The 230686-nt window shown below is 33.8% G+C and carries 190 protein-coding genes, 6 tRNA genes and 3 pseudogenes (1 of these 199 cut by a window edge); 79 read left to right on the top strand and 120 right to left on the bottom strand.

The annotated features are described in order from the left end of the window. The 4 genes from QLS31_RS02830 to QLS31_RS02815 form a co-directional block, all read left to right on the top strand. A protein-coding gene (locus QLS31_RS02830) for an energy transducer TonB (RefSeq protein ID WP_282714765.1) crosses the window boundary here: on the top strand, positions 1–524 show its 3' portion. 418 nt of this gene lie to the left of the window's left edge; 524 of the gene's 942 nt are visible here — the last part of the coding sequence; its start codon lies beyond the left edge, outside the window; the stop codon is at positions 522–524. Positions 525–675: 151 nt separating this feature from the next. Continuing rightward, a complete protein-coding gene (gene rpsO / locus QLS31_RS02825) occupies positions 676–942 on the top strand; it encodes a 30S ribosomal protein S15 (protein WP_035670202.1) in 267 nt (88 codons plus the stop codon). A gap of 150 nt (positions 943–1092) precedes the next feature. Next, entirely contained in the window at positions 1093–3234 is a 2142-nt protein-coding gene (locus QLS31_RS02820; RefSeq protein WP_282742436.1) for a polyribonucleotide nucleotidyltransferase, read from the top strand. 115 nt (positions 3235–3349) lie between these two features. Further along, positions 3350–3976: a hypothetical protein gene (locus QLS31_RS02815; protein ID WP_282742435.1), complete on the top strand. Its 627-nt coding sequence runs from the start codon at positions 3350–3352 to the stop codon at positions 3974–3976. A 168-nt stretch (positions 3977–4144) separates the two neighbouring features. On the opposite strand, the gene QLS31_RS02810 is transcribed toward QLS31_RS02815, so the two are convergent. Beyond that, positions 4145–5014 (bottom strand): Abi family protein, encoded by an 870-nt coding sequence (locus tag QLS31_RS02810; RefSeq protein WP_282742434.1) that lies wholly within the window; start codon positions 5012–5014, stop codon positions 4145–4147. A 361-nt stretch (positions 5015–5375) separates the two neighbouring features. Here QLS31_RS02810 and QLS31_RS02805 point away from each other — a divergent pair, with 361 nt between their 5' ends. The 4 genes from QLS31_RS02805 (at position 5376) to rpe (ending at position 12073) form a co-directional block, all read left to right on the top strand. Next, a complete protein-coding gene (locus tag QLS31_RS02805; protein WP_282742433.1) occupies positions 5376–7241 on the top strand; it encodes a site-specific DNA-methyltransferase in 1866 nt (621 codons plus the stop codon). A gap of 99 nt (positions 7242–7340) precedes the next feature. Then, positions 7341–9908, top strand: a complete 2568-nt coding sequence (locus QLS31_RS02800; protein ID WP_282742431.1) for a DEAD/DEAH box helicase family protein — start codon at positions 7341–7343, stop codon at positions 9906–9908. A 218-nt stretch (positions 9909–10126) separates the two neighbouring features. After that, entirely contained in the window at positions 10127–10990 is an 864-nt protein-coding gene (locus QLS31_RS02795; protein ID WP_007137700.1) for a sigma-70 family RNA polymerase sigma factor, read from the top strand. Between the two features lie 420 nt (positions 10991–11410). Continuing rightward, positions 11411–12073, top strand: coding sequence for a ribulose-phosphate 3-epimerase (rpe, locus tag QLS31_RS02790; RefSeq protein WP_282742429.1), 663 nt, complete (start codon positions 11411–11413; stop codon positions 12071–12073). Between the two features lie 60 nt (positions 12074–12133). Here the strand turns inward: rpe and QLS31_RS02785 are convergent, their stop codons facing one another. The 24 genes from QLS31_RS02785 to mraZ form a co-directional block, all read right to left on the bottom strand. Beyond that, positions 12134–13030 carry a carbohydrate kinase gene (locus tag QLS31_RS02785; RefSeq protein WP_282742428.1) on the bottom strand — a complete coding sequence of 299 codons (897 nt, stop codon included), beginning with the start codon at positions 13028–13030 and terminating at the stop codon, positions 12134–12136. Positions 13031–13339: 309 nt separating this feature from the next. Further along, positions 13340–14848, bottom strand: coding sequence for a DUF4960 domain-containing protein (locus QLS31_RS02780; RefSeq protein WP_282742426.1), 1509 nt, complete (start codon positions 14846–14848; stop codon positions 13340–13342). A 240-nt stretch (positions 14849–15088) separates the two neighbouring features. After that, complete coding sequence (locus QLS31_RS02775; protein WP_282742423.1) at positions 15089–16828, bottom strand: RagB/SusD family nutrient uptake outer membrane protein; 1740 nt, start codon at positions 16826–16828, stop codon at positions 15089–15091. A gap of 9 nt (positions 16829–16837) precedes the next feature. Next, positions 16838–19987 (bottom strand): TonB-dependent receptor, encoded by a 3150-nt coding sequence (locus tag QLS31_RS02770; protein WP_282742421.1) that lies wholly within the window; start codon positions 19985–19987, stop codon positions 16838–16840. Positions 19988–19999: 12 nt separating this feature from the next. Then, entirely contained in the window at positions 20000–21598 is a 1599-nt protein-coding gene (locus QLS31_RS02765; protein ID WP_282742419.1) for a glycoside hydrolase family 32 protein, read from the bottom strand. A 5-nt stretch (positions 21599–21603) separates the two neighbouring features. After that, positions 21604–22920 (bottom strand): sugar porter family MFS transporter, encoded by a 1317-nt coding sequence (locus tag QLS31_RS02760; RefSeq protein WP_282742417.1) that lies wholly within the window; start codon positions 22918–22920, stop codon positions 21604–21606. Between the two features lie 729 nt (positions 22921–23649). Further along, positions 23650–25191: a glycoside hydrolase family 32 protein gene (locus QLS31_RS02755; RefSeq protein WP_282742415.1), complete on the bottom strand. Its 1542-nt coding sequence runs from the start codon at positions 25189–25191 to the stop codon at positions 23650–23652. Positions 25192–25601: 410 nt separating this feature from the next. After that, the gene (locus QLS31_RS02750) at positions 25602–28325 is read right to left on the bottom strand and encodes a substrate-binding domain-containing protein (RefSeq protein WP_282742413.1); all 2724 of its coding nucleotides are present in this window, start codon (positions 28323–28325) and stop codon (positions 25602–25604) included. A 357-nt stretch (positions 28326–28682) separates the two neighbouring features. After that, positions 28683–29483 (bottom strand): zinc-dependent peptidase, encoded by an 801-nt coding sequence (locus QLS31_RS02745; protein WP_282742411.1) that lies wholly within the window; start codon positions 29481–29483, stop codon positions 28683–28685. A gap of 85 nt (positions 29484–29568) precedes the next feature. After that, positions 29569–29642, bottom strand: a tRNA-Arg gene (locus QLS31_RS02740). A 71-nt stretch (positions 29643–29713) separates the two neighbouring features. Continuing rightward, complete coding sequence (locus QLS31_RS02735; RefSeq protein WP_282742409.1) at positions 29714–30163, bottom strand: GatB/YqeY domain-containing protein; 450 nt, start codon at positions 30161–30163, stop codon at positions 29714–29716. 335 nt (positions 30164–30498) lie between these two features. Continuing rightward, on the bottom strand, positions 30499–32433 hold the full coding sequence (gene ftsZ, locus QLS31_RS02730; RefSeq protein WP_282742407.1) for a cell division protein FtsZ: 1935 nt from the start codon (positions 32431–32433) through the stop codon (positions 30499–30501). A 54-nt stretch (positions 32434–32487) separates the two neighbouring features. Beyond that, on the bottom strand, positions 32488–33873 hold the full coding sequence (gene ftsA / locus QLS31_RS02725; protein ID WP_282742405.1) for a cell division protein FtsA: 1386 nt from the start codon (positions 33871–33873) through the stop codon (positions 32488–32490). A gap of 7 nt (positions 33874–33880) precedes the next feature. Then, positions 33881–34603 (bottom strand): cell division protein FtsQ, encoded by a 723-nt coding sequence (locus QLS31_RS02720; RefSeq protein ID WP_282742403.1) that lies wholly within the window; start codon positions 34601–34603, stop codon positions 33881–33883. Continuing rightward, positions 34590–35939, bottom strand: coding sequence for a UDP-N-acetylmuramate--L-alanine ligase (gene murC / locus QLS31_RS02715; protein WP_282742401.1), 1350 nt, complete (start codon positions 35937–35939; stop codon positions 34590–34592). The genes QLS31_RS02720 and murC overlap by 14 nt, the downstream gene beginning before the upstream one ends. A gap of 37 nt (positions 35940–35976) precedes the next feature. Next, positions 35977–37065, bottom strand: a complete 1089-nt coding sequence (gene murG, locus QLS31_RS02710; protein WP_282742399.1) for an undecaprenyldiphospho-muramoylpentapeptide beta-N-acetylglucosaminyltransferase — start codon at positions 37063–37065, stop codon at positions 35977–35979. A gap of 30 nt (positions 37066–37095) precedes the next feature. After that, positions 37096–38382, bottom strand: coding sequence for an FtsW/RodA/SpoVE family cell cycle protein (locus tag QLS31_RS02705; protein WP_099714444.1), 1287 nt, complete (start codon positions 38380–38382; stop codon positions 37096–37098). 72 nt (positions 38383–38454) lie between these two features. After that, complete coding sequence (gene murD, locus QLS31_RS02700; RefSeq protein ID WP_282742397.1) at positions 38455–39786, bottom strand: UDP-N-acetylmuramoyl-L-alanine--D-glutamate ligase; 1332 nt, start codon at positions 39784–39786, stop codon at positions 38455–38457. Between the two features lies 1 nt (position 39787). Further along, positions 39788–41017, bottom strand: coding sequence for a phospho-N-acetylmuramoyl-pentapeptide-transferase (mraY, locus tag QLS31_RS02695; protein WP_282742395.1), 1230 nt, complete (start codon positions 41015–41017; stop codon positions 39788–39790). Between the two features lie 93 nt (positions 41018–41110). Further along, positions 41111–42574: a UDP-N-acetylmuramoyl-L-alanyl-D-glutamate--2,6-diaminopimelate ligase gene (locus QLS31_RS02690; protein WP_099714441.1), complete on the bottom strand. Its 1464-nt coding sequence runs from the start codon at positions 42572–42574 to the stop codon at positions 41111–41113. Beyond that, positions 42571–44577: a penicillin-binding protein gene (locus QLS31_RS02685; protein ID WP_282742393.1), complete on the bottom strand. Its 2007-nt coding sequence runs from the start codon at positions 44575–44577 to the stop codon at positions 42571–42573. Before QLS31_RS02685 ends, QLS31_RS02690 begins: the two co-directional genes overlap by 4 nt. Continuing rightward, entirely contained in the window at positions 44568–44915 is a 348-nt protein-coding gene (locus QLS31_RS02680; protein ID WP_099714439.1) for an FtsL-like putative cell division protein, read from the bottom strand. The genes QLS31_RS02685 and QLS31_RS02680 overlap by 10 nt, the downstream gene beginning before the upstream one ends. Before the next feature lie 12 nt (positions 44916–44927). Further along, positions 44928–45836 (bottom strand): 16S rRNA (cytosine(1402)-N(4))-methyltransferase RsmH, encoded by a 909-nt coding sequence (rsmH, locus tag QLS31_RS02675; protein WP_199074766.1) that lies wholly within the window; start codon positions 45834–45836, stop codon positions 44928–44930. After that, positions 45811–46284, bottom strand: a complete 474-nt coding sequence (mraZ, locus tag QLS31_RS02670) for a division/cell wall cluster transcriptional repressor MraZ (RefSeq protein ID WP_114754268.1) — start codon at positions 46282–46284, stop codon at positions 45811–45813. The genes rsmH and mraZ overlap by 26 nt, the downstream gene beginning before the upstream one ends. A gap of 381 nt (positions 46285–46665) precedes the next feature. Between mraZ and QLS31_RS02665 the strand changes: the two genes are divergently transcribed. Together QLS31_RS02665 and yihA are read left to right on the top strand one after the other, a co-directional pair. Next, the gene (locus QLS31_RS02665; RefSeq protein ID WP_099714437.1) at positions 46666–47439 is read left to right on the top strand and encodes an alpha/beta hydrolase; all 774 of its coding nucleotides are present in this window, start codon (positions 46666–46668) and stop codon (positions 47437–47439) included. Positions 47440–47472: 33 nt separating this feature from the next. Further along, on the top strand, positions 47473–48093 hold the full coding sequence (yihA, locus tag QLS31_RS02660; RefSeq protein ID WP_113634788.1) for a ribosome biogenesis GTP-binding protein YihA/YsxC: 621 nt from the start codon (positions 47473–47475) through the stop codon (positions 48091–48093). A 79-nt stretch (positions 48094–48172) separates the two neighbouring features. On the opposite strand, the gene gldC is transcribed toward yihA, so the two are convergent. Further along, positions 48173–48508 (bottom strand): gliding motility protein GldC, encoded by a 336-nt coding sequence (gene gldC, locus QLS31_RS02655; RefSeq protein WP_091165314.1) that lies wholly within the window; start codon positions 48506–48508, stop codon positions 48173–48175. Beyond that, positions 48508–49464, bottom strand: coding sequence for a gliding motility lipoprotein GldB (gene gldB / locus QLS31_RS02650; RefSeq protein ID WP_282742389.1), 957 nt, complete (start codon positions 49462–49464; stop codon positions 48508–48510). Before gldB ends, gldC begins: the two co-directional genes overlap by 1 nt. A gap of 100 nt (positions 49465–49564) precedes the next feature. Here gldB and nadE point away from each other — a divergent pair, with 100 nt between their 5' ends. Both nadE and QLS31_RS02640 read left to right on the top strand, forming a co-directional pair. Beyond that, positions 49565–50365, top strand: a complete 801-nt coding sequence (nadE, locus tag QLS31_RS02645) for an NAD(+) synthase (protein ID WP_282710716.1) — start codon at positions 49565–49567, stop codon at positions 50363–50365. 95 nt (positions 50366–50460) lie between these two features. Further along, the gene (locus QLS31_RS02640) at positions 50461–51090 is read left to right on the top strand and encodes a response regulator transcription factor (protein WP_282710717.1); all 630 of its coding nucleotides are present in this window, start codon (positions 50461–50463) and stop codon (positions 51088–51090) included. A gap of 118 nt (positions 51091–51208) precedes the next feature. Here the strand turns inward: QLS31_RS02640 and dnaG are convergent, their stop codons facing one another. The 6 genes from dnaG to rlmN all read right to left on the bottom strand — a co-directional run bounded on the left by dnaG (position 51209) and on the right by rlmN (position 57927). Continuing rightward, the gene (gene dnaG, locus QLS31_RS02635) at positions 51209–53191 is read right to left on the bottom strand and encodes a DNA primase (RefSeq protein WP_282742387.1); all 1983 of its coding nucleotides are present in this window, start codon (positions 53189–53191) and stop codon (positions 51209–51211) included. Between the two features lie 133 nt (positions 53192–53324). After that, positions 53325–54380 (bottom strand): hypothetical protein, encoded by a 1056-nt coding sequence (locus tag QLS31_RS02630; protein ID WP_282742385.1) that lies wholly within the window; start codon positions 54378–54380, stop codon positions 53325–53327. A gap of 32 nt (positions 54381–54412) precedes the next feature. Next, positions 54413–55132, bottom strand: a complete 720-nt coding sequence (locus tag QLS31_RS02625) for a hypothetical protein (protein WP_282742384.1) — start codon at positions 55130–55132, stop codon at positions 54413–54415. Further along, positions 55119–55679, bottom strand: coding sequence for an RNA polymerase sigma factor (locus QLS31_RS02620; protein ID WP_282714821.1), 561 nt, complete (start codon positions 55677–55679; stop codon positions 55119–55121). Before QLS31_RS02620 ends, QLS31_RS02625 begins: the two co-directional genes overlap by 14 nt. A 147-nt stretch (positions 55680–55826) precedes the next feature. After that, complete coding sequence (locus QLS31_RS02615; protein ID WP_099714428.1) at positions 55827–56804, bottom strand: polyprenyl synthetase family protein; 978 nt, start codon at positions 56802–56804, stop codon at positions 55827–55829. Positions 56805–56883: 79 nt separating this feature from the next. Next, positions 56884–57927, bottom strand: coding sequence for a 23S rRNA (adenine(2503)-C(2))-methyltransferase RlmN (gene rlmN, locus QLS31_RS02610; RefSeq protein WP_282742382.1), 1044 nt, complete (start codon positions 57925–57927; stop codon positions 56884–56886). Between the two features lie 81 nt (positions 57928–58008). On the opposite strand from rlmN, the gene QLS31_RS02605 reads away from it, so the two are divergent. Continuing rightward, positions 58009–58650: an O-methyltransferase gene (locus QLS31_RS02605; RefSeq protein WP_282742380.1), complete on the top strand. Its 642-nt coding sequence runs from the start codon at positions 58009–58011 to the stop codon at positions 58648–58650. 146 nt (positions 58651–58796) lie between these two features. Here QLS31_RS02605 and QLS31_RS02600 read toward each other — a convergent pair whose 3' ends face one another. The 8 genes from QLS31_RS02600 to QLS31_RS02565 all read right to left on the bottom strand — a co-directional run bounded on the left by QLS31_RS02600 (position 58797) and on the right by QLS31_RS02565 (position 65223). Further along, the gene (locus QLS31_RS02600; RefSeq protein ID WP_282742378.1) at positions 58797–59360 is read right to left on the bottom strand and encodes a phosphatase PAP2 family protein; all 564 of its coding nucleotides are present in this window, start codon (positions 59358–59360) and stop codon (positions 58797–58799) included. Beyond that, positions 59360–59761, bottom strand: coding sequence for a twin-arginine translocase TatA/TatE family subunit (locus QLS31_RS02595; protein ID WP_282710731.1), 402 nt, complete (start codon positions 59759–59761; stop codon positions 59360–59362). Before QLS31_RS02595 ends, QLS31_RS02600 begins: the two co-directional genes overlap by 1 nt. 110 nt (positions 59762–59871) lie before the next feature. Beyond that, complete coding sequence (locus QLS31_RS02590) at positions 59872–62115, bottom strand: M1 family metallopeptidase (RefSeq protein ID WP_282742376.1); 2244 nt, start codon at positions 62113–62115, stop codon at positions 59872–59874. A gap of 59 nt (positions 62116–62174) precedes the next feature. Continuing rightward, a complete protein-coding gene (locus QLS31_RS02585; RefSeq protein ID WP_282710733.1) occupies positions 62175–62681 on the bottom strand; it encodes a DUF6702 family protein in 507 nt (168 codons plus the stop codon). Positions 62682–62760: 79 nt separating this feature from the next. Then, positions 62761–63516, bottom strand: coding sequence for a hypothetical protein (locus tag QLS31_RS02580; protein ID WP_282742374.1), 756 nt, complete (start codon positions 63514–63516; stop codon positions 62761–62763). 31 nt (positions 63517–63547) lie between these two features. After that, positions 63548–63763, bottom strand: coding sequence for a hypothetical protein (locus QLS31_RS02575; RefSeq protein ID WP_282742373.1), 216 nt, complete (start codon positions 63761–63763; stop codon positions 63548–63550). Beyond that, positions 63750–64478 carry a hypothetical protein gene (locus QLS31_RS02570; protein ID WP_282742371.1) on the bottom strand — a complete coding sequence of 243 codons (729 nt, stop codon included), beginning with the start codon at positions 64476–64478 and terminating at the stop codon, positions 63750–63752. The genes QLS31_RS02575 and QLS31_RS02570 overlap by 14 nt, the downstream gene beginning before the upstream one ends. Next, positions 64468–65223 (bottom strand): hypothetical protein, encoded by a 756-nt coding sequence (locus tag QLS31_RS02565; RefSeq protein WP_282710738.1) that lies wholly within the window; start codon positions 65221–65223, stop codon positions 64468–64470. The genes QLS31_RS02570 and QLS31_RS02565 overlap by 11 nt, the downstream gene beginning before the upstream one ends. 148 nt (positions 65224–65371) lie before the next feature. On the opposite strand from QLS31_RS02565, the gene pepE reads away from it, so the two are divergent. Beyond that, on the top strand, positions 65372–66079 hold the full coding sequence (gene pepE, locus QLS31_RS02560) for a dipeptidase PepE (RefSeq protein WP_282742369.1): 708 nt from the start codon (positions 65372–65374) through the stop codon (positions 66077–66079). Between the two features lie 53 nt (positions 66080–66132). Here pepE and QLS31_RS02555 read toward each other — a convergent pair. Further along, positions 66133–66205, bottom strand: a tRNA-Gly gene (locus tag QLS31_RS02555). 47 nt (positions 66206–66252) lie between these two features. Continuing rightward, a tRNA-Gly gene (locus tag QLS31_RS02550) sits at positions 66253–66325 on the bottom strand. 429 nt (positions 66326–66754) lie between these two features. On the opposite strand from QLS31_RS02550, the gene QLS31_RS02545 reads away from it, so the two are divergent. Next, the gene (locus QLS31_RS02545) at positions 66755–68341 is read left to right on the top strand and encodes a L,D-transpeptidase family protein (RefSeq protein WP_282742368.1); all 1587 of its coding nucleotides are present in this window, start codon (positions 66755–66757) and stop codon (positions 68339–68341) included. On the opposite strand, the gene QLS31_RS02540 is transcribed toward QLS31_RS02545, so the two are convergent. Then, positions 68330–69052 carry a murein L,D-transpeptidase catalytic domain family protein gene (locus tag QLS31_RS02540; RefSeq protein ID WP_282742366.1) on the bottom strand — a complete coding sequence of 241 codons (723 nt, stop codon included), beginning with the start codon at positions 69050–69052 and terminating at the stop codon, positions 68330–68332. The two genes, QLS31_RS02545 and QLS31_RS02540, sit on opposite strands and share 12 nt — an antisense overlap. Positions 69053–69240: 188 nt before the next feature. Here QLS31_RS02540 and QLS31_RS02535 point away from each other — a divergent pair, with 188 nt between their 5' ends. The 11 genes from QLS31_RS02535 to QLS31_RS02485 all read left to right on the top strand — a co-directional run bounded on the left by QLS31_RS02535 (position 69241) and on the right by QLS31_RS02485 (position 84518). After that, on the top strand, positions 69241–71634 hold the full coding sequence (locus QLS31_RS02535) for a DUF5916 domain-containing protein (RefSeq protein ID WP_282742364.1): 2394 nt from the start codon (positions 69241–69243) through the stop codon (positions 71632–71634). Between the two features lie 138 nt (positions 71635–71772). Next, the gene (locus tag QLS31_RS02530; protein WP_282742362.1) at positions 71773–74190 is read left to right on the top strand and encodes a DUF5916 domain-containing protein; all 2418 of its coding nucleotides are present in this window, start codon (positions 71773–71775) and stop codon (positions 74188–74190) included. Between the two features lie 141 nt (positions 74191–74331). Next, a complete protein-coding gene (gene gpmI / locus QLS31_RS02525) occupies positions 74332–75849 on the top strand; it encodes a 2,3-bisphosphoglycerate-independent phosphoglycerate mutase (RefSeq protein ID WP_282742360.1) in 1518 nt (505 codons plus the stop codon). A 124-nt stretch (positions 75850–75973) separates the two neighbouring features. Beyond that, on the top strand, positions 75974–76645 hold the full coding sequence (locus QLS31_RS02520) for a TetR/AcrR family transcriptional regulator (protein WP_282742358.1): 672 nt from the start codon (positions 75974–75976) through the stop codon (positions 76643–76645). A 15-nt stretch (positions 76646–76660) separates the two neighbouring features. Further along, complete coding sequence (locus tag QLS31_RS02515; protein ID WP_282714844.1) at positions 76661–78322, top strand: ATP-binding cassette domain-containing protein; 1662 nt, start codon at positions 76661–76663, stop codon at positions 78320–78322. A 2-nt stretch (positions 78323–78324) separates the two neighbouring features. After that, positions 78325–79671 (top strand): biotin/lipoyl-binding protein, encoded by a 1347-nt coding sequence (locus QLS31_RS02510; protein ID WP_282742355.1) that lies wholly within the window; start codon positions 78325–78327, stop codon positions 79669–79671. Then, positions 79671–81059: a TolC family protein gene (locus QLS31_RS02505; protein WP_282742352.1), complete on the top strand. Its 1389-nt coding sequence runs from the start codon at positions 79671–79673 to the stop codon at positions 81057–81059. The genes QLS31_RS02510 and QLS31_RS02505 overlap by 1 nt, the downstream gene beginning before the upstream one ends. Before the next feature lie 44 nt (positions 81060–81103). After that, positions 81104–81922: a type I methionyl aminopeptidase gene (map, locus tag QLS31_RS02500; protein ID WP_282742350.1), complete on the top strand. Its 819-nt coding sequence runs from the start codon at positions 81104–81106 to the stop codon at positions 81920–81922. Between the two features lie 70 nt (positions 81923–81992). Further along, positions 81993–83231: an AAA family ATPase gene (locus tag QLS31_RS02495; protein WP_282742348.1), complete on the top strand. Its 1239-nt coding sequence runs from the start codon at positions 81993–81995 to the stop codon at positions 83229–83231. Continuing rightward, positions 83218–83745 (top strand): hypothetical protein, encoded by a 528-nt coding sequence (locus tag QLS31_RS02490; RefSeq protein ID WP_282742346.1) that lies wholly within the window; start codon positions 83218–83220, stop codon positions 83743–83745. The genes QLS31_RS02495 and QLS31_RS02490 overlap by 14 nt, the downstream gene beginning before the upstream one ends. Before the next feature lie 2 nt (positions 83746–83747). Further along, positions 83748–84518: a class I SAM-dependent methyltransferase gene (locus QLS31_RS02485; RefSeq protein ID WP_282742344.1), complete on the top strand. Its 771-nt coding sequence runs from the start codon at positions 83748–83750 to the stop codon at positions 84516–84518. 66 nt (positions 84519–84584) lie between these two features. Here the strand turns inward: QLS31_RS02485 and QLS31_RS02480 are convergent, their stop codons facing one another. Beyond that, a complete protein-coding gene (locus QLS31_RS02480) occupies positions 84585–87395 on the bottom strand; it encodes an insulinase family protein (RefSeq protein ID WP_282742342.1) in 2811 nt (936 codons plus the stop codon). A 169-nt stretch (positions 87396–87564) separates the two neighbouring features. Between QLS31_RS02480 and QLS31_RS02475 the strand changes: the two genes are divergently transcribed. The 3 genes from QLS31_RS02475 to pruA all read left to right on the top strand — a co-directional run bounded on the left by QLS31_RS02475 (position 87565) and on the right by pruA (position 91220). Then, positions 87565–88830, top strand: a complete 1266-nt coding sequence (locus tag QLS31_RS02475) for a DUF5103 domain-containing protein (RefSeq protein WP_282742340.1) — start codon at positions 87565–87567, stop codon at positions 88828–88830. Between the two features lie 82 nt (positions 88831–88912). After that, positions 88913–89299: a Co2+/Mg2+ efflux protein ApaG gene (gene apaG / locus QLS31_RS02470; protein ID WP_099714405.1), complete on the top strand. Its 387-nt coding sequence runs from the start codon at positions 88913–88915 to the stop codon at positions 89297–89299. A gap of 292 nt (positions 89300–89591) precedes the next feature. Then, positions 89592–91220 carry an L-glutamate gamma-semialdehyde dehydrogenase gene (gene pruA / locus QLS31_RS02465; RefSeq protein WP_282742338.1) on the top strand — a complete coding sequence of 543 codons (1629 nt, stop codon included), beginning with the start codon at positions 89592–89594 and terminating at the stop codon, positions 91218–91220. 121 nt (positions 91221–91341) lie between these two features. On the opposite strand, the gene rsmG is transcribed toward pruA, so the two are convergent. Further along, entirely contained in the window at positions 91342–91971 is a 630-nt protein-coding gene (gene rsmG / locus QLS31_RS02460) for a 16S rRNA (guanine(527)-N(7))-methyltransferase RsmG (RefSeq protein ID WP_131991762.1), read from the bottom strand. Between the two features lie 105 nt (positions 91972–92076). Between rsmG and QLS31_RS02455 the strand changes: the two genes are divergently transcribed. The 4 genes from QLS31_RS02455 (at position 92077) to purT (ending at position 96434) form a co-directional block, all read left to right on the top strand. Further along, positions 92077–93171: an acyl-CoA desaturase gene (locus QLS31_RS02455; RefSeq protein ID WP_282742335.1), complete on the top strand. Its 1095-nt coding sequence runs from the start codon at positions 92077–92079 to the stop codon at positions 93169–93171. Between the two features lie 94 nt (positions 93172–93265). Continuing rightward, the gene (locus tag QLS31_RS02450; RefSeq protein ID WP_282742333.1) at positions 93266–94453 is read left to right on the top strand and encodes a pyridoxal phosphate-dependent aminotransferase; all 1188 of its coding nucleotides are present in this window, start codon (positions 93266–93268) and stop codon (positions 94451–94453) included. A 211-nt stretch (positions 94454–94664) separates the two neighbouring features. After that, positions 94665–95249, top strand: coding sequence for a hypothetical protein (locus QLS31_RS02445; protein ID WP_282742331.1), 585 nt, complete (start codon positions 94665–94667; stop codon positions 95247–95249). Between the two features lie 24 nt (positions 95250–95273). After that, positions 95274–96434, top strand: coding sequence for a formate-dependent phosphoribosylglycinamide formyltransferase (gene purT, locus QLS31_RS02440; RefSeq protein WP_282742329.1), 1161 nt, complete (start codon positions 95274–95276; stop codon positions 96432–96434). A 106-nt stretch (positions 96435–96540) separates the two neighbouring features. Here purT and QLS31_RS02435 read toward each other — a convergent pair whose 3' ends face one another. After that, entirely contained in the window at positions 96541–97356 is an 816-nt protein-coding gene (locus QLS31_RS02435; RefSeq protein WP_349238927.1) for a helix-turn-helix transcriptional regulator, read from the bottom strand. Between the two features lie 140 nt (positions 97357–97496). On the opposite strand from QLS31_RS02435, the gene QLS31_RS02430 reads away from it, so the two are divergent. Both QLS31_RS02430 and QLS31_RS02425 read left to right on the top strand, forming a co-directional pair. Next, positions 97497–97859, top strand: coding sequence for a DUF983 domain-containing protein (locus tag QLS31_RS02430; protein WP_121342809.1), 363 nt, complete (start codon positions 97497–97499; stop codon positions 97857–97859). Between the two features lie 40 nt (positions 97860–97899). Next, complete coding sequence (locus tag QLS31_RS02425) at positions 97900–98220, top strand: DUF6370 family protein (protein ID WP_099714397.1); 321 nt, start codon at positions 97900–97902, stop codon at positions 98218–98220. 38 nt (positions 98221–98258) lie between these two features. Here the strand turns inward: QLS31_RS02425 and QLS31_RS02420 are convergent, their stop codons facing one another. Next, complete coding sequence (locus QLS31_RS02420; RefSeq protein WP_282742324.1) at positions 98259–99902, bottom strand: hypothetical protein; 1644 nt, start codon at positions 99900–99902, stop codon at positions 98259–98261. 181 nt (positions 99903–100083) lie between these two features. Between QLS31_RS02420 and fabD the strand changes: the two genes are divergently transcribed. Continuing rightward, a complete protein-coding gene (gene fabD, locus QLS31_RS02415; RefSeq protein ID WP_099714391.1) occupies positions 100084–100959 on the top strand; it encodes an ACP S-malonyltransferase in 876 nt (291 codons plus the stop codon). Positions 100960–101067: 108 nt separating this feature from the next. Then, on the top strand, positions 101068–101319 hold the full coding sequence (locus QLS31_RS02410; protein WP_121343369.1) for a hypothetical protein: 252 nt from the start codon (positions 101068–101070) through the stop codon (positions 101317–101319). A 35-nt stretch (positions 101320–101354) separates the two neighbouring features. Here the strand turns inward: QLS31_RS02410 and galE are convergent, their stop codons facing one another. Together galE and QLS31_RS02400 are read right to left on the bottom strand one after the other, a co-directional pair. Then, on the bottom strand, positions 101355–102368 hold the full coding sequence (gene galE / locus QLS31_RS02405) for a UDP-glucose 4-epimerase GalE (RefSeq protein ID WP_282742322.1): 1014 nt from the start codon (positions 102366–102368) through the stop codon (positions 101355–101357). Positions 102369–102453: 85 nt separating this feature from the next. After that, complete coding sequence (locus QLS31_RS02400) at positions 102454–103584, bottom strand: DegT/DnrJ/EryC1/StrS family aminotransferase (protein ID WP_282742320.1); 1131 nt, start codon at positions 103582–103584, stop codon at positions 102454–102456. 227 nt (positions 103585–103811) lie between these two features. On the opposite strand from QLS31_RS02400, the gene QLS31_RS02395 reads away from it, so the two are divergent. The 4 genes from QLS31_RS02395 (at position 103812) to QLS31_RS02380 (ending at position 108091) form a co-directional block, all read left to right on the top strand. Beyond that, positions 103812–105053, top strand: coding sequence for a glycosyltransferase N-terminal domain-containing protein (locus QLS31_RS02395; protein WP_282742318.1), 1242 nt, complete (start codon positions 103812–103814; stop codon positions 105051–105053). Beyond that, positions 105040–105486, top strand: a complete 447-nt coding sequence (locus QLS31_RS02390; RefSeq protein ID WP_282742316.1) for a GNAT family N-acetyltransferase — start codon at positions 105040–105042, stop codon at positions 105484–105486. Before QLS31_RS02395 ends, QLS31_RS02390 begins: the two co-directional genes overlap by 14 nt. A 23-nt stretch (positions 105487–105509) precedes the next feature. Beyond that, a complete protein-coding gene (locus QLS31_RS02385; RefSeq protein WP_282742314.1) occupies positions 105510–107678 on the top strand; it encodes a S46 family peptidase in 2169 nt (722 codons plus the stop codon). A 188-nt stretch (positions 107679–107866) separates the two neighbouring features. Next, the gene (locus tag QLS31_RS02380; RefSeq protein ID WP_099714386.1) at positions 107867–108091 is read left to right on the top strand and encodes a hypothetical protein; all 225 of its coding nucleotides are present in this window, start codon (positions 107867–107869) and stop codon (positions 108089–108091) included. A gap of 169 nt (positions 108092–108260) precedes the next feature. On the opposite strand, the gene QLS31_RS02375 is transcribed toward QLS31_RS02380, so the two are convergent. From QLS31_RS02375 to mutS, 4 genes are all read right to left on the bottom strand, one after another. After that, positions 108261–108608, bottom strand: coding sequence for a DUF1508 domain-containing protein (locus tag QLS31_RS02375; protein ID WP_099714385.1), 348 nt, complete (start codon positions 108606–108608; stop codon positions 108261–108263). Positions 108609–108734: 126 nt separating this feature from the next. Continuing rightward, positions 108735–108820, bottom strand: a tRNA-Leu gene (locus QLS31_RS02370). An 11-nt stretch (positions 108821–108831) separates the two neighbouring features. Beyond that, a tRNA-Gly gene (locus tag QLS31_RS02365) sits at positions 108832–108907 on the bottom strand. A 148-nt stretch (positions 108908–109055) separates the two neighbouring features. Then, entirely contained in the window at positions 109056–111662 is a 2607-nt protein-coding gene (gene mutS / locus QLS31_RS02360) for a DNA mismatch repair protein MutS (RefSeq protein ID WP_282742312.1), read from the bottom strand. Between the two features lie 158 nt (positions 111663–111820). Here mutS and QLS31_RS02355 point away from each other — a divergent pair, with 158 nt between their 5' ends. From QLS31_RS02355 to QLS31_RS02345, 3 genes are all read left to right on the top strand, one after another. After that, positions 111821–112270, top strand: coding sequence for a DUF1573 domain-containing protein (locus tag QLS31_RS02355; RefSeq protein ID WP_282710770.1), 450 nt, complete (start codon positions 111821–111823; stop codon positions 112268–112270). A 70-nt stretch (positions 112271–112340) separates the two neighbouring features. Beyond that, positions 112341–112877 carry an RNA methyltransferase gene (locus QLS31_RS02350; protein ID WP_282742310.1) on the top strand — a complete coding sequence of 179 codons (537 nt, stop codon included), beginning with the start codon at positions 112341–112343 and terminating at the stop codon, positions 112875–112877. A 41-nt stretch (positions 112878–112918) separates the two neighbouring features. Further along, positions 112919–116878: a T9SS type B sorting domain-containing protein gene (locus tag QLS31_RS02345; protein ID WP_282742308.1), complete on the top strand. Its 3960-nt coding sequence runs from the start codon at positions 112919–112921 to the stop codon at positions 116876–116878. A 3-nt stretch (positions 116879–116881) separates the two neighbouring features. Here the strand turns inward: QLS31_RS02345 and folK are convergent, their stop codons facing one another. Then, positions 116882–118015 carry a 2-amino-4-hydroxy-6-hydroxymethyldihydropteridine diphosphokinase gene (gene folK / locus QLS31_RS02340; protein WP_282742306.1) on the bottom strand — a complete coding sequence of 378 codons (1134 nt, stop codon included), beginning with the start codon at positions 118013–118015 and terminating at the stop codon, positions 116882–116884. A 138-nt stretch (positions 118016–118153) separates the two neighbouring features. Here folK and sppA point away from each other — a divergent pair, with 138 nt between their 5' ends. Both sppA and QLS31_RS02330 read left to right on the top strand, forming a co-directional pair. Then, positions 118154–119914 carry a signal peptide peptidase SppA gene (gene sppA / locus QLS31_RS02335; protein ID WP_282742304.1) on the top strand — a complete coding sequence of 587 codons (1761 nt, stop codon included), beginning with the start codon at positions 118154–118156 and terminating at the stop codon, positions 119912–119914. A 186-nt stretch (positions 119915–120100) separates the two neighbouring features. Next, positions 120101–122716: an AsmA-like C-terminal region-containing protein gene (locus QLS31_RS02330; RefSeq protein ID WP_282742302.1), complete on the top strand. Its 2616-nt coding sequence runs from the start codon at positions 120101–120103 to the stop codon at positions 122714–122716. Positions 122717–122941: 225 nt separating this feature from the next. Here the strand turns inward: QLS31_RS02330 and QLS31_RS02325 are convergent, their stop codons facing one another. Next, positions 122942–123736, bottom strand: coding sequence for a DUF2797 domain-containing protein (locus QLS31_RS02325; RefSeq protein WP_282742300.1), 795 nt, complete (start codon positions 123734–123736; stop codon positions 122942–122944). A 257-nt stretch (positions 123737–123993) separates the two neighbouring features. Here QLS31_RS02325 and QLS31_RS02320 point away from each other — a divergent pair, with 257 nt between their 5' ends. Both QLS31_RS02320 and QLS31_RS02315 read left to right on the top strand, forming a co-directional pair. Further along, complete coding sequence (locus QLS31_RS02320) at positions 123994–125517, top strand: GH3 auxin-responsive promoter family protein (RefSeq protein ID WP_282742298.1); 1524 nt, start codon at positions 123994–123996, stop codon at positions 125515–125517. Positions 125518–125529: 12 nt separating this feature from the next. Next, positions 125530–125679: a hypothetical protein gene (locus QLS31_RS02315; RefSeq protein ID WP_158589747.1), complete on the top strand. Its 150-nt coding sequence runs from the start codon at positions 125530–125532 to the stop codon at positions 125677–125679. A gap of 58 nt (positions 125680–125737) precedes the next feature. On the opposite strand, the gene serB is transcribed toward QLS31_RS02315, so the two are convergent. From serB to QLS31_RS02275, 8 genes are all read right to left on the bottom strand, one after another. Further along, positions 125738–126976, bottom strand: a complete 1239-nt coding sequence (gene serB / locus QLS31_RS02310) for a phosphoserine phosphatase SerB (RefSeq protein ID WP_099714378.1) — start codon at positions 126974–126976, stop codon at positions 125738–125740. 193 nt (positions 126977–127169) lie between these two features. Next, on the bottom strand, positions 127170–127604 hold the full coding sequence (locus QLS31_RS02305; protein WP_282742295.1) for a VOC family protein: 435 nt from the start codon (positions 127602–127604) through the stop codon (positions 127170–127172). Positions 127605–127628: 24 nt separating this feature from the next. Then, a complete protein-coding gene (locus QLS31_RS02300; RefSeq protein WP_282742293.1) occupies positions 127629–128069 on the bottom strand; it encodes an SRPBCC domain-containing protein in 441 nt (146 codons plus the stop codon). Positions 128070–128091: 22 nt separating this feature from the next. Next, positions 128092–128511: an extradiol dioxygenase gene (locus QLS31_RS02295; protein ID WP_282742291.1), complete on the bottom strand. Its 420-nt coding sequence runs from the start codon at positions 128509–128511 to the stop codon at positions 128092–128094. An 11-nt stretch (positions 128512–128522) separates the two neighbouring features. Further along, entirely contained in the window at positions 128523–128933 is a 411-nt protein-coding gene (locus tag QLS31_RS02290; protein ID WP_282742289.1) for an SRPBCC family protein, read from the bottom strand. 154 nt (positions 128934–129087) lie between these two features. Continuing rightward, positions 129088–130320, bottom strand: coding sequence for an ATP-dependent Clp protease ATP-binding subunit ClpX (clpX, locus tag QLS31_RS02285; RefSeq protein ID WP_282742287.1), 1233 nt, complete (start codon positions 130318–130320; stop codon positions 129088–129090). An 86-nt stretch (positions 130321–130406) separates the two neighbouring features. Next, positions 130407–131081, bottom strand: coding sequence for an ATP-dependent Clp endopeptidase proteolytic subunit ClpP (clpP, locus tag QLS31_RS02280; protein ID WP_039108847.1), 675 nt, complete (start codon positions 131079–131081; stop codon positions 130407–130409). Between the two features lie 409 nt (positions 131082–131490). Then, complete coding sequence (locus tag QLS31_RS02275) at positions 131491–132816, bottom strand: trigger factor (protein WP_282742285.1); 1326 nt, start codon at positions 132814–132816, stop codon at positions 131491–131493. Positions 132817–133302: 486 nt separating this feature from the next. Here QLS31_RS02275 and QLS31_RS02270 point away from each other — a divergent pair, with 486 nt between their 5' ends. The 3 genes from QLS31_RS02270 (at position 133303) to QLS31_RS02260 (ending at position 135926) form a co-directional block, all read left to right on the top strand. Next, positions 133303–134130, top strand: a complete 828-nt coding sequence (locus QLS31_RS02270) for a DUF4339 domain-containing protein (protein ID WP_282742283.1) — start codon at positions 133303–133305, stop codon at positions 134128–134130. A gap of 95 nt (positions 134131–134225) precedes the next feature. After that, entirely contained in the window at positions 134226–134729 is a 504-nt protein-coding gene (locus tag QLS31_RS02265; RefSeq protein ID WP_282742281.1) for a hypothetical protein, read from the top strand. 648 nt (positions 134730–135377) lie between these two features. Beyond that, positions 135378–135926 (top strand): transposase, encoded by a 549-nt coding sequence (locus QLS31_RS02260; RefSeq protein ID WP_282742279.1) that lies wholly within the window; start codon positions 135378–135380, stop codon positions 135924–135926. A gap of 230 nt (positions 135927–136156) precedes the next feature. Here the strand turns inward: QLS31_RS02260 and QLS31_RS02255 are convergent. After that, positions 136157–136228: transfer RNA gene (locus tag QLS31_RS02255), tRNA-Glu, on the bottom strand. A 282-nt stretch (positions 136229–136510) separates the two neighbouring features. On the opposite strand from QLS31_RS02255, the gene QLS31_RS02250 reads away from it, so the two are divergent. After that, the gene (locus QLS31_RS02250) at positions 136511–136882 is read left to right on the top strand and encodes a hypothetical protein (protein WP_282742277.1); all 372 of its coding nucleotides are present in this window, start codon (positions 136511–136513) and stop codon (positions 136880–136882) included. Between the two features lie 76 nt (positions 136883–136958). Beyond that, positions 136959–137138, top strand: coding sequence for a hypothetical protein (locus QLS31_RS02245; protein WP_091165592.1), 180 nt, complete (start codon positions 136959–136961; stop codon positions 137136–137138). 135 nt (positions 137139–137273) lie between these two features. Here the strand turns inward: QLS31_RS02245 and QLS31_RS02240 are convergent, their stop codons facing one another. The 14 genes from QLS31_RS02240 to QLS31_RS02175 form a co-directional block, all read right to left on the bottom strand. Beyond that, positions 137274–138092 (bottom strand): MOSC domain-containing protein, encoded by an 819-nt coding sequence (locus tag QLS31_RS02240; RefSeq protein WP_282742275.1) that lies wholly within the window; start codon positions 138090–138092, stop codon positions 137274–137276. A gap of 45 nt (positions 138093–138137) precedes the next feature. Then, the gene (locus QLS31_RS02235; RefSeq protein ID WP_282742273.1) at positions 138138–140369 is read right to left on the bottom strand and encodes a multicopper oxidase domain-containing protein; all 2232 of its coding nucleotides are present in this window, start codon (positions 140367–140369) and stop codon (positions 138138–138140) included. Positions 140370–140427: 58 nt separating this feature from the next. Then, on the bottom strand, positions 140428–142962 hold the full coding sequence (locus tag QLS31_RS02230) for a heavy metal translocating P-type ATPase (protein ID WP_282742271.1): 2535 nt from the start codon (positions 142960–142962) through the stop codon (positions 140428–140430). 58 nt (positions 142963–143020) lie between these two features. Continuing rightward, the gene (locus tag QLS31_RS02225; protein ID WP_282742269.1) at positions 143021–143470 is read right to left on the bottom strand and encodes a heavy metal-binding domain-containing protein; all 450 of its coding nucleotides are present in this window, start codon (positions 143468–143470) and stop codon (positions 143021–143023) included. Between the two features lie 106 nt (positions 143471–143576). Then, positions 143577–144137, bottom strand: coding sequence for an AraC family transcriptional regulator (locus QLS31_RS02220; RefSeq protein ID WP_282742267.1), 561 nt, complete (start codon positions 144135–144137; stop codon positions 143577–143579). Between the two features lie 5 nt (positions 144138–144142). Continuing rightward, on the bottom strand, positions 144143–144871 hold the full coding sequence (locus tag QLS31_RS02215) for a DUF3347 domain-containing protein (protein ID WP_282742265.1): 729 nt from the start codon (positions 144869–144871) through the stop codon (positions 144143–144145). Positions 144872–144966: 95 nt separating this feature from the next. Next, on the bottom strand, positions 144967–145776 hold the full coding sequence (locus tag QLS31_RS02210; RefSeq protein WP_282742263.1) for a hypothetical protein: 810 nt from the start codon (positions 145774–145776) through the stop codon (positions 144967–144969). Next, positions 145776–146306 (bottom strand): heavy-metal-associated domain-containing protein, encoded by a 531-nt coding sequence (locus tag QLS31_RS02205; protein WP_282742261.1) that lies wholly within the window; start codon positions 146304–146306, stop codon positions 145776–145778. The genes QLS31_RS02210 and QLS31_RS02205 overlap by 1 nt, the downstream gene beginning before the upstream one ends. Positions 146307–146312: 6 nt before the next feature. After that, positions 146313–146783 carry a TlpA disulfide reductase family protein gene (locus QLS31_RS02200; RefSeq protein ID WP_282742259.1) on the bottom strand — a complete coding sequence of 157 codons (471 nt, stop codon included), beginning with the start codon at positions 146781–146783 and terminating at the stop codon, positions 146313–146315. A gap of 20 nt (positions 146784–146803) precedes the next feature. Further along, positions 146804–147664 carry a DUF3347 domain-containing protein gene (locus QLS31_RS02195; protein ID WP_282742257.1) on the bottom strand — a complete coding sequence of 287 codons (861 nt, stop codon included), beginning with the start codon at positions 147662–147664 and terminating at the stop codon, positions 146804–146806. 154 nt (positions 147665–147818) lie between these two features. Then, positions 147819–148190: a hypothetical protein gene (locus tag QLS31_RS02190; protein ID WP_282710800.1), complete on the bottom strand. Its 372-nt coding sequence runs from the start codon at positions 148188–148190 to the stop codon at positions 147819–147821. An 87-nt stretch (positions 148191–148277) separates the two neighbouring features. Next, complete coding sequence (locus tag QLS31_RS02185) at positions 148278–148622, bottom strand: phage holin family protein (protein ID WP_099714356.1); 345 nt, start codon at positions 148620–148622, stop codon at positions 148278–148280. Positions 148623–148676: 54 nt separating this feature from the next. Beyond that, the gene (locus QLS31_RS02180) at positions 148677–149435 is read right to left on the bottom strand and encodes an alpha/beta fold hydrolase (RefSeq protein ID WP_282742255.1); all 759 of its coding nucleotides are present in this window, start codon (positions 149433–149435) and stop codon (positions 148677–148679) included. A gap of 106 nt (positions 149436–149541) precedes the next feature. Continuing rightward, positions 149542–150255 (bottom strand): pyridoxine 5'-phosphate synthase, encoded by a 714-nt coding sequence (locus QLS31_RS02175; RefSeq protein WP_121342842.1) that lies wholly within the window; start codon positions 150253–150255, stop codon positions 149542–149544. A gap of 114 nt (positions 150256–150369) precedes the next feature. On the opposite strand from QLS31_RS02175, the gene QLS31_RS02170 reads away from it, so the two are divergent. The 8 genes from QLS31_RS02170 to murI all read left to right on the top strand — a co-directional run bounded on the left by QLS31_RS02170 (position 150370) and on the right by murI (position 158719). Further along, complete coding sequence (locus tag QLS31_RS02170) at positions 150370–151029, top strand: CBS domain-containing protein (protein WP_282742252.1); 660 nt, start codon at positions 150370–150372, stop codon at positions 151027–151029. 78 nt (positions 151030–151107) lie between these two features. After that, on the top strand, positions 151108–151992 hold the full coding sequence (locus QLS31_RS02165) for an NAD kinase (protein ID WP_099714352.1): 885 nt from the start codon (positions 151108–151110) through the stop codon (positions 151990–151992). A 168-nt stretch (positions 151993–152160) separates the two neighbouring features. After that, positions 152161–152844, top strand: a complete 684-nt coding sequence (locus tag QLS31_RS02160; protein WP_099714351.1) for a DUF6089 family protein — start codon at positions 152161–152163, stop codon at positions 152842–152844. Between the two features lie 4 nt (positions 152845–152848). Beyond that, positions 152849–153589, top strand: a complete 741-nt coding sequence (locus tag QLS31_RS02155) for an isoprenyl transferase (protein WP_099716258.1) — start codon at positions 152849–152851, stop codon at positions 153587–153589. Continuing rightward, a complete protein-coding gene (locus QLS31_RS02150; RefSeq protein WP_282714939.1) occupies positions 153522–156251 on the top strand; it encodes a POTRA domain-containing protein in 2730 nt (909 codons plus the stop codon). The genes QLS31_RS02155 and QLS31_RS02150 overlap by 68 nt, the downstream gene beginning before the upstream one ends. Before the next feature lie 37 nt (positions 156252–156288). Further along, the gene (locus QLS31_RS02145) at positions 156289–157308 is read left to right on the top strand and encodes an OmpH family outer membrane protein (RefSeq protein ID WP_282742247.1); all 1020 of its coding nucleotides are present in this window, start codon (positions 156289–156291) and stop codon (positions 157306–157308) included. 21 nt (positions 157309–157329) lie between these two features. After that, on the top strand, positions 157330–157830 hold the full coding sequence (locus tag QLS31_RS02140; RefSeq protein ID WP_099714348.1) for an OmpH family outer membrane protein: 501 nt from the start codon (positions 157330–157332) through the stop codon (positions 157828–157830). A 109-nt stretch (positions 157831–157939) separates the two neighbouring features. Then, entirely contained in the window at positions 157940–158719 is a 780-nt protein-coding gene (murI, locus tag QLS31_RS02135; RefSeq protein ID WP_282714941.1) for a glutamate racemase, read from the top strand. A gap of 1 nt (position 158720) precedes the next feature. Here murI and QLS31_RS02130 read toward each other — a convergent pair whose 3' ends face one another. Together QLS31_RS02130 and QLS31_RS02125 are read right to left on the bottom strand one after the other, a co-directional pair. Beyond that, positions 158721–159956 carry an aromatic hydrocarbon degradation protein gene (locus tag QLS31_RS02130; protein ID WP_282742245.1) on the bottom strand — a complete coding sequence of 412 codons (1236 nt, stop codon included), beginning with the start codon at positions 159954–159956 and terminating at the stop codon, positions 158721–158723. Next, positions 159957–161270: a DUF4270 family protein gene (locus QLS31_RS02125; protein ID WP_282742243.1), complete on the bottom strand. Its 1314-nt coding sequence runs from the start codon at positions 161268–161270 to the stop codon at positions 159957–159959. A 262-nt stretch (positions 161271–161532) separates the two neighbouring features. On the opposite strand from QLS31_RS02125, the gene QLS31_RS02120 reads away from it, so the two are divergent. From QLS31_RS02120 to QLS31_RS02095, 6 genes are read left to right on the top strand one after another with little or no spacing between them, the layout of a single operon-like run. Beyond that, a complete protein-coding gene (locus QLS31_RS02120; protein WP_282742241.1) occupies positions 161533–161661 on the top strand; it encodes a hypothetical protein in 129 nt (42 codons plus the stop codon). Then, positions 161657–162349, top strand: a complete 693-nt coding sequence (locus QLS31_RS02115; RefSeq protein ID WP_349238928.1) for a DUF6268 family outer membrane beta-barrel protein — start codon at positions 161657–161659, stop codon at positions 162347–162349. Before QLS31_RS02120 ends, QLS31_RS02115 begins: the two co-directional genes overlap by 5 nt. 15 nt (positions 162350–162364) lie before the next feature. Then, complete coding sequence (locus tag QLS31_RS02110) at positions 162365–163372, top strand: kelch repeat-containing protein (protein ID WP_282742239.1); 1008 nt, start codon at positions 162365–162367, stop codon at positions 163370–163372. Continuing rightward, on the top strand, positions 163359–163721 hold the full coding sequence (locus QLS31_RS02105; RefSeq protein ID WP_282742237.1) for a DUF4907 domain-containing protein: 363 nt from the start codon (positions 163359–163361) through the stop codon (positions 163719–163721). Before QLS31_RS02110 ends, QLS31_RS02105 begins: the two co-directional genes overlap by 14 nt. Further along, complete coding sequence (locus tag QLS31_RS02100; protein ID WP_282742235.1) at positions 163722–164810, top strand: sensor histidine kinase; 1089 nt, start codon at positions 163722–163724, stop codon at positions 164808–164810. It abuts the gene before it with no gap. A gap of 53 nt (positions 164811–164863) precedes the next feature. Then, positions 164864–165577: a LytTR family DNA-binding domain-containing protein gene (locus tag QLS31_RS02095; protein ID WP_282714948.1), complete on the top strand. Its 714-nt coding sequence runs from the start codon at positions 164864–164866 to the stop codon at positions 165575–165577. 23 nt (positions 165578–165600) lie between these two features. On the opposite strand, the gene QLS31_RS02090 is transcribed toward QLS31_RS02095, so the two are convergent. The 3 genes from QLS31_RS02090 to QLS31_RS02080 are packed head-to-tail and all read right to left on the bottom strand — an operon-like array spanning position 165601 to position 167465. After that, positions 165601–165903: a hypothetical protein gene (locus QLS31_RS02090; RefSeq protein ID WP_121342853.1), complete on the bottom strand. Its 303-nt coding sequence runs from the start codon at positions 165901–165903 to the stop codon at positions 165601–165603. Between the two features lie 28 nt (positions 165904–165931). Continuing rightward, positions 165932–166450 carry a gamma carbonic anhydrase family protein gene (locus tag QLS31_RS02085; RefSeq protein WP_099714338.1) on the bottom strand — a complete coding sequence of 173 codons (519 nt, stop codon included), beginning with the start codon at positions 166448–166450 and terminating at the stop codon, positions 165932–165934. Positions 166451–166466: 16 nt separating this feature from the next. Continuing rightward, positions 166467–167465, bottom strand: a complete 999-nt coding sequence (locus QLS31_RS02080) for a type IX secretion system membrane protein PorP/SprF (protein ID WP_282742232.1) — start codon at positions 167463–167465, stop codon at positions 166467–166469. 169 nt (positions 167466–167634) lie between these two features. Here QLS31_RS02080 and QLS31_RS02075 point away from each other — a divergent pair, with 169 nt between their 5' ends. The 4 genes from QLS31_RS02075 to QLS31_RS02060 all read left to right on the top strand — a co-directional run bounded on the left by QLS31_RS02075 (position 167635) and on the right by QLS31_RS02060 (position 170585). After that, positions 167635–168534 carry a NifU family protein gene (locus QLS31_RS02075; protein ID WP_282742230.1) on the top strand — a complete coding sequence of 300 codons (900 nt, stop codon included), beginning with the start codon at positions 167635–167637 and terminating at the stop codon, positions 168532–168534. Positions 168535–168656: 122 nt separating this feature from the next. After that, positions 168657–168857: a dodecin family protein gene (locus QLS31_RS02070; RefSeq protein WP_131990241.1), complete on the top strand. Its 201-nt coding sequence runs from the start codon at positions 168657–168659 to the stop codon at positions 168855–168857. Between the two features lie 308 nt (positions 168858–169165). Next, positions 169166–169675, top strand: a complete 510-nt coding sequence (locus QLS31_RS02065; RefSeq protein ID WP_282742228.1) for a YtxH domain-containing protein — start codon at positions 169166–169168, stop codon at positions 169673–169675. Between the two features lie 82 nt (positions 169676–169757). Beyond that, positions 169758–170585 carry a mechanosensitive ion channel domain-containing protein gene (locus tag QLS31_RS02060; protein WP_282742226.1) on the top strand — a complete coding sequence of 276 codons (828 nt, stop codon included), beginning with the start codon at positions 169758–169760 and terminating at the stop codon, positions 170583–170585. Positions 170586–170592: 7 nt separating this feature from the next. On the opposite strand, the gene tsaB is transcribed toward QLS31_RS02060, so the two are convergent. The 5 genes and pseudogenes from tsaB to QLS31_RS02035 all read right to left on the bottom strand — a co-directional run. After that, positions 170593–171261, bottom strand: coding sequence for a tRNA (adenosine(37)-N6)-threonylcarbamoyltransferase complex dimerization subunit type 1 TsaB (tsaB, locus tag QLS31_RS02055; RefSeq protein WP_282742224.1), 669 nt, complete (start codon positions 171259–171261; stop codon positions 170593–170595). Between the two features lie 83 nt (positions 171262–171344). Continuing rightward, complete coding sequence (locus QLS31_RS02050) at positions 171345–172649, bottom strand: efflux RND transporter periplasmic adaptor subunit (protein ID WP_099714332.1); 1305 nt, start codon at positions 172647–172649, stop codon at positions 171345–171347. Between the two features lie 6 nt (positions 172650–172655). Further along, complete coding sequence (locus tag QLS31_RS02045; RefSeq protein WP_282742222.1) at positions 172656–174026, bottom strand: TolC family protein; 1371 nt, start codon at positions 174024–174026, stop codon at positions 172656–172658. A gap of 82 nt (positions 174027–174108) precedes the next feature. Further along, positions 174109–174304: pseudogene (locus QLS31_RS02040) on the bottom strand (efflux transporter periplasmic adaptor subunit); the annotation flags it as partial. Positions 174305–174306: 2 nt separating this feature from the next. Continuing rightward, positions 174307–174702: pseudogene (locus QLS31_RS02035) on the bottom strand (ATP-binding cassette domain-containing protein); the annotation flags it as partial. Between the two features lie 173 nt (positions 174703–174875). On the opposite strand from QLS31_RS02035, the gene QLS31_RS02030 reads away from it, so the two are divergent. Next, positions 174876–176285: a DUF4403 family protein gene (locus tag QLS31_RS02030; RefSeq protein ID WP_282742220.1), complete on the top strand. Its 1410-nt coding sequence runs from the start codon at positions 174876–174878 to the stop codon at positions 176283–176285. A gap of 97 nt (positions 176286–176382) precedes the next feature. Here QLS31_RS02030 and QLS31_RS02025 read toward each other — a convergent pair whose 3' ends face one another. The 29 genes and pseudogenes from QLS31_RS02025 to QLS31_RS01885 all read right to left on the bottom strand — a co-directional run bounded on the left by QLS31_RS02025 (position 176383) and on the right by QLS31_RS01885 (position 219865). Continuing rightward, positions 176383–176673 (bottom strand): hypothetical protein, encoded by a 291-nt coding sequence (locus tag QLS31_RS02025; RefSeq protein WP_282742218.1) that lies wholly within the window; start codon positions 176671–176673, stop codon positions 176383–176385. After that, positions 176663–177205 carry a DUF420 domain-containing protein gene (locus tag QLS31_RS02020; RefSeq protein ID WP_282742215.1) on the bottom strand — a complete coding sequence of 181 codons (543 nt, stop codon included), beginning with the start codon at positions 177203–177205 and terminating at the stop codon, positions 176663–176665. The genes QLS31_RS02025 and QLS31_RS02020 overlap by 11 nt, the downstream gene beginning before the upstream one ends. Positions 177206–177207: 2 nt before the next feature. Then, the gene (locus QLS31_RS02015; RefSeq protein ID WP_282742213.1) at positions 177208–177894 is read right to left on the bottom strand and encodes an SCO family protein; all 687 of its coding nucleotides are present in this window, start codon (positions 177892–177894) and stop codon (positions 177208–177210) included. A 6-nt stretch (positions 177895–177900) separates the two neighbouring features. Further along, complete coding sequence (locus QLS31_RS02010; RefSeq protein ID WP_282714963.1) at positions 177901–178542, bottom strand: hypothetical protein; 642 nt, start codon at positions 178540–178542, stop codon at positions 177901–177903. A 75-nt stretch (positions 178543–178617) separates the two neighbouring features. Beyond that, complete coding sequence (locus QLS31_RS02005) at positions 178618–178968, bottom strand: cytochrome C oxidase subunit IV family protein (protein ID WP_099714321.1); 351 nt, start codon at positions 178966–178968, stop codon at positions 178618–178620. An 18-nt stretch (positions 178969–178986) separates the two neighbouring features. After that, a complete protein-coding gene (locus QLS31_RS02000; RefSeq protein ID WP_121342861.1) occupies positions 178987–179964 on the bottom strand; it encodes a cytochrome c oxidase subunit 3 in 978 nt (325 codons plus the stop codon). A gap of 42 nt (positions 179965–180006) precedes the next feature. Continuing rightward, a complete protein-coding gene (locus QLS31_RS01995; RefSeq protein WP_099714319.1) occupies positions 180007–180594 on the bottom strand; it encodes a cytochrome c oxidase subunit 3 in 588 nt (195 codons plus the stop codon). 2 nt (positions 180595–180596) lie between these two features. Then, entirely contained in the window at positions 180597–181499 is a 903-nt protein-coding gene (gene cyoE / locus QLS31_RS01990) for a heme o synthase (protein ID WP_282742211.1), read from the bottom strand. A gap of 82 nt (positions 181500–181581) precedes the next feature. Beyond that, the gene (locus tag QLS31_RS01985) at positions 181582–183705 is read right to left on the bottom strand and encodes a gliding motility protein RemB (protein WP_282742516.1); all 2124 of its coding nucleotides are present in this window, start codon (positions 183703–183705) and stop codon (positions 181582–181584) included. 19 nt (positions 183706–183724) lie between these two features. Then, the gene (gene deoC, locus QLS31_RS01980) at positions 183725–184468 is read right to left on the bottom strand and encodes a deoxyribose-phosphate aldolase (RefSeq protein ID WP_282742209.1); all 744 of its coding nucleotides are present in this window, start codon (positions 184466–184468) and stop codon (positions 183725–183727) included. A 223-nt stretch (positions 184469–184691) separates the two neighbouring features. Continuing rightward, a complete protein-coding gene (locus QLS31_RS01975; protein ID WP_282742207.1) occupies positions 184692–185069 on the bottom strand; it encodes a VanZ family protein in 378 nt (125 codons plus the stop codon). Then, the gene (gcvH, locus tag QLS31_RS01970) at positions 185062–185442 is read right to left on the bottom strand and encodes a glycine cleavage system protein GcvH (RefSeq protein WP_099714316.1); all 381 of its coding nucleotides are present in this window, start codon (positions 185440–185442) and stop codon (positions 185062–185064) included. The genes QLS31_RS01975 and gcvH overlap by 8 nt, the downstream gene beginning before the upstream one ends. Before the next feature lie 93 nt (positions 185443–185535). Beyond that, positions 185536–192684 carry a cell surface protein SprA gene (sprA, locus tag QLS31_RS01965; protein ID WP_282742204.1) on the bottom strand — a complete coding sequence of 2383 codons (7149 nt, stop codon included), beginning with the start codon at positions 192682–192684 and terminating at the stop codon, positions 185536–185538. A 24-nt stretch (positions 192685–192708) separates the two neighbouring features. Continuing rightward, positions 192709–193290, bottom strand: coding sequence for a Holliday junction branch migration protein RuvA (gene ruvA / locus QLS31_RS01960; protein ID WP_099714314.1), 582 nt, complete (start codon positions 193288–193290; stop codon positions 192709–192711). A gap of 95 nt (positions 193291–193385) precedes the next feature. Further along, positions 193386–195674, bottom strand: coding sequence for an NADP-dependent malic enzyme (locus QLS31_RS01955; RefSeq protein ID WP_099714313.1), 2289 nt, complete (start codon positions 195672–195674; stop codon positions 193386–193388). Between the two features lie 159 nt (positions 195675–195833). After that, a complete protein-coding gene (locus QLS31_RS01950) occupies positions 195834–196259 on the bottom strand; it encodes a CBS domain-containing protein (protein WP_099714312.1) in 426 nt (141 codons plus the stop codon). A 71-nt stretch (positions 196260–196330) separates the two neighbouring features. Next, the gene (locus QLS31_RS01945) at positions 196331–198196 is read right to left on the bottom strand and encodes a trehalase family glycosidase (protein ID WP_282742202.1); all 1866 of its coding nucleotides are present in this window, start codon (positions 198194–198196) and stop codon (positions 196331–196333) included. Then, entirely contained in the window at positions 198193–199407 is a 1215-nt protein-coding gene (locus tag QLS31_RS01940; protein WP_282742200.1) for an MFS transporter, read from the bottom strand. The genes QLS31_RS01945 and QLS31_RS01940 overlap by 4 nt, the downstream gene beginning before the upstream one ends. 89 nt (positions 199408–199496) lie before the next feature. Next, entirely contained in the window at positions 199497–201233 is a 1737-nt protein-coding gene (locus QLS31_RS01935; RefSeq protein ID WP_282742198.1) for a glycosidase, read from the bottom strand. A gap of 6 nt (positions 201234–201239) precedes the next feature. Further along, positions 201240–202181: a PfkB family carbohydrate kinase gene (locus tag QLS31_RS01930; RefSeq protein ID WP_282742196.1), complete on the bottom strand. Its 942-nt coding sequence runs from the start codon at positions 202179–202181 to the stop codon at positions 201240–201242. Next, positions 202174–203478: an MFS transporter gene (locus QLS31_RS01925; protein WP_282742195.1), complete on the bottom strand. Its 1305-nt coding sequence runs from the start codon at positions 203476–203478 to the stop codon at positions 202174–202176. Before QLS31_RS01925 ends, QLS31_RS01930 begins: the two co-directional genes overlap by 8 nt. A 133-nt stretch (positions 203479–203611) precedes the next feature. Beyond that, complete coding sequence (locus QLS31_RS01920; RefSeq protein WP_282742193.1) at positions 203612–204523, bottom strand: hypothetical protein; 912 nt, start codon at positions 204521–204523, stop codon at positions 203612–203614. A 29-nt stretch (positions 204524–204552) separates the two neighbouring features. Then, positions 204553–205908 carry a vanadium-dependent haloperoxidase gene (locus tag QLS31_RS01915; RefSeq protein ID WP_282742191.1) on the bottom strand — a complete coding sequence of 452 codons (1356 nt, stop codon included), beginning with the start codon at positions 205906–205908 and terminating at the stop codon, positions 204553–204555. A 15-nt stretch (positions 205909–205923) separates the two neighbouring features. Then, positions 205924–209181, bottom strand: a complete 3258-nt coding sequence (locus QLS31_RS01910) for a VCBS repeat-containing protein (protein WP_282742189.1) — start codon at positions 209179–209181, stop codon at positions 205924–205926. Further along, positions 209174–212479: a VCBS repeat-containing protein gene (locus QLS31_RS01905; RefSeq protein WP_282742187.1), complete on the bottom strand. Its 3306-nt coding sequence runs from the start codon at positions 212477–212479 to the stop codon at positions 209174–209176. Before QLS31_RS01905 ends, QLS31_RS01910 begins: the two co-directional genes overlap by 8 nt. Before the next feature lie 213 nt (positions 212480–212692). Further along, complete coding sequence (locus QLS31_RS01900) at positions 212693–214213, bottom strand: RagB/SusD family nutrient uptake outer membrane protein (RefSeq protein ID WP_282742185.1); 1521 nt, start codon at positions 214211–214213, stop codon at positions 212693–212695. A 10-nt stretch (positions 214214–214223) separates the two neighbouring features. Beyond that, on the bottom strand, positions 214224–217196 hold the full coding sequence (locus QLS31_RS01895; protein WP_282742183.1) for a SusC/RagA family TonB-linked outer membrane protein: 2973 nt from the start codon (positions 217194–217196) through the stop codon (positions 214224–214226). Between the two features lie 662 nt (positions 217197–217858). Beyond that, positions 217859–218875, bottom strand: a pseudogene (locus tag QLS31_RS01890) (glycoside hydrolase family 65 protein); the annotation flags it as partial. 15 nt (positions 218876–218890) lie between these two features. After that, positions 218891–219865: a hypothetical protein gene (locus QLS31_RS01885; RefSeq protein ID WP_282742181.1), complete on the bottom strand. Its 975-nt coding sequence runs from the start codon at positions 219863–219865 to the stop codon at positions 218891–218893. A gap of 196 nt (positions 219866–220061) precedes the next feature. Between QLS31_RS01885 and QLS31_RS01880 the strand changes: the two genes are divergently transcribed. From QLS31_RS01880 to QLS31_RS01855, 6 genes are all read left to right on the top strand, one after another. Further along, positions 220062–221651: a glycoside hydrolase family 32 protein gene (locus QLS31_RS01880; RefSeq protein WP_282742179.1), complete on the top strand. Its 1590-nt coding sequence runs from the start codon at positions 220062–220064 to the stop codon at positions 221649–221651. Between the two features lie 50 nt (positions 221652–221701). After that, positions 221702–223033: a sugar porter family MFS transporter gene (locus QLS31_RS01875; RefSeq protein ID WP_282742177.1), complete on the top strand. Its 1332-nt coding sequence runs from the start codon at positions 221702–221704 to the stop codon at positions 223031–223033. Then, entirely contained in the window at positions 223026–223928 is a 903-nt protein-coding gene (locus QLS31_RS01870) for a carbohydrate kinase (protein WP_282742175.1), read from the top strand. Before QLS31_RS01875 ends, QLS31_RS01870 begins: the two co-directional genes overlap by 8 nt. A 77-nt stretch (positions 223929–224005) precedes the next feature. Further along, positions 224006–225751 carry an alpha-glucosidase gene (locus QLS31_RS01865; protein WP_282742173.1) on the top strand — a complete coding sequence of 582 codons (1746 nt, stop codon included), beginning with the start codon at positions 224006–224008 and terminating at the stop codon, positions 225749–225751. Between the two features lie 127 nt (positions 225752–225878). Then, a complete protein-coding gene (locus QLS31_RS01860) occupies positions 225879–226898 on the top strand; it encodes a LacI family DNA-binding transcriptional regulator (RefSeq protein ID WP_282742171.1) in 1020 nt (339 codons plus the stop codon). Between the two features lie 233 nt (positions 226899–227131). Then, positions 227132–228172, top strand: a complete 1041-nt coding sequence (locus QLS31_RS01855; protein ID WP_282742169.1) for a LacI family DNA-binding transcriptional regulator — start codon at positions 227132–227134, stop codon at positions 228170–228172. Positions 228173–228179: 7 nt separating this feature from the next. Here the strand turns inward: QLS31_RS01855 and queG are convergent, their stop codons facing one another. After that, a complete protein-coding gene (queG, locus tag QLS31_RS01850) occupies positions 228180–229100 on the bottom strand; it encodes a tRNA epoxyqueuosine(34) reductase QueG (RefSeq protein ID WP_282742514.1) in 921 nt (306 codons plus the stop codon). A gap of 143 nt (positions 229101–229243) precedes the next feature. Next, positions 229244–230266, bottom strand: a complete 1023-nt coding sequence (gene ruvB, locus QLS31_RS01845) for a Holliday junction branch migration DNA helicase RuvB (RefSeq protein WP_282742166.1) — start codon at positions 230264–230266, stop codon at positions 229244–229246. Positions 230267–230439: 173 nt separating this feature from the next. On the opposite strand from ruvB, the gene QLS31_RS01840 reads away from it, so the two are divergent. After that, the coding region (locus tag QLS31_RS01840; protein ID WP_282742164.1) for a helix-turn-helix domain-containing protein at positions 230440–230686 on the top strand (247 nt) is incomplete at its 3' end.

Genomic DNA, 230686 nt, shown 5'->3' with positions numbered 1-230686 from the left:
AATTTTGGGACATCAATGGCAACCAAAAAATAATTGACGGTATTGGTGAATATGAAATAAAAACTGACAATTTCTATGAAACTGGAAAAATTGTTAATGGTTTAAAACATGGAACATGGGAAGGTATTGTTGATTCCGAAAAGTATAGCTATACCGAAAATTATGTAGAGGGAAATCTTATATCTGGAACAAGCACAGATTCTAACAATATTAAATATAGTTATACTTCAATAGCTACTATGCCTGAACCCAAAAAGGGGATAAAGCATTTTTACAATTTCATTAGCAATAATTTCATCAAACCTAGCGAAGCTAAATTATATAAAGTATCGGGCATTGTATATTTAACATTCATTATTGAAAAAGACGGTAGAGCGAGTGATATTAAAGTCGTCAGAAAATTAGGTTTCGGAATTGATGATGAAGCTATTCGAGTAGTAAAAAGTTATAACCAATGGAGCGCTAGTAAAACAAGGGGAATGAACAGAAGTGTATTGTATTCTTTACCAATATCAATAAAATAATTTTCAAAAGAGTTAAATGCTATTTTGAAAATTGGATGATACAAAACACTAATGTCATCTAAAACTTGTCGGTTTGAAAATAAAGATTATCTTTGCACCCGTCTTACAATAGATGTACGACATACATAAAAATCATTAAACAAATATTGGAATGTATTTAACTAAAGAGATTAAAGAAGAGATCTTCGCTAAACACGGAGAAAAAACAAACACTGGAAAATCAGAAGCGCAAATTGCTTTGTTCACTTTCAGAATTAGCCACTTAACTGAGCACTTGAAAAAAAATCGTCACGATTATAATACAGAGCGTTCATTGGTATTGCTTGTAGGTAAAAGAAGAGCTTTGTTGGATTACTTGAAGAAAACAGAAATCAACAGATACCGTGAAATTATCAAAGTATTGAATATCAGAAAATAATCAATATAAAAGAGGTGCGAAAGTGCCTCTTTTTGTTTTTATACACAATAATAAAAAAAGTTTGGTTTTTCATTGGGTTTTAGGCATTAACTACGCAAAACAACAACTACAACACAACTAGAACCCATGTTTAACTAATAAATTAAATTTATGATTCCACAATTATTTGTAGAAAGTATCGATTTAGGTGATGGCAGAAACATCACAATCGAGACAGGTCGTTTAGCCAAACAAGCGGATGGATCTGTAGTAGTAAGAATAGGTAAAACTGTTATTTTAGGAACAGTAGTATCTTCAAGAAAAGCAAGTCCAGGTATCGACTTTTTACCTCTTACGGTAGATTATCGTGAAAAATTTGCTGCAGCAGGACGTTTCCCTGGTGGTTTCTTCAAAAGAGAAGCTCGTCCAAGTGATAACGAAGTGCTAACAATGCGTTTAGTAGACCGTGTATTGCGTCCGCTTTTCCCAGATGATTATCACGCAGAAGTTCAAGTGATGATTCAATTAATGTCTTATGATGAAGATGTAATGCCTGATGCATTAGCAGGTTTAGCCGCTTCAGCAGCATTAGCTTTATCTGACATTCCTTTCGAAACTTTAATTTCTGAAGCTAGAGTTGGAAGAATTGATGGTAAATTCATCATCAATCCAAGTCGTGCACAATTAGCATTATCTGACATAGATATGATGATTGGAGCTTCTATGGATTCTATCGCAATGGTAGAAGGTGAGATGAAAGAAATTTCAGAAGCAGAAATGCTAGAAGCAATTAAATTTGCACACGAACACATTAAAAATCAAATTGCTGCTCAACTACGTTTGCAAGCTGCTTTTGGAAAAAAAGAAGTTCGTACTTACGAAGGAGAAAAAGAAGATGAGGCTATTTATGCTAAAGTAAAAGCAGCATCTTACGATAAAATTTATGCTATTGCAAGTAAAGGTTCTTCAAAACAAGAACGTACTGCTTCATTTGCAGAAGTAAAAGAAGAAGTAAAAGCATTATTTACAGAAGAAGAATTGTCAGAAAATGGCGATTTAGTTTCTAAATATTTTTACAAAACTAACAAAGAAGCGGTTCGTAACGTAACCCTAGATTTAGGAACACGTTTAGACGGAAGAAAAACTACCGAAATCAGATCAATCTGGAGTGAAGTAGATTATTTACCATCTGTACACGGATCAGCATTGTTTACACGTGGAGAAACACAAGCTTTGGCAACTGCAACTTTAGGAACATCTAGAGAAGCAAACCAAATTGACTCTCCATCTGAACAAGGTGAAGAAAAATTCTACTTACATTATAACTTCCCTCCTTTCTCAACTGGTGAAGCTCGTCCTTTAAGAGGAACTTCAAGAAGAGAAGTAGGCCACGGAAACCTAGCTCAAAGAGCATTAAAAAATATGATTCCTACTGATTGTCCTTATACAATTCGTGTAGTATCTGAAGTTTTAGAATCAAATGGTTCATCTTCTATGGCTACCGTTTGTGCTGGAACATTAGCACTTATGGATGCTGGTATCCAAATGATTCGTCCAGTTTCTGGAATAGCAATGGGGTTGATTACTGATGGAGAACGTTTTGCTGTATTGTCTGATATTCTTGGTGATGAAGATCACTTAGGAGATATGGACTTTAAAGTAACTGGAACTTCTGTAGGAATTACAGCTTGCCAAATGGACATCAAAATCGACGGTTTGAAATACGAGATTATGGAAGCTGCTTTAGCTCAAGCTCGTGATGGTCGTTTGCATATCCTTGGAAAATTAATCGAAACTCTTGCTGCTCCGAAAGAAGATGTTAAAGCATACGCTCCAAAAATCATTACAAGAAGAATTCCTAATGCATTCATTGGCGCCTTAATCGGTCCTGGTGGAAAAGTAATTCAAGAATTACAAAAAGCTACTGGAACAACGATTGTAATCAATGAAGATCCAACTACAGAAGAAGGAGTAATCGAAATTTTAGGAACAGATCCTGCTGGAATTGAAGCAGTATTGGCTAAAATTAAATCGATCACTTTCAAGCCTCAAATGAATGAGTCATATGATGTGAAAGTTATCAAAATGCTAGATTTTGGAGCAGTAGTTGAATACCTAGATGCACCAGGAAATGAAGTTTTACTTCACGTATCGGAACTAGCATGGGAACGTACAGAAAATGTTGCTGATGTAGTTAATATGGGAGATACTTTCCAAATTAAATACCTAGGAATGGATCCTAAAACTCGTAAAGAGAAGGTTTCTAGAAAAGCACTTTTGCCAAGACCTCCACGTGAGGAAAGAAAAGAGTAATCAGATCTTAGTTTACTAAAGGTTTATTTATAAAAAATCCCGTTTCAAGTACATGAAACGGGATTTTTGTTTAATTCATGAAAGTATTACATTTGAATACTAAATCACTAAAAATATGTTCTCTAAAGAATTCAAAAAAGCAATAGAAGAATTACCAAGTATCGAAAAAGACAAGTTGATATTCCGACTTTTAAAAAAAGACTTAGATCTGGCTAACCGCCTTCATTTTGAATTAGTCGCTACAGAAACCGTGGATGAAAGGAGAAATAATTTTGAAAAAGCAATGCTAAAAAAAATTAATCACCTAAGTAATAGTTTTTATTCAGTTGGGTACTTATTACAAGATATTCGCTATGTAAGTGGTGACATTAATGAACATGTAAAAATAACTAAAGACAAGTTTGGTGAAATAAGCCTAAATCTTAAAATGTTAATTCAACTCTTAACAATTAACGGCGAAAGAATAGAAACTGTGCCTTATTCAAAAGCGTATACGTTGTGCATCTATGTAATTGCCCGAGCTTTTAAAATTTTACTTTTAATAAAAGCAATTGACGAGGACTATTTTATGGATTTTAAAGAAGACCTTTCCACACTAGGAAAACTAATTTATGACATCCCCTTTTTAATGCACACCGCTATTAATAATGAATTAGATGTTAATTGGCTGATTTCCGGAGAAATCCCTGACGATATTGCGAGAATTCACAAAGAGATTAGAGCTAACGGATTTTTAAAATAAAAAATGCTACACATTATTAACACCATCGTCTATAACCAATAAAAAACCCAGAGCAAGTCTGGGTTTATCTTATTTTTTTATAGTGCAGCACTAAAGCAAATGAATAGTAGGGCACTTAATAGAGCGCAAAGATACAAAGAAAACTTTATTTTGTTACAATAATTATAATTAATATTGGTATCCTACCTTATTAATGATAATATCTTTGATTACCTCGTTTTCAGAATGCTTAAAAAACAAAGCATTCAAATCATTTTCTAAATCATTTTTTCTCTCGTTAGAAATTGATTTCAAAACAAATGAAATTATTTTTATGGCGGAATCTAATGAATGTCTATTATTACCATTAAAACTTATACTTGGCAATAAGGCAATTCCTTTTGGTGTCATAAAATCAAATAATACTCCTCCGTGCGCACATGTATTCCTCACATAAACTATAGTGTCAAACAAATTTATAAATTTTGACAAATTCAAAACACCATACAAATTAGCAATTGTTATTTTTAGTTCCGTATCATGTAATGATTTGAAAGTTTTTAGTACTGCGCCAAATGTAAAAAATTCTAATGTTTTCCATGCAGGTGCATACAAATCATTAATATTGTTTGAATGGTGTAATTTAATAGTTTTGTTTGTTCTCTTAAAATCTTCATTATAGTATTTTCCTATAGTACTAATATACCGATTGTCTATAACTCTTGGATTGATAAACCAAGTGGGAGAGGATTTGTATTTATTAGAAACATAATAAACAAGTTTTGTCCTAAAATTAATTTCTATCCTATTCAAGTATTTCAAAAGTAAATTTCTCAAATCGACATCCAAATAATATAAAGTAACTGCATTAGAGAACAAAGTACCTTCTTGAAATTGATGGCTTGCATTTATTTCAAAAGGATGCCAATAAAATCCCAATCTATAATAACCAATATCCAGCAAAATTTCTTTCACTTTTTCAGGCTCTAAATCTAAAATCATTCCTCTTTCTTGAAGTTTTAGAATCTGATTATCAACATCTGTAGCAATGCCCGCCATGGTTTTTTTCTCACAAAGATGATCTTTATTTTAATAGTAAATAATCAAACTTATGCACAAACAAACTTAGTTTTTAACAATGCTTTCTTTTTATTACACTTTTAAAAAAACTATATTTGCTTTGATAACAAAAGATAAAACTATAGATAATAATATATAACAACATATAAAATTAGCGTTTAGCGAAAATTCCTGTATCTGAAATCGACCAAATTTTAAATACCTACAGGAGAGTTTAAGTTAACGTTCATGCCAAAGGCGTGGGCGTTGCTTTACTTTGTAGGTAGGGTTCTTGGTCGGACCTCAGATACGAGCATTGCAATTAGCCTGCGCCTATTTTTTGTTACTACAACAAAAAAACATGAAACTATACGCTGCGGTCGAAGCCCTCTTAAAAAATGAACCCAATTATGTAACCGATGATGGTGACTTGAAAAAATGGGTAATCATTAGTAAAGCACAAAATTGCGATACAGAATTAATCTCCTTACTACTGGAAAATCCCGAAATTAAAACTCATTTTTTTATTCCTATCAAAGACATTTTGGTATTTAACCAAGCCTTGTTTATCCAATTTATGGAGCAAAAAAACTACTTGAACGATAGTTTTACGGCTTATAAAAACAAAATAGGATTAACAATTGACGGCAAATTCTTAAACCAACGAAACGAAGTAGCTCTAGTTTGGCCTTATAAAGATTGTATTCTTGAAGGCGGACAAAGCCGAGAAGAAGACAAACGGGAAGAAATTTTCTTTAATGAAGTCTTAGCACAAGATGAAATTAATCAGTTATTAGATCCAAAAGTATTGACCAATGTCAAAACCTACACCAGTAATGGAGAAAAAGTATTTGAAGGTTTTACTAGAAATGAGCAAGGAACAATAACCGATAATTTGGTTATAAAAGGCAATAATTTGTTGGCTTTGCATTCTTTAAAAGAAGAATTTGCTGGAAAAGTGAAGCTCATTTATATCGATCCACCATATAATACTGGTAAAGATGGGTTTGGATATAATGATAACTTTAATCATTCTACTTGGTTGACTTTTATGAAGAATCGATTGGAAGTTGCAAGGAATTTTTTATGTGATAATGGAAGCATTTGGATTAGTTTAGACGATAAAGAAATGCATTATTGCAAAGCTATTTGTGATGAAATATTCGGAAAAGAAAACTTTATATCGACGATTATTTGGAATAGCAAATACACCGTTTCAAATGACGCAAAATATATTTCTTATCAGCATGAAAATATATTATTCTATGCAAAGAACAAATCCAATTTTACAATAGGATTATTAGAGCGAACTGAAGAGCAAAATGGGTCATACAAAAATCCAGATAACGATAAAAAGGGAGTCTGGAAAGCTACTCCTTTACATGCAAAAAGTGGTAAAGAAGAAAATAACTACACAATAAATTTTTCAAATGGTATAACATGGTCACCTCCCAAAGGACGTTATCCGAGATATTCAAAACAGAGATTAATTGATATTTTTGACGAAGGAGGCTTATATTTTAATAAGAACGGTGGAGTTGATAAGAAAACATATCTATCAGAAGTCAAACAAGGCGTGACATCTGGTAGTGTTTGGAATTATTCAGAAGTTGGACATTCACATTCTAATAATGAAGAGTTAGCTTCAATTTTAGGCAAAGGTATTTTTGAGAATCCTAAAGGTACAAGTTTGATAAAAAAAATTTTAAAAATAGGAAATGTTCGTGAAAATGAAATTGTATTGGATTATCATGCTGGTTCAGCAACTACAGCTCACGCAGTTTTGGAACTAAACAAAGAGGATGGAGGAAATAGACAATTTATTTTGTGTGAGCAAATGAATTATATAGAAACGGTTACTGCAAATCGAATTCAAAAAGTTATTGAAAGAAATAATTCAGGTTCTTTCACTTATTTTGAGCTCAAAAAATACAATCAAACTTTTATCGACAAAATACTAGAAGCCAAAGACAGCGAAACCTTGTTTGGAATTTGGGAGGAAATGAAAAACAAATCCTTTCTGAATTACAATATCGCTATTCAAAAACAAGAAGAACACATAGAAGACTTCAAAAAATTGGAATTTTCGGCACAACAAGAACTCTTGATTACTTTATTGGATAAAAATCAATTGTATGTAAATCTTTCTTCTTTGGAGGATAAAGATTTTGAATGTACTGCCGAAGAATTAAAAGTAACACAGGATTTTTATCAATTGAATAAATAACCCCAAACTTGTCATTTCGACGAAGGAGAAATCACATCCGATTGATTAGTGTGATGAGATTCCTCCTTCGTCGGAATGACAAAAAAACAACAAATATTTATGGCTTATTTATACGATACATTAAAAGATAATTTTGGTAAAATTGCTATTTCAAAAGTTGAAATTCCCAATTATATTTCTGATAATCTTAAACCAGGTTATGGAGAAAGAGACTATCAAAAAGAAGCTTTTCAGCGTTTTATACTTTTCTATAATGAAGATTTTGAAGGCAAGCCAAGAAAACCATTTCATTTAATGTACAATATGGCGACAGGAAGTGGTAAAACACTTATCATGGCTGGATTAATGCTCTACTTGTATGAGAAAGGATACCGTAACTTTTTATTTTTTGTGCATTCAAATACTATTTTGGATAAAACCAGAGAAAACTTTTTGAATGCTTCGGCTAGCAAATATTTATTCAATCAGGATATTGTTGTCAATGGACAAAAAGTATATGTAAAAGAAGTGCGGAACTTTGACGAAGCCGATGATAGAAATATCAACATTCATTTTACTTCTATTCAAAAACTGCATTCGGATTTGGTTCAAAGCGAGAAAGAAAACGCTTTGAGTTTGGAAGATTTTAAGAATAGAAAAATAGTTTTATTGGGAGACGAAGCACATCATTACAATGCCAATACGCAAAGTCAGACCCAATTATTTCAAAGCTGGGAAAAACTAATTGAAACTATTCATCAGGCTGACTTAAATAATATACTGTTAGAATTTACAGCTACTTTAGATTATGAAAAGCAAGATATTGTCAAGAAATACGAAGATAAAGTACTTTTTAAATATGATTTAAAACAGTTTCGGTTAGATAAATTTTCGAAAGAAATTAATTTAATTCGGTCAAATTATGACGAAAAGGAACGTGTAATTCAAGCCATTATCCTTAATCAATATCGGCAAGAATTAGCAACCAAACAAAACATCAATTTAAAACCTGTTATTCTTTTTAAGGCGAAGCAAACCATAAAAGAATCGGAACAAAATAAGCAAAATTTTCATCAATTGATAGAAAGTTTAGACGGAAGTAGTATTGATGCCATTCGAGAAACATCAACGGTTACAATTGTTCAGAAAGCTTTTTCTTTCTTTGACAGTATTCATTTATCATCAAACGAATTGGCTAAAAGGTTAAAATCTAATTTTCGTCCAGAAAATTGTTTGAGCGCCAATGATGAAAAAGAGGCTGAAGCCAATCAGATAAAATTGAATACACTTGAAGATGCTAATAACCCAATTCGAGCCATTTTTGCCGTTCAAAAATTGAATGAAGGTTGGGATGTTTTAAATCTTTTTGATATTGTGCGTTTGTATGAAGGACAAAATTCGGGTGGATCCAATAAAACATTCGGAAAAACTACAGTTGCCGAAGCACAGTTAATTGGTAGAGGAGCACGATATTTTCCGTTTACTTTAGATATTGACCAAGATAAGTACAGAAGGAAATATGATGATGAAATAGATAGTGATTTTAAGGTTTTGGAAGAATTGTATTATCATACAAAAGATGAAAGCAAATACATTTCGGAACTCAAAAAAGCATTAGAGCATTTTGGAAGTACAGAGAAAGAAGAAGACTTTGTTCAATTTTCTCTTGAACTTAAGGAAGATTTCAAAACAACTGATTTTTATAAAACAGGAACAGTCATTTTTAATAGGCGAAAAGAGAAGAGCTATGCTAATGTGAAATCATTTGCTGATTTGGGAGTTGTGAAAAAAAATTATGAATACATTTTGTCTTCTGGAAGTGGTAGAATGTCAGGAATGTTTAGTTCTGATTTTGAAATTTATGACGATAAGAATATAGCAAAAGATGTCAAGCTGAATGAGATAATAAACCAACATATTATAAGAACTGCGTTAGCACAAAATTCGTTTTTTCATTTCGATAAATTATCAAAATACTTTCCAAATATTCCGTCAACAAGTTTTTTTATAAACGATAAGAACTATTTAGGCAATCTTGAAATTGCTTTTGTAGGGAATAAAAACCGTCTGGAAAACATTTCGAATAAGGACTATTTACTGGCCATTCAAGGATTATTATCGGCAATTGAAATAGAGATTAAAGCAAATTTGACACAATATGAAGGTTCTGATTATATTCAGAAGAAAGTACACGAAGTCTTCAGAGATAAGCCTTTAAAAATAAATAGATATGATGAAAGAGCTGACGGCCAAGAAAGCTTAGTAGTTAATGAACCGTGGTATGTTTACAATGCGAATTATGGAACAAGTGAAGAGAAAGACTTTGTGAAAATGTTTGCCAAACGATTTGAAAGTTTAAACAAGAAATTTGATAATATCTTTTTAATAAGAAATGAAAGAGAAATAAAGATTATTGATAAATTAGGTCGTTCTTTTGAACCTGACTTTCTTTTATTTTGCAAGCAAAAAATAGGAGAAGAATTGACATTTCAAGTGTTTATTGAACCAAAAGGAGGGCATTTAATTTCTCACGATAAATGGAAAGAAGATTTTCTTAAAGAAATAAAAGGAGAAAAAAGAACAATAAAAATTAATACCGATAAATATAGAATAACAGGAGTTCCTTTTTATAATAATAGAGTGGAGAATGATTTTAAAAAATCATTAGAAAGCGTTTTAGAGGTTTGATAAAATAGTATTCAATTGAAGCGTCAGTTGCATTAGGGATAGCAGTGGAAATCCTTTTTATTTTTTCTTTAAAAATAAAAAGATTGCAATGTATAGCCCGACCGCAGGGAATGCCATTAAAAATCTTTCTAAAATAAAATTCCCAATCAATTGTAACTTTTTTGAAACTCCATACGTATAATCATTTGTACACTTAAAAATTGAGGAGACAAAAAAACATGAGACAACTAAAAATCACCAAGCAGGTAACCAATCGTGAAACTGCTTCATTAGACAAGTATTTACAAGAAATTGGAAAAGTTGACCTTATTACCGCTGACGAAGAGGTAGAATTAGCACAAAAGATTAAAGCCGGTGACCAGAAAGCATTAGAGAAATTGACAAAAGCCAATTTACGTTTCGTGGTTTCGGTAGCAAAACAATATCAAAATCAAGGGTTAACTCTTCCCGATTTGATTAACGAAGGAAATTTAGGATTGATAAAAGCAGCACAACGTTTTGATGAAACTCGTGGTTTCAAATTCATATCGTATGCCGTTTGGTGGATTCGTCAATCTATTTTACAGGCATTGGCTGAACAATCTCGTATCGTTCGTTTGCCTTTGAACAAAATTGGTTCTATCAATAAAATCAACAAAATGTACGCTTTATTAGAGCAATCTAACGAGCGTCCACCATCTGCTGAGGAAATTGCAAAAGAGCTTGACATGACAGTAAATGACGTAAAAGAGAGCATGAAAAACTCTGGTCGTCACTTATCAATGGATGCACCTCTTGTAGAAGGAGAAGACTCTAACCTTTATGACGTTTTACGTTCAGGTGAATCTCCAAATCCAGACAGAGAATTAATCCACGAATCATTGCGTACCGAAATCGAGCGTTCATTAGAAACATTGACTCCAAGAGAGGCTGATGTAGTTCGTTTATACTTTGGTCTTGGTGATCAACACCCAATGACATTAGAGGAAATTGGAGAAACTTTCGACCTAACTCGTGAGCGTGTACGTCAAATCAAGGAAAAAGCAATCCGCAGATTAAAACACACTTCAAGAAGTAAAATACTAAAAACCTATTTAGGATAAAACAGTCAAAAGTCATAAAGTCAAAAGTCATAAAGTTTAACAACAGTATGATTTTTGACTTTCGGCTTTAGACTAATAAGTAACGACGGTCTGATTAACTGTTCGTTTTTTGATTGATGATTGAAACTCCGGCTGATTACCGGAGTTTTATTTTTTACAATTGCGAGGTAATAAGGAAAGCAATTACATCATTATTTTTTGGGTGTAATCCTCCGTAAAAACTTCGGGTCAGGCTTTCGGCTATATCTCTCCGCTACGCTACGAGGATGTCGCCTCTATCCTTTACGCGCAATGTACGGACAACTCGCGAGTTGTCCCTTCTAAAAAAATTTCTGCGATTGCTCTAAAAAAACTACTTTTGCACAAACAACACAATCTGTAAAGATACACTGCAGTGCATCTTTACGTAACAACTACACAATGACGAATACACTTATTGCACCATCAGTACTTGCTGCCGATTTTGGGAACCTGCAACGCGACATCGAAATGATCAACAACAGTGAAGCCGATTGGTTTCATATTGACATCATGGATGGCGTTTTTGTTCCAAACATTTCTTATGGAATGCCAGTTCTGGAAGCCATCAACCGACATGCAAAAAAAACAATTGATGTTCACTTGATGATTATCGATCCAGACCGTTACATTAAAACTTTTGCTGAATTAGGCGCAAATATCCTAAGCGTACACTATGAAGCCTGCACACACCTTCACAGAACACTACAAGCCATCAAAGCCGAAGGAATGAAAGCTGGAGTAGCCATCAATCCACACACTAATATTGACTTATTAGAAGATGTAATCAATGATATTGATTTAGTTTGTATCATGAGTGTGAATCCAGGTTTTGGAGGACAATCGTTTATAGAAAACACCTATGCTAAAATTGAAAAGCTAAAAGCTTTAATCACTAAAAAAAGAGCAAATACTATCATTGAAGTTGATGGTGGTGTAACCAATAAAAACGCTAAACAGCTAGTGGAAGCCGGCGCAGATGTTCTGGTAGCCGGAAGTTTTGTTTTCAAAGCTGAAAATCCAACAGCTACTATTGCCGACTTGAAGAAATTAACGACTCTATAAAAGCAAAAAAGTCCCTTAATTGGGACTTTTTTCATCTAGTTTTCTATGAAATTGATTTTATCAAATCATCATGAATTTTTTAATTTCCTTTTCATTGATCTTAGGATTAGCTCCCTCTTCACCAGCAACTAGAGCACCTACTGCACAGGCATAATTTAATGCTTTTTGCGGTGATTTCCCTCTAAGCAATCGGATAAGAAGGGAGGCTAAAAAAGAATCTCCAGCACCTACTGTATCAACTACTTTTATAAAATAACCACTGTTGTAATAAAATTTATCATTATAATATAAAACAGCACCAAATTCTCCCTTAGTTACGCAAACCTGTTTTGTATTTGTCTTTTCAGCGATAAATTTAATATTCTGTTCAAAGGAATTATAAGGTGACTCCAATTCTGTACTTATTTCGCGTAATTCTTCATCATTCAACTTAATAAAATCAGCTTTTTGCATCAGATTATTTAATACCTCTATTGTATAGTATGGAGCTCTTAGATTGGCATCGAAAACCTTATATTTTGCCTTATCTAAAAGTGAAATCAAAGTTTCTCTAGAAACCTCATCTCTGGATGCTAAACTTCCAAACACAAAAACATCTGCTTCAGAAATCACTTTATCCATTATTTCAGTTTCTACAATTTTGTCCCACGCAGAAGGATATAATATATCATAGGAGGCATTTCCCTTTTCGTTTATCATTACATGTACTGCACCTGTTTTGTATTCTTTAGTTACTTGAATTAAATCAGTAGTGATTTCTTGACTGCTTAAAAAAGATAAAATATCTTCTCCGTTTTCATCTGCACCAACACGACTTATCATTGTCGTTTCTACCCCAAGGGAGTTCATGCGTAAAGCCACATTCAATGGAGCTCCTCCAATTTTTTTATGTGTTGGAAAAATATCCCATAAAACTTCCCCAAAACATACAGCATTTAAAGTGTATTTTGCATTCATAATTATAAAATTTAAAAATTGAGGATAAACAAAAGTCTACCCTCAATTTAATTTAAAACACTACTTAAAACAAATTTATTTATTAAACACATTATTAAAACTCGCAATCATGTCATTAGAAATACTATTATCTATAGCTTTCTAATATTTATTTATCGTAACAAACAAAAGTTATTAATTACGAATTGTTAAGTTCTCACTTTTATAACTTTATATTTCATGAGTGATTTTTTCTTTTTTTAAAAATATTGCTATTAAATAATTTTAACAATGGCAGTGTATTAGAATACACTGCCATTAAATATGTTATTAGTTTGCAAGACCTAAATCTGCTAAATGGGTTAAAATATTTTTAGTAATTATCTTCATGTTATTACCATTAGGCTTACCTCCTACTTCCCAGTCCCAAGTTCCTCCTATCGCGCAAACTACAGTACCAGTTGTTCCTTTTGATGGCCATTCTACACCCCAAACTTCGTTACCTCCACAGTTACCCCAAAGAATTTTACCACCTACAGCAGCTTCAAAATTTGACCTCGTTTCATTCAATGTCGCGGCTTTCCATGGGCCAAAATCCATATTATATTGAGCAACTCTATTCTTTTTTAGAGTACCAGCGGCTAAAGTCTCAAAATTTGTACCAATACAACCACCTGTACTTGAAGATACACCTGCAAAGTAAGGACTTGAAATATCTGCTGTCCAACTACCACCCCAAGCACCACCTGATAACCCGTCTTCATATCCTAAACCACCCCAAGCTTGATTAGGAACCCCATTGCCATCCACTACACCAATATCATCTAAAATAAATACAGCGAAATTACTTACAAGTATATTCCCGCCTGCTTGATAATAGGTTTTAACTTTATTAATTAATTTATCGGCTAAATCTGAACACGCAGGACCATCTGCAGGTCCTTCGCCAATTATACAGTTAGCACCATTTTTAGGGAATTGGGCTACTCTATCTCCCCACCAGCCTCCATCATACTGAATCCAAATGGCATCATAAGTGCTTAAATCTACTACACCATTTGCTACATCAGTAAACGAATGATATGTAACTTCTGTTAATGGCCCTGCAATATTTGGAAACCATGCTGCAGCAGTTTCATCGTCATCTACTGTAAAATCTCCTCCATTGCAGGCATTCCAAGCGGCAGGTGTATTTTCTGCAGCAGCACCTAAAAATGCTATTTTTCTAATATCAAAACTCACAAGATATTTAATAATTCTAGAAGGTGAAATGACATTAGCAGTGTTAAAAGTGTTAATCTTAAAAGTATAATTTCCTGCAGCGACATTAGTAATAGTATAAGATGTGGCATTTCCAGGTAAATTTACCACTTGATCATTAATTTGTAGCTTTATACTTTTTAAACCAGTTTCTATCAGATCCCATGTAAGAATAACGTCCTTACCATCTTGTTTGACCTTAAAATTGCGAACAGCTTCTGGGCCTTCCCTACGTAAACTAACAGTTTCACCTAAAGAAAGATTACCATCAGCATCTTTTGTTTTTACGGTAAATGTATAATCCTTATTTACATCAATAATGCCATAGCTAAATGTTGTTGCCGCACTTTCAATGTTTGCAACACCATCGGTATGAATTACAACTATGCCACTTACATTTGACGGATTTGTCCAAGTTAAAACAGCATCGTCACCATTTAAAGCAACAGTTAATCCGCTTACCTTTTGAGCAATAGTCGGCGTTATTCCGCCCCAATCTATATCATCACACGATGAAGTTAGTGTGAGTAAGATGCCGACCACTAAAAGCATCGATATTTTTTTAATAATTTTATTCATGATTTTCTTATTTTAGTTGTTATTTTATAGTTATTAAATCATCATTCAATTGACAACTGCTTACCTTAATAAAAAGTCATAACAGAAGAACTGAGATAAAAAATTTAATTTTATTTTCAATTTCATAACTTCTTTTGATGATTATATGATTATGATTAATCTTTTGATATCCAGAAGAAACCGTTTTAATTAATTTCTTCTGGAATTACCAAACTAACTCAAAAACTATAATCCTTTCAATTAATATCCAGGATTTTGAATATATAATCCTCCTGTAAAATCAATTTCTCTTTGAGGTATTGGATAATATTCATCTCTACCGGCAGTAAACTTAGCATTAGAAAGAAAATCTCTTTTAGTTTTCTCAACAGTGAGGTAAGCATTTAAAACTGGCTCAGCAATACCCCATCTTACTAAATCAAAAAATCGAGGGCCTTCCATTCCAAACTCCAATCGTCTTTCAAACATAAGTGCTTTCATAGCATAATCTTTTGAAGAAAAAGAAGGGTATTGAGCAATTTTATAAACATCTGAAGCTCCTGCTGCCAATGGCATCGCTTTACTGGCTGCAGCTCTTGCTCTAACTTGATTAATTATAGGTAGTGCTTCAGTATATCTGTTTAATTGTATTAATGCTTCTGCTTTAAATAATAACACATCTGCATATCTGATAAAATCAACATTTTTTGAAGTACCTATAAATGGTCCATTTTTCACATAACAGGAACAGTCTGGAGATTGTTGCTCTTTCATATTCCCAAAGTATCCATAAACTCCTGGATCTCTAGCCCAACTCAATTTGTAGACCATATCTCCTGAAGTTTTCAAAGTGTTTTTATATTTAAATGGTCTTCCCGGAACACCAACAGTATGGTCAATTCTTGGGTCTAAAGTAACTCCGGCTGCTAGTGGAGCATCACCATTAGTAATTGTATTAAAAATATCTGAATTATTGAAAGTGTCTAATAATGGTAAGCCATTAGCATCAGTTCTAAATGCATTCACCATATTTTGGCTAGCCAAATGAAAACCACAACATCCATAAAGAGGAGTTCCGTGAGGAGAGTTTAGTCCTGTAACAAAACTTACTCTTCCAGTGTTTGTCCCATCATTAATAGAAAACTGAACAGCCCAAATAGATTCTGAACCATTATCATGACCATCTAAAAAATTATTTCCAAAGTCAGGCACTAAACCTCCTGTCACTTTATCAGCATAATCTATTACTTTTTGTAATTTTGCTGCATCTATACTAGTTACTTGATGCGCATCATTTTGCTTATATGCTTGATATAAATTTAATTTTGCAAGATAAGCAGCTGCCGCATTTTTATCAGCTCTACCTACCTGATCCTGACTTTGTTGTAAATTATCAAATGCAAATAGAAAATCAGCTGCAATTTTGTCCCATAAAGCATCACTTGACAAATCATTTGACGTTTTTAATATGTCTTCCTGTGTAAGCTCTTCTGTTATATAAGGAACTTTATTAAACAATAATTTTAGCATAAAATGAGAATGCGCTCTTAAAAAACGCAATTCTGCTTGTCTCACTTTTTTTAATGGATAATCTGCATCAGGAATTGCATTAATAACCGACAATGCAAAATTAGCTCTAGAAATCGCTTTATAATGATTTGTCCAAGTTCTTGGTAACATCCAGTCACCATAATCTGCAATGGTAGTGTTGTATTGTTCGTATCTGTCAATAACATCAACATCGCCACGACCACCTCCGCCTTTATAAGCATCATCAGATCGAACACTTCCATAAACCCATTGGTTTGTTATTGGGCCTACCATTTCGTCATTCCCAATTGCAGCATAGGCCGCATTTACAAGCGCTTCTGCATTTGCAGCTGTCGCCACATTTCCAGAAGACAATACACCTGTTGGTTCATATTCTAAAAAATCGGAGCTACATGATGTCAAGAATAAAATTGACAAACAAATGATAACTATATTATTATATTTCTTCATGATAATTAATTAAAAATTAAAGTTTATACCTAATGAGTAAGTAGTTGGTACTGGAATTCTATTCACATCTGTTCTCTCTGGGTCCTGTCCTATATATCCTTTTGGAGTAAACCAAAATAAATTTTCTCCTTGAGCATAAACTCTGCAGCTAGTAATGAATCCTGTTTTTTCAACTAATTTGTCTGCAAATGAATATCCAATTTGCATATTTCTAAGTTTGAAATAGGAATTATTTCTTAAAATATAATCTGACATTTGTGTGTCATTGTTTGCTAATGAAAGAGATGGCACCTCAGTATTTGTATTTGTAGGTGTCCAAGCATTCAATGTTCCTGGCCCTGCATTATCTCTTCCTTGAACAAAATTATTCCAAAAAACATAAGGATCAACCCCAACTCTTCCAGCTACACCAGAACCAAAAATGGAGAAATCAATATTTTTATACGCTAAACTAATATTAATACCGTATTCTAATTTTGGAAGTGTTGAACCAATAAAAGTTCTGTCATCTGAATTTATAACACCATCACCGTTGATGTCTACAAATTTGATACCTCCCGGCCTAGCACCTACTTGAGTTGGAGATTCATTAATTTCGATTTGACTTTGGAATAATCCATCGGTTTTAAATCCAAAAACTTCAAACTGTGAATGACCAATTATCGAATTAGCTGCAGTTCCTGGATACGCTGCTCTTACCACTTCTGGCAAATCTGTGATTTTATTTTTAGTCGCACCAAAATTTGTAGTAACATTAAAAGACAATCCATTATCTAATTTATCTGCATATCCTACTGTAAGTTCCCAACCTTTATTTGCAGTCGAAGCACCATTTACAAAACGTTGCTGTCCTTCTCCAACAGCAGATGCAACTGGTGGTCTAATCAAAATTCCCTCTGTCTTTCTTGAGAAATAATCAAACGAACCTGATAATTTATCTCCGAAAAAACCAAAATCCAAACCTACGTTAACCTCTTTGGTAGTTTCCCATTTTAATCCTGAATTCGCTGCTTGTATAGACACAAATCCTGAAGGCAAGTTTCCGGTATTAGCTCCATTCAAATCATAAGCAGTACCTACGTTATAATAAATGTTGAAAAAATCTGGATTATAAACATTTTGATTTGGTCCGTATCTCGCTTCATATAAACCAAAACGAGCATTATCACCAATAGATTGATTTCCTACTTCTCCATAACCAGCACGTAGTTTCAAGTTTGAAACTGCTTTTACATTTTGAAAGAATTCTTCTTTATTTATCCTCCATCCTGCAGTAATCGCTGGAAAAATACCATATCTATTATCTTCACCAAATCTTGATGAACCATCTCTACGAATAGTGAATGAAGCTAAATATCGGTCAGAAAACGAATAATTAAATTTACCAAACTGAGAAAGTAGTCTACTACCAGTTGAAATTCCATTGTTTGTTCTAGCTCCAGTAGCTGCAGATAGTGTAAAATAAGATTCTGATTCAACCGCAAATCCCTCTGCACGTGCAAACAACGTATTCAAATCCGTTTTGGTTGATTCAGTTCCTATTAGGATTCCAAATTTATGCTCACCTACATTAAGGTTATAATTTAAAGTATTTGAAATTGTTAAACTAGTGTATTTATTGGTGTCAAAAGCTAAACTATTATTGTTTCGGTTGACAAATCCATTTCTCACGATCGGTTCAATGTCTTTTCTACTGAAATCATTAAAATCCATCCCAATACTATTTCTAAAGGTTAGCCCTTTTAGAATGTCAATTTCAGTAAAAACATTACCGTACAAAGCCATTTTTTTGCTATTATCCCATCTGTTCAAATATTGCATTAATAGTGGGTTATTTCTATCTGAATAACCGGAACCCAATGGGCCAGCATATTCGCCAGATGCAGTGTAAACTGGAATCGTTGGGGCAAGAGTTATAGCTAAACCTGGTGTTGGAGCGCCTCCAACGTCATTAGCGGCATTTCTTTCGCTTGATTGTGTAAATTGAGAATTCACACCAAATCTTACCTTATCGTTAAACAACTTGAAATTGGCATTAAGTCTTGCAGAATATCTCTCATAATTAGTAAATTTTAGCATCCCAGAATTATCTAAATATCCCATATTCAATACTGCATTTGCTTTATCAGATCCACCAGATACAGATAAATCATTATTGATAAGAAGTCCTGTTTGGTATACAGTATTCTGCCAATCAGTATCTCCTGAAGGAACATTAGTATCTCCACCTACATATGGTTTTACACTTACACTATTCAATATTGGATTACTGAAATCATTATTCCAATCAAAATCATAGATTTCTCCATATCCACCAGATGGGCTTGCGCCATCGTTAACAGATGCTTGCCATAACACTTTTCCTCTATCTAGAGCATTAAGCATTTTGTATCGTTGTTTTTTCTCGGAAAGTACAGAAACGTTTGTACTATATGATACTTTAGTCACACCCCCTTTTGCAGCATTTTTAGTGGTAACAATGATTACCCCATTGGCAGCTCTAGAACCATAAATAGAGGAAGCCGATGCATCTTTTAAGACTTGAATAGATGCAATAGCACTAGGACTCAAACTAGCAAAAACCTCAGGTCTAGTTGTAGGAACCCCATCGATAACATACAATGGATCTGTATTACCAAGTGTACTTACCCCTCTAATTAATATTCTACTATTTGCCCCACTTGGATCTCCTGATTTCTCTATATTCAAACCAGCAACCCTTCCTTGCAAAGCTTGCATAGCATTTCCAGAACTCATGGTTTGCCCAGTAATAGGTTTCAGTTCAACTACCGTAACGGCACCGGTTAAATCGGCTTTTTTCTCTTTACCGTAACCCGTTACAACAACCTCTTGTAGTTTTAAGGATTCTGCTTTCAAAGCAATATTTAAAATAGTTTGTCCATTAAGTTTAACAGACTGAGATTCATATCCAGTAAAACTAAATATTAAAGTTGCATTTTTGTCTACATTGTTTATCGAAAACTGACCGTCGAGATCCGTAGTTGTTCCGACTTTAGTTCCAGAAACCAATACTGATGCACCAGGAAGAGACATTCCGTCTTCGGAGGAAGTTACCACTCCTTTGACACCTATGTTTTGGGCCGATACAGAAAAAAAAGACCCCATCAGGATTAAGTAAAGAATAATTTTGTGTTTCATAATTTAGTTAGTTTAGTTAAAATTTAGTTGGTTAATAATTAAGTTTTCAATGGTATAGTCCGTGTTGGCTTTAGAAACTGAAAAATATTCCATAGGTTTATCCGGGAAAAATATTTCAGTCATAACTGTTTTTCCATTGTTATAAAAAATTTCAATTGAGGTTTTATCAACTATTATTCTTATATCCATTTTATCAAAGTCACCCTTAAAAGGAGCCTTTGAAATGTTTTTTGCGAAAAGATTAGAAAAAGCTAATTTTCCAGATTTTGATCTATCAATAAAAAAGTAATTCTCCTTTTTATTGATTCCAAATTGAATTGTATTCTTAGCATCATTTGATAACGAAAAGGTGTAAACGTCCTTTTTAAGATTCACTAATGAAAAATGAATATCTAGTTTTGATAAATCGACTAATGTCTTATCTGCCAAAACTGTTTCCTTATCTATTTTAAGAGATTCTTTTTTAATAGTTTTAGCAATATAATTTTTTAATTCTTTTACGGGTTTAGAAGAAATAATATAGTGACCACCATCGTTAACAAGTGCTAATTCTCTAGGTATAGTCATACTGCTTCTCCATGTTTCAGTTGGTACTTTTTGTGCATAATCCCAATTTGACATCCACCCTATAAACAATTTTCTACCATCAACCTCAGAAATATTAGCCCAAGTAACGCCTGCATAATTATCTCTTCCGTAGTCAATCCAAAGCCCTTTTTGTTGCTTTACATCTTTTGAAAAAGTTTCATCAATAGTGAATTTTTTTCCGTCAAAATCACCTACGAAGCATTGTGTAGCTGAACCGCCATTAGGCCCTCCAGGATTAATGCTTGATAACATTACCCATTTATAATCATCAGTTCCGTCAACTAGCATAGGGAAAAAATCAGGGCATTCCCAAACACCCCCATGAGTTCCAATCTCTTTCCCGAATTCTGAAAGCAGTGCCCATTCTTTTAAATTTTTAGAACCGTAAAGCATTGTTTTATCTCCTGCAGCAAGTATCATAATCCACTGTTGATGAATGGCATCCCAAGTCATTTTAGGATCTCTAAAATCTTTGATATTCGGATTTTCAATGATTGGATTCGCTTCATATTTCGTCCAAGTCAACCCTTCATTTAAGGAATAGGCAATACCTTGTGACTGATAATTAATCTCACCAGCTTTTTCTTTTTTGATATCATGATACGTAAACATCGCAACCATTGGAGGATTTTTTAAGCTTCCAAATCCTGAAGTATTTTTTACATCAACCACTGCACTGCCTGAAAAAATATATCCTTTTTCATCTGGATAAAGTGCGATGGGTTTTTCAACCCATGTTATAAGATCAGTACTGATAGCGTGACCCCAATGCATAGGTCCCCAAACATTTGAATCTGGATAATACTGGTAAAAAAGGTGGTAATATCCATTATAATAAAACATCCCATTTGGGTCATTCATCCATCCTTTTTTAGGAGTAAAATGAAAATTTGGTCTGTATAATTCTGATTCTGTATAGCTCTTCTTTTCTTCAAATAAAGATTGCTTACATCCAACTAAAACTACTGCACCTATGATGAAACACATAATCCTGAAAAATTCTTTTTTAATTATTGTCTTCATAACTATTATTTAATTAATTTTTTACTTAATTCTCCCAATGAAATTCCTTTTGTTTCTGGCATCATAAAAGCGACAAACAAAAGTTGAAAAACCATCATCACTGCAAAAAACAGAAATACTACACCAGGCCCTACTGTAGAAAATAGATACGGAATTAATGATGGAATAATAGCAGCTAGAACCCAATGTGTGGTACTGCCAAAGGATTGTCCTGATGCTCTAAGATGGTTTGGAAAAATTTCTGAAATAAAAACCCAAATTACAGCACCTTGACCTATTGCATGTGCAGCAATAAATAAGAATAAGAAAACTGTAACAGCTATGCCTTCCCAGTGAAAAAAGAAAGCCATTGCAACAAGTGAAAGTGATATAATATATCCTACAGAACCAATGTACATTAATACTTTACGTCCTAATTTATCAATTAAGAAAACTCCTAAAAGTGTAAAAATTAAATTCACAACTCCTATTCCAATACTACTTAGTAACGCAGTACTTTCTCCAAGACCCGCTTCTTGAAATATTCTACTGGAATAATATAAAAAAGCATTAATCCCAGATAATTGATTGAAAAAAGCCATTAAAAAAGCCAATACCAAAGGGGCTCTGTATTTCTTTAAAAATATAGTATCGTTAGCTTTAGAAGCATCATTATTGTCTTTATCTAAATCTTCTTTTATTTTTCCATAGTCAGCTTCTTGCCCCATTAATTGCAAAACTTTTTTAGCTTCGTCATTCTTGAATTTAGATAATAACCATCTTGGGCTTTCAGGAATCAAAATCATTAATAAAAGATAAATTACAGATGGAATTGCTTGTACTCCCATCATCCATCTCCATGAATTTTCACCCACATCATTTAAAAGATAATTAGATAAAAAAGCCATAAGAATCCCTAAAACAATATTGAATTGATAAAAAGCAACCAACTTGCCTCTATCTTTTGCAGGAGCAATTTCTGATATATATGCAGGTGCTGCAATGGTCGATGCTCCAACACCCAAACCTCCAATAAATCTAAATGCGGCAAACACAAATGGATTATTTGCAAATGCAGATCCAATTGCAGAAAACAAAAATAAAATCCCTATCCACAATAAGGTATTTTTTCTTCCTATCTTATTAGTGGGAATCCCTCCAAATATTGCCCCAAGTACAGTTCCCCATAATGCCATTCCCATAACAACTGTCCCGTGAAATGCATCCGAAGAATTCCAAAGAACTTGAAGCTTTTTATCTGCTCCAGAAATAACAACAGTATCGAAACCAAATAGGAAGCCTGCTAATGACGCAATTAAAGCCCAAACAACAATTTTTTTCATTATCAAAAAATATTAAATTAGATTGCTAAGATATCCGCATAAATTTCGATTTTATTTTGAGGATGTTACAATTTCATTTAATACTGTTTCGAAATAACAAACAAGCAACAAAATACTTATTATCAAATAGTTAGACATTAAAATAACCAAATAACTACTTCGTTGTAGTTCGATTATGTTACACGTGTTACAGTCATGTTACACGTATTTTTAAAAAAAATAGATATTCAAGAATAAAAAAAAGTCACTTGATAAATTTTATTCGATTAATAAAATTTTAAATTTATTTTTACAGGAAGTTTAAAAATAATCGATAAAAAAATGAATTTATTAAGCAATTCTACATTATGAAGTATTCTTAAGCTTTTAAGAAAAATTACACAGATGAAATGCAATGTGAGTTCAAGATTCAGGTATGTTTTTATATCTGAGTATTGGAATTGCAACAAGAATAAGAAAACCTATATTAAAACAATTCCCAATGTATCTTATGCTCTGTTTTATTAAGCAAAAGGCACTCGAACCCAGATTCCCAATAGTTACATCCAGTGTGGAAAGCAGCAGAATTATTACATTAAAATAAAGCTATAAAAAAACCATCAAAATTAGATTTTGATGATTTTGATTTTGACATTACGCAGGTAAGAAAGTAAAAAATGAACAAAATTAATTTTAATTACTAAACCTGAACCTTTATAAAAACTAAAGTCATCCTTTTCTATACTCCTTTTATTTAAAAATTTTTAAGTCTGAAAAAGTGACTTCACCATTATCAGCAAAAATAGCCCACGGATTTTGATTCATTTTATAGATACGGTTTGTAAAAGCGATTTCATCATTAATATATATCACACATACCGAATTTTCAGAAATGATTGTAATATCAAACTCTTTATTAGCCGGGACATTTAGCGGAAGCTGTGTTAGATTTAAGGAGGACGCATTTTTTATAACCTTATCTAATCTTAATTGATTTTTGGCTAAATCGAATACAATGGAAAATACTTCATTTCGTGTTCCACAGGCTCCAAATTCAAAACCAAATTGAGTGGATGATGTCGCTTTTATATGTGTTTTAATTTTAAATGCTCCAGTTTCTCTGTCAAACACTGAAGATGCTTTTTCAGTGCCATTAACTTTCAACGTATAGGCCCCACCTTGTTTAACAGAACCAAAATCTATTACTGGATTCAGTAGTTTATTAATAATAAACTTGTTATTTACACCCTCAGGGATAGATACACCAAAAGTTCCATCAGCATGCTGAATAAGACGGTGCACTACGAGTGATCCTGCCCAATCAAATTTATTAGAATCAATATCTTTATTTTTCGTAGGACACCATCCTGTTATATATCGATTGGTACCGTCTGTAACTGTTTTTCCAGCATAAAAGGCAATACCATCTAACTTATTATTTATAGGAGTAATCCAAGTATTTGATGTTAATGGACGGTATTTATAGTGTACCATTCGATCATCAATACTTGAGTAAATCAAATACTGATAATCACCCATCGTGAACACATCAGGGCATTCAGTTAAAAAGGTAGTTGTATCCTCATAAAACGGCTTTTCCAAAGTCCAATCTCTCAAGTTGGAAGAACTGTATTGAGCGATTACTGCTCGCCATGGCACATTACTATTAGAAACTAAACCAACCTCAGAACGTGTTGCAATCAACATTTTATAAGTTCCCGAAATTTTATCTTTTATAACAATTGGATCTCTAAATTCATTACGATCGTATCCCCAAGAAGCCTGCAATAAAAACGAAGGATCTTTGGTCCAATTTTTTAAATCCGTAGACGTTGCAAGCATAATTTTTTCTTTAGGATCAAGAACTCCGTTATGACCTGTATAGAAAGCGTAATAAATTCCATTCAATTTAAAAACGGATCCTGTACCCAATGCTCCATCCTGCTGATTCGCAGTTCCTGTAGGAATCATTTCGCTATTGTCTGCAAATGACGCAAAATCAGTTGTAGTTACTTTATACCAAGGATGAAACGTAGGCAAGGTGTTTCTGGCATCATACAAATAGAAAATATGGAATTTTCCGTTTTCATAAAATGGCATAGGATCTCCTACCCAACCGGTAGTTGGTTTATAAAAAGTGGTATACTGATTTGCCGATTCAACAGTTGTCTGACAAGCTGGCGCAGTTGCTTCGGCACCCGGGTTTTCAGCTCCTGGTTTATCATCGCTACTGCAATTATAAAATAATGCAACACAAAGTGGAAGAAATAAAACCTTAAGATTTATTTTCATATTTAGTTAGTTTTACGAGAACTATCAAATATCCTAAAGACATTCAACACCCTCAGATTAAAAAATTTTATAAAAATGATTGATTAAGAAATGAAAAACCTCCGTATTATTTGATAAAATAATAATTAATCGTTCTCTGACTTTTTTACAGAGGTAATATATAATCAATTAAAAAAATTAAATTGAATTACTAATATATTAGTAAAAACTTAGCTTTTATTTCGAGGATGTTTCTTTTTCATTCAATACTTCTAAAAGTTATTTAAAAAAACACTAACTATCTATAAATAAAGTAATTACATGTAAAAAACAAGAGCAACTACTTCATTGTAGTTGCTCTTATGTTACATAAAGTACAATTATGTTACGCTATTTTTATTAGAAAGAAAATGGTTCCATAAAAAAATAATCTACTTTTTACTTTTATATTCTTTAGGTGTAACTCCAAATTTATTTTTAAAGGAAGTTGAAAAATAATTTGGTGAAGAGAAACCCACTGCATAGGCAATTTCTGAAATGTTTAATTCCGACTTTTTCAACAGCTCCTTTGATTTATCTAATCGTATATTATTTATATGGTCACTAACACTAATTCCTAATATAGCTTTCACTTTTCGATACAATTGTACTCGAGAAATAGTTAAACTTCGTGCAAGATCTTCAACAGTGTAAGCAGAATTATCCAAGTTTTTTTCAATAAGATCATTCAACTTTCTTAGAAAATCTTGTTCAGAAACACCAAAATCACCATCCTCAATTTTTAAAATATTATTGGTATAATAAAATCGAAGTTTCTCTCTATTAAAAAGCAACCCTTTTATAGATTGAGACAACACTTTTAAATTAAAAGGTTTTGTCAAAAATAAATCAGCACCACTCTCTAATGCTTTTAAATAAGAATCCGGATCATCTGAGGCGGTCAATATCAAAACTGGAATATGTGAAGTTCTAAGATCTTTCTTTAAAATTTGACATATTTCAAAACCGTTTTTTCCAGGTAAGTTCAAATCACAAATAATAACATCTGGTATTATTTCCAAAGATTGTTCAATAGCATCAAATCCATTAGAGGTATAAACATTATACTCTAAAGACAATTTATTTGAAATAAAATCAGACAAATCCTTATTATCTTCGATATACAAAACAGAATATTTATCCTCATTAATTTTGGACTCTGAACTTTGAATCACTTCTTCATCTAAATAATCTGTTTGATTAATTATTTCTAAAACCGGATTCTTTAGAATATTCTTTTCGTCAAGATGTGCTTTTCCTAACTGCAATGTTATTATAAATTCGGTCCCATTTTTAGAAATAATTTCTACTGTTCCCTTATGCAAATCAATAAAACTTTTTGACAAATGCAACCCAACCCCTGAGCTATTCCTATAATTATTCGACCCTTGGTAAAAGGCATTAAAAACTTGATTTAATTCGTTTTCCGGGATTCCTATTCCCGAATCTTTAAAAAATATTTTAACTACATTGTTAGTCTTATCTTCTCGTATTTTTATTGCTATTTTACCATTTTCAGGAGTGAATTTAAATGCATTTGATAATAAATTAAAATAGACTTTATCCATCAAATTACGGTCAATATATACCTCAAGTTCAGGATTATTTGACACCAAGGAGAAATCGATATTAAGCTTTTTTGCTTCTCTTTCAAAATCTACAATAATACTTTTTGAAAAATCTAATAAATTAGTACTTGAAGCTCTTAATATAAATTTTTTGTCTTCTACTTTTCTGTAATCCAATAATTGATTGATTAGCCGGAGTAACCTTCTGGAATTATTATACATCAAATTAATTTCTTTATTTACTGAACTCCCTTTGGTTTTGAGTTCACTGCCCAACGATTCGACAGAACTTAAAATTAAAGTCAAAGGCGTTTTAAATTCATGAGATAATCCCATAAAAAAATTCAAACGAGCTTCGTTACTTTGCTTTAATTCTTCTGACTGCTTTTTAATTTCATTTCTTTGACTTTTAATTTTTTTATTGGTAATCTCTAATTCCCCTTTCTTACGACTGATTGTAATACGAGAATAAATACTATATACAGCCAAACATAATGTGAGAATAAATAATAAAAATAACAGTTTCAACAAATTACTTTGAGTTGCATATTTCTTTCCCTGATTTACTATAACATCTTGCTGTTCTTCAATATTTGACTGCTGAATAGCAATTCTATCAAATTGGTTGCTCATAATATCCGCATTTAAAGAGTCAATCAAAATGGTATTGAGCATGTTATTTTTAGGCACAATCTCTTTATTAACTATTTTTAATGCTAGCTTTATCGCTTCACTACCGCCTGTGGGATATAAAACCGTTGCCTCTAAAACTCTGTCTTTAACAAGCTGAATACCTCCGAACGGTCCATTAAGCCCATCGACCCCAATAAATTTAATTTTTTTATCTAAACCTTTATCCTTGGCGATTTCCCATCCGTTATACGCAATTAAATCATTAAAGGAATATACATAATCAATATTAGGTATGCTATCTAATATCTTTACAAAATTTGTTTTTGGATGTCCAAAGTCATCCGAGTCTACATCAAAAACTTTAATACCAGGATATTGTTTAACAATTTGTTTAAACCCCAAGCTTCTTTCTAAACCAGGCGATGAAGTTAAATCTCCATAAATTTGAATCACATTTGCATGACCATTAGACAATGAGACAATATGTTTCCCTGCAATTCGTCCCACTTCAATATTATCAGCACCTAAATATGCAGTATAATTAGATGTGTTTACTTTTCTATCAACTATAATGACTGGAATACCTTTGATATTTGCTTTTTCAATTACTGGTACAATCGAATCTGATTCAAAAGGTGAAATAATAATTACATCTACACCTTGCTCAATCATATTATCAATATCTTTAATCTGTTTTTTTGCTTTGCGATTTGCATTGTAAATAGTCAAATTAATTTCAGGATGAAGAGACGCTTCAACTTCCATAGCATGATCCATCGATTTTCTCCAAATGTCATTATTTATACTTTGTGAAAATCCAATAGAAATTTTCTTTCTATCCCCATCTGATGAATTACAGGAATTCAGAAAACATACAAAACTTGCCAGTAGTATAAAACAGCCTCTTCTTGACATACGATTTATGGTTATAAAAATTTTAGAGTAATTTCAGTTATTCTTGTAATTGATTTTCTAAAATCATGTCTATATAATATCCTTGATTACAGACTTCTTACCCTTACAAAAAATAATTTTTGATTATGACAATTCAAATAGTATAGTAATTGTTCTTTTTTCTAGAACTAATATCATTTCTTTTTGAGTATAAAATGATTTTTACAAATATATAAAAATAGGGTATTACTATTTCATTTTATAAACAAATTTCTTTTAGGAACTTACCACCTATTTTCATCAAAAAGAACTTATTATAAAATATAAAACCGAATTAAGCTGATAAAAATGATACTTGTATTATTCCTTATATTTTAACTATTCTTCTTTAAAATTAATCATTCTTGAAATATGAGCATATAATTCCGGATGTTCCTTTTTGAAAACATGGGGAGTCTCATAAAAATGTTCTAAGATAACCGATAAAAATTCGAATTGATTTTCATAAGCATACAATCTAAAATAATCTGTTCGAGTCAACTCGTTATTTAAAACTGGATCGCTGTAATATTTTACGACTTCATTGAATTCATCAAAAAAGATAATCGCACTTGGATCATTACTTCTTAGGCAATGAAAATGCAACACATGAGAGAACTCATGTAAACCCAAATTAATATTATCATTTGAGGTTAAATGTCCCAATAAAAAATCTTCCCACGAAAAAACGACCGCTTTCATTCTAGGATTAAATTCTCCTTTATGATACGTTTCGTTCACGGTAGAAAAATAACTGGAAGGATAGATTATAATTTTATTGAATAAACTAACAAGATAATTCCTCATTCCAAAAGTTAACATCACATACGTTCCCGCAATCAGCATTTGCATTTGTTCCGTAATAGCAATTTCCTTTCCTATAAATTCATATTTAGCAACAAACTCTTTTATTCGGTGCTCAAAATACGTTTTCCTTTTAGAAGAAAGCCTATTATAGAATGGAAAATCATTTACTAAAATCTGTCGTTGGCTTGGTTTTAATTTTTTGGAGAAAGGATACCAATGAATGTAAAGTGGCTTATTAAACAGTAAAATATAAGCTGGTTCCACTACTCTAAAAATTAAAAGCAGGAGAAATAATGTTCCAAAAAGTACCGAAATGAAAATTTGTAATGACATATTTTATAACCGCTTTAAAATAAAAAATGCTTCAAAATAATTTCAAGGAAACTTGATTTTTTTGAAGCATTTCTATTTGTATTTGTGGCCGCGACAGGGTTCGAACCTGCAACCCTCAGAGTCGAAATCTGATATTCTATCCAGTTGAACTACGCAGCCATTTGATTTTAGATTGGTGATTAACGATTTTAGATTTATGATATAAAATCGTTAATTAACAAACATAAAATTTATGTCAATAGTTTTTTAACTATTGTAGAAATTGTTTTTCCTTCGGCTGTACCACCTAATTGAGCTGCTGCTAATCCCATCACTTTTCCCATTGAAGCAATTCCTGCTGCACCAGTTTCTGCAATAATTTTTGCAATCACTGCTTCTACTTCAGCTTCACTTAATTGTGCCGGTAAGAATTTTTCTATTACTGCAATTTGAGCCAATTCTGGTTCAGCTAAATCCAAACGGTTTTGCTCTGTAAAAATTCTAGCACTTTCCTTTCGGGTTTTTACCAATCGCTGAAGTAATTTAACTTCGTCATCTTCTGTTATTTCTTCCTTAGATCCTGATGCTGTTTGCGCTAATAGGATTTCAGATTTAATGGCTCTTAAAGCTTCTAATGCAACTGTATCTTTGGCTCTCATGGCGGTTTTCATTTCGTCCATGATTTGTACTGATAAACTCATATCCTTTATTGTTAATTTAGTTAATCGATTATTTGTTTAATCGATTGTAAAATGCTAATTATGGGAACAATTCTTTTTTGCCCCAGATGGAGTAGAAAGCCTTTTAGGAGAAAATGTATTTTTTCATGTACTTAAAAAGCGACTTTAGAAGCTCTTTTAAGTGCGTAGAAAAAAACATTTTTGACAAAAAGCTTGAAACGACAGCTGGATTAAGGCCCGACAAAATTAAAGAAATTTACTGTAATTAGCAATAGATTGCTTTGTTGCTCGAAACGAAAAAAAATAACCCGAAAATTAAATGAATTTTCGGGCTACCTCATTTTGGTTTGAGTCAGTTAATCTACGTTGTCATGTAAATACGAGTTGTTAGAACGCAACTGTAGATCGTTGTTGCTGTCTGTTCCCACAGAAATTCTCGAATTTGTATTATTGGCTTGATTGTTTGAAATATCTATCCCCAATCTTTTATAAGCCGGTTCTTTTTCGTATTCATCAATTTTAGAAACATTATTATGAAACTTATAATTGAATTCTTTTAATTTTTTTCTTCTTTCATCAGCTCTCATTCGCAATGATTCCTCGATGGTCATTTCCATTGGAGAAACAGCATCAAAGTCAACAGGTGTATTTACTGATGTATCTACTTGTTTCATGGTGATGTTTAATTCAGCAGGAACAACAACTTCCGGAGTTTTAGCAACTGGTTTCGCCATGAAATCGTGCTCTGGCTCCATATACTCTTCAAGAGAATATTTGATAATTCCATTATCAGTCAATTCTGTTACGGGAACAAATTGAACCGCTTCGTTTACTTTGATATCACGAGTTTCATTCGTCAATTCAAACATTACTTTGCTTTCTTCAACTTGCGCTACCGGTTCTGCTTTGAAAAGTGGTAAATCAAATGAGAAAGTAGTTTGTTCTTGTCTTTCGATAACTTTTGGCTGCACTGCTTTTACTTCTGCTACTGGAGATGAAATTGTAAAATCAATGTCAGTAATAGGAGAAACAATTTCGAAAGTCACGTCTAAATTTTTAATAAATTCAGACATTACTATTAATTCTTCTTTATTAATAGTAGGAGACGTTACCACTGGCTCAGGAGCAACAACAGTATCTTCTAATAAATCAAAAACTATCCTTTCGTTTGAGTTAGAAACTGGAGATTCTGTATTTAAATCAAAAGCTGTAACGGTTTTATTACTTAGATTATGAACACTTCTTTGTTCATCTTCTAGTGTGTGTATAATTTTTTTTGGCTCTGTATTTACGATTTCGTTTTGTTGTTCAATGTCAAAACCTGTAGCGATAATGGTAACTGCAATAGCATCTCCTAGCGATTCGTCTTCACCAACCCCCATGATAATATTTGCATTATGACCAGCTTCAACTTGAATATGATCATTGATTTCTCCAATTTCGTCAATTGTAATTTCATTAGTTCCAGAAACGATAAGCAACAATACGTTTTTGGCACCAGTAATTTTATTATCATTTAACAACGGAGAATCTAATGCAGCAACAATTGCTTCCTTAGCTCTATTTTCACCAGAAGAAACAGATGATCCCATAATAGCCGTTCCGCTGTTATACAATACTGTTTTAGCATCTCTTAAATCGATATTTTGAGTATAGTGATGCGTAATTACTTCGGCTATACCTCTTGAGGCTGTTGCCAAAACTTCATCCGCTTTTGAAAATCCAGCTTTGAAACCAAGATTCCCATATACTTCTCTTAATTTATTATTATTGATTACAATTAACGAGTCGACTTGCTTACGTAATTTTTCAATACCAATTAAGGCTTGTTCCTGACGTACTTTCCCTTCAAATAAGAAAGGCAATGTCACAATTCCTACAGTAAGAATGTCTCTTTCTTTAGCCAATTGTGCAATTACAGGTGCAGCTCCAGTTCCAGTTCCACCACCCATTCCGGCAGTGATGAATACCATTTTAGTATTTCTATCCAACATTTTTTCAATCTCGGAAATACTTTCAATAGCGGATTGCTGTCCTACATCTGGGTTAGCTCCAGCACCTAGTCCTTCAGTCAAATGCACTCCTAACTGAATTTTATTAGGCACAGAACTGCTCTGTAAGGCTTGAGAATCCGTATTACATACGATAAAGTCTACGCCTTTAATTCCTTGTTTAAACATGTGATTTATAGCGTTACTTCCGCCTCCACCTACACCAATAACTTTTATTACATTTGATTGGTTCTTTGGTAAATCAAATGAAATACTTCCAAATTCTGAGTTGCTCATCATTTTATTTGGTTTTTGATATTTATTATTAATTATTGTGTTTTTCTGGGCACTGCCCTATTCTGCATTATCTAAGAAATCCTTAATCTTATCCACATAACGGTCAAAGAAATTTCTTTGTATCCTGTTTACGGTAGAATTATCTTTCTCATTTGAGTTTTGATCCTCTTCTTCTTCCTCTTTCTCAAGAACTTCATTCACTACCGGATTTTGAACAACTGGCTGTCTGTAAACCGTAGCTTTAGGTTGTTCTATAACATCCAGTCTTACAGCGCTTTGTGTTTTATTCTCAATGCTTTTCATTACTAATCCAACTGCAGTAGCATATAAAGGGCTTGAAATCTCCTCATCTGAATTTCCAGCCAAATGTTCGTTTGGATATCCTATTCTAGTATCCATTCCAGTAATGTATTCCACTAACTGTTTGATGTGTTTCAATTGCGCACCACCACCAGTAAGCACAATTCCTGCAATTAATTTTTTGCGAGGATCTTCGTGTCCGTAAGCTTTCACTTCAGTGAATACCTGATCTACAATTTCCACAACACGAGCATGGATTATTTTAGATAGATTTTTCAACGAAATCTCTTTTGGTTCTCTGCCTCTTAATCCCGGAATAGAAACAATCTCGTTGTCTTTATTTTCTCCTGGCCAAGCTGATCCAAATTTCACTTTCAATAATTCAGCCTGCTTTTCAATGATCGAACATCCTTCTTTAATATCATCAGTAATCACATTTCCTCCAAAAGGAATTACCGCTGTGTGACGAATAATACCATCTTTGAAAATAGCCAAGTCTGTTGTTCCACCACCAATATCAATCAATGCAACTCCAGCTTCTTTTTCTTCCTGACTCAAAACGGCATCAGCTGAAGCCAATGGTTCTAATGTCAATCCTGACAATTCAATTCCAGAACTTTGAATACATCTGCCTACATTACGAATCGATGAAGCTTGTCCTACTACAACATGAAAACTAGACTCTAATCTTCCACCATACATCCCGATAGGCTCTTTGATTTCGGATTGTCCGTCAATTTTAAATTCCTGTGGCAAAACATGTATAATTTCTTCGCCAGGTAACATTGCCAATTTATTTACTTGGTCAATCAAAAGCTGAATGTCATTCCCGCCAATTACTTCTTCGGGATTGCTTCTGCTGATGTAATCAGTATGCTGAATACTGCGGATGTGTTGTCCCGCTATTCCTACCACTACATCTTTTATTTTATAGCCTGAATTATTTTCGGCTTCTTGAATCGCTTGCTGTATTGATTGTATGGTTTGAGTGATGTTATTTACCACACCTCTGGCCACACCTAAACTTTTAGATTTTCCTACACCTAAAATCTCTAATTTCCCATACTCATTCTTCTTGCCTATCATGGCAACTATTTTAGTTGTCCCAATATCTAGACCTACTGCAATATTCTCTTTTTCCATTATCTATTTATTTAGTGCAAACTACTTGTTCCGTAAATCGGAGGTCAATTTTTTTATATTTATACAACGAACTATCTAAAACCGCTTTTTGAAAAAAAGCTTTATAATTCTTGAATTTACGCTCGACATTTATCATTCTACCAAAATCAATTTGATAATCAAAATTTCTATTGAGCATTTTTAAGCTTCCATTAGGCATAATTTGAATTCCGATGATGTTTTTTTTCAAAAACGCATCGTCATAGATTAAGCGAAATAAATCGGATAAATCTTCGTTATTTTTTTTATTTATTCCCCCTGAAACAAGTGGAACTCTAGCTGTAAAATTAGTTGACAATGGCATTCTATTACCTTCGTAATCAATATAAAAAGAACCGCTATTATCAAAAACTCTAGCAATAGGAGTTTTTTGTTTCACCACTGCTTTTAACACCCCATCAATACTCACAAATACATCTGATCTTTGAATCATTTCTTGTGCATTGAGAGTTGTTTCCAGTTTATTCAAATCTAAATTAACTTTTTGAATGCTTGATGCATCTTTTTTATTTTCTATTAACAATTTATTAACCGTTTCTTGCTTTACAAAAGGAGCGTTATCTCCTACAAAAATAACGACAGATTTCGTCAATTTTCTATTTTCATTACGATTTGACGTAAACGAAAACAGAAAAATTACCAACACAAACATCAGTAATAATCGAATATTTGTCCAACTAAAGAGTCTCATTTATCGCTTTTTTAATTGATGGTACTAATTCTCCAATATCTCCAGCTCCAATAGTTACAATTATGGTAGCATCACTTGCTAAAATTGTTGCAATCAAATCGTCTTTAACTACTATTTTTTTATGACTATTAGTCATTTTATCCATCAGCCATTGTGAGTTTATTCCTTCCATTGGCAATTCACGGGCCGGATAAATATCCAATAAAATTATGTCATCAAAAGCAGATAAACTTTTGGCAAAATCATCAGCAAAATCTCTCGTTCTACTAAACAAATGGGGTTGAAAAACTGCCAAAACTTTTTGGTTTGGATACAATTCTCGAACCGCCTGATGCACTGCATTTATCTCCGTTGGATGATGTGCATAATCATCAATATAAACCTTCGCTTCTGTTTTAATCTGATACGAAAATCTTCTTTTTATTCCCTTAAATGACATAATGGCTTTTGCAATGGCATCGGTTGGGGTGCCGAATAATTTTGCCATTGCGATAGCCATTAATGCATTCATTAAATTATGTCTTCCTGGTAAACCAAAATGTAAATCTTTAATTACTTCTGTAGGCGTTTGTACATCAAAAACATAGCTGCCATTTCCTATTCTAACATTAAAAGCTTTAAAAACAGCATCTTCGTTTACAGCACAGATTACACCTTCTATTGGTAATTCTTTAGTTATAAAAAGGTTACTTTTATCTTCTATTTTGGAAGCAAATTCAAGGAAAGATTCTTCAATTGCTTCACTGGTACCGTAAATATCCAAATGATCCGCATCCATAGAAGTTATACAGGCAATATTGGGATGTAAATGCAGGAATGAACGATCAAATTCATCGGCTTCAACAACAGTTACTGTTTTTCCGCTTCCTATCAAATTCGAATTATAATTCTCAACAATTCCACCTATAAAAGCAGTAACATCAGCACCACTTTCATTTAAAATATGCCCTAAAATTCCTGATGTTGTTGTTTTTCCGTGTGTTCCGGCAACTGCAAAACAAAAAGTGTCTTTTGTAATTATTCCTAAAACCTCCGCTCTTTTCTTAACTTGAAAATCTCTCTCCAAGAAATAATTCCACTCTGAATGCGTCTTAGGAACAGCCGGCGTAATAATCACCAAAGTATTTTCTATGTAAAAATCTTTTGGAATCGCATCAATGCTGTCTTCAAAATGAATTGAAATTCCACTTTCTATTAATTCATTAGTAAGAGCCGATGGTGTTTTATCATAACCTGAGACATTCTTGCCCAGATTCTTGAAATAACGAGCCAAATTACTCATCCCAATGCCTCCGATTCCGATAAAATAGACGTTATGTATTTGATTTAAGTTCATTTTATTTTGAGTCTTTGGTGTATTATCTTTTTTATTTCTATCTAATTAGCTTTACAATTTCGTCAACAATTTGTTTTGTTGCTTCTGGCATAGCCAATAATTTTATATTTTCACTCAGCTGATTTTGCTTTCCCTGATCTTTCAGCAAGACTTCAAAAACAAGACTGAACTGTGATTCAAGTTCTGATTCTTTCAGCATCAAAGCTCCTTTTTTATCGACTATGGCTTGTGCATTTTTAGTTTGATGGTCTTCGGCAACATTTGGGGACGGAATAAAAATTACCGGTTTTCCAACAATACATAACTCCGAAACGGATGATGCACCTGCACGAGAAATAACAACATCTGCCGCTGCATAAACTAAATCCATTCTTTCAATAAAAGCGACTACCTGAACATTAGCTGAATTGTATTTTTTATAATCTTCCAAATACAACTTTCCGCATTGCCAGATGACCTGAACATTTTGAGAAAGCATATTGGCTAACTCTTTTTCGATTAATTGGTTTACTCTTCTGGCGCCAAGGCTTCCTCCAAGAACCAACAATGTTTTTTTATTTGAATCTAAATTAAAATATTGAATCGCTTCTTCTCTTTTACTTTCGATATCAATTAAATCCTGACGCACTGGATTTCCAGTCAAAATCATTTTCTCTTTTGGGAAAAAGCGTTCCAGATTTTCATAAGCAACACAAATTTTGTTTGCCTTATTACTCAACAGTTTATTGGTAATTCCCGGAAAGGAATTTTGTTCTTGAATCACTGTTGGAATTCCCGCAATTGCGGCTGCTTGCAATAACGGACCACTTGCAAAACCACCTGTTCCTATAACCACATCTGGCTTGAACTGTTTGATTATTGTTCGGGATTTTAATAAACTTGAAAGCAACTTAATTGGAAAAAGAGCATTGTCAAATGTCAATCTACGTTGTAAACCTGATATCCAAAGTCCTTTTATATTGTAACCTGCCTGAGGTACTTTTTGCATTTCCATTTTGTCTTTGGCACCTACAAAAAGAAATTCGGCCTCAGGAAAACGAGCTTTTAATTCATTTGCAATAGCAATTGCAGGATAGATATGTCCACCCGTTCCGCCACCACTTAATATGAATTTATACTGTTTCATTTTTATTAATTTCTAATTTTCTAAAACCACTTATTTATTTAAAACTGCGTGCATCGGATTGTTAGCTTTGTCTTCAATCGAATAATTCTCCGCTACTACCTCTTCCTCTTCTAATTCCCGGTCAATTAATTTTTGAAGAGCTTCTTCTCTTTTAGCAGCATCTTTCAATTCCTGCGCAATTTCTTCTTCTTTTTTCGTAACACTAATGATGATTCCAAGTGCAAAACAAGTCATCCAGATTGAACTTCCCCCACTACTTATTAAGGGCAATGTTTGTCCTGTAACTGGCAATAATTCAACCGCTACAGCCATATTTACCATCGCCTGAAATATCATGGGAAAACCCAATCCCACAACTACTAATTTTCCAAACAGTGAATTGGCTTTATGCGATGCTATTACAAATCGAAACAACAATAATAAATACAACATCAATACTCCTAAGCCGCCTAAAAGCCCATATTCTTCGACGATTATGGCAAAAATAAAATCGGAGGAAGATTGAGGCAAAAAGTTCTTTTGAACACTTTTTCCAGGACCTAATCCATATATTTTTCCCGAAGCTATAGCAATTTTAGCTTTCTCTATTTGATAATCATCTTCATCAGGTTTATCACTGGTAAAATTATCAATACGACTAATCCAAGTATCGACACGATTAGGAAAAGCATCCGGAAAAGCTTTAGCCACAAGAATAAAAAATGCAAGAAATACTATTCCTGACCCTACAACTATGCCAATATAACGCAACGGATATTTTCCAATGAAAACCAACATCAACACCATGGAGAAAATTAATGCCGTAGTAGAAAAATTGGCCGGAAGAATGAATGCCAACGTAATGAATACCGGCAACCAAAGCTCCCAAATTGAGGATTTAAAAGAAATAGGAACTTCTCGGGTTTTAGACAAATAACGCGCTACAAAAATAAACAACACCATTGCTGCCAATGTTGAAGTTTGAAACGTAACCCCTATGAACGGAACCTGAATCCATCGACTGGCATTGGCACCAGCAATTACTGTTCCCTTTATTAATGTGTAGGCCAATAATACCCAAACAATATACAACGCTCCTTTGGAAACAGCCTTGAAATAGTGGTAAGGTACTTTATGCACCATGAAAATAATGGTAAAACCAATACAGATATGCACAATATGTTTAACCAAATAACCCAATGTATTTCCGTTTCCTTGTCCGATATAAGCCAAATTACTACTAGCACTAAAAACAGGCATAAATGAAAACAAAGCCAATAAGGCCACGAATGACCAAATACCTTTATCTCCTTTTAAATTGTTGACTAGTTGTTTCATTTCTTATTAGTTTAAAGTTTTGTGTTTAATGTTTAAAGTTTCTCAACCCTAAACTTTAAACCTTAAACATTCCTATAAATTCTTAACTGCTTGTTTGAATTGTTTTCCTCTGTCTTCGTAGTTTTCGAATAAATCGAAACTGGCACAAGCAGGGGACAATAAAACCGTATCGCCTTTTTCTGATAATCTTTGAGCCATTTTCACAGCATCATTCATAGTAGAGACTTCAATCATTATATCGACTACGTTACCAAAAACATCAATGATTTTTTTATTATCCACACCAAGACAGATAATCGCTTTTACTTTTTCACGAACTAATGACATCAATTCATTGTAATCATTTCCTTTATCAACACCTCCCACAATCCAAACTGTAGGTGTATTCATGCTGTCTAATGCAAAAAAAGTGGCGTTTACATTGGTTGCTTTTGAATCATTGATATATTGTACATTCTGGATTTTCAATACTTTTTCAAGACGGTGTTCCACTCCCTGAAAATTAGATAAACTTTCACGTATTGTAGATTTTCTAATCTGCATCAATTTTGCCACAGAGGTTGCTGCCATTGCGTTTTTCATGTTATGTTTTCCTTCTAAGGCAATATGTTCTGTGTCCATTGTAAACTCTTCGTGATTGATTGAAATTTCCATTTTGTTGTTTTTTATATAAGCTCCTTCGCTGAAAGTTTTAGTCAATGAAAAAGGAATTAATTTGGCTTTTGTTGTATGTTTCTTAAACCACTCTGTAATGGCTTCATCATCGGCATCATAAATGAGGTAATCATCCTCGGTTTGATTCATCGTAATTCTAAACTTTGCATCAATGTAATTCTCATATTTGTAATCGTATCGATCTAAATGATCTGGACTAATGTTTGTAATAATGGCAATATGTGGCTTAAAATTCAAGATTCCGTCCAATTGAAAACTGCTCAACTCCAATACGTAAGAATCATATTTATTATCCGCTACTTGCCAGGCAAAACTCTTTCCAATATTCCCTCCCAATCCTACATTTAACCCTGCAGATTTGAGCAAATGATACGTAAGCATTGTGGTAGTTGTCTTTCCATTACTACCAGTAATCCCTATTATGGTTGCATCTGTAAAAGGTGCAGCGAACTCAATTTCAGACAATACTGGAATTCCTTTTTCAATAAGCTTCTTTACTATTGGAGATTTATCCGGAATTCCTGGACTTTTCATGACCACATCAGCATTCAAAATCAAATCTTCGGTATGCTTTTCCTCTTCCCAAGCTATTCCATTAATGATCAGAACCTCTTTGTAATTTCCTTTTATCTTTCCGAAATCAGATACAAAAACTTCATATCCTTTTTTCTTGCCCAGAATAGCAGTACCTACACCACTTTCTCCTCCACCTAAGATTACTAACCTCATGCTATCTTAATTTTAAGGTAACAATTGACAGTATGGCGAGCATTATGGCAACAATCCAAAAACGCGTTACTATTTTACTTTCATGATACCCTTTCTTCTGATAATGATGATGCAAAGGAGACATTAGAAATATTCTTCGGCCTTCGCCAAAGCGTTTCTTGGTATACTTAAAATAACTTACTTGTAAAACCACCGATAGATTTTCGACAAGGAAAATTCCGCACAATAAAGGAATCAACATTTCTTTTCGAACGGCAATTGCCAGAACTGCAATAATTCCACCAATAGTCAAACTTCCTGTGTCTCCCATAAAGACGGATGCCGGATAAGAATTATACCAAAGAAATCCAATCAATGACCCCACAAATGCGGCTATAAAAACCGTCATTTCCCCTGAATTAGGGATATACATTATATTCAAGTAATTGGAGAAAATTATATTTCCTGAAACGAACGTAAATATTCCTAACGCCAGAACTGAAACAGCAGAAGTTCCTGCGGCAAGTCCATCAATTCCATCCGTTAAATTAGCACCGTTAGAAACTGCCGTTATAATAAAAATAACAACTGGAATAAAAATTAACCAAGCCCATTTTTCGTATCCTTCGCCAGTCCATGCTAATAATTCAGCATAATCAAATTCATTATTTTTAAAGAACGGAATTGTAGTAGCCGTAGATTTTTCTTCTACTGGCGCAGGCAAAATCACCGTTTGTGATGGCACTTTAAAAATATCCGATGTAGAAGTATCTGTACGAACCGTAACACCAGGACTAAAATAAAGAACCGTACCTACTATTAAACCAAGACCTACTTGTCCTACAACTTTGAATATTCCTTTTAAACCTTCTTTATCTTTCTTAAAAATTTTGATATAATCATCTATAAAACCAATTGTCCCCATCCAAAGTGTGGTTACAATCAACAAAACAATGTATATATTATGCAGTTTTGCAAAAAGTACAACTGGAACCAGAGTAGCAAATATGATAATTAAACCACCCATTGTTGGTGTTCCCGCTTTTTCATTTTGACCAGCCAGACCAAGTTCACGAACGGTTTCTCCCACTTGCTGCCTTTGCAGAAAACGGATGATTCTTTTACCATAAATTGTAGACAATAGCAAAGAAAGCATCAATGCTAACGCTGATCTAAAAGTGATGTACTGAAAAACACCTGTTCCAGGAACATCTAATATTTTGTCTAAATATTCAAATAAATAGTATAGCATATATCTTTGTTTATTTGGTTAATCGTTGATTTGTTTATTTGCTGATTTGATTACTATTAGATTAAACAGTTAACCAAATCAACGATTAAACTTTTATTTTCCTAGTTGATCTAATATTTCTTTAACTATTTTCATATCGTCAAAATCATGACGGATACCATTTATTTCCTGATACGTTTCATGCCCTTTCCCGGCAATTAAAATAATATCATTGGGCTGAGCCAATTGGCAAGCCGTTTTTATAGCTTGTTTTCTATCAGTTATGGTCAACATTTTTTTATAATTCTGAGGAGCAACGCCTAATTCCATTTCTGCAATAATTGCTTCCGGGTCTTCATTTCTTGGATTATCCGAAGTAAAAATTGCTTTATCACTTAAATCCGACGCAATGCCAGCCATAATTGGTCGCTTGGTTTTATCTCTATTTCCTCCACAACCTACAACCGTAATCAATTGTTCGTTTTTTGTACGAATGTCATTAATCGTTTTTAGTACATTTTCTAATGCATCCGGTGTATGTGCATAATCTACAATCGCTGTAATATTTGAAGCAGAAACAATAAATTGAAAACGCCCCGAAACACTTTCTAAATCAGATAATAATCGAAGTACTTCTAAACTTTCCATTCCTAGCTCTATCGCAGTCCCATAAATAGCCAATAAATTATAGGCATTAAATGTTCCTATCAGTTTTACCCAAACTTCATTTCCGTTTATTTTCAACAACAAACCTGATAATTGATTTTCCAGGATTTGCGCTTTATAATCCGCATACGATTTTAAGGCATAAGTCAGTTTTTTTGCCACAGTATTCTGCAACATCACCTGTCCATTTTTATCATCAATATTGGACAATGCAAAAGCTGTTTTAGGCAAATTATCAAAAAACGATTTTTTCACATCTCTGTATTCTGCAAACGTCGGATGGTAATCCAAATGATCGTGAGACAAATTGGTAAAAATACCGCCAACAAAATGCAACGCTTCGGTTCTTTTTTGATGAATTCCATGAGAACTCACTTCCATAAAACAGTATTCGACACCGTTTTCAACCATCTCCTTTAGGTAATGATTTATCGTAATCGAATCAGGAGTGGTGTGAGTCGCTTTATATTCAACATCATCAACCAAAATTTTTACTGTCGAAAGTAATCCAACTTTAAAACCTGCTTTCTTAAACAATTGGTACAACAAAGAAGCAATGGTCGTTTTACCGTTTGTTCCCGTGATTCCAACCAATTTCAAGTTTTGAGAAGGATCTCCAAAATAATTTGCAGCCATAAATGCCAAGGCCGAATTCGTATCTTTTACCTGAACATAAGTAATTCCTTTTGCAATATTCTCCGGAAACGTATCGCATATAACCGCTACAGCACCTTGCTCAATTGCTTTTTCTATAAAATCGTGACCATCAGAAATGGAGCCACGAATAGCCACAAAAATATCATTAGACCCGATTTTTCTAGAATCGAAATCCATTTTATTAATAGTAATATCCGTCGAACCTTTTACAGCTTCGATAGCTACTTTATACAATATATCTTTTAATATACTCATGACAATTCCAATAGTATAGTTGTATTTTTTACAATATTCTGACCCGCAGCAAGCGATTGTTTTTTCACTTTACCAACTCCAATAGCTCTTACTTTTACTCCTAAATTCTCTAATAAAGAGACCGCATCCATTCCAGACATTCCTTTCACATTTGGAATTAATTGCAATTTCTTTTCTGATTTTACAAAGTAAGAATCATAATTATTCTCTTGTTTTGCAATCTTTCTATTTAGGTTTTTAATCTCATTTGTTGAAGGCGCATCGGTGAAAATCTTTTGAGCAATTCTCTTGAAAACTGGTCCGGCAACATCAGCTCCATAATAATTATTCATCGATGTATTTGGCGCATGAACTACAACAATGCAAGAATATTTAGGATGTTCAGCAGGAAAAAAACCTACGAAAGATGAAATATAATGTTTGTCATTTCCGCCATTTTTCCCATAATTGGCTTGCGCTGTTCCTGTTTTTCCTGCCATAGAAAAATCTTTAGAATATAGCTTTGCTCCTGTTCCTCTTTTTACCACATTTGATAAAAGCGCTTTTAATTTTTTGATAGTTGCATCTGAACAAATCTTCGGATTGATAATTTGTTTATCGTATTTCTTGATGGTTTTATTCCATTCTTTAATTTCTGAAACGAATTGTGGTTTTACCATTTCTCCGTTATTTGCTACAGCATTATACAAAGTCAAAGTTTGCAAAGGTGTCATTGCAACACTATATCCAAAAGCCATCCATGGTAAAATATTAGGATTCCAATTTTTATCTGATGTTTGGTGAACAATCGGTTTTCCTTCACCTTGAAATGGTAATCCAAGAGGTTTGTTTAAACCCATTTTATTTATTCTATCGATAAATTGCTGTGGATTATTTTTATAATTTTCTACAACAGCTTGAACTAAAATAGTATTGGAAGAAACTTCAAAGCCTTTTCCAAGCGATATTTTTCCATATCCGCCTTCATGCGAATCACGAACTTTATCACCTCTGTAAGTTATAACACCACCACGACTATCGTAAACCTTAGATGTATCGACTTTATTATCATCCAAAAGCGCAATCATATCAACCAATTTGAAGGTAGAACCTGGTTCATGAGATTCTGCAACAGCATAATTTATAGTTTCATAATAATTACCTGATTTCTCGTCTCTTCCCAAATTAGAAATCGCTTTAACCTGACCTGTTTTGGTTTCCATAACCACCACACAACCGTGTTCAGCACCATATTCTTCCAATTGTTTCAACAAGGCATGATGCGCAATATCTTGAATGTAAACATCAATAGTAGAAATTACATCGTATCCATCTTGCGGATCAACTTCGTTTACATCACGAATGGGTTTCCATTGCCCTTTTGCAATTTTTTGTTTTAAAATTTTACCGTCTTTTCCGTTTAGATATTTTCCAAAAGCACCTTCTATTCCTACTCTTTTTAATTGACCACTTTCGTCAATTCTATCGTAACCAATAGTTCTTTCAGCGATTTTACCAATTGGGTGTTCTCTTACGGTTTCTTGTTCAATTATAATTCCGCCCTTGTAAGCACCCAAATTGAACAACGGAAAACTTTTTATTTTAGAATATTGGGTATAACTTAATTTACGAGCAACTAAATAATATCTGTTTTTATTAGCCCTGGCTTTTCTTAATTCATTTTCAAAAAAATTAGATGGTTTTCCTAAAACCGATGCCAATGAATCTGACAATGACTTAACATTTTTTTCAAATGCTTCAGCTTTTGGAGCCACGGCATCAAATCGTATTTCGTAATTCGGAATAGAAGTAGCTAAAAGGCTTCCGTCTGCAGAATATATATTTCCTTTATTTGCTGGAATCACAAAATTCTTAACGGTTCTTTCCTTGGCTAATTTTCTATAATAATCGCCTTCGACCCATTGAATATTTGTCAATTTTACAGCAATAGCAATAGCCATCAATAAGATAGCGAATGCAACCAGATAAATTCTGTACGATATGTATTTATCTTCTACTGCCATATTTTTTTGAAAAAGCTTTTTTCTTCTTCTTTTTTAACCTTTATTTTTATTGGAGGAACTGTTGACGGAAAAATTTCTTTTGCTATCATTTTTTCAGAAACAGTTGATTCCATTTTTAATTTCATTAATTCTGAGCGTCTGTCCACAAATTCTGAACGCAACTCTTTAACCTGATTTGTCAACTCTGCAATCCTAAATACTTTCTGCTCAAATCGCTGTGTATTAGCAATCATAACAATCGCCAATAGAATTACAAAAACAATAAACCGCCAGTTTTTTACCGCATCATCATTTATAAGAAACCGCGCTTTCAATAGGCTGTAAACTCCGTTTTTCATTTTTATGACTAATTAAATCTTCTCAGCAATTCTTAATTTGGCACTTCTTGCTCTATTGTTCTCTTTTATTTCAGCATTATCCGGAACAATTAATTTTCCAACCGTTTTAAATGGCACTGAAAAATTACCAAAAAAGTCACGTTCAGGTTCTCCTTCAAACATTCCGTTTTTCATAAATCTTTTCACCAATCGATCTTCTAATGAATGATATGAAATCACGCTCAATCTTCCGCCTGGATTCAATATTTCTAAAGATTGTTCCAAAAACTCTTTCAAAACATCCATTTCCTGATTCACTTCAATTCGAATCGCCTGATAAATTTGAGCCAATATTTTATTCCTAACTCTTTCCGGTAAATATCTCGCCAAGACCTCTTTTAATTCATCAGTCGTCTTGATTGGCTGTTCTTCTCTGGCTTCTATAATTGTTCTGGACAAAGCAGGTGCATTTTTCAATTCTCCATAATCCAAGAACACCCTTCTCAAATTCGCATCGTCATATTCATTGACAACTCGATAGGCATTCAAATCATTTTTTTGACTCATTCTCATATCCAACCCCGCATCAAAGCGAGTAGAAAAACCTCTTTCAGGAACGTCAAACTGATGGGAGGAAACCCCTAAATCTGCTAAGATTCCATCAACACTTTTCACCCCATAAAAACGCAAAAACCGTTTTATAAAACGGAAATTCTCATTAATCAGCGTAAATCTTTCATCAGGCAAAGCATTCGCCAAAGCATCTTCATCCTGATCGAAAGCAAACAGCTTTCCGTTTGGCCCGAGTCTTTTCAATATTTCTTTCGAATGTCCTCCACCACCAAAAGTGACATCAACATAAATGCCGTCTGGCTTAATATTTAAACCATCTACTGATGCATGAAGCAAAACCGGATTATGATATTCCATTGTCGTCGTCATTTATATTTCCCATTACTTCTTCTGCCAAATCTGCAAAATCAACATCCTCACCATTTATTGATTTTTCGTATAAATCTTTATCCCAAATCTCAACAATATTCACTGCTGATGAGAACACAACCTCTTTAGCAATACTCGCAAACACCACTAAATCCTTTGGCACTAATAACCTACCTAAAGCATCTATCTCAACCACTTTAACTCCGGCAGTAAACCTGCGGATAAAGTCATTGTTTTTCTTCACGAACCGATTCAGTTTATTGATTTTTTGCATCATCAAATCCCATTCGCTCATAGGATACAACTCCAAACAGGGTTGAAACACGGAACGCTTCAAAACAAAGCCGTTTTGAAGTGAAGCAGCCAATTGCTTTTTCAAAGGCGCTGGCAACAGCAACCTTCCTTTAGCATCGACTTTACATTCATATGTTCCAATAATTGTATCCAATCAAAAAGTTTTAAATGATGTTGAGCAAAAATATAAAAAATATTACCACAATTTACCACTATATCCCACTTTGTTAATAAGTTTAACCACTTTGAAACAAAAACCCTTAATTTTTGGACAGTCAGAACGTTAGCTCTCTTTTGTTTTATTTGTAAGAAAGGTAATGTTATTAAAAAAAGGAGGTGAAATACAATGAAATTTCAATTTAAAATGGTAATAACAAGTTTAAAATAATTAAAATTTGAAGCTCAAATACACAAAAAAGAGAAGCCTGTTTTTATAACAACACGCATAATTTTACAATTAAAAATTGTTGTAAAAATTCTTTTTTATTTATTAAATCCTATATTTGTCAAAATTGAAAATCCGCATTCAAAAAAAATGGAAAAACACTATAAAAAAGAAGGTAGATATAGCTATTACGAAGCTGGCGAAGGAACTCCAATTGTCATCTTACACGGGCTTATGGGTGGACTTAGCAACTTTGATGCTGTTGCAAGTTACTTTTCTACAAAAGGATATAAAATAATCATTCCAGATTTACCTATATACACTCAAAACATTTTAAAAACGAATGTAAAAAGTTTTGCGAAATATGTTAAAGATTTTATCACATTCAAGGGGCTGGACAGAGTAATTCTGTTAGGAAATTCATTAGGCGGCCATATTGCTTTATACCACACTAAAATGTATCCCGAAAAAGTAGCCGGACTTGTAATTACCGGAAGTTCTGGTCTTTATGAAAGCGCTATGGGTGATAGTTATCCTAAAAGAGGCGATTATGAATACATCAAGAAAAAAGCTGAAGATGTATTTTATGATCCAAAAGTAGCCACTAAAGAACTTATTGATGAAGTTTACGAATCCGTAAATGACAGAATAAAATTGATAAAAACATTGACAATTGCCAAAAGCGCCATTCGTCATAATATGGCAAAAGATTTGCCGAAAATGCATGTTCAAACCTGTATAATTTGGGGAAAAAACGACAAAGTTACGCCTCCGGATGTTGCAGAAGAATTCAATAAATTATTACCTAATTCTACCTTATACTGGATTGATAAATGTGGTCACGCCGCTATGATGGAGCATCCTGATGAATTTAATCGTTTATTAGAAGACTGGTTAACACACACGCATTTATCAGTACACTAATCCTAAAAAAGGAGAATTTTACACCTAGAAAAAATGAAAATTAATACTGCCGAATTTGTTATCAGCAACTCCGATGTATCCAAATGTCCAAAAGACTTTTTGCCGGAATACGCTTTTATTGGCCGATCAAATGTTGGGAAGTCCTCTTTGATAAACATGCTAACGAATCATAAAAAGCTAGCTAAAACATCAGGAAGACCAGGAAAAACACAATTAATTAATCATTTTTTGATTAACAACAATTGGTTTCTTGTAGATTTACCAGGTTACGGTTATGCTAAAGTTTCTAAAAAAACGAAATCAATTTTTCAGGAATTTATTACTGACTACTTCGAAACAAGAGAACAATTAGTTTGTGCATTTGTTCTGATTGACATTCGTCATGAAGCGCAAACCATAGATATTGAATTCATGTCCTACATGGGCGAAAGTGAAATTCCTTTTTGTATTGTTTTCACCAAAGCTGACAAAATCAGTAAAGTAAAAATTGACTCTCATATTGCGGCTTACAAAAAGAAAATGTTCGCTAACAATTGGGCCGAAATGCCTCATTACTTTGTTACTTCCGCAACAGAATCTACTGGAAAAGAAGAATTATTAAGTTATATTGACGAGGTAAACCAAGAGGTTTTCAAAAACAATAGTCAGTTTTAAAAACTATATTTAGAATATAAAAAATCCCAAAACTAAAGTTTAGTTTTGGGATTTTATTTTTTTTAGCAAGCCAGTTATTCTATTTTGTCAACTCCAATTTCTCGGCAAAATAATCACAGAAATCTTTCATGGTGTCTGCCATTTTCTCGTCATCAGTAGCACGTTTAAATGTTTCAGACATTGCCACTAAAGTCTGGTGGAAGAAAATTTTCATTTCATCAACAGGCATATCTTTAGTCCACAAATCAATTCGCATACTTTCTTTTGCCTTGCTGTCCCAAATAGACAACATAATCGCTTTAGCCTCCTCTTGTTCAACTCCACCGTCTTTGGCAGACCACATTAATTTTTCCGGAACACGGTTTTCATCTAATTCAATTAGAAACTTAATTTCTGATGTATTTTTATTCGACATTACTTTTTTGGTTTGTATTTTGATTTAACAAATATTTCTTTTGCATTGGTTTTTAATAAATCTACCAAAGGCACATCATTATTTTTCATATATGAGCGTACCATTTGCCATCCTATCCAGGCACCAACCTGCCCTGGTGATTCATTATCAATTTCTAAATAAAATTTAGAAAATGGCGCCGAATTTATAAACCGGGAAATTAATTTTTGGTCATTATTATAAAGCATTTCTTTTTCAATAAAATAACGCCACATGTAACTTTCATTTTCTTGACACCATGTTATCTGTTCTGGAGTATATCCCATTTTTTCAGCATCGGTATAATCCGGCAAAAGTAAGTCTTTTAAATACAATTGCTTCCCAGAATAAATCATTTGGCTTAACAAATCTTTATCTAAAACCGGTGGAATTTTACCTGCTGAAAAACTCGAAACTACATCTGGAGCGATTTGTCTTTCCTCAAAATTTTGTTTTAAATAATTTGGAAACTGATAAAACTTATGATTCTTTCCTAAATACAATTCAAGTGAAATCACCACCAAGCTATCCGCATAAATAGCCTTATTTTTATAATCCATTTCAGAGATTATAGTGATCACTTTTGGCGTTTTTGTCTTAGGAAAATAGTATTTGATATGTTTAAAAAGTGTTTCTAACTCTAATTTTACGGGCTCAAAATCACCATATTTTTTTTGAACTTCTGTATACAATTCTCTCCATAAGGGATCTTGCATTTTAATCAACCAAACACTATTATCATTTCCTGGAGGAAAAAAAAACGGAAACTGTTTTTTTACTTTTTCTAAATCCTGTGGTGGAGTTTCAAAAAATATTTTATCAAAGCGCTCCACTTTTACTTCCAAAGGAATTGCTGTAACAGCACTTTCTACTTTGTTTTTCTTGTCACAGGATAAAATAAAGAGACAAAAGACTACAAGAAACAGATATTTTTTCATATATATTAATTAAATTTGTTTCCAAAGAATCTAAGGAAACGAATGCGCAACAAATTGATTTTGCAAATATACATTCCTGATTTTTAAAACGTAAACTATTATGACTAAAAAAAGCACATTACAAGTTGAAAAAGTGAATACCCACATTGTAAATTGGTTAAAAACATATGCTGAAAATGCAAAAGTAAATGGTTTTGTAATTGGAGTTTCCGGAGGAGTAGACTCGGCAGTTACCTCAACATTATGTGCACAAACAGGATTAAAAGTTTTATGTGTTGAAATGCCCATTCATCAAGCGCAAAGTCATGTAACTCGTGGACGGGAGCATATTGAACAATTAAAAAAAAGATTTCCTAATGTATCCAGTATTGAAGCTGATTTGACCTCAGTTTTTGAAACTTTCAAGACAGCAGTTCCAGATGTTTCAGATACAGCTAGACTTCATTTATCTCTTGCCAATACTCGAGCACGATTAAGAATGACAACGCTGTATTACTTTGCAGGGATTCATTGTTTATTAGTCGCAGGAACTGGAAATAAAGTAGAAGATTTTGGAGTGGGTTTCTATACAAAATATGGTGATGGCGGAGTTGATTTGAGTCCTATTGCTGATTTAATGAAGTCTGAAGTCTTTCTTTTAGGAAGTTATTTGAAAGTTCCGGACTCAATTTTAAATGCATCACCTACTGATGGATTATTTGGCGATGAGAGAACTGATGAAGATCAATTAGGTGCCAGTTATGACGAATTGGAATGGGCAATGACCCAAGACGATGCTAAACAATCTTTAGATGCTTTTTCAGGAAGAGAAAAGATTGTTTTCGAAATTTATAAACGATTAAATACAATCAATCAACATAAAATGACAGCAATTCCTGTTTGTTTTATCCCAAAAGTATAAAGAAGTCACATTTTATATTGATTTACAATTAATTACAGAATTTATTTATTAATTTTACATTTCCAATTACAAATAATTCTAAAAATTTAAAAATCATGATCAAAGTATGTATAGCCGATAATTATCCCGTTGTGCATTTTGGAGTAAAATCTTACTTTAAAGATAATGCAGACATATCAATAGTTGCCAATGTTGGTAATTTCTTGATGGTACGGGATATACTTTTAACTAAAGAGATTGATGTCTTAGTTTTAGATTTGGAGCTGGAAGGTCTTTCCAGTATTTTTGAGGTCAAAGCAATCTTAAAAAATTTTCCAAAAACTAAAATTATCATCTTCAGTGGTCTTTCAGAACAAATTTATGCTCCAAATGCTATTAAAGCAGGTGTTTCAGGATTCATTCACAAAAAAGAAAAACTAGAAACTTTAGGAATTTCAATTATCAAAGTCCACCAAGGAAAGATAATTATAAATGAAACCGTAAAGAAAAATCTAGCACTAATTGCAAAACAAAGTAAGAGCGAACGCTTATATCGTAAGCTTTCTAATCGTGAAGTAGAAGTTTTACGCTATCTAAGTGATGGGAAGAAAAACCATGAGATAGCTGATATTCTGAAACTAAATGAAAAAACAATTAGTACGTACAAATTACGATTACTTACAAAACTAAATGTTACTAATTTAGTAGACTTGGTAAACAAAGCAAAAACTTTAGAGATAGTTTAGTACCACGACATAACTCTCCCTATTTTTTTTGAAAAAGAATGGATTAGTATATTACAATCCATAACCATTGACAAAGGCTCTGTATTATCTGAATTAGCTTCGGATGATAGAGAGCTTTTTAATGATATCTCACTACTACCCTACCTGTTTTATAAGAGAACTTTGTTTTAAGTTTAATATAATCCATTATATCAGCTATTACCTCACTATTATCTATTTCAGATTCTTTTGAAACTGAGTTTTTAGCATTTTCTATAAATTGACTAATCAAATACCATCTTAACGTAAATAAATTATCTGTTACATTTTGATTCAATTGCTCTAATTTAGTTTTTGGAAAAATATTTTGTCCTTCCCAATTATGCAATACATATTTCTCATTATTCATCACTATATCAGTAATTATTTGAGCAAATTCCGGTTTCAAATGCATTAGATATCTCTCTAAATTAAAATTATCATTTTGCAAATAAACACTTATTACATCATTATATATTTCTTTAAACAAACCAGTAGCAAATTCTATTTCATCCTCCTGTAGACTTAAATATATTTCTTCATAAACCTTTCTTTCTTTCTTTACAACTACTTCACCAACTTCGCCTTCAGGATTAGTTCCAATCAATACACCTTCAAATTTTTCAGAAATATTTCCGTACGATAAAAGTATGTTTATAATTTCACATTCTACAATACCCAAAGTATCTACTTTCTCTGTACTAATAGGATTTTCATTTTTCACAACTTCAAAAGCTTTTTGCTCCTGTTTTTGTTGTTGTTTTTTTCCAACTTCAACCACATCTTTTTGAACTAATTGTGCTAGGGTACTTACAAGGACTTGCTCTGAAATATCCATGATTCGAGAACATTCCTGAATATAAATTTCGCGTTGAATTCTATCCGGAATTTTCGAAATACTGACTACCATATCTCGAATCAAATCTGCTTTTTTTATGGGATCATTCTTGGCTTCATTCATCAACAATGAGGCTTTGAACTGAATGAAATCTTTAGCATTATTTTCGAGATATAATACTAAATCATCATAAGACGTTTTCTTAGCAAAACTATCCGGGTCTTCTCCGTCAGGAAATGTACATACTTTTACATTCATTCCTTCTTCAAGAATCAAATCGATTCCTCTAATGGAAGCGCGCAAACCGGCCGCATCTCCATCAAAAAGAACGGTAATATTCTTTGTCAATCTGTTGACTAATCGAATTTGATCTGGCGTCAAAGCTGTCCCTGAGGAAGCAACAACATTTTCAATTCCAGATTGATTAAACTGAATTACATCCGTATATCCTTCAACTAAATAACAGTTGTTCAATTTTGCAATGGATTGTTTGGCTTGAAAAATACCATACAACACTTTACTTTTATGGTAAATTTCACTTTCGGGTGAATTCAGGTATTTTGCAGCCTTTTTATCATTGGTAAGAATCCTTCCTCCAAAACCGAGTACTCTTCCTGACATACTTTGTATTGGAAACATCACACGGCTTTTGAACCTATCGAAAGGCCTGTCATCTCTAGGAATTGTGAGTCCTGTACTTTCCAGAAATTCTAATTTGTATCCTTTGCCTAATGCTTCCTTGGTAAAAGCATCCCAAGCTTCCGGGGAATAACCTAATCCAAATTTCTTAATGGTTTCATTGGTAAAACCGCGTTCTTTGAAATAAGAATAACCAATTGCTTTCCCTTCTTCAGAATTTAAAAGTGTGTTGTGGAAATAGGTTTTTGCAAATTCCGAAACCAAATACATACTTTCTCTAACATCAGTATTGGCCTTCTCTTCATCCGTTTGCTCGGTTTCTTCAATTTCAATATTGTATTTTTTGGCTAAATATCTAATAGCTTCCGGATACGTAAATTTTTCGTGTTCCATTAAAAAAGCCACAGAGTTCCCACCTTTTCCAGAACTAAAATCTTTCCAAATCCCTTTGGCAGGAGAAACCATGAACGATGGTGAACGCTCTTCAGAAAACGGACTTAAGCCTTTGAAGTTACTTCCTGCACGTTTTAATAGTACAAAATCACCAATTACCTCCTCAACGCGAGCAGTTTCGAAAACAGTATCTATGGTAGCTTTTGAAATCAAGTTAGATATAAAATTTAATAATTGAAAAGTGTGTAAAAATACACAAATCAAAGTTCATAATTCAATATCTAAAACAAAAAAAGCACTTCTTTCAAAGTGCTTCTTCAAAGTATAAAACTAACTAAAACAATTTCTAATTAAAATCAAAACGCAGTCCTAAAGAAACATTGTTTTGTTTCACTGTATTGTCTTTGAATAAAGGATTCAAGTCATATTTCAAGTACAAACTCGTTTCTTTATATCCAATGTATGTACTCAAACCATAGATAAAATTACTGGTATTAAAATCTCCTTTAGTTATTTCTCTAGATTTATAGGAATCACTATCATAATTAATGTATTGCTTCGATTTTAGATTTACACCTACAAATCCTCCTACTCCAAAACGGAAACTGTCGTGCGTTTTATAATAGGTTTTCCCATCTCTATCTTTTGTTTTTGTAAAATCAAATTCAAGATGCGCTGGAAACACCAAATTGACATTCTTGAAACGAGAATCTTCTTGCTGCAAAGCATTTACCTCTAAATTTGTCTGATTTCCATTTACTACAAAATTTCTATTATCAGTGGTTCGCAAATTATTATACATTACCGATAAACCATATTTGGCATGCAGCAAATTACTTTTTTCTAAAATTCTAGTATTATAAGTTACACCCAATTCATAAAAATGCGACCCTAAATACCTAAAATCAGATTTTTCTACTGAACAATTTGTTACAACATTATTCAACCCGGCCGCAAAAACAAATTGTGAAGTTGTTCTCCTTTCTGATTTAAATTTTTCTATAGTATCATTTTTACTTTTTTTATGGTTAAGATAGATTTTAAGAGACCTTCTTCTATCGATTTTTAATGTATCCACTGTTCTAATTTTACCATCCACTTTTTCCTGAACCAAGTTTTTCAATGCTTCTTGTTCAACAGCCACTCTTGATTCGATATTGATTGCTCTGGCCTCAGCCAATAATTTCTTTTTACTCTCCGCTTCTTCTCTTGTAATCGTACCGTTGATCAATTGATTATTAACCGCCTCGACTTCTATTTTCAACGCAGCTTTTTCTTCTTTTGTAATGGTTTCAATTTTTGAAGCAATGGTTTTTGCTCGTTTTTCAAATGTTTCCTGCCCAAGCATTTTACTTGCAAAAAAACATAACAGTACTACTAAGTAAATGGTGAAATTTCTCATGGTGATTTGATTTTAAAGGTAATTGATGATTTCTATTCTAAGTTACGATTGGCCAAGGCAACTTTTACGGTTTGGTAATTCTTGCTTACTTTATTGATTACTTTTTCTCGAAAGGAAAGTTCTAATTCGCTATCAACCTGCGAAAGTAAATTACTTGCATTTACATGCACAACCGGTTTTTGATTCAATTGATTTTCCTTTTTCGAAGTATTTCCAACAACTGCTAACAGTTCATCAATTGAAACATTGCTAGTTTGTGATTTGATTGATTTTTGTTCTGTTTTTTGATTACTGATTGAAACTTCTGCTACTTGATTTTGATTTGAATTATTGTTAACGATTATCGATTTTTCTTTTAAAATTGGAGTTTTGTTAGTTCCCGAAGTTGATTTTTGGACAACATTAGCAACTAAACCTTTTTCATCTTCTGTTTTTAGTTTTATACTATTATCAGGAACGACAGTAGTTTTTGTAGTAACTGAATTTTGAATAACAACTTCATTTTTCTGATTTTCAATTGTATTTCCTTTTTGACTGAAATAAACCGTTCCTATCAATACAAACCCGACAAAACTTGCAGCTATAAACATCCAAGGGAATTTAGCTTTTGGTTTTTGCTTCGCCTGTTCGCTATTGCTCGAGTCAGCTACCGTGAGCATTGCATCCAGTTTACTCCATGCCATTTCTGATGGTTTGATTTCCCGAGATTTTAATTGCTCTTTGAACTGTTTTTCTAACTTATTTAGTTCCATAACTATAATTTTTTAAGGTATTAATCTGTCCTTGCAGCATTTTTCTGGCATGTGACAATTGCGACTTTGATGTTCCTTCATTAATCCCTAACATATTTGCAATTTCTTGATGCTTATACCCCTCGATAGCATATAAATTGAAAACCATTTTATAACCATCCGGCAAACTGTCTATTAAAAACTGAATATCGTCTATTGAAAATTGGCTTTCAATGTTGTTGAAACTTTCTTCAAAATAGGTTTCATCTTCACTATATTTTAGCTTTTTTTCAACTCGGATAAAAGAAATACATTCATTGACCATGATTCTTCTAATCCAACCTTCGAAACTTCCTTTGTGCTGAAAATTCTTCAGATTCGTAAACACTTTCATAAAAGCAGTAATCATGATATCTTCGGCCTGATGAATGTCTTTTATGTATTGGCGGCAAACACTTAACATTTTTGGAGAAAACTGGGTATAAATTTTCTGTTGTGCATGCCGATTATTCTCGACAGCTAACTCGATTAATTCATTTTCCTCCTGATGTAAGTTGATTACTTTCAAAATCTTTATAAAGTGTTTCTTTAAGTATAGACGATTGACAATGCAAAAAGGTTGCATCTTAAATAGAAAATTTTTTGATTCTAAAAATTAAAACCAAAAAAGTCAATAAAATCAATAGTTAACGAGATAAAATGATTTTAAAAAAAATTATTTTTTTCTTTCAATCACATAATTCACCATCAAAATCAGCGCGTCTTTAAACTCAGAATCCGAATAATTATCTAAAAGCAAAAGGGCTTCTTGCTGGAATTCTACCATTTTTTGTTCTGCATAAAGCAATCCATTATTGTTTTTTACAAAAGCAATAACTTCTTTGACGCGTTTTTTATCTTTATTATGGTTTTTAATGGAATTGATAAGCCATGTTTTCTCTTTTGAAGTACAGGTATTCAAAACATGAATAAGAGGTAAAGTCATTTTTTGTTCTTTGATGTCAATTCCGGTTGGTTTACCAATAGCATCTTCGGTGTAATCAAATAAATCATCTTTTATCTGAAAAGCCATCCCGATAAGTTCTCCAAATTTTCGCATGTTTTCTACCTGAACTTCATCTTCAATAACGGATCTTGCACCAAGAGCGCAACAGGCAGCAATAAGTGTCGCTGTCTTTTTTCGGATGATTTCATAGTAAATATCTTCTGTGATATCGAGTCTTCGGGCTTTTTCAATTTGAAGTAATTCGCCTTCACTCATTTCGCGAACAGCGACAGAAATAATTCGAAGCAAATCGAAATCGCCATTATCAATAGAAAGCAACAATCCTTTGGACAATAAATAATCACCCACTAGTACCGCAATTTTATTTTTCCAAAGTGCATTAAGCGAGAAAAAACCTCTTCTGCGATTACTGTCATCCACTACATCATCATGAACTAATGTGGCAGTATGAATCAGTTCGATAACACAAGCACCACGATACGTTCGTTCGTTTACAATTCCTGCCGAAACCATTTTAGCAGTCAGAAAAACAAACATAGGACGCATTTGTTTTCCTTTTCTGTTGACGATGTAATACGTGATTCTATTTAACAAAGCCACTTTTGAGGTCATCGATTCATAGAACTTTTTTTCAAAAAGTTCCATTTCATTGAAAATGGGCTGTTTTATTTGTGAAGTAATATTCATTAGAATTCAAAGATACAATTTTAGCCTAGAATCTTACAAATGCTTGCATTCTTTTGAATATTTTTCGAAAAGAAAACTCTTAAGCTTCTTTATTTGCCAATTGTCCACAAGCTGCATCAATATCTTTTCCACGACTTCTTCGCACTTTTACCACAATTCCGCTAGCTTCAAGCGCTTTTATGTATGCATTAATTGATTCTTCAGAAGCTTGTTGAAATTCCCCATCATCGATAGGATTGTATTCAATAAGATTTACTTTGCAAGGAACATATTTACAAAACTTCACCAAGGCATCTATGGAAGCTTTATTGTCATTGATATCTTTCCAAACAACATACTCGTAGGAGATTTTACTTTTGGTTTTTCGGTACCAATATTCTAATGATTCACGTAAATCCGCTAAAGGAAAATTAGCACTAAACGGCATAATTCTGGAACGAATTTCGTCGATTGCCGAGTGTAGTGAAACGGCTAATTTGAATTTCACTTCGTCATCAGCGAGTTTTTTTATCATTTTAGGAACTCCCGAAGTCGAAACCATAATACGTTTAGGTGACATTCCTAAACCTTCCGGAGACGTAATCATTTCGATTGCTTTCAAAACATTGTTGTAATTCATAAGCGGTTCTCCCATTCCCATGAAAACAATATTCGACAACGGATGATTGTAATACAAACGGCTTTCTTTATCAATTGCAATTACCTGATCATAAATTTCCGCCGGTTCCAGATTTCGCATTCTTTTTAATCGCGCTGTAGCGCAAAAGTTGCAATCTAAACTACAACCCACTTGACTGGAAACACAAGCTGTAGTTCTTGTATTAGTAGGTATCAAAACCGATTCTACCACCAAACCATCATGCAAACGAACGGCGTTTTTCACGGTTCCGTCTTCACTGCGCTGCATTGTATCCACTTTGATGTGGTTGATAACAAAATGCGTCTCCAACATAGTGCGTGTTCCCTTAGAAACATTGGTCATATCCTCAAAGCTATGTGCGCCTTTGCTCCACAACCATTCGTAAACTTGATTGCCACGAAAGGCTTTGTCTCCATTTGCTACGAAAAAATCTCGCAATTGTTCTTTTGATAAGGATCGTATGTCTTTTTTCTCGATTTCCATGGTGCAAATTTAATGACAATTTGTTGATTTGTTGATTTGATAATTTGATAACTTTGCTTCCAATTGAAAAAAATTCAAAAAATGCATTTCATTTCCCAAGATTTAGAAGATTATATCGAGCAACATTCTCAAAAAGAGTCTGCTTTACTGGCGGCGTTGAATAAAGAAACGTACCAAAAAATTCTGTTGCCACGAATGTTGAGCGGTCATTTTCAAGGTCGGGTTTTGAGTATGTTGTCTAAATTGATTCGGCCGGTGAATATTCTGGAAATTGGCACTTACACAGGTTATTCGGCGTTGTGTTTGTGCGAAGGCATGCAGGTAACCGGACAATTGCACACGATAGACATCAAAGAAGAATTAGTTGATTTTCAACGAAAACATTTTGACAAATCGCCTTGGGGGAAACAAATTGTACAACATTTAGGCGAGGCAGTTGACATTATTCCAGCGCTTGACTTGAAATTTGATTTGGTTTTTATCGATGCTGATAAAGAAAATTACCTCAACTATTTTGAATTGATTCTTCCAAAAATGAATACAGGCGGAATTATCTTATCAGACAATGTGTTATGGAGCGGGAAAGTTCTGGAACCGTTGCACCCAAATGATTTGAGTACAAAAGTATTACTGGAATACAATCAGTTATTAGCAACTGATCCCAGAGTAGAAACGGTTTTGTTGCCTATTCGTGATGGATTGACAGTAAGCAGAGTTCTTTAGTTTCGATATTTCTATTGAAAACAAATGCCCTAGCCCTGATAGAAGCGGCATCCTTTTTCTTGTTATTCTGACTTAAGGAAGAATAACAAAAAAAGATACAGCGTAGAGCAGGAAATAGCTCCAGCTTATTTCGTTTCTCGTAATAACTATTGTGGAAAATACTTTTGTTGTGCCATTTTGTATCCTTTGAACATCAAAAATCCAAAAGTAAAACCGAATAAGTAGCCCGTAAGAATATCTAACGGATAATGCAATCCCAAGTAGATTCTACTGTATGCAAAGATGAGTGGCCACAAGAACAGGAAGCCGAAAAATTTGATTTTGTCTTTAAAATTAAAGAACAAAAATGTAGCAACTGCCATTGAATTTGCAGCGTGACCTGAGAAAAAACTAAATGAATTTCTGACTTGAACGATGCGTATAAAGGAATTAATTTCAGGATTATTACAAGGACGCAATCGTTGAAATCCGTTCTTGAATACGTTTGTTGCTTGATCTGTAAATGTGACTAAAGACGCTACAAAAAGCAATAAATATAAGGTTTGCTTAGCGCCAAGTTTTTTATAAAGGACGTACAAAAGGAGTAAAAAAAGAGGAATCCAGTTGCTTTGTTTCGTAATAAATAACCAAATTCCATCAAAGGTTTCCGACCCTAATCCATTCAAAAAAACGAACAATTTTGTATCTAAAGACAGTAATTTATCCAACATTACATCTGACGTTTTATAGGTCCTGTAACATCTTCTATAGCTTCTTTAGTTGTTTCGATTTGAGTGGTTGTTTCGCCCAGTAAATTGTCTTTGGCTTTATTAATTTCTGAGGTGATATTTCCGGTTATATCGCTAATTTGAGACGTATCTCCCAACAAATCATCCTTAGCTTTATTGATATGCGATGTAATATTTCCTCTTAAATCGGTTAATGTTTGTGTATCAAATCCATTAGCCTCAGCTCCTTTTTGAATTTCACTTTTTATGTCATTTGTAGCATGTTTTAATTGTGCCATTGCCTTACCCATGGTGCGGGCTATTTCCGGTACTTTATCTGATCCAAAAAGCATCAGTACTATAAACATGATAAAAATTAATTCGCCTCCTCCTATGCCAAACATATTTTTTATTTTTTATTGCTACAAATATACCTAATTTTGAATCTTTGACTTTTAATTTTTTCATAAAAAAAAGACTCTTTTCAGAGTCTTTTTTAATTTTATGTCTTTATTTAATCAAATTTAGACTTCACTTCTTCTTTAGGCCAAGCGTTATTGGTTACATCAATATCAGCTGTTTCTAATTTTGGATCTATCTGAATCTTTTTAATTGCTTTTTCAGTTGCATAAACTTTCTTAGCGGTATCATTGTTTTTTCTCCAAATTTGAGCTGGATATTTGAATGTTTCTTTTGTATCATCTTCGTAAGTCAATTCAACAATAATTGGCATTAACATTCCTCCTGGCTTGTTAAACTCTACTTCGTAGAAATACTTAGGAGATTTTAATTTTAACTTTTCATCTGCAGAGAAGTTTTGGTTTACATACTCAGATAGTAAATTTACATCTGCAATTGCCAATGCTTTCTTGTCTTTAGCTGATAATTCTTCACTTGTTCCAGGAACTAAATAAACGAAAGGTCCTTTTTCTTGACCAAAACGCCCTCTTCTTACTACAGCGTCTTTCAATTCTTTTGTTGCTGTCTCAGACACGAAATATTGTTTTACTTCTTTCACTCCGATATCTACAAAATCAGTAGAGTAAAACCATCCTCTGAAAAACCAATCTAAATCTACTGCTGATGCATCTTCCATAGTTCTAAAAAAGTCTTCTGGTGTAGGATGCTTGAATTTCCATCTGTTTGCATATACTTTGAAAGCATGGTCAAACAATTCTCTTCCCATAATCGTTTCTCTAAGGATGTTTAAACCTGTTGCCGGCTTACCATAAGCATTAGCACCAAATTGAACTATCGTTTCAGAGTTTGACATAATTGGCTCCAAGAATTTTTGATCTCCACTCATGTAAGGAACAATTTTACTTGCCGGTCCACGACTTGAAGGGAAGTTTGTACCCATTTCTTGTTCAGCCATGTATTGCATAAAAGTATTAAGACCTTCATCCATCCAAGACCATTGACGCTCATCAGAATTTACAATCATAGGAAAGAAATTGTGTCCTACTTCATGTATCACTACACCAATCATTCCGTTTTTAATACGCTCACTTGTCACTCCTTTTTCGTCAGGACGACCATAATTCCAACAAATCATTGGGTATTCCATCCCTTGATCTTCTGCTGAAACAGAAACTGCTTTTGGATAAGGATAGTCAAATGTATGAGATGAATAACTTTTTAAAGTATGAGCAACAGTTCTAGTTGAAGTTTCTCCCCAAAGTGGATTACTTTCTTTAGGATAAACTGAAATTGCCATAACTGTTTTGTTAGTCAATTGAACTGCCATTGCATCAAGAATAAACTTTCTTGACGTAGCAATACCAAAATCCCTTACGTTTTTAGCACTAAATTTCCATGTTTTTTTCTTTTCTGAAAAACCTTTTTCACTTGCTTCAGCTTCCGCTTGAGTAACAATTACAACTGGTTTGTCAAATGATTTTTGAGCCAGTTCGTATCTTTTTACTTGCTCTGCAGTAAATACTTCGCTTCTGTTCATCAATTCCCCTGTAGCTTCCATAACGTGATCTGCAGGAACGGTGATATTTACATCAAAATTTCCAAAAGGCAACGTAAACTCTCCCGTTCCCCAAAATTGCATATTCTGCCATCCTTCAACATCATTATACACTGCCATTCTAGGATAGAATTGAGCAATTACATATAATTTGTTTCCTTCTTTTTCGAATAATTCGTAACCAGAACGACCACCATCTTGTCTGTAATTATTAATATTATACCACCAATTGATAGAAAAAGTAAATTTTTCACCAGGTTCCATTGGCGTTGCTAAATTAATACGCATCATCGTTTGATTGATCGAATAGGACAAAGCATTTCCTTTTACATCTTTCACGAAATCAATGTTAAAACCACGCTCTTGCTCTTGTTTTAAGAACTTATTTGCGAAGTTTCCAGCTGGAAAAACCTGTTCCATTCTTTGGCTTTCCGCCAATGGAGTCTGTGAAGTTTTCGCAGCTTGATTTTGGTCTAACTGAACCCATAAATACTCTAAAGTATCCGGAGAATTGTTATAATAAGTAACCGTTTCAGAACCAGTTAATTTAGATTTTTTGTCGTCAAGCTCTACATTTATCTTGTAGTCAGCCTGTTGCTGATAGTAAGCCGGACCCGGAGCTCCAGAAGCCGTACGAAACATGTTAGGTGTTGCTAACAGGTCATACATTTGACTAAACTTATTGGTATCATATTTTCCTGTTTGTTTTGGCGCAACAGGTGCCGTTTTTTCTTGGGCAAATAAAATTGCGGGAAGAAGTAATAATAATGTAAATTTTTTCATAGGTGGAAATCTGGTTATCAGTGCGTGAAAATAATAATTTTAAACAAATTTCTCTAAATTTATTCATATTTTAACATTCCCTTGGATGTGGACTCTGTAAATAGTAGTGTGTTTTTTACACCAGCCACATTAAAATGCATAATATTCTGTTGCTCTGAATTTCCTTCTATGATAACTGTGTTATAAATTTCGAGTGAATTAATTTTAGGGACTTCCTTAATACTTAAATAACAAATAAGTACATCTCCTTCCATTTCTTTACTTAAAAGATTCATGGCCTTAGCTTGTCCATTTATTTTTATGGAGAATTTTTCGCTTAAATACTTTTTCAACAAAATCAAATCTTCATCCGTTTCTTTTTCGGAGCCCAAATTGATTTTCTTAGTATACTTTTTTCCAACGGCGCTATTCAAATCATCAACAAAAATACGAGCGGTAATTTGAAGCATTTTCTTTTGGGGAGCGTAATTTACTTGGTACAATGCTACATAAAATTTATGCACAGTAAAAGAAGTCAACGTTAAAAATAATAGGCCAAAAAAAGTAATTAAGATTGTTTTTTTCATACGAAGATTCTATTTGTTTTTATCGGAATATGGTATCGCAATTCTTGAATCTTATTTGTATTTTGGAATCATGGCGATTTCATTTTTCAAAAGTAGTAATTCTTTTAAACTCTTCGTTCTTGGTGATTAAAAAATCAATTAGTAAAAATTCGTCTTCTTGTTTCAAAAGGCTTTTTGATTTTGGATCATTCTCGCAATAATCCAGAAAAAGTCCAACTTCTTCTTTTTTCAACTTCAATGTATTTGTAAAGAAATAATTGTCAATCCCTTTAGAAACCACATCCGAGAAATCCACATTAGAATTCAAATCGGCTTTTTTTGCCGAATCATTCTTGAATACTTTAGAAACCATTTTAAATATTCTAACAAAATCCATTCCGTTTTCTATACTTCCATCCGATGGCATGGTTCTATTCACTGGCGAAGATTTCGCATCGTCAAAAAATTGCAGGTCTACAATTCCCTGAGAATTTCCGGTTATTGGTTTTATCTCCGCTTTACGCTTCACAATAACTTCCTTCAAAAGCGTAGTTTGTGCTTCTAAATTGACTACAAACAACGGTTTCGAAAAATCGTTGTCCCGAATCACAATTTTTTTAGACTTGAAAGATGCGCTTGAAACTAACAAGGTGTCTTTGGCTTTCGCCAAAATATCAAAAAAGCCTTGGTCGCTTATAAAGGTTCTTGTTTTTGAATTCAAATTAAAAACATACCCGTTGTCTACCAAAGCAGATTCATTTACAAATTGACCGTGCAAAGACTTTCTGTTTCCATTTTGACCAAAAGAAAGTTGGCAAAAGAAAATCAAACAAAGGATTCTTATTTTAGTTTTCATCTTGGATTATTTTATAAGCATTATTTTTTTTTCAATCTAGCAATTGGCTTTTACCAAAAATAAAAAATTCTCCATCACTATTTGTGACGGCTGTTTTTTCATTTACTAAATTTAAGATATTTATTCCACTTATATAAGCCGAATCGACTCTAATTTTACCATGAAGCAGCTTTTCAGCAGAAGTTTGTCCAAAAGAAATTTGGCACATTAAAAATAAAACTACCGGTAGAATTTTATTTATTTTCACCTGCAATAATTTCATTGTAATTTTCGGCGAGCCTTACAATTAAAAACATGACCATTGTCTTGTTTTTAGATCGCAATGCATTTGCAAAAGCAGTATCATCAATACAGTAATATTGAAAACCTCTAATATAATCTGTGGGAATTTTTAAGTTTTCGATATAATATTTATCTTCAAAAAGAACTTCGATTCTAGCTAATAATTGTTCTTTTTTCTCAATTACAATTTCCTTTTTCAGCATGGCTTTTCGTCCTGAAATGGTATTCAGCAATCCATCGATACCATTACCGGAAGTTGCCGTGTATAATTTCCTTTCGGCTGGTGTATATTTTTTTTGCCCGTAAGGTATAATTCCTAAACTCTCTGCCGTAATGGTAGATTCACTCACTATGACTTCTTTCAAAATAATACTTTTAGGAATCATCTTTACTGTAATAACTTCCTGTTGAATATCCTGCTTGTCCATTTTCATTCGAATACCTTCTAAATTAACCGCAGTAAACACCAAAACATCGCCTTCTTTTACAGCAATAGTAAAGAAACCGTTCACATCCGAAAAAGCAGTTTTATCCGTTGTTACATTCTCAATCGTAATGCGATCAACCGCAACAGAATCGGCGATAATTTTTCCTCGAAGTTCCTTTATGTTGTCAGCTTGAGCAAAAATGACTTGCGCGAACAAAAAAACAATAAACTGTAGTGTAATTTTAATTTTCACCGGCGATTATTTCTTTATATTTAGTTGCTAACTCTCCAATTAAGAAAGTAGTCATCGTTACATTTTTAGATTTCAAAATAGTCACAAATCTTTCGTTGTCAACAATATAATATTCAAATCCTTTGACATATTCAGAAGGTATTTTTAATGTATTTACAAAATAATCAATAGTAAACATATTCTCTAATTGCCTCATATACGATTCTTTCTTTTCGACTTCAACTTCTTTTTTAAGCATTTTAGTCCTTCCTGAAAACCAATTCAATAATGGATCCGCTGAGATTGAACCACCCATCATCGAGCCTGCATTAGCAGTGGCATTAAGATTACTGGCAGTATATAACTTTCGTTCAGCCGGAGTATATATTTTTTGCCCCTTTGGAATTATTCCCATTGATACCGCATTGATACCGCTTCTTACAATAACTTCGCGCAATTGATTTACTATCGGCATCATTTTCACAGAAAGCATTTCTTGTTCAAAATCCTTTTGGGTTAAGCTAATTCTAATCTCTTTGAACTGCCCTTCAGTAAATAGTAATGTGTCTCCTACTTTAGCCAAAATAGAAAAATTTCCCTCTTTATCTGTGACTAAAGCTTGCTCGCTTTTTAAGTTTATCACATAAATTCCTTCTAAAACAGAAACGTCAGAAGTCACTTTCCCTTTCAATCTTATTCTAGAAGTTTCCTGTGCTACAACATTCGTTGTTACAAAAGCCAAATACAAGTACACAATTCTAATCATCCCTTTTTAAATCCGTTATTCACACCTCGTAAAAGTATCTTAATGCGTTCCAAATTAATTACTAATGGGTTGGTAAAAAAATGTTAATTAAAAATGTGAAATCAAAAAGACTGATTTAATACCTTTAGCACAAATTATTCACTAAAAAATGAAAAATATACTAATCGCAAGCACTTCTACTCTTGCAAACCAGAATTATCTGGACTATTTATTACCTGAATTGCAATTGCATTTTAAAGACTGTAATACTATTCTTTTCATTCCTTACGCAAGACCCGGAGGTATTTCTCATGAGGAATACACTGCAATGGTTAGCTTGGCTTTTGCCAAAATAAATAAAAAAGTAATCGGAATCCATGAATTTGAAGACGCCACTCAAGCTTTGAAAAATGCCGAAGGAATTTTTACCGGAGGTGGAAGCACCTTTGTTTTGGTTTCCCAATTATACAAAAACAACAGTATGGAAATCCTCTCTGAAGTTGTAAAAAATGGAACTCCGTATTTAGGAACAAGTGCCGGAAGTAACATTTGTGGATTAACGATGCAAACGACAAATGACATGCCAATTGTTTATCCTCCAAGTTTTAAAACTCTGGGATTAATTCCTTTCAATTTGAACCCACATTATTTAGATCCCGACATCAATTCAAAACACATGGGCGAAACTCGCGAAACCAGAATAAAAGAGTTTCATGCTTATAATTCAGTACCCGTTTTAGGATTAAGAGAAGGAAGTTGGCTGGATGTAAAAGGAGACAAAATCACTTTGAAAGGCGATTTGACTGCACGCCTGTTTAGACAAAATCAAGCACCTGAAGAACTGGAAAGTGGAACTGATTTAAGTTTTTTAAAGTAATCCTAAAATAAATTACAAAAAAAAGCCGAAACTATTAAGTTTCGGCTTTGAAGAGCGAAAGACGAGGCTCGAACTCGCGACAACCAGCTTGGAAGGCTGGAGCTCTACCAACTGAGCTACTTTCGCATTAAAACAGTAAAATAAAAAACCTCAAACCTAAATTTGAGGCTTAGAGCGAAAGACGAGGCTCGAACTCGCGACAACCAGCTTGGAAGGCTGGAGCTCTACCAACTGAGCTACTTTCGCATTAACAACGGTGCAAATATAATTAATAAGTTTGCTTCAATGCAAGTTTTTTTCTTAAAAAATCACAAACTTACCCACACTATCTTTTTTAATAAAGCATATAAAAATCATAAAGAATTTAATATGAAATTATTATACCTTTATTACGCTTAAAAAAATTATCTAAAATATCAAAAAAATTATCGTTTTTTGAAGCATTTTCAATAAGACATCCCGTACTTCGGGCAAAAAACAGTTCCGAATTCAGGAAATAGCAGTCTTAAAACAGCATCAAAAAAGGGTTTTGGAGAAAAACTCATTCAAAATTCTGAAAAATTCGCACGAAAAGAAGCATTGGATTCCATGAAAAAATGGAATATCAAGTCAAAATATTACCTTTTAAAATAAAAGGAGTTGAAGAACACATTATCATGTTTAAAAAAACGAATAATGAAGACGTTGGTTCTAATATTGTTAATCTGTGTAACTATTAGTTGCAAAAAGGAAGTACTAAAAAGTGAGGTAATCTTGAAAAATGATATTTCAAACCCTCCTGTTTTACCTAAAGGTAAATCCGTTAGAATTGACTCCATCCTACTAACTTCTTTTAACAACAAAACACTTTTCAATTTTTATAAAGCGACTAACTACAGAACAATTTGGCAATCTGAGGATAGTAGAAAAATAATTTTAACAGAACTCCTTAAATCTGATGAGGAGGGATTAAATCCGGAGGACTACAAAGTAAAAACATTAAGTGATTTTGAAAAAAAATCAGCAACACTAAACGATTTTGATTTAGCCAAATACGACATTTTACTGACCGAAAGTTTTCAAAAATACATTTCACATTTGACAAACGGAACATTAAACCCAAGAAAACTATATAAAAACTGGGATTTAAAAGAAAACTACATTGACCTAAACGAGACTTTGACAAATTTACTGGACAGCGATTCCTTAGCAGACAAAATAGAACAATTGAAACCCAATCATATTGTTTACAAAAGATTAAAAAAAGCATTAAAACTGATTAATACCTTTCCTAAAGATGATTTCAAAGCGTTAAAAATCGCAGAAATAATTGCTCCAAACGATACCAATCCTTCCATAATTGATATTAAAAAAAGATTGACTTACTGGAAAGAATTGCAACCGCAAGACAGCTTAACGACTATCTATGACCCAGAAACCATACTTGCAATAAAGAAATTTCAAAATCGTCATGGTTTAGCTATCGATGGAATAATTGGACCTGCAACAATTTCCTCACTCAATTTTTCCAAAAAACAACGAATGCAACAAATTATAGTAAATCTTGAGCGCTGGAAATGGTATCCTAAAGAAATGGGAAAAGAATATATAATCATTAATATTCCCGACTACAGATTGACGCTAATAAAAGAGAAAGACACGTTGAGAACGCACAGAGTAATAGTGGGAAGAGCGAAAAGAAAAACACCAATCTTATCGTCTAAATTAACTCAGGTTGTCTTTAACCCAACTTGGACTGTCCCTCCCACAATTTTGCGGGAAGATGTTATTCCTGCCATTTTAAAAAACCGCAGTTATTTATCGGAATCAAATATTAAGATCTATGATCGCAATGGGAAAATCGTAAGTCCTTACGAATGGCAATTATCGCAAGCCAAAAGTTATCGTTATGTGCAAAGTCCAGGAACTTTTAATTCGCTGGGAATGGTTAAAATTATTTTTCCAAACCGCTTCTCTGTTTATTTACACGATACCAATCACAGGGATTATTTCGACAAAATAGATCGTTCGTTGAGTTCGGGTTGTGTCAGAGTTGACAATCCATTAGAATTAACAGAATATTTATTGAACGATGCCGTAAATTGGAATCTGGAAAAAATTACAACAATCTTGCAAAATGAAAAAACAAAATTTGTAAAAATCAAAAAAGAAGTTTCATTTCACCTACTATATTGGACTGCTTGGAGCGAAAACAACAAACTGATTTTCAGAGATGATATTTACAATCTAGATAATGATTTATACACTAAATTAAGAAATTGATTCTGTTCCAAATTTAGAAGCCCTTGACGGATGGTAAATAAAAAAACATGACTTGTTTTTTATGGCACTGATGATATCTTTAGACAATTCTACCGGCACAGCAGGACAACCTTGGCTTCTGCCTAACCTGTGATTATTTTTGATAAATGAATTAGAAACATAGTCGGCTGCATGCATCACTACACCTCTTGCTCTCGCATTGTCATTAACTCCTTTTTCCAGACCATCCAGTTTAAGTGACATCCCATGTTTACCATTATAAATTTCACCTGTGGCATAAAAACCTAAACTGCTTTTATACGATTCAGCTGAATTTGAAAAATTAGAAGCAAATTCATTTCCTGTATTTCTGCCATGTGCCACAAGAGAATGAAACAATATATCTCCAGTTAGTAGGTCAATTACCCAAAGTCTTTTGGTATTCGAGGACAAACTAAAATCAATTAAGGTGAGAATATCTTTCTTAATTAATCCTTTTTCTTTCAACGAATAATACCCTTTAAAAGCTTCAGCAAAACTTTCTGATTTAGGTAAAGCAAATTTATCAGAATGCAAATTATTGTAAGCCAATTCAATTTTAGCCTCAACACTAGATTCTACCGTTTTGGCATAAACTACTGGTTTAATATCACTTGGCTCTGAAATGTTTGTTTTGCTTGTAGAGAAAGAAAAAAGCATAAACAAAATAGTAGGAAATAGATTATAAATCATTGATTATCTTTAAGTTATAAATAAATTCGGGATTGCAAACTTACGTTAAAAAATCAAAATCGAAACATTTTTAACAAAATTTTAGTCCATTTATAACGTATTACTTGGTGAAATATTGAGTGAAAAATCATAAAAAACACAATTTCTATGTTAATTTTGTTATTTTTGTTTAGAATCAATCCCAATTTATGTCAAAGTTCCATTCGATAGCTATATTTTGTTTAATTTTCTTTAGTTATACTGCTTACAGCCAAAAAAAAACGCTTCAAGCAAAATCCATCACTGAAAATATAACAATTGATGGAAAGATAAATGAAGAAATTTGGGAATCTGCCTCAGTTGCTACCAATTTTGTAATGTTTGAACCTGACAACGGAAAACCAATAAGCAACGATAAAAGGACAGAAGTAAAAGTACTCTACGATAACAATGCCATCTACATATCGGCATTACTTTATGACAATGAACCTGAAAAAATTCAACGAGAAATAACAAAACGAGATGTTTTTGGGGTTTCAGATCACTTTTCTGTTTACATAAATGGATTTAATGACGGTCAACAAGATTTTAGGTTTTTTGTAAGTGCCGCTGGAGTTCAAATGGATTGTTTAGCTACAGAAGATCTTGAGGATTTTACTTGGGACGCCATTTGGGACAGCGAAGTAACAATAACTGAATTGGGTTGGGTTGTGGAGATGAAAATCCCTTATGCCGCTTTACGATTTTCGAAAGCTGACAAACAAACTTGGGGATTAAACTTCATGCGTGAAATCAAGCGCGATGTGCAAAAATATACTTGGAATAGGATTGACACTAAAATTGGCGCTGTTATTCCGCAAGCTGGAATTCTTCAAGGAATTGAAAGCATAGAAACTCCTACCCGACTTTTCTTAATTCCCTATACATCTGCTTACTATCAACAAAGTGATATTGGTTCTGACACGACTTTAAAAGCTGGGTTGGATATAAAATACGGTATAAATGATTCCTTTACATTAGATGCTATTTTAGTACCTGATTTTGGACAGACAAAATTTGACAATGCTATTTTAAACCTATTGCCTTTTGAACAAAGATTTGAAGAAAACAGACCTTTCTTTACAGAAGGAACGGATTTGTTTAACAAAGGAGGTTTGTTTTATTCGCGAAGAATTGGCGGTGCCCCAAGTACCGAACCAGCAACCGCAGCAAATGAAGAAATAACTAATTATCCTAGTACAGTCAATTTACTAAATGCAATAAAAATATCTGGTAGAACTCAAAAAGGTTTAGGAATTGGATTCTTAAATGCAGTTACTGAAAAAACTAAAGCTACTATTTTAAATAATTACACAGGTGACACTAGACAAGAAGTCATTGAACCTTTGACAAATTACAATATGTTTGTCCTGGACCAACGCTTCAATCAAAACTCTTCTGTGACTTTTGTCAATGCAAATACAACCAGAAACGGAGATTTTAGAGATGCAAATGTTGCGGCAGTATTGTTTGATTTAAACACAAAATCAAATACCTATAATCTATACGGTGACTTTAAATACAGCTCCATCAATACCATTGAAGACTATGATGGGTTTAAAACAGAAATTGGTTTTGAAAAAACAAGTGGGCAATATAGATACGGTTTTTCTGGAAAATATCTTTCTGAAAATTACGATGTGAATGATTTAGGCATCAATTTTTATTCTAATTATCACAATGTTTACGGACATGCAAGCTACAGAATAGTAAATCCAACCAAAATTTTTAATACTTTCAGATTAAATGAATATATAAATTTTGAAGTGGACAATACGTCTAAAAAATTACAAACTGGTGCTTTTGGGACAGAAATAAGGGCGACAACATTAGGGAATGATTCTTTAGAGCTTTTATTCGAATTAACACCCGTCAAAACATTCGATTTTTACGAGCCACGTGAGTATGGAAGATATGTATTTCTTCCAGAAAAAATGACCACCATTCTAAATTTCACCTCAAACGACAACAATCCTTTTACACTAATTATCCAACCTACATTTACAAAATACAATGAGAGTGGTAGAAATAATTATGGCTTTTATTTAGGTCCAAAATACCGATTCAATGACAAATTTTCTTTAGCCTTCGCATCTGAATACACCAAAATGAATAATGATCGTGGATGGGTTGCCTTTGATGACACAGAAATTGTATTTGCAGAACGCAATCGAGAAATTCTTCAAAACGATATTACTGGAAAATATTCCTTAAACAATAAAATGACCATCAATCTTACGGCTCGCTATTATTGGTCGTATTCTAAAAATCATGAATTCTTTACCTTGCAAAACAGCGGTTATTTAACTCCAAATACTAGCTTCGCACAAAATAAAGACAGGAATTTTAATTCTTGGAACTTCGATTTGTCTTATTCTTGGTGGTTTGCTCCTGGAAGCGAAATATCCATTTTGTACCGTAACTATGGATTAGAAAGAGCAAGTATAGTCGAAAAAGATTTATCTAAAAATCTAAAAAGTATTTTTAATAGCGACTTAACCAATGTGCTTTCCATAAGCATTCGCTATTTCATTGATTACAATGCCGTGAAAAATAAATTTTAATTTTTCGATCAAACTGTAACATTCAATTGAAAAGGGAGTCTATTAATTCAAACTATTCAGTGGATTGGTGATTGTTGCCTTTGAAGCTTTTTTGGTTTTTCTAAATTTTGCATCAATCACCAATCAATCAATCGTTTCATGAAAAATCAGTTATTACTTTGTTTTCTATTCCTATCTGCTTTTGGCTACAGCCAAAAAAAAGTCTTACAAACTAAATTCATTTCGGAAAAAATTGAAATCGATGGAAAATTAGACGAGAATACATGGCAAACAGCTGCAATAGCCAATGATTTCATCATGTTTGACCCAGACAATGGCAAAGCGATTCCAGAAAACAAGAGAACTGAAGTAAAAATTTTATACGACAATGACGCCATATATATTGGTGCCATTATGTATGATGAAAATCCTGATAAAATTTTAAAAGAAATCACCCAGCGGGATAATTTTGGTACTTCTGACCTTTTTGGTGTTTTTATAAATGGGTTTAATGATGGACAACAAGATTTTCAATTTTTTGTCAATGCAGCAGATGGCCAAGCCGATTGCATTACCACCGATACCAATGGTGAGGATTATTCCTGGGACGCCGTTTGGAAAAGCAAAGCCGTAATTACGGATAAAGGCTGGGTTGTAGAAATGAGAATTCCATACGCCGCATTGCGTTTTTCCGGTGAGAATAAACAAACCTGGGGACTTAATTTTTTCAGGGAAATTAGACGTGATCGTCATAAATACACTTGGAATTTCATTGATTCAAAACTGGGAACTTTCACCCAACAAACAGGAGTTTTAGAAGGAATTGAAAATATAAAACCTCCCACCCGACTCTTCCTTTTGCCGTATTCTTCCTTTTATGTAAATGCTAATGCACAACAAAAAACATACGGAACTCTCAAAGGCGGATTAGATTTGAAGTATGGAATAAACGATGCTTTTACGCTGGATATGATTCTTATTCCTGATTTTGGACAAACAAAATACGATGATCAAATTCTGAATTTAGGACCATTTGAACAACAATTTAACGAGAACAGACCTTTTTTTACAGAGGGAACCGATTTGTTTAGTAAAGGAAATTTGGTTTATTCGAGACGAATTGGGGGAAACCCAATCAATTACCCGACCGCGGAAGCCAATGAAGAAATTATTGACAACCCGGCAAGTATAAATCTTATCAATGCATTAAAGGTTTCCGGAAGAACCAAAAATGGATTGGGAATAGGAATATTGAATGCCGTTACCGAAAAGACTTCAGCATCTATTCGAAATAATGACACACAAGAAGTAAGAAAAGAAGTAGTCGAACCTCTTGCAAACTATAATGTTTTAGTATTGGATCAACGCTTTCGCAAAAATTCCTCAGTTGCATTTGTAAACACCAATGTGACTCGGAACGGAAGTTTTAGGGATGGAAACGTTACAGCTTTAGTTTGGGATTTGAATACTAAGAAAAATACCTATAACCTTTCGGGAGATTTTAAATACAGTTATATCAATGACGTTGAAGATAAAAAAGGAATTAATTCACAATTAAATTTCTCTGAAACCAGCGGAAAATACCGTTATGGTTTTGGTGGTAACATTGTTACCAAAGATTTCGATAATAATGATTTGGGAATCAATTTTGAAACTAATTATTACAGTTTATATGGTAATACGAGCTATAGAATCCTTAATCCAACTAAGGTGTTTAACAGCTTTAATGCCTACCTTAATCTTTACTCACAATTTCAAAAAGAAACGGGTAAAATTCAATCCAGTAATATCAATCTTGAGATAAATTCTAAAAACAAAAAAAATCACTTTTTTGGAATTGGGATTGATGCCAATGCGGTAGAAACATATGATTATTATGAACCAAGAACAGCCGACAGATACGTAATAAAACCAACAAAAATTGGAGGTTATCTGTATGTTTCCACTAATTATAATAATAGTTTTGCCATTGATGTAAATCCTTCTTATGCTTTTTTTGATGAAGCAGGAAGAAATTCCTATGGTTTTTCTATAGGTCCAAGATATCGTTTTAATGACAAATTATCGCTGAATTACAACTTCAATTTTTTCAGACAAAACAATAATAAAGGATATATTGACAGCATTAATGACGACATGAATTCGGCAACACCAAACACCATACTTTTTGCCAATAGAAATGTAATTACCTATTCAAATACGCTTTCTGGGAAATATTCTCTGAACAGCCAAATGACGTTTAATATTTCGTTGCGCCAATATTGGTCGTATGCCGAAAATAAAAATACTTTATCATTAGAACAAAACGGAAGACTCGCTGATTTTGCAGGATATACAACTAATAAAAACTCGAGCTTCTATTCTTGGAATGCTGATTTGTCTTATTCTTGGTGGTTTGCTCCAGGAAGTCAAGTTTCTGTTTTATATCGTAATAATGCTGGTGCCTTTGAAAGAGACATCAATAAAGAGTTTAAAGACAATGTCACTAATCTGCTGAATAACGATGCATTGAGCCATGTTTTCTCAATAAGTGTGCGTTATTTTATAGATTACAATCAAGTTAAGAATAAATTCTAAATGCATTAATTTTAAAAAAGACAACTTTCCACAACAAAATAATCATTATTTGTTATTGTTAGCCTCCGAATGTATAATAGTGATTTCCATTCATTCGAACATTTTTAGAAATGCTTTATCTTTGCTTAAAATAAATTTGCAATGAACAAAAAAGTAATTCTTATGATTTTGGACGGTTGGGGAAAATCTCCTGACCCTAAAGTATCAGCAATTGATAATGCCAATGTGCCATTTATTAACAGTTTATATAGAAATTATCCAAGCGCCCAGCTTCGAACTGACGGATTAAATGTTGGACTTCCTGAGGGGCAAATGGGAAACAGTGAAGTAGGACATATGAATCTTGGTGCAGGTAGAATTGTCTATCAGGATTTAGCCAAAATTAACCTTGCCGTTGCACACGACACTTTAGCAAAGGAGCAAGTTTTAGTTGACGCCTTTACTTATGCCAGAATAAACAATAAAAAAGTACACTTTTTAGGTCTGGTTTCAGATGGAGGTGTACACTCTCATACTTCTCATCTACGCGGCTTGATTGATGCGACACAACAACACGGATTACAGAAAGTTTTCGTTCACGCTTTTACTGACGGTCGTGATGTAGATCCAAAATCTGGTAAACATTATATTCAGGATTTACAGGATTATATCGCTAATACTTCCGTGAAACTGGCTTCGGTTGTGGGACGTTATTATGCAATGGACCGTGACAAACGTTGGGAAAGAGTAAAACTTGCCTACGATTTATTGGTCAACGGAATTGGAACTCATTCAACAAATGCAGTTACTTCCATCGAAGAAAGTTATGAGGTTAATGTAACCGATGAATTTATTCATCCAACGGTTATAGTTGATGAAAATGACAAACCATTGGCTACAATTGAAGAAGACGATGTGGTTATCTTTTTCAATTTCAGAACAGACAGAGGAAGAGAATTAACCGAAGCGCTATCACAACAAGATTTTCATGAGGAGAACATGCACAAGTTAAACTTGTATTATGTAACCCTTACTAATTATGACGAAACTTACCAAAATGTAAAAGTCGTTTATAATAAAGATAATATTACTGAAACTCTTGGTGAGGTTCTAGAAAAAGCGCATAAAAAACAAATTCGTATAGCCGAAACGGAGAAATATCCTCACGTTACTTTCTTCTTTTCTGGTGGAAGAGAACAACCGTTTATTGGCGAAAGCCGCATTTTGAAAAATTCTCCAAAGGTTGCCACTTATGACTTACAGCCAGAAATGAGTGCCTTTGAATTGACAGATGCTTTAGTTCCGGAATTGGAGAAAGAAGAAGTAGATTTTGTTTGTCTTAATTTTGCCAATGGTGACATGGTAGGTCATACCGGGATCATGAGTGCAGCGATACAAGCCTGTGAAGCAGTTGATAAATGCGTTGAAAAAGTAATTACAACAGCATTAGCGCACAATTATACGACTATTGTAATTGCAGATCACGGGAATTGTGAAACGATGATTAATCCTGACGGAAGCCCAAATACAGCACATACAACAAATCCAGTTCCAATTATTTTAGTGGACAAAGACTTAAGAGCGATTCATGATGGAGTTCTTGGCGATATTGCTCCAACCATCTTGGAATTAATGGGAGTAGAAAAACCTGAGGTAATGACTTGTCATTCTTTACTTTAAACAAAACCAACAACCAATATTTTAATTAAAAGCTACTCCATACGAGTAGCTTTTTTTATAAATAAAAGTTAAAATCTCATTATTGATAGTAATACTATTATATTTGCATAAAATATTATCAATTATGAATACAATACTATCCAATTTAAAAATACAAGTCAACGAGAAAATCTATGTGAAGGATCCAGAAACGTCTTCTTTGGGTAAAAAAATTGTAGAACAAAGTATCCTTTTGATAGACGAAATTGGATTCGATAATTTTACATTCAAAAAGTTAGGAGAAAAAATTGGTTCTAACGAAAGTTCCATTTATCGCTACTTTGAAAACAAACATAAACTATTAGTTTATTTATCCTCTTGGTACTGGAGTTGGATGGAATATAAACTAGTTTTTGCCACGACAAATATTGCTGATCCAACCGAAAAACTCAGCAAAGCAATCACTATCGTAACTGAAAAAGTTACTGATGACACAAACACAGAGCACATCAATGAAGCTATTTTGAATAAAATCATCATTGCTGAATTCACAAAAACAGTGCAAACAAAAGAAGTAGATCAGGAAAACAAGGAAGGTTTTTTTCTGATTTACAAAAGAGTAATTAATCGAATTGTAGGCATAGTAAAAGAAGTCAATCCAGAATATCCTTTTGCAAAATCACTAGTTTCTACTATAGTTGAAGGAAATTTGCATCAGCATTTTCTAATGGAACATCTAAAAACGATTACCGATTGTAATGAATCCGTGAGTACCACTGAATTTTACTTGAATCTTGCCAAAAATGTCCTTCGATAAACTAAAAAAACTACCATGACTCCATTAAGACGTTTTTACAACTTACTTCAATTAGACAAAAAAGATGTCTATCAAATATTTTTCTATGCCATTTTTGCCGGATTAATCAGCTTGTCACTTCCATTAGGAATTCAAGCAATCACGAACTTTATACAATCTGGAAGAGTTAGCGCTTCTTGGATAGTTTTAATTATTTTAGTGGTTTTTGGGGTTGCATTAGTTGGAATTTTATCTTTAATGCAACTCCGAATCACCGAAAATTTACAGCAAAAAATATTTGTTCGTTCCTCCTTTGAATTTGCTGCTCGCTTGCCAAAAATAAAAACAGATCAATTATACAATTCATATCCACCAGAATTAGCCAATCGTTTTTTTGATACGATGACCATCCAAAAAGGAACTTCAAAGCTATTAATCGATTTTTCGGCGGCTCTCTTACAAATTGCTTTCGGCTTGATTTTATTGTCTTTGTACCATCCGTATTTTATTGTATTTGGAGTTTTACTGTTTTTTCTTTTGTACTTTATATTCAAATTTTCCTATAAATCCGGACTGGAAACCAGCTTAAAAGAGTCTAAATTCAAATATAAAGTGGCTGGCTGGTTGCAAGAAATGGCTCGAAATAATTTCAGTTTCAAAAATGACCTCAACTATAATTATGGTTTACAAAAAAACAATAATTTGGTTAGTGATTATTTGAATTATCGCGAAAAACATTTTAAAATCATGCAAAGACAGTTCACACAACTGATTATTTTTAAAATCTTAATCACTGCAAGTTTATTGTCGATTGGAGGATTTTTAGTATTGTCCCAACAAATGAATATTGGGCAATTTGTAGCTGCAGAAATAATCATTTTATTAGTCATCAATTCGGTTGAAAAAATAATACTCGGACTCGAAACATTCTACGATGTACTGACTTCAGTTGAAAAAATTGGTCAAGTAACCGACTTGGAATTAGAGGAAGAAACCACGTTCAAAAGTGATACTTGTTATGCTAATATTTCATTGGAAACAGAAAATCTTAGTTTTAAATTCCCGGATTCAGACAAAGAAATACTGAGCAACATTTCCTTGAAAATTGAGCAAGGGGACAAAATTGCAATAGCAGGAGACAATGGTTCCGGAAAAACAACACTGATTCGAATATTGTCCGGTTTATTGCAGCCTACATCTGGTTCTTTTTTCATCAATGATGATACGTTCAGAAAAATCAACCTGAAACAATACCGCTCCCAAATAGGCAGCATTATTCAAGGCGAAACACCATTTGAAGGAACGCTGTTAGCTAACATCACCTTCAATGACAACTCGGTAAGCACTGAAGATTTAAGATGGGCCATTGAAGGCGTCCAACTTTCGTCATTCATCAAATCATTGCCAAAAGGTCTGGAGACACGCATTTTTCCGGAAGGAAAACAATTATCGTCTTCTAATGCACAAAAAGTGCTACTGGCCAGAAGCATCATCCATAAGCCAAAAGTGCTTTTTTATGAAGATCCAACAGACATGATGGATGAAGAAATAGCTAATGAAGTTATTGACTTCATCACTTCCGAAAAAAACAAATGGACGATTATCGTTTCTTCAAAAAATCCATATTGGAGAACCAAATGTAATAGACGAATCATTATGCAAAATGGGGTGATTCAACTTGATTTAAAAAATAATTAGTCATGCTAAATATATCTGATAACAAAACAAAACTGCAACCGTTAGACCGTTACGAGACCATTAAAAACTTGGCTAACAGACCGCATTACAGAATTTTAAATAAAATTATAGCTGGTGTTTCAATAGTAGCTTTAGTGGCACTTTTTCTCCCTTGGACACAAAACATTTCAGGAACTGGAAGTGTAACAACATTAAAACCGGACCAAAGACCACAATCTATTCAGAGTGTGATTTCTGGCCGACTTGAAAAATGGTATGTCCAAGAAGGTGATTTTGTCAATAAAGGCGATACAATCCTGTTTATCTCTGAAATAAAAGAGGATTATATGGATCCTAATTTAGTGGAAAACACTAGAAACCAAATGAATGCCAAGAAACAATCTTTACAATCGTATGGTTCTAAAGTAAGTACACTTTCCGGCCAAATTCAGAACATTGAAACGGAAAAGGTCTTAAAACTGGAACAAGCACAAAATAAAATTAAACAATCTCTTTTAAAAATTAAGAGTGACAGTATGGATCTTGTTGCTGTAAAAACCCAGCTGAGAATTGCCAATACACAATACGATCGTTCCGTTCAGCTGAATAAAGAAGGACTAAAACCACTTACTGATATTGAAGAAAAAAGACTAAAATTACAAGAAGTCGAAGCTAAAATTATCACGCAGGAAAACAAATACTTAACCAGCAAAAACGAATTTATCAACGCCAAAGTTGAAATAAACAGAATAAGCGCTGAGTATGCAGAGAAAGTTTCCAAAGCGAATAGTGATAAATACACAGCACTCAGCAGTCAATACGACACTGATGCCCAAGTAAACAAACTCGAAAATCAATATGCAAATTACAGCATTCGTAATGGAATGTATTATATCAAAGCATCGCAAAGTGGTTATATCAACAGGGCGTTGCAGTCCGGTATTGGGGAAACCATAAAAGAAGGAACGCCAATTGCAACCATAATGCCATCCGAATATGATATAGCGGTAGAAACTTTTGTAAACCCAATTGACTTGCCTCTATTAACCAAAGGAGAAAAAGTTCGGGTTTGGTTTGATGGATGGCCAACAATTGTATTTTCAGGATGGCCTGATATGTCTTATGGAACTTTTGGTGGAGAAATTGTTGCTATTGAAAATTTCATCAGTGAAAATGGGAAATACCGCGTATTAATCGCTCCCGATAAAAAAGAAGCCAAATGGCCGAAACAATTAAGTATAGGAGCCGGAGCGCAAACTATTGCTTTGTTAGATAACGTTCCAGTTTGGTTTGAAATTTGGAGGACATTGAACGGATTTCCGCCAAATTATTACAAACCAACGACCAAAACCACAAAAGAAAAGAAATAATGAAACATGTATTTTTAGCGCTTTTATTCTTTGGTTTTTCTGTAACTGCTCAAGAAATCGCATCAAAAGAACTTACCTACACCGAGTTTCTGGGGTATGTGAAAAAATACCATCCGCTGGTGAAGAATGCCAACTTGGAAATCAATAAAGCACAAGCTAATTTGATGATGGCTCGTGGTGGATTTGATCCAAAAATTGAAGTAGATTTCAGTAAAAAACAATTCAAAGACAAGGAATATTATTCCATTTTGAACAGCAGTTTCAAAATCCCAACTTGGTATGGAATCGAGATTAAAGCTGGATTTGACAATAGTGAAGGTGTTTATTTGAATCCCCAAAACACACTTCCAAATCAAGGATTAACCTCGTTGGGCGTAACGGTTCCGCTTGGACAAGGTTTGTTTATTAATCAAAGAATGGCTGATGTTCGAAAAGCAAAAATGCAAATACAATTGAGCCAAGCAGAAAGAAAACTGCAAGCTATTACAGTTTTATATGATGCTTCTTTGGCTTACTTTAATTGGAAGAAAAACTTCAATGAAGTGCAATTGTATGAAGAATACAACAAGAATGCACAAATTAGGTTCAAAGGAATTCAGTCGTTAATCCAGCAAGGTGACAAACCTGCAATTGACAGCGTTGAAGCGGGAATTATTGTAAAAAACAGAATCCTGAATCTGGAAGACTCCAAGCTTAAATTGGCTAAAGCCAAATTAGAACTTTCTAATTTTCTTTGGTTGGAAAACAATATTCCATTGGAAATATCCGATGAATTGATTCCCGAAACGCAATTGGAATTTACGATTCAGAAAAGTTTAAAAACGAATGATTTATTGAATACAAATTTCTCCATTACCAATCACCCAAAAATCAATGCATTGCAAAGCAAGATTGACATGCTAAATGTGGAAAAAAAATTAAAGGCCAATATGCTTTTGCCAAAAATTGATGTGGGTTACTCCTATATTTCAGAACCCAGTTACATTGATAATTATCAATTTGAGGATTATAAAATTGGATTGGATTTTTATTTCCCTTTGTTTCTTAGAAAAGAACGCGGAAGTTTGAAACTGGCGAAGTATAAAGTACAGGAAACTGAATTTACATTGGATTTAGAAAAAGTACAACTGACCAATAAAATAAATGCACAAAGGATCGAAATTGAATCCTTGCTAAGACAAAAGGAACTAATCAAAGGTTTGGTTCAGGATAATCTCACGATGTTAAATTCAGAGGAAAGATTATTTTCTTTTGGAGAAAGTTCCTTATTTTTAATTAACACCAGAGAGAATAATTTAGTCAGCGCACAACTTTCAAAGATAGCTTTGGAGAACCGTTTTTACATTTCAAATTCAGAGCTTTTTAAAATAATGGCTAATCCGGATTAAATAATTTATAAAATTGTACTTTTGCAAACTGAAAATTCGAAATTATGATTATAGTAAAATCACGTGAAGAAATAGAATTAATGCGCGAAAGTGCCTTAATCGTATCAAAAACATTAGGAATGATTGCTTCTGAAATAAAAGAAGGAGTTACGACTTTATACCTGGATAAATTAGCCGAAACATTCATTCGTGACCATGGAGCTGAACCAAGTTTTCTTGGATTATATGGTTTCCCGAATTCACTTTGCATGAGTCCAAACGCACAAGTAGTTCATGGAATCCCAAACAATACACCTTTAAAAAGTGGTGATGTAATCTCCGTAGATTGTGGCGCATATAAAAATGGATACCATGGCGATCATGCCTATTCTTTTGAAATAGGTGAAGTCGCTCCTGAAACAAAAAAATTATTGCAGGTAACCAAAGAATCTTTATATGTTGGAATCCGCGAATTCAAATTAGGAAATCGTGTAGAAGACGTAGGAAATGCAATTCAAAAATATACAGAAGCGCATGGTTATGGCGTTGTTCGTGAATTAGTAGGTCATGGCGTAGGACAAAAAATGCATGAAGATCCTGAAATGCCTAATTATGGTAAAAAAGGAAGAGGAAAACTTTTTGTAGAAGGAATGGTTGTCGCTATTGAACCGATGATTAATATGGGAACCCGAAACATCAAACAATTAAAAGACGGCTGGACAATCCTTACTGCCGATGGAAAACCAAGTGCCCACTTTGAGCATGACGTAGCCATTATTGATGGAAAACCGGAGATATTATCGACTTTTGGATACATCTACAAAGCATTAGGAATTGTTAGTAATGAAGAAGATGAGTTTAGAGGAGAACCGCTGGTTTTATAAACACAGATTTCATAAAGAACATGATTTAAATTAAGTTAAAAAATAACTACTTTTATAAAAAAATAACACAATGAGAATAAAACTTCAAAATATTGGAATTATTGAAGAGGCAGATATTAATGTTGATGGAATTACTTTAATTGCAGGTCAAAACGATTCTGGGAAAAGTACTATTGGAAAGGTTTTGTATTCTATTGTGAAAGGATTTAATTTAAATGAAAATATTTTTTACGAAAATAAAAACAGGATTGTTTCTTATTATTATCAAGATATACTAAAAGAATTAAAAAAGAACTGGAATGAAGATATATCTGAATATCAAACCAAAGAAATAAACGATATATGGATCAATCAAATTGATATGCTAGTTTCAAAAGACCCAATTCCTGATGAGATAAAAAAATCAATCCTAGATAAAATATCACGTTTAAAAAAACAATTCAAAAGTAAATACAACACTATTGAGCAAAAGCAGGACGAAATTGAAAGATGGATAAGTACTGAAACATCTACATTATATAACATATTTAATACTCCTAAAAAAGAATTCAAAATAGAAATTGAAGATTTATTGGGAAGTACTATAATTGAAGACCGTTATAAAAATATTAACACTGAATACATTTTTCTTTCTTTAGATAAAAATTTAGAAACATATTACAAAGAAGCATATTATATCGAAAGTCCTTTAATTATTGATGAATCTTTGCAAAGATTTGTAGGTAAAGACAATTTTCAAAGCTACTCTAGAAGTCGTCAAGAAGAATTAGCGAAATCTTTATCAAATCCTATACAGGTTAATACATTAGATTATTCCAATATATACAATAAAGTTTCTGAAATAATAAATGGAGAAATCACTATAGACTTATTAGATGGAGTCCGTTATAAAAAAAACAATCAAGATATTGCAATTAAAAATACAGCTGTCGGCATCAAGAGCTTTGGTATAATTCAATTATTATTAAAAAACAATAGACTTAACAACAGAACTTTACTAATAATTGACGAACCTGAAGTACATTTGCACCCAATTTGGCAAGTAAAATTTGCTGAAATCTTAGTTATTTTATCTAAAGATTTCGATATTCCTATGGTATTAACTTCTCACAGTCCCTATTTTATTGAAGCATTAGAGGGTTTTGTTAAAAAATACAAATACGAAAAGTCAACTAATTTTTATTTTGCAGAGAAAAATGAAGATGGTTTGTCTTCTAAAATTATTGATGTAACAAAAGACATTACTCCTATTTTGAGTTCAATTTCCGGTGCTTTTTATAAAATTCAAGATATCAATGATGAGGATTAACGATATTCAAGAACACTTTCAAAATAATGTAACTAAGAAAACCTTACAAGAAATTTCTTGGTATCAAGAAAAGATAAATGAAGTTTTAGTCACAAAATATCTGATAAATTCACAAAAATTAAGTTTTGATTTTGACACAATTAATCCGAAAGTAAAAACTAAGGACACGACTAGTATCGAAATAAAAACTGCTGACACAGTTTATTTTAAGGACGAAAAGGTGATTTTTGTTGAATTCAAAAGTAGTGCTATAAAAAAAATAGAATTTAGATTAAAAGCCACTGAAAGTATCATTTCATTTTACAATTATATTTTCAAAAATGGATTTACGGAACAAATGCGTTTTCCGAATGACACTTTCCAAATCTATTTTGTCTATAACCAAAATTGCACTCCTGCAAGATTACAAACGTTTTCATTAATGGAAAAGGAATTAAACATTGAATATAAGCACTTTTTCTCAAAACTTAAAGTTATCGACAACAATAAATTTAAAAGCACATTTGGTATCTAACAATGAAAAAACTATTTAAACTTGTACTCAATACTATTCCGCGTCCTATACTTATTCGCTTAAGTTATGTGGCACGACCAGTTCTTGCATTTGCCTTGAAAGGAACTACATTCACTGATCCTATTGACGGGAAAAGTTTCAAATCGATGTTGCCTTATGGATACGAAACACAAAGAAATAATGTGCTTTCCCCAAGTACACTTTCTCTGGAAAGACATCGTTTATTGTGGTTGTATTTAAATAATGAAACTGACTTTTTTACTTCGGCAGCAAAAAAGAAAGTATTGCATTTTGCGCCAGAACAAGCTTTTTATAAATTGTTTAGAAACCAGAAAAATCTGGACTATACTACAACAGACTTATTTTCACCTCTTGCTGATGTGAAAGCTGATATTTGTAATTTACCTTTTGAAGACAATCAATATGATGTTATTCTGTGCAATCATGTTTTAGAACACATTCCGGATGACACGAAAGCCATGCAGGAATTGTATCGGGTTTTGAAGCCAGGTGGAATGGCTATTTTACAAATTCCGCAGGATTTATCCAGAGCAACAACTTTTGCCGATGATTCCATTACAGATCAAAAAGAACGCGCTAAAATCTTTGGTCAATACGATCACGTTCGTATTTATGGCCGTGATTATTTTGACAAATTACGAAGCATTGGGTTTAAAGTAATTGAAGAAGATTACACAAATAAAATTGCACCTGAATTAGTAGAAAAATATTGTTTAGCCAAAGGGGAAATTATTCCGGTTTGTTTTAAATAATTTACACTATAAAAAAACCTGCTAAAGTTAATTTTAGCAGGTTTTTAGTTTATAAATTGAGTTGGTTTATTTTTTTTCTGGCATCAACATTCCAATTACTTTATCTTTTGTAAGATATTTTTTTGCAATATCTTGAATATCTTTAGCCGTTACTGCGTTTACAGTTTCTTCAAATTTCAAGACTTCTTCAGCGCTACTTCCATTGGTGTATGATCTAGTGAAATTAGACAACCAATATCTGTTTTCTTTACTGTCTTTTCTAAAATCAGCTAATTCTCCTTCTTTAAATTTAGCCACATCTTTTTCATCTGGTCCTTTATCGATAATATTTTGAAGTTCTTTTAAAGCAGAAGCTGTCAATTTTTCAGCATTATCTGGTCCACATGGGAAACCAATTGTAAAACTGTACGATCCATTTGGAACTTTATTCATGCTTCCTCTTGCAGAAACACCATAAACACCGCTTTCATTTTCACGCAATTGCTCGATTAGTTTTATAGTCAAAACTTCTCCTAATGCTTGCATACTCATCGCATCTTTTGCAGAATATTTTGCATCTCCATAATACATGATCGTTACGTTACTTTTAGGGTCTGTTCCTTTATTAACGACTTTTTTCAAATCTCCTTTTAGCATTCTATAACCTAAATCTACGGCTTTCTCTTTTTTATCAGTCGCAGGTAAAGACGCTAAATATTTAACAGAATACGCTTCTAAAGTTTTATCATCAATGTTTCCAACGAAATAAAACTCAAAATCAGCAGCATTGGCAAAACGCTCTTTGTATTTTTTGTACGCTAATGCATAATCTGTTTCTCCCCAAGTTTTTTCAGAAGGAATCAATCCATTAAATCTAGGATTCTCTTTATTCAAATACGTATAAAACTCTTGTTGAAAATAAAAACTAGGTTGTGAAGCCATATTGTTAAAGAAAGCCGATTGCTTTTGTTTGTAGCCTTCAAAAGCGGTCACATCCATATTTAAATCTGTGAAATAAGCATGCGTCATTTGGAACAAATATTCTAAATCCTTCGGAGTAGAATTTCCTCTTAAACCTTCAGTTGTTCCACCTATATATGGGTTTACTCTTGCTATTTTACCCGTCATGAATTTATTGATATCATTCAATTTCAATCCTGAGAATCCGGCTTCCGCCAAGGCTCCGTTAGCAAATTGAACTTTTTTCATATCCTCATTAGAGTATAAATTAGTTCCTCCAAGACTAACCGCCTCAAAAAGAACCTCATCATTTTTGAAATCTGTATTCTTATACGTTACTTTCACACCATTGGACAATACTAATGTTTTTGTTCCAATTTTAGCATTACTTTCACGACTAACAATCGTACCTGGTTTAACTTCGTTTCTTATCAAACTTGTCGCAACGGCAGCATCTTCATAAGGCTTAATATCATCAGTATTAATTTTCAAAGCATCAAGAACTTGTTGTTCTGTCACTTTTTTCAAACCTTCTTTTTCAGGGCCAGTAAGAATAATGACTCGGTTGTCTTCTTTTACGTAATCTTTAATTAAGCTATTTACATCCTTTAAATCAATCAAAGGCATCAATTGTTTCATCGTTTGATACGTCCATTCAATTCCGGGAACTGGTTCTTTTTCTAAGAAATTAGCTTGGTATTCTCCAACAAAATTAACTGAGTTGGTTTTATCTCTGTCGTTGTATGCTTTTTCAATAGAAGCAAGAAATTCTAATTTTGAACGATCTAATTCACCTTGTGTAAATCCAAATTTCTTAGCTCTTTCATTTTCAGTTATCAATACTTTCAAAGCACTTAATTGCTTATCTTCTTGAGACATTGCCACAGACTGATACGCTTTTTTATTTCTGGCAAAAGTTCCGCCATAATACGAATATCCATAGGTAAATGGAGGTGTAGCTGAATTTGTAAGTTCATCCAAGCGCGTATTTAAAAGCGTAGAGAACAATCCTTCAACAATATAATTTTTGAAATCTCCAATATTCACGATAGGTTTTGGAGCTCCATAATCTTTGTAAATCAATTGTACTTGAGCACTTGAAGCTTCTTTATCACTTTCAACAGCTACAAAAGTTTCCTTGTGATTAGGAACGTCATAAAATTTTCTAGGTTTTTCTTTGGTTGGATTTTTATAACTTGAAAAATGAGAAATGATTTTCTTCTCCATTTCTGCAACATCAATATCACCAACAACAATTACGCTCATCAAATTAGGACGATACCAATCTTTGTAGAAATTAATTAACGATTGGTGTTTAAATTTCTCTAAAATTTCTTTTTGACCAATTGGCAAACGCTCTGCATAGTGTGACTCATGCATCATTTTTGAAATGTAGCGGCCCAACATTCTTTTTTGAGCACCTAAACCCAATCTGTATTCTTCTAAAACTACGCCTCTTTCTTTATCGATTTCTTCTGGTGTCAAAACGGTATTAAAAGCCCAATCTTCAATAATTTGAAATCCTTTTTCTAATTTTTCAGGACTGTCAGATGGAATTGGTAAAAAATAAACCGTTTCATCAAAACTGGTATACGCATTTAAGTGTTGCCCAAACTTTACACCAATACTTTGCAAATAATCAACTAATTGATTTTTAGGAAAGCGCTTGGTTCCATTAAAACACATGTGCTCCATAAAGTGAGCCAATCCTTGTTGGTCATTCTCCTCAAGGATAGAACCAGCATTGACAACCAGCCTAAGATCTACTTTTTTTTCTGGTTTGGCATTTTTCTTGATGTAATAGGTTAAGCCATTTTCAAGCTTGCCTGTTTTTACACTAGGATCAAAAGGAATTGCCTTTGAATAATCCATTTGCTGTGCAAAAACAGCCAATGGAAACAGCATGATTCCGAGTACTAAATTGTTGATTTTTCTCATAGGGTTAGATATATTTGAAGTAAAAATAATAAGATAACTCCTAACTTTTAAAAATATTGTATTTTGATTAACAGAAATTACATACAAAATATATTTACTCTTTGAATTACATTATCGGATAAAAACGGGGAGTATTCCTTATATTTACAAAATCTTTAAGCGCTGCAAAATGATAAAATCTTTTTTTAAAATAGTCTTCTTTTTTCTTTTTGTATTCACAGCTAATTCTTCCTCTGCACAAGCAGAAAAAGAAGTAGCCGCGCCTTACAATATCAAAACGATTTCTTTTTTACAAAGTGATCGAAATGTGATTCTAATTTTTAAATTAGGAGAAGGATTTCAATTGCAGTTTGATGACCTTTTTGGCAATGAAGCCAATTATTATTACGAAATAATCCATTGCGATTACAACTGGGTTCCTTCTGGAATTCCAAAAAACGAATATTTACAAGGTTTTGACAATCAAAGAATCCAAAATTACACTAATTCCTTCAATACATTACAAATCTATTCGCACTACAAATTATCAATTCCCAATCAGTTTACACAGCAGTTGCGAATCAGCGGAAATTACATCATTAAAGTTTTAGACGAAAATAAAGAAGTGGTATTTTCCAGAAAATTCATTTTATGTGAAGATCTTGTTACGGTTCCAATGCAGGTGAAGCGAGCACGAACAGTCAGCAATATAGAACTGAAACACAATTTAGAATTCTCTATAAAATCAAGCCTAATTACATTTCAAAATCCAATGAAGAACGTTAAAGTAGTCTTGCTTCAAAACGGACAATTTAACACTGCCATAAAAAATGTGGTCCCACAATATACCATTGGAAATGAATTGATTTACAAATATGACCCTGAAACACAATTTTGGGCAGGAAATGAGTTTTTGTTTTTTGAAAACAAAGACATACGATCCGCAAGTAACAACATCGCTCGTATAGATTCTAATACGGCAATTTATGGTTCTTATTTATATACCAATGGCGCACGAACAAATTTCCCTTATTCATTTACCCAAGATGTTAATGGTGATTTCGTTGTTAATAACATCAATGCCACTAATCCTGAAATCGAAGCAGATTATGTTTGGGTTTATTTTAGCCTTTCTGCCCCTACTTTTAGATTGAAAAAGAATATTTATGTTGGTGGAATGTTCAATAATTACAACCTTACCCCAGAATACAAAATGGAGTACAACTCCCAAAAGAGCGTTTATGAAAAAGCTATTTTGGTTAAGCAGGGTTTTACAAACTATAAATATATTGTTGCTGATGACAAAGGAGTTATTGACTATGAAAATGCAATTGACGGAAATTTTTATCAAACCGAAAATGACTACACCGTACTCGTTTATTACAGAGAAAACACAGATCGATACGATAGAGTTGTTGGGAAAGGAATAGCAAATTCCTTAAATATTACCAACTAAAAAAACTTTTCAAAAATTTAGCAAAACGAGTTCAATTTTTTGTAAATTTGTAAATAATAAACACATATTCATCCATTTAATCATGGTTTCTCAAATAACAAGAGGTATAAAAATTTCAGTTTTGACTAGTTTTGAAGGAACCTACTTCAAAAACTACAAGATTCACTTTGCCTTTAGTTATGTAATCACAATTGAAAATCACAGTAAAGATTCTGTTCAGCTGATTTCTCGCCATTGGGAAATCTTTGATTCTCTAAATGCAATAGAAATAGTTGATGGAGAAGGCGTAATTGGAAAAAAACCAGTTTTAAAACCGGGTGAATTTCATACCTACAGTTCTGGCTGTTTACTTTCTTCGCCTTATGGCGCCATGAAAGGATATTTCAACATGATTAACTTCACCTCTACAAAGAACTTCAAAGTTATCGTACCTACTTTTAGGTTATGTGCGCCTTTTGCTTTGAATTAGAATTTATCTCTTTTTTTTAGTAGCTCATCCAGCTATTCATTTCAAGTTTTCGTCGCCTCATTTATTTTTTTCTAAGTAAAATAAGGAGCTTCTAAAGTCGCTCTTATTTCACAAGAAAAAATATAACGAGACTACAAAAAGCTTTACATTTCTATCTGGGCTAAAACGCAACAATCTAAACCATCCCTTTTAGTTTACGCCAAAAAATGTCTTTTTTCAAACAATCCTTCGTACTTTTGTGCAATATTTAAAAACACATTACAACCATTTCTAATTTTATAACTTTATAAATATGTTAAAAGGATTTTTTCATGTACCAAAAGCGGTGAACGAACCAGTAAAAGGATATGCGCCAAATTCACCGGAAAAAGCAGCTGTTCAAGCCGCTTACACAAAAATGTGGAGTTCTAAAATAGATGTACCCTTATACATTGGAAACAAAGAAATTAGGACTGGCAACACAAAAAATATGACCGCTCCGCACGATCACAAACATATCGTAGGAACGTATCATCTTGCTGAAAAAGCACATGTTGAAAAAGCGATTGCAAATGCATTAGAATCAAGAACAGCGTGGGCAAATATGGCTTGGGAACAAAGAGCAGCTATTTTCCTAAAAGCAGCTGAATTGATTGCTGGACCTTACAGAGCAAGAATAAATGCCGCAACGATGATTGCGCAGTCAAAAAATATCCATCAAGCCGAAATTGATGCCTCTTGTGAATTCATTGACTTTTTACGTTTCAACGTAGAATTTATGACTCAAATTTACGGTGATCAGCCTAATTCAAATTCGGATATGTGGAACCGATTAGAATACAGACCACTGGAAGGTTTTGTATATGCTATCACTCCTTTTAACTTCACTGCCATTGCGGGAAATCTTCCTGCAAGTGCTGCCATGATGGGGAATGTCGTGATTTGGAAACCAAGCGACAGCCAAGTTTTCTCAGCACAAATCATTATTGAAGTATTTAAAGAAGCAGGTGTTCCTGATGGCGTTATCAACGTTGTTTTTGGAGACGCTTTGATGATTACCGATACTGTCTTGGCAAGCCGTGATTTTGCCGGAATCCACTTTACAGGTTCAACACATGTATTCAAAGATATTTGGGCAAAAATTGGAACCAATATTCATCATTATAAAACATATCCAAGAATCGTAGGAGAAACCGGAGGAAAAGATTTTATTATCGCACATCCAAGTGCAAATCCGAAGCAAGTTGCAACAGGAATAGTTCGTGGTGCTTTTGAGTTTCAAGGTCAAAAATGTTCAGCAGCTTCAAGAGCTTATGTACCACAAAGCTTGTGGCCAGCAGTAAAAGAACAACTTATCACTGATACAAAATCAATGAAAATGGGTTCTCCAGAAGATTTTGGAAACTTTATCACGGCAGTAATTCACGAGGGTTCTTTTGATAAATTGGCCGGTTTTATTAACCAAGCTAAAAAAGACGCTGATGCAGAAATCATCGTTGGTGGTAATTATGATAAATCTGTTGGTTATTTTATTGAACCTACAATTATTGTTACGACAAATCCACATTATTCAACCATGGAAACCGAATTATTCGGACCTGTAATGACGATTTTCGTTTACGAAGACGAAAACTGGTCAGCAACTTTAGAGCTGGTTGATACCACTTCAGAATATGCGTTGACAGGTGCAGTTTTTAGTCAAGATCGTTATGCCATTGAGGAAGCAACTACCAAATTGCAAAATGCAGCCGGCAACTTCTACATCAATGACAAACCAACCGGAGCAGTTGTAGGAATGCAACCTTTTGGTGGTGCAAGAGCATCAGGAACGAATGACAAAGCGGGTTCAGCATTGAACTTATTGCGTTGGGCTTCCCCAAGAACAATCAAAGAAACTTTTGTTACTCCAGTTGATTACAGATATCCATTTTTAGGAGAATAAAGATTCTGGATTGCAGAATAACAATTTGTGATTTATAATTTAAACCCCACAAGAATTCAAATTATTTTGAATTCTTGTGGGGCTTTGTTTTGAATGTGATTGCTTCGTTCCTCGCAATGACTTATACTGTAAACTTCAACGGCAAATGCACCACTTTCTTCGTTTCAAAGAATTCATCCTCGAAGAAATCAGCAAGATTATATTCAGTTGCTTTTGGGAAATCCTTTAATTCTTCGGTTAAATCACCCCCTTTTAGATACAGAATTCCGTTTTTCAATTCGTGTTTGTTGTTCTTTTTGATTTTGGTTTTCACCCAAGAAACAAAATCTGGCATGTTCGTCACGGCACGACTCACAATAAAGTCGAAATCTCCTTTTACATTTTCAGCACGCATTTGCTCGGCTTTTACATTTTTCAATTCCAATCCTTCGGCAACAGCCTGAACCACTTTTATTTTTTTTGCAATGACATCAATCAAATAAAAACGCGTTTCGGGAAAAAGAATCGCCAATGGAATACCAGGAAATCCTCCGCCAGTTCCAACATCAAGAACATAAGTACCTGGTTCAAATTTTATGATTTTGGCAATTCCTAAAGAATGTAAAATATGTTTGGTGTACAAAGCATCAATATCTTTTCTCGAAATAACATTGATTTTTTCATTCCAATCATGGTATAAAAAATCCAATTTTTCAAACTGTTCTTTCTGAATATCAGTTAAATTAGGAAAATACTTAAGAATCTCGTCCATCTATTAATTTTTTAACAAAAGTAATACTTTAGAGTTAAAATATTTATCTCAATTTTGTATATCCAAAAATTTATAATAATTACCTTTGAACTTTATTAAAATTATATGAATAATAATGCTCCAACATTTGCTAAGCAAGATAGCCTAAAGTTTTTTAGAACACTTAACTCACGGGTTAACAATTACTTCAAAGAAAACAACATCCAAAAGACCGGCAATTGGAAACTATATTTGAAAACTATAATTCTGTTTTCTGTTTTTCTTGCGCCTTATTTTTTAATTCTGACACTTGGTATGCCATTTTGGGCACATCTTCTGTTGACAATAGTTATGGGAATTGGAATGGCTGGAGTAGGAATGAATGTGATGCACGATGGAAATCATGGTTCTTATTCCAATAAAACTTGGGTCAACAAATTCATGGGTGGAACTATTTATGTTTTGGCAGGAAATGTATACAACTGGCAAGTGCAACATAATGTTTTACACCACACCTACACAAACATTCCGGGTCACGATGAGGATTTAGATGCCGGACGTGTTATCCGTTTTACTAAAGAAGCAAAATGGTATAATTTCCACCGTTTTCAGCAATATTATTCTGTATTCTTATACGGATTACTAACTTTCAACTGGGCTATCACAACTGATTTCAAACAGATGAGAAGCTACTTGAAAAGAAAATTATCTTACGGAGAAGCGAAAAGCCCAAAAATACTTTGGACGACTTTAATTATCACCAAAGTAATTTATGTTTCTATCTGGATCGTATTACCAATCGTTATTGGAATCACTTGGTGGAAAGTATTAATTGGTTTCTTCGTGATGCATTACACTGCTGGATTAATTCTAAGTGTTGTGTTCCAATTGGCACACGTTGTTGAAGAAACGACTAATCCATCTCCAAATGAATTAGGTGAAATGGACAATACTTGGGCTATTCATCAATTGTTTACCACTACGAATTTTGCTCCAAAAAACAAAATCGTAAACTGGTACACTGGTGGATTAAATCACCAAATCGAGCATCATATTTTCCCAAACATAAGTCACGTTCATTATGGCAAAATTGCCAGTATCGTAAAAGAAACTGCGCAGGAATGCAATTTGCCGTATTACGAATACAAAACAATGCGAAGCGCCGTTATTGCTCATTTCAAGCATTTAAAAGATTTGGGAATGAAACCGGAACTTACATAATTAAACGAAACATAACATGTTGTAGAGATGTACCGCAGAGCATCTCTACCATGCATCTTTACAATAATAAATAAACTAACTACAACCTATTACAATGAATCCATTATCCGATAGAATTAACAATCTAGCTACATCACAAACACTAGCAATGGCAGCTTTGGCCAGAGAATTAAAAGCACAAGGAAAAGATATCATCAGCTTAAGTTTAGGCGAACCTGATTTCAATACACCAGACTTCATCAAAGAAGCAGCAAAAAAGGCAATTGACGAAAATTACAGTACTTATTCTCCAGTAGAAGGATATGCTGATTTAAAAGAAGCAATCTGCAGAAAATTCAAAAGAGATAATAATTTAGACTACAAACCATCTCAAATTGTAGTTTCAACAGGAGCAAAACAATCCTTATACAACATTGCACAAGTAATGCTGAATGATGGTGACGAAGTAATTTTACCAGCTCCTTACTGGGTTTCTTATTTCGAAATTGTAAAATTATCCGGTGGAGTTCCTGTAGAAGTTCCTACTTCTGTAGATACGGATTTCAAAATCACACCAGAACAATTAGAAGCAGCGATTACACCTAAAACAAAAATGATGTGGTTCAGTTCTCCTTGTAATCCAAGCGGATCTGTTTATAACAGAGAAGAATTAACGGCTCTTGCAAAAGTGTTAGAAAAATACCCTCACATATATATAGTTGCTGACGAAATCTACGAGCACATCAATTTCTCAGGGACTTTTTGCAGCATCGCATCTATCCCAGGAATGTTAGAAAGAACAATTACCGTAAATGGAGTAGCAAAAGCTTTCGCTATGACAGGATGGAGAATTGGATATATTGGCGCACCAGAATTCATTGCTAAAGCCTGTACAAAAATTCAAGGTCAAGTAACCTCAGGAGCAAATTCTATCGCACAACGCGCTACCATTACAGCAGTAGATGCTGATCCAAGTGTATTGAAACACATGGTTGATGCCTTCCATAGCCGTAGAGATTTAGTGGTAGGATTATTAAAAGAAATTCCAGGAGTAAAAATCAACGTTCCTGAAGGAGCTTTTTACGTATTCCCAGATGTTTCCTCTTTCTTCGGAAAAACATTGAAAGGAACCGAAATCAAAAATGCAATGGATTTATCAATGTACCTTTTGGCCGAAGCTAACGTAGCAACGGTAACAGGTGACGCTTTTGGAAATCCTGACTGTATTCGTTTCTCTTACGCAACCAGCGACGAGATCTTGAAAGAAGCATTAAAAAGAATCAAAGATGCTTTGGCACTATAGTCAAATCTCATAAAATCGAAAGTTAGAAAGTCAAAAATCCAACTTATAATACCATCAAAGCCTCAAGATATTCTTGGGGTTTTGTTGTTTTTGGGCGTGACCACAAGGGTCGGGCTATCCGTTGCAATCTTTTTATTACCTTCGCTATCGCTGCGGGAATAAAAAGGATTTCCACTCCTATCCCTCATGCAAAAAAATAAAACCATAAAACATGAATTTTGAAAACCTATTAAACACAGAAAAAATAGTTAAAGACTATTCAGAATTAAATCTTGATTTTAATCAATCTTATCTAAAATCGTATCCTATTTTTATAGACTATTTCAAAAGTTTAGATCAAATAAAATATGAAAATTTAGTTATTTCATCTCATTTTGTTTACGGCTGGATGCCAACAATTCTACATTTGGGAGAAATTGAAATTGAGAGAACAATTGACATTTTAAATAAAACTAAGACGAATCAGAATTTATCATATGAGGATATTGAATTAATTAAAAAAAATATTAATAATTCAATGGTTGGAACTTCAAAATTATTCCACTTTATAAATCCTGAAAATTTTGCAATTTGGGATAGTAGAATTGTTCGTTATATCACAGGAAATAAATACTCTTATGGAATTGACAAACATGAAAATTATATTGAATACAATTATATCTTAAAAAATGTTGTTTGTGCAAACCATAATATTCAAGAAATTTTAAAAGAATTTAAAACAAAGTTCAATCATCCAATAAGTGATTTAAGAGCTATCGAACTTATTATTTTTGAAATTGACAAAAACAACAACTAATCATAAACTTGAAACTTCAAAAAAATGAAAATATTGCTTCTCGGTTCAGGCGAATTAGGAAAAGAATTTACAATCTCCGCCCAACGCATCGGACAAACCGTAATTGCGGTTGACAGTTACGAAAATGCGCCCGCCATGCAAGTTGCCCATGATTTTGAAGTTATCAATATGCTGGATGGTGACGCTTTAGATAGTATCGTTGCCAAACACAAACCTGATTTTATTGTTCCGGAAATTGAAGCCATCAGAACCGAGCGTTTTTATGATTACGAAATGCAAGGAATTACCGTAGTTCCCTCTGCGAAAGCGGCAAACTACACGATGAACCGCAAAGCGATTCGGGATTTGGCTGCCAAAGAATTAGGATTAAAAACTGCTGATTACCGCTACGCCACAACTGCTGAAGAACTGCAAAAAGGTGTTGAAGCCGTAGGAATGCCTTGTGTCGTAAAACCATTAATGTCATCGTCCGGAAAAGGACAATCTACCATAAAAACGGAAGCTGATATTGAAAAAGCATGGAATTATGCCGTTGAAGGTTCCCGTGGCGATGTGGTAGAAGTTATTGTAGAAGCATTTGTCAAATTCAATTCGGAGATTACTTTATTAACGGTTGTCCAAAATAATAATCCGACACTTTTTTGCGCGCCAATTGGCCATAGACAAGAACGTGGCGATTATCAAGAAAGCTGGCAACCCGCCAGAATATCCGACAAGGATTTATACGAAGCACAAGACATGGCCGAAAAAGTAACTGAAGCTTTGGGTGGCGCAGGACTTTTTGGAGTAGAATTTTTCTTGGCTGATGACGGCGTTTATTTCTCGGAATTATCTCCTCGTCCGCATGATACTGGAATGGTAACATTAGCTGGAACACAAAACTTCAATGAATTCGAATTGCATTTAAGAGCTATTTTGAGTTTGCCCATTTTCGAAATTACATTAGAAAAAGTGGGAGCAAGTGCTGTAATTTTAGCTTCAGAAAACTCAACAAACCCGACTTATTCCGGCATCGAAAACATTGCTTCCTTACCTAAAACTGATTTCAGAATCTTTGGAAAACCAAGTTCAAGACCGTATAGAAGAATGGGGGTAGCTTTAGTCAATGATACTTTAGAAACTCCAATTGAGGAAGTGGTAGAAAAAGCGAAAAAAGCAGCCAGTTTAGTTACCGTAAATTCGTAATTTACTATCTATAGTATTGTCAAGTCGAGCGCAGTCGAGACTAACCGTTGAGTCTCGACTGCGCTCGACTTGACAAACGTCTTTAGGAAACGACATTGATTCCCCATTACTTTTTAAAAATGCGAAAGTTCGTTGGAGTCATTCGGGTATTTTTTTTGAATAATCGTGTAAAATAAGAATAATCATCGAAGCCTAATTCCGTTGCAATTTCATTAACGGTAAACTTTTTATCCATTAGCATGCGTTTCGCTTCGAGTATAATTCTATCTGTAATTACTTCGGTTGTGGTTTTTTGCAACATTTCATTGCAAATTCGGTTCAAATGTTTTAAAGTAATAGCAAGTTGCGAAGCATAGAAAGAAGGTGCTTTTTCTTTTTTAAAATTATGTTCTAAAACCAATTCAAATGTTTTGATTTTCACATTATACGAATGGGCTTCGTGGAGATGTGTTTCACTATATTTTCTGGCAATTTCAATGTGAATGATGTCTAACAGATTCATGATTTTATCCTGTTTCAACAGCTGATTTGCCTGAGTTTCTAAAATTAAACTCTCAAAATAAGGGAGAATCAATTTCGATTCGGTTGCATCAAAAAACATTTCTGGCTTATTGTCCACTGAAGAATAAAAAGGATAATCGCCAATGGTTTTTTGTCCAAAATAAAGATTATACATTTCCTGCGAATAGAAAATCACAAAACCTTCTACATCATCGGATAAATTCCAATGGTGCATTTGTCCGGGTTGCAAGAAAAACATACTTCCCGGCTGAATCGTAAATACATCAAAATCGATTTCATGCGTTCCGGAACCTTTCGTAAAAAAAACCAGAACATACGAATTATGGCGGTGTGGTTCCTCAACAAAACTATGGTCGATTAAGTGATTTTTAAAAGTATTAATATACAAATCACTATTCACTGAATTACAGTTAAACCGCTGGATGTTATAAATCGGATATTTTTTCATCTCGCTCTAAATGTCTTTATTGTGCTATAATAAGCGAATATAGAAAACATCCATGACATGAATAAGAAATACCTTTGATAAAAATAATAACGATGTCAAATTCTATTGTACACATCCTGAATAATGATTGCCCTCACTGTCTTAAAGGCAAAGTTTTCAATGAAAAGAATATTTTCTTAAACATTGGATTTCCTAAAATGAACCAGTATTGCTCGAATTGCCAGTTTAAATTCGAAAAAGAACCTGGTTATTTCTTTGGTGCCATGTATGTCAATTATGGTTTAACAGTAGCGCAAGGTATAGCGACATATGCTGTAGCCCAATTCTTCTTTATCGAAAATTTTGATTTGAGAATCATTCCAATTATTGCTGTTGTCATTATTGCAATGTCTTCTTTCAACATTCGTTTTTCCAGATTATTGTGGATTTATATGTTTAAAAATTATTCGATATAAAAAAACGAGTATCTTAGCTGAAGTAAAAATTTAATCATTTATGAAAAAGTTACTATACTTAGCTATTTTGTTCTCTGCAACACTTGCAAGCGCTCAGGATAAGAAAGAAGAACCAAAAAAACCTCAAATTGTAGAAGCTTCGTGCGGACAATGCCAATTTGGGATGGAAGGACACGGTTGCGAATTAGCCGTTCGCATTGACGGAAAATCCTATTTTGTTGACGGAAGTTCTATCGACTCTCATGGAGATGCGCATGCCAGCGATGGTTTTTGTTCTGCAATTAGAAAAGCGGAAGTGGTTGGTAAAGTGGTTGACAATAAATTCAAAGTCACCTCATTCAAATTACTGCCAAAAAAATAAAAAAAGGGCTTAAAGAAATTTCTTTAGGCCCTTTTTAATTATTTCGTTTTCATGCTCATTTTCAGATTGATATTCTCAAAACTCGAAACATCAATTACTTCTTCTAAGTCTACATCAAAAGAAATTTTTATACTGTCACCCACCATTGTTACGGGCAATTGATTGGATATTTGTGAAGAACCTACAAAAATATTAGGATAATCTTTTACTTTAAAATAATAAAAACTATTCCCATTTTTCACATCATTCTGGATTCGGGTCACCACTGATTTCAGCGATTTTTTATTGGAAACACTGTTCGGATTTATTTTATTATCAGCCATATTATAGACGTTTTTAAATGAAGTCAACGTTTCTCGCATCGTATTGCCTACGCCCACAATCGTATAATCTGAGATGGCAACCATTGCAAACATTTTAACTAATCCACCGTCATCTTTAAGTGTCATTACATACGTGGGAATGTTATTGATATTATACGGAATAGGCAACGAAGCCTTATAGCCTTTTTCCTGAACCTTCCCTTGTGCGGAGCTTTGAGCAGCAAATTCTGTCGCGCCTCCTTGCTTATAAAAGGTAGTTTCTTTGGTTCTGGTATCCACCAATACAAAACCTACTGCTGATTCTTCTTTCCCTACAGAAGTCAATCCCGTATACCAATAGGATTTATTGTCTTTTCCGTACACCAATGTCAATCCTTCCGTGATTTGAAGTTTATCCGCATTAGAAAAATTCCAATACCCGTGAACATATTCTCCCCTATCGTTCAATTGATCTTCTATGAAATCCAAAGGCTGAATTCGATCTACCCATTTTGGTGTTTCAGCAATCGAATATTCATTTATAGCTCCAGATTGGGCATCAACAACAATAACACCAGTCGCTTCTTTTCCTGAGAAACCAATTTTTTTCACATATTTAGTGACAATCCAAAATGGATTTCCAGCATCATCAATTTCAAAACTAAAATCAGCCAAACCAACCGTAGCGTTTCCATTAAAATAAACATGTCTATGAATATCACTTTGAAAATAAGCCCCTTGCTGGTACTTAATCTTAATGGCTTTCCCTCCTACACTCTGAACTAATTTCACATCGCGTTCATTGGTTGCAGAAACCATAACATATCCCGCAGTTCCTTCTTGGTTATTGAACCATTTTAAAAAACCAGAATGCAATAATGGAGCAACCCAATACAAGTTGTCATTTACCTTTTGGATACAAAAATCCCCTAATTCTACCTGACTTCCCAAAGCTGGTTGTGAACCTAATATTTTTTCACCCAAAAGATGCGCTAACTCCTCATCGACCACACGGATTTTATCAATAGAAATTGGAGCAATATGATTGGTTATTTTTTGACCGTTTTTAACCTCACCTATTAATTTTTGGTACGAATCGCTTCTGAACATTTTTAAGCTTGTTACAAAAGGAAGCGCGATACAATACACTAAAAGTATTCCTGCCAGAATATACAAAACCTTGCTCGGTCTGGAAACAATCTTGACTTGCTTCGTTTGCTGTGAAACAATAAGTCCCAAAGAAAATAAAATCCCAAGAATAACTAATAACAACAAAACAATAGCAAAACCCGTAAATCCATAATTAATAACCGGCAGGTTGATGTAAAAAAGGAAAAATCCAAAAAGGAGTAGAAAAACAATTGAGAAGATTTTTTTCATGATATTCAATCTTTATATATTTCAACATTAGTCTTTAATCCTTCTAAATGTTACACTAAAAAAGTGTCAATTTTAAAGAAAACAGGAACCCTATTTACAATACCGCAAAAAATAGTATTTTTGCATCCCGATTGAAACTAATATTTCAATCCTTACATTTTTCAATCTTTAAATTAGACACATGAAAGCATACGTATTTCCAGGTCAAGGCGCACAATTCACAGGAATGGGTAAAGACTTATATGAAAATTCTGCTCTTGCAAAAGAATTATTCGAGAAAGCAAACGAAATTTTAGGTTTCCGCATCACAGACATCATGTTTGAAGGAACTGCCGAGGAATTGAAAGAAACCAAAGTGACACAACCGGCAGTTTTCTTGCATTCGGTGATTTTGGCAAAAACGCTTGGTGAAGATTTCAAACCAGAAATGGTAGCGGGACATTCATTGGGTGAATTTTCAGCTTTAGTAGCAAATGGCGCTTTGTCTTTTGAAGACGGATTAAAACTGGTTTCACAACGCGCTTTGGCAATGCAAAAAGCCTGCGAAATAAAACCATCTACAATGGCAGCAGTTTTAGGATTGGCTGACAATATCGTAGAAGAAGTTTGCGCTTCTATCGACGGAATTGTAGTAGCAGCAAATTACAACTGCCCGGGACAATTAGTGATTTCAGGAGAAACATCAGCAGTAGAAAAAGCATGTGAAGCGATGAAAGCCGCTGGTGCAAAACGCGCATTATTGTTACCTGTTGGAGGTGCTTTTCACTCTCCAATGATGGAACCGGCTCGTGAAGAACTGGCTGCAGCTATTGAAGCAACTACGTTTTCTGCTCCTATTTGTCCGGTATACCAGAATGTAACGGCAAGCGCAGTTTCAGATCCGGCCGAAATTAAGAAAAACCTAATCATTCAATTGACAGCTCCAGTAAAATGGACGCAATCTGTACAACAAATGATAAAAGACGGAGCAACTTTATTTACTGAAGTAGGTCCTGGAAAAGTATTGGCAGGACTGATTGGAAAAATTGATAAAGAAGCAGTTACTGCGAATGCATAATTAGCATTTAGTGTTCAAAATAGTATCCTCATAAACTCTTGTTTATGAGGATTTTTTTTATCTTTATAAAATGAGTTAAAATCAATTTTAATTTTTAAAATGAAAAAAATGAAAAAAGCACTTTTAGGATTAGCATGTATTGCAACTTTAATGACTTCTTGCAAAAAAGAAACAAAAGACGAAGTAAAAGAGGCTACCGAAGCCGTTGGTAATGAAATGGAAGAAGCTATAGACACAGCAGCTGTAAAAGTGGATGCTGCAGCTGATTCTACCAAGGTTAAAGCAGGAGAAGTTCTTGAAAAAGGAGCTGACAAAATGAATCAAGCCGCTGAAAAATTGAAAGAAGCAGCAAAAAAATAATTTTAAAAAAAGGGCTGTTAATGACAGCCCTTTTTTTATTTTCTAATTTTCTGTTCCCATTTCCAGGCACTAGCCATTGCTTCTTCAAGCGTGGATTGTGACGTCCATCCCAGAACAGTATTGGCTTTATCCGTATTGGCGTAAGCCGAAGTAATATCTCCTTCTCTACGTCCTACAATTTTGTAAGGCAATTTTTTACCGCTTACCCTTTCGAAAGTATGTATCACTTCTAAAACAGAACTTCCGGTTCCCGTTCCCAAATTAAATGTTTCTACTTTGGCAGTATTTTTTTTGTTCAATAAGCGTTGCAAAGCGATTACATGGGCTTTCGCCAAATCTACTACGTGAATATAATCGCGTACCGCTGTCCCATCTGGAGTTGGGTAATCATCTCCATAAACTGCTAATTCTTTACGCAATCCAAAACCAGTCTGAGTAATAAACGGCACTAAATTTTGAGGAACTCCAATAGGCAATTCTCCAATTTCAGTGGATGGATGCGCCCCAATTGGATTAAAATAACGCAATAAAATTGCATTCACATTGGTTACTTTGGCAGTATCAGTAATGATTTCTTCTCCAATTTTTTTGGTGTTTCCATAAGGGGAAATTGGCTGCTGTACTGGCGCATTTTCGGTAATTGGCATTGTTTCAGCTTGACCATAAACCGTACAAGAGGAACTGAAAATAAAATTCGCTTCTGTTTTTTGCTGTAATTCCTGCAAAATATAAACTAATGCATTGATGTTATTTTCATAATACAACAATGGATTTTCTACGCTTTCGCCCACTGCTTTTGAAGCTGCAAAATGAATCACACCTGAAATATCATGATGTCTTTTAAAAAAGTCTTGAACCTTATCCTTTTCGCGCAAATCTAACTTTTCGAAAGCAGGAATTTTTCCGGTAATATTCTGGATTCCATCCAACACACTCAATGATGTATTCGATAAATTATCTACAATTACTACTTCAAAACCCTCATTTTGTAATTCGACAACAGTATGCGAACCAATAAAACCCAAACCTCCTGTAACTAATATTTTCATGATTACTTTTTTGTACAGACGCGATTTATAGCATCTCTTAATATTTATACCACATAAAAAAGACGCAATAAATTGCGTCTTTCTATTATTTTAAAAACTCTAAAACGCTATCCGTAATGAATTTAATTTGTTCATCATCTAATTCTGTATGCATCGGTAAGGAAATAACTTCTTTAACCAACTGATTGGTAACTGGGAAATCTTCCTCTTTATATCTGGAATCCAAATATGCTTTTTGCGAATGCAATGGAATTGGATAATAAATAGCACATGGAATTCCTTTGTCCAACAAATGTTGCATCAAACCATTTCTGTCAGCATCAACAATTCGCAATGTATATTGATGAAAAACGTGACAATCACAAATATCACAAATACTTGGTGCAATTATATTTTTATGTCCTTCAAAAGCAGTTGAATATTTTCTGGCTGCATCTTGTCTGGCTTTACTGTACTCGTCTAACAAAGGCAATTTAGCATTCAAAACAGCTGCTTGAATACTGTCTAAACGTGAATTTACACCTACGACATCATGGTGATAACGTTCGTACATTCCGTGGTTTACAATTCCGCGAAGTTTGTGGGCCAATGCATCATCATTTGTAAAAATGGCTCCACCGTCTCCGTAACATCCAAGGTTTTTGGAAGGAAAAAAGGATGTAGCCCCTAAATGTCCAATCGTTCCTGCTTTCTTTTTTGTTCCGTCAGAAAATTTACAATTGGCACCAATCGCTTGCGCATTATCTTCAATAACATATAAATTATATTCTTTGGCGATAGCCATAATAGCTTCCATATTGGCGGCACGACCAAACAAATGTACTGGAACTATTGCTTTTGTTTTTGGCGTAATCGCTTTTTTAATTCCTTCGATAGAAATATTCATGTTATACATATCCACATCGACTAAAACTGGTGTCAATTGCAGTAAAGCAATAACTTCTACTGTCGCTGCAAAAGTAAAATCGGCAGTAATTACCTCATCTCCTGGTTTTAAATCCAATCCCATCATAGCAATTTGCAACGCATCGGTTCCATTAGCACATGGAATTACGTGTTTTACGTCAAGATATCCTTCTAAAGATTTTTGAAACTGATGAACTTGAGGCCCATTAATGTAAGTATTTGTGTCCAGAACCTGCTGAATAGAAGCATTTACAGTGGTTACAATTTTATCATATTGACTTTTCAAGTCAACCATTTGGATTTTTTTCATTGAAATTTTTGTTAAAGTTCGAAAGTTTATGGTTTCCAGAAACCACAAACACTTTCTTAAAACGAAGAACAAAAATAGTTATTTATGAGTTTAAACCAATGCAACCCACATTAAAAAACGATATTATTCCAATGAAATAAAAAGTGGATTCCTGACAACCAAAATTTATATATTACTGCCGAAACAAAAAACCTAAAGAAAACGTATTTTAGCCCAAAATTTCAACGATGCTTTTTCTCTATAATCTAATTGTTCAAATAGCTGGTTTTTTATTAAAAATCGCAGCTGTTTTCAGCCCAAAAATGAAACTTTTTGTAGAAGGCCGCAAACTGGTTTTTCCTTTTTTGGAACAAAAAATAAAACCTATCGATAAAACAATCTGGTTTCATGCTGCTTCCTTAGGCGAGTATGAGCAAGGCTTGCCCGTAATTGAAAAAATAAAAGAGCAATTCCCTTCTCACAAAATTGTACTTACTTTTTTTTCGCCTTCGGGTTATGAAGTTCGGAAAAACAATACCGTTGCAGATGTTACGGTTTATTTACCTTTGGACACCCAGAAAAATGCTCAGAATTTTTTAAAAATCGTTCATCCAGATTTGGTATTTTTTATTAAATATGAATACTGGCCCAATTATTTATACGAACTCAAAAAACGGAACACCAAAACCTATTTAATTTCTGGAATTCTTAGAAAAAATCAACTGTTTTTCAAATGGTACGGCGGCTTTTATAGAGAAGCATTAAATACATTCACTTACTTTTTTGTACAAAATGAAACTTCAAAAAAATTACTGCAAGAAGTAGGCAAAACGAATGTTTCGGTTTCTGGAGACACCCGATTTGACCGAGTTGCCGCAATTTTAGAAAAAGACAATTCCTTGGATTTTATTGCTCAGTTTAAAAACAACACATTAACGATTGTCGTGGGAAGTTCGTGGCCGAAAGACGAAAATTTATTAGTGGATTTCATTAATTCGAATACATTAAATGTCAAATTTATAATTGCGCCACATAATATCAAAGAAGAACAAATTCAACAATTAAAAAATAGCATCACCAAAAAAATCGTTTTATTCTCTGAAAAAGAAGGACAAAATCTCGCTGATTTCGATGTTTTTATCATTGACACAATTGGGATTCTGACAAAAATTTACAGTTATGCGGATATTGCATATGTGGGCGGTGGTTTTGGGAATCCCGGAGTTCATAATTTACTGGAACCGGCAACCTTTGGCGTTCCAATACTCATTGGCCCCAACTATTCACATTTTGCAGAAGCAACAGCATTGGTAAATATGGAAGCTTGTATTTCTATCAACAATAACAAAGAGCTAGACGAAGCATTTAAAAACCTCATCCAGAACGATGACATCAGGCACGAAAAAGGACATATGTGCAGCACTTTTGTACAAATGAATAAAGGAGCTACAGCCATTATTCTGAAACACATCTTGAATGATTCAATTTAAACCGTTAGTAATTTCTGATATCGAAACGATTGTGTCCATGATGCAAGAGTTTTATGCGATTGATAATTATCCTATTGACATTGATGTTTCCAAAGCTTTATTTCGGGAATTTATTTCCAATGAAAATCTGGGAAAATCATGGCTCATTTTATCCGATAATGAAATTGTAGGCTACGTTATCCTAACCTTTGTTTTTAGTTTTGAATACCAAGGAAAAATTGCTTTTTTAGACGAATTGTATTTGACCGAAAAAACCAGAGGCAAAGGAATTGGAAGTAAAACCATTGCATTCATTCAAAATGAAAGTCATAAACTATCGTTAAAACTTATTTATCTGGAAGTGGAACAACACAACGAAAAAGCACAAAAATTGTACCTTGCGCACGATTTTGAGATGCACAACAGAAAATTGATGCGATACAAAATCAAATAAAATTACACCCTAAATTTAATACCATGAAATTTTTAAAACTATTCTTATTATTATTTGTCATCCAGATGCAAGCGCAGCAGGGCGGCATGTGGATTCCTTCACTTTTGAAAGGAATGAATGAAACAGAAATGAAAAATTTAGGCATGAAAATGTCTGCGAAAGAGATTTACGATGTCAATCAATCGAGCATGAAAGATGCCGTTCCGCATTTTAATGGCGGTTGTACCTCTGAAGTTATTTCTCCAAAAGGATTGATTTTAACGAATCATCATTGCGGATTTTCACAAATTCAATCGCACTCTACGGTAGATCATGATTACCTGACTGATGGATTTTGGGCTTACAAAATGGAAGACGAATTGCCTAATAAAAACTTAACCGTCGCTTTTATTGTAAAAATCGAAGATGTGACCACATTAGTTTTAGAGGGAACTGCTGCTCTAACCAGCGAATCAGAAAAACAAAACAAAATTCAAGAAAACATTACGGCACTTACTAATTCTTTACCAAAAGAAAATTGGCAGGAAAATAAAATCCGTACGTTTTACGAAGGCAATCAATACATGCTTTTTGTAACAGAAACTTTTACCGATGTACGATTGGTAGGTGCTCCGCCTTCCTCAATAGGGAAATTTGGTTCTGATACTGATAATTGGGTTTGGCCGCGTCATACGGGAGATTTTTCATTGTTTAGAATTTATGCTGACAAGAACAATCGTCCAGCTGCGTATTCGAAAGACAATGTTCCTTACACCCCTAAACACTTCTTGCCGATTTCACTTGACGGCGTAGCCGAAGATGATTTCACATTAGTTTTTGGTTATCCAGGAAAAACAAATGAATATTTACCTTCTGTTGCGATTGAGCAAATTGTAAACGAATTAAATCCGGCAAAAATCGAAATCAGAGACAAAGCCTTGAAAGTGGCTGATGGCTTCATGAGAAAAGAAAATGCCATTAAAATTCAATACGCCTCTAAATATGCCAGAATTGCTAATAATTGGAAAAAATGGATTGGTGAAACCCAAGGATTAAAAAAATCAAATGCCGTTGCTATTAAAAGAGAATCTGAAAAAGCCTTTCAGCAAAAAATAACAAAAGCAGGCAAAGAAAAAGAATACGGAACACTTTTAGTCGATTTCGAAAAAAACTACGCAGAAATAGCCCCATACGCTTCCGCAAGAGATTATTTTACAGAAGTTGTGCAACTTAACACCGAATTATTAAGTGTTGGTTACAAATTGTATCAGCTAGAGCAAGTTTACAAAACCAAAGGAGAGCAATCTTTTACTGACCGAAAAAACAATTTGCTAACTGGTCAGGAAGCTTTTTACAAAGATTTTAATGCTACTGTTGATGAAAAAGTTTTTGAACAATTGATTGAATTGTATGCTGCCAAATCTCCAAAACAATTTTTACCACAAAGTTTGATGAATGTAAACGCTAAAAATTTAGCTTCGGAAATTTACAGTAAATCCAGACTTAAAAATTATACTGGTCTGAAAGAATTATTAACTGGCGATACGCGAACCGTTTTAACGAGTTTAAACAATGATCCAGGTTTTCTGTTGGTAAAAGAATTAGCTGATAAATATTTGAAAGAAGTCGCGCCAAAATACGACGAAATCAATTTAAAGATTACTGCGCTGCAACGCACGTACATGAAAGCGCAATTGGAATTGAACAAAGACAGCCGAATTTTTCCAGATGCCAATAGCACATTACGAGTTACTTATGGAAAAGTAAAAGGATACGAACCTAAAGACGCTACTCTTTATACGCCAATAACTTATTTAGATGGGGTAATGGAGAAATACATTCCCGGAGATTATGAATTTGATGTTCCAGCTAAATTGTTAGACTTATATAAAACTAAAGATTACGGTCCATATGGTGAAAACGGAAAAATGCCAGTTAACTTTATTGGCACAAATCACACCACAGGAGGCAATTCAGGTAGCCCGGTGATAGACGCAAACGGAAACTTAATAGGGCTTAATTTTGACAGGGTTTGGGAAGGAACCATGAGTGATATCTATTATGACCCAAGTATTTGTAGAAATATTATGGTTGACATACGCTACGTCCTGTTTATTATGGATAAATATGCTGGTGCAAAAAACTTGATAAGTGAGCTAAAACTGGTTCACCCCAAGAAAAGCAAACCTCTGAAAAAGAAAAACTTAAAGTAAAACCAAGGACTCAACAACGATATAAAGCATTTATTAATTATTTAGCTGGATTGGCACAATAATTGTTATTTGTTTCGGCGTTGACAAAAAATATTATTTTTTAAAAAAAAAATAAAAAAATATTTTACATATTAAAAAATTTATATCTTTGCCACGAATTAATAATTAACCTTTTATATTAAATTAAGATGAAAAAAGTATTTTTAAGTTTAGCTGCTGTTGCTGTTTTGACTGTTGTATCATGTAAAAAAGCTGACGCTCCTGCTGAAGACGCTGCTGCTGTTGTTGATTCTGCTGCTGCTGTAGTTGATTCTGCTGCTGCTGTAGTTGATTCTGCTGCTGTTGTTGTTGATTCTGCTGCTGCTGTTGCTACTGAAGCTGCTGCAACTGCTACTGAAGCTGCAAAAAAATAATTAGAACTCAAATTCTAAAAATTTTAAAGCCATCCGCTATGCGAGATGGCTTTTTTAATTTATGACATTTCCATTCTTTTAAGAATAGATATACAAATAAAAAAGAGAGTCGCGAAAATTAAATTTTCACGACTCTCTTTTTTTTATTTACGAATTAATTTAAAAACCTTTAATCAGAAAAAATAAAATCATTTCCTGAGAAATCCAACACCTCTGAATTTGATCCATATCGAACAATTTCATCGATTCCTTTTTGCAAACGTAACGAAGTGGTATATTTTCTACTTGTAGCAAAATGATTCCCTTCCAGCATTAATTTAAAATAAAATTTCCCGCCGGAAGATTTAAATTTTAAAAAGTCAGCGGTTTCAATTGTCGCTTTAAACTTTTCAATATCTTCTTCGCACTCAAACTTGAGCTCATAACTTAAACTCGTAAAAACAACTTTCCCTTTTCTGGAAGTAAAAACAAATTTATACTCATCATTATACCTTTTACTAATTACGAAAGCGCCCATTGTTTATTAAAATAACAAAAATTAAAATTACAAATCACAAAAAAAGTTGATATTGGTTTCGACAGATTTAGTTTTATACAAAAACCATAAAAACAAAAAAAGCCTCTTCAATTGAAGAGGCTTTAGTACTCAGAGCGGGACTTGAACCCGCACGAACATTGCTGTTCACTGGATTTTAAGTCCAGCGTGTCTACCAATTTCACCATCCGAGCATTATGTGGTGTGGAGCGAAAAACGGGGCTCGAACCCGCGACCTCGACCTTGGCAAGGTCGCGCTCTACCAACTGAGCTATTTTCGCATTTTCAATTCTTAGAAAGAACCGCGATACTTGTTCTGTATTGCGGATGCAAATTTAGGACATTTATTGAATTACACAAGCCTTTTTCATAAAAAAATCACACATCAGGGTTAACATTCTGATAACGTAATCTTTAAAATAAAATAAATTATTTTCTGGTCAACATTCTTTTAATTTCATTGAGTTTCATCAGCGCTTCCATAGGCGTAATGGTATTTATATCCAGACTTATAATCTCTTCTTTGATTTCTTCCAATAAAGGATCATCCAGATTAAAGAAACTCATTTGCATTTCGTCTTTAGCGGCTTTAATTCCGTTCAGCGCATCGCTGGAATGATTTTTTTCTAATTTCTTCAAAAGCTTTTGCGCTTTCAAAATTACAATTTGGGGCATTCCGGCCATCTTCGCCACATGTATTCCAAAACTATGCGCACTTCCTCCTTTTACTAATTTTCGAATAAAAAGCACGGTATCTTTCAATTCTTTGACGGCCACATTATAATTCTGAATTCTAGGCAATGATTCACTCATTTCATTCAACTCGTGGTAATGCGTTGCAAATAATGTCTTTGGTTGCGAAGGATGTTCGTGTAAGAATTCAGCAATTGCCCATGCGATGGAAATCCCATCATAGGTGCTCGTTCCTCTTCCAATTTCATCCAAAAGCACTAAACTCCTATCGGAAATATTATTCAAGATAGAAGCCGTTTCATTCATTTCGACCATAAAAGTAGATTCTCCCATCGAAATATTATCGCTCGCTCCTACTCTGGTGAATATTTTATCTACAATTCCCATTCTCACGCTGTCTGCAGGAACAAAACTTCCCATTTGAGACAAGAGTACAATCAGCGCCGTTTGACGCAAAATAGCGGACTTTCCAGACATATTTGGACCCGTGATCATAATCAACTGCTGCGTTTCTCTATCCAAGAAAACATCATTGGCTATGTAAGGCATACCAACAGGCAATTGTTTTTCGATAACAGGATGCCTTCCGTTTTTAATTTCCAGTTCGAATGTTTCGTCTAGTTCCGGACAGATGTATTTATTTTCGATAGCCAATTGCGTAAAAGAACACAAACAATCGAGTTGCGCCACCAGATTAGCATTCATTTGAACTGGCTTGATATACGTAGCAATCCAACCGACTAATTGTTCGAATAATTCTACTTCTATTTTATGGATTTTCTCTTCTGCACCAAGGATTTTAGTTTCATATTCTTTTAATTCCTCCGTAATATAACGTTCCGCATTAACCAAAGTTTGTTTTCGAATCCATTCCGCAGGAACTTTATCCTTGTGCATATTCCTAACTTCGATGTAATATCCAAAAACGTTATTAAAGGATATTTTCAATGATGAAATTCCCGTCAGTTGTGATTCTCTTTTTTCGATTCCTTCCAAGAATTCCTTACCAGAAGTTGATATAGCACGTAAATCATCTAACTCAGCATTGATTCCTTTGGCAATAGCATTTCCTTTGGCAATAGCCACAGGCGCATCTTGATTCAAAACGGTTTTTATTTTTTCACGCAATAATTCACAACTGTGCAAACTATCGCCGATTACTTTCACTGCTTCTTGCGGACTTTCTAACGCCAAGGTCTTTATTGGAATAATAGCATCCAATGATTCTTTCAGATAAACCACTTCGCGAGGCGATACTTTCCCGGCTGCAATTTTTGAAATCAAACGTTCCAAGTCTGAAATTTGCTTGATTTGATTCTGAATATTTTTCAGCACACCCTGATTTTCTTTTAAATAAGAAACCACTTGGTGACGGCTTTTTATTTTAGCACTGTCTTTCAACGGCAATGCCAACCATCTTTTTAACAAACGACCACCCATTGGCGAAAGCGTTTTATCAATAACATCCAGAAGCGTCACCGCGTTTGGATTGTAACTGTGATACAATTCCAGATTGCGAATAGTAAATCTATCCATCCAGACATAAGCATCTTCGGCGATACGCTGAATCGCAGTTATATGCTGTACTTTATTGTGTTGTGTTTCGGATAAATAATACAAAATAGCTCCCGAAGCAATGATTCCTTCTTTCAATTCTTCGATTCCAAATCCTTTCAAAGAAACCGTCTGAAAATGCTTGGTTAAGGTTTCGAATGCGTAATCTTCTTTGTAAATCCAATCTTCCAGATAAAAGCTATGATAATCCTCTCCGAAAATCTCACGGAAATCATTTTTATTATTTTTTGGAATTAGAACCTCACTTGGATTAAAATTCTGCAACAGTTTATCAATATATTCTGCATTACCTTGCGCCGTTAAAAACTCTCCTGTAGAAACGTCCAAAAATGAAATTCCTATGGATTTATTAGCAAAGAAAATGGATGCTAGAAAGTTATTCGTTTTTGATTGTAAAACCTCATCGTTCATAGAAACACCAGGAGTCACCAGTTCAGTAACACCGCGTTTTACAATAGTCTTAGTCATTTTTGGATCTTCGAGCTGGTCACAAATTGCCACACGAAGTCCTGCTTTGACTAATTTTGGTAAATATGTATTCAAGGAATGATGCGGAAAACCAGCCAGTGCCGTTTCAGTTTCAGAACCTGCTCCACGCTTCGTTAGGACAATTCCTAATATTTTTGAAGCACGAACTGCGTCCTCTCCAAATGTTTCATAAAAATCTCCAACGCGAAATAAAAGACAAGCATCAGGATACTTTCTTTTTATTTCATTGTATTGCTTCATTAACGGAGTTTCCTTAACTACTTTATCTTTAGATGCCAATTGTATTTATGTTTAAAAAATGAAAAAATATCAGCGAATTTATATATTTTAAAACAAATAAATAAGGAGTTCAAAAAATTAAACTATTTTAAGAAAGATTTAAGGCATAATTTCTATTTTTTATTTAGATTTGTAAATACTTTTAAATTGAAATAGATATGAAAAAAATAATTACCCTAGCTATGCTAGTTGTTTTAGGAGTTGCTACTTCTACAGCACAAGAAACTTCAAAAAAATTGAAAGCAACAAATACTAAAGTAGCTACTGCAAAAGTAAATGGTGCAGGAATGGTTTTCGTAAGTGAAACTATTGACTACGGTACAGTTGCCTATAACTCTGATGGTAAACGCGAATTTGTTTTCACAAATAACGGTAACAAACCTTTAATCATTACTAATGCTCAAGGATCTTGTGGTTGCACAGTTCCTACTTATCCTAAAGAGCCAATCGCTCCGGGAGCAAAAGGAGTTATTGGAGTAAAATATGACACTTCAAGAGGTGGTCAAGCTTTTACTAAAACAGTAACATTGACAACTAATGCTGTTGTTCCTACCAAAACACTTACAATAAAAGGAAATGTTTTAGCCGCTGAATCATCAAAAAGCTAAATTTTAACTCAATACACAAAAAAAGCTTCCATTAACTTCGGAAGCTTTTTTTTTGAATAATTTATAAAATATGAGAAAGCTAGAAAACAGCGAACTGGATCGAAAATCTATTGAAGCATTTAAACAATCTGAAAAAACACCGCTTATTTTAGTATTAGATGACATCCGCAGTTTGCATAATATTGGCTCCGTATTTAGAACAGCAGATGCGTTTCTAATTGAAAAAATATATTTATGTGGCATTACCGCCACTCCACCAAACAAAGAAATTCACAAAACAGCACTTGGCGCAACCGAAACGGTAACTTGGGAACATCATGAAAATGTTCTTACCGTTATTGAAAAATTAAAAACAGAAAATGTAATGACGCTTGCCATAGAACAGGTGGAAAGCGCCATTTTTCTTCAAAATTTTGAAGTTCAAAAAGGAGAAAAATATGCTTTAGTTTTTGGAAACGAAGTATATGGTGTTTCACAAGAAGCAGTTGCGTTATGCGATGGTTGTATTGAAATCCCACAATTAGGCACAAAACATTCTTTGAATATATCCGTGAGTGCAGGAATTGTAGTTTGGGATTTGTTTCAAAAACTGAACTGGCCAAAATGATTTTTTTAATAAAATTAAGAATTAAGTAATACTTTTATCATATGAGAATTTATAACTTTTTGAAATTATCTTTAGCTTTTTTATCGCTCGTTCCAATGGCTGAATGTTCCGCCACTTCCTTTTATTCGATAAAGAAAAATACTACCATAATCTCAAAAGGCCCAATAAATCCATCATCTCTTAATTTTATTACAAGTCCAAATCCATTATCTATTGCAGATAATGCGCCACGAATTACAGCAACTGGAAATCAAAGCTACTGCCCCGGAACTTCATTGAAAATAGTAACCGATGTAAGCATCACTAACACTGACATTACAGATACGGGCACAGAGGCTATTTATATTCAGATTTCTTCGGGTTATGTAAACGGGCAGGATTTAATCCAATTAGCTAATCCTACATTACACCCAACAATTATTTCTAGTTGGGATGCTCCCTCAGCAAAATTAAAATTATCCAGCCCAACCGGAGCAGATGTTTTGTACAGCGAATTTGTAAAAGCAATAAAAGACATTGAATTTAGCAATTCATCCACTTCTCCGTCAGGGATTCGAAATTTCTCAATCACAATAGGACAAGCAAATTATTTACCCAGAAACGGGCATTATTATCTATATGTTCCAAACCTTGGAATTAACTGGACAGCAGCCAAAGCAGCGGCCGAGACAAGTACTTATTATGGATTGCAAGGCTACTTAGCCACAATCACAGCTGCTGATGAAGCAAAAATATCTGGAGAACAAGCCGCAGGTGCCGGATGGATTGGAGGCAGTGATGCAGAAATCGAAGGAATATGGAAATGGATGACTGGTCCGGAAAGCGGAACAATATTTTGGAATGGTCTAGCCAATGGTTCAACCCCTAATTTTGCTTTTTGGAATTCAAACGAACCAAATCAAGCTGGAAATGAAGATTATGCACATATTACTGCTCCTGGTATTGGAATTCCTGGCTCATGGAATGATTTGTCCAATACTGGTGATCTAATAGGTAATTATCAACCCAAAGGGTATATTGTAGAATATGGCGGAATGCCAGGCGAACTGCCTCTTGAAATTTCAGCAAGTACAACAATCACAATACCTGCAATAAAAAGCACAACACGAGCCTCAGCATGTGGTCCAGGAATGGTTACTCTCCAAGCAACCGCTTCTAACGGAACTGTAAATTGGTATGACAATGCTGGAAATCCAGCAGGCAGCGGAAACAGTTACACAACCCCTACCTTATTAACAACTACTACCTATTATGTTGACGCAGGTTGTTCAACCGCAAGAACTCCAATTACTGCTACAATAAAGTCTTTACCTAATTTACCGCTAATTGAAACCTCCTCTACCAGTCCTGTTTTATATTGTCAAAATGCAACTGCGCTACCTTTAGGCGCAATCGCATCTACAAACTGTAATTTAAATTGGTATACAATAGCTTCTGGAGGTACCGCAAGTTCATCAAGTCCTACTCCGTCTACCGCAACTGTAAATTCAACAAAATACTATGTAAGCCAAACTAACACTCTGACTGGCTGTGAAGGTCCACGATCTGAAATAACAGTCATTGTTAATCCACGACCATTAGCTCCTGAAGTAAATAACATTAACTATTGCCAAAATGAAACCGCAGTACCTTTAACCGCAACTGCGTCTACAAATTGTAATTTAAATTGGTATACAGTAGCTACTGGGGGCACCTCAAGTTCAACAAGTCCTACTCCATCTACCATAACTGTAAGTCAAACAAAATATTATGTAAGCCAAACTATTAATACAACTGGTTGTGAAGGACCTAGATCTGAAATAATAGTAACCGTTAATCCATTACCAACAGCCCCTTTAGTAAGCAATGTTTTTTATTGTCATCATGAAACCACAGTGCCTTTAACTGCAACGGCATCCGCAAATTGTAATTTAAATTGGTATACAGTAGCTACTGGGGGCACCTCAAGTCCAATAAGTCCTACTCCGTCTACCACAACTGTAAATTCAACAAAATACTACGTAAGCCAAACTAATACCCTGACCGGATGTGAAGGTACACGATCTGAAATAACAGTCATTGTTAATCCGTTACCGATTCTCAATGACATCACAATTACGCAATGTGATATAGACCTGATTTCAGATGGAAAGACTCTTTTTAATTTGACCGCAAACAATAATTTAATTTCTACGAATTACATTGATGAAAATTTTACTTATTATACTTCTTTAGCTGGAGCAAATAGCGGTCTTTCGGCAGATTTAATTTCAAATGACTTGTCTTTCGAAAATACAACACCTTCAATAATGGATATTTGGGTAAGAGTTGCCAATAAAAATAGTGGTTGCTTTAGCGTTGCCAAATTAACCTTAAAAGTTCCCGCTACTAATCTTCTTTCTTCCTACACAATCACTGTCCCTCCGGTTTGTGATGATTTCTTGGACGTAGTTAACAATGACCGAGACGGAATTACAACTTTTAATTTTTCTTGGACAAAAACTATAATACAAAACGAACTACCTACAAATCAAACGTATACTATAAATTATTACAGAAACCAAGCGGATGCCTTAGCTGAACTTAATGACATTTCAAATTATAGAAATATTGGTTATCCTAACTCACAAGATATTTGGGTTCGAATAGAAAGCAGCCTCGATAATGCTTGTGTAGGTTTAGGTCCTTATATTACTTTAAAAGTCGAAGCTTTGCCTTTTGCAAATCCTGTTATAATACCAAGACAGTGTGATGAAAATCATGATGGAATATTCACTTTTGATACTGCTAATCTTGAATCTACTTTATTAGGAAGTCAAACAAACGTAACAGTTACTTATTTTGATCAAAATAATGCTCCATTGCCAAGTCCATTTCCAAATTCTTTTACAACCACTTCTCAAACTATAAAAGCCGTTGTGACTAATAATTCAACTTTACAATGCTATGACGAAACAACCATTCCTTTTATTGTAGATGATTCACCAATAGCATTAGCTATTCCATTAGCTTTAACAACAGCTTGCGATGATGAACCAAATCCATTAGACCAAGATGGTAAATTTGTTTTTGACACAACTGGTTTTGAAGCCACTATTCTAGGAGGACAAACCGGAATGATTGTTAAGTACTACGACCAAAATAATATTGAATTACCAAGTCCATTACCTAATCCATTTACAACTGAATCTCAAAATATCATCGCCAGAGTTGAAAATCCTTTAAACACAAACTGCTATGCGAGTACAGCTTTAAATTTTGTCGTAAATCCAGTTCCAAAAATTAATCTGAATACCAATGGTGACGAAAATGAATTAGTTTGTTCGAATCTTCCAAGCTTTTTTGTGCAACTCGATACAGCAATTCAAGACGGATCGGTAACGAGCAATTATGGCTATGTTTGGTCAAAAGACGGAAACGTTTTGACAAGTGAAACAGCACCAACATTACAAGTAAATGCAGAAGGAACTTATACAGTAGAAGTGACAAATAGCTATGGTTGTAGCAGAATTAAAACCATAAATGTTATGGTTTCAGACGCAGCTCATATTGAAAGCATTGACATTGCAGATTTAACTGATATCAATACCGTTACTATAAATGTTACAGGAAAAGGAGAATACGAATTTAGTATTGACGACCCTAATGGCTTTTGGCAAGACTCAAATTTCTTTAATAATGTACCCCTAGGAATTCATGACGTTTATGTCAATGACAAAAATGGATGTGGTATTGTTAGTCAGACTATTGCTATTATTGGCGCGCCAAAATTCTTTACACCTAACAATGATGGTTATAATGATTATTGGAGTGTAAAAGGGATAAACCAAACTTTTAATTCAAAATCAATACTCTACATTTTTGACCGATACGGAAAACTAATCAAACAATGGGTTCCCCTTTTAGATCAAGGTTGGGATGGAACTTTTAATGGAACACCTTTACCAGCAGATGATTATTGGTTTACCCTAAAACTAGAAGACGGAAGAGAAACAAAAGGTCATTTTTCCTTAAAAAGGTGAATTTTAAGATATTTTTTTCTGGATTTCATTCAAAACAAAAAGGTAATCGGCTTGATTTTTTACAAAATCCTTATCTGAAACATCAATGATGAGAACATTCAAATCGGTTTGGGATTTAATATAATCGAGATAACCGCTATTGATTTTATCCAAATATTCAGCCGGTATTTTTTGTTCGTAGCTTCTGCCACGCTTTTTAATATTTTGCAACAGCCTTTCTGAATTTTGATACAAATAAATGTACAAATCCGGTTTTGGCATTTCTCTGTAAATGATATCAAAGAGATTGCGATACAAACGATATTCATCTTCAGCCAGTGTGATTTTGGCAAAAATCAAAGATTTAAAAATATGATAATCAGCAACCAGAAAATCTTTAAACAAATCAAATTGTGCTAAATCATCTGATAATTGTTGGTATCTATCAGCCAAAAACGACATTTCAAGCGGAAATGCATATCGGTTTTGATCTTTATAAAATTTGGGTAAAAAAGGATTATCAGCAAAACGTTCCAATACTGTTTTTGCATTAAAATCCTCAGAAATTTTCATGGCCAAAGTGGTTTTTCCGGCTCCGATATTTCCTTCAAAAGCAACATAATTAAATTGCTCCAAAGAAATATTCTGCAAAGGATTAACTAAATTCTGAACTACTGTACAGACACTGTCATCTGGTGACACTGCCAATAATTCTGAAATATTTTTTTGAAGAATGGGATGTTCCCAATCTAAATTCAAATCCTGAATTGGTAACAAAACAAAATTTCTGTTTTGCATCAAAGGATGTGGAATCTGCAGTTTTTCGGTAGTAATAATTTCTGAATCGAAAGCAATCAAATCAATATCAATCGTACGTGATTGGTATTCTTGAGTTTTGCTTCGCAAACGACCCAATCGTTTTTCGATTTTTAAAACCTGAGTCAGAATTTTATGTGCAGAGGAAAAAGTATGCAAAACCAAAGCGCAATTATAAAAAGCATCACTTTCAAAACCCCAAGCCGGAGTTTCATATAATCTGGAAACTTTGATTACAGTACCAATTTCTTGATGTATCAACTCCAAGCAACGCTCGATATTTTCCAAACGATTGCCTTGATTACTGCCTATAGATAAAATGACCTGATGTTGTGATTTCATAATTAGGTGCAAATTAACTAAAAGAATTTTAGAATTAGCAATATATTTGTATCCTGTGTTGATAATTAAACTCGGAAATACGAAACAATTGTTTGTAACATTTCTATCTTTTTTGCGACATATTAAAAAAATATAATTATGAGATTTTTAGGAAATGTATTGGCGACCATTATAGGTATTTTTGTTTTTTTCATGTTGTTCTTTTTTGGAATCATACTCATCGGAACCATTTTTGGTGGTGAATCTGAAGGCGTTACGGTGAAAAACAATTCTGTTATTGAATTGAATTTGGAAGACATCAGAAACGATTATGCCGGAAAATATAAAGATCCTTGGGTAACGATTTTTTCAGAAAACAAAAAAGTAGGTTTATCAGACATTATCAACGCCATTGAAGAAGCAAAAACGGATACCGACATTAAAGGTATTTCTATTCTAAACAACGATTCCTCACTGGGAATGGCACAAAGCAAGGCATTGAGAGATGCTTTGGAAAGCTTTAAAAAGTCAGGAAAATTCGTCATGGCTTATGCCAATTCGTATTCACAAAAAGAATATTATCTAAATTCTGTTGCCAGCCCAATTTACTTAAATCCGGTTGGAGATATGGATTTCAAAGGTCTTTCTGCTGAGCTTATGTTCTTTAAAGATTTTCAGGAAAAATCAGGGTTGAAAATGGAAGTCATCCGTCACGGAAAATACAAAAGTGCTGTTGAGCCATTTTTAGAAAATAAAATGAGCGATGCCAACAGAGAACAAACTACTGCTTTATTAAATTCAGTTTGGAATTCTATTATCGCTGACATTTCTAAAAGCCGAAATATACCGGTAGCTAAATTGAATGAAATTGCCAATGGACTTCTTGCTCGAACTCCAGAAATGGCAAAATCACAAAAATTAGTTGACATTATTGCTTATGAAGATGTATATCACAACGCCATCCGAAAAGCACTTAAAGTAGCCAATGACGAAGATTACAATAAAGTATCTGTTGTAGATTATGCTCAAAAAATCGCTACGACTTCACAAAATTTCGACAGTAATGACGAAATCGCCATTATTTATGCCCAAGGAGAAATTATGGGTGGCGAAGGCGATGTAAATGTCATCGGCGAAGGTTCTATGCGTCGCTCCCTTCAAGAGGCTCGAAAAAACAAAAATGTAAAAGCCATTGTACTCCGCATTGACAGTCCAGGTGGAAGTGCTTTGACATCAGATTTAATTTGGAGAGAAATTGAATTGACTAAAAAAGTAAAACCAGTAGTGGTTTCTATGGGTAATTATGCCGCTTCAGGCGGGTATTACATTGCGTGTAACGCTAACACCATTTTTGCCGAAGAAAACACAATCACCGGTTCTATCGGTGTTTTTGGAATATTACCTAATTTTACACCATTGGCCACTAAAATTGGAATTCATACCGAGCAAGTTAAAACACATCAAAACTCAGCAAACTATAGTCCTTTTGTTCCTATTGATGAAAATTTCAAAGCAGTTACGTTAGAAGGTGTGGAACACATTTATAAAACGTTTGTTACACACGTAGCACAAGGTCGAAAAATGACATTTGCACAAGTAGATGCTATTGCACAAGGAAGAGTTTGGACCGGTTCCGAAGCATTGAAAATTGGACTTGTAGATAAAATTGGAGGTTTAGATGATGCAATTGCAAAAGCAGCTTCTTTGGCAAAAATAAAAAGCTACAGTACCCAAAATTACCCGGAATACGAGAAAAACTTCGATGATCTTTTAGCTAATCTTCCTTTTGCAAAATCTAAAGAAGATTTCATAAAAGAAGAAATAGGAGAAGAAAACTATAGAATTATGCAACAAATAAAAAAATTGCAAGCACAAAAAGGAGTTCAAGCCTTAATGCCTTTTGAAATTAATATTCATTAAAACTTTTATAACCCATTAAAAAAATCCGTTTTAGCAATTGCTAAAACGGATTTTTTTATACCATAAAGTTAAATTATTGTTTATAAAAAACATCTAAAAAACTACTCTGTCCTAAAAATACTATTTTTACAAAATAATAGAAGGCATTATTTTTGTTACACTAATAGAATCTAAAGAAATTAAATTATGGTAAAGAAAGTTTTAAAAATCATTGGAATTCTAATTATCCTGCTCGTCGTGACTTTATTCGCTGCGCCTTATCTATTTAAAGATCAAATAAAAGCTAAAATTTCTGAAGCTATCAATGCCAAAGTAGATGCCAGAGTTTCTTTTGCAGAAGCAGATTTAAGCTTATTCAAAAATTTTCCAAATGCTAATGTGACATTGGAAAAATTAGTTATTATAAACAAAGCTCCTTTTGAAGGCGATACTTTGATTTCACTAGGCGAATTGAATTTAAAAATGTCTATCAAAGAACTTTTTAAAGGCAAAAATGAAGCGATGTCTATTGACGGAATCACTTCAAAAAATGGATTAATCAATATCATTTTCAACAAAGACGGAATCGGGAACTATGACATTGCTTTGAAAGATGACAAAGCCAAAGACGCTGGAAAAAGCAGTCCGTTATCCTTAAAAATCCAAGAGTATAAAATCGAGAATTTCAAGTTTCGCTATTTTGACGAAAGTTCAAAAATAAAAATGGTAATCGACAGTCTAAACCACGAAGGAACCGGAGATTTTGCAGCCCAAAAATTAGATTTGGCTACCAAATCAACTGCAAAAGTATCACTGGATATGGACAAAGTCAATTACATGAATAATGTCGCTTTGACTCTGGACGCAGTTTTGGGAATCGATTTAGAAAAAAGTAAATACACCTTCAAAGAAAACAAAGCATTAATCAATCAATTGCCGTTGGAATTTGATGGTTTTATTCAAATGGTGGAAACGGGCCAACAATATGATTTGAAATTTAAAACGCCAACTTCATCCTTCAAAAATTTCTTGGGAATTATTCCCGCAGCGTATGCATCGAGTTTGGACAACGTGAAAACCACCGGGGATTTTACTGTAGCGGGTTTTGCAAAAGGATTGTATTCAGACACAACGGTGCCAAAATTTAATATCGAAATTGCTTCCAATAACGCTTCGTTTCAATATCCGAATTTACCCAAATCAGTTCAGAACATCGTTATTGACACTAAAATCATCAATGAAACAGGAATTCTGAACGACACTTATGTAAACTTGGATAAGCTCTCTTTCAAAATTGACCAAGATGTTTTTAATGCGAAAGCAAACATTAGAAACATCACTCAAAATGCAATTGTTGATGCCGATTTAAAAGGAACTATCAACTTGGCTAATCTTTCTAAAGCGTATCCTATAAAGCTCGACAAACCATTGTCAGGTATTTTAAAGGCAGATGTAACAACGAAATTCGACATGCAATCTGTAGAGAAAAGTCAGTATCAAAACATCAATAATGCAGGAACCATGAGTTTGTCCGGTTTCAACTATGTGGATGAAAACGGTAAAACAATGAATATTAGCAATGCTTTGGTACAATTTAATCCTAGTCAGGTCAATTTGAAAGAACTGAACGCGACTACAGGAAAAAGCGACATTAGTGTAACGGGAATTTTAGAGAATTTTTACGGGTTTATCTTTAGAAATCAAGAATTGAAAGGAAACTTCAACATGAATTCTAAACAATTGGCCGTTGATGATTTTATGACAACCGGTGAAACCACTAAAACGGCAACTAAAAAAGCAGAAGCCATGAAGATTCCTGCTTTCTTAAATTGTACGCTTACCGCAAAAGCGACTACGGTTTTATATGATAATTTGACTCTGAAAGATGTATCGGGAAAACTGATTGTGAAAGACGAAAAAGTAACTTTAGAAAATGTAAAAACTTCTATTTTCGGAGGAACAATTGGCGTGAATGGAGCTGTTTCCACAAAAGGAAAAACACCAGTCTTCAATATGGATTTAAAATTAAATCAAGTCGATATCGCACAGTCGTTTACCCAACTGGACATGCTGAAAAAAATCGCTCCAATTGCCGGAATCATCAACGGAAAATTAAATTCAAGTATCAAATTGAACGGAAATCTTGACGCAACAGAACTGACTCCTGACTTGAAAACGCTTACCGGAGATTTATTGGGGCAATTGCTTTCTACGACAGTAAACTCTACAAATTCGACTTTACTGACTGCATTAGGATCTAACTTGAAATTCATTGATGTGAGTAAAATCAATTTGAATGATTTGAAAGCGGCGGTTACGTTCAAAGATGGAAAAGTAAATGTAAAACCATTTGATATTAAGTACAAAGACATCAAAGCCACTATTGGAGGAACGCATGGTTTTGACCAAAGCATGAATTACAATTTAAAATTTGATGTTCCCGCAAAATATTTGGGTTCAGAAGCTAATGCGCTAATTGCAAAATTATCTCCTGCGGATGCTGCTAAAGTGCAAAGCATTCCGATAAATGCGATATTAGTTGGGAATTTCACGAATCCAAAAATCACAACTGACATCAACAGTGCTGTAACCAAATTGACGACTCAATTAGTAAACCAACAAAAAGACAGATTGGTAAAACAAGGAACCTCGGCTTTGACTGATTTCATTAATAAAAACAAGAAACCGGGAGATACCACAAAAACGGCGACTCCTACAACTCCTGCAACTAAGGAAGAGGTGAAAACTAAGGCTAAAGATTTATTAAATGGATTTTTAAATAAAAAGAAAAAAGCAGAAGAGCCTAAAGTGCAACAAGAATAATTTAAATTAAAATAAAGGCTTTACTAAATGTGTTATAAAAACAACTTCTATTTACAATTAAACCATTAAGAAATTAAGAAAAATTAAGCCTTAAATCTTAATGAAACTTAATTTCTTAATGGTTAAAAAAAATTACAAAAAAGCCAGTAGAATCAAAATGGTAGATTTTATACATTCTAAAAAGCAGGAATTTCTAACTTGAGATTCCTGCTTTTTTATTTAATTTTATACATTAATCTGTACTACATATCCTTCTGAACCGCGGATATTGAAAACTGTTCCGTCTTCAAAAAGTAAATATTGTCCTTTTATTCCGGTGAGCTTTCCTTGAAATTGTGGTGTTTTATCCAAGCTCAAACTGTTTACTTTATTTGGATACTGTAAAACGGGATAATGCATCTCGTACAAATCATTTTTCTGCGAATAAAAGTATTCCTGAACTTCTGCTGGAATCAAATTTTCTACTTTCAATCGTTCCGCAACCAAATCAATTTGCTCCACATTGTTGGTCAACATTTTTCTCCAATTGGTTTTATCGGCATAATGATTTTTCAGCGCCACCTCGGTAATTCCAGCTAAATATCGGTTAGGAACTTCGACAATTGAAATGGCTTGGGTTGCACCCTGATCAATCCATCGTGTTGGCATCTGTGTTTTTCTGGTCACTCCTACTTTGACTTCGCTCGACAAAGCCAAATAAACAATGTGCGGTTGCAATTGTACTTTTTCTTCATACGCTAAATCCCTGTCCTGAATCCCAAGATGAGCCGTACTTAACTCCGGTTTCATAATCCAATCCCCAACAGCCGCACTAGAATAGAAGCAATCATAACAAAATCCCTGACGGAATATTTTTTTCTTCTTGCCACAATTCAAACATTGGTATCCCACAAAATTGATTTCGAGTTCTTTATTCAGCAACTGATTCACATTCAAAAAACTATTCTCAAAAACCAAATAATATTGAATCGGATTTCCAAATTCCGTTTGCATTTTTGTAAGTACACCTTCGTATGTCATTGCGATTTTAGATTGTTGATTAACGATTTATGATTTTAGATTAACGCTATCCATTTTAGAATTCCGATTATTAGACGCCCATTTCTGAGTTAAAATCTTTACTATAATATAGAATTGTTTTTTATAAAAAAACACTATTTTTGATACTTTGACAAAGTTAGTATTTGTCAATCGATATTCAAATCTTAAATTTCAACCTTTTTACAATAGAAAAAAATCTGAAATTTAAAATCGTTAATCAACAATCTGAAATCTATATGCCTCTAACCATAATCAATTCGTTTGCCTCTTGGGTTCTAAAACAAAGAATCCATCAGATTGAACTTTTCCTAAAATACCCGAATGAGGTTCAGGAAGAATTGCTTATGAATTTAATTCAGTCATCAAAAAACACTGCATTAGGCAAAGAATATGAGTATGCTTCGATACATTCCTATGCGACTTTTGCCGAAAGAATTCCTATTTCGACCTACGAAGAATTACAGCCGTTGATTGAAAGAACCCGCAAAGGAGAGCAAAATGTTTTTTGGGAAACACCTATAAAATGGTTTGCAAAATCAAGCGGAACAACCAATGCCAAAAGTAAATTTATTCCAGTGAGCAATGAAGCGCTGGAAGATTGTCATTATAAAGGAAGTAAGGATTTGTTGTGCTTGTATCTAAATAACAACGAAGATTCAGAACTGTTTCTTGGAAAAAGTCTGCGTCTTGGCGGAAGTTCCCAAATCTATGAAGACAACAATACGTTCTTTGGAGATTTATCCGCAATACTAATCGAAAACATGCCTATTTGGGCTGAGTTCAGCAGTACGCCAAGCAACAAAATTTCTTTAATGAGCGAATGGGAAACTAAAATTGCTGCGATTATAAACGAAACAAAAAACGAAAATGTAACCAGTTTTGCCGGAGTTCCTTCCTGGATGTTGGTTTTAATGAATAAAATGCTGGAAGAAACTGGAAAGGGAAATTTATTTGAACTTTGGCCTAATTTGGAAGTCTACTTTCACGGAGGTGTAAATTTTGAACCCTACCGAGACCAATACAAAAAAATACTCCCGAAAAAAGATTTTAAATATTACGAAATATACAATGCCTCCGAAGGCTTTTTTGCCATTCAGGATTTAAATTATTCCAGTGATTTATTATTGATGTTGGATTATGGAATTTTCTATGAATTTATTCCAATGGATACTTTTGGGACACCGGAACAAAAAGTAATTCGATTGGCAGACGTGGAACTTTTCAAAAATTATGCTTTGGTGATTACAACCAATTCCGGTTTGTGGCGCTATTTGATAGGCGATACCGTTCGTTTTGCGTCATTGAATCCATACCGAATTAGGGTAACGGGAAGAACCAAACATCACATTAATGTTTTTGGAGAAGAATTGATGGTCGAAAATACCGATCAGGCAATTGCCAAAGCGTGTAAAATGACCCAAATGGAAGTAGTTGATTACACTGTTGCGCCTATATTTATGGAAGGTAAAGAAAAAGGCGCCCATGAATGGATGATTGAATTCAAAGACAATCCAGCGGATGTATCTCAATTCCAGAAAGCATTGGATGAATCCATACAATCTTTAAATTCAGATTATGAAGCAAAGCGTTACAACAACATGACACTAAACCCGTTAGTAATAAATGTAGCCCGAAAAAATTTGTTTTATGATTGGTTAAAAGACAAAGACAAACTGGGCGGACAACATAAAATTCCAAGATTATCAAACCAAAGAGATTATCTGGAACAACTGAAAACAATGCAGTTTCAAACCGTATAAAAAAACGAGAAGATGAAAAATACCTTCTACATCTTGATTACACTTTTTTTGTTGAGTTCCTGCGGACCGCATAGAATGAGTTGTGGCGCCAGAGGAATTTGTAAATCTCCCGAAAAACAAACACAGGAAAAACCTGAAAAAGGGTTTACCGTTAAAGCATAAAAAAGGCTGTCCAAAAATTACTTTTTGGACAGCCTTTTTTTATAATTATTGGAATCTTTTATTCCTCCTCCATCATATCAATATGTCTGTCGTGATACCCTAACAGGTATAAAACACCATCGAGGCCTAAACTGGAAATAGAACTTTCTGCTTTTTCTTTTACCGTAGGTTTGGCATGAAAAGCAATTCCTAAACCTGCTAAATTCAACATTGGTAAATCATTGGCTCCATCACCCACAGCAATAGTTTGATTGATGTGAATGCCTTCTTTTAATGCTATGGCTTTTAGATATTCTGCTTTCTTTTTACCATCCACAATTTCGCCAAGATAGTTACCCGTCAATTTCCCGTCTTTAATTTCCAATTCATTGGCGTGAACGTAATCAATTCCTAGTTCTTTTTGCAAATAATGACCAAAATAGGTAAATCCTCCTGATAATATAGCCGTTTTATAGCCGTAATATTTCAAGGCTTTCATCAAGCGATGCGCTCCTTTTGTTATAGGCAAATTTTCAGCAACACTTTGCAGTACCTCTTCACTCAAACCTTCTAACAAAGCCATACGTTGTTTGAAGCTTTCGCTAAAATCAATTTCGCCATTCATCGCTGCTTCCGTGATGGCTTTTACTTGCTCACCCACACCCGCTAACTCAGCCAATTCATCAATTACTTCCGTTTGAATCAAGGTCGAATCCATATCAAAACACACCAAACGCCTATTTCTTCTATACATATTGTCTTCTTGAAAAGAAATATCTACATCCAATGTTCTGGAAATCTCCATAAAACTGGCCGTCATGAACGTTTTATCGACAATCGTTCCCGTTACCGATAATTGTATGCATGAACGGGGAAACTCTTCTTTATCAATGATAGAAACCCTACCCGTTAATCTTTTGATAGCGTCAATATTTAAATTTTGGTTGGACAAAATTCTAGTCACAGCCGCTAATTGTACCGCTGTTAATGTTTCTCCCAAAACATTGATGATATAGCGTTGTTTGCGTTGTGCTTTTACCCAAATTTCGTAATCAGCAATAGAAATGGGAATAAACTTAACTTTAACACCTAATTCATAGGCTTTAAACAATAAATCTTTTAAAACAGGTCCAGAGGAAGACCCCGCTTTTATTTCAAATAAAATACCTAAAGATAGCGTATCATGAATATCTGCTTGTCCAATATCTAAAATAATGGCATCATAAGTCGCCAAGATGGATGTTAAACCAGCTGTTACCCCTGGTTTATCCTGACCAGAAACTTTTAATAAAATAACCTCTATGTCTTGTACCTGCATTTTATAATTATTTGATTTAGAATGGACAAAAATCGTCAATCTGACGTTGATAAAAAAAAATAATGTTCCTTTTTTTAAACAATAACAAATAGTTTAAATTACCTATAAAAAAACCTGCCCAAATGAATGAACAGGTTTATTTTTATGAGAAAAACGCAATCCAAGAGTACGCCCGAATTTGTTTTAACGCTAATTATTTTTCATTTTCGTCAAAATTCACCATCCAATTGATTCCAAATTTATCAGCAAACATTCCAAAATAAGCACCCCAAAAGGTTTGATTCATTGGCATGGTAACCGTTCCTCCTGCCGAAAGTCCGTTAAACAATTTATCTGCTTCTTCTTTACTCGCAGCATTAATTGAAAGTGAAATATTTTGTCCAAAAGCAACTTCGCCACTTGCCGAATTACTGTCGCTTCCCATCAGGATTGTCCCGTCACCGATAGGCAAAGTAACATGCATAATCTTATTGCCTTCCGCTTCAGAAAGCACGGGATTCCCTTCTGCCGGCGGCATGTCTTTAAATTTTCCAATATAAGGGAATTCCCCACCAAATACTGATTTATAAAATAGAAATGCTTCTTCGCAGTTTCCATTAAAAACTAAGTACGGATTAATTGCTGCCATGATTGTGATTTTTAAATTAATATATTATTTCTCTTCTGAAAGTTTCTTTACCAAATCTAACGCTTTTGGCCATGTCGTTTTGAAATAATCGATGTATTTTTCGACTGCATCCATTTTAGCTTCTAAAACAGTAATTCCATTGTCTTCGGTCAAACGGTACATTTCCATGGCACCCGTCCATTCTTGAGTCGCATCATCAACAGGCATTTCCTGAAATTTTTTGATTTCACTCAAATGTTTAAAAGCCATGTATTCATTATCAATTTTTTTGAAAATAATGCTGTTCATCCCGTCCCCGTTTGGAGATAAAAAATGAATTTTACTGCCTTCTTTCCAATCGCTTTCTGCATAAGACCCCTCACAAAAAATGGAGGTCCATTGTTTGTATGTTTCTTCATTCCATAAAATCTCCCAAACTTTTTCTTTGGGGGCATTTATCTCGATTTTAAATTCCAGTGTTGCCATTTTGTTTGTTTTTTAAATTGACTTAAATCCTACTGTTTGGGCTTTTACTAAAATCCATGTATAACATATTCCAGCGATGTCCGTCTAAATCCGCAAAACCACAGCCGTACATCCACCCTTGAATTTCGGCTGGCTTGTCAAAAACTATACCTCCGGCTTCTTCTACTTTCTTGGTGAGCTCATCCACTTCCTCCCTGCTTTCTGCATCAATTGAAATTAATACTTCGGAACTTGATTGTGTATCTGTAATATTATTTCGCACAAAACCTTCAAATACCGCTTCCTCAAAAAGCATAACTGCAAAATGAGTAGCTCCAACTGACAAGCATGTTGATTGCGGAGTAGCGTATTGTTCATTAAAAGAAAAACCTATTTTAGCGAAAAATGCTTTTGATCTCGCCACCTCTTTTACCGGCAAATTAAGCCATATTTGCTTTGTCATTTTGTACGTTTTTAAAGGGTTGTATTTTCAACATATTTTTTAAAATTATCCAAAATTGCCTGCCAGCCATTTTTCTGCATTTCTTCAGGATTTACTGTTTCCGGGTCAAAACTTTCTATTACTTTTATGCCTTCTGCATCTTTTTCAAAAACAATTTTCACTTTTCTCCCATCAGCCATTTCGTATTCTATTAAAGAAGAATTCACCACATTCGTATAAACTCCTTCGAAATCAAAACGCATTGTACCGTCTGTTGAAGCCATGGTGTATTTGAATTTCCCACCCACTTTCAAGTCATTTTCAGCAAAAGGAGTATGCCAATCCTCTGAGGCATTGTTCCACTTCATGACGTGTTCTGGCAAAGTCCAAAATTCCCAAACTTTTTCTATAGGAGCATTTATTGTATTTTGTACTGTTATCATTTCTAGCTATTTTTTTAAATTTTGCGATTATAAATTTACAAAATATTTAAACTCCGTTTTGATTTTATAATCAATAATATAACTTTAAAATAATCCATAAAAAAACCTGTCCAAATGAATGAACAGGTTTGTATTTTTAAGAAAAATGCATTTTTTAGGATGCAATCTCCAAACGTTTCAATAAATTTTTATTCAACGTTTCTTTAGCATATTCAACATCAATTTCTAATGTTTTATCATCAGAACTTGGCAGTTCATACATCGCATCTGTTAAGATAGCTTCACATAAAGAACGCAATCCACGAGCGCCTAATTTATACTCTAATGCTTTATCAACAATAAAATCCAGGGCCTCGTCAGTGATGGTAAAAGTTACTTCATCCATCAAAAATAATTTTTCGTATTGTTTGATTAACGCATTTTTAGGCTGTGTCAAAATTGCACGCAAGGTTTCTCTGTCTAAAGGATCCATGTGTGTCAATACTGGCAAACGACCTATAATCTCCGGAATCAATCCAAAATCTTTGATGTCTTTTGGGATAATGTATTGCAACAAATTGTCTTTGTCAATGTTATCCACATTTTTTGAAGTAGAATACCCTACGGCTTGACGGTTCAATCGTTTCGAAATAATTCTTTCAATTCCATCAAAAGCACCACCGGCGATAAACAAAATATTCTGAGTATTGACCTCAACAAATTTTTGGTCTGGGTGCTTGCGTCCTCCTTTTGGTGGCACATTCACAACAGTTCCTTCCAATAATTTCAATAATGCTTGTTGCACCCCTTCACCGGAAACGTCACGCGTAATAGACGGATTGTCACTTTTACGTGCAATTTTATCTATTTCGTCAATGAATACAATTCCGCGTTCTGCTTTGGCAACATCATAATCAGCTGCTTGCAAAAGACGCGTCAAAATACTTTCGACATCTTCTCCTACATAACCTGCTTCTGTAAGTACTGTTGCATCAACAATAGCTAAAGGGACATCCAACATTTTTGCAATGGTTTTAGCCACCAATGTTTTTCCTGTTCCTGTTTGTCCCACCATGATGATGTTACTTTTTTCAATCTCAACTTCATCGTCTAATTGCTGTTGCATCAAACGTTTGTAGTGATTGTAAACTGCAACCGACATTACTTTTTTAGTTTGGTCCTGTCCAATTACATATTGATCCAAGAACGCTCTGATTTCTTTTGGTTTTTTCAAAATCAAATCTCCAACCAGCTTTGAACTTCCGCTGGATTTTAATTCTTCTAAAACAATTCCGTGTGCTTGTTCGATACATTTATCACAAATATGGGCATTGATACCAGCAATCAATAATTGGGTTTCTGGCTTCTTTCTTCCACAAAACGAACACTCTAATACTACTTTTGCCATTCTTTTTTTGTTTAAAGTTTAAAAAGTTTAAAGTTTAAAGTTCCCGCAGCAACCTTAAACCTCAAACCTTAAACTTGTAACTATTTTTATCCTCTTATTAAAACTTCATCAATCATTCCGTATGCTTTTGCTTCTTCGGCAATCATCCAATAATCACGCTCGCTGTCATTGTGTACTTTCTCGAAAGTTTGTCCAGAGTGGTGAGAGATAATTTTGTATAACTCATCTTTCAGTTTCAACATTTCACGTAAGTTGATTTCCATATCAGTAGCAACCCCTTGCGCTCCTCCTGATGGCTGGTGAATCATTACTCTTGAATGTGGCAAAGCTGAACGTTTTCCTGCAGCACCTGCACATAACAACACTGCTCCCATAGAAGCTGCCATTCCTGTACAAATTGTTGCTACATCTGGTTTGATGTATTGCATGGTGTCATAAATCCCTAATCCTGCGTAAACGCTTCCTCCTGGAGAATTCAAATAAATTTGAATATCCTTAGAAGCATCGGCGCTTTCAAGGAACAATAACTGTGCTTGAACGATGTTTGCAATTTGGTCGTCAATTCCTGTTCCAAGGAAAATAATTCTGTCCATCATCAATCTGGAGAAAACGTCTAATTGTGAAATATTCAACTGACGTTCTTCAATGATATATGGAGTCATGTTTTTAGGAGTCATTGCGCCTACGATTTTATCGTAATACATGGAGTTTACGCCGTGGTCCTTTGTAGCAAATTTTTTAAATTCTTTACCGTAGTTCATATTTTTTTGTTCTAAGTTTTACGTTATATCTTGTGATTCCATTTAATGCAAAGGTCATACCTCTTTATAAATGATGTCAATATGTCTTATTTTTTAGCCCAGATGGAAGAGAAAAGCTTTTTGAATTCCGTTTTTTAGTTTTTTTATTCTTGCAAAGCGACTGGAAGAAGCTCTTGCAGGAATTTAAAAAACAGAAACGGAAGAAAAAACTTGAAACGTACAGCTGGATTGGCTCCTGAAATTAATTCAAACAAAAGAGCGCCAAAAAATATTTTTTCTGACGCTCAAATATAACTATTTTTTATTGTTTTGTCTTTGTAATAAAATCTTAAAATTTGAAACAACTAACGAAATTTGATTCCCATTTTTCAACTTTTGACTTTATGACATTTGATTTTAAGACTAGAATTTATTCTCCGTAAGAAGCAGCAATAAATTCTTCGTAAGTTACTTCTTTAGTTGTTGGATTTGCTTTTTCTTTGAACAATTCCAATAATTTCTCAGCAACAACTTGGTCAGAAAGTCTTTTCACTTCGTCTTGGTTAGACAAAACTCTAGCTACAATTCCTTGAACTTCTTCGTCAGTAGGATTTGTTTGCCCGAATTGCGCCATTTGTTGACGGATATTTTTTGTAGTGAATGTTTTCAAGTCTTCAAAAGTGATTTTGATGTCAGATTGAGCCATAGCTCTACCTTCGATCAATTGAAAACGCAATCCTTTTTCAGAACGTGCATATTCTACTTCAGCTTCTTCAGGAGATAATTTTTTCTCACCTACAGTTTGCAACCATTTTTTAAGGAATTCAGCTGGTAAATCAAATTTTGTGCTTTCGATTAAGAACTCAGTAACATCACCTAATAATTTTTGGTCAGCTTGTTGTGCAAATTGATTTTCAGCATCTTCTTTGATTTTAGCTTTCAATTCTTCTAGTGAAGAAACAGTTCCAGCTCCAAACAATTTGTCAAACAATTCTTGGTTCAATTCTGCTAATTCAGCAGTGTTGATAGCTTCGATGGTGAAGTTTACATCAACATCTAAACCGTGAACGTCATCATGACTTACTTTCATCACGTCCATCAATTGGTGGTCGTCTTCAAATAAACCTTTAGTATTTACAGTCACTACATCACCTACTTTTTTACCTGTGAATAAATCCCAAGTCGCTTTGTCTTTGAAAAGATCAGCAGCAATAGTGGTAGCGTTATTAATTCCTTTTTCTTCGTTAGTGAATGTTCCTGTTACATCTGAATCTGCAGCAACAACCTCTTGAGGAATTGCAGTTCCAAATTGTTTTTGGATTCTTTCCACTTGACCGTCGATTAATTTATCGTCAGCAGTAACCACATATTTTACGATGTCGTTTTTAGCATCTAAGTCTAAAGTGAAGTTTGGAACCAATCCAATTTCATATTCAAAAACCAATTCTTCAGCATCCCAAGAAAAATCTTCGTTTACTTTAGGAAGTGGCGTTCCAAGAAGGTTTAATCTTTCAGATTGTACGAAACGCTCTAGAGCCAAATCAACAACTTTCTGAACTTCTTCTTGTTTAATCCCTTTACCGTATTGTTTTTCAACAAGATCTTTAGGCACCGCTCCTTTTCTAAATCCCTTAACAGTTGCCAAAGGCATTTTTTCGTTAATTCTTTTTGCAACTTGTCCTTTGTAATCCATGTGAACAACAGTCATTACAATTGTTTCATTCACAGCGTCTATTGCTACTCTTTTGATATCCATCTTCTTCTTTAATTTACATAATAAAATTGGGTTGCAAAATTATAAAATTTTTGCAACCCAAACAAGCTTTTTATTCACGATCCCGAAGCTTCGGGACGGGATTGAATTTTAGGCAGTTATTTGACAAAATCACAGGCCAGAAAAGGAAAATAATTTGGGCGTGTCCCTGCAGATTACTTCGTCGTTCCTCCTCGCAACTTTGGGTCAGGCTGTACGTTACAATCTTTTATTGCGCTACGCTTCATAAAAGGATTTTCACTGCCATCCTTCACGCAAAACCAGATTCCATGACAACCCTATTTATCCAAAAATTCTATTTTTATATCTTTTTTTTATACATTTGAAATAAATAAAGTGAAACAAACTTTCGCCAATCTACCCAAAATTGTGTATGTTTTACGAAAGTTTGTTTTCGTTATCAACAAGTAGACGACAAGAATCCTCAACAAACTGGAAGAAGAAAACTAAAAAAAAGAAAATATATTTATGAAAAAATATTTTATTCATAATGGACAATGTGAAGTTGGACCATTTGACTTTGAACAATTGAAAACGATGCAACTTAAAAATGAAACACCAATTTGGCATGGAGGATTGCAAAATTGGACAACTGCAAACAATATAGAAGAATTAAAATCAATATTAAACTCAAATGTTTCTCCACCGAAATTTGAAAATTTTACTCAACAAAATTCAAATCCACCAATATTTTCAAATCCAGTTTATGAAAATAATCAAAACTTTGCACCAAAAAAGAAAAAAACATTACGAAATATTTTAATTGGCGTTGGAGTTTTATCAGTTTTGTTTTTCGGTCTTATAATTTATGCTTCAACAAATTATGAACCAAATTATGACGAAAATGGAGAACTTATTATAATTGACAGTTCAGCTGTTTCTGTTGATGATGAACAAGACCGAATAAACGAAGAACTAACTATTAAAAACAGAAGTTATCGAAATAACATTGAACAATATGTTGAAGCAAGCACGAATCAATATTCGTATAACGAACTTGGCGGAATCAGTAATTTGGATATTATTGTAACAAATAATACTGAATATTTGCTAAACGAAGTAAATGTAGCTGTTGACTATATAAAAGATAGTGGTGGAATTTATAAAACCGAAATAGTAACGATTTATAATATCCCAGCAAAACAAGATAAATCCGCATCAGCACCAGAAAGCGATAGAGGAACTTCTGTAAACGCAAAAGTTCAATCAATTTCATCTAGAAAGTTACACATGTGTTATGACAATTCATTTGCGCCAAAAGCAGGAGAAATCGACCCATATTTTTGTAGACAATAATTTCCGATCCCCGCTAGCGCGAGTGTCCCGCTCGTGACCGAAAAAAAACGTAAGAGGGTAATTTTTACGCCAAAATTAAAAAAACAATATATACCATGAAAAAAAATATTTTAGTTATCATAGCCATACTTCTTTTCTCTTGCAATAATTCGGAGAAAAACAACAATGCTTTAGAAAAAGAAAATAAACTTTTGAAGAAAGAATTGGAGTTAGAAAAAAGAGAAAAGCAAATATTACCGAAGGAAAAGCAAACAGCAAAACAAAAATTTAATTCAGAATTAAATGTTAGAGGAAATCTAATTCATTGTCAAAATGAAAAATTTATAATTAGAATTGACAGAATGAATAACGAAAACTTAAGGTATGCAACTTGGAATAAACCCAAAAATGAAAGTGATGAACCAGGATTAATAATGACAAATGGCAAGATTGAAAAACAAGGCACAATGGGCGGACACATTTATACTTTTGAAAATGAAGAATGGACTTACATTGTTGAAGATAATCAAATGGGAGAAACTGATGAATCAATAGGCTTATTTTTAAAATTATTACAAAATGGGAATGAAATTTTATACACTAAAATGAAAGAGAAATAAAAAACCAGCTCCGCAAAGTGTTCTTTCAAAGAATAAATTTATCGTATAAGCTGCGTAAACTTCTCTGACTTTGCGCCCACAATAATGAGCAAATAATATAGTGAGTGTAAAGTATTAACGGCATATAGGATTAGATACAAAGTCGGGAAACTTTGTCCAGCAGAGTCCTTGCGAGGAACGAAGCAAACCCCCGCTGGCTTTAGCGTGCATCGCTAGCGCGAGCGTCCCCCCGCTCGTGACCAAAAACAGAAACAAAAATTAAAAAAAATAAAAACAGGCACGAGCGGGACGCTCGCGCAAGCGTAAGCCAACCAATCTAAACTCCACTCGTGCCCCGCTGGCTTGAGCATATATCGCTAGCGCGAGCGTCCCGCTCGTGACCACAAACAAGAGTTAGAAAAACAAAAAGCTAAATCTATGAGTACAAAATATAAATTTGGAGAAAGTACAGGAGCATATTTTGTAAGCTTTGCCCCGCTAGCGCGAGCGTCCCGCTCGTGCCCACAAACAAGAGCAGGAAAAAACAAAAAGATAAATCTAAAAAAAGTCAAGTTTTTTTCTGCTTTTAAAGGAAGAGTTAGAAGGAATTTAATTAGTTTTTCGGACTGATAACTGGAGTGGTTTGAGTACTTAAATACAAGCAAATCTATGAGCACAAAATATAAATTTGGAGAAAGTACAGGAGCTTATTTTATAAGTTTTGCTACAATAAATTGGATAGATGTATTTACAAGGGATGCCTATTTTGGGAATATTATAGAATCATTGGACTTTTGCAGAAAAAATAAGGCGATGGAAATTTATGGATATTGTATTATACCAAGCCATGTTCATTTAATATTTCGCTCAGGAATCGGCGACCCATCCGGGTTGATGCGAGATTTCAAAGGATTCACATCAAAAAAAATGCTTCAAACAATCGAAGAAAATGCTCAAGAAAGCCGACGAGAATGGATGCTTTGGATGATGGAACGAGCAGGAAAAAAGAATAGTAATGTAAAGCATAGACAATTTTGGCAACAAGATAATCATCCAATAGAAATTTGGTCATTAAAGGTTTTTGAACAAAAACTTAATTATATACATTACAATCCAGTCGAATCTGGTTTTGTAACTGATCCCATCGATTGGAAATATAGTAGTGCCAGAAATTACGGAAATAATGATCAAACGATTTTAGAGATAGATTTGAATTGATTTTGATAGTGGGCACGAGCGGGACGCTCGCGCTAGCGTAAGGATGATTAGGCAAAACCAGGCTCCGAAAAGTGTTCTTTCAAAGAATAAATTTCTTGTAAAAGCTGGCAAACGTCTCTGACTTTACGCCTACAATAATGAGCAAATAATAAAACAACAGCCAAATCCAATAACAAAAAAAGCCCCGAAAAATAATTTTCGAGGCTTTTTAAGATTGTTATTTAGAATTGTAGCCCGTAGCGGAATCGAACCGCTCTTACATGGATGAAAACCATGCGTCCTAACCGATAGACGAACGGGCCTTGTTTTTCTATTTCGGGTGCAAAAATAGCACTATTTTTGAGATGCTCAAAGCCAAACCCAAAAACCTTCATATAAAAACAGCTTGTATTGAACTTGTAAATTGTAATCAATTCAGAACTAACAGCTACCACAAATAAGTTTTTTTTAAAACAAGCTGATTTTTCAAAGAACAAATCTAAAATCTAATGAAAGACAACGCTTGTGAACACAAATAATAAAAAAATAGTCCTTAATTCAACGTTACTTTTGTACTTTTGAAGTTATATTTAAATCTAAATAGATTGACAAAGTATCTAAAATATCTTCTTTCCCTCTTTCTGGCTTTTGGCCTGATGGTGAATGATGGTGCTTTAGATTCTCCATCAAATTCAGCAGATTATTACCAATTCTCGAACGTAATTCTAAGACGAGAATTAAACCATAAAGGTTCGAAATTATATGTGTTCCATCAGATAAATTCGGCTGAAAAAACGGTATTCCAATTTCAGTTAGCTTATCTCCAATTTCAAGATATTTTTAGTCTTCAAATTCCCGTTCTTCTAAAATCACAAACGCAGCTTTATCAAAAAGTACGTTCATTTGCATCTCAATACATTTTTATAAATGAGATGATTACTTCCCGAAATTCCTGTAAAAGTTTATACACAGCCTAGAAATTTCTTTCAACGCATTTATGCAATTCCATGCATAAAGAGGATACCAAATGTCTAATCATTTATCATTTACAAAATGTATAAACACAAAACTAAAACACGTTTAGAGGAATCTAAACGCCCTATTCATTGGGCAAAAAGAAAAATTATGCTAATTATAACCGCCTTTATGATCGGAATGTCAAACGGAATGAATGTGGGAGACCATACGATTCACGGAAATCAAAATCATACGGAACAACATAAAAAAGATTGATTTGATTGCTCATAAATACGTTATAACACACAAGCTATAAACAAGAATAGTATTAAAAGTCGGGTTGCGCTTAGACGTCTCCCGACTTTTTAGCTATTTCAAAAAGCTATAAATTTGAGTAAGAAATTAGGAAACTTAAATAGAAATCAAAACAGCAATAGCATCACCAACAGCAACAAGACCAGTTCCAGAACCTATCAAGTTTTGCCCAAACAACACGCTATTCCCTACTGTTCTGTATTTTGCCAAAGTCCGTAAAGGATCTTTTCCTGAGGTCACTCCTTTTTCTTGGTCTACTGTTGTCATTATACATCTCCCGCAAGGTTTCACACCAAAAAAAGTTAGTTCACCAATTGTGAATTCTTTCCAAGATTCTTCTTCATAAGCGTCACTGCCTGTACAAACAAAATTAGGTCGAAACCGATTCATCGGCAGCGCTTCCTTCATACGCGAATTCAAATCATCCAAAGACGATTGACCAATCAACAAAAAAGGATAACCATCCGAAAAAGAATTAATATCAGCTTCTGTAACGGCATATTTGGCCTCTACTTTTCGGTGACTTTCTTCGGGCATGTAAACCAAACGAGCAGAGAATCCCAATATTCGGGAAAACCAATCTGAAATAACCGAATCGACTTCATACGCTTGAATGGAGTCCTCCCAAACCATCACATCAATTTTAGTTTTGGTCTCCGAAAAAGATTGATGCAACGGAAGTTGTATTGTTTCTAATTGTACGCGATGTGTAATATTCAGAAAATCTCCTGCAATTTCAGGTTGAAAAAGAGCTAATTCCGAGTGTTCCCTTTGCGACAGAAACAATCCGTTTTCATCAACCAACAACCAACGGCGGTCGTGTTCCAAACCACGATCGGTCACTTGAGCTTCTTGCAATTTAATTCCACCTAATGATTTTACAGGATAGATCCAGATTTCTGAAAGTTGTACCATAGCACTATATTTTTTCCAAAATTACAAAAACAAAGTATTCCGTTTTTAATAATTCAAACTCAATCCAAAACCTAATCCCATATCACTGTCGTAATGCGTGGTAATCCCAAAATTTCTCTTGACAATATAGCGCAAACCCGCCATGTATTCTTTGTCCGTATTCCACATTAAATTCATGCGCAATCTTTTGGAAACTGGAATATCCATGCGTTCAAATTGCAATCTGAAATTCCCGTCTGTAAATACTTCGGCTTGTGCTTTGATGAGCATTGGCAACGTATATTCGACTCCGGCACTGAAAACAGCGCGATTGTCTTTGGTATTGGTTTGACCAAAAAGATTCTCTTCCATTTCTCCCATTTCCATTTTTCGATACCTCCAGTCAAAACCAATAAACGGCATCAGCCATTGCATTTTCCCGATGTAACGCCCAATGTGCGTTTCGGTTTCATACCCGTGGTGATTGGTGTAGCCCAAACGCCATTCGGTACCAATACTCCAACGCGTGTTTTGAATCATCAACATTCCATCGTTTCCATTGGTGGCAAAATCATTTTCGGCCATCACATGAAAAGCTCTGTCATCAGCAAACAATTTGCGTTGCGCTAATTTTGGATTTGGAATCAAAGGATTTGGTTCTTGATTTTCATAACTAAAAACCCTTCCCATTCCCGCCATCATGTGATAGAGAATGTGACAATGAAAAAACCAATCGCCTTTAACATTTGCATTAAACTCAATCGTATCGGTTTCCATCGGCATAATGTCAATGATGTTTTTCAGCGGCGCGAATGCTTCTTTACCGTTCAGCACTCTAAAATCATGTCCGTGTAAATGCATCGGGTGGCGCATCATGGAGCCGTTGAAGAGTACAATTCGAACATTCTCTCCTTTTTTAATTAGAATTTTATCGGCTTCCGAAACTACTTTATTGTCCAGACTCCAAACATACCGATTCATGTTTCCTGATAATTCAAACCGCAATTCTTTTACGGGTGCGTCAGTTGGCAAAGTTGTTTTCGTGGGTGATTTTAGCATCGCATAATTCAATGTCGTGATATCCGAAAGTGCATTAGAATCGTACTGATTGTGATTGGCATGTTCATCATTTTTCTGACTTTCGCCTTTCTCCTTTTGACTGTTTCCAGTAATTTCAGGATACATCACCACATTCATGTCCATTTGATTCAGTGACATTTGCATGCCCATATCATCTAAATCGCCATTCATTTTCATCATGCCGTTCATCATTTTCATCCCTTCAAAATACTTTAATTTTGGCAAAGGTGAAATCAGTTGCTTGATGCCATCTCCTAAATACAACGAAGCCGATTTCGTTCGATCCTCCGAAGTGACTAAAAACTCATACGCCGTTTTATCGGCAGGAATCGTTACAACAACATCATACGTTTCAGAAACAGCAACGATTAATCGGTCGACTTCAACAGGCTCCACATCATTTCCATCACTGGCAACCACGGTGATTTTTCCTCCGGCATAATTCAACCAAAAATAGGTAGAAGCACCACCATTGGAAATCCGCAATCGGACTTTATCTCCCGCCTTAAACTGCGAAAGCTGGCTTTCATTTTTCCCGTTGATCAGGAATTTATTGTAATACACATCACTTACATCCATGGCGTTCATTCGTTTCCATTCGTTGGTGACTTTTGTCTTAAAATGTCCCGCTTTTATAGCTTCAGAATAGCTTTGCGTAGTTCCTTTTTGAATCGCAAACCAGTCCGTCGCATTGTGTAACATTCGATGCACATTTTCCGGTTTCATATCCGTCCATTCACTCAGAATAATTGGAACGGTTGGCAAATCATCAATTCCTTTTCTAAAGGTTGGATCATCCGATTTTTTATTCATTACAAAAGAACCGTACATCCCAATTTGTTCCTGCAAACCCGTGTGACTGTGATACCAATGCGTCCCGTGTTGAATAATTGGGAACGTATATTTATGGGTAGTATGAGGTTTGATGGGCATTTGTGTCAAATTAGGCACGCCGTCTTCTTTATTGGGCAAAAATAATCCGTGCCAATGCAACGAAGTATCTTCATTTAATTCATTATGCACATAAATTTCGGCAATATCGCCTTCGGTAAACGTGAGTGTTGGCATGGGAATTTGTCCGTTTACGGCAATTGCTCTTTTGGGTTTATCACCAAAAGTGACAATCGTATCCCGAACATATAAATCGTAACGAACTACTTTTTGCGCGGCAGCATTCAAAGCAAAAAGCAAGATTATAATTATGGAGTGTTTTTTCATATTAAGATACTGTTTTTTAGCGGAACATGGCATCGCCATTCTTCATGCCGATTTCTTGTTATAATTTTAAATTTCGCAATCGCAACGCATTTGCAATTACGGAAACAGAGCTGAAACTCATCGCCAAAGCCGCAATCATTGGCGAAAGCAACACTCCAAAAAACGGATACAAAACACCCGCAGCAATTGGAATTCCCAACACATTATAGAAAAAGGCAAAGAATAGATTTTGCTTGATATTTTTCATCACGGCATGACTTAAATTTTTGGCTTTTACAATGCCTTGCAAATCACCTTTCACCAATGTTATTTTCGCGCTTTCAATAGCCACATCTGTTCCGGTTCCCATCGCAATTCCAATGTCGGCTTGCGCCAAAGCGGGAGCGTCGTTGATTCCGTCACCTGCCATAGCCACAATTTTCCCTTCGGATTGCAATCGTTTTATTTCTTTCAGCTTGTCTTCGGGCAAACAACTGGCTTTAAACGAACTTAAATTCAATTGTGTCGCCACTGCTTTTGCTGTATTTTCATTATCGCCCGTTAGCATAATCACCTCAACTCCTTGGCGCATAAGTTCTTTTATTGCTTCGACACTTGTTGCTTTTAAGGCGTCAGTTATCGATACAAATCCCACTGCGATTCCGTCCACTGAAATATAAGAAACCGTTTTTCCCAGTTTTTGTTCGGCTGTGATTTTATTTTCTAATTCTTCGGAAACCTTTGCATTCACCTGCTCCATTAATTTTTTATTTCCGAGCGCCACTTTTTTGTTGGTTACTGTCCCAATGACTCCTTTGCCTGAAATAGCTTCAAAATCCTTGACTTCGATTAATGAAACTGCTTTCGCTTTCGCAAAATTGACTACGGCTTGCGCCAAAGGATGTTCGCTGTACTGATTTAAAGATGCGATGCTTTGCAGCAAAGAATCTTCTTCATTATTCAAGGAAAATACTTTCTCCACAGAAGGTTTTCCTTCCGTGATGGTTCCTGTTTTATCGGTAATCAGAACATTTACTTTGTTCATGTTTTCCAGTGCTTCGGCGTTTTTTATCAAAACTCCCGATTGTGCTCCTTTCCCAACACCAACCATCACCGACATGGGCGTAGCCAATCCCAAAGCGCACGGACAGGCAATTATCAATACGGCAATTGCATTGATAAAACCATAAACCATTGCGGGTTCAGGACCAAATTGTGCCCAAACAAAAAAGGTAATTGCAGATACAAAAACCACAATTGGCACAAAATATTTAGCGATTTTATCCGCTAGTTTCTGAATCGGTGCTTTCGAACGACTGGCGTTATTGACCATTTGTATAATTTGCGAAAGCAAGGTTTCCGAACCTACTTTTTCAGCAATCATCACAAAGGATTTATTGCCGTTTATCGTTCCGGAACTAATGCTGTCGCCTATTTTTTTATCAACAGGAATAGGTTCTCCCGTAATCATCGATTCATCAATGGTACTTTCGCCATCGGTGATTTTTCCATCCACCGGGATTTTATCTCCAGGTTTTACCCGCAATAAATCGCCTTTTTTTATGTCGTGAATCGAGATGACCGTATCTTTTCCATCGCGTACCAAAACTGCTTCGGTCGGCGCTAATTTCAACAATTCTTTTATCGCCCCACTTGTTTGGCTGTGTGCTCTGGCTTCTAACAATTGTCCTAATAAAACCAATGTTAATATGACTGTTGTTGCTTCAAAATAGAGCGAAACCGTTCCGTTATGCGTTTTGAATTCATCCGGGAAAACAGCTGGAAAAAACATTCCGACTAAACTAAATAAAAATGCCACGCCTGTACCAATTCCGATAAGGGTAAACATATTGAGATTCCAAGTAACAATGGATTTCAAAGCGCGCTCAAAAAACATCCAACACGCATAAAAAACGACTGGAAGCGAGAGTATTAATTGCACCCAATTCCAGTTTTGTGTATCCATAATTTTCATTAATGGATTATTCGGAATCATATCTGACATGGCAATAATAAAAATAGGAACTGTACAGACTACCGCTATTTTCATTTTGCGCACCAAATCATTGTACACCTTATTTTCTTCAGAATCGGTAGGTTCCATTGGCACTAAATCCATTCCGCAAATGGGACACGAACCGGGACCGTCTTTGATTACTTCGGGATGCATGGGACACGTGTACATTGTTTTTGCAGCACTTAATTCTGGCACTTTTTCCAAATTCATTCCGCACACCGGGCAACTTCCGGGTTTATCATAGACTTTTTCGCCCTCACAATGCATCGGGCAATAGTATTTACCTTGTGAATTAGCGGGTAAAATTACGGTTGGTTTCTCTATTTGTTTATTTGAACTGCAACACGATTTTTCGATTGGCTTTTCGGTAGCTTCATGAGAATCAGTCGCATTATTCATGGCAATTGTATAGTTTCCAGCTGCAGTTAAGGTCTCTTGTAATTTAGCCGTGGGAAGGTGTTCATCCATTGTTATCGTTGCTATTGGCGGATCCAAAGTAACTGTCGCTTGAATTCCATCGATAGCATTCAATGTTTTTTCGACCTTAGAACGACAACCGTCGCAAGACATTCCAGTGATTGTATAGGTATGTTTCATAATGTTGAATTAAAAAAAATCGGTTCTACAAAAAGTATAGAACCGATTTTAAAAAATTTTAATGTTGATGATTCTCTTCTTTTTTGTCACTTTTTTTTGGAGTCATTTGCATACCACATTTGGGACATTTAGCTGGTTTATCACTCATTTCTTTCGGGTGCATTGGACAAGAATAGGCCGGTTTTTGAACGTCCTGAGGAGTCATTTTCATTCCGCATTTAGAGCATTTTCCAGGTTTATCAGCAGTTGTGCCGTCCATTTTGCAAACGTATTTTGTAACTACTTCTGTTTTTTTCCCTTTACCTGAAGTGTCGTGTTGTAATGTTTTTACTAATTTCATTCCACATTTACTGCACTCTCCTTCTTTACTGCTCATCTCTTTTGGGTGCATGGGACACGAATACATTTCTTTATGCATTTCCTTTTGGGAAGATTTTACAGCTTCTTGAGCTGATGCCATTGAATTTACTGCTAAGAACACGCTTAGTACGATAATTAATGTTTTCATTTTTTCTATTATTAAAATATTAAACTAAAGATTCATTTCTACAGTTCAAAGGTACTCGACCTGATATTTTGACTTGTTGTAGAATTTTGGAAATGATTTGTAAATTTTACAATCCATCAATTTGCAATCTGTTATTTACTTTTAATTGTTTAAAATGAGTTGGCGTTACGCCCGTGATTTTTTTAAACTGATTACTCAAATGCGCTACATCGCTGTAATTCAATTTAATTGCAATTTCACTTAAAGTTAATTCTTTATACATTAATAACTCCTTTACTTTTTCAATTTTTTGAGCAATAAAATAATGCTCAATAGTTGTGCCTTGAACTTCTGAAAATAAATTACTTAAAGTACTGTAATCTTGCCCTAGTTGCCCTGACAAATAGTGCGATAAATTGGTTTTTAATTCATTATTTTGATGGTGTACCAAATCAATAATTAGGCATTTAATCTTTTCTATAAGTATCGTTGTTTTGTCTTCTAACAATTCAAATCCAAGCGATTGTAATTTTACTTCTAACTCTTGCTTTTGATTCTCCTTGAAATTTTCTAATAGTTCCACTTCCCCCAACTCCACCGAAACAGGAAAAATTCCAATCTTTTCGAGTTCGGATTTCACAACCATTTTACAGCGATCGCATACCATATTTTTGATATAGAATTTCATCGTTATTAAATTGCTTCCACCATTCGGCCACAAGTTAACATCTCAGAACCGTAATATGGATTTTTAACGTCTTTGGTTTCACTTATCCAATAGCCATATTTCCCTTCATTGTACATTGGGCAATAATCCTGATATAATTTTTGGTCTGTTCCAAAGGTTTTTATCAAATCATGTACATCTTTGCTCAACAGTGCAAAATATTCTCTTTGATGATCTATTTTCCCGGCGTTATCACCAATATGTTTGACATGTTTTTTTGCATTTTCGGCAATGTCATTGTACTTGTTTTTCAGTTTTACATTTGAAATAGTATTCGAATTTACTTTCTCAAACGTCGCATACAACCCTTTTCCAGCATTAGCTGCGGCTTTAGAATCATCTTTCACCAATGCGTTTTTAAGCTTTAAATAGCTGCTTACTATTTCATTAATTGTAAACGAATTTGCAGCAACAGTTTTAGTGGTTGCTACCGTATTTTCTGTTTCAACATCAGTCGTTACGGCATCATTTTTTTCCTCCTTTGGCATTTGCGCCACTTTCTCTGATAGTTCCATTCCACATTCCGAACATTCTGCTCCTTTTTCACCGGTAACTTCAGGATGCATTGGACACGAATACAATTCCGATGTCGTTTTGGTTGCAACCGGTTTGTCAGCTTCCGTTTCTTTATTTTTTTGGTTACAAGAAACCGACACTAATGCTAATGTGATTATTGATAAGATTGTATTTTTCATTTAATGAATTATTAATTGTTAATTATTGTAGCGAATTGCTGTATTATTTGACGACTGTTTTTTGAAAATTCAAATGATAATGATTATCACTTGTATTATTTTGAAACATTGAAAAAGTTATATTCTAAGTTCAGATAAAATCCATTGGGCGCAGAACGCAGCATAGAACTGTATAATTCTTGTCTGTATGCCACATCAATCCGTGCCTGGCTGTTTACAATAAATTGAATGGAAGGCACAACATCCAAATATGATTTACCATTTTCGTTTAATGTCTGTCCAACAAACTCAAGCATTGTATTGATATTTGTTTGCTTAAAATTAGTGTATTTTTTTGGATACATCAATCTTCCTAACGATACTGTATAATTGGTAGCGTTATCACTTTGTGTTGTTGGAAATCTGTAATCCGGTTTATTATCAAATGCTTTTTCAAAACTGACAGAAGCACTTATGGCTACCTTTTTTATAAGCTGCGTAGCAACTATTCCCATTTCAAAACCAGTATTATGCCCCATAATCTCTATCTGTTCCTGATGGATATCGGCATTATTAAAACTATATCTCCCAAATGCTGCCATCCTGAAATGACTATGCAAATCATCCGTGGAAAGGAAACGATATTTAGTATAAAAACTGGCGCCTTCAGTAACCAATTGATTGCTTCTATTGCTAACAAACATTGATGTTCTCACCATCAAATTTTTATTGATACCCCACGTAACTTCGGGCATGAGATGATAACTATATCCTGATTTCATTTGTTCCTTAAAAATGGATTGTCCCAAACGAATTCCTAATGAACCCGCAGGAACATTGCTTGCCGGATCAGTAACCACAAAAAGTTCCTGAGCCGATATTCCTTGAATAAGAAAAAACGAAAATGCGATTAAAAACTTCCTCATTAAATTACAGTTTTGATATGGTAATCGTCTTCGTTATCCAATGGATATGAAGCAGTTTTTGAAAACGTTTTAAGCAGTTTTTTATGCTCTTTTTGAGTTACATATCCTTTGTCATAAACCTTCAATTTTGTTTCCCCGTTACTGTTTTTAAGTTCTTCATTCAATAAAACGAAAGTGGAACCGTTTAATGAAATGGTTTTATCTCCTTCGATTTTTAAGTTCTCTGTAGGTACCGTAATTACTAATGAACCGATAAAAAAACCTGCTTTTTCAACACCTTCTTTCAGCGCTCTTGGCATTATTTTACTTTCTTTTTTAAAATAAACCGTGAAGGTATTCGTATTCAAATCAGTACTCACACTGTCCACACCAACGGTTGCTTTCAGTTGTTTGTTTATCGCATTGGAACACATAGAACACGTTAAACCTGTAGCAATTATTTCCGCTTTTGAAATTTGAGAATAGGATTTTATACTTGTTATTAAAAACAAACAAGCGATACCAATGAATTTTAAATTTATATTTTTCATTATACTTTATTTTTTTATTTGCATTATTATTTCTTGCTCCGTTGGATTGATGGCAACTAATTTTCCTGATGCATCAAATAGATACGAATTAGGTAATGCTTCTACTCCAAAAAGTAGTGCTGATTTAGCATCAAAACCTTTAGCATCGATTAATTGCTCGTAAGCTAATTTATCTTTTTGAATAGCATTCATCCACTTCGTTTTGTCCGTATCCAGCGATATCCCAACAATTTCGAAGTTGTCATTTTTATATTGATTGTATAAAGGAGCCAACTTTTTATTAGCCAGTCTACAAGGCGCACACCAAGAAGCCCAAAAATCAATCAAGACTGTTTTTCCTTTCAGAGAAGTCAAATTTATTGTTGCTTCTTTATTGTTTTTAAGTTGAAAATCAGGCAGGCTGTCTCCAATTTTCATTTGTGCAGTTGCAGTTGAAATACTGATTATTAAACTGAATAGCAGCATTATTTTTTTCATTTTATATTCCATTTATACAGTTATTGAATCGTTTCGACTGTTTTTCCGCAAGTCATCATTTGAGAACCGTAATAGGGGTTTTTAACCGCGTTCTCTTTACTCAACCAGTTTGCGCCTTTACCGTCATTAGCCATCGGACAAAACTGAAGGTAAACCGGAGTTTCGTATTTAGCCACTTTTATCAATTCGTACATTGATTTTGAAAAAGGAATAAAAATTTCTCTTTGACGTTTGATGTCTTGTGTTTCCGAAATATTCTTGGCACCAGCCCTTAAACCGTTCATTTCTTTCATCCAAACGATGTGAACATCCATAGCAAGATTATTCATTTTCACTCCATTTAATGCTGTCAAAAGGTCTTTCGCAACAGTAGCGGCAGCTTTTCCGTCTGTTTTTACCAAAGCATCTTTCAATAAGAAATAGGTATCAAAAACAACTTTTAATTCCGTATCCACTTGTTGTTTTACAACTGCAGCGTGGTTTGCATGATTTTCTGCAGTAGCGCTTTCCATCTTCATCTCTGTTGAAACGGCTACTTTTGCTTCTCTTTCATATTGACAACAGCCATGTAATGCATCGTAAGTATCATCCGGGGCAAGAAATTTATCGCTGTCGTAACCGGCTAAAGCGATGCGTTTCAAGATTTCGTCTTGAGTCGTTTTAGAGGAATCATACGTAAGTGTTGCCATTTTGGAATCTTTATTCCACTCGACTTTCGCTACTTTTTTCAGGGTTCCGGCAGTTTCTATCTTGCTTTTACACATGTCACAGTTCCCGTATATTTTTACTGTTTCTGTTGTAGCATTTTTAATTTGCGCGCTTGCAATTGTAACTGAAAGCAATAGTGTTATTGCCATCAATATTCTTTTTATTGAGTTCATTGTATGAAAAATTTTGAGTTGAGTTAGTCGCAAAAACATTGAAAAAAATAGCGCATTTTGCTACATTTCAAATTGTATTCGACTAAAATTTAATGATTGTAAAAGCATAAAATGCTTTGAAATAGACAGTCTTTTGGCTGTCAGAGAAAGGAATTTAGCTTATTTTAGGTGGAAGCCAAATAGAACGGAAATCTGAAGAAATAAAGATTTCTGAGTAATAGTAATTTTGTTTTTCAGTAGAAAAACTAAAAAGTTGATTATTTAATTCAGTGTAAGACAACGAAGTCATCCCTAAATAGACGGTTGAACTGCTGCAAGTAACATTTTTACAAGCACCATTACAACCTTCATGAGATTTCTCTTTTGAAGACTGTTCTTTTTTACAACATTCTTTTTTATCCTTTTTTGAAGAGGATTCTTTTTTGCAACATGCCTTCTCAGTTTTTGTTCCACATGCAAAAGCCACGCTTGGTGTCATAAAGAAACCAAGCATAACTAATAGCACTATGTAAAACTTTTTCGACATTGTTTATCTTATATAGAAGCACAAAGGTATAAAATTATACAAATACTGTAAATTAATTCATTCACAAATACATGTTAAAACAATTCCTTATTTTCCTTCGCCTAATATTCCATTCATTATGGACTGTAATAATGACAAGATGATACTAAAGAATAAGGCGGTCCAAAAGGTGTCTACGCTAAATCCGCCCACAATTTTTGTACACAACAAAATCATTAATGCATTAATTACCAATAAAAATAATCCTAAAGTAATGATGGTAACCGGCAATGTAAGTATTACCAATATTGGCTTGATAAATATATTAAGTAACCCCAGAACAATTGCTACGATTAATGCTGTAGTAAATCCTGCTACATGAACCCCCGGCATAAAATTCGCAATTAGCAATACTAAGCCCGAAGTGATAAGAATTTTGATCAGTAAATTCATAGATTTTTGTTTTAAAATTTTAATAAATGTAGTGAAAATTTAAAATTATCACGTTCATTTCAAAAAAGAACTTACTTTTTGGTAAAACTCAGTTGGGTTTTCGGCATGAAGCCAATGCCCTACATTCGGAATCGTTTCGATGCTTGAATCAGGAAAATGTTGTTTTATATTTTCGAAATCACTGTCCAAAATATAATTAGATTTTCCTCCGCGAATAAAAAGAGTTGGCTTTTCAAAAATTGAATTATCCGATAACGGAACTCCTATTTCATCCATTTTATGATTAAATACTGCCAAATTAAATCGGAAAGCAAGTTGTCCCGGCTCTTGCCAAAATAAATTTTTCATCAGGAATTGTCTGGTTCCAAAATCAGGAATATACTTTTCCATAATTTCTTCGACATCACTTCGGCTTGGCTTTATTGAAAAATCAACGGCATTCAATCCTGCCAAAATATCCTGATGGTGTTGCGGATAAAATTTTGGTCCAATATCAGCCACAATTAATTTACTTACTAATTCCGGATGTGTCGTTGCCAAAAGCATCGCTACTTTTCCACCCATCGAATGACCAATGACATTTATGTTTGCTAAATTATGAGCTTGGCAATACTCGTAAACATCCTGCGCCATGATTTCATAACTGAACTCTTCTGAATGCAAACTTCGACCGTGGTTGCGTAAATCGAGAATATGAACTTGAAAATCAGCCGCAAATTGCGTTCCGAGTGTTTTCCAATTATCGGACATTCCCAAGAATCCGTGGAGGATTAAAAGTGGTTGCCCTGAGCCTTCTATTTTTGAAAAAAGCATATGGTTTTAGATTTTAACGTTATAATTTAAATTACAAACCATCAAGAAAATAAGGTCATGAAGCTTTTGACTTCATCTATCTTAAATTTCTTAATGGTTTAAAAAACTATTTTAATTTTTGCAAATACATATTTACCACATTATCCAATCCCAGATAAATGGCTTCAGAAATTAATGCGTGACCGATAGAAACTTCGAGTAATCCCGGAATATTTTGTTTAAAAAACTGAATGTTGTCTAAACTTAAATCGTGACCTGCGTTGATTCCTAATCCAAGTTCGTTTGCCAAAACTGCTGATTGTGTGTACGGCAAAATTCCGTTTTGATTTCCTAAACTGTATTGATGTGCAAATGCTTCGGTGTACAACTCGATTCTTTCAGTTCCAATTTTCTTCGCGCCTTCAATCATTTCGAGAACAGGATCCACAAAAATGGAAGTTCTGATTCCGTTACGTTGAAATTCCTGAACGATTTCGGTTAAATAAGAAGCGTGTTTTATGGTATCCCAACCCGCATTAGACGTTATGGCATCGATTGCATCCGGCACCAAAGTGACTTGAGTTGGTTTTATTTCAAGAACAAGATCGATAAATGTTTGCTCTGGATTTCCTTCAATATTATATTCGGTGTAAACGATAGCCTTTAAATCTCGCGCATCTTGATAGCGAATGTGACGCTCATCCGGACGGGGATGAATGGTAATTCCTTCGGCACCAAACTTTTGAATATCGGTGGCTACTCTTAATAAATCGGGAACATTTCCTCCGCGAGCATTTCGCAAAGTAGCTATTTTATTGATGTTTACACTTAACTTTGTCATTAGAACACTTTTTGATTTAGATACTAGTATTTACTTGGAGCAAAAATACAAAGTAAAACTTAGGAGATTTTGCTTATTTTTGATTATTTTGCATGAAATATTGCCGATTGATTTATGACAGAAATTACAGAATATATTACCAATGACTTTAAAGCGATTGACAGCCTCGATTCTATTGCGGCTATTCAAGACTTTTTTAGTGAGTTACACTTTTCACATTTTCCAATTGTTGAAGAGGGCGTTTATATTGGCAGTATAGCATCCGAAGATATAGAGACTTTTGACAGTGATAAAAAAGTAGCGGATTACCGTTTTACTCTTGAAGGATTTTTTACCAGAACAAATACGATGTGGCTGGATGTTTTAGAAGTTTTTGCAAAAAACCACACCAATTTAGTTCCCGTTTTGGACGAAAACAATACCTATGTAGGATATTATGAAATAGAGGACATCATGAAATTTTTTCATGAAACCCCTTTTCTAAAAGAACCTGGCGGAATCATTGTTGTTAAAAAGGGAGTTTTGGATTATTCCATGAGTCAAATTACTCAAATTATAGAAAGCAATAACGGAAAACTTTTAGGGCTTTTCATATCGGAAGCGGATGTTGAGAGTGTTGAAGTTACTTTGAAAATAACTTTGGGCGCCATGAATGAAATCATACAAACTTTTAGAAGATACAATTATGAAATCATATCAGAACATCAAGAAGACAATTATATCAATAATTTAAAAGAGCGCTCTGACTATTTAGACAAATACCTTAATATATAGTTTTTGTTTAACCGATTATTTGTTTAATCGATTAAATGCTAAAATAAACATATCAACATTAAACGATTAAACAAAAAGATGAAAGTAGCTATCTACGGTCAATATTATCAAAACAGTACAGAACCCATCATAAATGACATCTTTGTTTTTTTTAACAAAAACAATGTAGAGATGATTATTGAATCTCATTTTTTGTTGATGCTTAATGAACGGAAGATTGTAGAAAAAAAATACAAAACTTTTACATCCCATACGGAACTTGACTCCAGTTTTGATATGCTGATAAGTATCGGCGGAGACGGAACCATACTAAGAGCCGCAACATTGGTAAGAGATTCCGGCATTCCCATTTTAGGTATAAATGCTGGAAGATTAGGTTTCTTAGCCTCTGTACAAAAAGAGAATATTGCATCGTTTATGCAATTTGTTCTCGATAAAAAATACACGATTTCTAAACGAACTTTACTGAGTTTAACGTGTACACCACCAAATGAATCCATTGACGCAATTAATTTTGCTATGAATGAAATTACAGTCAGTCGAAAAGACACCACTTCGATGATTACGATTGATACGTACTTGAATGAAGAATATTTGAATTCCTATTGGGCCGACGGTTTAATCATTTCAACACCAACAGGATCCACAGGATATTCACTCAGCTGTGGCGGTCCCATTTTGACCCCTGACGTAAAAAGCCTTGTTATTACTCCTATTGCCCCTCACAATCTTACCGCAAGACCACTTGTAGTTCCCGATGAAACTGAAATCCGACTGAAAGTTTCGGGAAGAGAGGAATACTATTTAGTTTCCTTAGATTCCAGAGTTACCTCGGTAAAAAACGAATCAATTCTGACTTTAAAGAAAACTCCTTTTCAAATTAATATGGTAGAAATTACCGAAGAGACCTTTTTGAAAACACTTCGCAAGAAATTACTTTGGGGAGAAGACAAAAGGAATTAAATCATTTTAATCAAGCGCTATACGATTTTATCAATTTTCCCCGTTTTAGTTAAACTAATACTTAATTAGTGTAGGTTTAGTAGTTAATTATTAAAAAAACACACATTTAACTGAATGGGTATTGAATCGAATTGATAATTATTATATTTGCACGCAATTTTTGATTAAATGAACAAAATTTTTTATTTATTTTTTTGCTTTTTCCCTTTAATGGTTACCAATGCTCAGATACATGAGGTCGGTGTTTTTATAGGCGGAAGTAATTTTATAGGAGATGTTGGCCCTACTACATATGTTTCGCCAAACGAACCTGCATTTGGATTGCTATATAAGTGGAATAAAAGTGCCAGACATGCTTACCGATTTTCTTACACGCAATCAAAAATCGTTTCAAATGATTTAGATTCAAAAGAAGCCGGCAGAAACCAAAGAGGCTATCGCTTTGAAAACGGCGTAAAAGAAGTATCTTTAGGCCTTGAATTCAACTTTTTTGATTTTAATCTTCATGAATCCAGTACTAAAATAAGTCCTTATGTGCATTCCGGCGTAAGTTATTTTAGACACGATGAATTGTATGTATTGGACGGAGAAACTAAAAAAGATAAAAGCACAGGTTCATTTGCAATACCAATGACTATAGGAATAAAATCGAACATTAGTCCTAGTATAATATTGGCTGCAGAAGTTGGTGCAAGATATACTTTGACGGATAACATAGATGGAAATAATCCGGAAAATAAAAATTTGGAATCGCTCCGATTTGGAAATATAAATAATAATGATTGGTATGTTTTTTCAGGAGTTACTTTAACTTATACCTTTGGGAATAAACCCTGTTATTGTGCAGAATAAAAAAATGAATTTACTAGAGACTATCAACAAGAATAACTTGCCGAAACATTTAGCCATTATAATGGATGGCAATGGCCGTTGGGCAAAACAACAAGGCCTTTTAAGAGCCTTAGGCCATGAAAGCGGAACAAAATCAGTTAAAGTGATAATCGAAGCCAGTGCTAAACTCGGCATCGAATTTCTTACTTTATATGCATTTTCGACTGAAAATTGGAACAGACCAAAACTAGAAGTTGAAACTTTAATGAAAGTACTCATCAACTCCTTGAAAAAAGAACTTGTAACACTCCAAAAAAACAACATCAAACTGAATGCTATCGGTAATTTGGAAAAATTACCAAAATCAGCGCAAAAAGAACTACTTGATGTTATTGATAAAACTAAAGACAACACACAAATGACATTGACTCTGGCGTTAAGCTACGGGTCGAGAGAAGAACTTGTAAGTGCAGTCAGAAACATCTGTAATAAAGTTAAAAATAATATAATTTCAATAGACACTATTGACGATTCCATTATTAATGAGCATCTTTACACGCAAAATTTACCTGACGTAGATTTATTAATACGAACAAGCGGAGAACATAGGATAAGTAACTTTTTGTTGTGGCAGATTGCCTATGCAGAATTATATTTTACTGACATATTGTGGCCAGACTTTAAAGAACAAGATTTATATGAGGCTATCATTAGTTATCAAAAAAGAGAGCGTAGATTTGGAAAAACAAGTGAACAAATTAAATAATTTTTTAGTGTTAAATAAAAGCATAAAAATAGTCCTTACCGTTTTGATTTTTGGAAGTTTTTCACAAGTTAAAGCTCAAGAAAGAGTTCCTTTTGATCAAGGAAAAAAATACATTTTAGCCGATGTAGCGGTGGTTGGAGATATCAGTTTCAACTCTCAAACCGTAGTTACTTTTTCAGGTTTACAAAAAGGACAAGAAATAACAATACCGGGCGAAGAAATTAGTGCTGCTATAAAAAAACTTGGAAAACTGGGTCTCTTTGATGAAATTTCATTTTATGTAAATAAAGTGCAGAATGACAGTATTTATCTTGATTTAAACATTGTAGAGTTACCTAAATTAAACCAAGTAAAATTTGTAGGCGTTAAGAAAACGAAGACAGAAGGTTTAATTAAAGATAACAGCTTAAACAAAGGTAAAGTAGTCAATGAAAACTTGATTACCACCACAAAAAACTACATCGAAAATAAATATAAAAAAGACGGTTTTTACAACACTAAAGTAAACATAAACACTGTTAAAGATACGTCAACCGTAAACTCTGTAAATATGCTTGTCAGTATTGACAAGGGTGAAAAGGTAAAAATTCAAAAAATTGATTTTGTAGGAAATACAAAAATGTCAGACAAAGCTTTGCGAAAAGCGATGAAGGATACGAAACAAAAAAATCCTATTCGAATTTTAAAAGCATCTAAATTCATAAAAGACAAATACAAAACCGATTTAGAAAAAGTAATTTCAGCTTATAAAGAAAAAGGATACAGAGATGCCAGAATACTTTCGGATTCGGTTACTTTTGACAAAGAAAAGAACGCATTATCCATTAAAATAAATGTAGAAGAAGGAAACAAATATTACTTTGGAGACATTAAATTTTTAGGAAATACAGTATACACGGATCAAGGATTAAGCCGAGTATTAGGTGTTAAAAAAGGAGAAACTTACAACGGTGTTTTGCTACAAAAAAGAATTGCTGATGCATCAAAACCTGACGGGGAAGACATTGACAACTTATACAAAAACAATGGGTATTTATTTTCTAACATAAATGCGGTTGAGGTAAGAACAGCAAATGACACTATTGATTTTGAAATACGAATCACTGAAGGGCCAATTGCTTATTTTAACAAAATTACTGTTGTAGGAAATGACAAAACAAATGACCGTGTAATTTATCGTGAATTAAGAACAAAACCAGGAGAAAAATACAGCAAAGAAGAATTAGTAAGAACCATTCGTGAAATTGGGCAACTAGGATTTTTTGATCCGGAAGCTATTGATCCAAAGTTCAAAAATGTTGATTCAGGAGCAGGAACTGTTGATATTGAATACAATCTTGTAGAAAAAGGTTCGAGTCAAATTGAGCTTCAAGGTGGTTATGGCGGAGGTGGTTTCATAGGTACCCTTGGACTATCTTTCAACAACTTTTCTGCACGAAATATGTTCAACAAAGATGCTTACAAACCATTACCGATGGGAGATGGTCAAAAAGTTTCTTTACGTTTGCAAGCCAGTACATTCTTTCAGACTTATAGTGTTTCATTTTCAGAACCTTGGTTCGGAGGAAAAAAACCAGTACAATTTAGTAGCTCTATATCGTACAGTAAACAATTTTTAAATAATTTTGTTACACAAAGAGCTGATAAAACCAAAAGTTTTAACATCATGACATTGTCTGTTGGTTTAGCAAAAAGATTGACTGTTCCAGATGATTTCTTTGTATTATCACAATCGTTAAGTTACCAACATTATGATTTGAATAATTACAATACTGGATTATTTACTTTTGGAGATGGTACATCTAGAAACTTTGCCTACACTGTTGGATTAACAAGAAGCAATAAAGGTGTGAATCCAATATTCCCAACATACGGATCGGAGTTTAGCATTTCAGCTAAATTAACCCCTCCTTATTCATTGTTAAACGGAATTAATTATTCGACATTAGGAGATAAAGAAGAATACAAATTAAAAAATACTGTTGACCGCTTAAATGTTCCAGATGCAAATGGTAACATTGTTCAAATAGGAGATTATATTGATACCGATGGAAATAAAGTAACTGACTTCAATCTTGCTGCTACAGACGTAAGTAAAGTAGATCAAGAGCGTTTTAAATGGTTGGAATATTACAAAATAAAGTTCAAAGCAGACTGGTATACAAAAATTTATGGTAAATTAGTACTAAGAACCTTAGCAGAATTTGGGTTCCTTGGAGCATACAATCAAGAAAGAGGAGTTGTTCCTTTTGAACGATTCTATCTTGGTGGTGACGGACTGGCAAATTACTCCATGGATGGAAGAGAAACAGTACAGTTGAGAGGATATCCTAATAACTCATTAACACCAGTAAATGAGGCAGGAGATCAAATTGGAGCTACTGTTTTTAATAAATTCTCAATGGAATTACGTTATCCGATAACATTAAAATCATCGGCTTCAATTTATGCATTGGCATTTATGGAAGCAGGATCATCGTTTAGGGATTTCAAAAGCTATAATCCTTTTGCCTTAAATCGTTCTGCTGGAATTGGATTGCGTGTATTTATGCCGGCATTTGGTTTATTGGGAATTGATTTTGGTCACGGTTTTGATACATTACCAGGACAAGCAAAAGCTAATGGATGGGAAACCCATTTTATCATTGGGCAACAATTCTAAAAAAAATTGGTTTTAAATTTTCTAATACAGTAACGTTATGAGAAAACAATTTTTATATCTATTTTTAGCGCTAGTTGTTGTACAAACAGCTGAAGCGCAAACCAGGGGGACTAAGCTAGGCTACATTGATATGGAATACATTTTACAAAATGTACCCGATTACACTGAAGCAAAAGCTCAATTAGAGCAAAAGGCTGAAAAATGGAAACTGGAGATTGATACTAAGAAAATTGAAATCAATAAATTGAAGGATGCCTTAAAAGCAGAAAGAGCTTTATTAACGAAAGAGTTAATTGATGAAAGAGAAACAGAAATTAATTTTCTTGAAAATGAAAATCTGGATTACCAACAAAAAAGATTTGGTGCCAACGGAGATTTGATGATACAAAAATCTGTTTTGGTAAAACCAATACAAGATCAAGTTTTTACTGCAGTTCAAGATATTGCAGAAAGATTAAAATATGATTTTATCTTTGACAAAACTTCTGACTTGACCATGTTATTTGCAGCGAAAAGATTTGACATCAGTGATCAAATTTTACGCACATTGAACAGGACAGAAAAAAGAGAACAGTTGACTAAAAAACAACAGAAAGAAGAAGAGGCTAAAGAAAATAAAGAAGATGCATTGGATGAAAATCCAGCGTTGGCAGATAGACAAAAACTCTTGGATGATAAAAAAGCAATAAGAGATAAAGTAATCGCTGATAGAAAATTGCTTCAGGAGCAAAAGAAAAAAGAATTTGACGATAAAAGAAAACAAATTGCTGCTGACAGAGAGGCTAAAAAAAATGGCACGGTTTCTGCAAATGTTAAAATAGACAGCACAGCAACAGCCGCAAGTAACGAACCTGCTAAAGACAGTACGAAGCTAGCAGTTGAAGATGCCAAACAAAAACAAGCGGCCGCAAAAGCAAAAACATTAGAAGATCGCAAGAAAGTTTTAGAGGATCGCAAGAAAGCATTAGACGAGAAAAGAAAAAAAATACTGGAAGACAGAGAGGCAATTAGAAAAGCTAAAGAAGAAAAATTAAAAGAAAATACAAACAAAAATTAATTATTAAATATTTTAAAAACGATGAAACAAATTAAAACTCTATTTATTGCTGCAATTTTTATTTTAGGAGCAAGCCAAACAATTAATGCACAAGCAAAAACTGCTCATGTTGATGTAAGTGAGATTATGACAAAAATGCCAGCAATGCTAGATGCTCAAAAACAATTGGATAAATTGAGTACTACGTATGATGCTGACTACAAAAAAATGGTTGAAGAATACCAAGCAAAATTGAAAAAATACGAAGCTGAAGCTGCTACAGTTACTGAAGCTGTAAATACTGAGCGTTCTAAAGAAGTTCAAGATATGCAAAAAAGAATTGTTGACTTTAGAGACAATGCTCAAAAAGAATTGCAACAAAAAGAATCTGATATCGTAAAACCATTAATGGAAAAAGTAAGAGCTTCTATTCAAAAAGTAGGAAAAGCTAAAGGATTCCAATATGTTCTTGATGGTTCTAGTCTTTTGCTTGCTGATGGTCCAAACTTGACTATTGATGTAAAAAAAGATTTAGGTTTCTAAAAAAAATAGATACTCGCATAAAACTGCTCACCTTATCATAGGCTTGAGCAGTTTTTTTGTTTAAAATAAATTTTAGGAAATTCAAATTTCAGCATGTAACTTTGTTTTTATGAACAGTAATAATCAACCAATAGGAATTTTTGACTCGGGGATTGGCGGAACTTCCATTTGGAAAGCAATCCATCAATTACTGCCCAATGAAAAAACCATATATCTGGCAGACAGTAAAAATGCCCCTTATGGACAAAAATCTAAACAAGAGATTATTGCATTGAGTATGAAAAATACTGATTTCCTACTGGAGATGAACTGCAAATTAATTGTTGTAGCTTGTAATACCGCAACCACTAATGCCATACAAGAATTAAGAGCAAAATATGATGTACCTATTATAGGTATTGAACCTGCTATAAAACCTGCAGTTACGCATTCTAAAACACAAATAATAGGAATCCTTGCTACTAAGGGAACCTTGAACAGTGAACTGTTCAACAAGACTACAGAGAAATACCAAGACACCAAAATAATTGAGCAAGTAGGTCACGGATTAGTGCAGCTAATAGAAAACGGAGATATCGATTCACCAGAGATGACTGAACTGCTTCACTCCTACCTGACTCCAATGATTGAAGCCAATATTGATTATTTAGTATTAGGTTGCAGTCATTATCCTTATCTGATTCCTCAAATCAAAAAAATTCTTCCGGAACACATTCAAATTATAGATTCTGGCGAAGCTGTTGCAAAACAAACACGAAATATATTACGTGACAAAGTAGGTTTTTCATCAGCAGAAAACAGTGAACCAGTTTTTTACACGAATACAAATCCCAAAGTTTTGACTGAAATTTTGGAAAATAAATATCTGGTTGAAGAAATAGCGTTTTAAGCTACTCAAATTTTCTTTTGACAAACCAAATACCGTCTAAACTTAAATTAAGAGACAATTTATGATAATTTTCTTTGATTAGTCCATCACTGATTCTACCCTTTTGACCAAAAGAATAGCTAATATTCAGTGCTGAAAACGTATTTTCAATGGGAAGTGAAACTCCAACCGAAAATGACATAGCATTAATTCTCTTATTATCAACTTCAAGGTAACCGGTATCATAATTGAATCCCGTTGAATATTGAATCCTATCCGAGTAGCTTCTTATATTATTTGGCTTACTGTAAGAAAACCCCAATGCGAACTTATCTTGGTTTACAAAATTTCCGTACAAATCAGATTGATTGGTGCTATTCCACAACCCTTTTCCGTAATCAAGTGTCAGATTTAAGTTATTCTTAAAAACCTTGCTTAAACCCACTCCTATCTCTAATGGCATATAGTAATCATCCGTATCCGATGCAACCTCTGACTCAATAGCCAAAGATCCTGAATTAAAAACTGAAGTTACAGATTGTACTTTAGTTGCATTTATTTTTGTGGGTGATTTCAAATTCATTCCCAAAGTAAAAGTAGAATCAACTTTGAATTGGCCTCCCAGAGATGCCCTGACGCCATTATAATTTGTCTTTTTATAAATATTTGTTACCGAATTAGCAATACTATAATCTCTATCATCTGTAGTATTTCCAAAAAGAACAGAAGTAGAAAGCCCTAATGCTATTTTTTTACCAATTCTATAGCCATAGGAAACATCAAAATCATTCAATCCACCTGTTCCGGTAGCATTCAAAGTATAATTTTCCTGGCTATCCTGAATTGGCAATGATAAATTAGATATTTTGAATGTAGAACTCGAATAAGGCTTCAGTGCCAAACTAAAAGCTGATTTTGGCGACACTGGAAAAGCAAAAGCAATATGTGAAAATTGAAGGTTATTCCGACTTTCTTTTTTTGAATTGTTTTCGTAACTCGACAAGATAGCTTTCCCTCCTACGTCAAACAAAAAGTGGTTTTGATACATGAACCCTAAAGAAGCTGGATTTAAATTGTTGATAAATCGGTTTGAAGGCAGAGCAATACCCGAAGAACCTATTCCAGGAATCGAACCAAAATCTGAGTCATATAAACTTCCTAAACCATACAATGAATATGGAGAACTGGAAATACTTTGTGAAAACGAAACTGTTGTTATAAAAAGAAACAAACCTAAGAATGCTATTTTATTTTTCATCTAATAATAAATTTTCAATTGAATTTTGTTATTGGCATTTTTCTGATCATCTAAAACAAGTCTGTTAACTGCTTTTGAAATACTGGGTAATGTGAGAATTAAGGAAGATCTAGCGTCTGATTCCTTTAGCATTTCAGCTTGTAAAAAAGCACCAATCGAAATTTTATACCCAATATTCTCATTGAATTCATCACTTGTAGCATTCAAGAGTCCATAAACAGCCGATCCATCTACGGCATTTAGCGTTCCTTTGATTCTATTTAATTTATCCCCTACAAAAACACGCAAAGAATCCATTAAAGGATAAGCAACTGAATAAGTATTATTTACTGGTTTTATGATTAATTCAGCATCTACAATTGCCCCTTTTTCAGAGAGGTATTTCAATTGCTTTATGTTAGGAAAATCTACTCGGCAAGCAAGTCCTGTCCCTGATTGAATGAAAGCTTTATTCCCCGTTAGTAAACTGGACAGCTTACTGGATGAAACAGGTAAATCCTGAATTTGTGTTCCAGTTCTATCCAAAGTGATATTATTAAATTGCTTGGAGACATCCAAAATAGAGAAGTTTTTAATCAATGAAGTTTCTGAATCGCCCTGGTATTTTGAATAATACAACCGTAGTACGCTAGACATATTGAAACCGACAATAATAGAAGAAGTTCCCGATGTTGACTTGATAACAAATCCTTTGAGATATTCTGTAAACTCATCAAAATTTGATATTTCAAGTTTTTTTAATTTTAGAAAAAGAGCATTCCCAAATTCATTATTCAATTTCACAACCACGGAGTCCTTACTATTGGGTTTTGGTTTAAATGAAATGCTACCGAGACTTTGAGCATCATAACTTAAGCTGGAATTATTGTAAAAACTATCATCTTCTGAGTTTGGTTTAACCTTTTGTGTCAATCTATGAATGCTGAGAGATTGCACTTTTGTTGTGTCTCCGTAGAAATACTTATCTTCTTTTAAAACCATTTTAATGGAATCGAAAACATAATTTGGAGCATCAGTATCAGAACTTTCATTATACAACGCGTAATCAGACGCCGAAAGCTGAAAATAACTATCTGATTTTACTTTTCCAAAAACAGGATCATCATAATTCCCTACCAAAATCCTACTCTGACTTGAGGTCACTAATGAATCAAAATTAATGGTAGCAACATCAACGGTTACAGTATCAATCAATATCACTTTATTACTAACCGATAAATAATCAGATCCAACAACAAATTCTCCAGCGTCAACATCAGAATTACACGAAGTTATTATAAGTCCAAAAACCAGCAACAACAATACCTTATACATAAATGTTTTTTGAACAAATATATAGGAGACCACTTTATACCGCATAATAACATATACCGCCAGAAGTTTTGTGTCTATAAAATGGCGATTCTAGTCTACAATTAAGATCCTGTAGGCAATAATTCATTCGACCTTACAAATGCCCAGTTAGTCTATGAATTTGGGCGGTACATATATCTTCTTTTTTTTAATTGGATAACGTATCTACTTTTGAATCAATAAAAAAATTATGAGAATAAAGACTTTAGCAAATCTGTTGTTTATGATTACAATTCTTAATGCATCGGCCCAAAGCGGATATTCCTTAGAGTTAAATATAAAAACACAACCAACGGAGAAAATTACAATACATGAAACTGGAATTGGAGTAACTTTTTTTAAAAAATATTGATTCGAAAAATAAAATAACCAACACCTTCAAGTACAAAAATATTGGAGTCGATTATTCATTAGAAAATTATGATTTACAAAATAGTCTGAATCAGTTTAACGGTTTCGAAAATGATTTTAAACTATCTCATCAACTAAACGGTGCTACAAAACTGAATTTAGAAATCAATCCAACAGTTAATTTCGAGAGTAATATTGGACTTTCTGATGTATCACTTTTAGGTGGTATAGAAATGACTCATTCTTTCAATCGTTCAAATGCAATCAGCATTGGAGTAAAAAGGATGACGCTTTTTGGCAAACCGGAAATACTGCCTACTTTTTCTTTTTATCATCAAATCAGCCCTAATACATTTATTGAAGCTGGCTTTCCAAACTCCACTTTCTCGTATTCAAATAACACACGAAATAGTTTCAGTTTGACAAATAGTTTCAATGGGAATTTTTATAACCTAGACAAACCTGAAGTTCTTGACCATTTGAATGCAGCTACAAAAGTGAGTTTTTCACAAATGACTTCGGCATTGGAATATGAAAGAAATATGGATTCAAACTGGTTTGTAAGTTTAAAAGGAGGCTATGAATTCAACAAAAAATACAATCTAACAAACAACAGTGGCGACTCAAAACTTGATTTTAACAGCACTAACAGCTACATTTTTAACATTGGAATAAAATACAAACATTAATAAATACACTAAATTATGAATAGTTTTAAAAAAGGAATATTATTCACTACACTTTTTGCAAGTTTGGTATTTACGGGCTGCAGTAATGATGATGACTCCGACGATTTGATTGGAAACTGGATTAAAAAATCTTCTTTTGACGGACCAGCCAGATCAAGCGCCACGAGTTTTGTAATTGGCACTTATGCCTTTGTAACTACAGGATATACCGGAGATGAATATTTAAAAGACCTTTGGGCTTACAATTCGACAGGCGATTATTGGGAGCAAAAAGCTGATTTTATTGGAGTTGCAAGAAGTTCAGCTTCGGGATTTGAGTTAAACGAAAAAGGCTACATCGGTCTTGGTTATGATGGTACTAATAAATTGAAAAATTTTTATGAATATGACCCTAGTAGCAATACTTGGATGCAAAAAACTGATTTTGCAGGAACAGCGCGCTATTCGGCTGTAGGATTTCAAGTGGGTGGTAAAGCGTATTTTGGAACCGGTTATGATGGGAATTATCTGAAAGACTTTTATCAATACGGCCCAACTACAGATTCTTGGTCATTGGCAAATGGTTTTAGCGGAAATAAAAGACGAAATGCAACTGTTTTTGTAATTGACGATAAAGCTTATTTTGGGACAGGAATAAATAACGGAGCTTACCAAGTCGATTTTTGGATGTTTGATCCGGCAACTGATGTATGGACAAGAAAACGAGATATTGACCAAGACACTGATGACGATTATGATTACAATGATGACTATGTAATTTTGCGTTCTAATGCGACCAGTTTTTCTATGAATGGATTAGGATATGTAGCCTGTGGAGAAAGCTCAAAATCGATTTGGGAATACAATCCAACAACTGATATTTGGTTAGAAAGAACGCCGCTTGAAGGATCAGCCAGAACAGATGCAATAGGTTTCTCTATTAACCAACGAGGATTTGTGATGCTGGGAAGAACAGGAACCTCTTATTTTGATGATTCATGGGAATTTAAACCTTTAGAAGAACAAAACGATGATGACAATTAATACAACCAATACATTCTTCTGGGCTACAATCCAGAAGAATTTTTCTTTAGTAAACACAAAAAACAAAGTACTTTTTCTATTGGGTTTGTTCCTATTTATTTCTTGTAACAAAAGTGAAAGCTTAAACGTACAATCTTTAAAAACGGCTACAGGCTGGGGTTATTGCATAACTAACAATGAAAAAATTATAATAAAGCAAACAATAATTCCCGTTATCAGCGAAAACAAAAGCTTCAAAACGGAAGAAGAAGCGCTGAAAGTTGGGAACTTAGTGTTACAAAAATTGAAAGACGATTTATCGCCTACGGTAACAAAAAAAGATTTATTTTTATTAGCTGTAAAAATCTAGATGAACATAGAAGGAATTAAAAATAACAATTTAAACCAAATACTTTTTCATAGTATGATTTGGTGTTTCTTCATTTTTGCCTCACTAATTCAGTTTTACGAAAGTCCTTTTAGCATTGGTATTGATTTCTATGTCCAATGGATTACGGGAATCCTATTATTTTATCTGAATTATTTATACCTAGTCCCTTTATTGCTTTTGCAAAAGAAATACTGGCAATATTTCACGATTGTAATTGCATTAATGACCCTTTTTATGATTGTTCGGTTTAATTTCTTTATGCCCGAATTTCAAAATATGAGGCCTTTCAGAATGATTAATTCATCCGGAAAAGAGATTTTATTAAACCCGAATTTCAAAAGGAAACAACCGTTTTTTTTTAAAATTGTCCCTTCTTTTTTCTATATATTAATCATTACAATTAGTACCATTATTAAAACTTTGTCTGAGTTATACAACAATCAGCAAAACAAGTTAATTGCCGAAACGCACAGGACTTCAACAGAATTAAATTATCTAAGAAAACAAACCAATCCCCATTTTTTATTTAATTCCCTGAATAGCATTTATTCATTAGCCTATAAAAAATCTGATTTAGTTCCGGATGCAATTGTAACGTTGTCAGAAATGATGCGGTATATGTTGTATGAAACCGATAATAAATCGGTGTTTTTAGAAAAAGAAATCAATTACATTAAAAACTATCTTGAGCTGCAAAAACTGCGCTTGAATAATATTGAAAATATCACCATCAATATTCATGGCGAGACAAAAAACAAATACATTGAGCCGTTGCTTTTAATTTCATTTATTGAAAATGCTTTCAAATATGGTACTGATTATAAAGGAGCAGCTTTTGTAAAAATTAAAATAACAATTGAAGAAAATATTTTAGATTTTTGGGTAGAAAACAAAATCGAAAATCACCGAAAAGATCCGGAAAATTCAGGAATAGGAATGACTAATATTGAAAGTCGTCTGAATCTCCTTTATCCTAATGCACACCAGCTCACTATCATTGAAACCGACAGTAATTACAGTGTTCATTTAAATTTAAAACTAGACCCGATTCAAACTTCTTTTAATTAGGAAACTTGATATTAATTTTAGTTGTTCCAAATTTTAAATAAAAAACAGAAAAGATGAAATGTGTAATTATAGATGACGAACCATTAGCGGTTGATTTGCTTAAAGAATTTGTGAGCAAAGTAGATTCTCTTGAACTGGTAAACACATTCACAAACGCCATTGATGCCATTTCGATAATCAATCAGTCTAATGTTGATTTGATTTTTTTAGACATAGAAATGCCTCATTTTTCAGGAATTGATTTTATTAATGCCATAGAAAAAAAGCCGTTAATCATATTTACGACAGCGTATTCTAATTATGCTGTTGAAGGATTTAATCTTGGCGCAGTCGATTATTTAGTAAAACCCATTCCGTTTCATCGGTTTTTAAAATCCGTTTTACGGGCACAACAAATTTTCAATCCACAAATTTTACCTGCAAATAACAATCCCATTTCTACCCCAGAAATCGAACAGGATTTTATGTTTGTGAGAGCTGAATATGAAAATGTAAAATTGAATTTTTCGGATATTTTATTTATCGAAGGATTGAAAGATTATGTCAAAATATACACCACTGATAATAAGTTTACGCTAACATTAATCAGCCTTATAAAACTGGAGAATTTGCTTTCATCCAAAGGATTTGCGAGGATTCACAGATCGTATATCATCAATATAAAACACGTGAAATCAATCCAGAAAAATAAAGTAATCATTGCCGAAAAAAGAATCCCGATTAGTGAAAGCTACAAGAACTCTTTCTTTGAGAAAATTAATTTATAGTTTCTTAAATTCATTAGAAACCATTATTTAATAATATTCAGGGTAATCAACATTGTGATAATAAGCAAAGAGAAAAGTCCTGTCAAAAAAATTATATCTGCAGTTTTTTCCATTTTCTCACTAGGCTTTTTAGTATTTCGCATCGATAAAAAAGAAAGAATACTACTGATCATAAACATAACTATAGATACTGCAATGAGTTGATCAACTATAGTAGTTTCTTTAATATCATTCAAATGGATTGAGGTAAGAACTATAAAACAAATTCCAAGTAGCGTTGCCGAAGTATTTAATATGTGTGAAGCTTTGTCTTTTTTCTTGCCCATTCTTTTAATTATTGAAAAGTGAAATAGATTACTCTTCGTCTTTAAACCAACTGGAATACATCACATAATTATTCGAAATGCGTTCGATTTCGCCAGCAAAATCAGATTGGTCAATATCTTTCACTTTTTTAGCAGGAACTCCTGCCCAAATTGTACCCGAAGCTACAACTGTATTTTGGGTAATAACCGCACCGGCAGCCACAATAGAATTACTTTCGATAACACAATTGTCCATAACAATTGCTCCCATTCCTATAAGCACATTATCGTGAACTGTACAACCGTGCACAATGGCATTATGACCAATGGAAACATTATTTCCTATAATTGTTGGATGTTTTTTATAGGTACAATGAATAACTGCACCATCTTGTATGTTTACTTTATTACCAATTTTGATGAAATTTACATCTCCTCTAATTACGGCGTTAAACCAAACGCTACAATTTTCTCCAAAAGAAACATCGCCTACAATAGTGGCATTTTCCGCAACATAACAATCCTCAGGAATTGAAGGTGACTTACCGTTAACAGATTTAATTAGCATGAAAAAAGGATAAATATTAATTTATTGCTGGGCAGTTGCAATCGTATTTCACAGGTTTACAGAACAAATCGATTCCTAAAGTAATTTGGTGATAACCACCATTATCGAATTTAACCGCACCCGTTAATTGAGAATACGTGTAGGCAAACATAAATTTGTCAAAGTTAACACCAACTATTGGAGTAATATATTGGAGCTTTTGTTTCGAGACAGAATTTCCATCCATATATTCTGCACCATCAAAACTTCTTCTATAGGATAATCCACCCCAAAGCTTTCCAAAATCTAATGTCTTGTAGGCTTTAAAGTTGATATCAATGGATTTTTCTTTCGTTTGGTCTACCATTTGGAATAAAATAGAAGGTTCCCATAATATTTTGTCTCTGTCACCAAAGATATAACCGGCACTCAACAAGTACTTTCTTAAATTATCACTTTCATATTCAGTGTAAATATCTCTTCTGGTTTCTATAGCATTTTTTACAGTAGCATGAGCGTAAAAATCCAAGTAGTTGTATGATGCTCCGATATCTACATTAAAATAAGAATCCTTTTGCACGACAGTTCCATCAATAATTGGATCAAAATCACCAGATTGCATGAACTCCGTTTCGTCTAATTGACTTTGAATTAATCCTGCACTGATTCCAAAAGACAATTGGTTCAAATCAATTTCATTTCTTGAAAACATCAAATGATAGGCATAGGTAAATTTGACTCCTTTTTGAGAATGATATCCGTTTTTATCATTAAAAAGTATAATTCCGGCACCTGCTTTTTCCCCTACTCTTCCATTAAAACTTAATGTTTGAAGCTCTGGAGCGTCTTGCTGATCAAACCATTGCTTACGTCCTGTTAACCTAATTTTGGCACAATTTGACGCACCAGCCATTGAAGGGTGAATTAAGTAATAGTTATCTGAAAGGTAATCTGAATAAACTGGGATTCCTTCCTGCGAAAAGGAATAAAAGGATATAAGAAAAAGAGCAGATAAAAATTTAATTTTATTATACATTTAATTACTTTTTAATAAGAATGAATAATTCTAAATCAATAAAAGTTTTATGGAAACAAGGACAAACAGCTTGTCTAAAAATTAAACTAAAGTTAATTTATTCATTAAAAACTCAAATATAGTTATTCGTAGAAAATAACTTTAGTAAATTTGTAAAAATTTAAAAGTCATGAACAAAGTTAGCATAAAAGAAACACAAAACCCAACTATATTAAAGTTTGAATTTCAAGATTTTATAACTCAAAATGAAAGTTTTGAATTCAAAAACATTGATGAAGCTAAAACCTCTCCACTAGCGCAACAATTATTTTATCTTCCGTTTGTAAAAACAATTTACATCTCAGGAAATTTTATAGCAATCGAAAAATATAGTATTGTTGAATGGGACGATGTAAAGGATGCCGTAGCGGAACAAATGGAGACATTTGTAAACAATGGCGGAACAATCATTACTATTGACGAAAACAAAACCAAGAAACATCCTGTGACCGTTTATGGAGAAACCACTCCAAATCCAGCGGCATTGAAGTTTGTAGTGAGCAAAATGTTGACTAAGAATGCTATTGAATTCAAAAACATCGATCAAACTGGCGCATCACCATTAGCAAAAGAACTTTTTAAATTTCCTTATGTAAAAGAGATTTTCATTGATGAAAACTACATCTCAGTTACTAAATATGAAATCAATGAATGGCAGGAAATAACATTGGAATTAAGAAGCTTCATCAAGCAATATATTGAAAACGGAGGAACAGTCTTAGATGAAAATTTCATTCAAGCAGTAACAGCTGAAGAAGATACCAAAGCTAAAGAGTTTGATAATCTGGATGTCACTTCACAACAAATTATCAACATATTAGAGGAATATGTAAAACCTGCCGTACAAGCTGACGGTGGAAATATTGCATTCGATTCGTATAATGAAACTGACAAGACCGTAAAGGTAATCCTTCAAGGAGCTTGCAGCGGTTGTCCGTCATCAACATTTACTCTAAAAAGTGGTATCGAAAACATGCTGAAAAGTATGCTGAACGACGAGGGAATTAAAGTGGAAGCTGTAAACGCATAAATAAAACAAAAAAATACACATTTAATTGAAAATGTTATAGTTACATTAAAATAATTACCTTTTTAAATTGAAATTTTAAATAAAATAGGTACATTTAATCTTTAACTTAACAAATAGAAATTATGTCAGTATTAAAAGTAATTGAAGTGCTTTCCAGTTCAGATATAAGTTGGGAAGATGCAACTCGAAAAGGAGTTGCAAAGGCGGCTAAAACCATAAACCACATACGTTCTGTGTACATTAAAGACCACAGTGCAGCCGTAAGTGGAGGTGAAATCACAGAATACAGAGTAAACTTAAAATTAACTTTTGAACTCGAATAGATTCATTTAAGCGTTCGCTGTTGCGAGCGCTTTTTTTTATTTTTAGCGGTTATTACAGTTATTCGATACAACACTTTTTGACCTCAGTATTCATTTGTATTCTCAAACTGGATGGTACTCGCTGAAACCAAAAAACATCAAGTCTTCCTTTTTTATTTGTACGCCAAATACAAAAACGTTGTTTTATGTTTGCTAAAATTGGACACAATTGATGCCAAATACTGATTTTCAGCAAATTATTAATGGTTTAATAAAGTAATCCTAGAAAAAATTGTTTAATATTGTAAGACTAATCAAATAAAAATACCATGGGACTATCTTCATTTTTTAAAAATTTATTTGGCTCAGCCAAAGAAACTGCCAGCGAATTAGCTGACAAAGCAGAAACTACTTTTGAGCAAGCAAAAGAAAGTGCAGCACCTTACCTAGAAAAAGCAGAAACATTTGCAGAAGAAACATTTGAAAAAGCAAAAGAAACTGCAACTCCTTACCTTGAAAAAGCCGAAACTTTTGTAGAAGAAACATTTGAAAAAGTAAAAGAAACTGCAGCACCAATTATAGATAAAGTAGAAGATTTTGCTGTTCATGCAAAAGAAACTGTGACCGAATATTCTGAGAAAGCAGTAGAATCCGTAAAAGAAAAAACGGCTGCAGCAACAGAAAAAGTTGAAGAAATAGCCAGCGAAACTAAAATTATAGCTACTGAAGCTGTTGAAACTGTTTCTGAAAAAGCAAGTGAATTAGCAAATGACGGTGATGCAGAAGCCACTGAAAAAGCTAAAGAAACGATAAATAAAATAGAAGAAGACGCAGATTAATTTATAAAAAAAACAATTTATTTGTATTTTTGCAATTCAAACTTAACCTTCTCTTTTGGGAAGGTTTTTTATTAGATAAAAAATGAACTTAAATCCAAATCAGTTAACTGATTATGCCAATACATTTATCACTGTACTGGTTGATTATTCGCCAAAAATTATTTCTGCCTTTGTCATTTTATTTATTGGTCTTTACGCCATTCGGCTTATCAACAGATTCATTAGAAAACTAATGATAAAAAGAGATTTAGATCCTACTTTGACAAAGTTCCTTGCCGATATTCTAGTTTGGGTTTTGAGAGTACTCTTGTTTGTGACTTTCATTTCAAATCTAGGAATAGAAACTTCGTCATTTGTTGCCATTTTAGGTGCAATGGGACTTGCAGTAGGCTTATCACTTCAAGGTTCGTTATCAAATTTTGCTGGTGGTATGCTGATTATTCTCTTCAAACCTTTCAAGGTACATGATACCATTGAAGCACAAGGAGTAATTGGAACCGTGAGTGAAATACAAATATTTGTAACCAAACTAATTACAGCTAATAATCAAACTATTTTTGTGCCGAACGGAGCTTTGTCAAATGGAAACATTATCAATTATTCTTTGCAAAAAATCAGAAGAGCCGATTTGACCATCGCTATTTCCTATGATACGGATATTAAAAAAGTGAAAGAGATAATTACTGCCATTTTAAAAAACAATCCAAAAGTACTTCAAACTCCTGCTGCCGAAGTTTCTGTAAAAAACTTAACTGACAATGCCATTCAGCTTGCGGTGAGGCCATGGGCAAATAATGAAGATTATGGTGTCGTTTTCTCTGAAACTTTAGAAAGCTGTAAACTGGCATTTGATACTGCCGGAATAGTTATACAGCCATACGTAAGAGAATCATCCCCAGATAATTCTTAATCAAAAATTACTTCTTTGAAGTCGTAATCATAAAGTCTTTCAAATAATACGGTTCAAAATAGGCGACATCTACAGTGTCGCTTTTTTTGAATTTTTCAAAACTTATCGCACTCATTTCTTTGGCAGAAGGATATACAATTTCGTCAAGGAAAATATAATTTTCTTTAGCCAAAACCGACTTGCATTTTTCAGCACAATCACCAACAAAATAAAGTTTTTCCTCCAAATCCTCAAATGAATTCTCTGTAATTATTTCGGCAAGAACTTCTCTTTTTCGCTCGTAATTTGGAGCAAAAACAGCGCTATACACTTCCATTCTTCGAGCATCAATCATAGGGATAATTAATCCGCTGGAAATAGTCACTTGTGACGCCAAAGCGTGCAAAGTATCTACCGCAATTAATGGAATATCCAGTGCGTAACAAAGTCCTTTGGCTGCTGAAACTCCTATTCGCAATCCGGTATAAGAACCTGGACCTTGACTCACTGCGATGGCAGATAAATCATTAAGCGTAATTCCCGCCTCCTTTATAACTTCTTCAATAAAAACATGAAGTCGTTCTGCATGAGAATATCCTTCTTCGGCAATTTCTTTGCATACAATAGTTTTTCCGGCTTTTGCAAGAGCAACAGAACAGTTTTTTGTAGCGGTTTCGATGTTGAGAATGTATTCCAATTTTCAGATTTTATTTTAACTTGAAAATCACAATCATGAAATGTATTCCATGATTGTGATTTTTAAAATAGTAATGTATTATTTTATTTTTTGCTTTCTGCTTTATCCTTATCCGTTTTTAGTGTAACCTTATCTCCAGAATTTAAGTCCTTAGAAACGGTACTGTAAGGTCCGGTTATAACAACATCTCCTTTTTTAAGACCGGTTAAAACCTCAATATTTGTATCGTCTTGAATTCCAGTTTTGATAATTCTAATTTTAGCTTTATCACCCACTTTTACAAATACACATTCAAATTTCTTATCACTTTTTGGCGCAGCTCCTTTTTGCTCTTCATTAGGATCTTCTACTTTAATTTCTTTTACAGCTGTCGTATCTGATTTTACCACAACAGAACTAATTGGCACTGACAATACATTCGTTTTTGTTTCTGTAATGATATCAACAGTTGCAGTCATTCCAGGTCTAAAAGGAGAATACGTATCCGGTTTTCCTTCTAATAAATCTTGATACGATTCTTTAAGGATTCTTACTTTAACTTTAAAATTAGTCACCTGATCTGCTGTCAAAGCGGAACTCGCTGAATTAGAAATACTAGTTACGACACCTTTAAATTGTTTTTTTAGATACGCATCAACTTCAACATTAGCATCATCGCCTACTTTTATTTTCACAATATCATTTTCATTGACATCTACTTCAACCTCCATATTATTCAAGTTGGCCACTCTCAAAATCTCCGTCCCGGTCATTTGTTGTGTTCCTAAAACACGCTCTCCTAATTCTACGTTTAGCATCGAAATTGTTCCATCTGCCGGTGCATAGATTGTAGTACGTCCTAAATTGTCTTTCGCTTCGTTTACAGTTGCGGAAGCACTTTGAACATTAAAATAAGCCGTTTGCTTTGCAGCTTTAGCCACTTCATAAGAGGCAACTGCTTTATCCCAATCCGACTTTGAAATAATTCCTTTATCGAATAATGTTTTATTTCGGTCGTAACTTGATTTAGATTCCTTGAACGAAGCATCGGCCTGACTCAAATTTGCTCTGGTTCCTGATAAATTTGAAACCGAACGATTGTAACCCGAAGTATACAAATCTGGATTTATTTTGACCAATAAGTCCCCTTTCTTTACGACTTGTCCTTCTTTTACGTTTAAAGAAATAATCTCCCCTGATACCTCAGATGAAATTTTAACCTCAATTTCTGGTTGAATTTTTCCTGTTGCCGAAACCGTTTCAACAATAGTTGTTGGGATAACTTGGGCGATTTCAACTTCAGTTCCTTTGTCCTTATTACCGATAACTCCAGATTTTGAAAGTGCTATCAACGCAGCGATAAGTACTATTGCTCCACCTATTAGGATATAAATTGTTTTCTTTGACATGATAAATTAGTTTTTGATAAGTGGAATTCCAAAATAGAATTCTAAAATTTTAATTTTAAAAATATAGTCGTATTTCGTTCTAAGAACATCTGATTGTGCATTTGTAAGTAAGGTTTGAGATTGATTAAAATCAAAAGAATTCATCAAACCTACTGCATATTTTTCTTTGGCATAATCATACGCTCCTTGTCTCGATTCAAGTGCTACAACCGAAGATTCGTAAGCATTCAAAGCGCCTTTTGCATCAGCAAATGCCGTGAAAACATTTCTTTGTAAATCTAAATCTTGTTGCTCAACAGCAATTTTTGATCTCTCTAAACTTACTTTAGAACGCTCCACATTATTTTTTGCCGAAAATCCATTAAAGATAGGAATTGATAACTGAGCTCCAAAAGATTGTCCTTTATTATCACTGAATTGATCAAAAAATGGTGCTGGACTTTTTGTTCCAATTATATTTCCCATACTGTCAAATGCAGGAACATCTGCATAAGAAACTCGACTATTAAAACTATAAAACCCTTGTAAAGTAGGTTGAAAAGCTCCTTTGGCAATTTCTACATTTTTTTGGGCAATCTCTAAATTAGTTCTGGCAATTTTCAATTCTGTTCTGCCTTCTTTGGCTTTATCATAAATGGCCGCCGGAGATTGTGCCATAATATTATTTTCATCTTTAACATCAGTGTCATCAACAACATCAAAATTTTCAAAGTCTTTCAACTGTAATAATTGCGCTAAACTTAATTTTGAAATCAATAACGCATTGTCAGCAGCAATAACATTTTGATTGTTTGATGCTACAGTAGCTTTTATGTCCAATAAATCGCCACGTGGAATAGATCCCGCTTTAACTAATTCTTCTGAACGTGCATATTGCTTTTCATTAATTCCCAATTGTTCTTTTTGCACTTTTAAATTTTCTTTATTAAAAAGCACCTGTAAAAAGGCATTGGCAACATTCAATGCGACATCTTCCTGCATTTTAAGCAACTGATACTTCGCCGCAATAATCGAAAGATTGGCTTTACGCAATGTGTTTTGGTTTTGTAAACCTTTGTAAATATCCACACCCACATTTGCTCCAGCAGACGTAAACTGAGTCGTTTGATTACGCAAAAGTCCTGTTGTAATATCCTGATTCAAACCAATATTCCAGGAATGAGAAGCACTCGCGTTCAATGACGGAAGGAAATTTCCAATCGCTCCTTTTTTATCAATGGCCGCCGTTTTAGTATCTAACTCGGATTGTTTGATGGAGATATTATTTTGTAAGGCATATTTTACGCATTCTTCCAGAGTCCATTTTTTGGATTGTCCCTGAACGGACAAACCAAACAGCACAATAAAAACGAAACTGATACAACTATTTTTTTTCATATATTTTGAATGAAAGTGTAGCAAAGGTACTACACATATTTAACATTTTTTTAAAAACTAAAATTCTTTTTTGAGTGTATTTTTAAGGCTTCACTTCTTCATTTTTTAGACCTTGATTCCATACTTTTATTTTATCCGAAGCTTTAATTCCGCTTTTGATTTCGACATAAATCCCATCACTAACACCCAGGACTAAATCTTTTCTTGTAAATTTTTGTACTCCGGTTTCAATCTCTAACATATGGTTTTTGTGTTTTTTTATCAAACTGAATTAATGCGAAGACAAACCTACTTTCTCCAGAAAATTCATGGCAATTTCATTGCGTTCTTTTCTTTTTAAACCTTGATAATACAATGGCATCGCCACATTATCCAAAGCACTTTTATAATTAATCAAATTGAAAGATTGAAAAACAAAACCTAAAAACTTATTTCTATATCTTGAAGCAATAGTTTCATTGAGATTTTGAATAGGCACACTATCCAAAATATAATTCCCTGAATCCGCTTCATCAAGAATCCCAAGAATATTAAGTAGTGTAGATTTTCCTGAACCGGAAGAACCCATAATCGCTACTAATTCTCCTTCTTTAATATTGAAATTAATTCCTTTTAATACATGTAATTCGGAATTTACCATTTTATAGGACTTATGCAAATCTTTAATTTCAATCATAATTATGTTAATTTTAAAACAATATTAATTCTTCTCTAAAAGAAATTTTAATAAGAAAACGTTAATACCTTTATCAGGAATTTAATCATAAGACTTAATTGTTGTGAAAATGTTACACATTAATCCTAAAAAAGAATTGTTTTGCTAATTTTGCCTCATCAAACTAAAATAAAATGTATAAATACTTTTCAGCTCTACTTATAATTCTGCCTATCGCACTGATAACAAGCTGTTCAACAACTAATAAAATAGCTACTTTAAAACCAGAACCGGACGATGCCACACCTTTGGTTTACGAGAACACTCCTTCCTTTATCAATTTGCCCATCAGCGTAAAATTGAAGGATATCGAAAATCAAACGAACTCACTCCTGAATGGGCTAATTTATGAAGACAGCAATATTGAAGATGATGATATTGAAATGAAGATTTGGAAATTAGCACCAATCTCAATCAAAAATGACAACGGAGTCAATGGTCAAAAAATTAGAACTGTCTTGCCCTTGAAAGCTATTGTAAAATATAGGATTGGAACAAAGAAAATGGACGTTGAATTATACAACACCAAAGAATTTAATCTTGATGGCGTCGTAACTTTACTGAGTGATGTAGGTTTGACCAATTGGAAAATGAATACCAAAACGGAATTAAAATCATTGGATTGGAATGAAAGCCCGACAATGACCGTTTTTGGAAAAAATGTTCCTGTAACCTATCTTATCAATCCTGGAATAAAGCTTTTAAAATCAAAAATAGAAAAGAAAATTGATGATGCTATTGCAAAATCAATGGATTTCAAACCGAATGTTTTGGCGGCTTTAGAGAAAATTTGTGTTCCTTTTCAAATGAGCGATGCATATGAAAGCTGGCTACGAATTGTTCCTATTGAAATTTATTCTACCAACGCCAAACTCAAAAACGACACTTTTGTATTGGAAATGGGAATGAAATGCAACATGGAAACATTAATAGGAAAGCAACCCGAATCTAAATTTAATGCCAGTAAAATTGTTTTAAAACCGGTATCCAAAATCCCTCAGGAGATAACGGCAAACATTGTTGCTGTTTCTACTTATCTGGAAGCATCAAAACTAATGACCAAGAATTTTGCCGGACAAGAATTTGGTTCAGGATCCAAGAAAGTAAAAGTTCAGAATGTTGCTATTTGGCACAAAAACGGAAAAATGATAATTGCATTAGATGTATTGGGTTCTGTAAACGGAACCATCTATTTAGCCGGTTTTCCTCAATATAACGACAAAACCAAAGAAGTATATTTTGATCAATTGGATTATGCTTTGGACACAAAAAATAAATTAATGCGAACTGCTAATTGGTTAGCGCAAGGATTAATCTTAAGAAAAATAGAACAAAGTTGTCGCTACTCCATAAAACCAAATCTTGAAGAAGGTCAAAAAAGCATGATTACTTATTTAAAAAACTACTCTCCTATGCAAGGCATTTTTGTAAATGGAAAAATGGAAGAGATTCAATTTCAGAAAATCCAATTGACAAACCAAGCTATTATTGCTTTTATAAAAGTAAAAGGAACCGTAAATGTTTCCGTAGATGGATTGAAATAGATTGGTCAGTGGTCAGTTTTTAGTAATCAGTAAACCGTATCCTTTAAACTGAAATACACTATTTTCAGATTGACTTTTGATATTCCTATTGAAATTTTTAGGATTTTTTCTTTTTCATTCGATAAATAGCATAACCAATTCCTGCAACAAGAAGATAAGGAATTACCATTAAATAAACAATCCCGTCATTTACCGCCGCTGCTTTAGTTGTATTTTCTTTACTGGTCAAGGCAGCGCGACACATGGCACATTGCGCATTTGCTGATAGCGAAAAGAGATTAAAAACAAGAATTAACAATAAAGAAAAAAGGTACGATTTACCATTTCTTTTTACTTTTCCAGGGGCTTTAACCACTTTAATTTTATTACTTAAATCGTTAGTATACATAATACGGTGAAATCATTAAATAAACAACTACTCCAGTTACGGCAACATACAACCAGATTGGAAAAGTAATTTTGGAGATTTTTTTATGCTTATCAAAATTTTCTGCCAATGCCCTAACATACGTTATTAAAACCATCGGAATAATAGCAATTGACAAAACAATGTGCGTAATTAATATAAAGAAATAAACGTATCTAATTGCGCCTTCTCCACCAAATTTAGTGGAATCAGAAGTCATGTGATACGCAACATACATCACCAGAAAAGCAACAGACAACGCGATTGCTCCTGTCATCAACCTTTCGTGAAGTTTTCTTTTTCCGTTTTTAATGGCCACAACTGCCGCGATTAATATAATCGCCGTAATTCCATTTGTAGTCGCATAGATTGGTGGTAAAAAAGAAAGTGGTTCTACATTATATCCAAAATCTTTTAGTTTTACTCCAAAAAGTATGGCAACCACTACTGGTATTAAAATTGAAATAATTATAATTAACTTACTGAATCTCTTCTCTAACGAATTATTTTCCATTACTATTCTTCTAATAAAATATTAATATCTTGTTGAATGTTTCTTACTCCTTTTTTATCCAAACCATCATAATATAAAATTGGATTTCCAAAATCATCATTTCTACAACGGATATTCCCGTTTTTATCAATCAATGCAAACAATCCTGAATGCTCGAAACCACCGGCAACTTTTTTGTTTTCACCAGCATAAAGATTAAAACCTTTATTGGCTAAATTAAAAATATACGCTTTGTCTCCAGTTAAAAAATTCCAATTAGACGATTTTACTCCTAAAAGATTCGCATGTTCTTTTAATACTTCTGGCGTGTCATGTTCTGGATCAATAGTAATAGAGACAATTCCAAAATTAGGATTTCCAAAAAAACTCTTTTCCAAGACCAACATGCTTTCATTCATTTTTGGACAAATCGTTGGACAGGTAGAAAAGAAAAATTCTAAAACATACACTTTCCCTTTGTACGTTTCATTAGTAATTTTCTTATTGTCTTGATTTATTAATTCGAATTTAGGTGCTGGACCAATTTTAATTAACTGCCCTTCTTCTGCAGTTACTGGATTAACACTGTCTAGTCTATCTCCTTGAACCACTTTATCGTTTTTAATTCTCTCTACTATTTTTGGAACTGCATAAATCCCAAAAATCAAAATAATAAAAGAGATTCCTATGTATGATTTATTTTTGAACATAAAATATTAAATTTTTCTGGTGGCGTTATTGTTCTTTTTAAGGGCTGCACGATATTCATAAAGAATGACTTTAAAATCATCCAGCATTTCGTTACTTAACTCCGCCGGGTGAAATGTATTATACCCTTCTTTAGCATCTTTAACAAGCTTTCGACCGCGAAGATTTCGTTTTTTATCAATGATGTAGACTTTTGGCGTACCAGAATTCTCATCTAATTTCTCCACTAATTTTAATTGGGAATAATAGGCGTTAATTTCTTCCGTCGGTGCGAATACAAATCGCCACTGAGCAACATCAGTAAAAGCGCCCAAAGCATCGACCACTTTTTTAGCATCTTTTTCAGTTCCGGTTGGACAAATCATCACAAACTGAACATCTTTGAACTCATGATACCTTTGATAAATTTTTTGATTTAAATTGAAAAGATTTCCCCTGTTTTTTAAAAGCTCAGTACCCATAAAACCGAGAATAGTTACTTTGCCGTTCAAACTAACTTTTTGACCGTCTAAAGATTGCCAATTCCCTAAATCAGCAGTATTAGGAGTTATTGTTGGTAATTTAGTAAATCCGTTGACACCTGAAGCAAAAAAAAGGTAGGCAACTATAGGTAAAATAAAAAGAACGAAAAGGACAATATTTTTTTTCATTGTAATGATACTTATTAAAGTACAAAAATAAAAAAAGGTACGCAATGCGTACCCTCTTTTTGAATTAATATCTTGTTAAAAATTCCATTTTATGGTAGAATTCTTAAAAACCTCATAAATATAATCCCCTTCTGTCAAAAGAATGAAGAGTAAATATAATATCAGAAAAATTACTGGAAAAACAACTGCACTTCTTAAAGAACTTTTTTCACCTTCCATGTGCATAAATGCATATACAATGTAATAGGCTTTAAAAATAGTAAGAGCATAGAATATCCAATTAAGTAAGTTCATACTTAAAAAATCATTCATGAAAAGAAAATCTGGTTTTAAAATACCCAAATAAACTTCAACAATAGTAACGGCAGATAATATTCCGAAAACTTTCCAGATTCTACCTATATTAGATACGTGTTCGTGTGACATGATAATTACTTTTTGAAATTAAACTAGATAGAAAACTGTAAATACAAATACCCAAACTAAATCGACAAAGTGCCAATAAAGACCCACTTTTTCTACCATTTCATAACTTTTTCTTTTTTCGTAAGTTCCAATTAACACATTAAAAAATATGATAATATTTATGATTACTCCAGAAAAAACGTGGAATCCGTGGAAACCAGTGATAAAGAAAAAGAAGTCAGCAAATAATTTACTTCCGTATTCGTTTCTTTTCAAGTTTGCGCCTTCAACAACATAATGTGCTTGGCTCAATCTTAATTCAGACTCTTCTCTTGAAAGAATTGTTTTTTTCTTCTCTTTGGTTATTACCTCAGTTCTGATTAAAAGTTCAGGATGCGCTTTGAAACCCGCTTGTACTTCAGCAACTGAATAAGAAGGCAAGCTTGGTTCATCCATAAACCATTTTCCTTTACTTCTTGTCAATTGTTCTCTTTCTTCAGGTAAAGTAGCTGCAAACTCAGCTAAAGCAACACGGTTGCCGTCTTTATCCACAAACTGAAGTAAACTTCCTCCTTTTGTTTCAATAGCACCATATTCACCTTTGATGAAATTTTTCCATTCCCATGCTTGAGATCCTACGAAAATCAAACCACCAATAATGGTCAGGAACATGTAAATAACTACTTTGTTTTTTTTCATTTGATGACCTGCATCAACAGCCAAAACCATTGTTACAGATGAAAAAATCAAAATAAAAGTCATTAATGCCACATAATACATCGGAGCAGATACTCCATGCATAAATGGGAAGTGAGTAAACACTTCATCGGCCAATGGCCAAGTTTCAATAAATTTAAATCGAGAAAAACCGTAAGCTGCTAAAAATCCAGAGAACGTTAAAGCATCCGATACGATAAAAAACCACATCATTAATTTGCCATAACTTGCTCCCATTGGCTCATTGCCGCCTCCCCAAGTTTTTTCTTCACTATTTGCAGTAGTAACTGTCGCTTCCATAAAAGTTATTCGTTAAAAAGTTCCCAAATTTACGTTTTTTTCTTATTTAAAGAAATATAAAAACAAAAACAAATAAACCCACAATAAGTCAAGAAAGTGCCAGTACATTGCACCTAGTTCAATTCCAAGGGTTTGAGATGAATTGTATTTTTGTTTAAAATGATTATAAATTATAATTAGAAGTGAAATCACGCCACCAGCAAGGTGAATCAAGTGCACAACCGTAACAACGTATAAAAAAGTAGTGGTTATTGAGCTTCCACTTCCGGTGAAATAATACCCATTATCCACTATTTGACCAAATCCTACGAACTGTAAAATTACAAACAATATTCCTAGAACTAATGTCGTCAAAAGAAAAATTGTCGTTTTACTTTGATTGTTTTTCTGAATCGCTTTTTTAGCCAAATGAAAAGCAACACTACATCCTATTATTGCTGCAGTACTGTAATAAAACGCTATTGGTAATTGAAAATCCTTCAACCAGTCAGCTCTGGATTTACTCACTACAAAAGCACTGGTAAGCCCAGCAAACATCATAGTCATACTAACCATTGCAAACAACAAAATCAACTTATATGATCTTGCAGTTCTAGATTTTTGTTCCTCAGTTGTCATTATCATCTCCATAACTATCTTAAAAATTTATCAAATATATAAACCAATTGTAACAATGTAATATAAGAAACACTAACTAACATTAAAGTTCTGGCCGCTTTTGCAGTTCTTAATTTGTATAATCGAACAGCATAAAAAAGCATCCATAATCCAAGTAAAAATACAACAATCGCAGCAATTGGCGTCATGTACAAACGTCCTGTATATCCCAAAACTGGCAAAAGTGACGCTAAAATTAACCAAACCGTGTATAATATAATCTGCAAGGCTGTTCCTTTGTCTTTTTTACCTGTAGGCAACATAAAGAAACCGGCTTTCTCATAATCTTCATACAAAAACCACCCAATTGCCCAAAAATGGGGAAATTGCCAAAAAAACTGAATTAAAAACAAGGTTCCAGCTTCTATTCCAAATTCTCCTGTTGCCGCAACCCAACCCAACATAAAAGGAATAGCTCCAGGAAAAGCACCCACAAAAACAGACAATGAAGTCATCGTTTTCAAAGGAGTATAAACACTTGTATATAAAAATATTGAAACGGCGCCAAACATAGCAGTTTTTGGATTAATTGTATACAACAATGCAATTCCAACAACCGTTAAAAGACTCGCTATAATCAAAGCCGTAGTTTGAGACATTCTGCCAGCCGGAACGGGACGATTTTTAGTCCTATCCATCAAGGCATCTAAATCTTTTTCGATAACTTGATTAAAAGCATTTGATGCTCCTACCATACAATAGCCACCAACTGCCAATTTTAGCAAAACCATCCAATCCAATGAATGCAAATCATAGATCCCAAGCATAAATCCCGCGATAGACGAAAACACAACACTAATAGCTAAACGCGCCTTAGTGATCTCTCGGAAATCAATATAAATGGATTTTAATGAAAATGTATTTTGTGTTGCGTTCAATACTAGAGTTTGTTTGTTTTGAAAAACTTTTGCAAAAGTAGTGTATCAAAAGGGATTTGACAAAAAACAATTCACAAAAAGATTAATAATCAAAATACCAATTAAAAATATCAGCTCTCAATCCTAAAGTAAACCAATTAGTGCTTTCAGTGAAAGTGGTTGCGGTGTTTTTTGCAGGATCAAAACTTCTGTAAATATAACTTCCAAAAAGCTTCAGGTTCGTTGACGGATTCACTAAATACCCTCCTTGAAAATCAGCTATAAAAACAGCCGTTTTATTTCCCTGACCTACATTTACACCACTATCAAGAGCCCTGTTTTCATCGTAATCCTTATAGATATTTCCTCCGTAATTAAAACCGTCTTCGGCGGTATCAAAATCAAATCCTCGAGTCCCCACAGTAACTTTTGCATCAGCAAAAAGCCTTCCTTTATGATAACGGGCAATCGCAATAAATTCCTTGAAATTTGCTCCCCATTGATGTCCGATACTCTGGTTGTTGTGCGCATAATTTGTGATTGGCATGCTATGAGAATACACATAAGGACGCACATGATTGTACTCTAATTGCAGCAGTAAATTATCAACTTTGAAAGCATTGTAATACTTAACACCTAACTGATAGCCATACTTATTTTTCCAACTATTGTCTCCTTCTTTGATGTCTCCAAGAGAAAATTCATCCAGAATAAACTGTCCGTAAAAATTGATTTGATTGCTCCATTTATACTTAAATGTCAATCCTAAAACTGCATTTCCACTTCTTGCCGAAGAAGCGAATTCAACCGAACGATAAAATATAATTGGATTCACAAAATTAACATCAAAACCTCTGTCATTCGTATTGGTCCAAATCACCGACTCGAAGAAACCAAGATTCAATTTATTCGAAACGTTCCAACTCAAATAATGATTTGCCATAAGTTTTGTAGCGTACGTTCTTTCTAATGTTACCTCAGGACGAACATCTTTGAGCCACATGTAGGTATTGGTATATTTTATTTTCCAAAAATTAGTATTCAATTTAAAATAAGGATACGGACTGGCGCCATCACTTTCTAACAAAGAACGGTATCCATCACCAATAAAATTTCTGCCGTAACCCAATTGTAAATCATAATATTTACTAGGCGTAAAAGTCAAATTGGCTTCAGCCAAAGGAAAATCATAAGCATCTGTTTTGAAATCTTTGGCAATTCCTATCCCAGGAATAATAGCAGGATTTCCGCCAGCTGGCTTGATAGATTCCGCATAACGATTGAAGTAATCTGCAAAGCGTCCTTGACTTTCAAAAACCGTGGTAGAAAAATTAAGCTGTTTGCCTAATCCTCCTCTAAAATTGATTCCGCGTGTGTTTACATAACTGTAAGAGGCTTCACTTTTTGAATCTTTACCAACCTGCAAATCCAGTATAGGATTTAATGTAAACCAATATCCTTCGCCCTGAATTTCAACAGTATTCTCATTCCATAATTTTCTTGCCCACCAACCGGAAGCTTTCTTTTTTATCTTTTCATTAACGGCTTTCAAGTCGTAATATTTTGAAACCTCGGCATACGTATATGGCTTTGAAGCTGTATGATTATTACTTCCCACTTGATTTAAAGAGCCATCAAACTGTGCATAGTAACTGTGCGAAAAAGGAACATTCAAATGGCTTTCAAACTCCGGATTAGCAAACTTTTTATACACAATACTATCCAATTCAGTAAGCTTCGGTTTATTATTTGAAACTATTTCGGCTTTCGCCAAAGCTTCTGCTTCGAGTTCCGCTCTACTTTTTAAAGGTATGGCAATAGTAATGGTAAACTTAGAATAGGTAGGTTTTCCGTTATGGGTTGACGGTTCTATTTTTGGAAATGTACCAAAAACCCTTTTTGTTTCTTTTATCAACGCCTCATCAACAGCATCAACATAAATCACTTTAAAAACACCATTGCTGTCCACTTCAAAAAGAACTTTTACATTCCCTTTAAAATTATTTTGCTTTAAATTATCCGGAACTTGGAAATTTTGAAAAACAAAATCCTGAACTTGACTGTAAAAGCAATTCTCAAGCACTTTCGATTGCAAATTTACACAATCAGGAAAAACAGGAAATCGCTCCGCCGAATTACCAGATTGTACTGAAGTCGTATTGAAATCTTGGGAATATGCAAAAAAGGAAAACGAAAATAAAAATAAAGTCAGCAACCCTTTTTTCATGTTTATAATTTTTGTGAATTTAATATTCATTATGTGAATTTTGTCCGTTAGCAATACTTTTTGCACCTGATGTACCTAATCTTTTAACCCCCAATTGAATCATCTTAACCGCTTCTTCATACGTCCTTACGCCTCCTGCAGCTTTCACCGGAAGGGGCGATGCGTTTTCGAGCATCATCATTATTGAAGGAATAGTGGCGCCATTTGGCAAATTATTTTCTGTTTTATAAAATCCAGTCGAGGACTTCACAAAAACCGATGCGAAAAGCTCTTGTTTAAAATTAGAAACGATTACATTTTTTATCAAACTTGACAACTGGATAATTTCCTTATCACTTAGAGCTGCCACTTCAATAATCCACTTTACTACCTTATTATTATCTAAACCCAATTGAGTACATTTCAGGATTTCTTCTTTCACCAAAGCTGTCTCCCCTCTTTTAAAAGCTTCATAATTGCACACAAAATCTAAATCATCAGCACCATCATGTATCGCCTGAAGAGCTTCGCTAAGTTTATTTTCTAATGAAGATTTCCCTTCCGGAAAATCAATTACAGTTCCTATTGCCACAACTGAATTTGCCTCAAGAATCATTTTTTTTGCCAAAGAAACCATATTTGGACGAATCATAATAAGCTTAAAATGCTCCTCGATTGCTTCTTGGATAAATCCTTTGACAACCAAAGTATTTTCTTTTTCGCTGAGTCCCGCTTGTTCTGCCGTTTTTAAATAGGTAGAATCTAAATATTGCTTGATATTCATGCGCTTTGAATTCTTAATTAGAGTAGATTATCACGCACAAAAATACATTTTATATGCACATAAGTTTACTATAAAATTTCACTATTTTGTATTTTTAACGCTAGAACTGAAGTTTTTAGATACTTTTTAAAAAAAGACTAACTAAACTAAATAAACATTCGTGTTTCTGAATGCTATAAAATAAAAAAGTCCCACCAAAGTGGGACTCTATTTAAATTGAATTTTATGTGATTTTTGTTTTCAAATCAAATAAAATAATAACTGCTACTCCTAAAATCGCACCGGATAAATTTGCTAAAACATCAAATACATCTGCATGCCTGGTAGTGGTAAATAATTCTTGAGCTATTTCAATACCTATTCCAAAAAAAACAGAAAACAGCAAAGAAATTAGTATGGGTTTTAAACTGTTTATCGCATTTGTATATTTTTGAACAAACAAAAAACAAAGTATCGTTAAAACAAAATGAAAAAAGACATGCACTAATTTATCCAGATTTGAAACCTCTCCCAGCGGAACATTATTCAGTTGAATCAAACAAAAAAAAGCAATAACTCCAGCCCATAATAAAGCGGCAAAAAAATATATTTGTTTAGGCACCAATAAGTTCTTTGTAAGAATCACTAGATAATAAATCATCTACTTCTGCCATATTTGCAATTTTTATCTTGATCATCCATCCAGCTCCATAAGGATCAGAATTAACACTTTCAGGAGTACTTTCAAGAGCATCATTGAATGCAATAATTTCACCTGTTAATGGCAGGAACAAATCAGAAACGGTTTTAACTGCTTCCACTGTACCAAAAACCTCATCTTTGTCTAAAGTCTGGTCTAAAGTTTCAACTTCAACATATACGATATCTCCTAATTCTTTTTGTGCAAAATCAGTGATTCCTACAGTTGCAGTATCGCCATCAATACTAACCCATTCGTGATCTTTAGTGTACTTTAAATTTACTGGTATGTTCATATAAATTGTAATTGATAATTATTTATTGATAATTTAAATTTTATGCCACAAATGTAATAATCTTCTATTCAAAATTGTTCCCTTTTAGAAAAATTAATTCCCAAAATTATAACGAAGTGTGATTCCGGAACGAACATTTGTCAACGGAAAAGAAGTAGATATTACTGCTTTCGAAAAAGAGTGATCATAATAGAAAATAGCCGTCAGGTTTTTACTAAAAGCATAATCTGCTTTGACTGTCAAAGACCATATATTTTGTCCTCCAGCCAATTGATTGTTGTCATAATCCAAATATCTAACAATCGTTTGATTGTTTCTATAAGTCACATCTGCTTTTAAATTGATGTCACTTTTTATTATTCCTGTTGGATTATCTGCCAGTCTGGAAGAGAAAATTACGTCTTTGAAACGATAACCCAATCCTACCACATATTCTATTCCTTTAACTTCTGTCAACAAATTATTATCAAAACTCATGGATAATGCTCTGTCTTTTTTAATTTCGGCCAATACTTTTAAGGAACTTTTCAATTCAAAATCCATTCGCAACAACGGATTAAATTGTTCTACCAAGTTTATATTTGACATTATCGTTTGATTGAAAAAATTACCACTCGCATCCTTTCCTTCTGGATCTTTGTCGTATTCAAAATTTGATCTAAACGCATTTATCGTATAAGAAGCCCTGTAATTATGCTGCAAAGAGAAACGTTTGAAATTCTTTTTAAAGAGTCCATAACGCATCAAACCATTGTATTTTATCGACCAGTTTGGAATTGGGAAACTTCTAAAAATTCCAAGAGAAACATCCGAAGCATTTCCGCCTGAGTAAGCTGCTAAAAACGCAGGCAACAATACTGCCTGATTGTTTTTTCCATATCCTATCGGGAATCCATCTGGGTCCAAATTACCCGGATTAGTAATGTCAATTCCTCGTTGTGTAGCTAATCGATTGGCTACCGTAAGTCTGTTCATTCTAAAATCATCAAATGCAACCGATGAATTTTCATCACTAGCCGAAAACGACGTTTTTATCAACACCGTAGAAATTGAAAAAATACCTGTATCATATGGAGATCTAGGGTTATAAACCCCGTCAATAACATCATACTGTTCCGAAGAATTTTCAGAATAAGCGCGATCTAATGACAAATCAATTTTTAAATCCGGCAGCAAATCTACATTTGCGGTCGCTTTAAATAATTTATTGGTTACCTGAGAAAAATTTTGGTTAAAATCAGGATAGTTCGTTAACCAACCATTTTTGGCAGCTTCATATCTTACATCGTCTTGTGCTCCAAAAATAAATCCTAACGACGGTCTTGACGAACCTAAAAACCCTACACTTGGCGTATATCCAGGTAAAACCGTACCGCTGTTATAGGTATAATTCATTTGGATGTTTTTAATACTGGTTAAAACTCCAATAAAACCATCTACAAATTCATTGTTTTTTGGTACTTGATTAGCATTTGTATTTACTATTTTTTCACCTGGTTTTGGAGCGGTTGTTTTAGGTTTTGGAACTGTTTTATTTGCATTTTTTGTTAGCCCTAAATATTTATACAACATATCCATATTTAAAGTTGCATTCAAATTATTTGAACTCGCATTTTGAACCGTATTACCTAAATTATAACTGTTTCCATCAATTTCTATTTGAGACAATGCATTAGAAGTACGTTGCCAGCTATAGTCTCCAGTATAAGAATAATTAGCTTTGACAAAACTAAATAATGGAATTTTATTGATTGGAATTTCATAATTCACAACCAATTGCTGCATGTGCTGATTTGGATCTCCAATATCCCAATAACTATCCCAGATTGTAAAAGTTTCGATAGGTTCATTGTCTTCATTCAAATAATTTTTTACAATATTACTGGAAGAAGCCGTATAGTTTAATTTTAAAGATTTAGTCAAATTAAAATTAAATCCATATTGATAATTGAACGCGAAATTTCTTCGATACAAAGGATCTAACCCAATTCCTTCCACGTCTACCTGTCTAAATTGCTGACGGTTGTATTGTCTAATGATATTAGTATTAAACGATATATTAGAAGGCAAATAATTAAAATTGAAATCGCTTAACAATTTCCAATAATTACTTTTTTTCATGAATTTTGTCTTCTTGAAAGGCTCTACTGATTTTGGTTTAAAAGTATAGGCATAGTCCACCGATGTATTTACCTGCTGGTCTACATAATCTTCAATTTCAAAATCATGTCTTTCCACTTCATTAAATGACTGGGAAAAAGTAAAATTCTCCGGGTCGTATACACGCTGTTTTTGTTCTGGGCTTCGATCTTTTCTAACCCCAATGAAGTTTATACTTTTACGTTTTGTATAATCAATAGCTCTTTTTTCGATGTTGTCTTTTTCGTTCTGATCAGCTGTATTAGCAAGCAGTTGTTTTAGTTTGATATCTTGATTAAAAGGATCATATTCCGGAGTTATGGTCTCCTCGCCAATAGCATAATTGAAAGGCAGATTAATTTGCCATTTTGGAGGTAATAATTTACCCAGATTCACATTAGTCACAATACTATATTGTTCTGTATCCTCACGGTTTCTTTCGTTTGGTCCTTGTTCTAAAGTTCCAAAACCAATAGTACTCTTTTTACCTGAAGCAGAAACTGTAGCAAAATCAGCTAAATTTGTATCAACATTCAGTACAGCTGCCATCCCGCCTTGATTATCCATATCCGCTAAGCGCAGTTCATTAAACCAAACTTCTCCTTTGATATCATTTCGGGATTCGTTGTTTTTTAGACCAACCATCAGCGTTCGCACTAATCCAAAATTAGGATTCCCTTTTATACCCAATCGCAATCTATCACTTCCGTCACCTTCAGTATTTGCCGGATCATTATCCGGATAATAAATACCATCCAATGGTAATGTACTAGGATTAATACTCATTGCGAGAATTTTCAATTTTGTCAATAAAGCCAATGACAAATCAATCTCATTTTCTTCTGGCCAAACTTCCTCTGCGCTCAAAGGGGAACAATCTGTATTTGAAGCAGAAGTTGGACTCGTCACTTTTAAAGGAATTTCAATTTGATAGAAATTTTGAGTAAAGTCATTTCCAAAACGGATGAATCCAACCATTTGATTGTCTTGCAGCACAACTTCATTTGGTAATGATTCTGCGTGTAAAAACATTTTCAGTTTCTTGAATTGACGCATATCAATACTTACATTCTTAAAAACCGCTCTAGAATCTTCTGGCTCTAATCCGTTTCCAGATACTCTCAATGCTAACGACTGCTCATTTTGATTGATAACTGTATTGTTGTTGTATAATTGCTCCCTTTGCACTCCTGGAGGAACAATATAATTTATTGGACATCTCTCATTATTTTCTTGAACATTAACCGCTAAAACATCTAAATTAGTATCATCATCAGCAACATTAGTATCATTAAAATCAAGCGTATTGGTATAACGTCGCCATTCTCCTCGTACCAAATCCAACGCACCAAAACGAACGGTTACTTCTTCACTAAAACCTGTCATAAACATTCTCATGAAACGTATCGATCTAAAATCAGAAATATTTCCTATCGTGTTTTCGGGTTGTGAAACCGGTATTTTAAACTGCAGCCATCTCGCATCAGTAGTTGAGCCATCCGGTAAAGTCACTTGGGTATTTCTTATATCAGTAATATAATTTTCCCCTACATTCATGTTTGGCTGTACATTAATACTATATTCGTAATACGCATTAATTGTGTTCATGGTATTATCCCTGTTGATATCCTCTACATCAGGAACAGTTGTTGATCCTCTGTTTGGGTCACTAATATCAACCGCAGAGTTTCCATCAGTTCCGTTATACATTTTGTATCGGTCCAAAATCCCTCCGGAAGCATTCAAATAAAACGTATAATCATCTGCCGCCGGATCTAACTCTGAGGCAAAATTTGTATATACAAATCCTTCATTGCCATTAGCCAAACCATCCAAACCAATATCTTGATTCGTTCTGTTTGCTACATTAGTGTCAAAAGCATAAATTAGTGATTGTGAAGCCGGAACATCTCCCCATAAAGGCTGTGGATTTACCAATATCTGATCAGGCCCAAGTCCGTTTTCATATTGTTTTCTTCCATCTTTCAAAACATCTTCAGATATTTCACCTAAATTGAAATAAATTTTTCCCGTATTAGATTGTTGCACCTGACCGTTTCCTACATAAGGATCTAATACCCAAAACTGAATATATTCAACATTTCCTTGTTCGAAATTAGTCGAATTTAATGATCGCATAATTCCTCCAAAATTATCTCTTGGATTTGTAGACGAATTCAAACTGTTATTATACGGACCTCTATTAGAAGGATAATAACTTAAATCCAATGTATTTATAACCTGAGACTGTCCTTGTGCAATATCTGTCAAAGGATACAATTCCTCACTAAAAATTCTTCTGGTATTGTTGAAAGATAAATCTTGATTTGAAATTCCTGCTGGCTTTTGAGTATAAAAAATAGGATCAATAGAATACCAAGCTAGTTTGGCTCTTTTAAATCCATAACTCAAATCATTTGCATTCGCATTGAAATCATACGTGCTCATGGTATTTCTTTCCGGTGTTGATGACAGACTCCAAGCATACGGAGAACGCATATCAATAGTAGACTGTGAACCTTCAAAATCATCTACATAAATGGTAGACTCACCCTGAAACTGATCTGCTTTTGGAGTGTCAGGTTTCAAAAAAGCAATTTCTCCTCTTACAGAAAGATTAGATGGCACATCAGTATCTACATTTGGTAATTTATTAACCAATCGAGTCAAAAAAGGAACTTCGGTTGAAAAATTAGTATTGAAACCAAAAATAGTATTGTTAACTGATTCCTGACCAAAGCTTGATTTTTGAGTAAATGGTCTTTCTGTCATCTTAAGGAAAGTTCCCCCAATCAAGAAATTTTCTGAAATTTTATGTTCCACATTTACACCCATAAACCTTCTGGTTTGTAGACCAAAAACGGAATTATTTTCCAATGATACTTCGATAGGTGTATTAGAAGCCTGAAGTGACGGATCTAAAATTTGAACTCTTCCCAATTGATAATTTACACTATAATCAATTCCTTCAACTAAAACTCTACCTGCAGCAGTAACCACAACAGAACCTTGCGGCACATTTAAAGCACCAATAGGTATTCCGTCTCCACCGGAGGATTTATATTTTCCTCTTAATAAAAATTTATTTTTATCGCTGTCCTGTAAAGCTCCAGATTGTGTGTTTCGGTACATACTACGAAACACGTATTTCTTTTGATTTTCATTATAAGAACCGGTATTGTTATAACTTTCTACCCCAGTTGACAATTTCGAAAACAATAATTCTCCAAATGGTTCTTTGGTAGTAAAAATAATTCTTCCGTATTGGGCATCCATAGTTAAGCCGGGCATAAAATCAAAAAAACCATCACCTCCAGCTTGAGGATCATTGTTATAATTTAATTTATCCAAGTTAAATACTTTTAACAAAGGCGTTTCGGCAACTTCATTTTGAGGCAATGGATTCGGCGGAAAAGGACTTCCCGGAACTTCCGTAATATAATTTAAAGGAGATGGATCTGTGTAAAGAATATTAAATCTAAAATCTTCTTGTTTTACTTGATAAGCACCCGGAATCTGATAGATGTTTTTCATCATCAAGTTCCAAACAGGATTTTTAACATTGGTCAAATTACTTTTCAGCATTTTCAAAATCAAACTTTGAGAAATAATGGCTTGATTTGAAGGACTGTTTCCTGTAACTACTGTTGCATCAACTCCGTCATTACCAAATTCCCCCACTTGATACACTTGATCGCCAATTGTATATTGATAAGCAACTGCCAAAACCTCATCATTAGCCAATCTTTGTTGCAATGAGATATATCCTAATTGTGGGTTGTACGTATATTCATTTGGATTCAGCTTTCGAGCATTTTCTAATTTAGAATAATCCTGTCCTTCGCTTACAGTAACATTAAAACCTGAGTTTGAAGTTACAATTTCACGAATATTTGGATTCAATAAACCACCACCTGCTTTTATTAATTCAGGATTGTATGCATTGTTTTTATTATCTGTTGGAGTATCCGGTCCTGCAATAAAAAAAGGAGGACTGGAAGGAATAGGATCCAAAACAACTACTTCATTATCCGTCAGACCATTTAATTGTCCTTCCCCTAAATCCTGAAGTGCAATAATATTTCTGAGGTTATTGTTGGTAGCGACTACCCTATTTTGTTTGTTGGTTACCCAAATTTCAAGTCGGGTAATTTGAACCCTACTGTCTATAAATGGATAATTTACTAATGATTTATCGTATCTGTTTCTAAAGTATTGGGATAAGAAAAAGTGCCTGTCATTATCATAATCCAATGCAAACATGTCAAAATCTTGAATTGTCCCTCCGCCTTGAGCGATTAAACTTTTCGTTTGTGATTTTTGCTCAGAAAAGACTCCTGTAATAGTCGTTTTCCCAAATTGCAATTGTGTTTTTACACCAAATAAACTTTGCGCGCCTCGAATCAAAGAACTGTTCAAAGGCATACTCACATTTCCTACTTCAATTTTTTGGATAATATCGTCTTCTGAAGGCGCATATTCCAACTTCATTAAGTTTTGAAAAGCAAATGTTGATTGCGTATCGTAGTTAGCGTTTACATTAAGTCTTGTCCCCACTTTTCCCATCAAACTCATACTTATCCTTTGATCAAAATCAAAAGAAAGATTGGATCTGTTTCTAGGTGAAAAGGAAGGATTATCTTGTTTTGTATAACGCATTCCTAAATCCATTTCTATGGATCCGGTCGGTTTTACATCAATGGTATTACTTCCAAAAATAGACTCAAAAAGCCCTGATTTCACGTAATATCTTGGCAATAAATCTTTTTTAGCTTCTTCGCTGCCTTCTTTTTTTCCTTCAATAGCATCCACCTTTTTTTTGAAATAATCGCGCATGGATTCTTTCAAAACCAATTTTTCGTATTCCTTTGGTGTCAATATAATAGGATAATTGATAGAGAATCCATCAACAGAATTTGTGTAAATATACCTGTCTGTTATAGGGTCATAGGTGTAGGCTGAGAGAATACTCTTTGGGTTTTTCATCTGGACTTTTCCAATAGAAAATCCAGTTTTAACGGTATCCTGAGCTGCTTGATTTACTTGGGCTTGCGATGCAAAACCACAGAATAATACAAGCAAAAAAGTACAAATTTTATGCATACAACTCGTGTTACTTGAATACCTCTATAGGTTTTTTAAAGCTTTCTTGATGATTGATTCCACAGAAGCCTCTGGGTCTTCTTTGACAATCTTTTCTACCACTCTTTCTGAAGATTTTCGTAAAAACCCCAAAACTTCCAAAGCTGATAACGCCTCATCTCGATTTGTATTGCTTTGTGACATAGAAACTTCATCTAAATCATACAATTTTAATACTTTGTCTTTCAAATCCAGTATTACTCTTTGCGCTGTTTTGCTCCCTATCCCTTTTATAGATTGAATGGTTACCACATCACCAGATGCAATTGCATTCGTAATTTGTTTTGGGTCTAATGAAGAAAGCATTGTTCGTGCTATACTTGCCCCTATTCCGGAGACTGATAATAACATCTTGAAAATCTCTCTTTCTGACTTTTCCACAAAACCAAAAAGTGTATGCGCATCCTCTTTTATTTGAAGATGCGTATATACTTTTATAAAATCCGTATTTGGAAGCAAAGAATATGTATGTAAAGAAATATTTACATGATAACCAACTCCTCCACAATCAATAATTATATGCGTGGGCGATTTCTCTACTAATTTTCCTTGTAAATGTGCTATCATTAATTCTTAAATATAGCACCAAATATAATAAAATTAGCACATAATTTTATCATATTCATCAATTTAACTTCGCTTATAATTTATAGCTTATTAAACTAAATTAAATTTGCTTTTTTCTTTCCTTTTTCCTGCGCATCTATCACCGCAATTGCCGCCATGTTGACCATTTCCTCAACACTTGCACCTAATTGAAATATGTGAACTGGTTTTCCCATTCCTAACATGATAGGTCCTATTGAGTCTACTTTATTCAATTCTTTCAATAATTTATAGGTGATATTAGCTGATTCTAAATTAGGAAAAATCAAAGTGTTTACTTTCTTTCCTGCCAACTTAGAAAAAGGGAATTTTTCTTTTAACATTTCAGGATTCAATGCAAAATCTGCTTGAAGTTCTCCATCAATAATCATATCAGGATGATTTTTATGCAAATAAGCTACCGCTTCTCTAACTTTACCTGCACTTTCATTTGTTGATGATCCAAAATTAGAAAATGATATCATTGCAATTACTGGCTCAACACCAAACATTTTAGCCGTTTTTGCAGTCATAATAGCAATTTTAGCTAAATCATCCGCAGATGGATTAATGTTTATTGCGGTATCCGATAAAAACATTGGCCCACGAGCCGTCATCATCATATTTGTAGTAGCCACAATTGAGGCTCCATGCGCTTTTTCAATAAGCTGTAACATTGGTTTCACCACAGATGGGTAACTTCTGGAATGTCCTGTAACTAAAGCATCTGCTTCCCCTTCATTGACCATCATTGCTGCAAAATAGTTTCTTTCGCGCATTAATTTTTGTGCGTCCAAAAAGGAAATACCGCGTCTTTGCCTGGAAGACCAATAGGTATTTGCAAACTTATTTCTACGCGCTTCCTCTTCTTTAATTTTAGGATCTATAATTTGAACATCGGCATCAAAACCAATTTCTTCTTTTAATTCTAAAATAATTTCTTTGTTCCCTAATAAAATTGGAAAACCGATACCTTCTTCCAATACAATTTGAGCTGCTTTAAGAACATCTAAATGATCTGCTTCAGCAAAAACAATTTTCTTAGGATCCATCTTAGCTCTGTTTGTAATCAAACGAACCATTTTATTATCATTCCCTAAACGGTCTAATAATTCTTCTTCGTATTTTTTCCAATCCGTAATAGGATTCAATGCCACACCAGAGTCCATAGCAGCTTTTGCAACAGCAGGCGCAACAATAGTTATTAATCGCGGATCAAATGGTTTTGGGATAATATATTCTCTTCCAAAGTTTAATTTTGTAGCTCCGTAAGCAATATTTACTTGTTCAGGCACCGATTCTTTGGTCAATAAAGCCAATGCTTTAACGGCCGCCATTTTCATCGCTTCATTTATCTTGGTTGCACGAACATCTAATGCACCTCTAAAAATATAAGGAAACCCAAGAACGTTATTCACCTGATTAGGAAAATCAGAACGTCCTGTTGCCATAATAACATCTTTACGGGTTGCAATAGCCAGATTATAATCTATTTCCGGATCTGGATTTGCCATCGCAAAAACGATAGGATTATCAGCCATTCCAAGTAACATTTGCGGAGACATAATTCCTCCCGTAGAAAGACCTAAAAAGATATCTGCACCAACTAATGCTTCTTCAAGACTCATTGGTTTAATATCTTTGGCATATTTTTGTTGCAAAAGAGACAAAGAAGGATTGTCTTTTGTCAAAACTCCTTTACTGTTAAACATTAAAATATTCTCCACTTTTACTCCTAATAAAACGTACAAATCGGCACAAGCCAAAGCAGCAGAACCTGCTCCTGAAACGACCATTTTTACATCTTCTGCATTTTTATCTGCTAATTCTAATGCGTTCAACAATGCCGCCGATGATATGATGGCTGTACCGTGCTGATCATCGTGCATTACAGGAATATTCAACTCTTCGACCAATCGTCTTTCAATTTCGAAAGACTCTGGTGCTTTAATATCTTCCAGATTAATACCACCAAAAGTTGGCGCTATATTTTTAACCGTTTGAATGAATTCTTCAATATCTTTTGTTCCAATTTCGATGTCAAATACATCAATATCAGCAAAAATCTTAAACAACAATCCTTTCCCTTCCATTACTGGTTTTGATGCTTCGGGACCAATGTCACCCAATCCTAAAACTGCAGTTCCATTTGTGATTACGGCAACTAAATTTCCTTTTGCAGTATATTTATAAACGTTGTTTACATCTTTGGCAATTTCTAAACACGGCTCAGCTACACCAGGAGAATATGCCAAAGATAAATCTCTTTGTGTTGCATATTTCTTAGTGGGAACTACTTGAATTTTACCAGGAGTAGGCTTTGCGTGGTATAATAATGCTTCTCTTCTTTTGCTATTTTTGTCCATTGTTTTTAGATTTTATTCTAGCGTACAAAGATAGGGCTCTTGATTTAAAAAAAGAGGACTTTTCCCCCATTCTTTTGTATAAAAACAAGCGTATTTTGATTCCAAAAAAAAAGCTGCACTACCGGCAGCTTTTTATAATTATAACTTTTCTGATTCTTTTTATTGCGTAATATAAGAGTTTAAATGTTGAATGGTATCTTTTTGCATCTCGATTATAGCTTTTACAACGTCACTAATAGAGATAATCCCAATTACAATTTCATTTTCCAGAACTGGCAAATGTCGAACTCTTTTTGTACTCATCAATTCCATGCAGTACTCTAAATTATCCGATGGACTTACCGTAACTACATCTGTTTCCATGATTTCATGAACAAAGGCTTTCTTTGAAGATTTCGCTTTCAAAACAATTTTTCGAGCATAATCTCTTTCAGACAAAACCCCTTTGAGAACAGTATCTTCTATAATAAGAATTGCCCCGATGTTTTTTTCGCTCATCACTGTCAATGCTTCGTATACAGTGTTAGTGGAAAGTATGGAAAAAACTTCCTTTCCTTTAGTGCTTAAAATTTGATTAACCGTCATAATTGATTCATTTAGTGAATTATAAAGTTAAAAAAAATATACATTCAAATAACAAAAAATATTTTTTAGCACTAAAATATGTCATCAGGAGAAATCAGCCCTCCTAATTTCTCTTTTAATCCCGCATTCAAAATTTGCAATCCATATTGATAGGAAGCATTCACCCAGCCGAAACCTTCCTTTGCGATGTAATCAAATTCAGTTCCTACGTTACCATATTCAGCAAAAACTTTATGAGAACTGATTTCCAAATCAAATTTTTCCGGAATCGTTCCATTATAATCCACCGCATTTTTAGTAATTAACCACAACCATCGGTAGACCATTTCTTGTGCTTTATCCAAATAATTGTACTTAATCAATCCTTCCCATAACAACATTTGGTGCGGTGCCCAACCAAATGGATAATCCCATTGTCGTTGTGGCGCTTCTTTTGGAGCAGTAGCAATACTCGCCTTAGTACTTCCTGTAATTCCGCCTGTTCTCACAAATTGTGGCAAGGCTACCTCGACTAATTTTTTAGCCTGATTATCATCACACAACCCAGCCCACAAAGGAAAAAATGTTGTTGCAGCTTCAAATGGAAATTGCTCATGGTTCACAAAATCATAATCGAAATACATGCTTGCTTTTTCGTTCCAGCACAATTCATTCATTTTATCTTTGCGAAAAAGTGCTTTTTGCTCCCATTCTTCCGAAGTATGAGCTACACCATCAACTTGAAAACTATTCCCGAAATAAGTCGCAACTAGGTAAGCGACATCTTTTTCGTATTTATAAAGAAAACTGTTGACATCTACTGAATTCAAATTGGCACACGTATTAATGAGTCGGTTAGTCGTGTCGTGCCCACTTTCTCTCATGCTTCGGTCGTGAACAAAATAGACATCCAGTTCAGCATCAACAAGCGTTCTCTGCAAATATTGTTTTTCGAATTCTCGAATAGGTAAATTATATTTTTTAGCATACGGTTCTAAAACATCATCAAAATGTCCCGGTTCCACCTCAAACGGCATTCCAATTCCATCGGCTTTGTATCGATTTAAACCCGTTGGTGTCAATCGGTTTCCTTGAACCATCCAAACCGTGTTGTATTCTAAAATAACCGCTTCTAAATGGCTTCTTAACCAGTCTAAACTTGGTATTTTCTTTTTGGCAATTTCTATTAACAATGAGGAATACAAAGGAGGTTGCGTTCTTGTCAAATAATAACTCCTATTCGCATTCAGAATTTTTCCGTAATGTATAATTTGGTATTTAAAATTTTCAGCAATCGCAATTGCTTTGTCTAATTGATTATCAATTAATAAGCCTACACCTATGAAATAACTGTCCCAACCATACATTTCGTTGAATCTTCCGCCAGGAACCACAAAGGGAACGCCTTGCAGACTGTATATTTTTTGTTCCAAAGCCAAAGCCAGAATTCCCGGTTTTTCATTTAAAGTTTCCACATATTCCACCGAATAATTTTCTGGCAGAATTTCGACTTTAAAATTTGATAATTGTTTTTCCAATTCCTGAAAATAAGTAACTCCCTGTTTGTCTTTGGCAGAAACATAGAGCGTAGCTACATCACTGGAGGTCTTTTCGTCTTCAATAATTTGTGTCAATCCTTTTTTATCAATAGTCCGAGTCAGTTCCTCCCAATAATCATCTTTGATTTTTCTTGAAATTCGTTGTACTGGATTCTCTTGAATGCGACTCAAATCAACTTCACCCATTCCTGATTTTGTATCCTTAAGTTGTGCTAATTCCTGTAATAAATTTGACAAATGATACGTCCCGACAATCGCTTCCTCTTGTTTAGTGGTTTCGTCTATCAAAATAAATTTTTTAGGGCCATTGTCATCTTTAGTAATTTTTTTGTCCTTATCTGTATCCTCTTGAAGCAATAGTTCCTGGAATACTTTGTCTATGTTCAGTAAGAATTTCATTGTTTAGCAGTAAGTTTTTTTAAAATAAAGAAAGAAACAAGCAATAACGACATTGGTATTAAAGTATAATAAAAGGCGTTTTCCGGTCCTTCGTTTTTAAATAAATAACCAATAACCCTGGAGCCCAAAGTTCCACCAAGTGCAGAAAAAACTACAATTAAACCAGTCATCGAACTGTGCAGTTTTTTAGGCAAAGCACTTAAAACCACTGAATTTAAAAGCGGATAAATAGGCGCAATAAAAAGTCCTACCAATGGAAAAGCAAATCCTATCAAAGGGATATCGCCAAGCGAATTGATTTCTTTGACATCCAATCCAACCGTTTTAGGAAGTACAAAAACCACAATAAGCATAGCTGCTACAATACAAAAACTAAGTACCCAAATCCAATTGACTCTTTTAGTAATTACACCTGCTAAAAGACGTCCTACAGCTAATGAAATAGCCAAAATACTTGCCATCATAATGCTGATGTTCTCCGGTAGATGCAACACTTTACTATTAAAAGTAGGCAGCCAAGACATAATTCCCTGCTCAATCATTACAAATAGGAACGCACTGATTACAAAAACTATGGTTAATAGTTTTGCAAATAATTTGAACATTTGTTTGAAGTCATCGGCTAAATCTACGCCCGGAATTTCGGTTTGATTTTCGAATTTGGTAAAAAATAAAAACCCAAAAGAGACTAACGAAATCGCAGCCAATAACCAATATACATTCAACCAAGCATCTGGATTCGCATCTGAATTAAAAGCGGGAAACAAGAAATACGCTAATGCAATTCCTATCATAAACACACCTTCAATACTACTCATCAAACTATTGTGTTCCTGCTGATTCTCCGTTATTGTTCCAATAAGGGAATACACGGATACTTTTATCAATGCAAAAGAAACACCAACGGTAGCAAAAAGTAATTTTGCCGTTCCGAAAGAATTTCCAAAATACATACTAACGCAAGCCAGAGAAACCAAAGCCAAACCAATCAGCATGGCTCTCTTATATCCTATTCTTGGCAAAAATGAAGCGATTAAAAAGGAAACTATGGCGATGGGCAAATCCTTGAAAGCTTCCAGAACGCTGGCTTGCAATTCATCTACACCATAATTTTTTTGTGCCTTTAGTATCACAATTCCTACGCTGTTCAGCAGAATCGCAAATACAAAGTAATTGAGATACATAGCAATTTTAACCGTACTTTTTTTCATCTTTATTTCTTAATTAATTGTATAATTATTATTTTCAATCTCTTTAGACTTGACAATCTTTATTTTCATATTTTGGTAAGATATCAAAATCAAAAACTCATCGTACTTCTCAGTCCATTATCAGTATGCTCAATTGTAAATCCATTAGTTTGAAGATTTGCCTTTAGATGCGCAACTGTGGTACCATTTACCCATTTGATATCTATAATTTCATCCACAGTATCATTGATTTCTACTTGACCTAAAAATGCATTCGAAGTATTCCTTAACCTAATAATCTCTAGCTGTCTATTAACAACTCCTGTTTTCAACCCGCGCTCAATATCGGGTAATGTCAATGTGGTGCGATTAATTTCTTTATGTCCTGCACTACCACCATTATCAGCTGCTTCATAATTATTTTTACCGGCAAAAATATCTAAGTACCAAACCTGTGGAATACCAGGCATAAACATTTGAATTGCCCTTGCCAGAAGTAATTTTTGTTCATTTTCACCTAATGCACTAAAAAATGTAGCATTTATTTGATAATAAGAAATTTTATTCCCAGATGGATCGTAGAGATTTTTTACACGACCACCTCGTTCCATGATTTTATTCATGATACCCTCTATATCAACATCCTCTAACAATCCTTTATTATAAACACCATTTACCTCCTTGCCTTTCAAGTCCAAAACAGGTATTCCATCATGACAACCAAGCATATTTACTGTTTTATATCCTTTGGCAATAATTTCCTTAGCCCAACTTAATAAAGCTTTACTAGTTTTATTTTCGATAGTGTGTATCGTTAAACCAGGTAAGAAAAAATCATAGATATGATATCCTTCATTGGCGACCTCATCGTGTAAATGCAAACCATATTCTGCGTGTATTTCTGGCAATAACATCAAATTATTTTGTTCTGCTATTTTCTTAATACGCTCTAAATATTCCCAAGTTCCTGGTTTATTAAAAAAATTAGATTCCCCAACTTGTTTATGCAAATAGGCAAAAGCATCTAATCTAAGTATATTACAACCATAACTGCTTAATTTCTTTAGAGTCTCCTCATAAAATTCCCATACTAAAGGCGATTCACCATTGACATCCATTTGTCCTAAATAGGTGCGCTTTTGCTCAACAATTTGTAAAATTTCTGATTTAAAAGGAGTACAATCTTTAAAATCAACGGTTTTGAAATCTTGATTATCATTAATTGCGGTATTAACTGCAGTAACAATAAACTGACTTTTCTCTTCCGTTAAACCTTTTATATTTTGTAAATCAATTACAGCAATTGGATTGTAGGTAACTTGCTGATAAAAAGTATTCCAATAAGGCTGTTCGGTACCATCAGGGAACCGTACTTTCAAGATGGGCAAACCTAACTTTCTCATGAATAATTTATTGAGAAACTCTGGTTCTGGAATTACAATTCCATCTTCATTCATTACCCCGTTTCCCTCCCAGAATTCATTCCAATTTATAAAAAAATCTTTAAATTTTGATTTATTACCGTATTGTAGCATGTCTTTAAACTGAGGGGAAGCCACAGAAAGATGATTTAATACGATATCGAACTTCAATTTTATATTAAGCTCTTTTAAATCTAGCAAATCTTTTGTGTCAACTAAATCCTTATTAATATCATAATCGATAATAGAAAAGCCTCTATCTAAATCGCTATTGAAAAAAGTGGGCAAAACATACAACAAAGAAAAAACATCTTTGAATTCAGTCATTTTAAGCATGCCTACAGCGTCAGTTAATTTTTTTCCAATACTGTCTGGATAAATATTAAGCATAACGCCATTACTGATTTTTTTATTACTTTGTAGCATCGTATTTTATAAAAGTTTAGAGAGGATATTAATGTTATCCGGCAATCGTCCTACATTTTGCAATTTTAAAGCCGCTAGTTTTAAAGCGATGTCCAAACATTCATTAATTGATTTTTCCTTAATGTAAGCGAATAAAAATCCAGACCAAAAAGCATCACCTGCTCCTGTGGAGTCCATAACTTTGTCAATTTTTATTGCTGGCATTTCTATAACATCTTTTCCTTTTTGAGATAATTTAACACCTTTACTCCCTAATGTCAAACAAACAGTATCTACTCCTTGGTGGTGAAAAAACTCAAATATCTCTTCATGTGGAAGCTCCTTCTCAAAAAGACGCAGCATATCGTCCTCACTAATTTTTATTAATGGATTGAACTTACAATAGGCATTAATTACTTTAAAAGCCTTCTTTTTACTTTTCCATAGCTTTCTTGCATAGTTAACATCAATACTAAGCTTACATCCTAAATCATATGCCTCCTGTGCTTTCTTTAAGATTGTTTTTTGCGCAGGATTTTTACTTAATGCAAAACAAGTGGTATGAAATATCTTAGTATTGGATAATATTTCCTTTGAAATTTGTTTTTCATAAATACAACAATCTGCTGAACGATACGGAATGAAATCTGGCGTTCCCTGAGACCTTGAAACAAAAATCACACTCGTGGATTTATTATCAAGGACGTTGAGGTGGTTTGTATTCACCCCAACACTTGCTAATCGTTCCGAAATGTAGGAACCAAAACCATCATTCCCTACAGTAGCAACCATTATAGTATTTAATCCTAATCGCGTTGAATTCATAGCAACATTAGTCGGTGAGCCGCCCAAATACCTATGATAATCTCTAGTATCATTAATAAGAACATCTTCTTGATGACCAATAAAATCTACAAGTACTTCACCAACACAAAGGATATCTATTTTATTATTTATTGTATTATTCACTTAACTTTGTTTTTTTTGTTTTAATTAATAATGTGCAGAGAGCAGCAATCAGTAACAATACTCCAGCAAAACTGATGGCTTGACGCGGATCGTTATCTAAAAAATTCTTTAAAATGTAACCAAATGATAGGTTTTGGATAATCATTGGAATAACAATCATCATATTAATAATTCCCATATAAACTCCATATCTTTCCTTTGGAACAACAGCAACAACCATCAAATACGGGATGCCCATCATGCTTGCCCAAGCAATTCCGTAACCGATAATCACCGCAAAAAACACATATTGATTTTGTACCATTGGAAACCACAAAAAAGAAATGGCCCCTAATAAAAGACATACAAAATGAATCATTTTAGCACCGTGTTTTTTGGCTAATTTTGCCAAATAAAAAGCAATTGAAAACGTAACTATAAATCCAAAAGCACCAATTAATCCGTTCCACTCAACGGCTTTTTCATAGCCCATTACGTTCTTTGGAGTTACGTTCCATACGGACAATGCAATACTTTTTGAATTGTTTTGCCAATAACACATCATGGCATACCACTGAAACAAATAAACCAAAAATAGTTGCCACATCACTGTTGGCATTTCTAAAACTGCTTTATAAATATCGATGAAAGGAGAAAAAATCTGTAATGGTTCAGCTTTTAAAATTGCTATTTCTTCTGCAGTTGGTGGGATTTCTTTAGTTTTACTCATACTCCACCAAATGGAAGTTACAGAAAGTACCGCTCCTAGAAAGAAGGAGGCATAAATCCAAGTAGGTAACGATCCTGTGTAGCCAACAAAAACAATTGGAAATAGAAATAGAGAAATATAAGCTAAAAACTGTCCGAAACCAGTAAAGAAACTCTGTGCCTGAAAACCTGTTGGTTGTTGTTCTTCATCCAGCGTATCTGCAATAAATGCGCGATACGGCTCCATAGCAGTATTATTTCCTATATCTAAAATCCAAAGCAAGCCAGCAGCCATCCATAATGAGCTACTAAAAGGAAATAGAAATAAGGCGATACTACATATTATGGCACCAATAAAAAAGTATGGTTTGCGCCTTCCCCATCTTGGGTGCCACGTTTTATCACTCATCGCACCAATTATCGGTTGAATCAATAAGCCAGTTAAAGGTCCTGCCAGATTTAGTATTGGAATTTGATCTGGACTTGCATGTAAAAAATCATATATAGGATTTACGGCACTTTGTTGCAAGCCAAAGCTGTATTGAATACCAAAAAAACCAACATTCATATTGATTATTTGCCAAAAGCTCAATTTTACTTTTAAATTCATTTTAGGTGATTAATTTGTTAATTTTTTCTAAAATTAATTTTAAAATCGCCAATTAAAAACAGAATAAAAACAAAAACGTTTTCGGAAGACCCGAAAACGTTTTCGGTAATTTAAATCACCTAAAAAAACTTCTTTATTTTGAAGTAAAAGGAATAATTATTTTAGTTTCCCATTGTAACTCTTCTCCTCCATTAAAGGGATTCGACAAGAAATGTTCTAAAACTTTATTTTCCAATTTAAGATTGTGCTTTTTGGCATGATCCATCAAGGCAAACCAAGCTCTGTCTGAAGTCCTAAAATTTCCGTAATAAGTGGCCTTCAATCCTTTGACAGCAGGTAAGGTTTTGAATTTTACAACTTCATTTTCAATGATTTTGGTGTTTTTATCAATTGGGAAGCAATAATTAAAATCGATTGTCTCATTATCAAGATTCCAATTTGTAATCTCCAAATACGGTTTCCCAATTATTTCTATTTGGTTCTCAAATAAAAACCCCGTAATACTCGCATCATTAGCAATCATATTTTGTGCTTTTTCCTGTAAAACACTTTTCAAACTAATGTAGGCAACAAATGTTTCTTCAGAAAAACCTTCTCCGTCAATTCTTACTTTAAAATTTTTCAAATGATCGCTCAATCCTTTCTTAAAATCAGTTATTTTTCTGATTTGTTCCTGTTTGAACTTCGTATTAAAAAATGGTGCCCTTAGTTTATTATACAAGCTATGATTCAAGTCCTTGATACCAACATTGATTTTTGTCACCGAATCATTTATATACGTAATGTCCCAGGTGTATTCCATTTGGACATCATCTTTTTTCATTTCTTGCTTGATGAAATCAAAATTTTTCTTTTCTAAAATAGTATAAGTTTCATTTTGTTTTTTAGATTGAGTTTTTGACCATTCCATAATTCCTTGAGAAATGGTTCCTGTCGCCGCATTGACTTTAAAAGTAATGGTATAATCCGATTGCTTTAACAAAAAATACCATCCTAAAAAAGAAAGTAAAACAACAACTAGCAACCCTTTTATTATATTATTCATTATATAAATTTTATTTTTTATTTATTTATTTATTTTTTAAAAAATTTGATCCTACCATTGATATAGATCCCTAGGTTTGTACCCTGTACCACACCGTTTTCGATTGCGGCTCTATAATGAATCCCTCCATACAACCTGCTGATTGAAGCTTCTGCTGCTGCTTGTTTGAATGATTTAAAACTTCTTTTGGGCAAACCAAAAGGGATTTCAGAATCATCAACATAACTAAAATTATCCCCGAAAATTGAGGTTAAAAGGACCGATGAACAGGCAGAAACAACAGAATGTCCACTGGTGTATTCAGGGAAAGGAGGCGTTTGCAATTGAGGTCTCCAATTTTCATCAATGTTTTGATTGATATAGGTTTCTGGTCTAACTACATTAGTGCTAAATTTTCCATCCCAGCAACTGATAAAACTTTCAAAAATTCCAATTGATGTTTTAGTATGGGTAAAAACAGCCGTTTTAAAATCAGCATTGGATTTTTTAAGTGCAATTTTAGCAATATTAATCCAATGGGCATCCGGGGTATTTTTCTTCTTTGCAAACATCATGTGCCCTTGTGTTACTGTTGCATACGGATTACAGTCCCAAAAACTAGCAATAGCAGATTCTTCCGGAACTTTATTACTTTTGGATTTCTCAACTTCAATTAATTTTTTAGAAATCATATTTCCTACATCATACGTTTCTTTAGCCTCTTTATAAAAAGTGGAATTTTTATCTGTAGAAAATGGATAAGGAGCTTTTGGTTTAAATTGAGATGCCGAATCCATAACCAAAGTTCTTATTTCTCCCCAATGCGGTTCAACACCATCCATATATGCAGGAGGTGTCGGCTGCCATCTTCCAGGCTGATCAGCATGAACAGAAAATTTTGAAAAGGTTCGAGTTTGCTTATAATTGTCTTTCCCCATCCATTTTTTGATTCGATCCGCTACTTTTAAGCCATAATCTTTTGATACAAGGAATTCCTCAGCATTCTCATCTTCCCATTTTTCGTATAAACTGTCTCTATATTTCCCTAGCGCTTCTTCAGAAAAAATCAATTGTTTACTCACCTCTAAATGGGCAATGAGTGAAGCTAAATTTTTATTAACGCCACTTTTTGGATCTAGTTCTGGGATAGAATCTAACCCCTTTAATTGCCCTTGTAAACTTTGAAATTTAGTGCTGTTTTGAGCCATAATTTCATACGCTGCAATATTTGGATAGACATAAATTCTACTGGCTACGGGAGGAGAGAAAATATCATGAACCATAATACCTGTTACCGTATCAACCACTGAACAATAATCATTGGTAGTGATAACAATGGCTTTATCTTTTTTGCAAGACACAAAAAGAAGTACCGTAATTCCTAAAAGATAAATTTTAGATTTCATTTTATTTTGATAGTTTTAATTCTTATGCATCGGGAGTTCATAGACTTCCGCTTTTTTATTATTTATGGTTACCAATAAATATTTTTTTCCGTTAAACGGAATAATATCTAAGTGGCGTACTGCTTTTTGTGTCAAATCAATTCCGATTTGATTTCCTAAATAAATCGTTTTCTCATTTTTAATTAATGCTCCCGAGAAGCCATCAAATCGGCTATGGTATGGAGTAACCCCGAAATAATTTCCGGCAGCAAAAACATCCTCTTGGCCATCACCATCAAAATCAGCTTTTACAAAACTTGTAATTGGGGTTACTTGCATTTTATTCGAAAAAGGAACAAACGTAAATTTGCCTTTGTCATTTCTCAAATAGCCCGATTTTAAATTGTGTACTTCGTATAATTTTGCTTTTTCGAGCATTTTGGGATCAAAAACCTCCTCAAGTGTTTTTCCGGCAAAGGATTTATAGCTGGTAAACTTCTTTTTTACCATACCGCTAAATTCTTCTGCTAATTCATCTAAACCCATTGTGGTATAGTATTTTCCTTTTTTCTCGACAGCAACAATTGTTTCAAAAGTGTCATTGGTATCAAAATCATCATAATACATTTTCATAGGAAATTCTGGAGAGGCTTTGAATTTTGAATTCATTCCCCAATTGCCTACTAAATAATCCTGATCTCCATCATGATCAATATCAAAAGCACAAATAGACTGCCATAAACCATTTTGATTTCCTGACAAAAGACTTTCTGTAACCTCCTTAAAACTCCCTTTTTTATTGGCAAAAAATTTAGGTTTCATCCATTCCCCCACCACAATCAAATCAAGGTTTCCGTCCTTATTGAAATCCGTAACTACTGCATCTGTTACCATTCCAATTTCTTGAAAAATTTTATTTTGAACTATCGAAAAAACGCCTTTATTATTATTTAACAAATAACAATCTGGCATTCGTCCAAAACTATTATACTTAGAATTATTTCCGATAAATAAATCCAAATCGCCGTCTTTATCATAATCAATTGTTTTAATAACGGAAGCATTCATTGCCTTAGTGTCAGGAAAAGCACTTTTAACCAGTGCATTCCCTAAATACAATCTATGAATTAAATCAGCAGCATATTGTCCGCTTCCGGATGCGACTACCAAATCATTTTGTTTATCTCCATTAAAATCTCCAATCACTGCCGATGCATCTTCATAAATAGAATCTAAGTAAATTGAATTGAATGCTTTTTTTGAAAATCCCTTCCCATTTTGAAGGTAAATGGCGGCTAATTTTCCTTGTGAACCTCCAAAGAAAACATCTTCTTTACCATCATTATTCAAGTCTCCAACAACAGTTGCGGGTCCTCGATCAGAACGTTGATACGGCATTAATTTTTGAGCTGTAAAACCAACAAAATCATTTTCCTGATGTGTAAAATCGATTCCTAAATTGGTTTCTGATTTTTTGAAAACAGGCAAAATCGCTGGATGTAATTTTGCATAATTAAATGCTTTACGACCTGGCTTAGCTTGAATGGTAAGCGTTTGATTTGTTTTTACATTTTTCAGGGTTTGAACTGTTTTATCGGGCCAAATTACCTGAATAGAATCGACTTGCTTTATTTTTCCGTAACCAAAATGAATTATAGGTTCTGAACTCGATTGAAAACCACGAGTCGTTTGAATTTCTTTAAATTGTTTTTTACCTTTTACATACGAAATCACTTTACTTCCTATTCCGAAGGTATTCTTACCTCCAAAACGCAATTTCAATTTTAAATAATTGGCTTTAATATCCGTCTTATTAATATAAATAGAAGCCACACTATTCAAATTATTGGTTACAATATCTAAATCACCATCATTATCTAAATCGGCATAAGCACCTCCATTTGAAATAATGGAATCGTTCTCTATCCATTGATTCGATTTATTTTTAAATTGTAAATCTTTACCTCCTTGAAATATGTAATTCGTTACATTGCCTTTGGGCATTTTTTTCAATGCTTGTTTATCCAATAACTTTGTGGTGTTGAGTTTGGTTTTTATATTGTCATTTGAAAAATACTTTATGTAATCCAAATCATTTGGACGTTTTGGAATACCATTGCAAATAAAAATATCTTCTTCCCCATCTTGATCATAATCCGCAAATAATGAGCTCCAACTCCAGTCTGATGCCGCTACCCCGCTCAACAAAGCGGTTTCTGTAAAGTGCTTTCCGCCCTGATTGATTTGCAACATATTTCTGGTATACTGATAATGATACCCTAATTTTTCTGTTCTAACCTTCAACATTTGAGGATTGTCATCACCCGCTGAAGATTTCAAGGCTTTTTCATCTTCGGGTAACATATCCAAAGTCATTATGTCCGGAAAACCATCGTGATTGATATCAGCCACATCAACTCCCATCGAGAATCTACTGGTATGACCAAAATAATTCTTCATACTTTCTGTAAATGTACCATCGCCATTATTCAAGTAATAATAATCATCTTCATGAAAATCGTTACAAACATAAATGTCTGGATTTCCATCCAAATTAAAATCAGAAATCGCAATTCCTAAACCATATCCATTAGCACCACCAAAAATTCCTGCTTGCTCGCTTACATCAACAAATTTACCATTGTCATTTCTGAATAGTTTATCGCCACTTTCATAATTTCTATTATTTCGAATATCCGCTTTACCATAAGAGGCTTCTGAATGAATTGCATGATTTAATAAATACATGTCTAAATCACCATCATTATCATAATCTAAAAAAGCTGCCGAAGAACTATAATTATCAAGATCTAATCCGTATTCTGCAGCACTTTCAGTAAAGGTATTATCCTTGTTATTAATAAATAATTCATTATGACCTTCAAATCCATTGATTCCTACCACCGCACAAACATAGATGTCTAAGTATCCATCTCCATTGACATCGGCCATAATAGCACCCGTTTTCCAGTCACTTTCTCCTTCTGTTCCTGCTTTTACAGAAATGTCATCAAATTTACTGCCGCCTTTATTGAGGTATAACTTATTTTTTCCTTGATTGGACGTAAAATAAATATCTACTAAACCATCATTATTAATATCTCCAAGAGCTACCCCACCTCCATTGTAATAATAGAGATAATCTAAAATGGAAATATTCCTTGATTCGTCTAGTTGATTATTAAACTTTACATTGCTATCATCCGGTGATAGTTTTTCAAATAAATTTTTTTCTTTCTTTGAACAACTAATAAATAGCAATGACGCTAGACCTATTTTTAAAAAATTATTCATTGCTTGTAAATAGTTTTGGAGTATTATTATTAAGTATAGCCAAAATAGCTACTGTATTATTTTTGTTTTTAACTGTTTTGATCTTTTGCACTTCCCCAGTCAAAAAGAAACCGGAATTAGCATAAGGAAGCCAAGAAAAATTGCCTTTTTTGTCTCCTAACAAAACACTTCCATGATTGGCATCTAATCTTCCAAATTGCGGTTTGAATTCATATTGATTTCCTCCAAGAATGATGTCTAAAATCCCGTCATTGTTTACATCCAAAACACAACTGGTGTTTACCGAAGAAAATTGCACTTCTTTAGGTAATAGTTGCATTTCAAACTGACCATTCCCTTTATTTATAGCCACAACAGTTTCCTGAATCACGGCCGTTCTTTGTAATGAATTGCCAACAACATCTTGAGCAAATATTTCTTGAACTGATTTTTTTGCATAATCCGCATAGCTTAAATTTTTCTTTTTAATGGACGGAATCTGTTTTGCCAATTCTTGTTTTAAATTAATTGGCACATCCTTACCTTCAATAGAACGTGTAGTAACTTGTTCAATGGTTCCATTACTATCAAAATCATTAGTAAACAATTTCATAGGATTTTTAACAGAAGCTATATACGTTGTATTGGTTCCTTTGTTGCCAAGAATGAAATCTTTTTTACCGTCATTGTTCAAATCAACACAGTTTACCGAGTTCCAAAAACCCGAATAACTGGTCAAACTTGATTTAAAAACAGCCAAACGTCTTCCGGTATTTTTAAAGATCTGTGGAGCCATCCAATCGCCTACTACAATCAAATCTTTCCTAGAGTCATTATCAATGTCTTCCCAAACCGCATCAGTAATCATTCCGGTTGAATTGAGTTTAAAGGCTTTTTTATCGATGATATTTGTGAAATTTCCTTTTCCGTCATTTTCTAACAGTAAATGTTTTGGATCAATTCCATATACTCCTGGAACGCTTCTACTACCCACAAAAACATCTACATCGCCATCATTATCAAAATCATAAGACGAAATAACCGATACATTATTATTAGTAGATGGAATACTAGTTTTACTTTTTGTCAAAATTCCTTTCCCATTATTCAAATACAAACGATTTTTATAATTGGCTTGGTCTGATTTTTCATTTCCTCCTGAACCTACAAATAAATCTAGGTCACCATCTTTATCCGCATCAAAAAAGTTAGCTGCTGTATCTTCAAAACCAGCATCTGCTTCCAATTCTTTTTGAACTGTGATGCCAAAGCTATTAGTTCCTTTATTCAGATATATTTTTCCTGCTTGTCCTTTTGCACCACCAATAAACACATCATCATTTCCATCACCATTAATATCTCCCACCGCAAGCGAAGGCCCTTCTTGAGAAAGCATTTTAGAAATTAATCCTTCATAATCAAAATCAATGTAGTCATTTTCTTTATGGGTAAAGAAGTTAGATTTCACCTCTTTAAGCATAGGTTTTGGCTGTATTTTCCTAAAAACATAATACTTCTTTGCATCACTAATTGATAAATTGATAGTGGAATTAAGAGTAACTTTCTTTATCGTTTGCGATTTCCCATTTGGCCAAATTACCTGTAAGGAATCTATTTTTTTATTTCCAAGACCAAAGGTCATCACATAATCTATAGAGGATTGAAAACCTCTTGAAGGAATTAACTCTTGTCTTATAATTTCCTTTCCTGAATACAATTCAACTACACTACCGATAGCAAATTTATTTTGAATATCACCTTTCAGTTTTACTTTGACAAAGTGATTTGCTTTGTTTTTCTCCGAATTATTTCTGTAAACAAAGGATTCCATATTAACGTTATTCACTACTAAATCTAAATCCCCATCATTGTCTAAATCTCCATAAGCAGCACCATTAGAGAAACTCGGTGTATCCAAACCCCAATTTTTTGCTTCGTTAGTAAATGTTAGATTTGTATTATTTTTAAAAGCATAATTTGAGATAGGCGTACTTGGCATCTTAGCAATAATGGTTTCAATTTCTTCTTTTTTACCAGTAACTACCATTTTTTGTAAAAATTCATTGGCGAAAAAGTCCATAAAATCCTGATTAGTCAAGTCATGATAAATACCGTTACAAACGTAAATATCTTTATAGCCATCATTATCCATATCAAACAACAAGGCTCCCCAACTCCAATCTGTTTTAGCCACTCCTGCAAAATTAGCTACTTCAACAAATTTATTATTATCATCATTAATCTGTAAAGCATTAGCCATATATTGATTAAAGAAATCAAGATTCAATTTTCTGGTCAATAAATCATAGTTATCAAAAGTAGTTGTAGTTTTTAAACGTACATCACCTTCCGGTAACATATCAGTGGTAAAAACATCCGATTTACCATCATTATTAACATCCGCTAAATCCGCCCCCATAGAAGATTGGCTTATGTGAGTTGCCCAACCTTGAATTTGTTCTGAAAAGGTACCGTTTTTATTATTTATATATAAGTAATCTCTTTCGTAGAAATCGTTAGAAATATAAATATCCGGATATAGATCACCGTTGACATCACCAACAGTCACTCCTAAACCAAACCCAATTAAACTACTAAAAATTCCTGCTGACTCGCTAACATCAACAAATTTACCATTATCATTACGCATCAGTTTATCACCACCACCTTTTAAAATATCAGCAACATCCCAGTCTTTATCACGCAATTCTCTTTTATTAGAATAATTTAAGGTCCCCACCGGTATAAAGCTGTTATTTAAAATATAACAATCTAAATCCCCATCCTTGTCATAGTCAAAAAAGGCCGCATGGGTTGTAATTCCGGTATCGGCGAGATTGTATTCAGCCGCTTTTTCAGTAAAACCAAGATTTCCGTTATTGATATATAACTGACTTTTTCTTATGGCATCAATATTACTTCCTGCATCACAAACATAAATATCGAGTAAACCATCCCCATTGATATCTACCATAACAACACCTGTAGACCATGCTTTCTTGCCTTCAATTCCAGATTTTTTTGAAATATCTTCAAATTTAAGATCGCCTTTATTCAAATATAACTTATTAGTGCCTTGATTGGAAGTAAAAAAGACATCAGCCAAACCATCATTATTGATATCACCAATCGCTACACCGCCACCATTATAAAAGTTACGGTACTTGAAGATATTCATATTCTTGCCGTTTTTTACCTCATTTTGAAAATCAATACCGGTTGCAGAAGCATCTAATTTGGTAAACAGGGTATCCGAATTTCCTTTTGAACAACTTACAAAAATTATAATTAGAAAAAAAAGCACAATACGTTTCAACATCTTAAAAATGAATTAATTTGAATAAATATAAGGCGCAATTTATGATTTTTTCAGTTTATAAAAAAATTAAAAACAGTCTAAAAAAACGTAATATAGTTAAAATAAAAACAAAAAGAGAGCCCCATAAGGAGCTCTCAATTATACCAAAATAAAGAGGGTAATAAATACCCTCTTTATAACTAACTCAAAAAATAATTAATTGTAAACATTTTTTTAGTAACCAGGGTTTTGTTTTAAATTTGCATTAAACAAAGCGTCAGCTGGTATAGGAAACAAAGCATATCTATCAGCAGACACATATGGCTTCAGCCCTCTTGCAGCCAGGAATTTACCAAAACGAATCATATCATTTCTTCTCCATCCTTCATACCATAATTCTTTACCTCTTTCTTCATAGATAGCATCTAAAGTTGTTGGAATTGTTCCTGCGACATTAGTTCTAGAAATCAATAAGGCAAATTTAGTTAAATCATTAGTTCCAGTTCCTCCTCTTAGAATTGCTTCAGCTTTCATTAACAAAGCATCAGAATAACGCATGAATTCATAGTCATTTTCTGGAGTACCTAAATTAGCCGCATCCGGAATATATTTTTGACTTCTAATACCTGCCGTTTCTAAAGTAGCACCGCTTGTAATTAAAGTTAAAGCTGGCGTAAAAAATAAAGGATTTCCATTTCTATCTTTCAATGCAGTAGTCCCACCTGGTTTGTACATTTGACCAACTTGAAATCCAACTGGGTTACCAAATGCTGTAATAATAGCAGCATCAGCGTTTTTAATACGTCTATCGTTTGGATTAAATTTGTTATAATACTCCGCAACGGTAGCAAAGCCATTCCATCCATCAGGAGTTTGGTTGTAATGCATACCCATTCTCCATCTTGACTGAATACCTCCACCCTGTCCACCTCTTAAATTTTTAGAAGAGAATAATATCTCTGGAGATGTATTATTGTCTGGTTTAAAATTATCCCAATAATCTGAAGATAAAGAGCTATTTATTGCATTAACATAACTTACAACTTTAGTCATATCGGCAGCGTCAAAAACATAAGGTCCTGCTGGATTTGCAGCATTAAATACTCCTTTATTTAAGTACAATTTTGCCAATAAAAAATTAGCAGCATCTTTATTTGCGATACTGGCATCACCGGCAACACGGGCAGGCAACGTACCAACAATGGCTTCTAATTCACTAATTACATATGCTGTTGCTTCTTGTCTAGTCCATACTTTTGGATCCGATTCTAATGAAGAACCCGCTTCTCTATATGGTGCTTGACCAAACAAATCAACCACATTATAATAGTAAAAAGCTCTTAAAAAACGTGCTTGAGCAACCTCTGCGGCCGTACCGTTTTCTACAACTAAATTACAGTTATAAACATTTGATAATAAAGAGTTCCACGCACCTCTAACTTCATTGTGATCTGGTGCCCATGTATGCGTATGGATTTGTCTCCATGTCGCATTATCATCCCAGTCACCACCACGCGTAGGACCTACTAATGCATCTGTAGACATTTCGTCTAAAGCAAACATTTGTCCTTGCCCTTGAAATTCTCTTAAGCCTTCGTAAGCTTTAGTCAATAGAGATGCACTGTTTACTGTTCCCCCTGATGAATTACCAACTACCACACCATCTAATACTTCCTCTTCTAGATTGGTACAACTTACCCCTAGCACGATTGTACTGGCAAATAAGATGCTTTTTATAATATTATTTCTTTTCATTGTTTTTTAATTAAAATGTTACGTTAAGTCCAACAGCTACACTTTTCTCTCTAGGATACGATAAATATTCCATACCTGCAGATGGCACACCATTTAATGATTTATCAGTATCAACCTCAGGATCTGACCCTGTATAATTTGTAATTACAAATAAATTAGAACCATTTACATAAAAACGAGCTGATTTAATTTTAAACCTCTCTAAAATAGCTCCTTTTACGGTATAACCAAAAGTTAAATTCCCCATTCTTAGAAAATCGCCTTTTTCAAGGTATTTAGTAGATGGTGAATTAGGGTCACCTTGCGCCTGAGCAGAAGTTGCAGCTTCATTAGTTACGTTTCTACCTCCAAGGAAAGCACCTTTAAAGAAATAAGCATTCGTTGTATTATTATAGATGTAATGACCAAATGCACCATAGAAAGAAGCACTAGCATCAAAACCTTTGTACGCTAAGTTAGTTGAGAAACCAACATTAATTTTTGGTAAAGGTTGTTTGTCTAATATTGATTTAGCAGCTGTACCTAAACCAGTATCATTCCCAGATGCATCAGCATAAATAGAATTTCCAGTAGAGTCATATCCTCTCCACTCATACATATAATAAGAGTAAATTGGTTTATCATTGGAAATTACCTGTGCATAAGCACCTGACAATCCTTGACCATTCAAACCTCCTGTAGATATAAACCCTGCGAAATTTGTCATTTTATTTTCCAAGAAAGAGGCATTCCCTGAGACATCCCAAGTTAGATCTTCTGTATCAATCACTTTATAGTTTAAAGAAACCTCAACCCCTTTATTAATTAAGTTACCGGGTAAGTTTTTAAAACGTGGAGAAGGTGGACCAGGTTGCGTGGCAGCTGCAGGTACCGGGAAAATTAAATCTTTTGTATCTCTTTGGAAATAATCCAATGAACCTGTCAATCTATTGTTAAATAATTCAAAATCAGTCCCTACACCATATGACTTGGTCGTTTCCCATTTTAAATCAGCATTAGCATTGCTATCAACTCCTAAAGTTCCATTGTTACCATAAGATGCTCTAGCAATCGCAGAGTTTGGCGAAAATTCTTGATTTCCAGTAATACCGTAATTTCCTCTAATTTTGAAACTATTCACTAAACCTTCTTTGTTATCTATTACTTTGTAAGCAACACCTACAGAAGGAAAATAATCGTATTTGTTGTTTACTCCTAGTTTAGTAGATCCATCAGAACGTATTGTTCCTGTAAGAATTAATCTTTTGTACAAAGTAGCATTTACTCTTCCAAAATAAGATTGTAATTCCACTCTGTTTCTATAAGAAGACACTCTAAATTCATTTTGTAAACCACCTTCAATATTATCTATTAGGTTAGTTTGAGCATTATCATATCCCCTTCCTCTCGCACCACTTCCATCCGCAGTGTAATCATAATAAGAATAACCAACTAACGCATCTAAATTAAAATTATCACTAAAATCATTGTTATAATTTAAAGTGTGCTCGAAAGTTTTGTTAAACTTGTTTTGGCTAGCGATATTAGCTTGACCATACTTTACATCTGTAGATCCCGGAACAGCAGCAGTTGCTACATCCAAAATACGCATTGTTGGCAACAACTGACTTTTTCTAGTCGAAGTAGAACTTTCTATACCAAATAAGAATTGGTATTTCAATTTACTAGTGATTTTCCAAGTCGTATTAATACTCCCTAACAATTTATTTGTGTTGGTATAATCTTTATAAGAATTTAATAGTTCTACTGGATTTAAATAAGTATTACTTATTGAATTATAAGAACCATTAGAATTATTAATAGGCAATGTAGGGTTCCAATATAAAGCAGTACCAATTATATTTCCAATAAAACCTGCGTCATTAGATAAAATAGTAGTTTCATCTTTCAATGAAGCATAGATTACTCTTGACTCCACTTTTAATGCGCCACCAAAGAAATCATTAGAATTGTAAAAAGAAGCCGAATATTTATCTAATCCTGTATTTTTTACAATACCATCAGTATTAGAAGCTCCAAAAGAGACTCTTGTATTTGAATTTTCAGTTGTTTTACTAAAAGACAAATCATGGTTCATTGAAAAGCCATTACGCAAAACTGCATCTTTCCAATTGTAAGATCTTGAACCTTTGTCATCTCCACCTGCTGCTACAAATTCATCTGCGTTCATTACGTCAAAATTACCTGACATTTTGCTGAATTGAACTGATGAGCTGTATGTTAATTGAGGCTCTTTAGATTTTCCTTTTTTGGTTGTGATAACAATAACTCCGTTTGCACCACGAGAGCCATAGATAGCTGTAGAAGATGCATCTTTCAATACACTAATACTTTCAATGTCATTTTGGTTTACAAAGTTTAATGGATTTTTTGCAGACGAAGCACCTAACAAGTTATCTCCACCAGCAGAAACATTCCCTCCATCTAAAGGCACACCATCAATTACAATTAATGGACCGTTTCCAGAACGAATAGATGAGTTTCCACGAACTCTAATAGCTACACCAGCACCTGGCTCTCCACTAGACTGCGTAACTTGAACACCTGCAACTTTACCTCTCAATAATTGAGCAGGAGAAGGAGAAGATACATTATCAAAATCTTTTGCACCAATTTGATCAACTGCACCCGTTGCATCTTTCTTTCTAACTGAACCGTAGCCAATAACTACAACTTCTTTTAATTCAGCTGAATCTTCTTTTAATACTACATTAACTGTGCTTTTTCCTGCTACATTTACCTCTTGAGTTTTAAGACCAATGTAACTAAAAACTAAAACTGCGTTTGAGCCAACATTCTTGATAGTAAATTTTCCATCGAAATCAGTTTGCGCTCCATTTGTTGTTCCTTTAACTAAGATAGAAGCCCCTGGAAGCGGACCGCTAGCATCAGATACAGTTCCGGACACATCTTGCGAATATGTCAAACTTGTACATAGCATCGTTAGAAACACCATCAAGCCTTTAATTAGACTATTTTTCATACGTAATAAATAAGTTGGTTAATAATTTGTTTTTAATGGTTTGTTTTAAATATTAAGTTCAAACATAATTATAATTTTATGATAATATTAAGATTTTATTAAACTATAACGTTTTCGTTATGCCGAAAACGTTTTCGATTTTAAAATTAATCCTTTAAAAAATTAATACTAAAATTATAATAAACTTAAAAAAAAGGTGCTAAAAAAATCATTCTTGTATTATTTTCGCTTTTACATCGAAATATAATTGCGTTTTAATCAAAAAAAATGTATATTAAGAAAGAACATTGCGAATTATTTAAAGCAATGTCATTTTTTGCTATAAATCAACAATCTGAATTTGGTTAAATAGATATACCTTAAAACATTTGGCTAAAAAAACAACATCTGCTTTATTTCCCATTTCATAACCCTAAAAAAATAGTAATGTAACAAAAACACATAAAATTTAAAGATTTAGATACACCAACACTATATTTTACACAAAAAACATCAATCTGTTTTGCATCGCATAAAATTCATTAGCTAAATATGTTTAGAGTTTAATAACATTCCTTGATTAAGTCCCAAAAAAACAGAAAAAAAAGCCACGAATACAGTAACTAAATCCATTACAAACAGATTGAATCATGTATTCATGGCAAAAAAAATCCTTAAACGTATTATTTGATAACAATTGTTTTATTGTCAACTCCAATACCAATAATCTTTAACGATTTCCATTGTTTGGGTAACAATCCTTTATTGTATTTCAATCCCATATCCGTTTGTTCCACTCCGCCAAAACCATAAATAACGGCTTGAAGCATTGCTCCTGCTCCCGTGGCAAAATATGGATTGTTACTATTTGCAGATTCCGAAAACACTCCAAAAGGCGGGCGGCTATTTGGCAAATAGGATTTTACAAAATAACTATACGCTTTTTCTCTGTCTCCTAATCGTGCATATAAAACTGATAAAACTCCGGAAGCCATCGCTGGACCATCTTTTTTATCTATTTTCTCGGCATAGTATTCCAAATCTTTTTCAATTTGGGCTTTGTCTGTAATTATATGTAAAGGATACGCTAACAAATTTACATCGGCTTGTTTTATCATTTGTCCTTGATATCCTTTATAATTTTGAGTAATCCCATTCTCTCTGTGAATAACTAATTTCTCTGATACTGCCGCCCATTTTGGATTGATTGGCTCATTCAAAATTGTTGCCGCTTTAATCGTGTTTTTCAAAGACTCAATAGCTGATGCATTTGTAAAGGCATTATCATCTACGTGTTGCGCATATTCATCGGCACCAACTACATTTAAAATAGAATAACTTTCATCTTGATTTTTAACTACACGGCTTACCCAAAAATCTGCTGTTTCTTTCAGAACTGCCCATTCTTTTCTCAACCATGATTTATCTTGTGTATAACTGTAGTAATTCCAAAATGCAATCGAAACATCCGCCGTGATATGTTGTTCGAAAATCCCTGTCAATGCCCAAGTTGGAGTTGCTTCTTCACCTGTATCATCAGATTCCCAAGGATACATTGCTCCTTTATATCCATAGATAAAAGCTTTTTGTTTTGCTTTTTGCAAACGGTCTGAACGATAATCTAAACATGATTTTGCCATATCAGGTTGTAAAGCCAATAGTGTTGGATACATCCAAAGTTCCGTGTCCCAAAAAATATGACCATTATATCCCTGCTATGATAATCCCATTGGAGCTACACTTTGCCTAGTTTCCGGACGTATGTATGAATACAAATTGTACAACGCAAAACGTACCCGTTGTTGCGCATCAAGATCTCCTTCAATTTGAATATCACCGGTATTCCATAATTCAGCCCAAGCTTGTTTGTGACGGTTCAATAATTTATCAATTCCTTCCTGTAAAGCATATATTGGCTGTCTTTCGGATTCATTCAAAGGATCAGTAACATCTTTTGAAGTGCAAATTCCTCCAGCAACTGCAAAACGGTATTTTTTACCCTTCAATAATTTTTTAGTAAAGCCAACTTCATTTCCGGTTTGTTTTAAGGTTTCACCTTGTCCGTCAAAAAGAAATGTTGTTGAGGCCGCAACCGTATATTTCCCCGTAAGCGTTTTAGCGACGGTACCAAAAACTGGCATTAAATATTGATTGTCTTTTAAAACACGAAACTGACTTTTAGCCCCTTTCAATTCATCAGGAACCACCATATAATTATTAGCGGTAATTTCGATATCCTTAATTGGAGTAATTTCGACAATTGCCATTGCTGAAAAAGGAACAGCTCTATTAGCCAAAATCGTATAATTGATAGTTGCTAAATCTTTAAATGAAAATGAAGTGGTACTTGTCCCTTCTTTCATAGAAACTACTTGACTCCAATTATCAATATTATCTGATTTGATTTCTTGATTGTTTATATTCAAATGCAGATTCAAAAACTCAATTCCTCGTACAATTCTGCTAATTCCATTTTCAGGACTACCATCATAAACTCCGTTCAGAATAATTTCTTTTGTTTTTAAAGGAGTATCATCCGTAACAATTCCTATTTGCCCATTTGCCATGGCTACGCCAAAATAATTTTCTCTGGAATTTGCCTGTAAATGCCATTCGTCTGATTTAGTTTGTCCAAAAACAATTGGACCTGTTAAAAGTAGGAAGACTAGACTCTTAAATGTTGAAATCATATTTATATTTTTTAATAATATTCTCAAACTTATATAATTTATTTCTTAAAAAATTGAATAGTTCCATATAGTACATTGAATCCAAATCGAAAACGTTTTCGACATATCGAAAACGTTTTTAATTAGACTATTTTGAATAATTAAAAAATAGAATTCTATTTTTATGAAGATAATATAATAATAAATTCTTTTTTTAATGAAGTTCGCAAATAACATCGCATCGATTTTCTTCTTATTTGGCAGCACATTATTCTTGTTTTCTTGTAAAAAAGAAGAAAGCAATGCAATTATTGCCATTACCTCTTCTGAAAAAATAAAAATTGATTCTTCAGAGAAATACAAAAAACCGTTTAGACCACAATTTCATTTTTCTCCAGAAAAAAAATGGATGAATGACCCAAACGGCATGGTGTACTATAAAGGTATTTATCATTTATTTTATCAATATTACCCAGATGATATTGTGTGGGGACCTATGCACTGGGGACATGCCACAAGTACCGATTTAATTCATTGGACCCACAAAAAAATTGCTTTATTTCCTGATAAATTAGGTATGATATTTTCAGGAAGTGCTGTGGTGGATCTAAATAATACTTCCGGTTTAGGAACTAAAGAAAACCCACCGATGATTGCGATTTTCACCTATCACGACATGGCGGGCGAAAAAGCGGGCAGAACAGATTATCAAACGCAAGGATTAGCTTATAGTCTGGATGAAGGCGAAACTTGGTTCAAATATGAAAAAAATCCTATTGTCAAAAATTCTGTTTTAAAGGATTTCAGGGACCCAAAAGTTTTTTGGAACAGTGAAACTAATCTTTGGAATATGGTATTAGTAGCCGGAGATCATGCTCAATTTTACACCTCTGAAAATTTAATTAATTGGAAATTCGAAAGTGAATTTGGTAAAAAAATAGGTGCTCATGGCGGTGTTTGGGAATGCCCTGATATTTTCAAATTAAAAGTTGCCGGTTCCAAAGAAAAAAAATGGGTTTTACTCATCAGTATCAATCCTGGCGCACCTAATGGTGGTTCCGGAACACAATATTTTGTAGGTGATTATGATGGAAAAAGTTTTAAAACTACCCAAAAAGACATTAAATGGATTGACAACGGCACCGATAATTATGCAGGAGTTACTTATAACAATACTCCAGACAACAAGAGGATATTTTTAGGCTGGATGAGCAATTGGCTATATGCCAGAAATACACCCACAAAAAACTGGAGAAGCGCCATGACACTGCCTAGAGAGCTTTCTTTGGTAAAAATAAACAATAGTTATGTTCTAAAAAACTGCCCTGTTGAGCCGTTCAAAAAACAGTTTGTTTCAGAGTTTTCAAAGGATTTGATGCCTATTAAACCACAACAAAAAATCAATTTTACTTATGATAATTTCAACCAATCTGAAATAAAATTTAAAGCCACTTCAAAAAATTTAAAACTGATTTTTTCTAACGAAGTAAATGATTCTTTGGTTTTGAATTATAATGCTGCACAAAAAACCTTTTCGATAGACAGACGCCATTCCGGAATAGTAAATTTCGAAGAAAACTTTGGAAAAGAAATCCATAAAACTGCAACGCCAAGTATCATTTCGGAAACCATTGACTACCAAATTATTTTAGATTGGTCCTCTATAGAAATTTTCCTAAATGAAGGAGTATATAGCTTTACCGAACAAATTTTCCCTAACAAACCATATACAAAACTGAGCATCCAATCCGATGAAAAGCAAGAAATTAAAAACCTTACTGTCCATAGAATCAAAGGAATCTGGTAACCATACAAATTATTTATAAAACCAAAACTATTAACCATAAATTATAAAAAATGAATAACGTTCGAAACTGGTCCCTTACTGTAGCTGTTGCGGGATTTTTATTTGGCTTTGATACCGTTGTAATATCTGGCGCCAATTTACCCATCAAAGAATTATGGCACACCACTCCATTATTTCACGGAATTTTTATCATGTCAATGGCTTTATGGGGAACCGTATTAGGGTCATTATTAGGAGGAATTCCATGTGATAAATGGGGTAGGAAGAAAACATTATTCTGGATTGGGATCCTATTTTTAGTATCGGCATTAGGTTCGGCATTTGCACAAGATCCTTATACGTTTTCATTTTTCCGTTTCATTGGCGGTATTGGTGTTGGAGCCTCATCCGTGGCAGCTCCTATTTACATTTCAGAAATTTCCACTCCACAAAACAGAGGTAAATTAGGAACCTTATTTCAGTTTAATATTGTATTTGGTATCTTGATTGCTTTCTTTTCTAATTATTTATTCGAAGGTGTTGGAGGAGAAAATGACTGGCGTTGGATGATTGGTATTGTTGCGCTTCCTGCATTTATTTACAGTATAATCGTTTTACAAATTCCGGACAGTCCACGTTGGTTAATCTTGAAAAAAAGAGATGACGCAGCAGGGATGAAAGTCCTTGAAATGATTTACAGTAAAGAAGAGGCTTTAGAAAGTTTTCATGAAATCAAAAAAGATTTAAATGAGACTTCTGTAAAGGAATCTATCTTTTTAAAAAAATACAAACTGCCTATCATTTTAGCTTTTTTACTGGCATTTTTTAACCAACTATCAGGAATTAATTTTATTCTGTACTATGCCCCGGAAATATTGGAAATGGCGGGATTAGGTTCAAAGGAATCCTTGATGAACTCCATCCTAATTGGAGTAACAAATTTAATTTTTACCATTGCCGGAATGCGATTAATAGATGTTTTAGGACGAAAACAACTTATGATCATAGGCTCTTTAGGTTACATTATAAGTTTAGGCATGGTTGCACTTGCCTTTTACAATAATCTGGGTCCTATCATTTTGATGACATCAATCATGCTGTTTATAGCTTCTCATGCTATTGGACAGGGTGCTGTAATTTGGGTATTCATCTCAGAAATATTTCCAAATAATGTTAGAGCTAACGGACAATCTTTTGGGACAGGAATTCACTGGATTTTTGCTGCATTAATTACTTTGGCCGGACCAGTAGTCATTGACTTATTCAAAATAAATCCTTGGCCAATCTTTGCATTTTTTGCTTTTATGATGGTCTTACAATTGGTTTTTGTGTTGTTTATGATGCCCGAAACCAAAGGTTTATCTTTAGAAGAATTAGAACACAAAATGGTTAATAATGAATAATTTCAAAGAAAAAATCAGCATCGTTTGTTTTGGAGAAGTATTATTTGATGTTTTTCCAACACACAGAAAAATTGGCGGCGCACCATTGAATGTCGCATTACGACTCGCATCACTTGGAGTGAATACGCATATAATCAGCCGAATTGGCAAAGATGAAATAGGCCAAGAATTAGTAGACTATGTTCGGGCAAATGGTGTGGATACTACTTCGATTCAAGTTGATGAAATTTTTCACACTGGAGAAGTAATTGTAAAATTAAATGAAAAGGGTTCTGCTTCATACACCATAAATTACCCGGTTGCTTGGGATAAAATTGTTTGTATTCCGGAAGACGAAATCATGGTCAAAAAAGCGGACGCACTTGTTTTTGGGAGTCTTGTCTGTAGAGATTCTGTCTCACAAAGTTCACTTTTAGAAATAATAAACTATGCAAAATACGCTGTTTTCGATGTTAATTTGCGTGCTCCTTTTTACACCAAGGAAATACTGATTAATTTAATGATGCAGTCTGATTTCATAAAATTCAATGATGATGAATTGTATGAAATTAGTGCTTTTATGAATTCCCCCTATCATTCATTGGAACAAAACATACTTTTTATTGCAGAACAGACAAACACAAAACACATTTGTGTAACCAAAGGAAGTCATGGCGCAGTTTTGTATTATAATGGAAAAATGTACTACAATAGTGGCTATAAAATTGATGTTGTTGATACTGTGGGCTCAGGAGATTCCTTTTTAGCTGGATTAATTTCTAAACTATTAAATAATGTGAATCCCCAAGAAGCGATTGATTTTGCTTGTGCTTTAGGCGCGATTGTAGCAAAAAACGAAGGCGCAAATCCAAAAATTTCCAGTAAAGAAATCAATGCTTTTATGAGTCCAATATAAAATCAACAAATCACACAGTGCTGGCATCAAAATACTTACAAACAAATACAGTAAAAAAACTATTAACACAAACAGCTATGAAACCTATTCTCTCATTATGCTTGTTTTCTGCTCTTACACTATTTTCTGCTGAGAGCACATCAGCTCAAAACAAGTTTGTAAAAACAAGTCAAAAAAATGATGCCAAATGGTGGAAAGAAGCTGTTGTGTACCAAGTATATCCTAGAAGCTTCAAAGACAGTGACGGCGATGGAGTTGGGGATTTAAAAGGAATCATTTCAAAATTAGATTATATAAAAAACCTAGGAATCGATGCGGTTTGGCTTAATCCGATTTATACCTCTCCAAATGATGATAATGGGTATGACATCAGTGACTATAGACAAATCATGACAGATTTTGGAACTATGGAAGACTTTGATCTTTTGCTAAAAGGGATGCATGAACGCGGGATCAAACTCATCATGGATTTAGTGGTAAATCATAGCAGCGATGAGCACGAATGGTTTAAACAATCCAGAAGTTCAAGAGACAATAAATACCGCAATTACTACCATTGGTGGCCAGCCGAAAAAGGAAAACCACCTTACCGATGGAGTTTTTTTGATGTGAATAGCGATGCCTGGAAATATGACGCACAAACTGACGCCTATTATTTGCATTATTTTTCTCAAAAGCAGCCCGATTTAAATTGGGAAAATCCAAAGCTAAGACAAGAAATATATGAAATGATGCGTTTTTGGTTAGACAAAGGGATTGATGGTTTTAGAATGGATGCTTTTCAGTTTGCTTCAAAAGATACTAAATGGCCAGAATTACCAAAAGGATATGAGAAAAACATCATAAAATACTACGGAGTTGGCCCACATCTACATGATTATTTACAGGAAATGAACCGTGAAGTCTTTAGTAAATATGATATTATGACCGTTGCCGAAGGTGCAGGGAGTACTCCAGAAGATGCAATGCTGTTTGTAGATCCAGACCGAAAAGAATTAAACATGGCCTATCATTTTGAAAGCGTTGACATTGGTAAGCACATCAATGATTTTGGTCTTGTTAGATACAAAGATATTTTTTCAAGGTATGATGAAACCTTTAAAGATAAAGGTTGGCTTTCGATTTTCCTAGCCAATCACGACCAACCCAGAATGGTAAGTAAATTTGGCAATGACACTCCTGAATTCAGAGAAATCTCTTCAAAGATGCTTTCTACATTTGTAATGACCATGCGCGGAACTCCCTATTATTATTATGGTGACGAATTAGGAATGACTAACATTCGCTTTGATTCTATAGAAGATTATCACGATGTGGATACCCGAAATAAATACATTGGATTAAAAAATAAAGGAGGCGATTTGAAAGCATTTTTAGAAGGGCAAAAACAAACTTCAAGGGAAAATGGAAGAACACCTTTTCAATGGGATACAACTAAAAATGCAGGATTTACAACCGGAAAACCTTGGTTGAAAGTAAACCCAAATTATACGATAATAAATGCCGAAGCACAAGAAAAAGACCCAAATTCAACCTTAAACTATTTTAGAACATTAGTACAATTACGCAAAAAGGAACCTGCTTTTGTATACGGGAAATATACTCTGCTAGACAGAGAAAACCCTAATGTATTTGCATATATTAGGGAGTTAGAAGGTAAAAAAATATTGGTTTTATTGAATTTTTCCGAGAAAAAATCTGAATTTAACATAGGGGTTTCTACTAGTAAATCTAAAATTATTTTAGACAATTATACGGAGAGTAAAAATTTAAAAAAGAATATTTTACGTCCATTTGAAGCGGTAATAATTGAACTCAAATAAAAATTAAACACTTCAAAACTGCGTATAATTAACAAACTGTTTTTTGAAAATTGATTTACAACAAATAAATTGTAAATTCGTTTTCAAGAAGCAGTTTTTTTGGCTTTTACAAATAGAGTATTGAACTATGAATAATCCCACTCTCAAAGAAATTGCCGCACAATTAGGGATTTCTATAACAACTGTTTCAAAGTCATTAAAAGGATACTCAGACGTAAGTGAAAAAACAAAAAAAGCGGTAATTGAACTTGCTCAAAAACTACATTACACTCCAAACAGTTTTGCCGTAAACCTTAGAACAAAAGAATCAAAAACCATAGGATTGATAATCCCTACACTTGTTCATGATTTTTTTTCAAATGTAATTAAAGGAATTCTTGAAGAGGCTGAGAAGAGGGATTACTTGGTTATTATTTTACAATCTAATGAAAAAATAGAGTTTGAAAAAAAACAAATTGATCTATTATTAAATAAAAGAGTCGACGGAATTTTAATATCATTGTCCAATGAAACTGGGGATTTTGAACATTTAAAATCTATAATTTCTCACAACACCCCACTAGTGCTTTTTGATAAAATTGCCAAGCTTGTTAATTGCTCAAAAGTAACTATTAATGATAAAAAAGCGGCTTATGATGCCGTTAGCTTTCTTGTAAAAAAAGGATACAAAAAAATAGCTCATTTTAGAGGTTCATATTTACCTCAAAATGCTATTGATCGGTTTTTAGGATATAAAAAAGCACTTGAGGACAACGGTATTCCTTATGATTCGTCTCTTGTTTTTGTATGTGAGAACAACACAGATTTTGAAGATGGCTATGAAAATGCTAAAAAAGTGATTGATGAACATCCTGAAATTGATGCGATTTTTGCCGTTACTGATTTAGTCGCCATTGGAATCATTAAATACTTCAATGAAACAGGGATTTCCATTCCGCAACGAATTGCAGTTTTAGGCTTCAGCAATTGGTTTATGTCAAGCGTTATATCACCAAAACTTTCAACAATCGACCAGCCAGGTTTTGAAATTGGAAGAAGGTCTGCCTCGATTTTATTTGATGAAATCAATCTAAAAAAGAATAATTTACCAGTTCTTTTTCAGTCAATTGAATTAGAAACTAACATAATTGAAAGAGAATCTACATAAAAAAATGGAATCCTTCAATAAACAACAAGTCCATGTTTATCTAATTTAACGAATCAATATTAATTTGTTTATTTTGATAAAAAAACCAGAAATAAGATAAAAATTAATATCTTGGTAAAGAATATTTTAAGTTAGAGTCAGTTTTTATAGGCATAAACTAAACACATGAAGACTTAAAATAAAGTCATTTCTAAAAATATTTTCCTAAAATTAAATACGTAGAAATTCGATTCATGAAAGATATTACTCTTAAAGAAATTGCAACAAAACTGGGAATTTCGATAACTACTGTTTCAAAAGCGCTGAAAAACTATCCGGATGTTAGTGAAAAAACTAAGAATGCGGTAATTGAACTTGCTCAAAAACTACATTATACCCCTAATAGTTTTGCTGTAAATTTAAGAACAAAAGAATCAAAAACCATTGGTTTAATTATCCCTGAAGTAGTGCATCACTTTTTTTCCAATGTGGTAAATGCCATTATTAATGAAGCCGAAAAAAATGGATATCTCGTTATCATTTTACAGTCTAATGAAACGTTGGCTTTAGAAAAAAAACAAGTAGAACTCCTTATAAACAAGAGGGTAGACGGCATTATCATGTCGCTATCCAATGAATCTAACAATGATGATCACATCAAAGAAATAATGAATAGAAATATTCCTTTTGTGATGTTTGACAAGATTGCCAAGCTTTCTAAATGCTCAAAAGTGATAATTGACGACCAAAAAGCAGCCTTTAATGCGGTCCAACACTTAATTGATAATGGCTGCAAGAAAATAGCACATATTCGTGGCCCATTGAATCCTCAAAACGCGATAGACCGATACATCGGTTATAAAAAAGCGTTAGAAAAAAACAATATTCCTTTTGACAATAAATTAGTCTATACTTGTGAAACCGTAACTTTTGAAGAAGGGAGAGATTTTGCAAAGCAAATTATTAATGAGCATCCTGACATAGATGGTATTTTTGCAATTACAGATTTGGTTGCGGTAGGCGCACTAGCCTATTTCAATGAAAATAAAATAAAAGTACCCGAACAAGTAGCCGTAATTGGGTTTAGTAATTGGTTTATGTCACAAGTAATGACACCAAAATTAAGCACTATAAATCAGCCGAGTCATGAAATGGGAATTGAATCTTTTAACTTATTGTTGGAAGAAATGAATTGTCATAAAGAAGGAATTTCTTTTACTCCAAGAACTGTTGAATTAGAAACTAACGTTATCGTTAGAGAATCTTCTATAAAATTCAAACAAATTGAATTGTAAGATACTGTTATTCTAAAAAATCAATATTTCTTTTTATTCCTTGAAACTTAGCTCTTTTAAGTGGCGAATTTTTAAATACTGCTTTAAATGTTTCTTCGGTAATTTCAATCCAATCCTTTTTTGACATGGATAGTAATTCTGGATTTGGGTTAAATAGAGGTTCATTATGTGCTTTTGAAAACTTATTCCAAGGACAAACATCCTGACAAACATCACATCCAAAAGCCCAATCAGCAAACTTTCCTTTCATTTCTTGAGGAATGTTCTCTTTTAATTCAATCGTGAAATAAGAGATACACTTGCTGCCATCAACTACATAAGGCGCAACTATGGCCTCGGTAGGACAAGCGTCAATACAAGCGGTACAAGTGCCACAATGATCGGTTGTAGCATTGTCATACTCTAAATCTAAATCGATAATGAGTTCTGCAATAAAGTAAAAAGAGCCTACTTTTTGCGTCAATAAATTACTGTTTTTTCCTATCCAGCCTAAACCACTTTTGGCAGCCCAAGCTTTATCGAGTACTGGAGCAGAGTCTAAAAAGGCACGACCGCAAACTTCTCCTATTGTTGATTGAATGGAGAATAAAAATTCTTTTAATTTTTCTTTAATTACAAAATGATAATCCTGCCCATACGCATATTTTGAAATTTTATAAGAATCTGGATTTTGAAGTTGCTCAGGGTAATAATTAAGCAGCAAGGAAACTACACTTTTAGCATCATCAACCAGTAAAGTTGGATTTAGACGTTTGTCAAAATGGTTTTCCATATAGGACATTTGACCATTCCTGTTGTTCTTTAACCAGTTTTCTAACCGTGGTGCTTCTTGTTCTAAAAAGCCAGCTTTGGATATTCCACAAGATAAAAAGCCGAGACGCTGTGCTTCGGATTTGATAAATTGCGTATATGTAGCCTTGTGGTTGATGCTTATAAAAATAGAAGTTAATAAATGGGATTCCCTAGCCCTGATAGCAGTGGCATCTCCCGGTTTAGAAAAACAAGGCTTTTTTAGCCGTAGTTTTTGTTAATCGGGAATATAGCGGATAGCAGGAAATAGCTCCTGAAAAATTAGAATAAACCTCCTTGAATGTTTGTATTTAATTTCCCTAAATGCTTATAAGCTTTGTCCGTAACTTCTCTACCTCGTGGTGTTCGCATGATAAATCCTTCCTGAATCAGAAACGGCTCATAGACTTCCTCGATTGTTTCGCTACTTTCGGATACGGCTGTCGCCAAAGTAGTTAAACCAACCGGTCCACCTTTGAATTTATCGATGATTGTGGTCAAAATTTTATTGTCCATTTCATCTAAGCCATGCGCATCAACATTAAGCGCTTTTAAGGCGTAACGGGCAATTTCTATATCAATTGTACCATTTCCTTTTATCTGGGCAAAATCACGCACTCGGCGCAACAGTGCGTTAGCAATACGAGGTGTTCCCCTGCTTCTACCTGCAATTTCAATGGCAGCCTCCATTGATATAGGCATTTTAAATATCGTAGCACTTCTTTCCACAATTGTGGTTAATAGCTCAGTTGTATAATATTGCAAACGGGAAGATATTCCAAAACGAGCTCTCATTGGAGCCGTCAATAAACCAGAACGCGTGGTGGCTCCAATCAATGTGAATGGGTTTAGATTGATTTGGACAGTTCTTGCATTTGGCCCTGATTCAATCATGATGTCAATTTTGAAATCCTCCATAGCAGAGTACAAATACTCCTCAACTATAGGGCTCAAACGATGAATTTCATCAATAAACAAAACATCTCTTTCTTCAAGATTAGTCAATAAACCTGCTAAATCCCCTGGCTTGTCTAAAACCGGACCAGAAGTAATTTTGATTCCTACTTGAAGTTCATTAGCTAGAATATTAGCTAATGTTGTTTTTCCTAAACCGGGGGGACCATGAAACAGCGTATGATCAAGCGCTTCATTTCGTTGGTTTGCAGCTTGCACAAAAACTTTTAGATTTTTTAATATTTGATCTTGTCCTGCAAAATCATCAAAAGAAAGCGGCCTTAATTTTTTTTCAAGATCAAGTTCTTCGGAATTGTAACTGTTTGATGTTGGGTCTAAATTTTCATTCATGTAACAAAGATAGCAAAGCAATTTTGAATTATAAATTTTAAATTTTAAATGCTAAAAATTAAAAAGGTATCTGAACAAAAAGTACGACAAGAGAAACAAGAATAATAAACGCCACAAAAAAAGCCTCACAATGAACATGCCCCAAAAAGTTAGACACTATTTGGGGCATTTTTATGGAAAAAAAAGTAAAGTATGATTATGCATTTAAGTTAGAATGTGTAGAATTAGTTTTAAAACAACATTTCACAGATGGATATGTTTCAAAATTGAAGCAGATTCCAAGATGGAATATTCGTAAGTGGGTCAGTTTTTATAAGGCTTATGGTGAAATTGGTTTATTACCACGAATAAATCAAAGTTATTCCGCTGAATTTAAGTTAAAAGTACTCAAAACCATAGAAAAGGAATCTCTTTCCTTGA

The sequence above is a fragment of the Flavobacterium sp. XS2P24 genome, assembly GCF_030010285.1.
GTDB classification, from domain to species: domain Bacteria; phylum Bacteroidota; class Bacteroidia; order Flavobacteriales; family Flavobacteriaceae; genus Flavobacterium; species Flavobacterium algoritolerans.
This window is presented reverse-complemented; position numbering and strand designations above follow the sequence as displayed.

Coding starts and splice junctions, on each gene's coding strand:
- QLS31_RS02235 (WP_282742273.1), bottom strand. CDS start 140,369: ATGAAAAAACACTCCATAATTATAATCTTGCTTTTTGCTTTGAATGCT.
- QLS31_RS02395 (WP_282742318.1), top strand. CDS start 103,812: ATGCTTTTTCTCTATAATCTAATTGTTCAAATAGCTGGTTTTTTATTA.
- QLS31_RS02325 (WP_282742300.1), bottom strand. CDS start 123,736: ATGACATACGAAGGTGTACTTACAAAAATGCAAACGGAATTTGGAAAT.
- murD (WP_282742397.1), bottom strand. CDS start 39,786: ATGAGGTTAGTAATCTTAGGTGGAGGAGAAAGTGGTGTAGGTACTGCT.
- QLS31_RS02005 (WP_099714321.1), bottom strand. CDS start 178,968: ATGTCACACGAACACGTATCTAATATAGGTAGAATCTGGAAAGTTTTC.
- QLS31_RS02770 (WP_282742421.1), bottom strand. CDS start 19,987: ATGAAACACAAAATTATTCTTTACTTAATCCTGATGGGGTCTTTTTTT.
- QLS31_RS02155 (WP_099716258.1), top strand. CDS start 152,849: ATGAATTTACTAGAGACTATCAACAAGAATAACTTGCCGAAACATTTA.
- QLS31_RS02785 (WP_282742428.1), bottom strand. CDS start 13,030: ATGAATGCAAAATACACTTTAAATGCTGTATGTTTTGGGGAAGTTTTA.
- QLS31_RS01950 (WP_099714312.1), bottom strand. CDS start 196,259: ATGACGGTTAATCAAATTTTAAGCACTAAAGGAAAGGAAGTTTTTTCC.
- QLS31_RS02690 (WP_099714441.1), bottom strand. CDS start 42,574: ATGAGTATATTAAAAGATATATTGTATAAAGTAGCTATCGAAGCTGTA.
- QLS31_RS02185 (WP_099714356.1), bottom strand. CDS start 148,622: ATGAATTTACTGATCAAAATTCTTATCACTTCGGGCTTAGTATTGCTA.
- murC (WP_282742401.1), bottom strand. CDS start 35,939: ATGAACTTAAATCAAATACATAACGTCTATTTTATCGGAATCGGAGGC.
- QLS31_RS02455 (WP_282742335.1), top strand. CDS start 92,077: ATGAATAATAATGCTCCAACATTTGCTAAGCAAGATAGCCTAAAGTTT.
- QLS31_RS02225 (WP_282742269.1), bottom strand. CDS start 143,470: ATGAAAACATTAATTATCGTACTAAGCGTGTTCTTAGCAGTAAATTCA.
- QLS31_RS02685 (WP_282742393.1), bottom strand. CDS start 44,577: ATGGCAGTAGAAGATAAATACATATCGTACAGAATTTATCTGGTTGCA.
- QLS31_RS02590 (WP_282742376.1), bottom strand. CDS start 62,115: ATGAAAAAATTTACATTATTATTACTTCTTCCCGCAATTTTATTTGCC.
- QLS31_RS02060 (WP_282742226.1), top strand. CDS start 169,758: ATGAACTTAAATCCAAATCAGTTAACTGATTATGCCAATACATTTATC.
- QLS31_RS02735 (WP_282742409.1), bottom strand. CDS start 30,163: ATGAGTTTATCAGTACAAATCATGGACGAAATGAAAACCGCCATGAGA.
- QLS31_RS02605 (WP_282742380.1), top strand. CDS start 58,009: ATGCATTTCATTTCCCAAGATTTAGAAGATTATATCGAGCAACATTCT.
- QLS31_RS02000 (WP_121342861.1), bottom strand. CDS start 179,964: ATGGAAGCGACAGTTACTACTGCAAATAGTGAAGAAAAAACTTGGGGA.
- rpsO (WP_035670202.1), top strand. CDS start 676: ATGTATTTAACTAAAGAGATTAAAGAAGAGATCTTCGCTAAACACGGA.
- QLS31_RS02810 (WP_282742434.1), bottom strand. CDS start 5,014: ATGGCGGGCATTGCTACAGATGTTGATAATCAGATTCTAAAACTTCAA.
- QLS31_RS01870 (WP_282742175.1), top strand. CDS start 223,026: ATGAATAATTTCAAAGAAAAAATCAGCATCGTTTGTTTTGGAGAAGTA.
- QLS31_RS02495 (WP_282742348.1), top strand. CDS start 81,993: ATGAGAATAAAACTTCAAAATATTGGAATTATTGAAGAGGCAGATATT.
- QLS31_RS02400 (WP_282742320.1), bottom strand. CDS start 103,584: ATGAAAAAAATCCAAATGGTTGACTTGAAAAGTCAATATGATAAAATT.
- QLS31_RS01945 (WP_282742202.1), bottom strand. CDS start 198,196: ATGAAATTCTTACTGAACATAGACAAAGTATTCCAGGAACTATTGCTT.
- QLS31_RS02510 (WP_282742355.1), top strand. CDS start 78,325: ATGCTAAATATATCTGATAACAAAACAAAACTGCAACCGTTAGACCGT.
- yihA (WP_113634788.1), top strand. CDS start 47,473: ATGAAAATTAATACTGCCGAATTTGTTATCAGCAACTCCGATGTATCC.
- QLS31_RS01905 (WP_282742187.1), bottom strand. CDS start 212,479: ATGTTGAAACGTATTGTGCTTTTTTTTCTAATTATAATTTTTGTAAGT.
- QLS31_RS01920 (WP_282742193.1), bottom strand. CDS start 204,523: ATGAATAATATAATAAAAGGGTTGCTAGTTGTTGTTTTACTTTCTTTT.
- QLS31_RS01915 (WP_282742191.1), bottom strand. CDS start 205,908: ATGAAATCTAAAATTTATCTTTTAGGAATTACGGTACTTCTTTTTGTG.
- QLS31_RS02210 (WP_282742263.1), bottom strand. CDS start 145,776: ATGAGGAAGTTTTTAATCGCATTTTCGTTTTTTCTTATTCAAGGAATA.
- QLS31_RS02125 (WP_282742243.1), bottom strand. CDS start 161,270: ATGTATAAGGTATTGTTGTTGCTGGTTTTTGGACTTATAATAACTTCG.
- QLS31_RS02765 (WP_282742419.1), bottom strand. CDS start 21,598: ATGAAGACAATAATTAAAAAAGAATTTTTCAGGATTATGTGTTTCATC.
- QLS31_RS02545 (WP_282742368.1), top strand. CDS start 66,755: ATGAAGACGTTGGTTCTAATATTGTTAATCTGTGTAACTATTAGTTGC.
- QLS31_RS01955 (WP_099714313.1), bottom strand. CDS start 195,674: ATGGACAAAAATAGCAAAAGAAGAGAAGCATTATTATACCACGCAAAG.
- serB (WP_099714378.1), bottom strand. CDS start 126,976: ATGCAGGTACAAGACATAGAGGTTATTTTATTAAAAGTTTCTGGTCAG.
- QLS31_RS02420 (WP_282742324.1), bottom strand. CDS start 99,902: ATGAAAAAAATCTTCTCAATTGTTTTTCTACTCCTTTTTGGATTTTTC.
- QLS31_RS02565 (WP_282710738.1), bottom strand. CDS start 65,223: ATGATTAGAATTGTGTACTTGTATTTGGCTTTTGTAACAACGAATGTT.
- QLS31_RS02410 (WP_121343369.1), top strand. CDS start 101,068: ATGAAAAAAGCACTTTTAGGATTAGCATGTATTGCAACTTTAATGACT.
- QLS31_RS02490 (WP_282742346.1), top strand. CDS start 83,218: ATGATGAGGATTAACGATATTCAAGAACACTTTCAAAATAATGTAACT.
- QLS31_RS02600 (WP_282742378.1), bottom strand. CDS start 59,360: ATGTTGGATAAATTACTGTCTTTAGATACAAAATTGTTCGTTTTTTTG.
- QLS31_RS01860 (WP_282742171.1), top strand. CDS start 225,879: ATGAATAATCCCACTCTCAAAGAAATTGCCGCACAATTAGGGATTTCT.
- QLS31_RS02105 (WP_282742237.1), top strand. CDS start 163,359: ATGATGACAATTAATACAACCAATACATTCTTCTGGGCTACAATCCAG.
- QLS31_RS02160 (WP_099714351.1), top strand. CDS start 152,161: ATGAACAAAATTTTTTATTTATTTTTTTGCTTTTTCCCTTTAATGGTT.
- clpP (WP_039108847.1), bottom strand. CDS start 131,081: ATGAACTACGGTAAAGAATTTAAAAAATTTGCTACAAAGGACCACGGC.
- rsmG (WP_131991762.1), bottom strand. CDS start 91,971: ATGGACGAGATTCTTAAGTATTTTCCTAATTTAACTGATATTCAGAAA.
- QLS31_RS02020 (WP_282742215.1), bottom strand. CDS start 177,205: ATGGAAAATAATTCGTTAGAGAAGAGATTCAGTAAGTTAATTATAATT.
- QLS31_RS01925 (WP_282742195.1), bottom strand. CDS start 203,478: ATGAATTTAAAAGTAAAATTGAGCTTTTGGCAAATAATCAATATGAAT.
- QLS31_RS02445 (WP_282742331.1), top strand. CDS start 94,665: ATGAATTTTGAAAACCTATTAAACACAGAAAAAATAGTTAAAGACTAT.
- QLS31_RS02625 (WP_282742384.1), bottom strand. CDS start 55,132: ATGGAACTAAATAAGTTAGAAAAACAGTTCAAAGAGCAATTAAAATCT.
- QLS31_RS02775 (WP_282742423.1), bottom strand. CDS start 16,828: ATGAAGAAATATAATAATATAGTTATCATTTGTTTGTCAATTTTATTC.
- ruvB (WP_282742166.1), bottom strand. CDS start 230,266: ATGAATGAAAATTTAGACCCAACATCAAACAGTTACAATTCCGAAGAA.
- QLS31_RS02745 (WP_282742411.1), bottom strand. CDS start 29,483: ATGTCATTACAAATTTTCATTTCGGTACTTTTTGGAACATTATTTCTC.
- QLS31_RS02515 (WP_282714844.1), top strand. CDS start 76,661: ATGACTCCATTAAGACGTTTTTACAACTTACTTCAATTAGACAAAAAA.
- pepE (WP_282742369.1), top strand. CDS start 65,372: ATGAAAAATATACTAATCGCAAGCACTTCTACTCTTGCAAACCAGAAT.
- QLS31_RS02315 (WP_158589747.1), top strand. CDS start 125,530: ATGAAAAATACCTTCTACATCTTGATTACACTTTTTTTGTTGAGTTCC.
- QLS31_RS02795 (WP_007137700.1), top strand. CDS start 10,127: ATGAGACAACTAAAAATCACCAAGCAGGTAACCAATCGTGAAACTGCT.
- QLS31_RS02180 (WP_282742255.1), bottom strand. CDS start 149,435: ATGCTTTTTTCAAAAATAGAAGGCTCAGGGCAACCACTTTTAATCCTC.
- QLS31_RS02640 (WP_282710717.1), top strand. CDS start 50,461: ATGATCAAAGTATGTATAGCCGATAATTATCCCGTTGTGCATTTTGGA.
- QLS31_RS02080 (WP_282742232.1), bottom strand. CDS start 167,465: ATGTATAATAAAATTAAATTTTTATCTGCTCTTTTTCTTATATCCTTT.
- QLS31_RS02665 (WP_099714437.1), top strand. CDS start 46,666: ATGGAAAAACACTATAAAAAAGAAGGTAGATATAGCTATTACGAAGCT.
- QLS31_RS02295 (WP_282742291.1), bottom strand. CDS start 128,511: ATGACAAAGCAAATATGGCTTAATTTGCCGGTAAAAGAGGTGGCGAGA.
- QLS31_RS02265 (WP_282742281.1), top strand. CDS start 134,226: ATGAAAAAAAATATTTTAGTTATCATAGCCATACTTCTTTTCTCTTGC.
- QLS31_RS02485 (WP_282742344.1), top strand. CDS start 83,748: ATGAAAAAACTATTTAAACTTGTACTCAATACTATTCCGCGTCCTATA.
- QLS31_RS02030 (WP_282742220.1), top strand. CDS start 174,876: ATGTATAAATACTTTTCAGCTCTACTTATAATTCTGCCTATCGCACTG.
- purT (WP_282742329.1), top strand. CDS start 95,274: ATGAAAATATTGCTTCTCGGTTCAGGCGAATTAGGAAAAGAATTTACA.
- QLS31_RS02820 (WP_282742436.1), top strand. CDS start 1,093: ATGATTCCACAATTATTTGTAGAAAGTATCGATTTAGGTGATGGCAGA.
- QLS31_RS02320 (WP_282742298.1), top strand. CDS start 123,994: ATGCCTCTAACCATAATCAATTCGTTTGCCTCTTGGGTTCTAAAACAA.
- QLS31_RS02090 (WP_121342853.1), bottom strand. CDS start 165,903: ATGGGCAAGAAAAAAGACAAAGCTTCACACATATTAAATACTTCGGCA.
- QLS31_RS02085 (WP_099714338.1), bottom strand. CDS start 166,450: ATGCTAATTAAATCTGTTAACGGTAAGTCACCTTCAATTCCTGAGGAT.
- rpe (WP_282742429.1), top strand. CDS start 11,411: ATGACGAATACACTTATTGCACCATCAGTACTTGCTGCCGATTTTGGG.
- QLS31_RS02755 (WP_282742415.1), bottom strand. CDS start 25,191: ATGAAAATAAATCTTAAGGTTTTATTTCTTCCACTTTGTGTTGCATTA.
- QLS31_RS02780 (WP_282742426.1), bottom strand. CDS start 14,848: ATGAATAAAATTATTAAAAAAATATCGATGCTTTTAGTGGTCGGCATC.
- QLS31_RS02480 (WP_282742342.1), bottom strand. CDS start 87,395: ATGAGAAAAATCAACAATTTAGTACTCGGAATCATGCTGTTTCCATTG.
- QLS31_RS02240 (WP_282742275.1), bottom strand. CDS start 138,092: ATGGTACAACTTTCAGAAATCTGGATCTATCCTGTAAAATCATTAGGT.
- QLS31_RS02505 (WP_282742352.1), top strand. CDS start 79,671: ATGAAACATGTATTTTTAGCGCTTTTATTCTTTGGTTTTTCTGTAACT.
- QLS31_RS02025 (WP_282742218.1), bottom strand. CDS start 176,673: ATGTATACTAACGATTTAAGTAATAAAATTAAAGTGGTTAAAGCCCCT.
- QLS31_RS01895 (WP_282742183.1), bottom strand. CDS start 217,196: ATGAAAAATAGTCTAATTAAAGGCTTGATGGTGTTTCTAACGATGCTA.
- QLS31_RS02095 (WP_282714948.1), top strand. CDS start 164,864: ATGAAATGTGTAATTATAGATGACGAACCATTAGCGGTTGATTTGCTT.
- QLS31_RS02425 (WP_099714397.1), top strand. CDS start 97,900: ATGAAAAAGTTACTATACTTAGCTATTTTGTTCTCTGCAACACTTGCA.
- murI (WP_282714941.1), top strand. CDS start 157,940: ATGAACAGTAATAATCAACCAATAGGAATTTTTGACTCGGGGATTGGC.
- QLS31_RS02260 (WP_282742279.1), top strand. CDS start 135,378: ATGAGCACAAAATATAAATTTGGAGAAAGTACAGGAGCTTATTTTATA.
- QLS31_RS01995 (WP_099714319.1), bottom strand. CDS start 180,594: ATGGAGATGATAATGACAACTGAGGAACAAAAATCTAGAACTGCAAGA.
- QLS31_RS02065 (WP_282742228.1), top strand. CDS start 169,166: ATGGGACTATCTTCATTTTTTAAAAATTTATTTGGCTCAGCCAAAGAA.
- pruA (WP_282742338.1), top strand. CDS start 89,592: ATGTTAAAAGGATTTTTTCATGTACCAAAAGCGGTGAACGAACCAGTA.
- QLS31_RS02385 (WP_282742314.1), top strand. CDS start 105,510: ATGAAATTTTTAAAACTATTCTTATTATTATTTGTCATCCAGATGCAA.
- QLS31_RS02145 (WP_282742247.1), top strand. CDS start 156,289: ATGAGAAAACAATTTTTATATCTATTTTTAGCGCTAGTTGTTGTACAA.
- QLS31_RS02750 (WP_282742413.1), bottom strand. CDS start 28,325: ATGTCAAGAAGAGGCTGTTTTATACTACTGGCAAGTTTTGTATGTTTT.
- QLS31_RS02215 (WP_282742265.1), bottom strand. CDS start 144,871: ATGAAAAATACAATCTTATCAATAATCACATTAGCATTAGTGTCGGTT.
- QLS31_RS02680 (WP_099714439.1), bottom strand. CDS start 44,915: ATGAAAAACGGAGTTTACAGCCTATTGAAAGCGCGGTTTCTTATAAAT.
- QLS31_RS02595 (WP_282710731.1), bottom strand. CDS start 59,761: ATGTTTGGCATAGGAGGAGGCGAATTAATTTTTATCATGTTTATAGTA.
- QLS31_RS02050 (WP_099714332.1), bottom strand. CDS start 172,649: ATGTCAAAGAAAACAATTTATATCCTAATAGGTGGAGCAATAGTACTT.
- QLS31_RS02300 (WP_282742293.1), bottom strand. CDS start 128,069: ATGGCAACACTGGAATTTAAAATCGAGATAAATGCCCCCAAAGAAAAA.
- ftsA (WP_282742405.1), bottom strand. CDS start 33,873: ATGGAAAAAGAGAATATTGCAGTAGGTCTAGATATTGGGACAACTAAA.
- QLS31_RS02530 (WP_282742362.1), top strand. CDS start 71,773: ATGAAAAATCAGTTATTACTTTGTTTTCTATTCCTATCTGCTTTTGGC.
- gldB (WP_282742389.1), bottom strand. CDS start 49,464: ATGAAAAAATATCTGTTTCTTGTAGTCTTTTGTCTCTTTATTTTATCC.
- QLS31_RS01985 (WP_282742516.1), bottom strand. CDS start 183,705: ATGAAAAAAGGGTTGCTGACTTTATTTTTATTTTCGTTTTCCTTTTTT.
- QLS31_RS02580 (WP_282742374.1), bottom strand. CDS start 63,516: ATGAAAACTAAAATAAGAATCCTTTGTTTGATTTTCTTTTGCCAACTT.
- sppA (WP_282742304.1), top strand. CDS start 118,154: ATGAGATTTTTAGGAAATGTATTGGCGACCATTATAGGTATTTTTGTT.
- QLS31_RS02290 (WP_282742289.1), bottom strand. CDS start 128,933: ATGATAACAGTACAAAATACAATAAATGCTCCTATAGAAAAAGTTTGG.
- QLS31_RS01855 (WP_282742169.1), top strand. CDS start 227,132: ATGAAAGATATTACTCTTAAAGAAATTGCAACAAAACTGGGAATTTCG.
- QLS31_RS02230 (WP_282742271.1), bottom strand. CDS start 142,962: ATGAAACATACCTATACAATCACTGGAATGTCTTGCGACGGTTGTCGT.
- QLS31_RS01885 (WP_282742181.1), bottom strand. CDS start 219,865: ATGATTTCAACATTTAAGAGTCTAGTCTTCCTACTTTTAACAGGTCCA.
- QLS31_RS02275 (WP_282742285.1), bottom strand. CDS start 132,816: ATGGATATCAAAAGAGTAGCAATAGACGCTGTGAATGAAACAATTGTA.
- murG (WP_282742399.1), bottom strand. CDS start 37,065: ATGAAACAGTATAAATTCATATTAAGTGGTGGCGGAACGGGTGGACAT.
- gcvH (WP_099714316.1), bottom strand. CDS start 185,442: ATGAACATACCAGTAAATTTAAAGTACACTAAAGATCACGAATGGGTT.
- QLS31_RS02450 (WP_282742333.1), top strand. CDS start 93,266: ATGAATCCATTATCCGATAGAATTAACAATCTAGCTACATCACAAACA.
- QLS31_RS02720 (WP_282742403.1), bottom strand. CDS start 34,603: ATGAGACTCTTTAGTTGGACAAATATTCGATTATTACTGATGTTTGTG.
- QLS31_RS01935 (WP_282742198.1), bottom strand. CDS start 201,233: ATGCTACAAAGTAATAAAAAAATCAGTAATGGCGTTATGCTTAATATT.
- ruvA (WP_099714314.1), bottom strand. CDS start 193,290: ATGATAGCACATTTACAAGGAAAATTAGTAGAGAAATCGCCCACGCAT.
- clpX (WP_282742287.1), bottom strand. CDS start 130,320: ATGGCAAAAGTAGTATTAGAGTGTTCGTTTTGTGGAAGAAAGAAGCCA.
- QLS31_RS01875 (WP_282742177.1), top strand. CDS start 221,702: ATGAATAACGTTCGAAACTGGTCCCTTACTGTAGCTGTTGCGGGATTT.
- QLS31_RS02705 (WP_099714444.1), bottom strand. CDS start 38,382: ATGAAACAACTAGTCAACAATTTAAAAGGAGATAAAGGTATTTGGTCA.
- apaG (WP_099714405.1), top strand. CDS start 88,913: ATGGTTTCTCAAATAACAAGAGGTATAAAAATTTCAGTTTTGACTAGT.
- QLS31_RS02615 (WP_099714428.1), bottom strand. CDS start 56,804: ATGAATATTACTTCACAAATAAAACAGCCCATTTTCAATGAAATGGAA.
- QLS31_RS02630 (WP_282742385.1), bottom strand. CDS start 54,380: ATGAGAAATTTCACCATTTACTTAGTAGTACTGTTATGTTTTTTTGCA.
- QLS31_RS02585 (WP_282710733.1), bottom strand. CDS start 62,681: ATGAAAAAAACAATCTTAATTACTTTTTTTGGCCTATTATTTTTAACG.
- QLS31_RS02120 (WP_282742241.1), top strand. CDS start 161,533: ATGATTACAATTCTTAATGCATCGGCCCAAAGCGGATATTCCTTAGAG.
- QLS31_RS02045 (WP_282742222.1), bottom strand. CDS start 174,026: ATGAAAAAAAATAGTTGTATCAGTTTCGTTTTTATTGTGCTGTTTGGT.
- QLS31_RS02800 (WP_282742431.1), top strand. CDS start 7,341: ATGGCTTATTTATACGATACATTAAAAGATAATTTTGGTAAAATTGCT.
- QLS31_RS01940 (WP_282742200.1), bottom strand. CDS start 199,407: ATGAAAAAAAGTACGGTTAAAATTGCTATGTATCTCAATTACTTTGTA.
- QLS31_RS02150 (WP_282714939.1), top strand. CDS start 153,522: ATGAGGCTATCATTAGTTATCAAAAAAGAGAGCGTAGATTTGGAAAAA.
- QLS31_RS02220 (WP_282742267.1), bottom strand. CDS start 144,137: ATGAAATTCTATATCAAAAATATGGTATGCGATCGCTGTAAAATGGTT.
- QLS31_RS02520 (WP_282742358.1), top strand. CDS start 75,974: ATGAATACAATACTATCCAATTTAAAAATACAAGTCAACGAGAAAATC.
- QLS31_RS02305 (WP_282742295.1), bottom strand. CDS start 127,604: ATGGCAGCAATTAATCCGTACTTAGTTTTTAATGGAAACTGCGAAGAA.
- QLS31_RS01900 (WP_282742185.1), bottom strand. CDS start 214,213: ATGAAAAGAAATAATATTATAAAAAGCATCTTATTTGCCAGTACAATC.
- gpmI (WP_282742360.1), top strand. CDS start 74,332: ATGAACAAAAAAGTAATTCTTATGATTTTGGACGGTTGGGGAAAATCT.
- map (WP_282742350.1), top strand. CDS start 81,104: ATGATTATAGTAAAATCACGTGAAGAAATAGAATTAATGCGCGAAAGT.
- QLS31_RS02535 (WP_282742364.1), top strand. CDS start 69,241: ATGTCAAAGTTCCATTCGATAGCTATATTTTGTTTAATTTTCTTTAGT.
- QLS31_RS02760 (WP_282742417.1), bottom strand. CDS start 22,920: ATGAAAAAAATTGTTGTTTGGGCTTTAATTGCGTCATTAGCAGGCTTC.
- QLS31_RS02355 (WP_282710770.1), top strand. CDS start 111,821: ATGAAAAAAATAATTACCCTAGCTATGCTAGTTGTTTTAGGAGTTGCT.
- QLS31_RS02430 (WP_121342809.1), top strand. CDS start 97,497: ATGTCAAATTCTATTGTACACATCCTGAATAATGATTGCCCTCACTGT.
- sprA (WP_282742204.1), bottom strand. CDS start 192,684: ATGCATAAAATTTGTACTTTTTTGCTTGTATTATTCTGTGGTTTTGCA.
- QLS31_RS02475 (WP_282742340.1), top strand. CDS start 87,565: ATGATAAAATCTTTTTTTAAAATAGTCTTCTTTTTTCTTTTTGTATTC.
- QLS31_RS02540 (WP_282742366.1), bottom strand. CDS start 69,052: ATGATTTATAATCTATTTCCTACTATTTTGTTTATGCTTTTTTCTTTC.
- QLS31_RS02100 (WP_282742235.1), top strand. CDS start 163,722: ATGAACATAGAAGGAATTAAAAATAACAATTTAAACCAAATACTTTTT.
- ftsZ (WP_282742407.1), bottom strand. CDS start 32,433: ATGATGAGCAACTCAGAATTTGGAAGTATTTCATTTGATTTACCAAAG.
- gldC (WP_091165314.1), bottom strand. CDS start 48,508: ATGTCGAATAAAAATACATCAGAAATTAAGTTTCTAATTGAATTAGAT.
- QLS31_RS02140 (WP_099714348.1), top strand. CDS start 157,330: ATGAAACAAATTAAAACTCTATTTATTGCTGCAATTTTTATTTTAGGA.
- QLS31_RS02375 (WP_099714385.1), bottom strand. CDS start 108,608: ATGGGCGCTTTCGTAATTAGTAAAAGGTATAATGATGAGTATAAATTT.
- mraY (WP_282742395.1), bottom strand. CDS start 41,017: ATGCTATACTATTTATTTGAATATTTAGACAAAATATTAGATGTTCCT.
- QLS31_RS02270 (WP_282742283.1), top strand. CDS start 133,303: ATGAAAAAATATTTTATTCATAATGGACAATGTGAAGTTGGACCATTT.
- QLS31_RS01865 (WP_282742173.1), top strand. CDS start 224,006: ATGAAACCTATTCTCTCATTATGCTTGTTTTCTGCTCTTACACTATTT.
- rsmH (WP_199074766.1), bottom strand. CDS start 45,836: ATGACGACGACAATGGAATATCATAATCCGGTTTTGCTTCATGCATCA.
- rlmN (WP_282742382.1), bottom strand. CDS start 57,927: ATGGAAATCGAGAAAAAAGACATACGATCCTTATCAAAAGAACAATTG.
- QLS31_RS02195 (WP_282742257.1), bottom strand. CDS start 147,664: ATGAACTCAATAAAAAGAATATTGATGGCAATAACACTATTGCTTTCA.
- QLS31_RS02075 (WP_282742230.1), top strand. CDS start 167,635: ATGAACAAAGTTAGCATAAAAGAAACACAAAACCCAACTATATTAAAG.
- QLS31_RS02205 (WP_282742261.1), bottom strand. CDS start 146,306: ATGAAAAATATAAATTTAAAATTCATTGGTATCGCTTGTTTGTTTTTA.
- QLS31_RS02350 (WP_282742310.1), top strand. CDS start 112,341: ATGAGAAAGCTAGAAAACAGCGAACTGGATCGAAAATCTATTGAAGCA.
- QLS31_RS02110 (WP_282742239.1), top strand. CDS start 162,365: ATGAATAGTTTTAAAAAAGGAATATTATTCACTACACTTTTTGCAAGT.
- QLS31_RS01880 (WP_282742179.1), top strand. CDS start 220,062: ATGAAGTTCGCAAATAACATCGCATCGATTTTCTTCTTATTTGGCAGC.
- QLS31_RS02070 (WP_131990241.1), top strand. CDS start 168,657: ATGTCAGTATTAAAAGTAATTGAAGTGCTTTCCAGTTCAGATATAAGT.
- QLS31_RS02010 (WP_282714963.1), bottom strand. CDS start 178,542: ATGAAAAAAAATATTGTCCTTTTCGTTCTTTTTATTTTACCTATAGTT.
- QLS31_RS02380 (WP_099714386.1), top strand. CDS start 107,867: ATGAAAAAAGTATTTTTAAGTTTAGCTGCTGTTGCTGTTTTGACTGTT.
- QLS31_RS02130 (WP_282742245.1), bottom strand. CDS start 159,956: ATGAAAAATAAAATAGCATTCTTAGGTTTGTTTCTTTTTATAACAACA.
- QLS31_RS01910 (WP_282742189.1), bottom strand. CDS start 209,181: ATGAATAATTTTTTAAAAATAGGTCTAGCGTCATTGCTATTTATTAGT.
- QLS31_RS02165 (WP_099714352.1), top strand. CDS start 151,108: ATGAAAGTAGCTATCTACGGTCAATATTATCAAAACAGTACAGAACCC.
- QLS31_RS02345 (WP_282742308.1), top strand. CDS start 112,919: ATGAGAATTTATAACTTTTTGAAATTATCTTTAGCTTTTTTATCGCTC.
- QLS31_RS02170 (WP_282742252.1), top strand. CDS start 150,370: ATGACAGAAATTACAGAATATATTACCAATGACTTTAAAGCGATTGAC.
- QLS31_RS02330 (WP_282742302.1), top strand. CDS start 120,101: ATGGTAAAGAAAGTTTTAAAAATCATTGGAATTCTAATTATCCTGCTC.
- galE (WP_282742322.1), bottom strand. CDS start 102,368: ATGAAAATATTAGTTACAGGAGGTTTGGGTTTTATTGGTTCGCATACT.
- QLS31_RS02190 (WP_282710800.1), bottom strand. CDS start 148,190: ATGTCGAAAAAGTTTTACATAGTGCTATTAGTTATGCTTGGTTTCTTT.
- QLS31_RS02175 (WP_121342842.1), bottom strand. CDS start 150,255: ATGACAAAGTTAAGTGTAAACATCAATAAAATAGCTACTTTGCGAAAT.
- QLS31_RS02815 (WP_282742435.1), top strand. CDS start 3,350: ATGTTCTCTAAAGAATTCAAAAAAGCAATAGAAGAATTACCAAGTATC.
- QLS31_RS02200 (WP_282742259.1), bottom strand. CDS start 146,783: ATGAAAAAAATAATGCTGCTATTCAGTTTAATAATCAGTATTTCAACT.
- folK (WP_282742306.1), bottom strand. CDS start 118,015: ATGAAATCACAACATCAGGTCATTTTATCTATAGGCAGTAATCAAGGC.
- nadE (WP_282710716.1), top strand. CDS start 49,565: ATGACTAAAAAAAGCACATTACAAGTTGAAAAAGTGAATACCCACATT.
- QLS31_RS02245 (WP_091165592.1), top strand. CDS start 136,959: ATGTATAAACACAAAACTAAAACACGTTTAGAGGAATCTAAACGCCCT.
- QLS31_RS02015 (WP_282742213.1), bottom strand. CDS start 177,894: ATGTTCAAAAATAAATCATACATAGGAATCTCTTTTATTATTTTGATT.
- deoC (WP_282742209.1), bottom strand. CDS start 184,468: ATGAATATCAAGCAATATTTAGATTCTACCTATTTAAAAACGGCAGAA.
- fabD (WP_099714391.1), top strand. CDS start 100,084: ATGAAAGCATACGTATTTCCAGGTCAAGGCGCACAATTCACAGGAATG.
- QLS31_RS02805 (WP_282742433.1), top strand. CDS start 5,376: ATGAAACTATACGCTGCGGTCGAAGCCCTCTTAAAAAATGAACCCAAT.
- QLS31_RS02390 (WP_282742316.1), top strand. CDS start 105,040: ATGATTCAATTTAAACCGTTAGTAATTTCTGATATCGAAACGATTGTG.